This window comes from Kineosporiaceae bacterium SCSIO 59966 (assembly GCA_020881835.1).
Lineage (GTDB): Bacteria > Actinomycetota > Actinomycetes > Actinomycetales > SCSIO-59966 > SCSIO-59966.
This window is the reverse complement of sequence record CP052876.1, coordinates 2645236-2875921: the sequence shown is the minus strand read 5'-3', so window position 1 is coordinate 2875921 and position 230686 is coordinate 2645236. Positions and strand designations below refer to the sequence as shown.

The window sequence follows — 230686 nt, the reverse complement described above, 5'->3', positions numbered from 1 at the left end:
CCGCGGTGTCCGTCAGTGAATTGGATTCACGTGATGACGTCAAGACCTGAACGCAACGAACTCGCAACGCGCCGTTCACTCTGACGGACACGCCGCCACCCGGGCATAGGCTGTCGGCCATGTCGGCCAACCCGGCCAACCCGGCCAACCCGGCCAACTCGGCCCCACCTTCGATCGCGCCCGGGTCACAGGCTTCACTGCGCGAAGCCAACCGTGCCAGGGTGGTCGACGTGCTGCGCCGCTACGGCGCACTGACCCAGGTGGAGGTGGCGACGGCCACCGGGCTCTCGCCGGCGACCGTGTCGAACATCGTCAAGGAGCTCGTGGCCGCCGACGTGCTGGACGTCGCGCCGACGTCCCGTAGCGGTCGACGCGCCCAGCGGGTGTCGCTGGCGCGAACCGCAGGAATCTGCGTGGGAGTCGACTTCGGCTACCGGCACCTGCGTGTCGCGGTGGCGGACCTCTCCCAGCGGGTGCTCGCCGAGCAGCGGCTGCCACTCCCGGCCGACCACAAGGCCGATGAGGGGCTGGACCGCGCCGCCCTGCTCGTGGGTGAGCTGCTTGACCGCGTCGGCTCGGCGTTCTCCGAGGTGGTCGGCGTCGGCATGGGTGTGCCCGGCCCGGTGGACGTCGTCACCGGCGAGGTCGGGTCCGCGACGATCCTGCCCGGGTGGGGTGGCATCCGGCTCGCTGACCAGTTGTCGGCCCGGCTCGGCGTTCCCGTGCACGTCGACAACGACGCCAACCTCGGCGCGCTGGGAGAGGGACAGCACGGAGCAGGCCGCGGCTGCGACGACTTCGCGTACATCAAGATCTCGCACGGGGTCGGCTCCGGGCTCGTGCTCGGCGGGAAGGTGTTCCGCGGGCACGGTGGCACGGCCGGTGAGATCGGGCACGTCTCCATCGACGAGAACGGGCCGGTGTGCCGCTGTGGCAACCGGGGCTGTCTGGAGACCTTCGTGCGGGCTCCGGTGCTGCTCGAGTCCCTGCGCGCGAGCCACGGCAACCTGTCCCTTCGGGAGGTGACGCTGCGTGCTCGCGACGGCGACACCGGCTGCGCCCGAGTGGTCGCCGACGCCGGCCGGCACATCGGCGTGGCTGCTGCGAGCCTGTGCAACCTGCTCAACCCGCAGCGCATCGTCGTGGGAGGCGGTCTCGCCGCAGCCGGTGATCTCCTGCTGGACCCGATGCGCGACGTCGTGGCCCGCTTCGCGATCCCGTCGGCAGCCGACCGGGTCACCGTCGTCGTGGGCGAGCTCAAGGAGCGCGCCGAGGTGGTCGGCGCTCTCGTGCTCGCGGCGGAACGCGCAGACCTGCCTGCGGCCCTTGCGCGCTGACGCGCCGACCTCGTGCCGCTGCGGCTCTCAGGCGGGCGGCATGTCCTCCCCGGTCCGCCGGAGCTCCGTGGCCCGGTCGGACCTACCGGCACCGAGCCGGGCGAGCTCGCCGCTGCGCCGGTCCTCGAGGTACTCGCGCATCTCCTGCTTGACCACCGGCAGCAGCAGGTACACCGCGAGCAGGTTGACGAAGGCGCAGACGAAGAGCATGGCGTCGGCGAAGCCGAGGACCTCGCTGAAGGTCAGGACGGCCCCGGTGACGGTGAACGTGAGGAACACCAGCTTGTAGACGAGCTCGGAGGTCCGGCTGCGGCCGAACAGCGTCGTCCACGCCTTGAGCCCGTAGTAGCTCCACGTGATGAGGGTGGAGAACGCGAACAGTGCGACGGCGACCGCGAGCACGACCGGGAACCACGGCAGGGCGGTGGCGAAGGCGTCCGAGGTCAGGACGACGCCGTCGGCCGTCGTGCCGCCGGTCTCGGCCACCTCGGAGCGGGCGGCGACGAAGCTGTCGGGCCGGGCGATGACGATGGTCAGCGCGGTCATCGTGCAGATGACGACGGTGTCGACGAACGGCTCGAGCATGGCCACGAAGCCCTCGCTCACCGGACGGCGGGTCTTCACCGCGGAGTGCGCGATCGCGGCCGAGCCGAGCCCGGCCTCGTTGGAGAACGCCGCCCGCTGGAAGCCGATGACCATGACGCCGACGACCCCGCCCGCCACACCCGTCGGGGAGAAGGCGCCGCTGAGGATCTCGCCGAACGCGCCGGGGACCTGCGGCAGGTTCATCCCGATCACGACGAGGCAGGCCAGCACGTAGACGGCCGCCATCGCCGGGACGAGGCGGCTGGTCACCGCGCCGATGGAGCGCATCCCGCCGAGGATGACGAGCGCGACGAGGCCGGCCAGCACGAGGCCGAAGACGAACGCCGCGCCGGGAGAGCCCAGCGGCCCGTCGGCGCCCCCGGTGACCTCACGCGCCTGGGCGTAGGTCTGGTTGCTCTGGAACATGTTCCCGCCGGCGACGCCGAACAGGATGATCGCGAGGGCGTAGACGCCGGTGAGGGTCCTCGAGGCGAGGGACCCGAACCGCTCGAAGGCGACCGGCAGGTACCGGAACGGGCCGCCGGTGACCGTGCCGTCCTCGTGGACCTCCCGGTACTTCACCCCGAGCGTGCACTCGGCGAACTTCGTCGCCATGCCGAGGAGGCCGGCGAGGATCATCCACAGCGTGGCACCCGGTCCGCCGAGCGCCACCGCGACGCCCACGCCGGCGATGTTGCCCAGCCCGACCGTGCCGGACAGCGCCGAGGTGAGGGCCTGGAAGTGCGGCACCTCGCCCGGGTCCCGCTCGTGCGAGTAGTGCCCCCGGACCACCTCGGTGGACACCTTGATCCCGCGCGCCTGGATGAACCCGAAGTAGATCGTGATGATCAGGGCCGCGAGGACGAGCCAGCCGACGACGACGGGGAAGGAGACCCCCGCCACGGTGATCTCGGCGAAGACGACGCGGGTCGCGACGTCCGTCACGGGGGCGAACAGGTTGTTGATCGACTCCTCGACCCGTCCGAGGACGGTGGACTCGCTGGCAGTGGACTCGCTGGCGGTCGCCGCGACGGCGGGCGCCAGAGCGGTGGGGGACGCCATGGCGGACGGTGGTACTCCGGGGTGACGGACGTCGCAACCCGGCACATCTTCCGAACCTGACTTGAGCGGAACAGACTCAACTCTGTCCGGTGTTGACCTCGGCAGAGAACTGGTACGAGCCCCCAGGAGGGGAAATGGACTTCAAACCCACGACGAAGACGCAGGAGGCCCTGTCGAGCGCCGTCCAGCAGGCGGCCACCGCCGGGCACCCGCAGGTGGAGCCGGCGCACCTGCTCGCCGCGCTCGCGGCCCAGACGGACGGCGTCGCAGCGCACCTGCTCGAGGCCGTCGGGGCCGCGCCGGCCCAGGTCCTCGAGCGGGTCCGCGGCGTCCTGGCCGCGCTGCCGACGGCGTCCGGGGCGTCGGTGGCGTCCCCGCAGCTGTCCCGTGCGGCCTACCAGGCCATCTCCGCCGCCCAGGAGGAGGCCTCCGCCCTCGGTGACAGCTACGTGTCCACCGAGCACCTGCTTCTCGGCCTGGCCGCCGACACCGGGCCCACCGGCGACGTCCTGCGCTCGACGGGTGCCACCCGGGACGCGCTGGCGGCCGCCCTGCCCGAGGTCCGCGGCGGCGCCAAGGTGACCACCCCCGACCCGGAGGGCACGTACAAGGCCCTGGAGCAGTACGGCGTCGACCTCACCGAGCGGGCCCGCGAGGGCCGGCTCGACCCCGTGATCGGCCGGGACGCCGAGATCCGACGCGTCGTCCAGGTGCTGTCGCGGCGGACGAAGAACAACCCGGTGCTCATCGGTGAGCCGGGCGTCGGCAAGACCGCCGTCGTCGAGGGGCTGGCGCAGCGGATCGTCAACGGCGACGTGCCGGAGTCCCTGCGCGGCAAGCGCCTCATCGCCCTCGACCTCGGCGCGATGGTCGCCGGCGCCAAGTACCGCGGGGAGTTCGAGGAGCGGCTCAAGGCCGTCCTCGCCGAGATCGCCGCCGCCGAGGGGCAGATCATCACCTTCATCGACGAGCTGCACACCGTCGTGGGTGCCGGTGCCGCCGAAGGGTCGATGGACGCCGGCAACATGCTCAAGCCGATGCTCGCCCGGGGCGAGCTGCGGCTCATCGGTGCCACCACGCTCGACGAGTACCGCGAACGGATCGAGAAGGACCCGGCGCTCGAGCGGCGGTTCCAGCAGGTGTTCGTCGGTGAGCCGAGCGTCGAGGACACCATCGCGATCCTGCGCGGCCTCAAGGAGCGCTACCAGGCCCACCACAAGGTCGAGATCACCGACGCCGCCCTCGTCGCCGCGGCGACCCTGTCGGACCGGTACATCACCGGGCGCCAGCTGCCGGACAAGGCGATCGACCTCGTCGACGAGGCCGCGTCCCGGCTGCGGATGGAGATCGACTCCTCGCCGGTCGAGATCGACGAGCTGCGTCGGACGGTCGACCGGCTGCGGATGGAGGAGCTGGCGCTGTCCAAGGCGGACGACGAGGCCTCCCGCGAACGCCTCGAGCGGTTGCGCGCGGACCTCGCCGACCGGTCCGAGCAGCTGGCCGCGCTCAACGCCCGGTGGGAGGCGGAGAAGGCCGCGCTCAACCGCGCCGGCGAGCTGCGCCAGCAGCTCGACGAGCTCCGGGTGCAGGCCGACCGGCTGCAGCGCGAGGGGGACCTGGGTGCCGCCAGCGAGCTGCTCTACGGCCGGATCCCGCAGATCGAGCGGGAGCTCGCCGAGGCGGAGGCCGCCGAGAAGCAGGCCTCCGGGACGTCGATGGTCTCCGAGCGCGTCGGCCCGGACGACGTCGCGGACGTCGTGGCGGCCTGGACCGGGATCCCCGCGGGCCGGCTGCTCGAGGGCGAGACCGAGAAGCTGCTGCGGATGGAGGAGTACCTCGGTCGCCGGCTGATCGGGCAGACCCGTGCCGTGCGGGCCGTCTCCGACGCCGTCCGCCGCTCCCGGGCCGGGGTCGCCGACCCCGACCGCCCGACCGGGTCCTTCCTCTTCCTCGGCCCCACCGGCGTCGGCAAGACCGAGCTGGCCAAGGCGCTCGCCGACTTCCTCTTCGACGACGAGCGGGCGATGGTCCGCATCGACATGAGCGAGTACGGCGAGAAGCACTCCGTCGCCCGGCTGGTCGGCGCCCCGCCCGGGTACGTCGGGTACGAGGAGGGCGGCCAGCTCACCGAGGCGGTGCGCCGCCGGCCCTACTCCGTCGTCCTGCTCGACGAGGTGGAGAAGGCCCACCCGGAGGTGTTCGACATCCTGCTGCAGGTCCTCGACGACGGCCGGCTCACCGACGGCCAGGGCCGCACGGTGGACTTCCGCAACACCATCCTCGTGCTGACCTCGAACCTCGGCTCGCAGTACCTCGTCGACCCGACGCTGGACACCGAGGCCAAGCACGAGGCGGTGCTCCGCGTCGTCCGGCAGACGTTCAAGCCGGAGTTCCTCAACCGGCTGGACGACGTCGTGGTCTTCGACGCGCTGTCGACGGACGAGCTCGCGCACATCGTCGACCTGCAGGTCGCGCGGCTCGCCGAGCGGCTCACCGACCGGCGACTGCGCCTCGAGGTCACCGACGCCGCCCGGGAGTGGCTGGCCCTGGAGGGGTACGACCCGGCCTACGGTGCCCGGCCGCTGCGGCGTCTGGTCCAGCGCGAGATCGGCGACCAGCTGGCCCGGGCGCTGCTCAGCGGCGAGGTGCGCGACGGTGACACCGTGGTCGTCGACCGGCCCAGTGACGGCACTGCGCCGGACTCCGCGGGACTCGTCGTCCGGGTGGCGGACGCCGCGCCGGTGGGCTGAACGCGGTGCGGTGAGCACGGTGGCTGCCGCCGTCGGACCCCGTCCGTAGGCTCGGGTCAGTGTCCGACGACTGGTTCGACCTGAGGCGGCCGGACGGCGCGGTGCTGGCGGTGCGGACCGCCGGCGCCGAGCGTCCGGCCGTCACTGCCGTGCTCGTCCACGGCTGGACGATGACCGGGGCGTCCTGGCAGCCGGTGGTCGACCGGGTGCTGGCCGAGCGTCCGGACGTGGCCGTCGTGCGCCCCGACCAGCGCGACCACGGTGACAGCCGACCCGCACCCGGCGGCGGTGAGCCGAGCATCGCCGTGCTCGCCGACGACCTCGCCGCCGTCGCACAGCGCGTTGCCCCGCACGGGCCGGTGGTGCTGGCCGGCCACTCGATGGGTGGGATGAGCGTCCTCGCCGCGGTGGACCGGCACCCCGAGCTGCGCGCCCGGCTCGCCGGGGTGCTGCTCGTCAACACCGCTGCCGACCGGCTGCGGCCACGTCCGTGGGTGGCGCGGGTGATGCGGCTGCTCACGGCCGCGCCCCCCGCCGTCCGGGTGCCCCGGGTCCCCGGACCGCTCGCCCGCCGGTACGGCTACGGGCGCTCCGCCCCGCCTGACGTCGTCCGACGGGTGCGGGCGGGCGTCCCGCCACCGACCGCCCGCAGCACCGGCGGCTGGTACCTCGCACTGAGCGCCTTCGACGGCACCGGTCACCTGCCGGCCCTGGACGGCGTCCCGGTCACCGTGCTGGCCGGGCAGCGGGACCGGCTCACCCCGCCCGAGCACTCCGCCCGGCTGGCGGCCCGGCTGCCCGGCGCCCGGTTGGACGTCGTGCCCGGCGCCGGGCACATGCTGATGTTCGAGCACCCTGACCGGGTGGCCGCCGCGCTGCTCGACCTCCTGCCGGTGTCGGGCGGCCGATCGTGATGCGGCATGCTTCATGCGGCCCCTGGAGTACGCCGACCCCGACCCACCTGGAGTGACCGATGGTCCGCCTCGCCCGGCTGAGCCTCGCCAACCGCGCCATCGTGGCGCTCCTGACGCTGATGAGCGTGGTGGCAGGAGTCTTCGCCACCACGTCGCTGCGTCAGGAGCTCATCCCGTCACTGGAGATCCCGGTCGCGGTCGTGGTCACCCCGCAGCCAGGAGCGTCGGCGGAGGTGGTCGAGCAGCAGGTCACCACGGTGGTCGAGAACGCCGTGGGCGTGGTCGAGGGCCTGGAGGGGACGACGTCCACCAGCACCAACGGACTGTCCATGGTGATCGTGGAGCTGGCCTACGGCACGGACATGGACTACGCCGAGCAAGAGCTCCAGCAGGCGATGAACCGGGCGGCGCCGACCCTGCCGTCCAACTCCACCCCCACGGTCGTGGCCGGCAGCATCGACCAGCTCCCGGTCGTGCAGCTGGCCGTGGCGGACTCGGGGTCCGGCGAGCGAGAGCTGGTCAGGCAGCTGGAGGACGAGGTGCTGCCCCAGCTGCGGACCATCGAGGGCGTCCAGGAGGCGACCCTCACCGGTGCCCGGGACCTGCACGTCCTCATCACCCCCGACCCGGCCGCGCTGGGCGCCTCCGGACTGGGGGTGGACGCGATCACCTCGACCCTCGAGGCCAACGGCGTCGTGGTCCCGGCCGGCACCGTCGAGGACGACGGGCGCACCCTGAGCGTCGTTGTCGGTGAGCGCCTGACCACCGTCGAGGAGATCGCGGCCCTGCCGCTGCCGGCCCCCGCCGAGGGGCAGCCCCTGACCCTGGGAGACATCGCCACGGTCGAGCTCCAGCCGGTGGCCGCCACCTCCTTCGCGCGCACCAACGGCGAGCCGAGCCTGGCGCTCGGGATCACCAAGACGCCGGACGGCAACGTGGTGAACATCTCCGAGGAGGTCCGTGAGCTCATCCCCGAGTGGGAGGAGTCGCTCGGCGAGGGCGCCGAGATCGAGGTCGTCTTCGACCAGGCGCCGTTCATCGAGCAGTCCATCGAGGACCTCAGCACCGAGGGGCTCCTCGGGCTCATCTTCGCCGTCCTGGTGATCATGGTCTTCCTCATGTCACTGCGCTCGACGCTGGTGACCGCGGTGTCCATCCCCCTGTCCCTGCTCATCGCGCTGATCGGGCTGTCGGTCGGGGGGTACACCCTCAACATCCTGACCCTCGGCGCGCTGACCGTCGCCGTGGGACGAGTGGTCGACGACTCGATCGTCGTCATCGAGAACATCAAGCGGCACCTCGGCTACGGCGAGGAGAAGACGGCGGCGATCCTCACCGCCGTCCGGGAGGTCGCCGGGGCGGTGACGTCCTCGACGATCACGACCGCCGCTGTCTTCGTGCCGCTGGGCATCGTCGGCGGACAGGTCGGTGAGCTGTTCCGGCCCTTCGCGTTCACCGTGGCCATCGCGCTGCTGGCCTCGCTGCTCGTCGCCCTGACCATCATCCCGGTGCTCGCCTACTGGTTCCTGCGCGGGAGCACGGACGCGTCCGAGGCGTCGGTCGAGCGGGAGCGGGTCGAGGAGCGCGAGCGCAACGGTGCCCTGCAGCGCTCCTACCTGCCGGCGCTGCGCACGAGCCTGCGGCACCCGGTGCTGGTCCTGGTGGCCGCGGTCGTGGTGCTGGCCGGGACCGTGGGGCTGTCCACCCGGCTGGAGACCAACTTCATCGGGGACGCCGGGCAGAACACCGTGGCGATCAGCCAGGAGATGCCGCCCGGCACCTCGTTGGAGGCGACCGACGAGGCGGCCCGGCAGATCGAGCAGGTCATCGCCGACGTCGAGGGCGTGGACACCTACCAGGTGACCGTCGGCTCCGGCGAAGGCATCGAGGCGCTGTTCCTCGGCGGTGCCGGCGGGTCCAACACCGCGACGTTCTCGATCACCGCCGAGCTGGAGGCCGACGCCGAGCGGATCCAGAGTGAGCTGCGCGAGCGGCTGGCCGAGCTCGACGACGTCGGCGAGGTCACCGTCACCGCGGCGCAGGCGGGCTTCGCCCTGCCGCCGGTGGAGGTCCTGGTCCAGGCGGACGACGACGAGGCCCTGGCCGAGGCGGCCGCCGCCGTCCAGGAGGCCATGGGCCGGGTGGACGGGCTGACGGACGTGGTGAACAACCTCGCCTCGGACTCCCCGGCCGTGACCGTGGACGTCGACCGGCAGGCGGCCGCCGCCGCCGGGACGAGTGAGGCCGCGGTCGGGCAGGCGCTCGCCGGCCTGCTGCGCGGTGCCCCGGTGGGTGAGGCTGCTGTCGACGGGGAGACGGTGGACCTCGTGCTGCGGATGGGCGAGGCCCCGCCGGACGTCGAGGCGCTGCGCGCCGTCCCGGTGCCCACGGCGACCGGCGTGGTGCCGCTCGGTCAGATCGCCGAGGTCACCGAGACCGAGCAGCCCACCTCGCTGACCCGGCAGGACGGCGTCCGGACCGCGAACGTCACCGCCACCGCCACCGACCAGAACCTCGGCGGGGTCACCACCCGGCTGCAGGAGGAGCTGGACGCCCTGGACCTGCCCGAGGGAGCCGAGGCCGACATCGCAGGGATCAGCGCCGAGCAGGAGGAGGCCTTCGCCGACCTCGGCCTGGCGCTGCTCGCCTCGATCGCCATCGTCTACCTGATCATGGTCGCCACGTTCCGGTCCCTCACCCAGCCGCTGATCCTGCTGGTCTCCGTGCCGTTCGCCGCGACCGGGGCGCTGGGCATGCTGCTCATCACCGGCACGCCGCTCGGCGTACCGGCCCTGATCGGCCTGCTCATGCTGGTCGGCATCGTCGTCACCAACGCCATCGTCCTCATCGACCTGGTCAACCAGCACCGGCGACGGGGCCTGTCCGTCACCGAGGCGGTCGTGGAGGGGGCCCGCTACCGCCTGCGGCCGATCCTCATGACCGCCGCGGCCACGATCGGCGCCCTCATCCCGATGTCCCTGGGCCTCACCGGCGGCAGCGTCTTCATCTCCCAGCCGCTGGCGCTGGTGGTGATCGGCGGACTGACCACGTCCACCCTGCTCACCCTCGTGCTCGTGCCGGTGCTCTACGACATGCTCGGCCGGGCGGGGACCCGACGCGGCCGGCGGCACCGGCGCGCCGAGGCCAGTGCCGACTGACCGGTTCCCACCCGGGCGCCCGCCCGGGCGCCCGGCGGGGCGCCGGGCGGGGCGCCCGGCGGCGACGTCCGGCCCCAGGACCTCAAGGAACGCCGGCAGGACGCCGAGACAGCGAGCATGACGGGGTTGGCGCGACCGCTGCCGGTGGCGCCCCGGCAGGTGCCGGGGCGCCTGCTCGGTGACGTCGCCGAGCTCGCCGCTCGGGTGCTGTCGGCGGCGCCGCACTCGGCGCTCGAGGTGGCCGCCGAGGGCGTGCACCGGCTCACCGCGGCTGACCTCGTGGTCGTCTCCACCGCGGAGGGCGGCAGCCAGCTCTTCCGGGTCGTCGTCGGGGACGACGGCGGGCCCGGGCCGCGTCCTGGTGAGGAGGTGCCGACCGCGCACAGCGTCGCCGGGGAGGCGCTGGCCACCCGGCAGGTGCAGGTCTGCCACGACGCCGCGGACGACCCGCGCGTCTCCGCCCGGTACAGCGAGCTGCACGCCATCCGGTCCTCGGTCGTCGTGCCGCTGCTCGTCAACGGCCGGCCGCACGGGTTGCTCGGCCTGGTCGGCCGGGCCCCGCGGCTCTTCGGGGACGACGACGTCGCCGTCGCCCAGCTCGTCGCCGGCGCGGTGGCTGCCCGGCTGCAGGACGCCGTCCGGGCCGCCGAGCAGGAGAGCCTGCTCGGCACCGTCTTCGACGCCCTGGACGAGGGGATCGTCGTCCGCTCCGCCCCGGACGGGATCGTCCTGGTGGCCAACACGACGGCCGAGAGGATCCTGGGGGCCGAGGACGACGGGCTGGTCGGCCGCCCGGTGCGTACCGGGTGGCAGTGGTTCGACGAGGACGGCGGGGAGCTCGCCGTCGCCGACCTGCCGACCGCGACGACGCTGCGCACCGGCGAGCCGGTCCGCGACCGGCTCGTCCACGTCCACCGCGGCGACGGGGGCTCCGCCTGGTTGGAGCTCACCGCCCTGCCGGTGCACGACGACGCCGGCCAGATGACGAGCGTCGTCACTCGGGTCGCCGACGTCACCGCCCGGATCCGGGTGACCGAGGACCTGCGCCGCAGCCAGCGCCGGCTGGCCGCGGCGACCGCGGTGACCGGACTCGCCTGGTGGGACTACGACGTCCTGAACGACCGGCACGTCTGGTCCGACGCGATGTTCGCCCTCGTCGGGCTGGAGCCCGGTGAGCCGCCGGGGATCCAGGGGCTGCTCGACCGGGTCCACCCCGAGGACCGGGAGCTGCTCACCCCGGACGACAGGCAGGCTGGGAGCCGGGTGTTCCGGGTCGTCCACGACGACGGCACGGTGCGCTACCTGCAGTCCTGGAGCGACGTCGTCCACGACCAGGACGGTCGGGTCCGGCACATCCACGGCACCACGCTCGACGTCACCGAGCGGGAGCAGTCGCTGCGAGCGGTGGCCGACTCCGAGGAGATGTTCCGCGCGGCGTTCGACGACGCCCCGACCGGGATGGCGATCATCTCGCTGGCTCCGGAGCGGGCCGGGACCGTGCTGCGCGCCAACACCGCGCTGGTGGAGATGCTGGGTGTCGGCCCGGACGGCCTCGTCGACCGGCCCATCACCCGGTGGCTGCACCCCGACGAGCTCCCCGACGCCGCCGCGGACCTCGCCCGGCTCGGCGCCGGCCGGCAGGTCGCCGCGCGCGACGTCCTGCTGACCCGCGAGGACGGGCGGCTGCTGCACGCGTGGGCCCGGTCGGCGGTGATGGGCGCCAGCCCCGGCGCCGAGCCGTGCGTCCTCGTGCACTACCTCGACGTCACCGACCAGCGCCGGGCCGAGGCCTCGCTGCGCCGGATGGCGATGACGGACACCCTGACCGGGCTGGCCAACCGCACCCGGTTCACCCAGACCCTGACCGCCGCCCTCGGCCGGCTGCCCTCCGAACCCGGCGACGGGACCGCGCTCGCCGCCCTCATGCTCGACCTCGACCGGTTCAAGCTCGTCAACGACGCGCTCGGCCACCCGGTCGGCGACGAGCTGCTCGTCGCGGTCGCCGGGCGGCTGCGCCAGGCCGTGCCTGCTCGCGGCGACGTCGCCCGTCTCGGCGGGGACGAGTTCGTCGTCCTCATCGAGGGCACGAGCACCCAGGCCGCGCTCGACGTCGCCGACCGGATCGCCGTGAGCCTGCGGGAGCCGTACGACCTGCCCTCGGGACGGCGGGTGGTGACCTCCGCCAGCGTCGGGGTGGCGATCGCCCGCACGAGCGGCCACACGACGTCCGACCTGATGCGGGAGGCCGACCTCGCGCTCTACCGGGCCAAGGACGCCGGCCGCGACCGGGTCGCCCTGTGCGACGACGAGACCCGGGCCCTGGCGGTGGCGCGGGTGGACGTCGAGAACGTCCTGCGGGCCGCGCTGGACGGTGACGGGCTGCGGGTGCACCTCCAGCCGGTCGTGGACCTGGCGTCGAGGACCGTCGTCGGGGCCGAGGCGCTCGTCCGGGTCGCCACCTCCGACGGGGTTCTGCTGCCGCCGGCCGCGTTCATCGGCGTGGCCGAGGAGACCGGGCTCATCGTGCGGGTGGACCAGTGGGTCGTCGAGCAGGTCGCCGCGTGGCTCGCCGGTCCCGGGGCAGACCTGCCCCACGTCGCGGTCAACGTCTCCAGCCGCAGCCTGCACGAGCCGGGCTTCGCCGACCAGGTCGTCGGCGCCCTGGCCCGCCACGGTCTACCGGGCCACCGGCTGCAGGTCGAGATCACCGAGACCGTGCTGCTCGAGGCCACCACCGAGGCAGACCAGGCGCTCGGCGTGCTGCGGGACGCCGGGGTCGCGGTCGGGCTCGACGACTTCGGCACCGGGTACTCGGCGCTGGCCTACCTGCAGCGGCTGCCGCTGGACTTCCTCAAGATCGACCGGTCGTTCGTCAGCCGGCTCGGCCAGCGGGACGTCGCCGCCGAGGCCACGGTGCGGGCCATCGTCGAGGTCGCGCACGCGCACCGGCTCCAGGTGACCGCCGAGGGAGTCGAGACTCGTGACCAGGAGCTCAGCCTGCGCGCTGCCGGCTGCGACTTCGGTCAGGGCTGGTTGTTCGGCCGCCCCACCCCCACCGCCACCTTCACCCCCTGACCCCCCACCACCCTCGGTGATCATGCAATCCCGCCACCCCGCACGGCCCAGCCGTGATCATGCAATCCCGCCACCCTCAGGGCCGCCTCCCGTGATCATGCAATCCCGCCACCCTTGGGCCGCCGTCCCGCCCGCAGAATGCTGGGTTGTTGGCGCGACACGCCGGCCAAACTGTCCCGAGCGCAGCATTCTGTGGTCGAGACCCTGACCCGACGTTGGTCATCCAGTCCCGCCACCAGGGGGCATCTTCGAAATGCTTAGCTCGTGGAAATGCTCAGCTCGTGGCGCCACTGGGGCATATGTCGCATCAGCCGGGTGGTGTCGCGTCATTGGCCCACCGCAAAATGCTGGATCCGGGACAGCCCAGCCGGCGTGTCGAGCCAACAGCCCAGCATTCTGCGGGCGGGACGGCGGCCCGAGGGTGGCGGGATTGCATGATCACGGGGGGTGGAAGGCCCGAGGGGGTGGTGGGAGCTGGGGGTGGCGGGATTGCATGATCACGAACAAGGGGGGTGGCTGAGGGCGGCGGGGGTTAGAAGACGGGTTTGCCGCCAGTGACGCCGAGGACGGTGCCGGAGACGTAGCTGGCGTCGGACGGCGAGGCCAGGAACACGAACGCCGGTGCCACCTCGCCGGGCTGGCCGGCCCGCCCCAGCGGGGTGCTCGACCCGAAGTTCGCCACCTTCTCCGCCGGCTGAGTCGCCGGCTGCAGCGGCGTCCAGATCGGGCCCGGGGCCACCGCGTTGACCCGGATCCCCCGCGGGCCCAGCTCGGCGGCCAGGTTCACCGTGAAGTTGTTGATCGCTGCCTTCGTCGCCGCGTAGTCGAGCAGCGACGTCGACGGCTCGTAGGCCTGGATCGACGTGCAGTTGATGATCGACGACCCGCGGCCGAGGTGCGGCAAGGCGGCGCGGGTGATCCAGAACAGCGCGTAGAGGTTCGTCTTGAGCACCCGGTCCAGCTGCTCGGTCTCGAGGTTCTCCAGCCCCTCGCTGCGGGCCCACTGGTAGCCGGCGTTGTTGACCAGGACGTCGAGACCACCGAGCCCCTCGACCGCCGCCGCCACGACGTCCTGACAGGTCTGCTCCTCGCGGATGTCCCCAGGACACAGCACGGCCCGGCGTCCGGCGTCCTCGACCCAGCGGGCGGTCTCCTCGGCGTCCTCCTGCTCCTCCGGCAGGTAGCACACGGCGACGTCGGCGCCCTCGCGGGCGTAGGCGATGGCCACGGCGCGGCCGATCCCGGAGTCACCGCCGGTGACCAGGGCGCGCATGCCGTCGAGCCGGCCTGACCCGCGGTAGGTCTGCTCGCCGTGGTCGGGGACCGGCGTCATCTCACCGGTACGGCCGGGCGGTTCCTGCTGCTGCTCGGGGAACCCGCCATCGGCATCGAGCTTGCTCTGGGCGTTCTGGGCGATTTGCGACTCGGTCATGTCGTCGATGCTGCGACGGTCGCCGTCCGGCCGCATCCCGAGCGTCGCGGGGCAGGCGCCGGCTCAGTCGATCACCACGTCGTCTCGGCGACGTCTGCGGGCCGGCGAGTCGGGCCGTCGCAGCTCTGGACGTGTGGCCGGTGTCACAGGCTAGGGTGCATCCTGCAGCAGGGCAGTGAGCAGACCGGTGGGTCGACAGCCGTGGGGTCGGAGAGCCCGGCGTCGTCGTCACCCGGTGCGGTTGGGACGACCGACGATCTGGCACCGGAGTCGAGTGACCCTCGGCGAGCCGACGTCTGGTGCAGCGGTCGGCGCCTCGGTCTTGGCGGGGCACGACCGGACGGCGGCTCCGCGGCAGCACGGCAACGCGACGAAAGGGTCGGATGAAGATCACGCAGCAGTTCCACGTCGGCCGGGAGATGGCCGCGGTGTGGAACGCCTTCCAGGACATCCCTTCGGTGGCCCAGTGCCTGCCAGGTGCGTCGCTCACGGGCCAGGACGGGCCGGACACCTACACCGGTGTGGTCTCGGTCAAGCTCGGCCCCATGACGCCGACCTTCGAGGGGCGGGCCACGGTGAGCGCGGACGCCGCGTCGCACACCGGGACGATCAAGGGCGTGGGGTCGGATCGCCGCGGCGGCAGCCGAGGCGAGGTCGCGGTCGTGTACCGGCTCTCCGAGGACGATCAGGAGGGTGGCACCACAGTCGCCATCGAGGCAGACGTCACGCTCTCGGGCGCGGCAGCGCAGTTCGGCCGGACGTCGGTGCTGAACGACATCTCCGCGCGGCTGATCAGAGAGTTCGCGCAGTGCCTGGAGGCCAAGCTGTCTGCCGGCACCGCCGAGGCCAGGGCTGCCGTTGGCGCGCCCGAGGTGAACGGGTTGTCCCTCGCCCTCTCCAGTGCGGGCGCTCAGCTGCGACGTGCGGTGGAACGGGTCCCGGCCCCGGCAGTCGCCGCTGTCGTCGTGGGCCTGGCGCTCGCCGTCCTCGCGGCACTGCGGCGCAGGAGGCGATGACGACGTGGTTGTGATCCCCGCGGTCGCGGCCGCGTCACTGGCAGTTACGCGTTCAGCTGTGGCTTGTGCGCCAGGGGCGGAGCCGTCTCCGTGAAGATGCCCGACTTCGTCTACCACCGTCCGGAGAGCCTCACCGAGGCCCTGGACCTTCTCGGTCGTCACGCCGGGGAGGCAAAGGTCCTCGCCGGCGGTCAGAGTCTGCTTCCGGTGATGGCGCTCAGGCTCAGTCAACCGAGGCACGTCGTCGACCTGGACCGGGTGACCGAGCTGGCGGAGCTCGCCCCGGGGCCGAGTGGTGGCGTAACCGTGGGAGCCATGGTCCGCCATGCCGACGTGGAACGGTCGGAGCTCGTCGCGCGGAGCGCGCCCCTGCTCGCCCGGACCGTGAAGCTGATCGGCCACCCCGCGATCCGGAATCGTGGAACCCCGTGCGGCAGCCTGGCCCATGCCGATCCGGCCGCGGAGCTGCCGGCGCTGGCGCTCGCCACCGGGGCGGAGATCGTCGTCCGCAGCGCCACGCGGGAGCGGGTGCTGACGGCTGCTGACTTCTTCGTCAGCTTCCTCACCACCGCCCTGGAACCCGACGAGATGGTCGTCGAGGTGCGCTTCCCCGCGCCGGGACCACGCACCGGCGGGTCGGTACGCGAGGTCAGCCGCCGGCACGGCGACTTCGCGCTCGTGGGTGTCTGCTGCTCGGTCACCCTGGCCGAGGACGGGACGGTGAGCGGCGCCGCACTGGCCTACTTCGGCGTCGACTCCACTCCGGTGCGAGCGGAGGGTGCAGAGCGGCGACTGGTGGGCTCCGTGCTCGACGCCGCGACCGCGGCCGCGGCCGCCCGGGAGGCGGCCCAGGAGCTGGAGCCGGGGGACGACCTCCATGCCACCGCGACCTACCGGCGGCACGTGGCGGAGCAGCTGACCAGGCGAGCGCTCGTCGAGGCAGCCGACAGAGCAGGAGGAGCTGCATGACCCAGCAGACGACGGTGACCCTCTCCGTGAACGGACGACAGCTCACCCGGGCCACCGAGGCTCGGCGCACGCTGGCCGACTTCCTCCGCGAGGACCTCTCCCTGACCGGCACCCACCTCGGCTGCGAGCACGGCGTGTGCGGCGCGTGCACCGTCCTGGTGGACGGCCGTCCTGCCCGTTCCTGCCTGATGCTGGTCGGCCAGGCCGACGGCAGGGAGGTGACGACGGTCGAGGGGCTCGCGGACGCCGACGGGCGCCTGCACCCGGTGCAGCAGGGCTTCAGTGACGGTCACAGCTTCCAGTGCGGTTTCTGCACGCCCGGCTTCGTCATGACCACGTACGCCTTCCTCAAGGAGAACCCGGCGCCCACGCGGGAGGAGATCCGGGAAGCCGTCTCGGAGAACCTGTGCCGCTGCACCGGCTACCAGAGCATCATCAACGGCGTGGAGCTGGCCGCTCGTCTGCTGGCGGACTCCCCGACGGTCGACGCCCACACAGACGCGGAGGTCACCGGTGCGTGAAGCTGTTGCCGGACGGTTCGTCGGCACCCGGGTCAAGCGGGTCGAGGACCCCACCATCCTGACCGGGAAGGGCCGCTACGTCGCGGACGTGACCGCCCCGGACATGCTCCACGCGGCGTTCCTGCGCAGTCCAGTGCCGCACGCGCGGATCCGGAGGATCGACGTCTCGGCCGCCCGGAGGCTCCCCGGCGTCCACGTCGTCGTCACCGGCGAGGCGATGAAGCAGGTGACGAACCCGATGACCGGCCTCCTGGCGCTGGAGGGCCTGTACAACCCCTCCTTCTACTGCCTGGCGACCGACAAGGTGCGTCACGTCGGCGACCCGGTCGCGCTGGTGGTGGCACGCGACAGGTACATCGCCGAGGACGCCCGGCAGCTGATCGAGGTGGACTACGAACCGCTCGACCCGATCGGCACGATGGAGCAGGCCCTCGACCCGGCGCTGTCACCCATCTGGGAGGAGAACAAGAGCAACGTCGTGTACCGGGACTCGAAGTCCTACGGCGACGTGGACGCCGTGTTCGCGGCGGCCGACCGTGTGATCTCCGAGACCTTCCGCCAGCACCGGCACGCCCCCACCCCGATGGAGACCCGAGGAGCCGCGGCCGTCGTGGACCCCTCCACGGGCCGGCTCACCTACCACGCCGCCACCCAGTCCCCGCACCTGCTGGCCTGGGTGCTCGGGATGCTCACCGGGCGCACCCCCATCTGGCGATCGGCAGTCGACCTCGTGCGCAACCGGCGCAACGTCCGGGCCCTCGTCGAGGGCACCCGCGCGCTGCTCCGCGACCAGCCCGCACTGCTGGGAGCCGGGCAGTCCATGTCGCCCGAGTTCACCCGTCAGCTGCTCCGCAGGCCCGGCCGCATCCCTCCGCTGATCCGGTCCGTCCTGCCGCTCGTCGCCCACGGCGTGGAGCACACGCCGCAGGTGGTCGCCGAGAACGTCGGCGGCGCCTTCGGGCTGAAGACCTTCGTCGGGAAGGAGGACGTCGCGCTCGCCGCGGCGGCCCGCCGCCTCGGCCGCTCCATCAAGTGGATCGAGGACCGCAACGAGTCCCTCCTGGTGAGCGGGCAGGCGCGGGAGGAGACGCTCCACGTCGAGGCCGCGGTCAAGAACGACGGCACCATCCTGGGTCTGCGCGTCCGCATGACGATGGACCAGGGCGCCTACCCCGGTATCCCGTTCTCCGCGGCGTTCTTCGCCCAGATCATCCGCACCATGCTGCCGGGCCCCTACCGGCTGCAGGCCTACAGCTTCGACACCACGATCGTCGCCTCCAACAAGGCCACCTACGTCGCCTACCGCGGCCCCTGGGCCGCCGAGACCTGGGTCCGTGAGCGCATGATCGACATCATCGCCCGGGAGCTCGGCCTGGACCGGGCCCAGGTCCGCCTCGCGAACATGGTCCGCGACGACGAGCTGCCGACCACCATGATCACCGGTCCGGCGCTCGACGTCCGCATGTCCGCCAGGCGCACCCTGGAGACCGCTCTGGACAAGGCCGGGTACGCCGGCTGGGCGGCGGAGCAGCGCGCCGCCCGGGCCGAGGGGCGGTTGGTGGGCCTCGGTATCGCCACCTACATCGAGGCGGCCCCCGGGCCGCCCGGGTTCATGGACTCCGTCGTGCCCGGCTTCGGCGCGGCGATGGGGCGGGAGACGGCCCGCGTGCGGGTGGAGGTCGACGGCACGGTGAGCGTGCTGACCTCGCAGATGCCGCACGGCCAGGGGCACGAGACGACGCTGGCGCAGGTGGCCGCGGACGAGATGGGCGTGCCCATCGAGGCCGTGAAGGTCATCTACGGCGACACCCGGCGGGTGCCGTTCAGCATCATGGGCACCGGCGGGAGCCGTTCGGCCGCGATGGCCGGGGGAGCGGTCACCGTGACCGCCCGCGACGCGCACGACCGCCTGCTCGAGCTGGCCGCCTACCTCATCGAGGCCGACCCGGGCGACCTGGAGATCGTCGAGGGAGTCGTCCGGGTGAAGGGCATCTCCGGCCAGGGGATGACGCTCGCGGAGGTGGCCGGCGCGCTGGCCGCAGGAGACCGGCGGCTGCCGCAGGGCACCGAGACGCTCATCGACGTGTCGAAGGGCTGGGACGGCGGCGAGGGAGGATGGGCGCAGGCCACCCACGTCTGCTGGGTGGAGATCGACCGGGAGACCGGACAGGTGACGATCCCCCGGTATCTCGTGGCCGAGGACTGCGGGGAGATGATCAACCCGGCGATCGTGGAGGGCCAGGTCCGAGGCGGGGTGGCCCAGGGGGTGGGGGCCGTGCTGTACGAGCGGTCGGCCTACGACGAGTTCGCGAACTTCCAGGCGGGCACGTTCATGGACTACCTGGTGCCCACGGCGATGGAGATCCCGGAGATCGAGCTGCACCACGTCGAGACCCCCTCCGACATCGAGGCCAACTACCGCGGGGTCGGGGAGGGGGGCATGATCGGCGCTCCCGCGGCGATCACCAACGCCATCGAGGACGCGCTGTCCGCGGTCGGCGGACGGGTGACCGAGCAGTACCTCCCGCCGTCCCGGATCCTGGAGCTGGCCGGCGTCATCTGAGCCCGGTCCCCGGTGCTCTCAGCCGCCCCGCAGGCACGGGGGCTCGCACGGTGGCAGGCACGGGCGGCAGGCACGGGCCGCTCTCTAGTCGGCCAGGTCGACGACGACCGGGGCGTGGTCGCTCGCCCCCTTGCCCTTGCGCTCCTCCCGGTCGATGGAGGCGCCGGTGACGCGGCGCTGCAGCGCGGGGGACCCCAGCAGGAAGTCGATCCGCATCCCCTGGCGCTTCGGGAACCGCAGCTGGGTGTAGTCCCAGTACGTGTAGACCCCCGGGCCAGGGGCGTACGGGCGGACCAGGTCGGCGAACCCGGCGTCCACCACGCCGTGGAAGGCGGCCCGCTCCGCCGGCGAGGTGTGCGTGCGCCCCTCGAAGAACGCCGGGTCCCACACGTCGTCGTCGGTCGGTGCGACGTTCCAGTCACCGCCGAGCAGGATCTGCGCGTCCGGGTCCTCGGCCAGCCACTGCCGGCCCGCCTCCCGCAGCGCCGCGAGCCACTGCAGCTTGTACTCCAGGTGCGGGTCCTCCAGCGAGCGGCCGTTCGGGACGTACAGCGACCAGACCCGGACGCCGGAGCAGGTCGCGCCCAGTGCCCGTGCCTCGGTCTGTTCGGAGTCCCCCCAGCAGGGCTGGCCGGGAAAGCCCACCTCGACGTCCGCGATGCCCACCCGGGAGGCGATCGCCACGCCGTTCCACTGGTTGAAGCCGACGTGGGCGACCTCGTACCCGGCGGCCTCGAAGGCCATCGCCGGGAACTGGTCGTCGGTGCACTTGGTCTCCTGCAGCAGGACGACGTCGACGTCGCTGCGCTGGATCCAGCTGGTCACCCGGTCGAGCCGGGCGCGCACGGAGTTGACGTTCCACGTGGCGAGGCGCACGGCTCGAACGTACCGGGCGGCCGCCGGTAGGTTCACGGCGTGCCCGACCAGACGACGTCCGACCGTGCCGACGGTCCCCCGCGGACCCGACCGACCGCCCTGGTGACCGGCGGCAGCGCGGGGATCGGGCTGGCGTTCGCCCGGCACCTCGCGGCCGACGGCTACGACCTCGTCCTCGTCGCCCGCGGCCGGGCCCGGCTCGCGGACGCCGCGGCCAGGCTCCGCGCGGACCACGGCGTCGACGTCGAGGTGCTGTCCGCGGACCTGTCCGACCGGGACCAGCTGCAGCAGGTGGCCGACCGCGTAGCAGACCCGGACCGCCCGGTGGACCTGCTCGTCAACAACGCCGGGTTCGCCGTCCACCAGGGCTTCCTGCGCAGCGACGTCCGCGAGCAGGAGCGGCTGCTCGACGTGCACTGCCGCGCCGTCCTCGTCCTCACCCACGCCGCCGGCCGGGCGATGGCGCAGCGACGCAGCGGCGCGGTCATCAACGTCTCCAGCGTCGCGGCGTACACGGCGGGCGGCACGTACGCGGCCGCGAAGGCCTGGACCACCGCGTTCAGCGAGGCGATGGCCATCGAGCTCGGCCGCCACGGCGTCACCGTGACGGCGCTGCTGCCCGGCTACGTCCGCACCGATCTCGTCGGCGACCGGCTGGCGGCCCGACTGCCCGACTGGGCATTCGTCGACGTGGACCGGCTCGTGCGCACGGCGCTCGCCGACTCCCGCCGGGGACGCATCCTGTCGGTCCCCACGAAGCGGTACAGGGTCGCCGCTACCGTGCTGCGGGTGGCGCCCCGTTCTCTCGTCCGGCTCGCATCCGGCGGCCGGCCCGTGCGCCGGCGGACGCTGCGATGACCGCCGGACGCCCCGCGGACCCGGCGCACCGTGCCTCCCGCGACCGTGCCTCCCGCGACCGGCTGCGTGACCTCATCGCCCAGCTGGCCGTCGTCCGGGGGCGGGTCACCCTGTCGAGCGGCCGGGAGGCGGACTACTACGTGGACCTGCGCCGGGTCACCCTGCACCACGAGGCGGCTCCGCTCGTCGGTGAGGTGATGCTCGACCTGCTGGACGACGCCGGGCTGGCTCCCGACGCCGTCGGCGGCCTCACCCTGGGCGCCGACCCGGTCGCCACCGCCGTCCTGCACGCTGCCGCCCGGCGCGGCCGAGGCCTCGACGCGTTCGTCGTCCGCAAGCAGAGCAAGGCGCACGGGCTGCAGCGCCGGATCGAGGGCCCGGACGTCGCCGGACGCCGCGTCGTCGTCCTCGAGGACACCTCGACCACCGGTGGGTCGCCGCTCACCGCGGTGGAGGCGCTGACCGAGGCCGGCGCCGAGGTGCTGGCCGTCGCCGTCGTCGTCGACCGGGCCTCCGGCGCCCGCGAACGGATCGAGGCCGCCGGGCTGCCGTACCTGGCGGTCTACGACAAGGGCGAGCTCGGGCTCGAGTGAACGGTCCTGCGCGTCTGCCGGGGGACGACGCAGCCCCGGACGACGGTAGTGAGGTGGGCGTCGGTCCGTGGCCCGGCGGCCCGGCAGCCTGGCCCGACGACCCGCGCTACGACCCGGTGCTGCTGGCCGAGGGCGACCGGCGCAACGTGCTCGACCGCTACCGGTACTGGACCGTCGAGGCGATCGTCGCCGACCTCGACACCCGACGGAACCCCGTGCACGTCGCGATCGAGAACCTTCGGCACGACCTCAACATCGGCTCGGTCGTGCGGACCGCCAACGCGGTCAACGTCGCCGGCGTCCACGTCGTCGGCCGCCGTCGCTGGAACCGGCGCGGTGCGATGGTCACCGACCGGTACCTGCACGTCCACCACCACCCGGACGCCGCGCACCTCGCCGGGTGGGCCGCCGAGCGGCACCTGCCGCTGATCGGGCTGGACACCGGCCCGGACGCCGTCCCGCTGGAGACGTACGACCTGCCCCGGGCGTGCGTCCTGGTGGTCGGCCAGGAGGGTCCCGGGCTGTCCGAGGACCTGCGGTCGGCCTGTGACGCCGTCCTCGCCATCACCCAGTTCGGCTCCACCCGTTCGATCAACGCCGGGGCGGCCGCCGCGGTCGGGCTGCACGCCTGGGTGCGCCGGCACGTGTTCCACCAGCGCCCCTCTCCCTGACCAGCCGCCACCCCCTCTCCGTGATCATGCAATCCCGCCACCCTCCGCGCCCCCGGCCTCAATCCCTCCGTGATCATGCAATCCCGCCACCCTGGCACGCCCCTCGCCCACTCGCAGAATGCTGGGTTGGTGGCACGACACGCCGGCAAAGCTGTGCGGAGCGCAGCATTCTGCGAGGCGGGAAAGCACCCGACCCGTCGGCCCCACACCTTTCGTGATCATGCAATCCCGCCACCTGCACAACCTCGCCCCCGGCGGAATGCTGGTTCCTGGCACGGCACGCTGGTAGAAGGGGCGGCTGGATCGAGGGTGGCTGGATTGCAATGAAGGCCTCATGACCGCTGGGGGGCCACCCGGCCAGACGAGAACGGGCCTCGACGGCCATGGCACCCATGTCGGGTCAGGCGCCTGTGACCACAGAATGCTGCGCTCCGCACAGCTTTGCCGGCGTGTCGTGCCACCAACCCAGCATTCTGCGAGTGGGCGAGGGGCGCGCCAGGGTGGCGGGATTGCATGATCACCGAGTGGGGGGTGCGGTGGGGTGCTGGGTCGGGGCCTTGGCCGGGGCGAGGCGGCGCTCGGCGGCGATGAGCGAGAGCACGCCGACCGCTCCGAGCAGCGCGAGGCCGACGACCGGCCACAGGTCCGGCCCCGGCGCGTACAGCTCCCGGTCGGGCCCCTGCCACGGCCACAGCGCTCGCAGGGAGCCGGCCATCAGCCCGGTCATCACCGCGAGCGTCACCGAGGGGTGGTGGCCGAGCAGGTACTGCAGGACCTTCACGAAGGCGGAGAGGCCGACCACGGCGCCGGCGACGAACGCGCCCAGGTAGGCGAGGTTCCGGTCGTTCACCGCCGCCAGCGTCGGGGCGTACAGACCGAGGGTGAGCAGCAGGAAGGAGCCCGACACCCCGGGCAGCACGAGCGCGCACACGGCAAGAGCGGCCGCCACGGACACCACCGGCAGCGGCGGGTTGCTCACCGTCCCCGGCGGCAGCCCGGTCAGCAGCGCCGCCGCGACCGCGGCCACGACAGCGACGCCGACCTCCCGGGCACCCCAGCGGCGCACCATCTGGATCGGCACCGACAGCGAGGCGAGGATCATCCCGGCGAAGACCGCGCGCGAGCCGACCGGGTGCTCCTCCAGCACCGGCTCGAGCACCGCGGCGCCGACGACGACCGCGACCGCCATCCCGGCGAGCAGCGGCAGCAGCACCGACCACTGCACGTCGGCGTGCTCCCGGCGGGCTTCCTCCCGTCGTCCGAGGAGCAGTAGCCGGACGGCGGACACGAGGTGGCCCGCCGAGGTGATCAGCGCGGTGTACACCCCGACGACGAGGGCGACGGTGCCACCGCTGACCCCCGGGACCACCTCCGCGGCGCCGATGAGCGCCCCCCGGACGGCGTTCAACGGTGCCGCCCAGCCGGTGCGGACCGCGGCACGAGTGCTCGTCACGGCGTGACGGTACCCGCAGACGGCCCGCCCGGGTGACACAGTGACCCCATGTCCCGACGACTCGTGGTGATCGGCGCGGACGCCGCCGGGATGAGCGCGGCGAACCAGGCCCTGCGCACCGCCCGCCGCACCGGAGCAGACCTCGAGGTCGTCGCCGTGGAGGCCAGCGACGTCGTGTCGTACTCCGCGTGCGGCATCCCGTACTGGGTGGCCGGTGACGTCGACGCCGCCGACGACCTCGTCGCCCGCACCGCCGCGCAGCACCGGGACGCCGGGATCGACGTCCGGCTGCACACCGAGGCCACCGCCCTGGACCTCGACGCCGGCGAGGTCGAGGTCCGTGACCACGCGACCGGGACGACGTCCCGGCTGGGGTTCGACGACGTCCTGCTCGCCACCGGTGCCGCGCCGATCCTGCCGGACTGGGCCCGCGACGTCCCCGGCGTCCTGGCGGTCAAGACCCTCGCGGACGGCGCGGCCTGGCGGGAGCTGCTCGCCTCCGACCCGAGGGACGCCCTCGTCGTCGGCGGCGGCTACATCGGGGTCGAGATGGCCGAGACCCTCGCCCGCCGCGGACTGCGGACGACGCTCGTCACCCGCGGCGAGGAGCCGATGTCGGGGTCCTTCGAGCCGGCGATGGGGGCCCTCGTGCGCGCCGCGCTGGAGCGGGCCGGGGTCGAGGTCGTCACCGGCACCGAGGTCACCGACCTGGAGACCGGGCCGGACGGCCGGGTCCGCGCCGCCTGCGTGAACGGCGACCCGGTGCGCGGGGACGTCGTCGCCCTCGGGCTGGGAGTGCGGGCCCGCACCGACCTGGCCACCGGCGCCGGCCTGCCCGTCGGTGAGCGCGGCGGCCTCGTCCCCGACGACCGGCAACGGCTCACCGACGGGGTGTGGGCCGCCGGCGACTGCTGCGAGGTGCTCGACCGCACCCTCGGCCAGCACCTCTACGTCCCGCTCGGCACGCACGCCAACAAGGCCGGCCGGGTGGCGGGGACGAACCTCGGTGGCGGCGACGACCGGTTCCCCGGCATCGTCGGGACGGCGATCACTCGGGCCGGGGACGCCGAGGTGGCCCGCACCGGGCTCACCAGCCGGTGGGCCCGCGAGGCCGGCTTCGACGTCGAGGAGGTGCGGATGGACTCCACCACCGCGTCGGGCTACATGCCCGAGTCCGACCCGGTCACGGTCTGGGCGCTCGGCGAGCGCGGCACCGGCCGGCTGCTCGGCTGTCAGATCGTCGGCGGCCGCGGAGCGGGCAAGCGCATCGACACGGCCGCCACCGCGATGTGGGCCGGGCTCACCGCCGAGGACGTCGCGATGGCCGACCTCGCCTACGCACCGCCGTTCTCGCCGGTCTGGGACCCCGTGCAGATCGCCTGCCGCAGGCTGGCCGAGCGCCTGTAACCGGTGCTGCGCCTGCTCCTCGCCCGAGCGCGAGCCGCGGCCGCCCCGCTCGCGGCGGCCGCGGCGCTGCTGCTGCTCGCCGCAGGGGCGTCCACGGTCGCGCTCACCGACCCCGTCGAGCGGCTCGACGCGGAGGTCCGCCGGGCAGTCGCGGGCCTGCCCCCCGACCGTGGGGTCACCACGGTCCGCGCGGAGGTAGCCGATGACCCGGTCGCCCAGCACGACGCCGTCCTCGAGGACGTCCGACGGGTGGGCGCCGGTGGGTTCGCGGTGTCCCGCAGTGTCCGCGGCGCCCTCACCGGGGTCCTGGAGCCGGACGGCGCGGCCGGCCGGCGGGTCGTCCCGGTCGCCTACGACGAACCCGCCGCGCTGGCCGACCTCACTGCCGGGCAGTGGCCCGCTGCCGACGGACAGGGCGCACTGCACGCGGCTGCTGCGGAGGCGCTCGGCGTCGGCGTCGGCGACGTGCTCGTGCTCGACGGTCCCGACGGGCGCGTGCGGATCGAGGTCACCGGTACGTGGCGTCCCCACGAGCCGGGTGACCCCCGGTTCGGCGGGGACCCGCTCGAGGTGACCGGGGCCCGGGACGCGCGGACGCTGGGGCCCCTCGTCGTCCCGGACGTCGCGGCCGCCGGCCTCGACCCCACCCCGACCGTCCGCTGGCGGATCGCCGTCGACCCCGCCGCCGTGGGTGCCGACCGGCTCACGGTCCTGGCCGACGGCGTGGACCGGTTGCGGGACGTCGTCACCGGGGACCCACGGACCGGCCGGCAGGTGCAGGTCGGCGGGCCCGGCGGTGCGCCACTGCGGGACCTGGCCGCCCGGGCGGCAGCGGCCCGGGCGGCGGCCCTCGTCCCGACGGTCCTGCTCGTGGTCCTGGCGTCGGTCACGCTGCTCGCCGTCGGGGCCCGGCTCGCGGCGTGGCGCGCGGCCCAGACCCGACTGCTGGCCGCCCGCGGCGCGACCGCCGGCACGCTCGGCGGCCTCGCGCTCCTCGAGGTGGTGGCGCTGGCGGTGCCGGTGACCGCGCTGGTCACCGTGGCCGCTGCCGGGCTGGGTGCCGGGACCCCCGACCGGTTCGCGGCCGGCACCGGGACGGCGCTGACCGCGGGCGGTGCCGCGTTGCTGGCCGGCCCGGCGCTCGTCGCCGCCTGGACGGCCGGCCGGCCCGCGGGCCGGCGCGCCGGTGACCCGGCGGGCCCTCCGCAGCCTGGTGGCCGGCGGACCGCCGTGCTGCGGGCCGGGACGGACGTCGTCCTCGTCTCGTTGTCCCTGCTGGCGACCTGGCGACTGCGCCGGGACGGACCACTGGCGGCGGACGGCGCCGTGGACGCCGTGGCCGTCGCCGCCCCCGTGCTGTGCCTGCTGGCCGGGGCGGTGCTCGCGGTCCGGGTGCTGCCGCCGGTGGCCGCCGCAGCGCTCGCACCGCTGGCCCGCGGCAGCGGGCTCGTGGGACCGCTCGCCGCCTGGGACCTCACCCGCCGCCCGTCCCGCTACGGCCTGCCGGTGCTGCTCCTGGCCCTGGCGGCCGGCGCTGCCACCCTCGTCCTGGCGACGTCCCGGGCGGTCACGGGCGACGCACTCGTCGCGGCTGTCGCCGGACCCGTCGCCGTGCTGGCGCTCACGGCCGGCGGTCTGCTCGCCGTCGGCGGCAGTGCGGTGGTCGCCCTCGCCGACGCCCGGCGGCAGCGTCGGGAGCGTGCCGTGCTCGCCGCGCTGGGCACCACCCGCGGGCAGCTGCGAGCCGTGGCCGCCGGACGGATCGCCGCCGTCCTGCTGACCGGCCTGCTCGCCGGGTGGGTGACCGGGACCGTCGTCGCGCGACTCACGGTGCCGCCGCTGCAGGCCCTCGTCGCCGGGGCCGGGGTGCTCGGATGAGCCGAGCGTCGGTGAGCAGCGTTCACCTCGTCCGCCGCCAGGTCCTCACCGACCGGGCCACGGTGGCCGTGGTGGCCGTCGTCGTCCTGGTCACCGCCGGCCTCGCCGCCGCCCTGCCCCGGGCGCTCGACACGATGCGTACCGACGGGGTGCGCAGCACCGTCGCGGACACCGGCCCGCTGCAGCGCGACCTCGCCGTCGTCCTGTTCTCCCCACCGGCGGCCGACCGCTCCGGGACCTCGGACGCACCCCTCCAGCCGCTGCGCGACTTCCTGGCGGACGTCGTGGGCGGACTGCCGCCGGTCGTCGCCGAGCAGGTCGGGGACCCGGTGTTCAGCGTGGACTTCCGCGACATGGCGGTGGCCGGTACCGAGCCGGAGCTGCCGTCACCGGCCGACAACGCGTTCCTCGAGCTGACGGTCCAGGACGCTTTCGGCGAGCACGTCGAGTACGTCGCCGGCCGACCTCCGGAGCGGATCTCGCTGACCGAGCGGGCCGACTCGTTGCCGGCCGACCCGGGCCGGCGGCTGCCGCTGGCCTTCACCCACGACGGCCTGGTCGAGGTGGCGGTCTCCGACCGGACCGCCGACGCCCTCGGCCTGCAGCTCGGCTCCCGGGTCCGGCTCGCGGAGGCGAGTCTCACCCTTGACGTCGTCGGCGTCTTCGAGCCGCTGGACCCCAGTGACGCCTACTGGGGGTTCGACACCCGGGTGCTGCGCCCGCAGCAGAACTACTCCAGCATCCTCGGCGTCACCTACACCGGTGTCGCCGTCGTCGGCGAGCCCGCCTACCCCGGGCTGGAGGCGCTGCTCAGCGCCGCACGCCAGCCGGTCACCCTGCTGCGGCTCCCCACGACCGCGGCCGGCCTGGAGTCCCGGGACGTGCCCGCGCTCGTCGCCGCCCTGCGGCAGGTCGAGCAGACGCCCGTCGAGCTCCCGCCGCCCGTGCCTGGAGTGCCGTCTCCCGGCAGCGTCCAGCTCGCCACCGACCTCGAGGAGGTGCTCACCGGCCACCTTCGGGTGCAGCAGGCCTCGACCGCGGTCGTCTCCCTCGTCGTGGCCGGGCTGCTCGGGGTCGTGATCGCCGTCCTCGCCCTCGCCGGGCGGCTCGTCGTGGAGCGCCGCCGGCACTCCCTGGCCCTCGCCCTGGCGCGGGGCGGGTCGCCCGGCCAGCTGCGCGGGCTGCTCGCCGTGGAGGGTCTCGTCCTGGGCGTCCCGGCCGCCGTCGGGGGCTGGTTGCTCGCCGCGGCAGCCGTCCCTGGCTGGGGCGGGACCTGGGGTGTCGTCCTGCCGGCTCTGATCGGGCTGGCGCCCGCGGTGCTGCTGCCGCTGCTCGGTGCGCCGGCCCTGCTCGGTGCGCCGGCCCGGCTCGGGGGGCAGCGGTCGGCCCGTCGGGGGCCGCGGACCGTGCTGAACCGGCGGCTGCGGCTGGCGGGGGAGGCGGTCGCGGTCCTCGCCGCGGTGACCACGGTTGCCATCCTGCGCACCCGCGGGCTCACCGCCGGGACGGCCGGCCTCGACCCGCTGCTGGCCGCCGCCCCGCTGCTGGCCGCCCTGGCCGGTGCGCTCCTGCTCGCCCGGGTCTATCCGGTGCCGCTGCGGGCGCTGACGGTCGCCCTCGGACGCCGCCGGGGCGCGGTCGCGTTCATCGGCGCCGCCCGGGCCAGCCGGGACCCGGCCGGCGGCATCCTGCCGCTCGTCGTCCTCGTGCTCGCCCTCGCCACCGCGGTCACCGGCTCCGTGGTGACCGCGACGACGGACCGTGGCGCCCGGGTCGCGGCCGCTCAGGAGGTCGGTGCCGACGCCCGGGTCAGTGCGCTCGGCGTCGACGCCGAGGAGGCGGCCGCGGCGGCGGACGTCGAAGGTGTCGCCGCCGTCGCCCCCCTGGCCACCGCCCCGGCCCAGCTGCGCACCGACCGCAGCACGACCGACGTCACCCTCGTGGCCGCGGACGCCGCCGGCCTGGCAGCCGTGCAGGCCGGCGTCCCCGGGGCCCCGGCCTACCCCGACCGGTTGTGGACGCCGGACCCCCAGGACGCCGGGGACGCCGTCCCGATCCTCGTCCGCGACGGTGTCGCCACCCCCGGGACACGGCTGCGGCTGGCCGTCGGTAGCAGCACGGTGGACGCCGTCGTCGTCGGGACCGGCCCCCGCGACCTGCCCGCGCTGCGGAGCCCGCAGCCGTGGGTCGTCGCCGACCGCGGGCTGCTCGTCGCCGCCGGCGGCGACGTGCCGGCGGACTCTGTGCTCCTCGTCGACCTCGTCGACTCCCTCGACCCGCTCGACCCCCAGGGCGGCGCCGCTACCGGCGGGTCCACAGGCGCAGAGCCGCTCGCGGCCGTCACCGAGGCCGTGCGGGCCGCCGTCGGCACCGAGGCCCCGGTGCTGACCCAGGCCGGCGCCCTGCAGCGCGCCCGCGGCCAGCCGCTCGTGGCGGGCACCCTCGACGCGTTCGCCGTGTCGGCCGTACTGGCCGGCGCCCTCGCCGCGCTGGCCGTCGTCCTCACCCTGCTGATCACCGCTCCGGCACGTGGTCGGCTGCTGTCGCGCCTGCGCACCCTCGGGCTCTCCGCGCGGCAGGCGCAGGCGCTGGCGGTGTGGGAGGTGGCTCCGCTCGCCGTGGCCGCGGTGACCGCCGGGGTGCTGCTGGGAGTCGTCGTCCCGTGGGCGGTGCTCCCGGCGGTGGACCTGCAGGCCTTCACCGGCGGGACCGGTCCGCCCCCGTTCTCCGTGGACGTCCTGGCGGTGGTGGCCATCGCCGGCGGCGTCGTCGCGGGCGTCGCGGTCGCGGTGGCCGGTACCGTCGCGGCCAACCGCCGGTTGCGGCTCGGCGGCGTCCTGCGGGTGGGAGACGACGAATGACACAGGCACGGGCCGGTGGCTGGGGCGCCGGGGCCGCCATCGTCTGCGACAACCTCGTGCGGATCTACACGGTCCCGGCCACCCGCGGCGAGCAGCGGGTGGAGGTTGTCGCCCTGCAGGGGCTGGACCTGGTCGTCGAGACCGGGGAGGTCGTCGCCCTCGTCGGGGCCTCCGGGTCCGGCAAGTCGACCCTGCTCGGGATCCTCTCCGGCCTCGACGAGCCGACCGCGGGGACTGCCCGGGTCGGCGGGCACGACCTGCTGGGGATGGGACGCCGCGAGCGGGTCCGGTACCAGCGGCACACCGTCGGGTTCGTCTGGCAGCAGACGGCGCGGAACCTGCTGCCCCACCTCACCGCGGTGGAGAACGTCGCGATGCCGATGGCGTTCGCCCGTGTGCCGGCCCGCCGGCGGCAGCGGCGCGCTCTCGACCTGCTCGACCTGCTCGGCGTCGGCGCCCAGGGCGACCGGCGCCCCGGGCAGATGTCCGGCGGTCAGCAGCAGCGGGTCGCGATCGCGGTCGCCCTGGCCAACTCCCCGGAGGTGCTGCTCGCCGACGAGCCGACCGGCGAGCTGGACTCCGTGACCTCCGCGGAGGTGCTCGAGGCGTTCCGGGACGCCAACCGCGAGCTCGGGGTCACCGTCCTGCTCGTCACCCACGACCCGCTGGTGTCCGAGCACGTCGGACGTACCGTCGCCATCCGGGACGGGCGCACCTCCTCGGAGGTGCTGCGGCGGGTCGAGGTCGACGAGCACGGTCGAGAGCGGCACGTCGCCGAGGAGTTCGCCGTTCTCGACCGCGCCGGGCGGCTGCAGCTGCCGCGAGACTTCATCGGCGCGCTGGACCTGCGCGACCGGGTCCGGCTGGCGCTGGAGCCGGACCACGTCCAGGTCCGTCCCGACACGTCAGGTGCCGCCGTCGACCCCGACGGTCCCGCTGTCGACCCCGACGGTCCCCGCGCCGGCCAGCAGGACGACGGGCCCGCGGGCGGAGCCGACCGGTGAGCGGGCCGGTCCTGGCCGCCTGCGACCTGCGCCGGACCTACCGGACCGCGGCCGGCGACGTGCACGCCGTCGACGGCGTCACGCTCGAGGTCCCGCCCGGTCGGCTGGTCGTCGTCCGGGGTCGGTCCGGGTCGGGCAAGACCACGCTGCTCAACCTGCTCGGCGGCCTGGACCGCCCGGACGCCGGACGGGTGCTGCTCGGTGACCGCGACCTCACGGCGATGGACGACGCCGAGCTCGTCGAGGTGCGGCGGCGCGAGGTCGGGTACGTGTTCCAGTCGTTCGGGCTGCTGCCGGTGCTGTCCGCGGCCGAGAACGTCTCCGTGCCGCTGCGGCTGCTGCGCACCGACCCGGCCGAACGGGACCGCCGCGTCGCCGAGCTGCTCGACCTGGTCGGCCTGGCCGCTCACGCGGCGCAGCGCCCGGCCGAGCTCTCCGGCGGGCAGCAGCAACGGGTGGCCGTGGCGCGGGCACTGGCCGGTGAGCCCCGGCTGCTGATCGCCGACGAGCCGACCGGCCAGCTCGACTCCGGCACCGCCCGTCAGGTGCTGGGCCTGCTGCGCGAGCTCGTCGACCAGCGCGGCGTCAGCGTCGTCGTCGCCACCCACGACCCCGCGCTCGTCGACCTCGCCGACGACGTCCTCGAGCTCACTGACGGCCGCCTTGCCGCCGATCCCCGTGTGGAAGGATCGCGGTGAACGTGTCCGCGACGAGTACCAGGAGCAGCGACCATGCCCATCGCCACCCACGAGGTCTACGCGGAGATGCTCGACCGCGCGAAGGCCGGCTCGTTCGCCTACCCGGCGATCAACGTGACGAGCTCGCAGACCCTCAACGCGGCCATCCGCGGCTTCGCGGAGGCCGAGAGCGACGGGATCATCCAGGTGTCCACCGGCGGGGCGGAGTACCTGTCGGGCCCCACGGTCAAGGACATGGTGCTCGGGGCGCAGGCGCTGGCCGAGTACGCCCACCACGTCGCCAAGGCCTACGACGTCCAGATCGCCCTGCACACCGACCACTGCCCCAAGGACAAGCTCGACGGCTTCGTCCGGCCGCTGCTGGAGATCAGCCGGCAGCGGGTCGCCGAGGGCCGCGAGCCGCTGTTCCAGTCCCACATGTGGGACGGCTCCGCGGTGCCCCTGGAGGAGAACCTGCAGATCGCCCGTGAGCTGCTCGAGCAGTGCCGCCAGGCCAACGTCGTCCTCGAGATCGAGGTGGGGGTCGTCGGCGGCGAGGAGGACGGCGTGGTGGGCGAGATCAACGAGAAGCTCTACACCACGCCGGAGGACGCCATCGCCACCGTCGAGGCGCTCGGCACCGGCGAGAACGGCCGCTACCTCACCGCGCTGACCTTCGGCAACGTGCACGGCGTGTACAAGCCGGGCAACGTCAAGCTGCGCCCGGAGATCCTCAAGGCCGCGCAGGAGGCGGCCGGTGAGCGGACCGGTGTCGAGCGGCCGTTCGACCTCGTCTTCCACGGCGGGTCCGGCTCGACCGCCGAGGAGATCGCCACCGCCTGCGACTACGGCGTCGTCAAGATGAACGTCGACACCGACACCCAGTACGCCTTCACGCGGCCGGTCGCCGACCACATGTTCCGCAACTACGACGGCGTGCTGAAGGTCGACGGCGAGGTCGGCAACAAGAAGCAGTACGACCCGAGGGCGTGGGGCAAGGCCGCCGAGGCCGGTATGGCGGCCCGGGTCGTCGAGGCCTGCCAGCACCTGCGCTCGGCGGGCCGGCGGATGCGCTGAGCGCCGTGCCGGTCAGGCCGGGTCGTCGGACGGCGTCGTCGGGTCGACACCTGGGTCGGTGTCGGTGACGTCGAGCACCTCGCGGATCGCGGTGACGTCGATGAGGAACCGGACCAGGTCCGGCGGGCGGATCAGCACCAGCCGCCCCTCGCAGCGCGACGCCAGCCGAGCGAGGAACGCCACGCCGGTGGAGTCCATGAACGACACGTACCGGGCGTCCACCTCCACCGGCCGGCCGGCGTCCTCCGCCTCCGCGGCTGCCTCGATGAGGTCCGGTCCGAGCTCGGCGTCGATCTCGCCGGTGAGCACCACCCTGGTCTTGCGGCCGCCGAGGATGACGTGCACCGACCCCGGGTCCGCCGGACGACCGGAGGACCCGGTGGCGTCGCCGCCGAGGGGCGTCCCGCTGGTGTTACCGTCCCGCACCGTGCCTCCCGGACCCCCTCGACGGCCCCACTGCGGAGCCGTCACCACGGACCAGTCGGAACGCTAGACGATCGGAGCCGCGCGTGGCCAAGCGAGTCCGGGACGGTCTCGAGGACGTCGTCAGCCGGCTGACCAGCCTCGTCCAGGAGCAGGACGCCGCGGTGCTCGTCCTGGACGCCGCCTCCGGGCTGGTCGTGCACGTCAACCGTCGCGCCGCCGCGATGGCCGGGGACGTCGCCGTCCCGCTCGCCGTCGAGGAGTGGCGCCGTCGCGCCGGGCTCACCACCGGCGACGCCGCCGCCTGGGACCGCGCCGTCCGCGGGGAGGCGGTCAGCGCAGCGCTGGACGGCTGGCGGCTGGACGCCGCGCCTCTGGACCGGGCCGGGGGCGGCGCGGCCGGGTCGGTGCTCGTCGTCCTGGTCCCGGCCTCCGCCTCGGATCTGCCGGCCGTGGACGTCCCGGCGTCCACCCCGGACGCCGACGGCGCAGCGGGTGCCCAGCTCGCCGACGAGCGCCGGGCCCGGCAGCGGCTCGCGGTGCTCGTCGACGTCGCCGAGGCGGCCGTCGAGCTCGACTCCCCGCTGGCCCTCCAGCGGGTCGCGGACGTCCTCACCCCGCGCGTGGTGCCGTGGTGCGCCGTCCTGGTCGCCGACGGGCACGTGCGGGTCGTGGCCACCGCCGGGGACGTCCCCCCGCCCGGGCGGGACGCGGCCGGGCTGCCGCGCCCCGCGGAGACCGACCCGGCCGCCGACCCGGTGGCCGGCCAGCTGGTCGGCCTCACCACCGGTCCGCTGCGGGTCGTCGGGCACGCCCGGTACCCGGACGGGACCCTGACCCGCTGGCTGGAGACCCAGCTGTGCCTGCACGTGGAGCCGGACGTCGTCCCGCCGGGGGAGTGCCTGAGCCTGCCGGTCCCGGGACGGCGCGGCGTCCTCGGCCTGCTCGTCGTCGGCATCCCGGACGGCGGGCTCGCGGACGACGACCTCGCCCTGCTCCAGGAGTCCGCCCGGCGGGTGGGGCTGTCGCTGGAGAACGCCCGGCTCTACGCCCGGGAGCACCAGCTCGCCGAGACCTTGCAGCGCACGATGCTGCCCGAGCAGTCCGGGGTGCCCGGCCTCGACGTCTGGTCGTTCTACGCCCCCAACCTCGACCACGCCCAGGTGGGTGGTGACTGGTACGACGTCCTGCAGATGGGCCCGGACGCCGTCGGTCTCGTCGTCGGCGACGTCGTCGGCCACGACGTCGAGGCGGCCGCGGCCATGGGCCAGCTGCGCTCCGTCGTGCGCGCGTACGCCTACGAGGCCGACGACCCCGGTCAGGTGCTCATGCGGGTGGACCAGCTCGTCACCGGGATGCGGATCCCCCGCTCGGCCAGCCTCGTCCTGGTGACGCTGGCACGGGTGGACGAGGGAGTGTGGGAGCTGCAGTGGTCGCGGGCCGGCCACCTGCCGCCGCTGCTCGTCAGCGGCGGTGAGGTGGCGGTGCTCTCCGAGGGCGGTGGGACGCTCGTCGGTGTCGGCGACCGACCCCGGCACACCGGCTCGCGCACCCTCGGGCCCGGGGACGTCCTCGTGCTGTACACCGACGGGCTCATCGAGCGTCGGTCCCGCCCGCTGATGGACGGGCTGCAGATGCTCCGCGAGGTGTGCGCCGACCTCACGGCGACCGACGCCGCGGGCATCGGCGAGGAGCTGCTCGCCGCGCTCGGCGACGAGCCGGAGGACGACATGGCCGTGGTGGTGCTGAGGGTTCCCGAGGACGACACGACCGCGGTCGTCCCCGGCGACGGGCCCCGGCAGCGACGCTGGCAGCTGCCGGGCGACCCCTCGTCCATCGGCCGGGCGCGGCACCTCACCGTGCAGGCCTGCCGGGCGTGGTCCCTGGGCTGCGCGTCCGAGGCCGAGCTCGTCGTCTCCGAGCTGGTCGGCAACGCCGTGCTGCACGGCTGGGGTCCGGTGGGTCTGCGGCTGCGCCACGGCGCCCGCGGTCTCGTCATCGAGGTCGACGACGCGAACCCGGCGCCGCCGTCCGCCGTCGAGGCAGCGGACCGTGGGGTCGGTGGGTACGGCCTGCACGTCGTGCAGCGGCTCGCCGAGTGGGGCTGGCACCGGTCGGGCGCGGGGAAGACCGTCTGGGCCAGGGTGCCGGACCGGGTCTGAGTCCTTCGGCCGGCGCATCCCTCAGCCGCGCTCGACCCGCCAGGGTCCGGCCGCGGCCGTGTCGGTGCTGCCGCAGTGGTGCTCGTCGTCGATCCTGAACAGGTCCAGCACCCCGCACACCTCGAGCACGAACCGATCCCGCTCGGACACCCCCCGCAGCACCGTCACCCCACCGCGTCGTCCCAGTGCGTCGGCGAGCGAGATGAGAAAGGCGGCGCCGGTGGAGTCGAGGAACGTCGTCCGGCACATGTCCACGACGAGCAGCTGGCGGCGCAGCCCGCTCACCCTGGCGGCGATCTCGGGGAACTGGTCTCGCTCGGCCAGGTCGAGGTCCCCGACCACGGTGAGCACCGTCGACGTCGACGACGACTCCAGCTGGATCACGACCCGGCCCTCCACGGTGCGGCAGCGCTCCCGCCGCGGGCCTCGGAGCCACCTCGGCGGAGTGTCACGGTAACCCTCGGTGCACGATGGGTGCATGTCCACCGCTGGCGAGAACCTGCTGGGCGGCCCGCCGCCCACCCTGCTGCCCGAGGACCACCCCGACACCGAGGTCGCCCGTGCCCTGGCCGGTGACGCGTCCCCGCTCGAGCTGGCCGCCTCGCACCCGGCGTCCAGCCTGGCGTGGGCCGTGCTCGCCGAGCAGGCCCTGGCCGACGGGCGGGAGGTCGAGGCCTACGCGTACGCCCGGACCGGGTACCACCGCGGGCTCGACGCGTTGCGGCGCGCCGGCTGGCGCGGCCACGGACCGGTCCCGGCCTCGCACGAGCCGAACCGCGGCTTCCTGCGGGCCCTGGCCGCGCTGGGCCGGGCAGCCGCCGCGATCGGGGAGGACGACGAGGCGCAGCGGGTCGCGGCGTTCCTGCTGGACTGCGACCCGACGTTCACCGGCTGACCGCCGGCCTCACACCCGCAGCGCCCAGGCGCCGGGCTCGACCGTCCACGTCCGCTGGTCGAACGGTCCGGAGACCTCGCCGTCGGTGTCGACGGGGAACGGCTCGCCGTCGGTCACCTCGACGGTGACCCGGCGGGCGCGGGCCCGGCGGACGTCGTCCCGCTCGACGTGCTCGCCGCGGCGCAGCGCCAGGGCGTAGCCGACCCGGGCCAGCGGTCCGGTGGCCGTGGCGACGACGACGTCCGCCAGCCCGTCGTGGGGGTCGGCGTCCGGGGCCAGCGGAGTGCCGCCGCCGATCGACGAGCCCAGCCCGACGGCCACCATGAGCACCGGCTCGGTCCCGTCGTGAAGCACGACGTCGTCCGCGGCCACCCGCAGGTGCCAGCCGTCGGCGGCGACCCCCGCCCGCAGCGCGCCGACGGCGTAGCCGGCCCGGCCGAGCAGTCCCTTGGCGTCCTCGGCGCGGGCGGCCGCCTCGGCCCCGACGCCGACGTGGACGGCGTTGACGGCGATCGTGCCGTCGTCCGCGCGAAGCAGCTCCAACGGGGTCGGCGAGCCGGTGAGCGCCCGGCGCGCCGCCGCGGCCGGGTCCTCCAGCGGCAGCCCGAGCGCGCGGGCGACGTCGTTGCCGGTGCCCAGCGGCACCAGGCCGATCGGACGGTCCGGGCCGAGCCGGCCGAGGGCGTCCAGCCCGGCCACGCAGGCCGACAGCGTCCCGTCCCCACCGAGCAGGACGAGCTGTCGCTCGCCGAGCACCTCGAGCGCGGCGCGCAGCTCGCCGGTGTCCGCCGGGACGACGAGCTCGACGTCGGCGAGGGCCCGCAGGGCGACGGCGGCCTCGGCGAGCGTCTCCTCCTGCGCCGACCCGGCAGCCGGGTTCGCCAGGGCGAGGACCTCGGGCCGCGGCGGTGACCCGGTGCCGCGGGTCGCCGGGTCCAGTGGTCGCGTCCGGTCCGCGGGGGTGTGGCTCACGTGTCCTCCGGTAGCCTCGCTGGGCGGTTGGTCCGTTCTCGTCGTCCAGGAAAGCAGGTATCCCGATGCCCGGCATCGTGCTCGTCGGCGCCCAGTGGGGTGACGAGGGCAAGGGCAAGGCGACGGACGCCCTGGGCGCCCGGGTCGACTACGTCGTGAAGTTCAACGGCGGCAACAACGCCGGCCACACCGTCGTGGTCGGTGGCGAGCAGTACGCGCTGCACCTGCTGCCGGCGGGGATCCTCACCCCGGGGGTCACGCCCGTCATCGGCAACGGCGTCGTCGTCGACCTCGCCGTCCTGTTCGAGGAGATCGACGCGCTGACCGCCCGGGGCGTCGACTGCTCCGCGCTGCAGGTCTCGGCCAACGCGCACATCATCGCCCCCTACCACCGGGTGATCGACAAGGTCGGTGAGCGGTTCCTCGGCAAGCGCCGGATCGGGACCACCGGCCGGGGGATCGGCCCGGCCTACGCGGACAAGATGAACCGGGTCGGCGTCCGGGTGCAGGACCTGTTCGACGAGCACATCCTGCGGCAGAAGGTCGAGGGGGCGCTCGACCAGAAGAACCACCTGCTGGTCAAGGTGTACAACCGGCGGGCCATCACGGTCGACGAGGTCGTCGAGGAGCTGCTCTCCTACACCGACCGGCTGGCGCCCATGGTCCGGGACACCGCCCTGGAGCTGCACCGGGCCCTGGGCCGGGGCGACACCGTGCTGTTCGAGGGCGGGCAGGCCACGCTGCTGGACGTCGACCACGGCACGTACCCGTTCGTCACGTCGTCCAACGCCACCGCCGGCGGTGCCTGCACCGGCACGGGCGTGCCGCCGAACTCGATCGACCGGGTGATCGGGGTCGCCAAGGCGTACGTCACCCGGGTCGGGGAAGGGCCGTTCCCGACCGAGCTGCACGACGAGTGGGGCCAGCGGCTGCGGGAGGCCGGCGGCGAGTACGGCACGACGACGGGCCGGCCACGGCGGTGCGGCTGGTACGACGCGGTCGTCGCCCGGTACTCCGCGCGGATCAACGGGATCACCGACCTCGTGCTGACCAAGCTCGACGTGCTGACGGGCATCGAGCGGATCCCGGTGTGCGTCGGCTACCGGGTCGACGGTCGGCTCGTCGAGGAGATGCCGTTCTCGCAGAGCGACGTCCACCACGCCGTGCCGCAGTACGAGTACCTCGAGGGGTGGACCGAGGACGTCAGCGGTGCCCGCGTCTTCGAGGACCTGCCGCCGGCCGCGCAGCGCTACGTGCTGGCGGTGGAGGAGCTCAGCGGGGCGCGGATCTCCGCGATCGGGGTCGGGCCGGAGCGTGAGCAGACCGTCGTCCGGCACGACCTGCTGGGCTGACGGTAGGCGGCTGACCACAGCACGCTGACGGCTAGCGCGCTGACCAAAGCCCCTTGCCGCTGCGCGCCTGCGGCGTAGCGTGGATGCAGAGGGCGCCGCGCCCCTCCCGCTGGAGGTGGTCACCGTGAGCAGTCGCGCACGACTCGTCGTCCCGATCGGGGTGGACGACCTCTACTCCTGGCTCCACGACGTCGGCAACTGGCCGCAGTTCCTCGAGGGACTGGAGGCCGTGGAGCCGCTCGGCTACCACCGTTACCGCTGGCAGGTGACGTTCGGACGGCGTCCCGGCACCTGCGACGTCGTCGTCTCGGTCGATCCCCAGGAGCACCGCTTCTCCTGGCGGCACCTGGCCGGCACCCCGTTCGACGGGACGATCCGGCTGACGCCGGTGACCGAGGACCGGACCCAGGTCGACCTCGTCGTCGACGTCAAGCCGCTCGACCTGCTCGACGGGGTCGTCGACCTCGGCGGCCGGGACGACTGGATGGCGGAGCGGGACCTGCAACGGCTCCGGGACGTCGTGGCGGCCCGCGGCGCGCTGCGCCGGGACGGCGAGGCCGTCTGACCCGTCGGCGGTAGGTTCGCCGGCGTGAAGGTCCTCGTCGTCGGGTCAGGTGCCCGCGAGCACGCCCTCGTCCGAGCTCTCGGCCTCGACCCGCAGGTGGACGCCGTCGTCGCGGCCCCCGGCAACCCCGGTATCGCCCAGGTCGCGCGGTGCCGCGACGTGCACCCGGCCGACGGTGCGGCCGTGGCCGCGCTGGCACAGGAGGAAGCGGCCGACCTCGTCGTCGTCGGTCCCGAGGCGCCGCTCGTCGCCGGGGTCGCGGACGTCGTCCGGGAGCGTGGGATTGCCTGCTTCGGGCCCAGCGCCCCGGCCGCTCGCCTGGAGGGGTCGAAGGCCTTCGCCAAGGAGGTGATGGCCGCGTCCGGCGTGCCGACCGCCATGGCGCACGTGTGCACCACCGGCGCCCAGCTCGACGACGCCCTCGACGCGTTCGGAGCGCCCTACGTCGTCAAGGCCGACGGGCTCGCCGCCGGCAAGGGGGTCCTCGTCACCGACGACCTCGCGGCGGCGCGCGACCACGGGCTGTCGTACCTGGACCGCCCGGACGGCGCGGTGGTCGTCGAGGAGTACCTCGACGGACCGGAGGTGTCGCTGTTCTGCGTCAGCGACGGCGACACCGTCGTCCCGCTCGACCCGGCACAGGACTACAAGCGGCTCGGCGACGGCGACACCGGGCCGAACACCGGGGGCATGGGGGCGTACTCGCCGCTGCCGTGGGCGCCCGAGTCGCTCGTCGACGACGTCGTCGAGCGGGTCGCGCAGCCCGTCGTCGACGAGATGCGCCGGCGCGGGACCCCGTTCACCGGACTGCTCTACTGCGGCCTCGCGCTGACCTCCCGCGGGCTGCGGGTGGTGGAGTTCAACGTCCGGTTCGGTGACCCGGAGACCCAGGTCGTGCTGGCGCGGCTGGCCAGCCCGCTCGGCGTCGTCCTGCACGCCGCGGCGACCGGCGGGCTCGCCGACCTCGGCCCGCTGCGCTGGCACGACGAGGCGGCCGTCACCGTCGTCCTGGCCGCGGCGGGCTACCCCGGCGCCGTGCGGACCGGCGACGTCGTCGACGGCGTGGACGACGCGGCCGCACTGGACGGCGTGCACGTCCTGCACGCCGGCACCGCCACCGACGCACAGGGCCGGCTGGTGACCGCCGGCGGTCGGGTGCTGTCCGTCGTCGGGGTGGGCGCGGACCTCGAGGAGGCCCGACGCCGTGCCTACGCCGGGGCCGACCTCATCACCTGGGACGGCGTCCAGCTCCGCCGCGACATCGCCCTCCCCCGCTGACTCCCCAACCCCTTCGTGATCATGCAATCCCGCCACCCCGCACAGTCCTCCCCCCTGCCGTGATCATGCAATCCCGCCACCCTCAGGCGGTGCCGCAGGCCTCCTGGACCCACGCGGCGAGGTCGGCGGACTGCTGCACCCGGCTCGGCTCGTGCACGTACATCATGTGCCCGGCCTCGTAGTAGGCGAAGGAGACGTTGTCCCGCAGCTCGGCCGGGATCCGCAGGTGCGCCACCGCGTACTCGGCGGCGTGGTAGGGCGTCGCGCCGTCGTGGTACCCGCAGGCGATGTGCACCTTGAGGTGCCGGTTGGCCCGCATCGCCTGGGCCAGCTTCCCGGTGACCGACACCCCCCGGCCCTGGAACTCCTCGTAGGACCACGGCTGCACCCGGTCGGTGAGGATCTCGTAGGGCAGGTCGTTGCGGTACTCCAGCGTCGAGCGCACGTAGTGGTTGAACGCCGCCGCGTACGGGCCGTGGATGGCCAGGTAGGACGGGTCGTGCTCCATCCGCTCGCCGGCGTTGTCGGGGTCCCAGCCGGTGAAGCGGCCGTCGAGCCGGCCGACGGTCAGCCGACGTGAGCGCAGCAGCTCCGTGAAGAAGCGCAGGTGCTCGATCCGCAGGTCGGCGCGGTCCACGTACTCCTCGCTCAACCCGCTGAGGCGGGCGATCCGGGCGACGTGCTCGGCCCGGGTCCTGTCGTCCAGCCGGCTGCCCTGCGCGAGCGCCCACGGGTAGCGTCCGGCGGCGTAGTGCTCGGCCTCCTCCAGGACGTCGCGCAGCGGCCGGTCGCCGTGCAGGCCGTGGTAGTGCGCGATCGCCGCGTACGTCGGCAGGAACAGCGGGTACGGCGTCTCGTTGCCCTCGGTGAACCGGATGGTCCCCATGTCGAGCACGGCCGAGATGAGCGCGATCCCGTTGAGGTACATGCCGTAGCGGCTCTGCAGGTGCTCGGCGAGCGCCGCAGCGCGCAGCGTGCCGTAGGACTCCCCGGCAAGCAGTTTCGGGCTCAGCCACCGGTCGTTGCGCGTCGTCCACAGCCGGATCACCTCACCGACGGACTCCAGGTCGCCGGTGTAGCCGTGGAAGTCCTTCGGGCTGCCGTCCTGCACGGGCCGGGAGTAGCCCGTGGACACCGGGTCGATGAAGACGAGGTCCGCAACCGCGAGCAGGGTCTCGGCGTTCTGGGTCAGCCGGTACGGCGGGGGCAGCAGCTCGCCGGCGTCACCCATGAGGACGCGGCGGGGTCCGAGGAGCCCGAGGTGCAGCCACACGGACGACGACCCCGGGCCGCCGTTGAAGGCGAACACCACCGGCCGCCCGGCCGGGTCCGCGCCGTCCAGGGTGTAGGCGGTGAGGAACACCTCCGCGGTCGGGCGGTGCCCCTTGAAGGTTCCGTCCTCGAGCACCTCCTTGCGCAGGACGATGCGTCCGGCGGTCGCCGTGTAGGCGAGGGTGCCGGACGGCGTGTCGACGGTGTGCGCCGTCGTCACCAGGTCGTCGGACGGCGTTGGGTGGGCGTCGGTGGTGGGGCTCTCATTCGTCTCGTCAGCCACGCGCCGACCCTAACCAGCCCCCGCAGTAGGTGCTTAGCCCGGATAACCGGTGGACGGCCACTCCGTCCGGCGGTCAGGGTGGAGTCATGGACATCACGGACTACCAGCGCCAGGAGGACATCTGGGACGCCGAGGCTGCTCGGGCTTACGACACCCCGGGCAGCGGGATGTTCGCGCCCGAGGTCCTGGGACCGACTGTCGACCGCCTTAGCGGCCTCGCAGGTGGGGGCCGCGCGCTGGAACTGGCGATCGGCACCGGAAGGGTCGCAATCCCGTTGGCCGAGCGCGGCGTGCCGGTGACGGGCATCGAGCTCTCCCAGGCGATGGTGGACCGCTTGCGCGAGAAGGTGGACGACGCGGCTCTTCCGGTGGTGCTCGGCGACATGGCCAGCGCGCGTGCACCAGGGGCATTCACCCTCGTCTACCTCGTGTACAACACGATCTCCAACCTCGTGACCCAGGCCCAGCAGGTCGCGTGCTTCCGCAACGCGGGGCGGCATCTGGTGCCGGGCGGTCGCTTCGTCGTCGAGCTCGAGGTGCCCGGCCTACGGGTCTTGCCCCCTGGGCGCGAGGCGGTGGTTTGGCACCACGAGCCCGGCTACCTCGGCCTGGACACCTACGACGTCGTCGCCCAGCGGCTGGTGTCGCACCACATCCGTTTCGGCGAGGGTCGACAGGCACGGATCGCGCGAGGACCTCACCGCTACGTCTGGCCCGCCGAGATGGACCTCATGGCGCAACTGGCCGGCCTCGAGCTGGAGTCACGCCACGCCGACTGGCAGGCCACCGAGTTCACCGCGGACTCGGCGTCCCACGTCTCGGTCTACCGCTTGCCGGGCGGCTGATGTCACGGCCGAACCTGGACCCGTCGTCGGGACGGGCCGCCGCCGGGCCCGTCGTGAGAGCGGCCGCCGCCAGCACGGCGGCGAGTACAGCGAGGACGGCGTGGCGACGGTTGCCCATGTCGGCTCCTTCGAGGTTCCCCGAGGAGTCGATCACAGCACGTCAGCCGCGGGAGCGGCCACCGGTTGGGCCGGATGCGCCAAGGCGGCGGAGCGGCGGCTCGGTCGCGGGAGGCTGGCGCCGTTCCGGGAGCTCAGCGAGCAGCTCGCTGGTCGCCTGGGCGATCCGCTGGACGGCGCGGTCGACGGCGTCCTGTGTTCGCGGTGAGGCCGACGACAGGCCACCGACCTTGCGCACGTACTGCAGCGCGGCAGCGCTGATCTCCTCCTGGGTGGCAGGGGGGTCCAGCCCTCGGAGGGCGGTGATGTTGCGGCACATGGAACCGAGGCTACGGCCGCTCTCCTCATGTCAGCGACGGTCGCAGGTGAGGGTTGCGTTCCAGCCACCGAGTGACGAGGCGGTCGAGGGCTGGTTGCCAGGGAGGTGGTGGGACGTGGGGTGATCGCCCGTCGGGCGGGTGCCAGACGACTCTGTTTCCCACGAGCTCGCCGCGCCAGCCCTGCCGGTGCACCAGGCGGTGGTGGAAGCCGCACAGGCAGCAGCCGTTGCGTTCGCTGGTGGGTCCGCCACCGCGGTAGGAGGTCAGGTGGTGCAGGTCGCACCAGGAGGCAGGCCGGGTGCAGCCGCCGAAGGTGCATCCGCGGTCGCGTTCGATGATCGCGGCGCGGATCCGGGGCGGGAACGCGTACACCGTCTGGCCGACGTCCAGTGGCTGGCCGGCGCCGTCGACCAGGACTGGGACGATCTCGCCGTCGCAGGCCAGCATCCGCACCGTCTCCAGGCTGACGGGGTGCCCGCAGGACAGCGTTCCGCCGTCCACCCCGGGCACGCCTGGTCCGAGCAGCAGCGCCGGCAGCGTGGTGGACACCACGAGCCGGGGGCGGGGCCGGGCGGCCGGCTCGCCGTCCCGGCCGGCAAGAGCCCGTTCGCAGATGTGCACCAGTGCATCGGCCAGGCGCTGGCGGGCCGGGCGCTGGTCCGGGACGCCCTCGACCGCCGGGTGCGGTGCGGCGTGCGCGGTCAGCGCGTCGTGCACGGTCTGCCCGGCGACTGGGTCCAGCGTGCCGGAGAGCCACCAGGTGCCGTCGTCGTCCTGGCTCATCGCGAACGCGTTCGTGCGGGTCTGGGCGTCCTCGTCGCGGGCCATCTGGTCGTCGGCGTCCGGGTCCAGCCGGGCGCGCAGCCGGTGCCCGACGCGGGCCAGGCGCCGCGGGTCCAGGGTCTCGGCGTGCTCCAGGAGGAACTGCTCGGCCTCGGCCCGGGTGACGTCGTCCACCCCCGGCGCCAGCCGGTCGACGTGCGGTGCACCACCTGGGCGTGGTCCAGGGTGATCGCTCCGGCCGCCAGCCGGCCTGCGGTGACGGTCAGCGGCCCGTCCAGCGCGGCGGCCAGCGCTACCCGGGCACCGGCCTTCTCCGGTCGGGTGTTGGTCGCGTGGGCGAACCACTCCGCCGTGCTGGCCGCCCCGGACGGCGCTCCCACGTCCCGCCGGTCGGCCTCTGCCAGTAACCGCAGCCGCGCTGCTTCCAACGTGGAGGCGACCGCCTCCAGCGTCACCACCGCGTCACGCACCTGCGCGTCCGAGCAGCGCCACCACTGCGCCGCGGCCGCCTCGGTCACGGCGCGCTGCACCTCGGCGACCACCTCGCCGGGATGCGGGGCCGTTCCCTCGACCATGACTCGAACATACATTCGACCGCCGACAGTCCGCTCTCGTCGTCCACAGGCTTGCGGTGGCAGTCACTTGCGGTGGCAGCCAACAGCGCTGAGGCGTCCGCCACTGGGAGCCGGAGCCGACGCAGCTCCTACGGCGTGTTAGGCGCCTCCACCACAGAATGCTGCGCTCAGCACGGCTCGACCGGCGTGTCGCGCCACCAACCCAGCATTCTGCGAGGCGATGGGTGGCGGGATTGCATGATCACGGATTGGGCGTGCAGGGTGGCGGGATTGCATGATCACCAAGAGGGGGTGTGGCTGGTCGTGAACGGCGTGCGACGATCGGCCGCGTGACGCCCGCCACCGCAGCACCCGCCCTCCCCGGCTGGCGGCACGTCTACTCCGGCAAGGTCCGTGAGCTCTACGTCGACGAGAGCGACGACTCCCGCGTCCTCGTCGTCGCCAGCGACCGGATCAGCGCCTACGACCACGTGCTCGCCACTCCCATCCCGGACAAGGGCGCCGTCCTCACCGCGCTGACGCTGTGGTGGCTCGAGCGCCTCGACGTGCCAAACCACCTGCTCAGCACCGACGTCCCGGCCGCGGTCGCCGGCCGCGCCATGGTCTGCAGGCGGCTCGAGATGGTGCCGGTCGAGTGCGTCGCCCGCGGGTACCTCACCGGCTCCGGGCTCGCGGACTACCGGGCCACCGGGGCCGTCTGCGGCGTCGAGCTGCCGCCAGGTCTGGACGACGGCAGCCGGCTGGAGGCGCCGATCTTCACCCCGGCGACGAAGGCCGCGCTCGGCGAGCACGACGAGAACGTCACCTTCGCCGTCGTGGCCTCCCAGGTCGGCGCTGAGCTGGCCGAGCAGCTCCGCCGCCTCACGCTGGACGTCTACGCCACCGCCGAGGCGCTCGCTCGCGACCGGGGCGTCATCGTCGCGGACACCAAGCTGGAGTTCGGTTTCGACCCCGACGGCGTCCTCACCCTCGGCGACGAGGTGCTGACCCCGGACTCCAGCCGGTTCTGGCCGGCCGACCAGTGGCAGCCGGGTCGCGCCCAGCCCAGCTTCGACAAGCAGTACGTGCGGGACTGGCTGACCAGCCCAGCCTCCGGCTGGGACCGGGCGTCCGACGTCCCGCCCCCGCCCCTGCCGAATGACGTCGTCGAGCGGACCCGCGCCCGCTACGTCGAGGCCTACGAGCGGATCACCGGTCACCGCTGGCGCTGAGCCGGACGGCGCCCTGACCGCGCAGGTCGCGGACCTCACCCCCGCCGTAGGCGGCGAGCTGGCGCAGGTACAGGCCGCGGCCGGTCTCGTTGAGCAGCCCGTCGTGGACCGGCACGAGCGTCGGCGCTCCCACTGCGCGGGCGAATGCCGCGGTCTCCTTGAACGCGCACCACGGGGCGTTGAGCGGGACGGCGAGCACGTCGACGCCGTCCGGGACGTCCTCGTAGGCGTCGCCGGGGTGGAACAGCGTCGGCTCCCCGTCGGCGGACAGCAGCAGCCCGACGTTGCCGATCCGCGGGATCTCCGGGTGGATCTCGGCGTGCCGGCCGCCGCGGCCGGCGACCGTCAGCTCGCCGACCCGTACCTCGTCACCGGGGTGCAGCGGCTCGGCGGCGATGCCGACCTTGGCCATCTCGGCCGCCAGGGCCGGCTCGGTGAGCAGTCGCGCCTCCCCGTTCGCCTCGAGCAGCTGCGGGAGCTTCTCCTCGTCGACGTGGTCCGGGTGGGCGTGGGTGATCAGGACGGCGTCCAGTGCGGTGAGCGTCTCCCAGCCGGTGGCGAAGGTGCCCGGGTCGATGAGCACCCGGGCCCCGGCGGACTCGACGAGCAGGCAGGCGTGGCCGATGTGCGTGACGCGCATGGGACCACCCTGCCCCCCGCCCGGTAGCCTGAGCAACGCCCCGCCCCTCCTCCTCCCCGGAGCGCCTCACCATGGGACGTGTCGTCGTCGACGTCATGCCGAAGCCAGAGATCCTCGACCCGCAGGGCAAGGCGGTGGCCGCCGCGCTGGCCCGGTTGGGGTACGGCCAGTTCACCGGCGTCCGCCAGGGCAAGCGGTTCGAGCTCGAGGTGGACGGCGAGGTCACCGACGAGCACCTGGCCGCGGCGCGGGACGCCGCGGCCACCCTGCTGAGCAACCCCGTCATCGAGGACGTCGTCCGGGTGGCGGCCGAGCAGGTCCGGGCCGGCCGCTGATGCGGGTCGGCGTCGTCACCTTCCCCGGATCCCTGGACGACCGGGACGCCGCCCGCGCCGTCCGCGCGGCCGGCGCCGACCCGGTGCCGCTGTGGCACGGGGACGACGACCTGCGAGGCGTCGACGCCGTCGTCCTACCGGGCGGGTTCTCCTACGGCGACTACCTGCGCTGCGGGGCCATTGCGCGGTTCGCTCCGGTGATGGAGCCGCTGGTGCGCGCCGCCGAGGGCGGGCTGCCGGTGCTGGGCATCTGCAACGGGTTCCAGGTGCTGTGCGAGGCGCACCTGCTGCCAGGGGCGTTGATCCGCAACGACTCCCGGTTGTTCGTCTGCACCGACCAGCGGCTGCGCGTGGAGCGGGTGGACACCCCGTGGACCACCGGGTTCACCGCCGGGGAGGAGATCGTCGTCCCGCTGAAGAACGGTGAGGGCGGCTACGTCGCCGACGAACGGACCCTCGACCAGCTCGAGGACGAGGGGCGGGTCGTCGTCCGCTACGTCGGCAGCAACCCCAACGGCTCCTACCGTGACATCGCCGGCGTCAGCAACGCCCGCGGCAACGTCGTCGGCCTCATGCCGCACCCCGAGCACGCCATCGACGACGTCTTCGGCCCGGGCGCCGCCGGCCTGCGGTTCTTCACCTCCCTCGTCGGCGCCGCGCTCGAGCAGGCGGTGTCCGCGTGAGCAGGGTCGACACGGTGGCCGTCGCCGCCACCACCCCGGACGTCGAGCAGCCGTTCACCGAGCTGGGCCTCACCGAGGACGAGTACGGCCGGATCCGGGAGATTCTCGGCCGCCGACCGACGTCCGCCGAGCTGGCGATGTACTCGGTGATGTGGAGCGAGCACTGCTCCTACAAGTCCTCCAAGGTGCACCTGCGCCAGTTCGGCGAGAAGACCACCGACGAGATGCGCGCCAGGCTGCTCGTCGGCATCGGGGAGAACGCAGGCGTCGTCGACATCGGGGACGGCTGGGCGGTCACGTTCAAGGTCGAGAGCCACAACCACCCCTCGTTCGTCGAGCCGTACCAGGGCGCGGCCACCGGGGTCGGCGGGATCGTCCGCGACATCCTGGCGATGGGAGCCCGCCCGGTCGCCGTGATGGACCAGCTGCGGTTCGGCGCGATCGACCACCCGGACACGGCCCGCGTCGTCCACGGCGTCGTCGCCGGCGTCGGCGGCTACGGCAACTGCCTCGGCCTGCCGAACATCGGCGGGGAGGTGGTCTTCGACCCCGTCTACCAGGGCAACCCGCTCGTCAACGCACTGTGCGTCGGCGCCCTGCGCCACGAGGACCTGCACGTCTCGGCCGCCACCGGCGCCGGCAACCTCGTCGTCCTGTTCGGCGCCCGCACCGGCGGCGACGGCATCGGCGGCGTCTCGGTGCTCGCCTCGGAGACCTTCGAGCAGAGCGGACCGAGCAAGCGGCCGAGCGTCCAGGTCGGGGACCCCTTCGCCGAGAAGGTGCTCATCGAGTGCTGCCTCGAGCTGTACCAGGCCGGCGTCGTCGTCGGCATCCAGGACCTCGGCGGCGCCGGGCTCTCCTGCGCGACGAGCGAGATGGCCAGCAACGGCGGGACCGGCATGCGGGTCCGCCTCGATGCTGTGCCGCTGCGGGACCCCTCGCTGGCGCCCGAGGAGATCCTCATGTCCGAGTCCCAGGAGCGGATGATGGCCGTCGTCCGGCCGCAGGACGCCGAGCGCTTCCTGGAGATCACCCGCAAGTGGGACGTCGAGGCGACCGTCATCGGCGAGGTCACCGACGACGACCGGCTCGTCGTCACCTGGCACGGGGACGTCGTCGTCGACGCCCCGCCGCGCAGCGTCGCCCACGAGGGCCCGGTCTACAACCGGCCGTTCGCCCGCCCCGCCGAGCTCGACGTCCTGCAGGCCGACCGGGCCGAGTCCCTGCCCCGCCCCACCACCGGCGAGGAGCTGCGCGCGACGCTGCTGCGCCTCGCCGGCTCCGCCAACCTGGCCGACCGGTCCTGGGTCACCGACCAGTACGACCGGTACGTGCTCGGCAACACCGCCCTGGCCATGCCGGACGACGCCGGCGTCGTCCGGGTGGACGAGGAGACCGGCCGCGGGGTCGCCCTGGCCACCGACTGCAACGGCCGCTACGTCCGGCTCGACCCGTACGCGGGCGCGCAGGCGGCGCTCGCCGAGGCCTACCGCAACGTCGCCACCGCCGGTGCCACCCCGATCGCCGTCACCGACTGCCTGAACTTCGGTTCACCGGAGGACCCGGGCGTGATGTGGCAGTTCGACGAGGCCGTGCGTGGCCTGGCCGACGGCTGCCGCGTCCTCGGCGTCCCGGTCACCGGCGGCAACGTCTCCTTCTACAACCAGACCGGCGACACCCCGATCCACCCCACCCCGGTGGTCGGCGTCCTCGGCGTGATGGACGACGTCACCCGGCGGACGCCGTCCGGCTGGGGCGCCGAGGGGCTGGCCCTGTACCTGCTGGGGACCACCCGGGAGGAGCTGTCCGGCTCGGAGTGGGCGTGGGTGGAGCACGGGCACCTCGGGGGCCGGCCACCAGTGGTCGACCTGGACGCCGAGCGGCGGCTCGGGGAGATCCTCGTCAACGCCTCGCGGGACGGCCTGCTGGACGCCGCGCACGACCTGTCCGACGGCGGGCTGGGGCAGGCGCTCGTGGAGGCGTCGCTGCGGTTCGGCGTCGGCGCCCGGGTCTGGCTGGACGAGGTGTGCGAGCGCGACGGCGTCGACCCGTTCGTCGCGCTGTTCGCGGAGTCCGCGGCCCGCGTGCTGGTCGCGGTGCCGCGCAGCGAAGAGGTGCGGTTCACCGACATGTGCAGCGCCCGCCGCTTCCCGCACGCGCGGATCGGGGTCACCGACGACTCCGGGGTCCTCGAGGTGCAGGGGCAGTTCGAGGTGCCGCTGGAGGAGCTGCGCGCGGCGTGGCAGTCGACGCTGCGGGTCGCCTTCGGGGACTGACGCCTACCGTTGCTCAGTGGTGTGAACCGAGAAGGAGAACCGCACGTGCTGGACGAGAAGCTCGAGCCGATCTACGCCGAGGTGCTGCGCCGCAACCCCGGGGAGGAGGAGTTCCACCAGGCCGTGCGTGAGGTGTTCGACTCCCTCGGCCCGGTGGTCGCCAAGCACCCCGAGTACGCGGACGCCGCGGTGCTCGAGCGGCTGTGCGAGCCGGAGCGGCAGATCATCTTCCGGGTGCCGTGGGTGGACGACACCGGGGCCGTCCAGATCAACCGCGGCTTCCGGGTCGAGTTCAACTCCGCGCTCGGGCCGTACAAGGGTGGTCTGCGCTTCCACCCGTCCGTCTACCTCGGGATCGTGAAGTTCCTCGGGTTCGAGCAGATCTTCAAGAACGCCTTGACCGGCATGCCGATCGGCGGAGGCAAGGGCGGGTCGGACTTCGACCCTCGTGGCCGCTCCGACGGCGAGGTGATGCGGTTCTGCCAGTCGTTCATGACCGAGCTCTACCGGCACCTCGGTGAGTACACCGACGTCCCGGCCGGTGACATCGGCGTCGGCGGCCGCGAGATCGGCTACCTGTTCGGCCAGTACAAGCGGATCACGAACCGGTACGAGTCCGGTGTCCTGACCGGCAAGGGACTCGCCTGGGGTGGCTCGCGGGTGCGGACCGAGGCCACCGGCTACGGCACCGTGCTGTTCACCCAGGAGATGCTGCGGACCCGCGGCGACGACCTCGAGGGCAGGCGGGTCGTCGTCTCCGGCTCCGGCAACGTCGCGATCTACGCGATCGAGAAGCTCGAGCAGCTCGGCGCGACCGTGGTGGCGTGCTCGGACTCCGACGGGTACGTCGTCGACGACGCCGGGATCGACCTCCAGCTGCTCAAGGAGATCAAGGAGGTCGAGCGTGGCCGGCTCACCGACTACGCCGAGCGGCGGGGCAGTCACCATGTTCCGGGTGGTCGGATCTGGGAGGTGCCGTGCGACGTGGCGCTGCCGTGCGCCACCCAGAACGAGCTCACCGGCAAGGACGCACGACTGCTGGTGGAGAACGGGGTGGTGGCGGTCGCTGAGGGCGCCAACATGCCGACGACTCCAGAAGGGATCCAGGTACTTCTCGAGGCCGGTGTGCTGTTCGGGCCGGGCAAGGCCGCGAACGCCGGCGGGGTCGCCACGAGCGCCTTGGAGATGCAGCAGAACGCCAGCCGCGACTCATGGACCTTCGAGCATGCCGAGGAGCGGCTCACTGAGGTCATGGTCGACATCCATGAGCGCTGCGCCGCCACCGCCGACGAGTACGGCGCACCCGGCAACTACGTGCTCGGGGCGAACATCGCCGGCTTCAAGCAGGTCGCCGACGCGATGCTCGCCTTCGGCGTGATCTGACCCACCTTTGACACCGCCCGCCAGAGGTGGCGGGACTGCATGATCACGGGGGGGCGGGGGTGGCGGGATTGCATGATCACGGGGGGGCGGGGGTGGCGGGATTGCATGATCACGGGTGGAGGAGGACCTTGACGGCACGACGCTCGTGCATGGCTCGGTAGGCCTCGGCGACGTCGTCGAGCGGCAGCTCGAGGTCGAACACGCGCCCCGGGTCGATCGCGCCGGACCACACGTCGTCCAGCAGCCGGGGCAGGTAGGCCCGGACCGGGGCCACCCCGCCACGCAGCGCGACGTTGCGACTGAACATGTCCCGGACCGGCACCTCGACGCCGTGCGGGACGCCGACGAACCCCACCGTGCCACCGGGGCGCACCGCCGCGAACGCCTGCTCCATCGCCGGGCCGGTGCCGACGCACTCCAGCACCGAGTCGGCGCCGGTGCCACCGGTGAGGTCGAGCACCTCCGCAGCCCCCTCGGCGCCGCGGGACTCGACGACGTCGGTCGCGCCGAACGCGCGGGCCAGCTCCTGGCGGGGCGCGTGCCGGCTCATCGCGATGATCCGCTCGGCACCCATCCGGGAGGCCGCGAGCACGCCGCACAGGCCGACCGCCCCGTCCCCGACGACGGCGACCGTGCCGCCCTCCCGGACCCCCGCCGCCAGGGCCGCGTGCCACCCGGTGCCCATGACGTCGGAGAGGGTCAGCAGCGAGGGCACGAGCGCGTCGTCCGGGACCTCGGGGGTGGCCACCAGGGTGCCGTCGGCGAGCGGCACCCGGGCCCGCTCGCCCTGGCAGGCGTCGGTGTCCCTGCCCCACGCCAGGTCCTCGCGGCACGAGGTCTGGACGCCGTTGCGGCAGTGGTCGCACACGCCACAGCTGATCGCGAACGGCGCGATGACGAAGTCGCCGGGGCGGACGGTGCGGACGGCGTCGCCGACCTCCTCGACGACGCCGACCATCTCGTGGCCGATCCGGCGCGGTGCGGTGACCCGGTTCTCCCCGCGGTAGGACCACAGGTCCGAGCCGCACACGCAGGTCGCGGTGATTCGGACGACGGCGTCGGTGGGCTGCTCGACCACGGGGTCCGGCACCTCGACCAGCCGGACGTCGAACGGGGCGTGGATCTCGGTGGCGCGCACGGCCCTCATCCTGCCCGGACAGGTGGAACTGGCACGATCCGGGGGCGTGCCACCTCGCCGCCGCACCGACCCGGACGCCGGACGGACCGCCGTCCGGGCCTGGCTCACCGACCCGGGGCTCGTCGACCGGTCCACCGTGGGCGTCGCCGTCCGCTGGACCCTGGAGCAGCTCGCGGACGCCGTCCCCGGCCGCAGCGTCGAGGTGCGGGTGCCGCCGTTCGGCGTCGTCCAGTGCGTCGAGGGACCCCGGCACACCCGCGGGACGCCGCCCAACGTCGTGGAGACCGACCCGACGACGTGGCTCGCGCTGGCCACCGGCCGGCTCACCTGGGCGCAGGCGGTCGCCGAGGGCCGGGTCAGCGCGTCCGGGCAGCGCGCCGACCTGACCGGCGCCCTGCCCGTCGCAGCCGCCGCGGCGCTGGGTACCGTCGAGCCGTGAGCCAGCGTGAGCCGACACCCGAGGAGCTGCGGGACGCCGTCCGCGGACGTCGCCGGCGCGAGCCCCGGTACGTGGCGTTCCTCGTCACCGGCGCGGTGGTCGGGGTGGTCGCGGCCGCGCTGCTGACGTTCCTGGGGGAACCGGGGCAGCAGTACACCCGCGCCTCGCTGTTCGGCTACCTCGCGACGATCCTCGGCGTGCTCGGCGGACTGGCGGCGGGAGCCGTCGCCGTCCTGCTCGCCCGGCGCGGCTGAACCACTCGGGGTCAGCGGACGCTCAGGACGAGCTCGTCGCCGGACCGCTCGAACCCCACCCGGGTGAAGTAGTCGTCGGCGTCGGTCATCCGGTCGTTCGCCACGAGCCGCCGGAAGCCGAGCTCGGAGAGCCGACCGCCGCGGCGGTACACGAACTTGCCGACGGAGAAGTCCCGGAACCGGGGGAGCACGTAGTCGAGCTCGACCCGGGCGGTGCCGTCCCCGGCGTCGGACAGCAGGACGACGCCGACGGTCTCGGTCTCCCGCAGGACGAGGAACGCCCAGCGGCCGGGGGCCGCGCCGTCCCAGACGAACCCCGGGTTGTGCTGCTCGATGTCGTCGGCGTGCCGGCGCAGCACGTACCGCAGGTAGTCCTCGCTCGGCCCCACCTCGACGACCTCGTAGGTGGTCTCGTCGTCGCGGGTCCCCAGCAGCCGGGACAGGTGGTAGACGTTGATCACCGCGATCGCGACGTTGACCGCTGCCATCGGCCACACGCCGATCATGGCGTTGTAGACCACGAGCACGAGCGACGCGACGAGGTTGAAGGTGCGGAACCGCAGCACGCGGGTCTGCCACAGCGACCAGACGAGCAGTGCGGAGCCAGCCCAGCCGACGATCTCGAGCCATGCCATGGGCCGCGATCGTAGGCGCCGTCCCGCTCGGTGACCTGCCCGGCCTGTGCGACGATGGGGCCGTGGCCCGCGGTGACGGCATGCTGACCCACGACCTGTTCCCCGGCGAGAAGGGGCCGCAGGACGCGTGCGGCGTCTTCGGTGTGTGGGCGCCCGGCGAGGAGGTCGCCAAGCTCACCTACTTCGGTCTGTACGCACTGCAGCACCGCGGGCAGGAGTCCGCGGGCATCGCGACGAGCAACGGCCGGCAGATCCTCGTCTACAAGGACATGGGCCTGGTGTCGCAGGTGTTCGACGAGGCCGCTCTCGGGTCGCTGCAGGGGCACGTCGGGATCGGGCACACCCGGTACTCCACGACCGGGGCGAGCCGGTGGGAGAACGCCCAGCCGACGCTCGGCGCCACCGCCGGTGGAACGGTGGCCCTCGCGCACAACGGCAACCTGACGAACACCCACGAGCTGCGAGACCTGGTCGAGGAGCTCTACGGCCGGGGGGCCCGCGGCGAGCTGGCCCGCGGCAACACGACCGACACCGCGCTCGTCACCGCCCTGCTCGCCGGGGACCCCGACCACACCCTCGAGGCGACGGCGCTGGAGGTCCTGCCCCGGCTGCGCGGTGCCTTCAGCCTCGTGTTCATGGACGAGCAGACGCTCTACGCCGCTCGCGACCCGCACGGCATCCGGCCGCTGGTCCTCGGCCGCCTGGAGCGGGGCTGGGTGGTGGCCAGCGAGACCGCCGCCCTCGACATCGTCGGCGCGAGCGTCGTCCGTGAGGTCGAGCCGGGTGAGCTGATCGCGGTGGACGCCGAAGGGCTCCGCGCCACCCGCTTCGCCGACGCGACGCCGACCGGGTGCGTCTTCGAGTACGTCTACCTGGCCCGGCCCGACACGACCATCGCCGGGCGCGCCGTCCACGAGGCGAGGGTGGAGATGGGCCGACGGCTGGCCGCCGAGTACCCGGTGGAGGCGGACCTCGTCATCCCCACCCCGGAGTCCGGGACGCCGGCCGCGATCGGCTACGCGGAGGCCTCCGGCATCCCGTACGGGCAGGGCCTGGTGAAGAACGCCTACGTCGGGCGCACCTTCATCCAGCCGAGCCAGACGATCCGCCAGCTCGGCATCCGGCTCAAGCTCAACCCGCTGCGGGACGTCATCCGGGGCAAGCGGCTCGTCGTCGTCGACGACTCCATCGTGCGCGGCAACACCCAGCGGGCGCTCGTGCGGATGCTGCGGGAGGCCGGGGCGGCGGAGGTGCACGTGCGGATCTCCTCGCCACCGGTGCGCTGGCCCTGTTTCTACGGCATCGACTTCGCCAGCCGTGCGGAGCTGATCGCCTCCGGCCTCGGCGTCGAGGAGGTGCGCGCCAGCATCGGTGCGGACTCCCTCGGCTACGTCTCCCTCGCCGGCATGATCGCGGCGTCCGGCCAGTCCGCGGACCGGCTGTGCACCGCCTGCTTCACCGGCAGCTACCCGGTGCAGATCCCGGTCGACGAGCCGTTGGCGCGTCAGCTGCCCGGGCAGGAGGAGCTGCCCCTGGTGGCTGGGTAGGCTCGCCCGGGTGGGCCACCAGCAGGACGACCACCAGCAGGACGACCACCAGCACGACGACCACCAGCACGACGCTGCCGCGCCCGTCACCTACGCCGGCGCCGGCGTCGACGTCGAGGCCGGCGACCGGGCGGTCGAGCTGATGAAGGCCTCCGTGGCCCGCACCCACGGGCCGGAGGTGCTCGGCGGGGTCGGCGGTTTCGCGGGGCTGTTCGACGCGAGCCGGCTGCTGGGGATGCGCCGCCCCCTGCTGGCCACCAGCACCGACGGCGTCGGCACGAAGGTCGCGGTCGCCCAGGCCCTGGATCGGCACGACACGATCGGGTTCGACCTCGTCGGGATGGTCGTCGACGACATCGTCGTGTGCGGCGCCGAGCCGTTGTTCATGACCGACTACGTGGCGACCGGGCGGGTCGTGCCGGAGCGGGTCGCCGCGATCGTCGACGGCATCGCCCGCGCCTGCGCGCAGGTGGGCTGCGCGCTGGTCGGCGGGGAGACCGCCGAGCACCCCGGCCTGCTCGCTGCGCACGAGTACGACCTGGCCGGCGCCGCGACCGGCGTCGTCGAGGCCGACGAGCTGCTAGGCCCCGACCGGGTCCGGGACGGCGACGTGCTCGTCGCGATGGCCTCCTCCGGGCTGCACTCCAACGGCTACTCCCTGGTGCGCCGGGTGCTCGAGGTCGCCGGCTGGGGCTACGACCGGTACGTCGCCGAGCTCGGCCGCGCGGTCGGGGAGGAGCTGCTCGAGCCGACCCGGCTGTACACCCGACCCTGCCTGGACGTCGTCCGGGACCCGGAGTGCGCGGTCCACGCCCTCGCCCACGTCACCGGCGGCGGGCTGGCCGCCAACCTCGCGCGGGTGCTGCCGGCGCACCTCGATGCGACCGTCGACCGGTCCACCTGGACCCCGCCGCCGGTGTTCGCGGTGGTCCGGGACCTGGGGTCGGTGCCGCAGCCGGACCTGGAGCGGACGCTCAACCTCGGCGTGGGCATGGTCGCCGTCGTCGCCCCGGACGGCGCGACCCGGACGGTCGAGCGGCTGCAGGCGGCCGGCGTCCCGGCCTGGGTGCTGGGTCAGGTGGGGGCGGCCCGGGACGGCGGGCAGGGCTCACAGGTCGGGGACTCCGGGGACGACGGACACGTCGTCCGGGGGGCCAAGGGGGTACACGGAGGCGGGGTGCGGCTCGAGAGCGCGCACCCCGGCTGGTGACCCGTCCGGTAAGACGACAGCGTCAGCTGTTGCCGGCCGCCCAGCGGTCGTACGGGTCGTAGGAGTCGTCGTCCTCCTCGGTGCCCGTGGTCACGTCGTCGCCCGTGGCCACGTCGTCCTGCTCCGGGGCAGAGCCCTCACCCCGGCTGGCCAGCTCGCGCTGCAACGCCTCGTAGTCCGTCTCCGGGCTGTAGTACTTCAGCGCCCGGGCGACCTTGGTCTGCTTGGCCTTCTGACGGCCGCGCCCCATGGCGTCGACCCCCTCATGCGTCGTCCCGGAGCGGGCTCGGTGGCGGCCCCGGAGGCTCATCTGTTCTCCGGGTGGAACGGTACAGCGTCCCCGGGTGTTCCGGCACATCAGGGGGTGGCGGCCCGCCGACGTGGGCCGGTGAGGGTCAGCGGCGGGTCCAGATCCGGCCGAGTGAGCCGACCTGCGCCATCCGCTGCTCGGCCAGGTGGTCGGCCGCGGCGGCCGGGGTGGTCCCGTGCTCCTGCGCGGTGCGCAGCACCCGCAGGGTCGCGTCGAAGACCTGGCCCGCCCGCTGCCGGGCCCGTTCGAAGGAGAACCCGCGCAGCTCGTCGGCGACCTGGATCACGCCGCCGGAGTTCACCAGGTAGTCCGGGCAGTACAGCACCCCGGCGGCCGCCAGGGCGTCGGCGATCCCGTCGTGGGCCAGCTGGTTGTTCGCCGCGCCGCACACGACGGCGGCTCGCAGCACGCCGGCGACCTCGTCGTCCAGGGCACCGCCCAGCGCGCACGGGGCGTACACGTCGAGGTCGGTGCGGACGAGCTCGGCGGTGTCCTGGACGACGTCCACCTGGGGGAACCGCCGCTGGACGTCCTGCACCGCGCGCTCGTCGACGTCCGTCACGACGATCTCGGCGCCCTCGGCGGCGAGGTGCTCCACCAGGTGCCGGCCGACCTTGCCGACGCCGGCGACCCCGACCCGGCGTCCGGCGAGGCTCGCCGCGCCCCAGCGGAACTCCGCGGCCGCGCGCATCCCCTGGTAGACGCCGTAGGCGGTCAGCACGCTGGAGTCCCCGGCGCCGCCGTCGGCCTCGCTGCGACCGGTGGCGAAGTCGGTCTCCCGGGCCACGACGTCCATGTCCGCCACGTAGGTGCCGACGTCGCAGGCGGTGTAGTAGCGCCCGCCGAGGGACTGCACGAAGCGGCCGTAGGCACGCAGCAGCGCCTCGGTCTTCTCGGTGGCCGGGTCGCCGATGATGACCGCCTTGCCGCCGCCGTGGTCCAGGCCGGCGAGGGCGTTCTTGTACGCCATCCCCTTGCTCAGGGCGAGGACGTCGGTGAGGGCCTCGGCCTCGGACTCGTACGGGTAGAAGCGGGTCCCGCCCAGGGCCGGTCCCAGCGCCGTGGAGTAGATGCCGATGATCGCCCGCAGGCCGGTGCGCTCGTCGGAGCAGAACACCACCTGCTCGTGCCCGGTGCCGCGGTCGAGGACGACGGCGCCCCCGGCTTCTCGGCTCGGCCTGGGGTCGGTGGTGGCGGTCGGGCTGGGCGCAGCGGTCACGGTGGTGACTCCTCCTCGGATCCCCCGGGTCGCGGGGAGCCCCTCGCCCTTGAGGGGCCGCTGACAGCCTAGGTGGTGACTGCCCGTAGTGAGGCGGTCAGCACAGGTTGTAGTCGCCGTGCGTGAGGGATAGTCCGTTCGTGCTATAGCGAGGTGGTGGAAGTCCGGCGACAATGGTGGAGTCCGACATGTTCTCCGCACCGGTTGTAAGCGGTCTGTCCCGTCAGTGCGTTCGGCCGACCACGGAGAGCGACGATAAGGAGATGCCATGACCACCCGCGCTACCGACAACCGCCTGCGCGACGCGGAGGCCCTGCTCACCCCGGCCGAGGTCGCTGCTCTGTTCCGGGTCGACCCCAAGACGGTCACCCGGTGGGCGAAGGCCGGCAAGTTGTCGTCCATCCGCACCCTCGGCGGCCACCGCCGCTACCGCGAGTCCGAGGTGCGGTCCCTGCTGGAGGGCATCCCGCAGCAGCGCCAGCACAGCGAGTGAGTCCTCACGCACGACGGGCCCGCAGCCGGAGTGGCTGACGGGCCCGTTCATGACGTTCGTGAAGGCTGTGTGGTGGCCAGGGGCGGGGTCGAACCGCCGACCTTCCGATTTTCAGTCGGACGCTCGTACCAACTGAGCTACCTGGCCAGTCGCGCTCCGGGAGACCCGGACCGCTGAGCGACCCCGACGGGACTTGAACCCGCGACCTCCGCCGTGACAGGGCGGCGCGCTAACCAGCTGCGCTACGGGGCCTTGCGATGGTGCCGTGCAAGGCTACTGCCTGGTGCTGCTGTGTCGTACCCCCAACGGGATTCGAACCCGCGCTACCGCCTTGAAAGGGCGGCGTCCTAGGCCGCTAGACGATGGGGGCCTAGCTGACAGCCCCTCGCCAGTGGACCAGGACGTCGGACCGTCGAGGACGGGCGCCAGCATACGGGCAGGCGGGCCGGATGCCAAAAGGCAGGCCCGGTGCGTGTCCCGGCCCGGTCGCCGGGAAGGATGCCGTCGTGGTCCAGATGAGCGACGAGGAGTTCGAGGACGCCGTCGCCGACGCCCTCGACCAGGTGCCCGAGGAGCTCACCCGGCTGATGTCGAACGTCGTCGTCCTCGTGGAGGACGAGCCGCCGGTGGAGGAACCGGACGTCCTTGGCCTGTACGAGGGCACGCCGCTCACCGAGCGCGGCGAGTGGTGGGCCGCCGGTGCGCTGCCGGACCGGATCCTCATCTTCCGCAACCCCACGCTGCGGTTCTGCCGGACCCGCGAGGAGGTCGTCGAGGAGGTCGCCGTGACCGTCGTCCACGAGATCGCGCACCACTTCGGCATCGACGACGACCGGCTGCACGAGCTCGGCTGGGACTGACCGGCTCAGGAGCGCAGCAGCCGCAGCACGGCCCGCTCGATCGCCCCGTGGGTGGCCGGCTCGCCGAACGCCGCCCCCTCGCCGAGCCGGCTGAGGGCCGGCTCGATCGTGCGGCCGTCCTCGTACAGGTCGACCAGACGCGGGTCCACGTAGGACGCCCGGGCCACCGCGGGGGTGTTGCCGAGGTACTCGCTCACCTCCCGCATCGCCCGGGCCACCGCCCGCTTGCGGGCCGTGGGGGACGACGCGGCGCGGCTGGAGACGGCCAGGGCCACGGCCGCCAGCACGGTGCCGTGCCAGGTGCGGAAGTCCTTGGCCGACACCTCGCCGCCGACGACGTCCTTGACGTACGCGTTGATGTCCGCGCTCGTCACGTCGACCCAGCGCCGTCCGCTGCGGTAGGCCAGCAGCTCCTCCCCACCGCCGCGGCGCCGGCGCAGGGCCTGCACGACCTCCCGGACCGGCTCGTCGGCGAGGGCGACGAGCCGCTGCCGGCCGGACTTGGCGACGTACTCGAAGACGACCTGCTCGCCCTCGACCCGGCAGTGCTGCTTGCCGATCGTGGCGAGGCCGTAGCTGCCGTTGGCCTCCGCGTAGGCCTCGCCGCCGATCCGGAAGAACCCGAGGTCGAGCAGCCGGAAGGCGGCTGCCAGGACGCGTTCGGCCGGCATCCCGTCGAGGGCCAGGTGCTCGGCCACGCGGCGCCGGGCCCGGGGCAGCCGGGCCGCGACCTCGAGCACCCGGTCGTGCTTGGCCTCGTCCCGCTGCTGGCGCCACACCGGGTGGTAGAGGTACTGGCGCCGGCCTGCGTCGTCGGTGCCGACCGCCTGGATGTGTCCGTTCGGGTGCGGACAGATCCACACCTGCCGCCACGCCGGGGGGATGACGAGCTCGCGGCACCGGGCCGCCTGCTCCGGGGGCAGCCGGTCGCCGTTCTCGTCGAGGTAGACGAACCCCCGGCCGGCTCGGCGACGGGTCCATCCCGGCGAGCTCGGAGACACCCGGCGAAGTCTCGGCACGGACCGCATGCTGCGGCACACTGGCCAGGACCGCACCCCGGCCGAGGAGGAGCGCCGTGGACGACCTCGACGTCGCCCTGCTGCGGGCCCGCGCGATGGTGCTGCACGACGTCCAGGCCCGTACGGATGGTGACGAGGACGTGACCGGCCTCGTCGACGTGGTCGAGGACGCGGTCGCCGCGCGGCGGTGGTGGGTCCAGCAGTGGCCGGACGGCGCCGGGTACGTGGCCGGGATGGTCGCTCAGGACGTCCAGGACCGGCTGCTGGAGACCGAGGGCCGGTGGCCCACCTGCGCTGTGCACACCGACGAGCCGCTCGAGCTGGACCCACCGGTGGCCGCCGACCCGTGGTGGGTCTGCGAGCACGGGTGCGGGCGGGTGGCGCCGCTCGGGGCGCTGCCACCCGCCTGAACGTGCCGGTCGGTGTCAGCCCGCCGTCGACCGCGGTGTCGTGACAGCAGCTGCCGGCGGGTTGGCCGGACCCGTCCCGGGGTAACCCCGGAGCCGTGAACCGAGTCACGAGCACGGACGACCAGCCCACGGCGAACCGGTCCAGCGGGCGGGTCCCGGGGGAGGATGCCCGCGGCCCGAGGGACGTGCCGGCCACAGGGTGGCTGCAGATCGCCAAACGAGCATGGAAGGAGGCGAAGGCCGACCAGGTACCACTGCTGGCTGCCGGCGTCGCCTTCTACGCCTTCCTGGCACTGTTCCCGGCGCTGATCGCCCTGGTCATGCTCTACGGCCTTGTCGCCGAGCCTGAGGAGGTCAGTGAGCAGATCGAGTCGCTGGCGTCAGCGCTGCCGTCGTCGGCGCAGGAGCTGCTGACCGGTCAGCTGGAGACGCTGGCCAGCCAGTCGGAGCAGTCCCTCGGGATCGGCCTGGTCATCGCCCTGGGTGCAGCGCTGTGGAGCGCATCCAGCGGGGTCGGGCACATGATGACCGCCATCAACGCCGCCTACGACGAGGACGAGACCCGTGGTTTCGTCCGGCGCAAGGCCCTTGCCCTGGTGCTGACCCTGGGGGCGATCCTGTTCTTCGTCGTCACCCTCGGGCTCGTCGCGGCGCTACCGGCGGCACTCGGTGCGATCGGCCTGTCGACGGGGATGGAGATCCTGGTCCAGGTGGTCCGCTGGCTGCTTCTCGTCGGCGTCGTCACCGTGGCCCTCGCCGTCCTCTACCGGTACGCGCCCGACCGGGACTCCCCGAGGATGGCGTGGGTCAGCGTCGGCGCCGCGATCGCGACGGTCCTCTGGGTGCTCGCGTCGATCGGTTTCTCGCTCTACGTGGACAACTTCGGCTCCTACGGGGAGACCTACGGCGCTCTGGCCGGGGTCGTCGTCCTGCTGCTGTGGCTGTGGATCACGTCCTACGCGATCCTCCTCGGCGCGGAGGCGAACGCCGAGGCCGAGCAGCAGACCGCCCGGGACACCACGGTCGGCCAGGAGCGGCCCATGGGGCAGCGTGGGGCCGTCAAGGCCGACACCCCGCCCGGGGGCGAAGGGGACACCGGCGCCGCTCCGGGATCGTGACGGCGTGGGCGCATGGTCGGGCGAGGCGGTGGGTACCAGCGGCGCATGAGCGAGAACCCTGACGAGGGCACCATCCCCCCCGACCCGGACGCCGACCCGGAGAACCTGTCGCCTCGCGACGACCGCGGTCCGCACGACGACTCCTACCCGGACCCTGACGCCGATCCCGAGAACCTCAACCCGCGCCAGGGCTGAGCGTCGGGGGGCGTCGGGGGTCAGTCCCGGGCGTCCCGGGTGGCCTTGTCGTTGGCCTTGCGGATCGCCTCGACGAGCTCGTCCTTCGACATCGACGAACGGCCCCGGACGTCGAGGCGCTGGGCGATCTCGTAGAGGTGCCCCTTCGTGGCGTTCGCGTCGACGCCGCCCGCGGTCTCCCGGTCGGTGTCCCGGCCGCCCTCGGCCTGGGCGTCCGACGGGCCGGGGGAGTCCTTGGGCTCCCAGTGGTCGCCGACCTTCTCGTAGCTGTGCTTGAGCGCCGAGTACGCCGTCCGGTGGGCTCGTTCGCCCTCGCCGTACTCCTCGGCCGCGGCGTCGTGCGCCTTGGCAAAGGTGCGCTGGGCCTTCTCCGGGGAGCGCTTCAGGGTGTCGGGCAGCTCGCTGTGCTTCGGGTCGCCGCTCTTCGTCGTCTTCGGCACGGTGCTCACCTCCAGGTGTGGTCGGTCCGTGCTCCCTCCACTGTCGCGCGGCAGTGCGGACCCGCAACCTGAGCAGCCGGGACGGCGGGCCGGCGGGCCGGCGTCCTCGGGATGCAGGTGGTGCCCTAGGGCCCGGGGCGGGTCCGCACCGGGTGTGCCTACCCTCGTCGAGTCGTAACCACCAGAGAGGAAGACGCCCGTGCGCCACCGCCACCACCTGACCACCGTCGCCGCGCTGTCCGCGCTGCTCGTCGCCGGCTGCTCGTCGTCCGCGGAGCCGGAGGCGTCCGGCACCTCCGGGGCCGGGCCGGAGACTGAGCTGCTCGCCGAGTACGACCTGGACGGCCGCAGCCCGGTTGAGATCATCGACCACCTGGAGACCCTCGAGGGTGAGGAGCGGCCGTCCACGCTGATGGCGTCGGTGCGTCCGGACGAGCTGCTGCTGACCGGCTCGGGCGGCACCGAGGTCGGGCTCGAGCTGCCCGACGACCGCTTCTACGTGTCGATCGCCCCGTACGTGCAGCAGACCCACGAGTGCTTCTACCACTCGCTCACCACCTGCCAGGGCGAGCTCGCCGGTCAGGACGTCGACGTCCGGATCACCGACGACGAGACCGGTGAGGTGCTCGTCGAGGAGACCCGGACCGTGGAGGGCAACGGCTTCGTCGGCTTCTGGCTACCGCGCGACCTCGACGGGACGCTGGAGGTCGACTACGACGGGCTCTCCGCCGAGGCCGACCTGCGGACCGACGCCGAGGCGCCCACCTGCGTGACGACGCTGCAGCTCACCTGACGGGGAGGCGCAACCCGTCCGGCCCCACACCCGGGTGATCGCCGCCCCAGGAGGAGTCGCGACCGGTTCCGGGCCGGACGACGTCCGGAGGGGGATGCGACTCCTCCCCAGGTGGCGATCAGCGATGGCCTGGCATGCCAAGGTTGCGCAGCACGATCGCGTTGAGGATGTCGGCGAACCGTTCTGCATCTCCAGCGGGTCACACGGCCACCGAGTCGGCGAGAGCACGTGCAGAAACCTCACTGCGCAGCAGCGACGCGGCCACGACGTCCACGCGAGTTCCCAGGACCTCGCTCAGTTCCTCGGCGATGCCGGCAAGCCGAAGCAGCTCGTTCCCTCCGCCTGGCATGAGATCGACCAGGAGGTCGATGTCGCTCTCGGATGTTGCGTCACCGCGCGCCACTGATCCGAAGAGTCGGGGGTTACCGGCGTGGTAGCGCTTGAGGATCGCGTCGAGGGTGTCGCGATGCGCCAGGATCGCCGCACGCCGCGATGCACTCTCGGCAGTCTCGAGTCTCATGAACCTAGCGTAGTGACGGCAGGTGGCGATCAGGGCCCGCGTGCTCCTGATTGACTCGGCCCCTGAGTGCACCACGCCGGACAGGAGGAGCGACGATGCCCTGGTTCGATGCGCACGCACACGACTACGACGCCTGGTACGACACCGAGCTCGGCAGGTACGTCGACGGTGTGGAGAAGGGTCTGGTGGAGGATCTGGCGCACCCAGTGGCGGGGGAGTCCGCGCTCGACATCGGCTGCGGCACCGGCAACCACTCCATCTGGCTCGCTGAGAAGGGTCTCGTCGTCACCGGCCTGGACGAGTCCCCGGCGATGCTCGACGTCGCCGCAGGGAAGACCGCAGGCTCCGACCTCGCCGTCGACTGGGTGCTGGGTGATGCCAGCGCGATGCCGTTCGAGGACGACCGCTTCGACCTGGTCGTCGCGGTCGCGGCCGTGGAGTTCGTCGACGACCGGGCAGCGGTGATGCGTGAGGCCTGGCGGGTGCTCCAACCCGGTGGCCGGCTGGTCCTGGGGCTGCTGACGCGCGACAGCCCCTGGGGCGAGCTGTACCTGCAGGACGCCCGGGACCGGCCGGGCAGTGTCTTCGCCAAGGCCCACTTCTTCACCGAGGACGAGCTCCCAGGTCTGCTCGACGCGCCGTACACCGTGCGCAAGGGGCTCTACCACCCGCCCGACCCGGCCCTGGACCGCCGGGTGGCGGAGCGGCTGGAGAGGGAGGGCCAGGCGCGCCAGGGAGACCTGCCCGGCTTTCTCGCGGTCCGCTGGGTGAAGGACGTTCGCCGGCTGAAGGAGGAGACGTGATCGCCTGCCAGTTGTCGCTCTACCCGCTGGGCACCGGCGACTTCAGTGCCCTGATCGGCGACGCCGTAGCGAGCCTGGAGCCGCTGAAGGAGCGCGGTGCGCGGGTAGACGTGGGCAGCATGAGCACGGTCGTGACCGGCCCGGACGACGTGGTGTGGGGGGCCGTCCGGCTGCTCTTCGACACCGCCGCGGAGAACGGCCAGCGAATCGTTCTGACCGCCACGTTGTCGAACGAGTGCGGCTGCGACGTGACGACTGCTCGACAGGCTGAGGTGGCAGGCTGAGGTGGCAGGCTGAGTGGCCTAACGCTTCAGCATACGAACCAGATGATCTTGGTCGAAGGCCCTGAAATCACGATCCGCACAATCGGTACCCGTCGCCTGTCGGCAGGCGGCACCCGATGAACCACGACACGATCATCGTCGGATTGGCGGCGTTGCAGGCCGACGGGTTGGCCTGCATGGCGTGCGGAGCTGACTACCTCCGCGTCCGGGTCCCGCATGTGCAGGTGGTCCGGCCGGTGACCGGTTCGCAGGTGTTCGCCTGCGTCGGTTACTGCCCGGACGATGTGCGGTGCGCGACGGGAGGCGGGCTGCGGTGAGCGCCATGGCAACCCCTCGGAGGGACTGCGCGCTATGGGTGCAGTGCGTCTGTACCGCACTGGTCGCGCTTGGTGCGGCGTACGCCTCCTACCGGCACGGCCGCGAGTTCGCTTTGCGGTTTGGTGCCGACGAGGCCACGGCGGCGATCTGGCCGTTGATCGTGGACGGCATCCTGACCACGGCCACAGTCGAGTTGTGGATGACCACCGGCCACGGCCGTCGTGGCGGTGGCCGGTGAGCGGCTTAGTTGTCCTTTGTGTTCGGGATCTGCCCTTCGCTGTGCGCGAACGTGGCGGCGGCCCAGGAGCTGAGCGTGTTCGCCGTGGCGGTGGCGGCGTGCCCACCGCTGGCACTGCTGCTGGCGGTCGAGTTGCTCAGCCGCGCGCTCGAGCGGCACCGTGCCGGAACCAGCGCCGAGACCGCGAGCGAGACCCGTACCGAGACCCGTACCGAGACCGCCGAGAGGGGCGAGACCGACGACGAGACCGGGGCGGTGGTGCGTCTCGCGGTGGTCTCGGACGAGTCTCGCCCCCCGGCCGAGCCGATCGCCGAGCAGCGGATGTGGGCCTACGAGTCTCGCCCCCCGGCCGAGCCGATCGCCGAGCAGCGGATGTGGGCCTACGACGTGACCGAGCGGGCCCAGGGCCGCACACCGACCGGCGCGGAGCTGGACCGGATCGCGGGCACGAACAACTACGGCCGCAAGGTCCTGCGCAGGTGGTGGCAGGCGAGTGACCTCCCCAGCATCAAGGCAGCTCGCGCAGCTGCTGATCTACGGGGACCGTCGATGGCGGGAGGGTTGTGATGAGGAGTTCATCAGCGTCGCGCTTGCCGGTCTTACCGCTGGCGGTGTACCGCATCTTTACCAACCGTTTGGTCAAGGTCCAAAAATGTGCGCCGAGCGTGTCCCGGTCCACGCGGCTAGGTGTCATGCGAGCGTGCGCGTAGAGCCAAGTACTTTCGGTCAGCAGTGGGTTATTGTCATAACTGAGCAGCCAGCGGAACTGCGCCTTGGTGCGTAGGTATGCGGCGAGCTGCATGTGGAGCATGTGGTCATCTGATCCCGCCTTGCCAGCTCCGTCGCCGCCGTATCCACCTCTGGGGTCGAAAGAGGTGCGGTACAAGTGCGAAGCTTTTTCGATGTAGGGTGGGTCGAGGTAGGCGACGACGCGAGACGGGATCAGCTGCGGGTAGTACTCGGGCACGTCATCGAGTGTCTGTTTCCAGTCCTTGTGCCAGACATCGACGAGTCGGCCAGTGTCGTACAAGTGACCGACGTATCGAAGCCGTTCCTCTATGGCCTCCGGATTCCACCGGCATCCGATTCCGTACGGGCTCTCCTGCTTGCGTCCGCCGATCGGGCCTGCCTTACCGTGAAGGATTCCAGAAAACGTCGTGCGGTTTAGAAATAAGCACTGTGTCGCCAACCCCAGTCGGACCGTGGAAGGCTTCGCCTTCCAAGCGGGCGCCCAGGAACGCCAGTAGTCCCACCGTTCGACGGCGGTTGCTCCGCCTGGCTTGACGTATCGGGTCCACTCGTCATGCATGCGGTCGATCAGCGCATCTGTGTCAGCGGCCGCGGCCTGCCAGAAAGCGGTTACCAACGGATCCACGTCAGCAAGTAACACTCGGTCGACGATCCCTTGGCCGACGAGTCGCAAGGACGCCGACGCGCCGCCAGCGAACGGCTCGACGAGCAGGTTGATCTCCGGAACGGCCCGCGCACCCTTGGCGGCATCCAAGATCCGGGCGATCACCGGAGCAAGGGACGACTTTGCTCCTGGGTAACGCAGTGGCGACTGGTACCTGCTCGCCATAAGCGGGTGATCAACGTCGCCAAGGGGTGCGAGGAGCGGGCGTGGGTTGTCGAGGATGTGCGTCGGGATTGCGGGGGCGACAGCGTCAGCTGCGTGAGCAGCCCGGAGGGGTGCGGCCGGCAGCAGAGCCACATTCTCCATCACGGCGCAGACCGTACCGGAGCGGCTTGTCCACCAGACGAGTCGACGCCGAGACGTTTGGTGGCCACAAGGCGGAGCACATCAGTGCCCACACCAATCGGGAACGCGGCCTTCCCGTGCGCGGCCGCCACCGGGATGATGCCATCGACGTACATTGAGGAACCGGTGCGGTCGATCACGTCGAGGATTGCCGGCAGCGTCGGGTAGGCCGCCGGGTCGGCTTGGCCCCCGTTGGCATCGTACGGTGCGCCGGTCTGTGGTGGCACGGTCGGGACGACGACTCGCCCATCAAGCGCGCGATACACGAACTTGCGGCCCCAGTACGTCTCCTTGCCGTAGGCGCGGGCGTTGTTAGCATTGACGACGCGAGCAATGATCTGTTCATCGCATACCAACAGGTCACCAGGTTCGAGAATGCCGTGCCGCGCCAGTTGGCGCGCGTAGTCGACCAGAGCACCGGACTTCTCAATCCCACAAACGTATGGCGCTTTGCCCGGAGCAGTACTGCCCATCGCTTGGAAGTATTCAAGGGCTCGCCCGCGCAGCTTTGCTGGTGTGCCGAACACGGCCAGCGGGCCATCGACGATGAACAGCGTAGTTGGCAGAGCCTTATGGCGCGACTGCTCCCACAGCAGCGTCGCCAGCCCGACCAGCACCAACAGCTCGACCACCGACATCAGCCGCCCGAGAGCGGACTGGTTTGTGCCCTCTTCGCCAACCTCCTCGTGGATACGAAGCACGTCGGTGGGAAAAAGGTGCACGCCGCACGCGTCGCAATCGGCGCCAGCGGGCGGCACGGGAACGTCCTTCTTGCAGTCCTGCGTCGGGCAGTTAACCGGCACGGTGGCCGCTGGCGACCCGGGAACGCCGTGGAGAAGGAAAAGCAAATCAAGCAGCGGCTGGTCGAGGCGATTGACGTCGATCTTCTTCTGCCGAAACAGCTCGTTGATAGCCTCGCGCCACGACGTCACAATGTCGACACCGGCACGCGTGTAGGCGCCGGCGACGGGCAGGTCCAGCGTCACAAGAGCGGTGTTGACCGCACGCTCGATCTTGTACGGGTCGACGAACCGCTCAGCCCGTTGCGACTCCATGACGCCGAGATCCACATACGCTGCGGCGGCCTGCGCGAACCCGTACAGGACCGATGGAAGACCATCACGCACCTGCTCAACGACGTGTGAACCATCGATCGCCAGCGCGGCGGTGAGCCGCTCCGACGCAGGCGGGGCGAGATCGCCCCGCGGACAAATTCGCTCGCGGATCGAATCCGAGTCCTGGATCGCCTCAGCCGGAACATGAAAGGTCCGTTGGTCCGCAATCGCCCGTATGGCGGCCGCTGAATGCCCCAGCCGCGACGCGATCTCGTGAGTCCCGCCGGCAGTCTCGTACGGCATCAGGGCGCCGTCCCGTTCAGCGTTAACGGCGGGTCACCAGCCGCTGCTCGTGCTTCGTTGACGAGCGCGATGTCGTACCGATCGATCTGGACGGGGACGATGTACGGTGAGGACAGTGTCTTGAGTCGCACGTAGCCGCGGTCCTCGGAGGCGATGATCGCATCTGAGAACGCTCCGAAGTCGTAGAACTTGGCCAGTTCCCGCACCTCTGTTGTGTTGTTCAAATGGGCGACAACCCAGTTGGCAGTATTCGCTTTGACCTGGTGCGCTACCCCCGAGACCTCCTGCGTCGCGTAGGTCATGCCGAGGTTGAGTTTGCTGGCTTCCTTGGCGAGCTTGACCCACACATCGAGGTCATCCTTGTACCGGTCCGACGAGAACAGGTTGTGAGCCTCCTCAAGCATCACCTGGATATGCGGTGGTTCCTGTCCCGACGTAAACACCTCGGTCTGCTTAAAAAGGAGCCGACGCGTAATCGACTCGCTCAGCGCCTTGGTCACAGCCTCGGCCCCGACATGCAAATCGACGATCACAATGCGACCTCGGACCAGCTCCCCGTAGATCTCAATCGCAGGGTCGTTCCGTGTCGCAGGGCTATGAAACGGGCGCAACGGATTCAAGTTTCGCCAGCCTCGGACCCTGCGGTTCCCGCTGCGAGTCGTGAAAATCGGCTCAACGCTCTTCCAGCGGACATCCTTCGTAAAGTCGGTCGCGTCGGCGTCTCCGGCGTCACGAAGCTCCACGATCTTGTCGACGACATCCTCGACGTCTGCTGCAGCAACTGTCACAAGATTGGCACTACCTCCGGCCCGTTTAAACGGATTGCGGCCCAGTCTGGCGACGATCTTCTGCTGAAAAGTGCTGCCGATGTTGATTGGCACACGAAAATTTGTCGGCACTGCGAACCCTGCACGCATCAGCGCACCATAGAGAACAAGTCGGGCGCGTTGGGCATGTGTGGTTGCGGAGCGGTCCCCCGGCACGTCCGCGTAGGACGTACCCGCGAAGTCCTTGACGTAGCCGGACTCATCACCGCTTAGCGTGTCGGAAATTAGCCCCTGAACGGCGTCGATCTGGTTCTCAGAAAAGAAGTTGATATTGAGAGGCTTCACGTGCGGCTGCGTACCGTCCGCGCCAAACTTGAAGATGCGGACATGGTTCGCGCCAATCGCTGCGATCTCGGTGCCATCCTGCGTGTTCGGGTTAGCGTACTCTCCCTGCGGATCGAAGATCAGCTGACCAATGGGGTGTCCACCCGTGGCACGCTGTCGCTCGGAGACCACGAAGGTGCGCGCGATGATGATCTTTGCAGTATTCGACTTGCCCATCCGGGTCATACCGAGCAGAGCGGTCTTGTTGCCGATGAAGTCTCGGATGTTGACTTCGACGGCAGCGTCGGCTTGCTTAGAGGTCTTGGCTCGCCGTCGCGTCGCGGAGTACCGCACCGCGCCGATACGTACGCGTTCCACGGGGCGCCCGGTGGGCTTAAGGTAGGAAGCGATCGTTGCCAGGCCGTCGCCGATCGGTTTCAGGACTCGGTATGTGGACGTGGCATAGAAGTTGTCCACGTCGGCACCGAACTCAAGCACCTTCTGCCCGTCCATGTCGTCTTCATAGAAGGTGCCGAGGATTTTGCACCGTACGCCGGTAAACGAAACTCGGTTCTTGGTGAACGGGTCGAGTTCCGCATCGAGCACAGCGGACGGCGATGGGTCCTGGTTGTTCGAGAGAGCTGTGCGCAGGGACTCCTCGCGCACGGCGTGTAGGTCGCGTTCAAGCGACAATGGTGCCGTGCCCTCGACACGCAGAAGCAGCACCTCGTCGTCGTCGACGCGAGGATCGTTGACGTCCTGCGCGGTCGCAAGCAGGAACGAGAATTGCGGAATTCCGCCGGCGTCGAATTTCCAGCGGTCATGTGTCAGCACGACGGCTTGACTGTAGTCGATCTGGTGAATCGCACCGATCCGCGTCGACCGACCGTCTGCAAGCAACTCCGAACGGAGTAACGATCCGGCGCCGACGCCAGGGATAAACTCAGTCATTCTCGCCTCTCGAGAGACACCAGCGGACGCAACCTCGCATAGCCTACTGAAAGTTCTCGTACCATGTGGCCGACGCCCTGCGGGCGGCGCTGCGGCGCGCCCTCGCCGGTGGAGATCCTGGGTTCGTGATCGCCACCGCGATCCGCGACGGCAACACCTTCGGTCACGCCGATGGCCCGGCAGTGCCGGTCTGGTGCCTGTGGACGCCGCAGGGCGGCGATGCCGTGCCGCGCCGGTACAGACTGGCCGAACTGCCCCAACGTGGCCTCTCCATCGAACGCAGCGCCTCGAACACCGACCAGCCGCTCAACGAGGCGGCGCTCGACCCGAACGACCGCGAGATGTCGCGCCGCGTCGACACACCCCAGCCCGAAGCAGCCGACCCGGCAGGCTACGTGGACGACGATGACGAACTCGACGACGTGACGCTCTACGACGACGCGGACGATGACGACGTGTACCGCGCGCCGGTAGCCCCGACGCGGCTGGAGGCGTTGCGGCCCCGGCGGACACGCTGGGCCGCCTGAATCCCTCTTGTCGCAGGGGTTCCCGCGCGCTGCCGACTGCCCCAAGGTGGTCACCGACGATGACCTGATCCGCAGGAAGGACAGCGACGACGGCCGCACCGGTCCGCGTGGCTTGGCCCGTCCCCTTTGCACAGCACGGAAATCTGAACCCGTTGTACGTCGAGCTGTCCGCCGTGGTCCCGCATCTGGCCAGACCGCACCGGGACGCCGAGACAGGGTCGAGACGAGACACCGAGACCGCAAGCGAGACCGGCGAGACGCGCAGTCTCGCGCCGTGTCTCGCGGTTTCGACATTGGTCTCGGCGAATGTCTCGGGTGGACAGTGGGAAGGGTTCAGTCGACCGGTGATCGCTGGCCCCGACGGGTGCTACGACAGTCGGGGAGTCGAAGCGGCACAATGGTTGGAGCGGTTCAGACCCCAGGGTTCTTGAATCGCGCGTAGCGGCGCGGCCATCACCCTCACCACGAACCCTCTACTGTGGAGGCTTCCGGGGTGCTGGTGACCAGAGAGCCGGCGGGGTCAAGTCCTGTGGTGTGGTGTACGAGGTTGATCCCTCGCTGGGCGTGTGGGATTAGGCGGTGAGGGCCTCCTGGGCGTCGTGGAGATCGCTTTCGCCGGTGTGGGTGGTGTCGCCGGGGATGAGGGTGATGCGGCTGCGGGCTAGGACGTCGAGGCCGAGGTAGCGGCGTCCTTCGGTCCGTTCGTCGTGCTGCTCGGCGAGGACTGCGCCGACCAGGCGGATGATGGCGTCGCGGTCGGGGAAGATCCCGACGACATCGGTGCGGCGGCGGATCTCGCGGTTGAGGCGCTCGGTGGGGTTGTTCGACCAGATCTGGCGCCACACCTCGCGGGGGAAGGCGGTGAAGGCCAGGATGTCGGCGCGGGCGGCGTCGAGGTGGTCGTGTACGGCCGGCAGCTGGTTGGCGACGGTGTCCAGCAGCTTGTCGAACTGGGCGTGCACGGCGGCCGCGTCGGGCTGGTCGTAGACGCTGTGCAGCATTGCCTTGACCCCGGGCCAGGCGCCCTTGGGGCAGGCGGCCATCAGGTTGGCGGCGTAGTGGGTGCGGCAGCGCTGCCAGGACGCGCCGGGCAGGGTGGCGGCGATCGCCTCGACCAGGCCGGCGTGGGCGTCGGAGGTGACCAGGGCGACCCCGGTCAGGCCGCGGGCGGCCAGGTCGCCGAAGATGCCCAGCCAGCCGGCGTGGGTCTCCCCGGTGGCCACCTGCACGCCGAGCACCTCGCGGTGCCCGTCGGCGTTCACCCCGGTGGCCACCAGCACCGCGACGTTCCGGACGCGGCCGCCCTCGCGGACCTTCATCGTCAGGGCGTCGGCGGCCACGAACGTGTACGGGCCGGCGTCCAGCGGCCGGGTGCGGAAGTCCGCGACGTGCGCGTCGAGGTCGCGGGCCATCACGCTGACCTGGGACCTGGACAGCCCGGTGATGCCCAGGGACTGGACCAGCGTGTCCATCCGTCGGGTGGACACGCCGAGCAGGTAGCAGGTCGCCACCACGGAGGTGAGCGCCGCCTCGGCGCGGCGGCGACGCTCGAGCAGCCAGTCCGGGTAGTACGTCCCGGCGCGCAGCTTGGGGATCGCCACGTCCAGCGTGCCGACCCGGGTGTCCAGGCCCCGGTGCCGGTAGCCGTTGCGGGAGGTGGTCCGCGCCGCCGAGCGGGTGCCGTAGGCGGCGCCGCACACGGCGTCCGCGTCCGCGCTGAGCAGCGCGTTCACAAAGGTGGTGAGCAGCTCGCGCATCAAGTCCGGCGAGGCCTGCGCCAGGTGCTCGTGCAAGAACTCGGCAGGGTCGATACTGGGTCCAGCGGTCATCGTGGTGTCCTTCTTCGAGGTGGTTGTGAGAGATCACTCGAAGGATCACCCGGTGGCCGCGCCTACGTCACGTAAGGCGCGCCCATCACCCCGGGTCCTACACCACTCTGCTGGACTCCACTGCCGGCGGGTCCTGCTGATCGACGGTTGCCCAGTGACCGCCTGACAGCCCACCAAGACCGGGTGGCTATCGACCGGTACCTGACCGCGTTCGAGCGCGGCACGATGGACGAGAAACTGATCGCCGACCGGCTCACCGAGCTGCGAGCCAAGAGCAAGCAACTCCGCGTTCGCCGCGACGAACTGACTCTCGCGCTGGACGACGAACCCGCCATGCCCGAGCCCGCTACCCTGGCGGCGGTGGCCGATCACATCGGTGAGATCATCACCAACGGCATCCACAACCAGATCAAGGCCCGCGTCGAAGCCTGGTCGCCAAGGTCACCATCACCTATCCCGACCGGCTCATCCCGGTCTTCCGCATCCCCCAACCCCGCAGCAACGACGGGGCCGCACCCGCCCTACCAGCGGAAACGGCCCCGAACGGAGTGGCTCGCACAGTGACTAAATCGGTGGGCCCCGTGGGGCTCGAACCCACAACCCGCGGATTAAAAGTCCGCTGCTCTGCCAGTTGAGCTAGAGGCCCCGGAGGGGCCAGCGTACGGGGGCAGCGACCGGACGCGGGCGATCACCCCCGCCTGAGCGTTCCAGTCGCCCCGGACCGATCCTTCACTCGCGGTGTGGCCAGCCGCGGTGCCGCCTCCGGTCGACCGAACAGCCAGCCCTGGCCCAGATCGGCGCCGAGGTCACAAACGAGGTCCCTGGTCACCTCCGTCTCGATGCCCTCGGCGACGACGACAGCGCCCAGCTCGTGGGCGAGGGCGGTGACGGCCCGGACGACGGCGGTGGCCCCGGCGTCCGGCAGCGCCTGGACCAGCGCCTTGTCGAGCTTGACGACCTCGGGTCGGACCTGGGCGAGCAGAGTGAGGCTCGAGTACCCGGCTCCCACGTCGTCCAGTGCGACCCTGGCCCCCATCCTCCGGTAGTACTCCAGGATCCCGAGCAGGTGGTCGGCGTCCGCCACGGCGTGGGACTCCACGACCTCGAAGACCAGCCGGTCCATGTCGATGCCTGACCGTCGCGCAGCCCGCTCGGTGGTGCGCAGACACACCTCGGGCCGGTAGATGGACGTCGGGTTGAAGTTGACGAAGAGCTCGCGGTCACCGAGCCAGGCCGCGGCGCCGTCGATGGCGCTCTCACGTCCGATCCGGTCCAGGGCGTGCAGCCAGCCGGCAGACTCGGCGGCCGTGAACAGGTCCCCGCCGGGGACGAGCTGGCCGTCCTGCTCGGCGCGCAGCAGCGCCTCGTACGCGACGACGTCCTCGTCGGCGAGCCGGACCACTGGCTGGTAGTAGGAGAAGAACCGGTCGGCGTGCAGGGCCCGCACCGCCGGGGCGGCGCTGGACCGGGTGACCACTGCCTCCAGCGACGGGGCACCGAGCAGTCTGGAGACCAGCTCGTCGCGGCTGGCCGGCAGCGGGCCGCTGTACAACCGCATCTCGCGGAGCTCCACGGCGGTGAACCGGTCCGCCATCAACTCGAGCAGGCGGGGCAGACCCGGCCCGGAGACCCACAACGTCCCGGGGACGTCACGACGGACGTCGAGACCCAGCTCACGGGCCGCGTCACCGACCATCCGCAGGGCGTGCCCCGTTCGGCTCGCCAGCACCATCTGCTCGTCCTGCGGCGCCGTCCCGGGGTCGAGCGGCGACCTGCAGGCACACGTCCCCGCGCACCCAGTCACCCCAGCCGCATCGGCCGCGGCGGGGGCGGACTTGAGCGCTGCCCAACGCGACCGTTCCCCGCTCGCCGCACGAGGTCCGCCCCGAGGTGTGAGACCGCGACGAGTGGGTAGTGCCTGGGCATGGGACGTAACAGCCAGCACCCGACCGGAAGCCAGCCGTCGCACGACCCCGGCACCGCTGCCGACGAGGCCGCCGCCCACGAGACCCAGGGCCTGGTCCAGGGTGGCCACTCCTCCCGGGCCGAGGAGTGGCGTGACCCGCAGGCCTCCGCCGAGGGTGAGCCGCGGGCGTCCTGGACGCCGGGGACCCCGGAGCAGCCCGGGACGCCGGCGGGGATGACGAACGAGGACGTCGAGCGGCGCAGTGAGATCGCCCGGTTCCTCGGCAAGGACCTGTGGCCGGCCGACCGGGACACCCTCGTCTCCACCGCCCGCGGCAACGGCGCTCCGGACGACGTCGTCGGCGCCCTGTCGTCGCTGCCCGACGGGACGTACGAGAACGTCCAGGACGTCGCCAGGGCCCTGGGCATCGGCACCGAGGAGGGCCGAGTCGGAGGCTGAGCGGGTCGGAGGCTGAGCGGGCCGGACGGTGTGGGGCCGGCTCAGAGCTGGTCGACCGCGGTCACCGTGACCACGGCGGTGCCCTCCTCGTCGCTGGCGTCGAGGTCGACCTCGGCGCTCAGCCCCCAGTCGTGGTCCCCCGCCGGGTCGTCGAGGATCTGGCGCACCCGCCACCGGCGGGGCTCGCTGGTGTCGACGATGAGCAGGTGAGGGCCGCGGGCGTCCGCGCCGGTGAGGATCTCGCCGTGCTCGGCGAAGTACGGCTCGAGCGCCTCCTGCCAGGCCTGCCCTGTCCAACCGGCGGCGGCGTCCAGCTCCTCCAGCGCGCTCCAGTCCCGGCGTGCCGCCAGCTCCACCCGCCGGAACATCGCGTTGCGGACCAGCACCCGGAACGCACGCTCGTTCGCGGTGAGCGGCCTCGGCGGGCGCGCCGCGGCGGGGGGCTCCGCGGCGACGGCCGCGACCCGGTCCGGGTCGGTCAGCTGCTCCCACTCCTCGAGCAGGCTGGAGTCGGTCTGCCGCACCGTCTCCCCGAGCCACTCGACGATGTCGACGAGCTCGTCGGTGCGCGCCCACTCGGGGACCCCGCCGCGCAGCGCGCGGTAGGCGTCGGCGAGGTAGCGCAGCACCAGTCCCTCGGAGCGGGCCAGTCCGTAGAACCGGACGAGCTCGCCGAACGTCATCGCCTGCTCGTACATCTCCCGGACGACGGACTTCGGCGAGAGCTCGTAGTCGGCCACCCACGGGTGACCCTGCCGGTAGGTCTCGTACGCGGCCTCGAGCAGGTCCGCCAGCGGCCGCGGGTGCGTGACGTCCTCGAGCAGCTCCATCCGCTCGTCGTACTCGATGCCCTCCGCCTTCATCTGCGCCACCGCCTCGCCGCGGGCGCGAAACCGCTGCGCCGTGAGGACCTGCCGCGGGTCCTCCAGGGTCGCCTCGATCACGGACACGACGTCGAGGGCGAACGTCTCGGCGTCCGGGTCCAGCAGCTCGATGGCCGCCAGGGCGAATGTCGACAGCGGCTGGTTGAGGGCGAAGTCCGCCGGCAGGTCGACGGTGAGCCGGACGCGGCGGCCCTCGGCGTCCGGCTCGGCGAGCTGCTCGACGACCCCGGCGGCGAGCAGGGACCGGTAGGCCGCGATGGCCTCCTTGACGTGCCGCACCTGCGCGGCCGGCGGCTCGTGGTTGTCCCGCAGCAGCCGCCGCATGGCCACGAACGCGTCGCCCGGGCGGGCGATGACGTTGAGCAGCATCGAGTGCGTGACCCGCATGCTGCTGGTGAGCGGCTCGGGGTCAGACGACACCAGCCGCTCGAACGTCTTCTCGCTCCAGGACACGAAGCCCTCGGGTGGCTTGCGGCGCACGACCTTTCGGCGCTTCTTCGGGTCGTCACCGGCCTTCGCAAGCGCCTTGAGGTTCTCCACCTCGTGCTCAGGCGCCTGGACGACGACGGTGCCGGCGGTGTCGTACCCGGCCCGGCCGGCCCGGCCTGCGATCTGGTGGAACTCGCGGGCCTTGAGGTGCCGTTGCCGGACGCCGTCGTACTTGCTGAGCGAGGTGAGCACCACGGTCCGGATCGGCACGTTGATGCCGACCCCGAGGGTGTCGGTGCCGCACACGACCTTGAGCAGACCGGCCTGGGTGAGCTGCTCCACCAGCCGCCGGTAGCGCGGCAGCATCCCCGCGTGGTGGACGCCGATCCCGTGCCGCAGCAACCGGTTCAGCGTCGGGCCGAACCCGGCGGAGAACCGGAAGCCGGCGATGAACTCCCCGATCCGGTCCCGCTCCTGGCGGGTGGCGACCTGGGCGCTGGTCAGGGCCTGGGCCCGCTCGAGCGCCGCTGCCTGGGTGAAGTGCACGACGTAGATCGGTGCCTGGTGGGTCTCCAGCAGCTCGGTGAGCGTCTCGTGCAGCGGCGTCGTCGCGTACCAGAAGTGCAGCGGGACAGGGCGTTGCGCGGACGCCACCTCCACGGTCTGGCGGCCGGTGCGCCGGGCCAGGTCCGCCCGCAGTGCCGTGGTGTCACCGAGGGTCGCGGACATGAGCAGGAACTGGGCGCGGTTGAGCTCCAGCAGCGGGACCTGCCAGGCCCAGCCGCGGTCCGGCTCGGCGTAGAAGTGGAACTCGTCCATGACGACGAGCCCGATGTCGGCGTCCGGGCCCTCGCGCAGGGCCACGTTGGCGAGCACCTCGGCGGTGCAGCAGATGATCGGCGCCCCGGCGTTGACGCTGGCGTCCCCGGTCATCATGCCGACGTTCTGGGCGCCGAACACCTCGCACAGAGCGAAGAACTTCTCACTCACCAGCGCCTTGATCGGCGCGGTGTACACGCTTCGCCGGCCGGTGGCCAGGGCGGCCAGGTGCGCGCCGGTGGCGACGAGGCTCTTGCCGCTGCCGGTCGGCGTCGCCAGGACGACGTTGCTGCCGCTGAGCAGCTCGATCAGGGCCTCGGTCTGCGCGGGGTACAAGTCCATGCCCTGGTCGGCGACCCAGCCGGAGAACGCGTCGAAGACGGCGTCCGGGTCGTCTCCCAGGTCACGACCGGCGAGGACGTCGGTCAACGGCACCAGGTCAGGACCCGCTGCGCGCCTTGAGCTCGGCCAGCCGGGCCTCCACCTCGGCGTCCCGCGAGTGGTCCTTGAGCTCCTCGAACTGCGACTCCAGCGAGGACGACGCGAGCTCGGCGCGACCGGCGACCATGGCCTCCTCCCGGCGGACCTTCTCCTCGAACCGGGAGATCTCCGAGGTCGGGTCGAGCAGGTCGATGGAGGACACGGCCTCGTGCACCTGGGCCTGCGCAGCGGCGGACTTCTGCCGGGCGACGAGCTGGTCGCGGGTGCGCTGCAGCTCGTCGAGCTTGGCCTTCATCTGCTGCAACCCGGTCTTGAGCTTGTCCACGACCTCGGTCTGGGCGGTGATGGTGGGCTCGGCGGCACGGACCTCCGCCTCGGCGGAGAGCTGCCGCTCGATCGCGATCCGCGCCAGCCCGTCGAACCGGTCGGCCTCCGCGGTCTGCCCCTGGGCGCGCAGCTCGTCGGCCTTGCGGGAGGCGGCCAGCGCCTTGCCCTCCCACTCCTTGGCGGCGCGCTGGTCCTCGTCGCGGTCCTGCTCGGCGAGGCGCAGGTTGCCGATGGTCTGCGCGATCGCCTCCTCGGCCTCGCTGATGCTGGAGCGGTAGTCGCGGACCATCTGGTCGAGCATCTTCTCGGGGTCCTCGGCGGCGTCCAGCATCGCGTGGATGTTCGCCCGGGCGAGCTGGGCGATGCGGCCGAGGACTGTCTGCTTCTGCGCCATGGTGGCAGTCTGCCTAGAAACGGCCGCCGCCGCCACGACGTCCGCCCATGCCACCGCCGAACCCGCCGCCGAACCCGCCGCCGCCGCCACGGCGTCCGGCCCCGCCGAACCCTCCACCGAAGCCCCCGCCTGCGCGGCTCCCGCCTCCGAGCCCCCCGCCACCGAGGATCTGGCCCAGCAGGATCCCGGCGAGCATCCCGCTGCTGTTGCTGCGGCCGCCGGCGATCCCGCCGCCGAAACCCCCGCCGTAGCCGCCGCCCTGGCGGCGGTACCAGTCCTCGACGTCCGCCCTGGCCAGCCGGCCCGCCTCCTCGGCGAGCCGGTCGGCGTGCTGGGCGGCGGTGAGCGCCGCCTGGGGATCGTGCGGGGCGACTCGCTCGGCCTCGGACAGCTGGTGCTGCGCCTGGGCGAGGCGGGTGCGGGCCGGGCTCTGGACGGCGCCGCGCCGGGTGGCGATGAAGTCCTCCACCGCCTGGATCTCCGCCCGGGCGGCCACCAAAGCCGATTGCAGGTGCGCCTCGGCGCGACGGCGGGCCTCGGTCTCCTCCCGGTGCGCCCCGCGGGCCCGCTCCAGGGCTGCGTCGGCCTCCACGACCCGGTGCAGCGCCCCGAGCGGGTCGGCGGCCTGCGTCTGCTCGGCCTGCCGCAGCGCGGCCTCGGCGGCCGCGACGTCCTGCTCCGGCACGTGCTCGCCGCGGGCCTCGCGGACGTCCGCGCGCAGCTCGGCGAGTGCCTCGGGCAGCCGGGAGACGGCCTCGGCGAGATCCGCGCCCGCGCGCTGGACGGCGTCCAGCAGCCGGCCGGCCTGGGCCACCGCCTGCTCGGCGGCCTGCACCCCGTCGGCCGCCCGGGCCCGGGTCTCGGTGCTCTGCAGCGCGGTGCGGGCGTCGGCGACCGCCGTGCGGGCGAACTCGATCCGGGCCCGCGCCTCCTCGACGTTGTGGGCGACGCTCTGCAGTGCCGAGTCGGCGTACCGGAGGCGCAGCTCGACCAGCTCTGCCTCCGCGGTCGGGACGCGGGACTCCACCTGGGCCGCGTCGCGCTCGATGGCGTTGAGCCGGGCCGGCGCGTCCGCGAGCAGGTCGCGCAGGGCGTCGAAGGCCTCGGCCTCGGCGTCCAGCACGTCGTTGGCGCGGGTCGTCACCTCGATGATCTCGGTGAGCAGCGCCCGGCGCTCCTGATCGGTCTCCGGCCGGTCGTCGTCCAGCTGCTGGCGGATGGCGAACCCGCGGGCCAGGGCGGCCCGGGCCTGTGTCAGCGCCTGCTCGAACCCGGCGGTCCGCTCGCTGCCGAACTCGGCGACGGCGAACCCCAGCTCGGTCTCGCTGGAGCGCACCGCGTCGTCGGTCTCGACCAGCAGGCGGTTGGCCTCCCGCTCCAGCTCCTCGGTGCTGCGCTGCGGCGGGCCGGCGGGGGACCCGCCGGCGGCCGAGGCGCTGCGGCGGCGCCGGCTGACCAGGACGGCCCCCAGGGCGAGGACCCCGGCGCCGGCGAGCAGCCAGGGCAGGGCCGAGGCGATCCACGACCCGGCCGAGCCGCCGTCCGGGTCGTCTGCGGCCGGTACCTCGTCGGCAGGCGCGTTACCGGTGAGCGCGGCCCGGTACCCCGAGGCGGCCGCGACCACCGCGCCGTCCCAGTCGTCCACGGCGAGGGCGGACTCGACGTCCCGGGCGACGTCCTGCAGCTGCTCGTCGGTGATCTCGGCGGCGGCGTCCACCGAGTACGCCCACGCGCGGTCCTCGACCGCCACCGCCATCAGGTAGTCGTCGACGCCGAGGTCGGACTCGATCGCGGTCTGGTCTGCCCACTGCTGGGCGGGCAGTCCGTCGAAGGTGTCGACGAAGACGACGAACAGCTGGACGCCCGTGTCGCGTCGCAGCTCCTCCAGGGCCGTCTGGACGTCGGAGCCGGACAGCACGCCGGCGGCGTCGGTGACCTGCTCGTCGAGGCGGCCCGGGGGCTCGGCAGACGCCGTGGACGGCGCGAGCAGGGCGAGCAGGGCGAGCAGGGCGGCGACGAGGAGGGCGGGCAGCAGCCGGGTGCGACGGGTCACGGTGGTCAGTGTGCCCGCCCCTGCGTCGTGCCCGCAGAGTGCGACGGGAGGGTGGCGGGATTGCATGATCACCAGCGTAAGAGGTTTCACGTCAAGGTCTTGGGTCGTTTTGATCTTGTTGGTGGTGTGTGGGGTTCCCCGCCGGGGGGGGTGGCCGGGGTCGGGTTCCTCGTCTCTACGTAGCTGGCAAGTGGGCTTGGGGTCCCAACAGCGTTCAAGCGAGCTTGTGAGGTTCCCTGGCGGCCTGGCGGGGCTGCTCATGGTGATCATCGAGGTGGAAGGGTTTCCCCTCTACGAAGGTGCGAGCTCGCCCCGCCGGGGTCGGCGGGTGTGCTGGTCAGGCGGCCATGGGGGCCTCGGTGGTGGGGCCGGCGGCGATCCGGGGGTCCCAGCGCTGCCCGGTGGTGGTGACGGCGTAGATCCAGCGCAGCAGGGTCGTGGCGCAGGCCACGTGGGCCTGTGCGCGGGTGAGCCGGTTGTGCTGGCGGCTGGTCAGGTGGGCGTGGCGGGCGGCCAGGACCGGGTTGTGCCGGATCACCGTCCAGGTGGCACGCCAGGCGGCCAGCCGCAGCCCGGGGCGGCCGCGTTTGGAGGTGCGGGTGCGGCCGCGGAAGGTGGCCGAGGTGTTCTCCACCGGGTTCAGCCCGGCGTGCTTGACCAGGGACCGTGCGCTGTCGAAGCGGGTCGGGTCACCGGCCTCGGCGAGGATCTGCGCGGCAGCCGGCAGGGACAGCCCGGGGATCGAGGCCAGCGGGTCGCTCAGGCCCAGGGCGTCCACGGCGGTGAGCATCTCCTGCTCGACGGTCTGCTGCTGGGCGCGGGCGGCGCGCAGGTCATCCACCGCCCAGGCGGCGCGTTTGAGCGCCCCGGCGCGTTGGCGGGCCACCGCGCCGGTGGTGTCGTTGAGGGCGGCGAACACGCCCTCGACGATCCGGCGGCGGATCTTGCGCCCACCCCAGCGAGGCAGCTCACGGCGCACCGCGTCGGTGAACCGGGCCAGGCCCATCCGCCGCAGCCGGGCCGGGTCACCGTTGCAGCGGTCCAGCACCACCGCCACCGACGCCTGCCAGGTCATCGACTCGAACGGCTTGCTCGCCGCCGTCAGGACCGTGGGCCAGCCCACCGCGAGCAGGTCACGCAGCTGCAGCACCGCCCGGGTCGACCGGGTGATCAGCTCACCACGACGGCGACCGAGGTGCCGCAGCACCGCCCACTGCTCCTCCACACGTTCGGGGACGTAGCAGCGCAGCTCACCGGCCAACCGGGCGATCAGCACCGCATCCTTGTAGTCGGACTTGTCCCGGGTGTAGTCCTCCTCCTCCCGGGCCCGGGCCGCGGCCAGCGGCTGCACACACACCACCAGCAGGTCCCGCTCGAAGGCGGCGTCCTGCACCGCCATCCACCGTGACCCGGTCGGCTCACACGCCAACGTCACCGCCGTGAACCCGGCCCGCGCAGCCTGCTCCACCGCCCAGTCCAGGACCGGCCCCAGCTCCCACGCCTTGCCCTTGAACACCCGCCGGGCCAGTACCCGGCAGTCCCGGTCAGTGACCACCACCATCTGGGTGTCCTCCCCCAGATCAACCCCCACCACCGCAGCCGACGCCGGCACCGCCGCACGCAGCCGGGCCCGCCGCTCGTTACGCCGCCGATCACCCCGAGTCAAACCCGTACCATTACCCATGGACGTCCTCCTGTTCATCGCGTTGGGACACCAAGCCCGAGACGTGTACACAGGAGGACGTTCTATGCGAACCCCCTCCCAGAACGCCATTACTACGAGGGGGGGAGGGGGTGGCGGGTCGCGGGAGGGTGGCGGGATTGCATGATCACGAGGGGGGTGGGGGTGGCGGGGCGAGGGGGCGGAGGGTGAGGCGCAGGTCGGGGCCGACCCGGACGACGTCCTCGAGGGTCAGCCGGACGGCGTCCGCGATCGTGCCGATCCCGGCGTCCTCGAGCGCCGCGGGCCCGGCGCCGAGCAGGGCCGGCGCGACGTAGGCGACCACCCGGTCGACGAGTCCGGCCCGCCAGAACGCCCCGGCGAGGTGCGGGCCGCCCTCGAGCAGCACGTGCCGCCGCTCCCGCGCGAACAGCTCGCGCAGCAGCGCCTCGAGGTCGAGGTGGCCGTCGGGGCCGGTGCCGACGTCGGCCGCGGTCGCCACCCAGGTCGGCGCCGTGTCGTCCCGGACGCGGGCCGCAGCCGGGGTCCGCCCGTGGGTGTCCGCGACGACGCGCAGCGGCTGGCGCGCCGCGGGGACCCCGTCGGCGTCCCGGACGGTCAGCGCCGGGTCGTCGGCGAGCACCGTGCCGACGCCGGCGAGCACCGTGTCGACCTCGGCCCGCAGCCGGTGCACGTCCGCCCGGGCCTGCGCCGAGGTGATCCACCGGCTCGTGCCGTCGGCCGCGGCGACCCGGCCGTCGAGGGAGGCCGCGACCTTCCACGTGACGAACGGCCGGCCCCGCCGGACGGCGGTCAGCCAGGGCTCGTTGACCCGTTCGCAGGCGTCGGCCTCGACGCCGACCTCGACGCTGAGCCCGGCGGCTCGCAGGGTGGCGGCGCCGCCACCGGCGGCCGGCGAGGGGTCCGGGGTGCCGATGACGACGCGGGTGACGCCGGCCTCGACGAGCGCCCGGGTGCACGGCCCGGTGCGCCCGGTGTGGTCGCACGGCTCGAGGGTGACGACCGCGGTCGCGCCGCGGGCCGCCGCGCCGGCCGCCCGCAGCGCCACCACCTCGGCGTGCGGGCCGCCGGCCTGCTCGTGCCAGCCCTCGCCGACGGTGAACCCCTCCGGGGACAGCAGCACGCAGCCCACCACCGGGTTCGGCAGCGTCGTCGTCCGGCCGCGGGCGGCGAGCCGGACGGCTCGGAGCATCGCGGCGACCTCGGCGGGGGCGGCCACGCGCTCAGGTCTACCGCAGCAGCTCCTCGACCCGGGGCACGAGGTCGGCGGGCGTGTCGAGGAGCTCGAGCGGGTTCGCCGCCCGCAGGTCGGTGTCGCAGAACCCGCCGCTGCGCAGCAGCACGCACCGCATCCCGACTGCCGCCGCGGCCCGGGCGTCCCACGGGGTGTCGCCGACGACGACGCCGCTCGACCCGCCGGCGGCCGCCAGCGCGGCGGCGAAGACGTCCCCGGCCGGCTTGGAGGTGTCCACGTCCTCGGACGTCGTGACGCCGGCCAGGTGCTCGTCGACGGCCAGCAGCCGCCGGGCGGCGTCCAGGTGCTTGGCCTTGCCCGAGGAGGCGAGCACGACCCGCAGCCCGGCGGCCGCGCACGCCCGGACGAGGTCGCTGGCACCGGGCAGCGGGCGGACCTGGTCGACGAGGTCGTCGTACCGGGCCTCCCACGCCTGCCGTAGGGCGTCGCCGTGGTCGCGTTCGACGTCGTCCCCGGCGACCGCCGCCGGCAGCCGGTCACCGCCCATCCCGACGGCCCGGTGGATGCGGGCCGCCGGGACGTCGACGCCGACGCCGGCGAACGCCGCCCGCCAGGCGACGACGTGGTGGTAGGTGGAGTCGACCAGTGTCCCGTCGACGTCGAGCAGCACGGTGTCCGTCACCGGGTCACCCTGGCACGGCGCCGGTCCGGCGACCATCCGGCAGCGCCCCGCAGCGGGCCGGTCACACTGTGCTGTTTCCGGCTCCCGGTTCCGGCGTTCGCACCTCGGCGCAGCGCAATGCGTTCCTACCGTCGCGGTATGAGGACGCTGGTGACGGGCGGTGCCGGGTACATCGGCAGCCACACGGTCGTCCAGCTCGTCGAGTCCGGCCACGAGGTCGTCGTCCTGGACAACCTGTGCACCTCACGCCGCGCGGCCCTGGACCGGGTCGCCGGCCTCGTCGGCGCCCCGGTCCCGCTGCGCCAGGTCGACGTGCGCGACGAGGCCCAGGTACAGGCCGTCCTGGACGACGTCCGGCCGGACGCCGTCGTCCACTTCGCCGGGCTCAAGGCGGTCGGTGAGTCCGTCGGCGACCCGGAGCGGTACTACCGCACCAACGTGGCCGGGACGCTCAACCTGGTCCGCGCGATGCAGCGCACCGGCTGCCGGGTGCTCGTGTTCAGCTCCAGCGCGACGGTGTACGGCGACCCCGCCGCGGTGCCGGTGCGCGAGGACTTCCCCCTGCAGCCGACGAACCCCTACGGCCGCTCGAAGCTCATGGTCGAGCAGGTGCTCCGCGACGTCGCCGCGGCCGACCCCACCTGGCGCGTCGCGCTGCTGCGGTACTTCAACCCGGTCGGCGCCCACCCCTCGGGCCGCATCGGCGAGGACCCGCTCGGCGTCCCCAGCAACCTGCTGCCGTACGTCTGCCAGGTGGCGGTCGGCCGACGCGACCGGCTGCACGTCTTCGGCGACGACTACCCCACCCCGGACGGGACCGGGGTACGCGACTACATCCACGTCGTCGACCTCGCCGCCGGTCACCTCGCCGCGCTGCACGCTCTCGGCCACCGCACCGGCTGCCACGTCTGGAACCTCGGCACCGGCCGCGGGTACAGCGTGCTGGAGGTGGTCGCCGCCTTTGAGCGGGCCGCCCGGCGGGTAGTGCCCCACGACGTCGTCGACCGCCGCCCCGGGGACGTCGCGGTCTGCTACGCGGACCCGCTCCAGGCGGAGGCCGACCTCGGCTGGACGGCGAAGCTCGGGATCGAGGAGATGGTCCAGGACGCCTGGGCCTGGCAGGCCGCCAACCCGCAGGGCTACCCGCCCGACTGACCCTGGCCGGGTCGAGCATGGCCGGGCTGAACCTGGCCGGACTGGGCATGCCGTCCGGTCCAGGCCAGCAGCCGCTCGGCGTCCCAGGTGTTGACCACCCGGTCGGTCGGCACCCCGGCCTCCTGCGCCCGGGCGGCGCCGATCTGCTGCCAGTCCAGCTGGCCCGGGGCGTGCGCGTCGGTGTCCACGGCGAACAGGCAGCCGGCGTCGAGCGCACGGCGCAGCAGCCGCATCGGCGGGTCGAGCCGTTCCGGCCGGGAGTTGATCTCGACGGCGACGCCGCGGGCGGCGCAGGCCGCGAACACCGCGTCGGCGTCGAACTGCGACTCCGGGCGGGGGGAGCGGGGACCGGCCACCAGCCGGCCGGTGCAGTGCCCGAGGACGTCGGTGTGCGGGTTCGCCACCGCGCCGAGCATCCGCCGGGTCATCTCCGCGGCGTCCGCGCGCAGCCGGGAGTGCACCGACGCGACGACGACGTCGAGCCGGCCCAGCAGCTCCTCGGTCTGGTCCAGGCCACCGTCCTCGGTGATGTCGACCTCGATCCCGCTGAGGATCCGGAACGGCGCAAGGCGCTCGTTGAGCCGGTCGACGACGTCCAGCTGCTCGGCGAGCCGCTCCGGCGACAGGCCGTGGGCCACGGTCAGCCGCGGGGAGTGGTCGGTCAGGGCGATGTAGTCGTGCCCGAGCTCGACGGCGGTGAGCGCCATCTCCTCGACCGGGCTGCCGCCGTCGGACCAGTCGGAGTGCACGTGCAGGTCACCGCGTAGCGCGGCGCGCAGCTCCTGCCCGCCCTCGGCCAGCACAGCCGCCTCGTCCTCCAGGCGCTGCAGGTACGCCGGGACCTGCCCGGCGAGGGCCTCGGTCGCGATCCGGGCGGTCGTCGCGCCTACCCCGGGCAGGTCCGTCAGGCTCCCGCCGCGGGCCCGGCGGGCCAGCTCGTCGTCGTCGAGCCGGGCGAGGGCGGCCGCCGCGGTCCGGAACGCCTTGACCCGGAACGACGGCGCCGAGGAGCGCTCGAGCAGGAAGGCCACGCGGCGCACGGCGTCGACGGGATGCACGCCGGTCATGCTGCCCCAGCCGCGCGCTGGTGCGAGACGGGCCGGACGCGAGACGGGCCGGACGCGAGACGGGCCGGACGCGAGACGGGCCCAGTCCCCGCGTCGCGGCGTCCTGGTCGGGCACCGGGGTCCTCCCGGGGCAGAATCGCACCACGATGACCCTGCCGACTCGTGTACGTCGCGGCCTGCGCTCCCTGGCGCTGGCCGCCGTCCTCGTCGCGGGCGGGGCCACCGGCTGGGCCCTGGCACCTCCGGCGTCGACGTACCTCGGCCCGCTGGAGCTCGAGGTCGAGGTCGTGCCGAGCCTGCACCCGGGCGCGGCCGTGCAGCTGCCGCCGGTGGGGGAGGTCCAGTTCGCCACCCACCAGGCACCTGTGGCGGTCAACGCCTCGGTGACCTCGGTGGACCTGGACAGCGCCGAGGCCCTCGTCGACTCCCCGCAGGGGCTGCTGGCCCTCCAGGTCGCCGCACCGCAGGTGCTGCGGGACGTCGTCACCAGGGCTGCGCTCAGCGCGGCCGCCAGCGCCCTGCTCGGCGTCCTCGTCGTCACCGCGCTCGTCTACCGCCGGCCGCGGACCGTGCTGCGCGCCGGCTCCGGCGGGCTCGTCGCGGTGCTGGCCCTGGGCGGGATCACGGCTCTCACCGCCGACCCGGCCGCCCTGCAGCAGCCACGGTTCACCGGCCTGCTCTCACGCGCCCCGTACCTGGCCGGGGCCACGACCGGGGCGCTGGACCGCCTGGAGTCCTACCGCAGCGGCCTGGCCGACTTCGTCTCCGCGGTCAGCACGCTGTACACGACCGCCGACCGGGTCCCGATCCTGCCCGCCGCCGACGGTGTCACCACCGTGCTGCACGTCTCGGACATCCACCTCAACCCGCTCGGTCTCGACGTCACCCAGCGGCTCGTCGACCAGTTCGGGGCGGCCGCCGTCGTCGACACCGGGGACATCACGACGTGGGGCACCCCGGTGGAGTCCACGTTCCTCGACGGGATCGGCGACATCGACGTCCCGTACGTCTTCGTCCGCGGCAACCACGACTCCCGGGTGACCCAGGCCGCGGTCGCCGAGCATCCCAATGCCGTGGTTCTCGACGGGGACGTCGCCAAGGTGGCGGGGCTGACGTTCGCCGGGATCGGCGACCCTCAGTTCACCCCCGAGGAGGGGCAAGGCGCCGGCGGCCAGGAGCGCCGGGAGGTCGTCGGACGGTCGGTGGAGCGGCTCGCCGAGGTGATCGAGGGCTACGAGCGGCGCACCGACGACCGCGTCGACGTCGCCCTCGTGCACGACCCGAGCAACCTGGACGCCGTCCTGGGCCGGGTGCCGCTCGTGCTGGCCGGGCACTACCACTACCGGGTCGTGCGCCGGGACGACACCGGGACCCAGGTGATGGTCCAGGGGTCCACCGGCGGGGCGGGGCTGTCCGCCGCCGGGCTGCGCCGGCTCGAGGACGGCGAGCCGCTGCCGCTGACCGCGACCCTGCTGCACTTCGCCGCCGAGGGCGAACGGGCCGGTGAGCTGCTGGCCTTCGACGAGGTGACCGTCGGCGGGCTCGGCCTGACGTCGGTGACCGTGGAGCGCACGGTCGTGGACCCACCAGCGGCCGATGCCGCCGAACCCGTGACGGCGCCGACGTCCCCGGCTAGCGTGGGCCGGTGAGGGACGGGGCTTCCCGACGGGGACGACGCCTGAGGGAAAGGGGAGTGCTGTGGACGCTGGGGGCACCCCGCGGCTGGCCGACGAGGCGCTCGCGGAGGAGATCGAGATCTACAGCGACCTCGTCCTGGCCGCCACCGAGTCCCCGTGCCGGCTGACCGTGCAGCAGATCGACGCCGCCCTCGGCCTGACCCAGCCGCCGTCGGGCTCGGCCGACCCGCCGTCGCGCTCCGCCGACCGGTCAGCGGACGACGAGCGACAGGGCCACGGTGAGGCAGCCGACCAGCCCGATCACCGGGACGACGCGTGAGCCGGCCGACCGGTCGAGGGTGAGCGCGGCCGCGTTGGCGACGGCGTAGTAGATGAGCACGGCCACCGAGGAGACCGCGATGGCCCCGCGCAGGTCGCTGACCAGGACGAGGAGGGTCACCACCACGCCGACGGCGACGTCGGCGCGGTGCGGGACGCCGTAGCGCGGGTGCACAGCGGCCAGCGCGTGGGGCAGCCGCCGGTCCCGCGCCATCGCCAGCGTCGTCCGGGACACCCCCAGCAGCAGGCCGAGCAGCGACCCTCCTGCGGCCGCCACCGCGGCGACCCGGACCACCGGCTCCAGCCACGCGGTACCGGCCACTGCTGCTGCCAGCGGCGTCGGTGACGCCGCCATCCCACCGGGGCCCAGCGCGACCAGCAGTGCGACCGCGACCAGCACGTACAGACCCAGGACGACGGCGAGGGCGATGAGGATGGCGCGGGGGATCGCGCGCTCCGGGTCGCGGACCTCCTCCCCGAGGGTGGCGATCCGCGCGTAGCCGGCGAAGGCGAAGAAGAGGAAGCCGGCCGCCGCCAGGACGCCGGACACCCCGGGTGCCACCGGCTCCAGCGCGGCGCCGGCTCCGGTGTCCGGGCGGGGGCCGAGGACGGCAGCCGCGGACGCGACCACGAGCACCGCGATCACGAGCACGACCAGGACGCGGGTGGCCAGGGCCCCCTTGCGCACCCCGCGGTAGGTCAGGGCCACGGACAGCAGCACGGCCGCCACGGCGACCGCCCGCTGCGCGTCGGGCCACGCGTAGGAGCCGATGGTCAGTGCCATCGCGGCGGCGCTCGCGGACTTGCCGACGACGAACGCCCAGCCGGCCAGGGCGCCCCACCCGGGGCCGAGGCGCTCGCGGCCGTAGACGTAGGTGCCGCCCGACTCCGGGTAGCGGGCGGCCAGCCGGGCGCTGGAGACGGCGTTCGCGTACGCGACCACGGCGGCCACGGCCATACCGCCGAGCAGCCACGACCCGGCGGCGGCGGCCGCCGGGGCGAACGCCGTGAACACCCCGGCCCCGAGCATCGAGCCCAGACCCACGACGACGGCGTCCGTGGTCGTGAGCCTGCGGGCCAGGCGCGCGCCGTCCATGGCGATGACGGTACCGCCGGGGTGTGGTTCAATCAGCACGTGCTGGTATCAGCCGCCGTTGATGTGAGTCGGCTCGCGCGGGCCCTGGCGGACCCGATGAGGGTGCGGATCCTCGACCTGCTGACCGAGGAGCAGCTGTGCACCTGCCACCTCCAGGAGATCCTGCAGGCGGGGCAGACCCTGGTCAGTCACCACCTGCGCGTGCTCCGGGAGGCAGGGGTGGTGCAGGCGCACCCGCACGGTCGCTACACCTACTACGGCCTGACGCCGGACGGTCTGGACGCGTTGGCCGACCTCGTCGGACGCCTCTCCTCCGCCGCGGCCGAGGAGCCCCCCCGCCGTGCCTGCTGAGTCGGCTCCGGCGCTGCCGCGACGGCTGGTGGCCGAGGCGCTGGGGACGGGCCTGCTCGTCGCGGTCGTCGTCGGCAGCGGCATCATGGCCGCTCGGCTCTCCCCGCAGGACGTCGGCCTGCAGCTGCTGGAGAACTCCGTCGCCACCGCCCTCGGGCTCGCCGTCCTCATCGCCTGGCTGGGACCCGTCTCCGGCGCCCACCTCAACCCCGCGGTCAGCCTGGCCTCCTGGTGGTGGGGCCGGCCTGGTGGACCCCGACCGGGTACGGGTCTGAGCGGGCCGGAGGTCCTGCCGTACATCGGCGCACAGGTGGGCGGCGGGCTCGCCGGCTCGGTCCTGGCCTCGCTGATGTTCGAGCTGGCCCCCGTCCAGGTCTCCGGCACCGAGCGGGTCGGCGCCGGGACGCTGCTGGGTGAGGTGGTCGCCACCTTCGGGCTCGTGGCGCTCGTCGGCGCCCTGGTCGCCGGACGTCGCGAGCACCTGGCCGCGCCCCTCGTCGGCGCCTACATCGGCGCCGCCTACTGGTGGACGTCCTCGACGTCCTTCGCGAACCCCGCCGTCACCGTCGGGCGGAGCATCACGGACACGTTCGCGGGGATCGCTCCCGCGTCGGTCCCCCCGTTCGTCCTGGCCCAGCTCGCCGGCACGGTCCTCGCCCTGGGGGCCCTCGCCGTCCTGCACCCGGTGACCGGCGAGGACGCGCTCGTGACATCCGGACCAGCACTGGGAGATGAGACGCCGTGAGCACCCAGGACGACGTGAGCAAGCAGGACGACGTGAGCAAGCAGGACGACGTGAGCACCCAGGCCTCTGGCCGCGGCTCCAGCGACAGCACGGACCACAGCGCGGTCCTGCACCGGGTCGCGGACGACCTCGCCGCCCGCTACCGCGGGGTGATGACGAGCCAGGAGGTGGACGACCTCGTCCAGGACTCCTACCAGCTGCTCGCCCGGGGGGCGGCGGTGCGGGCCTACCTGCCCCTGCTGGCACGGCACTTCGCCGCCACCCGGATCGCCGACCTGGCCCAGGTGCGTGGGCTGACCGGTCGCCCGGTGCCCAAGGTCGTGTTCCTCTGCGTGCACAACGCCGGCCGCTCCCAGATGGCCGCCGCCCTGCTCGAGCACCACGCCGGCGGCAGGGTGGACGTCCGCTCCGCCGGCTCCGAGCCGGTGGGCGAGCTCAACCCGCTGGTCGTCCAGGCGCTCGGCGAGGTCGGCATCGACCTGCGCACCGCCTACCCCAAGCCGATCACCGACGAGGTCATCCGCGCCGCCGACGTCGTGGTGACGATGGGCTGCGGCGACGCCTGCCCGATCGTGCCCGGGACGACGTACCTGGAGTGGGACCTGCCGGACCCGGCCGGTCTGTCCCTGGACGGCGTCCGCGAGCTGCGCGAGGAGCTGGACCGGCGGGTGCGGGCCCTGCTGGCCGAGCTGACCGAGTGAGCCAGCCCACGTCGTCCGGGCCCGGACGACGAGCGACAGGACGAACCAGCGACATGACCAACGAGACGAACCAGACGAACGAGATGAACGAGACGAACGAGCGACAAGGAGATCCGATGGACCGCGTACCCGAGGTGCTGTTCGTCTGCGTCCACAACGCGGGCCGCTCCCAGATGGCCGCGGCACTGCTCCAGCACCACGGCGGTGACCGGGTCCGGGTGCGCTCGGCGGGGTCGGCGCCGGCGGACACGGTGAACCCGGCCGTCGTCGAGGCGATGGCGGAGGTGGGCATCGACATCCGCCAGGAGGTGCCCAAGAAGCTGGAGGACGAGGCGGTTCAGGCCTCCGACGTCGTCATCACGATGGGCTGCGGGGACGCGTGCCCGTTCTACCCGGGCAAGCGGTACCTGGACTGGGACCTGCCGGACCCGGCGGGCAAGGGTGTGGAGGACGTCCGCCCGATCCGGGACGAGATCGACCGGCTGGTGCGGGGGCTGCTCGCCGAGCTGGACGCCGAACGCGGCTGACGCCGGCTGTCAGCCGAAGCGGCCGGAGATGTAGTCCTCGGTCGCCTTGACCTTCGGGTTCGAGAAGATCGTCGCGGTGTCGTCCATCTCGATGAGCTTGCCCGGCATCCCGGTCCCGGCGATGTTGAAGAAGCCGGTGCGGTCGCTGATCCGGGCCGCCTGCTGCATGTTGTGGGTGACGATGACGATCGTGTACTCCTTCTTCAGCTCGTCGATGAGGTCCTCGATCGCCAGGGTCGAGATCGGGTCGAGCGCCGAAGCCGGTTCGTCCATCAGCAGCACGCGTGGCCTGACGGCGATCGCCCGGGCGATGCACAGCCGCTGCTGCTGCCCGCCGGACAGGCTGGAGCCCGGTCTGTTGAGACGGTCCTTGACCTCGTTCCACAGGTTGGCGCCCCGCAGCGACTGCTCCACGAGGTCGTCCATCTCCGACCTGGGCATCCGCTTGGCGTTGAGACGCATGCCTGCCGCGACGTTGTCGTAGATCGACATCGTCGGGAACGGGTTGGGCCGCTGGAAGACCATCCCGATCTGCCGGCGCACGTTGACCGGGTCGACGTTGGGCCCGTAGAGGTCCTGCCCGTCGATGACGACCTTGCCCTCGACGCGGGCCCCCGGGATCACCTCGTGCATCCGGTTGAGGGAGCGCAGGAACGTCGACTTGCCGCATCCTGACGGGCCGATGAGGGCGGTCACGGAGCTGGGCTCGATCGTCATGGAGACGCCCTCGACAGCGAGGAAGTCGCCGTAGTAGATGTTCAGGTCGGAGACGTCGATTCGGGTTGCCACGGTGATTTCCTTCGTCTGCTGTCAGCGGGCCTGGACGCCGAAGACACGGGAGATGAGTCGAGCGATCAGGTTCAGGCCCATCACGATGACGAACAGGGTCAGGGCGGCTGCCCAGGCCCGCTCGATCCCGAACTCGGGCGGGATGCCGGGAATCGTGTACGAGTAGTACGTGTACACGGGGAGTGTCGACATCCGGGCGTCGAACAGGTCCCAGTTCACGCCGTTGGTGCTGCCGGCGATGATGAGCAGTGGCGCCGTCTCGCCGATGACCCGGGCGACGGCGATGGTGACGCCGGTGGCGATGCCGGCCGCGGCAGTGGGCAGCACGACCTTGACGATCGTGCGCCACTTCGGCACGCCGAGGGCGTAGGCCGCCTCCCGGAGCTCGTTCGGTACGAGCTTGAGCATCTCTTCGACCGACCGCACGACGATGGGGATCATCAGCACCGACAAGGCGACTGCGCCGCCGAAGCCGAACCGGATGCTGGGCCCGAAGAACAGAGCGAAGAAGGCGTAGGCGAACAGGCCCGCGACGATCGACGGGATGCCGGTCATGACGTCGACGAGCACGGTGAGGCCTCGCGCCAGCCGGCCGTGGCCGTACTCCACGAGGTACACCGCCGCCATCACGCCGACGGGTACCGATATCACCGCGGCGGCACCGGTGACGAGGAGCGTCCCGACGATCGCGTGGTAGGCGCCACCACCCTCGCCGAGGACCCCTCGCATGTCCCACGTGAAGAACTGGAGGTCGAACCGGCCGATGCCGTTCTGGACGACCGTGATGATGAGCGACAGCAGCGGCAGGATGGCAAGGCTGAAGGCGACGCTGACGACGATGGTCAGGAACCGGTCCGTCGCCCGGCGAGGCCCCTCGACGGCGCGAGAGGCCAGCGGCACGGCGACTCCCAGCAGGAGCACCGCGAGCACGGCGGCCAGGGCCGCGGACAGGCCGAGCAGCCACAGCAGGAAGCCGGCCGCGGCGCTGGCACCGATGAGGCCGGGCACCACCCACCGGGGGAGGGTTGCCTGTGTCATCGCTGTCGACGTCGTGAGCGAGGCAGAGCTGACCGTCATGCGTTGGCTCCAGAGAACTCCTGCCGGCGGGCGATCAGTGCCCGGGCGAGGAAGTTGACGGCGAAAGTCAGCGCGAACAGCACGAGGCCTGAGGCGATGAGCGCGTTGACTGCCAGTCCGCTGGACTCGGGGAAGTCCAGGGCGATGTTCGCCGCGATGGTCGAGGTGTTGACGGAGCCGATGAGGTTGACCGTCACGACGTTGGAGGGCGACAGCACCAGGGCGATCGCCATGGTCTCGCCGAGCGCTCGGCCCAGGCCGAGCATCGCGCCGCTGATCATGCCGGACCGGCCGAACGGGAGAACCGTCATCTGGATCATCTCCCACCGGGTCGCCCCGAGGGCCAAGGACGCCTCCTCGAGCAGCCGGGGAGTCTGGAGGAAGACCTCGCGGTTCACCGCCGTCATGATGGGCAGGATCATCACCGCCAGCACCACGCCTGCGGTCAGCATGGTCCGCCCGGTCGCGGACGGAGGTCCGGCGAAGAACGGGATGAACCCGAGGTTCGTCGCCAGCCAGCTGAACACCGGAACGAGCTGGGGTGCGAGGAAGAAGATGCCCCACAGGCCGTAGATCACGCTGGGGACCGCGGCGAGCAGGTCGACGATGTACCCGAGCGTGGAGGCCACCCGGCGTGGCGCGTAGTGCGAGATGAACAGGGCGATCCCGATGGACAGCGGTGTGGCGATGAGCAGGGCGATGACCGCAGCGAGCACCGTGCCGAAGAGCAGGGGGCCCACGAAGGACAGGAAGCCCTCCCCGCCAGGCAGCTCCTCGGCGTCGGCGACAAGTGCCGGGTAGCCCTCGTAGAGCAGGAAGCCGAAGACACCGGCCAGCGTCACCAGGATGACGAGGCCGGCGGTCGTCGCCGCGCCTGAGAAGATGCGATCCCCTGGACGGCGGCTGGCGCGGGTGACGAGGAGACCGTCTCCGCCTTCGCCGGCGGGGGCCCCGCTGCGTGCTGTGGCGGGTGTCGTCACGTCTGCCTCTCCTCGCGGCTGGTGCTCGACTTGTGCTGGGGCGAGACGGCTCGGGCGGTCGAGGAGCGACCGCCCGAGCCGACTCTAGCGTTAGGAAGGACCGAGGCCACTCAGCTTCCGGCGGAGATGGTGTCGATGGCCTCCTGCGCCCGGGAGCGCAGCTCGTCGGAGATCGGGGCGCTACCGGCGTTCTCAGCCCTGATCCACCGCGCTGATTCGGCTTGGGTGGTTTCGGTGGCCTGATGAGGTCGGTCGGTGTCGTGGGCGTGGCTGGTCCGCCGGCCTGTGCCGGCTCTTCCACGTCGGGTTCCTCGAGTCGCGCCCTGCTGGGGCTGGATGGTCAGGTCGTTGCCAGGGTGGGTGGGCCGGTCGCGGCCGTCCACAGCGACTCCCATCCGGGTGCCCAGGGCCAGTCGCGGGGCAGGTGGAGGTCGAGCCTGCGGGCGGTGGTGGCGATCCTGGCGGGGACGGCGATGATCTTGGTGCGCAGGCTGGCCCATCTGGCCTTGGCCATGTCTGCTGCGACGGCGGTGGCGCGGGCCAGGTTGAACGCGATCACTGCCAGGGCGACCCAGGCGGCGTTCGCCGCGTATCGTCCGCTGGGCAGGTGGGCCAGGGCGTTGTCTTTGAGCTCGGCGATGACCTGCTCGACGATCGCGTGGTCGCGGTGACGTTCGTCGGCCTCGATGGTCGAGAACGTGCTGTTGGTGATGAAGGCGTGGTGGCGGTAGGTGGCGAACAGCTCGCCCTGCTCGGTCCCATCGCAGGCGAACGGCTGGAGGCGTTTCACGCGGCGGACGATGAGCCGGCAGGTGACGTGCTCGCCCCTGCGGCGGGAGGTGAACGCGGTGAACGGGATCTCGGCGACCTCGGCGTGGGAGACCCACCGCTGCTCGGCCTCGTCGTAGATCGCGTCCGGGTACTCGATCGGCTGCCACGCGTCGGCGGGGATGCTGGCGATCGCTGCGGTGACGGTCTTGGTCATCCGGGCGGTGACCGAGAACCACGCCTGGTGCCTGATCGCGGTGCCGACGAACGCCCACCCCGTAGTAGGCCGAGTCCGCCCGGGCCAGGATCCGGCCCCTCACGCCAGCGGCGCGGGCGGTGGTGATCCCCTGGGCCAGCAGCCGGCCCGCGCCCGTGGCCGAGGCGGTGTTCCCCGACCGGAGCCTCGCGCCGGCGATCACCGGCGCGGCCAGCGGGGTCGAGACCGTGGCGAGCTGGATGTTCAGGCCACGCTGCTTGGTGTACCCGAACGCGGCGCCCTGCTTGGCGTAGCCGTGGACCTCCCGCACGGTGTCATCGACATCGACCGTGGCGATCCCGCCGGTGTCCGCGCCGGCCAGCAGGCCCGGGACCCGCACCGCCAGGCCCGCCACCAGCCTGGCGTTGACCTTGTCGAGCTGCTGGACGTGCCCGTGGGTGAACGACCGCAGGAACGTGCCCAGCGTGGAGGGCGCGCGGACCCCACCGAACACCTTCGTCATCCCGCCGTGCCGCAGCAGGTCCATGTCATCGATGCAGTCCGCGCCGGCCAGCATCCCGGCCACCACGCACGCCGCCTTCACCGCAGCGTTCGGCGAAGGCACCGTCACCTCCTCCAGGAGGTCGTACAGGCCGGCGGTCTCGGCCAGCCGCAACGCAGGGACCAGGCCCGCCGACGACACCAGGTTCGGGTCATCGAAGACCGGCCGGATCGTGTGAGAAGGTTTCACTTGCGAGGTGCTCCTCTTGAGCGGTTGGACGTAGACGTCGCAATCCACATCCTCCCAGCTCAAGAGGGCATTCTCGCCCTACGCCACGCTCACACCGCCGAACCCGGTCGGTGGATCAGGGCTCAGCAGAGGCCTGCTGGCCCTCCTCGCTGATGATGTACTCGAAGAAGGCCTTCACGGTGTTGGCCGTCTCCTCGTCCTCGTACGTCGTGCACGCCAGCTGGTAGGACACCAGCACGATGGGGTAGACGCCCTCTTCCGTGGTGTCCCGCGGCAGGTCGATCGCGTAGCTGTACTGCGGGCGGTCGGGGACGACCTCGGCTGCGTCGACCACCGCGGCGGCTGCCTCGGGGGAGTACTCGACGAAGTTCTCGCCCACCTGGACGGCGGCGACGCCGAGGTCACCGGCCTGCGACGCGTCGATGTAGCCGATGGTGCCCTCACCACCGTTGAGCGCGGCGGCGACACCCTGCGTCTGCGGTGCGGCCTCGCCTCCCGGGGCCGGCCACTCGCCGCTGACCTCGTAGGGCCAGTCCTCCGGGGCGGCCTTCGCGAGGTAGTCGACGAAGTTCTCGGTCGTCCCGGACTCGTCGGACCGGTGCACCGCGGTGATCGCCAGGTCGGGCAGCTCGGCGTCCGGGTTGAGCTCGGCGATCGCCGGGTCGTTCCAGTTGGTGATCTTGCCGTCGAAGATGCGCGCGATCAGCGAGGCGGACAGGTTGAGCGTGTCGACGCCCGGAAGGTTGTAGGCCACCGCGATCGGGCTGATGTAGGCGGGGAACTCGATGAACTCTCCCCCGCAGGTCTCCTGGGCGGCCGCGATCTCCTCCTCGTCGAGGTAGGCGTCAGAGCCGCCGAAGTCGGTACCACCGGAGGTGAACTGCTCTCGACCGCCGCCGGAACCGATGGGGTCGTAGTTGACGGTGGCCTCGGGCGCCACCTCGGTGAACCCGGCGATCCAGGCCTGCATCGCGGCACCCTGCGCGGACGATCCGGCGCCGGAGATGGTGCCGGTCACCTCGCTGTCGGTGACCTCGCTGCTCGTGGTGCCGCCATCGGTCTCGCCGTTCCCCGCAGGGTCGGTCTCTGGTTCGTTTGCGGCGCCGCAGGCGGTCAGGCCGAGGGCCAGGATGACGGCCGCCGGAAGGAACGCCGCGCGACCCGTGATGCTGCGCTTCACGTAGCTGCCTCTCTCACGTCGTGCGATCGCGACGGGTGCCGCGACCTCTGCTGACGGGGTGGACGCTAGGGAGCGGAGGTGACGCGTCGCGGCGACATGGGTGAACGCCGAGTGAACGCACGTGGGTCATTCGTTGACCCACGGGGCACGCGGCGGCGGCCGGAAGGTGAACCGGGCGGGTCTCCTCTAATCTGTCCCACCATGACCTCACATCCGGGGCCCTGCTGATGCCTGAGCTTCTGCTCCTGGGTCTCGCGGTTCTGCTCATCGTCGCCAACGCCCTGTTCGTCGCCGCCGAGTTCTCCCTGGTCACCGTCGACCGCCCCTCGGTGGAGCGTCTCGCCGAGACCGGGGACCGCCGGGCGGGGGGTCTGCTCGCCGCGCTGCGGCGGCTGTCCACCCAGCTGTCCGGGGCCCAGCTCGGCATCACCGTCACCTCGCTCGTCGTCGGCTACCTCGCCGAGCCGTCGCTCGGGGAGCTCCTGCGCGGGCCGCTGGGTCTCACCGGCCTGCCGGACGCCGCGGTCACGGGGACCGCGTTCACCGTGGCCTTCGTCGTCGTCACCGCCACCCAGATGGTGTTCGGCGAGCTGGTCCCGAAGAACTGGGCGATCGCCGAGCCGATGCGGGTCGGTCGGGCCGTTGCCGGGTTCCAGCGGGGCTTCACCTGGGCCGCCGGGCCGCTGCTCGTCGTCCTCAACGGGATGGCGAACGGGATCGTGCGGGCCCTGGGGATGGAGCCGGCCGAGGAGCTGGCCTCCGCCCGCAGCGGCGCCGAGCTCGTCTCGCTGGCCAGGCGCTCGGCCGAGCGGGGAACCCTGGAGGAGAGCACCGCCGAGCTGCTCGCCCGCTCCATCGAGTTCGGGGACCGGCGCGCCGCCGACGTCATGACCCCCCGGCCCAGGGTCCGGTTCGTGGAGGCCGGCCAGGCGGTCGCCGACGTCCTGGAGCTGGTGTCCGCCACCGGCCACGCCCGGTTCCCGGTCATCGAGGACGGCGTCGACGACGTCATCGGGATGGTCCACTTCAAGCACGCCGTCGCCGTCCCACCGCAGGAGCGGGCGACGCGCACCGTGCGCGAGGTGGTGCACGACCTGCCCGCGGTGCCCGCGAGCATGGAGCTCGACCCGCTTCTCGGCGTGCTGCGCCGGTCGGGCCCGCAGATGGCCCTCGTCGTCGACGAGTACGGCGGCACCGACGGCATCGTAACCCTCGAGGACCTCGTCGAGGAGATCGTCGGCGAGATCGAGGACGAGCAGGACCGACCCGTCGGCCGGGTCCGCGAGCTGCCCGGCGGCGGGTGGGTGCTGTCCGGCCTGCTGCGCCCCGACGAGGTGCAGGACCTCACCGGGCTGCGCCTGCCGGACGCCGAGGAGTCCGACACCCTCGGCGGCCTGGTCACCGAGCACCTCGGCCGGATGCCCGCCGTCGGCGACTCGGTCGACCTCGTGGCCGCCGACGTCGAGGACCGGGACGCCGACGGCGTGCCCGCCCCCGTGCCGGTCACCCTGGAGGTGACCCGGCTCGACGGCCGCCGGGTCGACCGGCTGCGGTTCACCCGGCACCCGGTGCCGGAGGGTGACGATGAGTGACCTCACCGCCCTCGGCGTCGCCGTCCTGCTGCTCATCGCCAACGCCTTCTTCGTCGGCGCCGAGTTCGCGCTGATCTCCGCCCGCCGCACCCAGATCGAGCCTCGAGCCGAGGCCGGGTCGCGGTTCGCCCGGATCACGCTGCGGGCGATGGAGAACGTCTCGCTGATGATGGCCGGCGCCCAGCTCGGGATCACGATGGCCTCGCTCGGTCTCGGCGCGGTCGGCGAGCCCGCGGTCGCCCACCTGCTCGAGCCGCTGTTCGAGGCGGTCGGGCTGCCCGAGGGGCTCGTGCACCCGGTCGCCCTCGTCGTCGCGCTGGCGATCGTCGTGACCCTGCACATGGTGCTCGGCGAGATGGTGCCGAAGAACATCGCGATCGCCGGTCCGGAGCGGTCGGCGATCGCCCTCGGACCGTTGCTGTACGGGTTCGTCACCGTGCTCAAGCCGGTCATCGTCGCCCTCAACGCGCTCGCGAACGTCGTCCTGCGCGTCATTCGGGTCCAGCCGCAGGACGAGGTGACCTCGACGTTCACCGCCGACGAGGTCGCCGGCTTCATCGCCCAGTCCCGGCGGGAGGGCCTTCTGGACGACGACGAGCACGACCTGCTCACCGGTGCCCTGGAGTTCACCGACGCGACCGTGCGCGCCGTCGTCCTGGCCGTCGACGACCTCGTCACGGTCCCGCAGGACGTCAGCGTCGCCGACCTGGAGGCGGTGTGCGCCCGCACCGGCTTCTCCCGCTTCCCGGTGGTCGACGACCGCGGCGACCTGTCCGGCTACGTGCACCTCAAGGACGTGCTCGGCACGCCCGCGGCCCGGCGGGACGAGCCGGTGCACCGCAAGTGGGTGCGGCCGCTCGTCACCGTCGGGGTCGACCAGTCGCTGCGCGACGCGCTGGCGACCATGCAGGCCCGGGGGGCGCACCTGGCCCGGGTCGTCGACCCCCACGACGACCGGCTCCTGGGCGTGGCCGCGCTCGAGGACGTGCTCGAGGAGCTGGTCGGGGACGTCGTCGACGCCGGCCAGCACCGGCAGTGACGTGCCGCGGTCGGTGGGTCGTGCCAAGGTTCGGGCGTGCGACGTGACCCGATGAGAACGGACCGCGACCCGACCAGACCGGACCGGGACCTGTGGACCGACGGGCTCGGACGGGCCGCCGTCCGCAGCCTGCAGGTCCTGCTCGTCGTGACGCTCGTCGTCGTCGTCGCCTACGCCGGGGTGTCCCTGCGGCTCGTCGTCGTGCCCTTCCTCATCGCCACCCTGATCGCCGCCGCCGCCGCGCCGCTGGTGGCGTGGCTGGGCCGGCGAGGGGTTCCACGAACCCTCGGCGTGTGGTTGACCATGCTCGCCGGGCTGGGGGCGATCGGCGGGACAGGGTGGCTCGTCGGCCGCGCGGTGACCGACCAGTGGGACGAGCTGGTGCAGGGCGCCCAGGAGGGTCTGGACGAGCTCCTCCGGTTCCTCACCGAGGGGCCGCTCGGGCTGAGTCAGCAGCAGCTGGACGCGGCGCTCCAGTCCCTCGCCGAGCTGCTGCAGAGCTCCGGCGTCCAGTCGGGGGCGATCTCGGGCGCCACCCTGGTCGCCGAGGTGATCACCGGCATCCTCCTCGGCTTCGTGCTGCTGTTCTTCGTGCTGCGTGACGGGGACCAGATCTGGGCGTTCATCCGGCAGTTCCTGCCCGAGCGCGACGACGACCGCTACGAGCTCGTCGCCGCCCGGTCGGTCGACGTCCTCGGTGGGTACGTGCGGGGGACGGCGGTGATCGCGTTCGTCGACGCCGTCCTCATCGGCATCGCCCTCGCGGTGCTCAAGGTGCCGCTGGCCCTGCCGCTCGCCGCCGTCGTGTTCCTCGGTGCCTTCGTGCCGCTCGTGGGGGCGACCGTGGCCGGGGCGCTCGCCGCGCTCATCGCCCTGGTCTCCAACGGCCTGGTCACCGCCCTCATCGTCGTCGCGGTCGTCGTCGCCATCAACCAGATCGAGGGGGACGTGCTGGCCCCGGTGGTGCTGGGCCGCAGCCTGTCGCTGCACCCGCTGGCCATCCTGCTCGCCCTGACCGCCGGGACGATCCTTGCCGGGATCATCGGCGCGATCCTCGCGGTCCCGTTCGCCGCCTTGGCCTGGATGGTCGTCTCGACCTGGCGGGAGCCGCCCCCGGTCCACGAACCGCCGGAGCCGTCCGCGGACCCGCAGGGGGCGGTGCCCTGAAGGCGCGTGCCTACTTCTGCGTGCCTACTTCGTGAACGTGCCTACTTCTTGAACGCGTCCTTGACCTTCTCGCCGGCCTGCTTGAGGTCGGCCTTCACCTGGTCGGCGCGGCCCTCGGTCTCCATCTCCTCGTCGCCGGTGGCCCGGCCGGTGGCCTCCTTGGCCTTGCCGCCGAGGTCCTCGCCCTTGTTGCTCAGCTTGTCGTCCATGCCCATGGCGCAGTTCCTTCCGAGAAGGTGTCTCCGGCCGGTCGGCCGACCTGGTCCACGGTAGGGCCGCAGGCCCGGACCGGCATCTCGATCATCCGCTGCGGGGGCGGCCGGTCAGTCGCAGGGCCGGTGCCGCTCGGTGGCGACCACCCGGCCGCTGCGCCGGGACACGTGCAGCACCAGCACCTCCGCCGGTGCCAGGAACGGGTCCCGGCGCGGGATGCCGTCCGCGACGCCAGGGGTGGCGTTGCCGGCCAGGGCGCCGAGCAGGGTGCCGAGCACCGGCCGGTGCGTGCACACCACGGCGGACTCGCCGCGGGCCAGCAGCCGGGAGACGTAGGCGCGCACCGTCGTCGGGTCCGCCCGGTGCCCGTCCTCCGACAGCCGGCCCTTGGTCCGCAACGGCGTGCCGGTCGCCCGGACGAACGGCTCGACGGTCTGCGTGCACCGGGCGGCGGGGCTGCTCACCACCCGTGCCGGGCTCCAGGCGCCGAGCAGACCGACCAGGGCCGCGGCCTGCTCGCGCCCCCGGGGGTCCAGGGGCCGCTCGTCGTCCGGGCCGGGCCACGTCGCGCGGGCGACGGCGTCCCCGTGACGCAGCACGAGCAACGCGTAGGTGTCCAGGATCCCTTCGGCGTCCGCGTCGAGGAGGGCCTGCAGCTGCTGGCGGTCACCGCGGCGGGTGAGCCGCTGCATCGCCTCGTCCGCACCGACCCACTCCGCACGGTCGACCTCCTGGGGCCGCGGCGGCGCCGGCAGCTCGGCGTCCGGGACGTGCGCGGCCCAGTACGCGACGTGCTTGTCCAGCGAGGACGCCAGCCGGTAGCGCGCCGGGGGCAGCGGGATGCCGAGGGTGACCCGCAGGCCGGTCTCCTCCTCGACCTCCCGGACGGCGGCCACCGCGGCCGGCTCGTCGTCGTCCAGCTTGCCCTTCGGCCACGACCAGTCGTCGTAGGCGGGGCGGTGGACCAGCAGCACCTCCAGGGTGCCGTCCGGACGACGCCGCCAGCACAGGGCGCCGGCCGCCAGGACGGTGCCGCAGCGGCCGTCCCGGCGGGCGGACCGGCCGGCGTCCTGCGCCACGGTCACGTGAGCCGCCGGGTGGCCGGCTGCCCCCGGTTGAGGTCGATGAGGTGCTGCTGCAGGTCTCGCAGCGGCCTGCCGTCCTCGTCGACGGCGTGCCGCGTCCACACGCCGTCCGGGCCGAGGTGCCAGGACGACGTCCGGTCGTCCACCGCGAGCGCGACGAGCTCGCCGGCGGTCGCGATCAGCTCGGGGTCGGTGAGCCGGACGAGCGCCTCCACCCGCCGGTCGAGGTTGCGGTGCATCATGTCCGCGCTGCCGATGTACGCCAGCGGGTCGCCGCCGTTGGCGAACCAGAACACCCGGCTGTGCTCGAGGAAGCGGCCGAGCACGCTGCGGACCCGGATCGTCTCGGACAGCCCCGGCACGCCCGGACGCAGCGCGCAGATGCCGCGGACCGAGATGTCCACCGGCACACCGGCCCGGGACGCCCGGTACAGGGCGTCGATGATCGCCTCGTCGACCAGGGAGTTGAACTTGAGCCGCACGGCGGCGGGGCGGCCGGCGCGGTGGTGGTCCACCTCCCGCTCGATGTGGTCGATGAGGCCGTTGCGCAGGTAGTGCGGGGCGACGAGCAGCCGGCGGTAGGTGGTCTTCGGTGCGTACCCGGAGAGCTGGTTGAACAGCTTGGCCAGGTCCTCGCCCACGTCGTCGTCGCAGGTCAGCAGGCCGAGGTCCTCGTACAGACGAGCGGTCTTGGGGTTGTAGTTGCCCGTGCCGACGTGGCAGTAGCGCCGCAGCCGTCCGGCCTCCTGCCGGACGACGAGACTGAGCTTGGCGTGGGTCTTCAGGCCGACGATGCCGTAGACGACGTGCACGCCTGCCTGCTCGAGCTTGCGGGCCCAGGTGATGTTCGCCTGCTCGTCGAAGCGTGCCTTGATCTCCACGAGGGCCAGCACCTGCTTGCCGGACTCGGCGGCGTCGATGAGCGCGTCGATGATCGGGGAGTCGCCGCTCGTGCGGTACAGCGTCTGCTTGATCGCCAGCACCTGCGGGTCGTCGGCCGCCTGCTCCAGGAAGGCCTGCACGCTCGTGGAGAACGAGTCGTACGGGTGGTGCAGCAGGATGTCCCGCTGCCGGATCGCCGCGAAGACGTCGCTGGGCTTGGCGGTCTCCCGGCCCTGGGTGAGCTGACGGTGGGTGCGGGGCACGAACTTCGGGTAGTGCAGGTCGTTGCGCTCGAGGTCCGCGACGTCGTTGAGCCCGCGCAGGTCGAGCGGCTCGGGCAGGTCGTAGACCTCCTTGTCGTGGACGCCGAGTTCGCGCACGAGCAGGTCCCGCACCGTGTCGTCGGCGTCCGCGGCGAGCTCGAGGCGCACCGGTGGCCCGAACCGGCGCCGCAGCAGCTCCTTCTCCAGCGCCTGGAGCAGGTTCTCGGCGTCGTCCTCCTCGACCTCGAGGTCCTCGTTGCGGGTGACCCGGAACGTGTGGTGCTGCAGCACCGTCATGCCCGGGAAGAGCTGGTCGAGGTGAACGGCGATGATCTCCTCGAGGGGGACGAACCGGGCACCGCGCCCGGTCGTGTCGACCTCGACGAAGCGGGGCAGCAGCGGCGGCACCTTGACCCGGGCGAAGTGCTCCTTGCCCGAGGTGGGGTTCTGCACGACGACGGCGAGGTTGAGGGACAGCCCGCTGATGTACGGGAAGGGGTGGGCCGGGTCCACCGCGAGCGGGGTGAGCACCGGGAACACGTTCTGCCGGAAGAACGCGTGCAACCTGGCCTGCTCGGCGTCCGACAGGTCGTGCCAGCGGACCAAGGTGATGTTCTGCTGGGCCAGGGCGGGGCGCACCGACTCGGTGAACACCCGGGCGTGGCGGGCGGTCAGCTCGTGGGCGCGCTCGCTGATCGCGTCGAGGACCTCACGGGGCTCGAGCCCGGACGCCGCGGTGACGGCGAGGCCGGTCGCGATCCGGCGCTTGAGCCCGGCCACCCGGACCATGAAGAACTCGTCGAGGTTGCTCGCGAAGATCGCCAGGAAGCGGACCCGTTCGAGCAGCGGCTGGGTCTCGTCCTCGGCGAGCTCCAGGACCCGCTCGTTGAACGCCAGCCAGCTGAGCTCCCGGTCGAGGAAGCGGTCGGCGGGCAGCTCGGCCCCGTCGGCGCCGGCCGGGGTGACGGTGGCCGCACGCGTCAGGCCGGTGGAGGAGGCTCGGGTCGAGCTCTCCCCGTGCCGGAGGCGGCTGGTCCGGGTGGCCGGCTGACTCATGCCTGCATCATGACAGGCACACCCCCCACCCGCCCCGTCCCTCCCTCGGTGATCATGCAATCCCGCCACCCTGCGCGCCCCCACCCCCTCGGTGATCATGCATTCCCGCCACCCCTGCCGCCCTACCCCCCCGCTCCCCTCGGTGATCATGCAATCCCGCCACCTCGCACAGGGCCTCGTGGCCCCGCGGCCGGCCCGCAGAATGCTGCGTTCGGGGCGCGACATGCCGGCTAGGCCGTGGCGGACCCCGCGCGCGAACGAGTTCCGTGACCGAGAGCGGGCCCAGCGTCGCAGGGTCGCCGGAGCCGCCAGCGCCGCCAGAGTCACCAGAGCTGCCAGACCTGCCAGACCTGCCAAGGCCGCGAGGGTCCATCTGCTCTCGCCGACGCGGTCGAGGTGGGGCCATGGGGCGGTCATACGACCTCGTCTCGATGTGGACGTGTTCCGGGGTGGCGGGATTGCATGATCACCGAGGGGGGCGGGGGCTGGGGTGGGGAGGGGGTGGCGGGATTGCATGATCACCGAGGGGTGGGGAGGGGGTGGGCGTACTGGACGTCGGCGGAGGAGCGGGTGAACCCGAGGCCGGAGTAGACCCGGACGGCGGGGTCGTTGTCCGCCTCGACGTACAGCAGCACCTCCTCCAGACCATGGCGGGCCAGGTGGTGCAACCCGGCGAGGGTGAGCACCCGGCCGAGCCCCCGCCCCTGTGCCGCGGGGGCCACCCCGACGACGTACACCTCTCCGACTGGCCGCTGGTCGCCCTCGGCGGGGTGGGTCTTCGTCCAGTGGAACCCGAGCATCTCCCCGGTCGCGGCGTCCTCGGCGACGATGAAGCCGTCGGCGTCGAACCACGGCTCGGCCATCCGCTCCCGCAGGTCCCGCACCGTCATCGCGCCCTGCTCCGGGTGCTCCGCGAAGGCGGCGGCGTTGAGCGCGACCCAGGCGTCGTCGTCCTGACCGGGTCGGAAGGCGCGCAGCCGCACCCCCGGCGGCACGGTGAGGTCGGGCAGCGGGTCGGTCGCCGGGCGGCGCATGACCCACAGCTCGCGCACCTTCACCAGCCCGAGGGCCGCAGCCAGTGCCCGGGCCGCCGGCAGGTCGCCGTGGGCCCAGAACCGCGTCCGGGGCCCGTGGTCCAGGACGGCGGTCACCAGCCGGCGGCCGATCCCTCGCCGGCGGTGGTACGGGTGGACGACGACCTCGGCCGACGCGCCGTCCCCGCCGGTGGCATCGTCCCCGCCGGTGGCATCGTCCCCGCCGGTGGCATGGCCCCCGCCGGTGGCATCGTCCCCGCCGGTGGCATGGCCCCCGCCGGTGACGCCCGCCCAGCCGACGACGTCCGAGCCGGCGCGCGCGAGGACCTGCCGCAGCCCGTCCCCGCCCCGGCGCAGGGCGAGCTCGGTGTGCTCCGACACCGGGCTGGCGCCGTCCTGCGCGGCGGCGGCGGCCACCAGGGCGGTGACCGCCTCGACGTCCTCGGGAGCCAGGTGGTCGGGGGTCGTGATCCGGACGTCGTTCACCCGGCGCAGCCTACGAGTCGCGGCGACTGCCGCGCGGGCCGGCGATCCCACGCGGCCCGGCCCGGTGCCCGTGTCGCCGACGTGTCTGAACAACTCGTCCGTGATGCGGACGCCGGGAAGTGCCAGGACCGAGGTGCGGTTCCCTGCCGACGTGACCGACAGCCTCATCGCGCGCTTGCTGCTCCTGGCGCTGGTCGCCGCCTTCGCCGTCGTGGCCGGGCTGTGGCTGCGCCGCCGGGACGGGAGGGACCACGCCGTGCAGACCAGTGAGGTGCTGACCTCTACCGACCTTGGCGGCGCCGCCCTCGGTGAACGGGCCACGCTGCTGCAGCTGTCCAGCGCGTTCTGTGCCCCGTGCCGCCAGGCCAGGGCCGTGCTCGGACGTCTCGCCGCCGCGACGCCCGGGGTGACGCACGTCGAGCTGGACGCCGAGCACCACCTCGACCTCGTCCGTCGCCTCGACGTGCGGCGCACCCCGACGGTGCTCGTGCTGGACGCCGCCGGCCGGGTGGTGCGCCGGGCGTCCGGGGCCCCGACGCTCGAGCAGGCGGCGCACGCCCTGGCAGCGGCCGTGCCGCAGGCCGCGGAGGTGCGGCATGGCTGACCTGGCCCCCATCGACGTCCGCGGCCCGCGCTTCGCCGCCGGGGTGACGACGGTCGTGCTGGCGCTGGTGATGGTGCTCGGCGACGGGACCGCCGGGGTGGCGCTGCTCGCCGTCCAGGCCGTCGTGTTCGCGCTCGGCACGGTCGGGCGCGGCCCGTACGGCTGGGTGTTCGCGCGGCTCGTGCGCCCCCGGCTCGGCCCCACCCGCGAGACCGAGGACCCGCGGCCGCCGCGGTTCGCCCAGGCCGTGGGGCTGGTGTTCGCGCTGCTCGGCCTGGTCGGCGGGCTCACGGGCGTGACGTGGCTGTTCCTGCTGGCCGTGGCGGCCGCGCTGGTCGCCGCGTTCCTCAACGCGGTGTTCGCGTTCTGCCTGGGCTGCGAGCTGTACCTGCTGCTCAGGCGGGTGACGGCCTGACGGCCTGACGGCAGGCACTCCTGGCGGCACGCACCACGACGGCACGCACCACGGCGGGACTACTCCGCGGCCGACTCCGCCAGGGCGGCGCGGACCGCCTCGCGGGCGGGGCCGCCGGCACCGAGCACGGTGCGGATCTGCATCGTGCCGAGCATGCGCGTCATCCCCTCGCCCATGTGGCCGGCGACGACGACGTCGACGTCGTGCTCCCGCAGGAAGCGGGCGATCCGTGCGTGGTGCGACCCCTCGGTGCCCTCGTCGTGCAGGACGTCCCAGCGGACGTCGTGCTCCTGCCAGTCGGTGATGTCGCCGTCCTCGACGACGGCGACGGCGACGCGCTCGGCCTTGCCCCACCGCCGTCCGGTGCTGCCGTCGGACTCCAGGGGGATGCATACGTTCATGGGCCCAGTAGACACCCGGGGCCGGCCGGCGTCGTCGGCGCACTCGCCAGACTGGTGCCGTGACGTTCCGCATCCTCACCGTCTGCACCGGCAACGTGTGCCGCTCCCCGATGGCCGAGCGGTTGCTGCGCAGCGGGCTGGCGGCCCGCTGCGGCGAGCAGGCGGCGGCCGTCGAGGTCTCCAGCGCGGCGGTCGAGGCGCTCCTCGACGCGGCCCGCGGACTGCGGTAACGCGGCTTCTTAGGGTTCGCGCCGGTAGTGGTGGTGACGTGGCCTCCACGCGGGCCGGATCACCACCACTACGGGCGCGAACCTCCGTTGAGGGGGACTCCGGTGGGGGACGGCGGTGAGGACGGCGCGGCGCCACGGTGCGTACCCGACGTCACCCGTCGAGGAGCGTTGCCGTCGTGACAATGGCGGTCATCACGGTGATGACACCGATCATCCACCGGGTCTGGGTGACCGTGCCTGACATCAGCTCGGCACGCAGGGTCTCGAGGCGCGTGGACAGTCTGGCGATGTCGTCCTGAGCTGGGTCCGATGTGGTCGACGGTCTGGGCGTCGACGGCAGTCGCAGGGTCGCCGATGAGTTCTGAGATTCCTTTCGGCCGGTGCGAGCAGCTCTGCTGCGAAGGCCCTCTGCATCTTCTGCGCGTGCGCGTGCGTGGGCAGGAACGCTGCGGTCGGTCCGTGGCTCACGGCGTGCCAGAACGCTCTGGCGCCGGCGAGACGCCAGCCGGCAGGCGTGACCCTGCGTGACAGCACCAACGTGGTGACTCCTTGGTCATCCAGCCTTGATGGTGCTTTCAGTGAGTGTGCACAGGCTCTTGCGCACGTCTTCTGGGAGCAAGAGCGCCTGACCCCTTCCGAGGTACCGCAAGTCCCCGGCGGGCCCGGAGGAACTTCCGAACGCCTGACGCGGGCAACGCCTCTCAGTCCCGGTCGGCCCGCCCCGGGGTTCGCGCCCGAAGTGGTCGTGATGTGGCCTCCGAGCGGGCTGGATCGCCACCACTACCGGCGCGAACCCCCGGTGGGGGCTGCCGCATCAGCATCGCGATCACGTCCGCGCCGACCGGCCGGGAGAGCAAGAAGCCCTGCTGCTCGTGGCAGCCGAGGCCGCGCAGCGCCTCGCACTGCTCCTGCGTCTCGACACCCTCGGCGACGATCGAGACGCCGACGACCCGGGACAGCTCGACGAGCATCCGGACGATGGCGTGGTCGCGCTCGTTGGTCAGCATCCCGGCGACGAAGGACCGGTCGATCTTCAGGCCGTCGTGCAGCAGCTCGCTGAGGTGCCGCAGCGTCGCGGCGCCGGTGCCGACGTCGTCCACGATGAGGTGGACGCCGAGTTGGCGGATCGCGCGCAGGTCGCCGGCCACCGGTGCGAGCTGGTCCTGGGTCGCGGTCTCCGGGATCTCCAGGCGCAGCCGGGCCGGCTCGAGCCCACTGGCCTCGAGGGCGGCGGTGACGGCGTCCTGCAGCTGGCCCGGCGCGAGCCCGGGCAGGCTCGCGTTGACGCTGACCGACGGGACGGCGTGGGGCTCGACCGTGGCGTCCCACCGGACGAGCTGGGCGCAGGCCTCCTCGAACACCCACGAGTTGAGGTCGTGGGCGAGCCGGTGCTGGGTGATCTCACCGAGGAGGCGCGCCGGGCCGACCAGGCCGTGGATGGGGTGCTGCCACCGCAGCAGGGCCTCGACACCGGTGAGCCGGGTGCCCGTAACATCGACGATCGGCTGGTAGTGCAGGCGCAGGTCGCCGGTGACCAGTGTCTGGCCGACCGTCGGCGGGTGGGGGCCGCTGCGTGGTGCGGGGACTTGGCGGGGTGTGCTGCTGCGGACGAGTTCGGCGTGCACGGCCCCGTCGTGCTTCGCCCGGTACATCGCGTGGTCGGCGACGCTCAACAGCGCTTCTGAGGTGCAGTCGGCGTCACCGGCGACGGCGACGCCGACGCTCGCGCCGACGTCGAGGCGGTGGCGGTCGACGGAGAAGGGGTCGTCGAAGCGGCGCAGCAGCCGGTCGGCGATGGTGCGGGCCTCGGCCAGCTCCGTCCCGAGGCACTGGCCGCCGGCCTGGCAGCCGGCGCACATGGGGAGCCGCAGGACCGCGGCGAACTCGTCCCCGCCGATGCGGACGGCGACGTCCTGGGCGCGCAGGGCCGCGGACATCCGGCGTCCGACCGCCGAGAGGAGCAGGTCGCCGGCGTGGTGGCCAAGGGTGTCGTTGACGCGTTTGAAGTCGTCCAGGTCGAGGAACAGCACGGCCGCGCGAGTGTCCGGGTGGGTGGTGGCGGCGTCCAGCTCCCGCTGGAACAGGTCGCGGTTGCCGAGGCCGGTCAGCGGGTCGGTGAGGGCCTGCTGGGCGAGCTGGCCGGTGAGCGCCTCGAGCAGCCTGGCGACCGACGCGATGCTCAGGTGACCGACGTCGTGTCGGACGAGGACGTCGTCGTACCGGCGGTGGTCACTGCGCTGCAGCACGACCGACGTGGCCTCGACGACCGACAGGGAGGCGGGCAGCACGAGGGGGTCCCAGTCGGTGAGCCGTTCGATCGGACGGTGGCCGTGCAGGGCGCTGCCGTAGCCCAGGCGTCCGCTCATCACCCGCTCGAAGGCGTCCCGCATCAGCAGGCCGACCTGCTCGCCCTTGCGCACCAGCAGCGAGTCGAGGTCCGGTCGCCGCCCGAAGACCCGGCGGACCTCGTCGGCCGCGGTCCAGGCGTCGATCGACTCCGCAGGCTGGGAGATGTCCTCCATGAACGGCGTGGCGCTGAGCGAGCCGAGCACGTCGGCGGTCAGGGTGGTCACGCTTAACTCCTCGCCCGACACGCAGGGCACTTGATCGCGTTTCCTCAATGTTCATCGAGTCGCACACCGTGACTCGCACGTCACAGTTGAGCCCGTCATGGTGGAGCTGATCACGGTGCAGGTCGTCGCGGTCAGGTTGAGCCACAGGTTGCTCTGGCAGCGCCGCGGCCAAGTGCGCCGAGTTGCGGCAGGTGCTCGTCGCCTCCGGCTGTCTGCACCGCCTGGGTAACAGTCAGAGCCGACCCGGCCGCGTGCTGGAGATCGCGTTCGGCGACTTCGACGAGGCCGACATCGAGCGGCTCCACGACGACTACACCCGCTGATCCGGCCGGGCTCGCCGGGGCAGCGGCGGATGTTCACGCCGTCGTAGCCGGCGGTGAGGTGCACCGTTCACCGACCCCGGCAGACAGTTCCGTCATGCGCCGACTACCTGCTCTCGCCACCGCCGTCCTCGTCGCCGTCCCGTTGCTCGCCGCCCCAGCCGTGGCGGCGCCGGGAGGCCCGATGGGCCAAGGACCCACGACGTTCGCCGTGCTGGGCGACACCCCGTACGGGGACGCCCAGCGTCAGGCGTTCCCCCCGCTCGTGGACGACGTCAACGCCGACCCGAAGGTGCGCGCCGTGCTGCACGCCGGTGACGTCAAGAGCGGCGGGTCGACGTGCGACGACGCGCGGCTGGCTGACCTCGCCGCCCTGTACGACACGTTCGCCGACCCGTTCGTGATCACGCCGGGGGACAACGAGTGGACCGACTGCCACCGCACCGCCGCCGGCGGCTACCTGCCCACCGAGCGGCTCGCCGCCTTCCGTGAGCTGTTCTACCCCGAGCCGGGCCAGTCGCTGGGACGGCGCACCCTCACCGCCGCGGTGCAGTCGGTCGAGCAGCCGGCCCACGCCGACTACGTCGAGAACGTCCGCTTCACCCGCAGCCAGGTCGTCGTCGCCACCGTGCACGTGATCGGCAGCGAGAACGACCTCGAGCCCTGGTCGCAGCTGCCCGGCGGCGACCAGCCCACCGAACGGCTCGCCGAGTTCGAGGCCCGCCGCGCCGCCAACCTCGACTGGATCGACGCCACGTTCGACGAGGCAGCCCGAGCCGACGCCGCGGGCGTCCTGCTGCTGATGCAGGCCGAGCCCGTCGCCTCTCCCGGCTTCGCCGCCGAGCGGGCGCTGATCGCCGAGCGGGCGGCGGCCTTCGGTCGACCCGTGCTGCTCGTGCACGGCGACGAGCACCGCTACGAGGTCGAGCCCGGCTACGCCGGCGTGCCGAACCTGACCCGACTCGAGACCTTCGGCGACACGGCCTCCGACTGGCTCGCCCTCACCATCGACCCCCGCACCCCGGACGTGTTCAGCTGGCAGCCGCAGCACGTGAACCCCTGACCCGGCCCGCCTTACGATGACGGCGACACCGTGCTGGAGGTCGAGTAGATGGCCAAGACGTTGACGGCGAACCGCGCTCAGGTGCGGGCGGCCTGTCTTATCGTGAAGCGGGCTCAGCGGGGGATCGGGCAGGCGAGCCCCGCGGTGCGCGCCATCGCCGCAGCCAAGCCGGCCCAAGCGACACGGGGAGCCACTCGGGACCGCTCATCGTCGGCCCAACGGGGGGCCTGACGGCGTTCGGCGCCGCCGAGCCGGGGATCCGCGCTCAGCGGTCCGACGCCTCCGGAGCCAGCCGGCCGTACAGCGCGCTGAGGTGCTCGGCCAGCGCCGTCCCGCCCAGGGCGGCGGGCGGGGCGGGCAGCTGCCGCAGCAGCAGGTCGACCGGCAGGTCGGGGTGGCTCGGCAGCGGCGGCGGGTCGGCGCCCTCCCAGAACCCCGCCGCACCGGCGGTGACGTCCGCGTCCAGCGCGGCCGCCGCACCCAGACCCGAGCCACCCACGACCGCCGGCCCCTCGTCGTCCGGCTGATCGGCCGCCGCGACGCCCCGCAGCTCCCGCAGCCGGGCCAGCAGCGCCGTCCGCTCGCGGCCACGCCAGGCCAGGATCCGGAACGGGTCGTCGTCGAAGGCCTCGGCCAGCAGGTAGAAAGTGGCCGCGATGTGCTTGCACGGCACCGCGGCGTCCGGGCACGAGCACGACATCGACAGGTCGCCCACCCGCTGCGGGAACAGCGGGGCGCCCGCGGCGGCGAACACGTCGTCCAGGTCGGTGGGCATCTCCCCGGCGAGCAGCCGGGCGCTGTGGATCGCCTGCTCGGCCAGCGTTACCTCGACCTTCGCCCACACCAGTTCCGGGAACGGGGCGAGCCCGATCCGGACCCGGTACGGCGTCCGGCGGGTGCCCTGCACCGAGGCGCGCACCTCGCCCGGCCCCACGTCCAGCGACACCACCTGGCCCTTGCGGGCGTAGGCGCGGCCACGGGTCAGCCGCGACCCCAGCGCGAAGGACTCCAGCACCTCGATGAAGCGCCGGGACCACCACTGCTCACCGATCCGGCCCCGGGTGCTGCGGGCCACGACCCCGCCGCTCACCGGCCGGGGCGCGGCCGGCGGCGGGAAGGCGGACCAGCGCGACGGGCTCACTCCACCACCGACCCGGCCTCGAGGGTGAACAGCTCGCGCAGCTGCGCGGTGGACAGCTCGGTCAACCAGCCCTCCCCGGTGCCGACGATGCTCGCCGCCAGGCCCCGCTTGTCACGGATCATCCCAGCGATCTTCTCCTCCAGCGTGCCCGCGCACACCAACTTGCGGACCTGCACCGTACGGGTCTGCCCGATCCGGAACGCGCGGTCGGTGGCCTGGTCCTCCACCGCCGGGTTCCACCAGCGGTCGACGTGGACGACGTGGCTGGCCGCCGTCAGGGTCAACCCGGTGCCCCCCGCCTTCAGCGACAGGACCATCAGCGGCGGCCCGGACCGACCGCCGTCCTGGAACCGCGACACCAGCGCGTCCCGCCCGGCCTTGCTCACCCCGCCGTGCAGGTACGCCACCTCCCGGCCGAACCGCGCCGACAGGTAGGTGCGGAGCATGTCGCCGAACTCGGCGTACTGGGTGAACAGCAGCGCCTTCTCACCGGCGGCGAGCACCTCCTCGAGCACCTCCTCCAGCCGCGCCAGCTTGCCGGAGCGGCCCGCCAGCGCGCTGCCGTCGCGCAGGAACTGCGCCGGGTGGTTGCACACCTGCTTGAGCCTGGTCATCGTCGCCAGCACCAGCCCGCGGCGCTCGATCCCCTCGGTGGTCGCGATCCGTTCCAGCATGTCGGTGACCACCGACTGGTACAGCGCCGCCTGCTCCCGGGTCAGCGAGCACACGACGTCCATCTCCACCTTCTCCGGCAGGTCGGTGATGATCGACCGGTCGGTCTTCAGGCGGCGCAGCACGAACGGCTGGGTGAGGGCACGCAGCCTGGCCGCGGCCTCGGCGTCCCCGTGACGCTCCACCGGGACGGCGAACCGCTGCCGGAACTGCGCGGGCTTGCCCAGCAGGCCCGGGTTGGCGAACTCCATCAGCGACCACAGGTCGGCCAGCCGGTTCTCCACCGGCGTCCCGGTGACCGCGACCCGCCGCGGCGCCGGGATCGAGCGGGCCGCGACCGCCGCCTTGGTGGCCGCGTTCTTGATCGCCTGAGCCTCGTCCAGGACGACGCGGTGCCAGGCGACCTTACGCAGCGCGGCCGCGTCCCGGGCGAGGATCGCGTACGTCGTGACGACGAGGTCCGAGCCGGCCACCGCCTCCTCGAACGCCGCGCCGCGGGGGCGCTCCGCGCCGTGGTGCACGTGCACCCGCAGCCCGGGGGCGAAGCGCGCGGCCTCGCGCTGCCAGTTGCCCACCACCGACATCGGGCACACCAGGAGGGTCGGCCCCGTCGGCCCCGTCGGCCCCGTCGGCCTCGTGCCCGGCCGGCCGGCGTCCCGGACGACGAGCGCGAGCAGCTGCACGGTCTTGCCCAGGCCCATGTCGTCGGCCAGCAGGCCGCCCAGGCCGACCGACTCCAGGAACGACAGCCACGACAGGCCCCGCTCCTGGTAGGGGCGCAGGGTGCCGACGAACCCCTCCGGGGCGGGCACCGGCTCCAGCCGCCGCTCCGCCTCACCGGAGAGCAGGTCGCCGAGCCAGCCGTCGGCGTCCACCCCGAGCACCGGCAGCCCGCCCGGCCCCTCGTCCGGGGCGCCGAGCGTGTGCAGCACCTCCCCGACGGTCATCGACCGCCGGCCGCGGCGGGCCAGGAAGGTCCGCGCGCGGGCCAGCCGGTCGGCGTCCACCTGCAGCCACTGACCGCGCACCCGGACCAGCGGCTGGTGGGCCTCGAGCAGCTCGGCGACCTCCCGCTCGGTCAGCGCGTGGTCACCGACCGCGAGCTGCCAGTCGAACTCGACCAGGCCCTCCTGCCCGATGTGGGCGGCGCCCGTGGTGGCACCCGGCTGGCTCGGCGTGGACGCCGTCAGCCGGGCTCCCAGCCGCGCCCCCGGCCGGGTCCACCAGCCGGGCAGGATCACCCCGAACCCGGCGCCGAGTAGCAGGGGCGCGGTCTCCGTGAGGAAGGCGTGGGCGCCGGCGGTGTCCAGGGCCAGGGACGCCGGGCGCGCCGTGCGCAGGGCCGTCTCGAGCGCCGGGTAGAGCCGGACGGCGCGGCCCAGCTCGGCGAGCAGCGTCTCCTGCGGGTCGCTGGTGTGCCGGCGCAGGGCGGTGAGGCCGCGGCCGCGCCACACGGCGGTGGCGTCCACGAGCAGGCTCGGCTCCTGCGCGGCCTGCAGGGCGACGTCGAGGGACCAGGAGTCGGGGGCTGGGTTTGCGGCGTCGTCGGGGGGTTCAGTGGGTTCGGGCGGCTCGACCAGGCGGAAGCAGGCCCGGACGGCGCCGCCGCGGACGGCGTCCCGCTGCCAGTCCTCCAGCGCGGACCGCAGCGCCGCCACGTCAGCGGCGGAGGCGGCGAACTGCCGCTCAGTGCCCAGGAGCGCCGCCCGCCACGCCGCGGCCGGGTGCGCGCCTGCCGGCGTCCCCGCGGCGCACCGAGGGACGCGCGGACCGCGGCGTCCACCAGGGCGTCCACGGCGGCGGCCACCTGCGCGCCCACCGGCCGGCCCGGCACCTCGCACCCCACGGACGCCGGCAGGCCGGCCACCGCGGCCCGCAGCCACTCGGCGTCCGGGCCGGTGACCACGGGCCGCCACGCGGCGCGCGCTCGACCCGGCCCCGCGGCGTCCACCGTGGGCAGCACCCGACCGCGGGCGGCCAGGTCGGCGGCGAAGGCGGCTAGCGCGGCCAGGGCCCGCAGGTCGGCGCCCGGGACGGCACCCGCCTGCGTGACGCGCTCGCCGAGCAGCATGGGCAGGGCGGCGTCGGCGTCCAGCTCGACGGCCGGGACGCGCCACTGCGCGGTCGTCAGGTCTGCGGGCTCCGGCGTCGTGCGGCCCAGTTCGGGGGAGGCGGTGGGCGCCCGCCCGGCGGTCGGCAGGGCCAGCACCGCCACCCGGGGCTCGCAGGGGCCGAGCGGGTCGAGGAGGTCCGAGAGGTGCTCGGCCGGGGCGGCGAAGGGGTGGTCCACGACCCGGGGGCGCCGACCGCGGCGCCGCGGCGGCTCGGCGGGGGCGTCGGCGTCCTCCGCCCACAGGAGGAGACCGCCGGCGGCCTGGGTGCCGGCGGCGTGGGTGCCGGCGGCGTGGGTGCCGGCGTCTTGGCGGCCTGCGCCCTGGGGGCCGGCGTCCTGGGACCACCACCCATGCACGACGATCACAGCGACGGCTCCCTCGGTGCGACGTCCTCGCAGCCACCGCACCTTACCGGCGTCCGGCGTCCCCTTCCCCGAGGTTCGCGCACCGGGTGGCGGTGGTCTGGCCCCGAAACCGGGTGTTCCACCGCCACCCGGTGCGCGAACCTCGGGGGCCGAGGGAGGCGGGGCGAGGCGTCGCGGCCCGATCACCACCACGTCAGGCGCGAACCCCAGTCAGGGGTGGTCAGGCCGCGGCGCTCGTAGGCCCGGTTGAACGACCGCACGCACCGGCGCCCCCAGGCGACCGGGTGGCGCTCATCGGCCATGACGAAGCGCACCACCTCGTGCCCCCAGTCGTGCAGGTCGTCACGCCGCCGCTTGTCGAGCCAGACCCGCTGAGCTGCGGTGGGGTCATCGTCGCGGTACTTCACCTTGCCGTCGGCCTCGACGACGGTCCAGCAGGTCCGCACCAAGAGGTCGACCCGGTAGCGCAGGCCGTCCTGCTGCAGCACCACCTGGGGCTCGGCCGGGGGCAGGCCGAGGTGGATCATCACGCCGCGGGCCACCGACTCCAACGCCGACTCCGCCCGCTTGTCGGCGTGCCGCGCGACCAGGACGGCCCTCGGGTGCCCCGGGGCGCACGGGTTGCGGTCGGCCGCCTCACGCAGGTTGTCGGCACTGATCCCAAGGAGCCGCATCGCGGCGTCCCCGGCTGCCAGCGCCCACGGGAACGACGCGTGGCGGCTGAGGTCCACGACTGTGCGCGCCGGGGAGGTGACGCGGACGCCGTCGACGACGACTATCTCGTCGTCGTCGAGCCAGGCTCGCCGCCCGCGCGCCGACCCGCGGCGTCCGGAACCGCCGTGCCGGGGCGGTTGGCGCGCCACGGTGAGCCGGGCGTCTGGCGGCACCGTCTGAAGGGGCAGGCCGAGGACGACGGCTGCCGACTCGGCGCAGGCCACCGCGCGGGGGCGGCGACTCTGGGCGGCGCGCACCCGCAGGAGGTGGCGCTGGCGGTCGTCGGACGCCTCCCACACCTCCCGCGGGCACCACGCCCCCGTCGCGAGACGCATCAGGTCGCCGCGCTCGACCGCCCAGCGCACGCACGCGCGGGTGAGCCTGCGCCGCTCGGCGTCCGCGAGGGTGACGACGCCGTGGTGCTCTGCCGCGACGGCTGCGAGCCGAGGGTCCACGCGGGCAGGGTGCCTCGGCGCGCGCTTGGCCGTCGGGCGTCATCCACAGGCCGGGGTTCGCACACCCAGTGGCGGTCAAACCCGGCCGTCAGGGGCCTCAGGGCCGCCGCTGGGTGTGCGAACCCCCCGCAGGGCCGCCGCAGGTCAGGGGACCGCCTGGTCGGCGCGCGACGGCGTCGCCGTGGGTGGCGGGACGAATCGGTAGCCGACGTTGCGCACGGTGCCGATGAGCTGCTCGTGCTCGGTGCCCAACTTGGCGCGCAGCCGCCGCACGTGCACGTCGACGGTGCGCGTCCCACCGAAGTAGTCGTACCCCCACACCTCCTGGAGCAGCTGAGCACGGGTGAACACCCGCCCCGGGTGCTGCGCCAGGAACCGCAGGAGCTCGAACTCCTTGTACGTGAGGTTGAGCGGCCGGTTGCGCACCCGCACGGTCCAGGCGTTCTCGTCCACGACGAGGTCGCCCACCCGGGTCTCCCCACCGGGGTCGTCGTCCGCCCGCAGGGGGGTGGCCGTCCGCCCGGCGGCGAGCCGCAGCCGCGCCTCCACCTCTGCCGGCCCGGCCGTGTCCAGCAGGACGTCGTCCATCCCCCAGTCGGCGGCGACCGCAGCGAGCCCCCCCTCGGTGAGGACGGCGATGAGCGGGGCGCCGAGGCCGGTGGTCCGCAGCAGCCGGCACGTCGACCGGGCGGCAGCGAGGTCGCGGCGGGCGTCGAGCAGGACGACGTCCGTCGGCGGGACGTCGACCAGGGCGGTGGGTTCGGCGGGCAGCACCCGGACGTGGTGGGGTAGCAGGGCGAGCGCGGGCAGGACCTCGGCGGACGGCGCGAGGGCGTTCGTCAGCAGGAGGATCTGGGCCAACGCGGTGCCTCCTCACGCGCAGCCGGCCCGGGAGGACCGGCGCCGTCGCACGATGTGCGCGGCAGTGTACGCGGGGCGCGCCGGGTGGCCGTCCACGCGGCACCTCGTGCCAGGATGCCGCGGTGACCCGGCCGGCCCCCGCCCTCATCACCGCAGCGTCCGCGGTGCTCGTCGGCATCGCCGCCTACGCCGGCACGGCGACTCTCGTAGCCGCACTCCTCCTGGGCACCGTGGCGGTCGCCGGCGGGTGGGCCGCCCTGCTCAACCTGCCGACACCCCGGGGCAGCACGACGGTGATCGCCCTCGGCGGCGCCGTGGCCACCGCAGCGGCCGCGCTGACCGACGACTCTGCCCACCTGCGCTGGCTGCCCGGCGTCCTGGCGGTGACGGTGCTCGTCGAGTTCGCCCACCAGCTGTTCCGGCGGGACATGCGTCCGCGTCTCGTCGAGTCGGTGACCGGGGTGGTCTCCGGCGTCGTGGTCGTCGCCTTCGGCGCCGGCTGGCTGGCGGCCCTGCACGACGACGGCGGGGACGGCGTCGTCCTGCTCGGCTCCGCGGGAGCCCTGGCGGCCGGGATGGCCACCGGCCTCCCCTGGCCGCAACGGGTCACCGGGCCCTTCGCGCTGCTCGGTGCGCTGAGCGTCGGCGCGCTCGCGGGTGCACTCCTGCCCGACGAGCGCGCCGTGACCGGGGCCCTCGTCGGGTTCGCCGTCGGGGTCGTCGTCGCGACCTTCGACCGTCTGCTCGCGCACCTGCCGACGGCCGGGCAGGTGCAGGCGGCGACGGCGCGCGCAGTTGCTCCCGTGGCGGCCTCGGGGCTGCTCGTCTACGTGCTGGGCCGCCTGCTCTCCTGAGCCCTGCCCCCTGAGCCCCGCTCCCCAGCGCTGCAGGCGGTCCTCCGCGGCCGCGGCTCAGCGCGACACGAGCCGATCGATCCGGTCGAGGGCGTCCTCGAGGGCTGCCTCGAACTCGGCGTCGGCCTCGTACCGGGACAGCATCGGCCGCATCCGCACCAGCAGCGGGTACTCCGCGACGTCCACCTCGGCGTCCCGGCCGCCGACGTCGCCGTCCCCCTGGTCGAGCTCCTCGGCGCCGGCCGGGGTGGAGCCGCCGCGGCCGGTCACCTCCAGCAGCAGGTGGCCGAGCAGGAAGCTGGAGAACTGGCGGTAGGCGGTCACCGCGGCCTCGTCCCCGAAGCCGCGGGAGGTGAGGTTCTCCAGGAACTCCTCCACGACGCGCAGCGACCGCAGCGGGGGACGCAGCCACGGGGCGGCCGGGTGCCGGGTGGCGACGAGCGGGAACGCGTTCGGGTGCTCGTCGGCCAGTTCCCGGACGGCGTGCGCGAGCCACTGCAGGTAGGCCTGCCAGCCGTCGGCGGGGCCGAACCGGGTCCCGTCCTCGAGGTGGAGGCGGGAGACGAGCCGGTCGACGACCGCCTCGAGCAGGTCCTCCCGGCCGTTGACGTAGCGGTACAGGGACATCGCCTCGACGCCGAGCCGTTCGCCCAGCCGGCGCATGGACAGGGCCGCCAGGCCGTGGTCGTCCAGGAAGCCGATCGCCGCGTCGATGATGACCTCGCGCGACAGCGGCCCCCCTCGGTGCCTGGTCGCAGTCGTCACGCCGTCCATTGTTGCCCCGACGTCGCGGATCCGGGGCGCGGGGGTGCGGGGTGGTGGCCAGGACCACCCGACCGCTGTGACCGCGCGGTCCGGGGTCAGGCGGGCTCGGGAGTAGCGCCGCGTTCGGGACCGGCCGGGTCGCCGCCGGCGGCCGGCGGGTCCGGGACACCGCCGGCGACGGGCGGGTCCGGGACGCCGGAGCCGACGACCGTGACCAGGTCACCCAGACCGGTGGACTCGAGCAGGAACGTCATCATCGGCGGGGGGTTCAGGACCCGGGTGGGGCGTGCGGACCGCGCCAGCACCCGAGCAAGGAACGCGATCGCCGTCGAGTCGAGGAAGCGCACGTGCTGGGCGTCGATCTCCACCGGGTTGCCCAGGTCGAGGACCGCCTCGGCGGCCTCCTCCAGCTCTGCCCGCAGGGCCACGTCGATCTCACCGGACAGGACGACCCGCGTCGTCCCGGCGTAGGTGAGCACGTGCACCGACCCGCCGTCCGCCGCCGGGTCACCGCCAAAGGTGCGCATACGGCGTAAGGTATCGGTCCGGGAAAGGTCCTGGCGATCAGGTGGTGGTCCCGGCGCGCCAGGAGCAGCCTGGACGACAGAGGAGGTCGGCACCCCGGGGGTGGAGAGGCTATGAGCAACGTCCCGGTCGACGGCTCTCTGCTGCGGACCCGGGCCGGCGTGGTCCTCCTCCTCGCCGCGGCCGTCAGCGGCGGGATCGTCGGTGCCACGACGGACGTCGGGAACGCTATCGGTGCCACTCCGCCACCGGACGTCGACACCGTCGTCTCCCCGGTCCCGGTGACCGCCACCCCGGTGCCGCCGCGCACCGTCACCGCACCCGCTCCCCAGCCCACGGACCGCGCCCCGGCTCCAGCACCGAGCACCACGACGAGGACGGTCGTCGTGCTCCAGGCCGTCCCGCCGCCGACGACCCGGACCGTCATCGTCCCGCAGCCTCCGGAGCCGGCCCGCACGGTCACCGTGACGCGCACCGCCGAGCCGACGTCCCTGGCGCCCACCGCCACCGCGCCCACCGCCACCGCGCCCGTCACCGCGCCCGTCACCGCGCCCGTCACCGCGCCGGTCACCTCTGGTCCGGTGCCGACCGCACCGGTCACGTCGCGCTCGGCTACGGCGGCGCCGACGACCAGCAGCCCGCCCACCTCCCCGACGACAGAGCCCGGGACCACGACGTCCGGCCCCTGAGCCGGCACGGCAGGTGACATCTGCCGTCGACGGACCGCAGGGCGTGGCAGGAAGCGCCACACACTGCACGCTGAGGCCGGTGGCAGGCTGGCGGGCATGTCCGACGAGCTGTGCTTCACCCCGGCCACCGAGCTCGCGGCGATGGTCCGCGACCGGCGGGTCTCCGCCCGTGAGCTCCTCGAGGCCCACCTGGACCGGGTCGAGCGGGTCAACCCGGTGATCAACGCGATCGTCACCCTGGACGCCGAGGACGCCCGCCGCCGGGCCGCGGCAGCCGACCAGGTCACCGCTCGCGGCGGCACGACGGGGCCGCTGCACGGCCTGCCCGTGGCGCACAAGGACACCCACCTCACCGGGGGCATGCGCACGACCTTCGGCTCGCCGCTGCGGGCCGACTTCATCCCGGACGACGACGAGCTGGTGGTCGAGCGGGTGCGCCTGGCCGGCGGCGTCCGGGTCGGCAAGACCAACACCCCGGAGTGGGCGGCCGGGTCGCACACCTTCAACCCGGTGTTCGGTGCCACCCGCAACCCGTACGCCACCGACCGCAGTGCCGGCGGGTCGAGCGGGGGGTCGGCGGCCGCCCTGGCCGCCGGGCTGGTGCCGCTCGCCGACGGCAGCGACATGGGCGGCTCGCTGCGCAACCCCGCCGCGTTCTGCAACGTGGTCGGGCTGCGTCCCAGCCCGGGCCGGGTGCCCTCGGCGCCGCAGCTCATGGCGTGGGCAGACCTCAGCGTCCAGGGCCCGATGGGCCGCACCGTCTCGGACGTCGCACTGGCCCTGGCCGCGATGGCCGGCCCGAGCCGGCGCTCGCCGATCTCCCTGGAGGAGCCGGGTTCCTCCTTCGCCCCGCCGCTCGAGGAGCCCACCCGCGGGCTGCGGGTGGCCTTCGCCCCCGACCTCGGCGGCCGGGTCCCGCTGGACCGGGCGGTGCGCGACGTCCTCACCGGCCAGGCGGCGGTGCTCGAAGGGCTCGGCGCCGAGGTGACCGAGGACTGCCTGGACCTCGACGGGGCCGACGAGGTGTTCGCCACGCTGCGCGCGTGGCAGTTCGTCACCACCTACGGGGACCTCGTCCGCGAGCACCCCGACCAGGTCAAGCCGGCCGTGCACTGGAACGTCGAGCGCGGCCGGGAGCTCACCGCCGAGGACGTCGGACGCGCCCACGTGCTGCGGACCCGCCTGTACCAGCGGGTGCTCGACTTCTTCGACCGCTACGACGTCCTCGTCGCGGCCACCACCCAGGTGGTGCCGTTCCCCGTCGAGCAGGAGTACCCGACCGAGATCGACGGCCAGGAGCAGCAGGACTACCTGCAGTGGATGCGCTCGTGCACCCTCGTCTCGGCGACGACCCTGCCGGCGCTGTCGGTGCCGGCAGGGTTCACCCCGGACGGGCTGCCGGTCGGTCTGCAGGTCGTCGGCCCCCCGCGGGGGGACCGTCGGGTGCTCGAGGTCGGCTACGCCTACGAGCAGGCCACCGGCCACGGACGGCGCCGGCCGAGCCTGTCGTCGTCCAGGTCGGGGTAGCCGGCGGGATAGCCGACGGCGGTGGGCGGCGGGGCAGGCGGGCCTACACGAACGCGTACAGCAGCGCGGCGAGGGCGAAGCCGACGAGGCCGATCAGTGTCTCCATCACCGTCCACGTCTTGAGGGTCGTCTTCACGTCCATCCCGAGGAAGCGGCCGACGAGCCAGAAGCCGGAGTCGTTGACGTGCGACAGCACCGTCGACCCGGAGGCGATCGCGACGACGATCAGCGCGACGGCCACGGAGGACAGGTCCGACGCCGCGACGACCGGCGACATCAGACCAGCGGTCGTCGTCAGCGCCACGGTGGCCGACCCCTGGGCTACCCGCAGCGCGGTGGCGACGAGGAACGCGGCCAGGATCACCGGCAGCCCGATCGCGTCCAGGCTGTCGGCGAGCGCCTCCCCGATGCCGGAGGCACGCAGCACGCCACCGAACATGCCGCCCGCTCCGGTGACGAGGATGACCGAGGCGACCGGTCCGAGCGAGGAGTTGACGATCGACTCGACCTCGCTGCGGCTGAACCGCTCCCGCCCGAGCACCCACATCGCCACAAGTGTCGTGATGAGCAGGGCCACCGACGTCTGGCCGACCAGCCGCAGGGCCTGGACGGCGGTGGACTCGCCGTCGATGACGCCGGCCGTGGCGAGGGTGTTCAGACCGGTGTTGAGCAGGATCAGCACGAGCGGCAGCAGGAGCAACCCCAGCACCGTGCCGAAGGCGGGGCGGCGGACGTGGGTGCGCTCGCCCACGGCCACGTCCCCCGCGGACGCCGGCGGGGCGTCGTCCGGCCGCTCGAGGTCGTCCCGGCCGCCGAACGGTGAGTTCTCCGGCAGCGCAAGGGGATACCGCCCACCGGCCCACAGCCCGAACAGGTAGGAGGCGATGTACCAGGTCGGCAGCCCGATGAGCAGGCCGACGACGAGGACGAGGCCGATGTCCGCGCCGAGGATCCCGGCGGCGCCGACCGGGCCGGGGTGCGGCGGTGTGAAGGCGTGCATGACGGCGAACGCCCCGGCCGACGGGAGGGCGTAGGTGAGCAGCGAGCCGCCGAAGCGCCGGGCCACGCTGAAGATGATCGGCAGCATGATCACGAAGCCGGCGTCGAAGAAGATGGGGAAGCCGAACAGCAGCGAGGTCACCCCGAGGGCGAGCGGCGCACGCTTCTCCCCGAACCGGTTGACGAGCGTGTCGGCAAGCACGTTCGCCCCGCCCGTGACCTCGAGCAGCTTGCCGATCATCGCGCCGAGGCCGACGAGCAGCGCGACGGAGGCCAGCGTCGAGCCGAAGCCCGCCAGCAGGATGTCGACGATGTCGCCGACCGGGATCCCGGTTGCCAGCGCGGTGAGCAGGCTGACCAGGACGAGCGCGACGAACGCGTGCAGCCGCAGCCGCATGATGAGGAACAGCAGGACGGCGACGGCGGACGCGGCGACGAGCAGCAGCGGCCCGGTGCCGTACGCCGGCTCGATGGACTCCACGTCGAGCCCCTCTCCCGAGGCGACAGGTGCGTGGTGCCCACTATGGCCGCTTTGGCCAGGTTCGCATCTCGGCGGCAGGGGCCGCTCGGCCGGTGCGCCCGCGGCTCAGTCGGTGCGGCCGGCTCGGCCGGTGCGGCCGCGGGTCAGCGGGTGCGGCCGACCCGGTTGCGGGTCAGCTCCTCGCGCAGCTCGTCGTCGTCCATGACGAGGTAGACCAGCCCGCAGTCCTGCGGCCCGGTCGCGCCCGGGACGCACAGCGTGCACGGCTCGCCCGGTCGCAGCGGGCACCGCGCGGCCGGACGACGGCGGGCGCCGCCGGCGGGGCGCTCGGGCGGGCTGGGGCTCACGTGCGGGTCAACCGCCGGAGCGGGGCGGGTATGCCACACCGCTGCACAGTGGTGACCAAGGTCCTGATCGCCACCGGGGGAGGAGGAACTGCCTGGTGCGTCGTCCGCGTCACGCGCACGGCCCGTTCCTCACCTCATCTTCCTCCTCCTCATCTGGCGATCACTGCGGCTCGCCTGGCGATCACTGCGGCCGAGGACGGCGCAGAACTGCCGGATCAGCGCCGCGAGAACCGTCGAGTCGTGACGGCCCGCGCACCGCAGCGCGGTCCCTACGCTTCACCCCATGTCTCGCTCCGGCCCGCTCGCAGGCACCGTCGTCGTCGACCTGACCCGCGCTCTGGCGGGCCCGCACGCCGGGATGATGCTCGGCGACCTGGGCGCCCGGGTGATCAAGGTGGAGACCCCCGGCACCGGTGACGACACGCGCGGCTGGGGGCCGCCGTTCGTCGAGCCAGTGGGCGGGGGGCAGCGACAGTCGACGTACTTCCTGTCCTGCAACCGCAACAAGGAGTCGATCGCCCTGGACCTCAAGAGCGACGAGGGCCGCGACGTCCTGGAGGCGCTGGTTCGCAGGGCCGATGTGCTGCTGGAGAACTTCCGGCCCGGGGTGCTGGACCGGCTCGGGTACTCCACCGGGCGGCTGGCCGAGCTGAACCCGCGTCTCGTCGTCCTGTCGATCTCGGGGTTCGGGCACGACGGCCCGGAGGGCGGGCGCGCCGGGTACGACCAGATCGCCCAGGGCGAGGCGGGGCTGATGTCGTTGACCGGGTCCGGGCCGGAGGACCCGCAGCGGGTCGGCGTGCCGATCGGCGACCTGCTCGCGGGAATGTACGGGGCCTACGGCGTGCTCGCCGCCCTCCTGGAGCGGGAGCGCACCGGTCGGGGCCAGGTGGTGCGGACGTCGCTGCTGGCGGCCATCGTCGGCGTCCACGCCTTCCAGGGCACCCGGTGGACCGTGGCCGGCGAGGTGCCCCACGCGCAGGGCAACCACCACCCGTCGATCTGCCCGTACGGCTTGTTCCGCTGTGCCGACGGCGCGGTGCAGATCGCGGTCGGCAGCGAGGGCCTGTGGCAGCGCTTCTGCGCCGAGTTCGGCCTGGACGCCACCGCGGACGGGCTGGCCACCAACGCCGAGCGGGTCGCCAACCGGCAGCGAGTCATCGACCTCGTCGAGAACGCGTTCGCCGGCACCGAGGCCGAGCGGCTGCTGCCCCGGCTGGCGGCGGCCGGGATCCCGGCGGGCAAGGTCCGCACCCTCGACGAGGTGTACGAGTGGGACCAGACCCGCTCGCAGGGGCTGCTCGTCGACGTCGAGCACCCCACGCTGGGCCGGGTGAGCCTGCCCGGGCCGCCGCTGCGGTTCTTCGCCCCGGGCCCGGACGGCGAGACCGAGACGACCCGCACCGACCACCGCCCGCCGCCGCTGCTGGACGGCGACGCCGACGCCGTCCGGGCGTGGGTGGAGTCGCTGTGACCGCCGCCGGACGCCGGCTGGGCGCGCTGGAGCTCGTCGACCTCGTCCTGGACGACGACTCGTTCAGCCGCTGGGACGCCGCGCCGCTGGCGGTCAGCGCGGACGACGACTACGCCGCCGAGCTCGCCGCCGCCCGCGAGCGCACCGGCCTGGACGAGGCCGTCGTCACCGGCGAGGGCCGGATCAACGGCCGCCGGGTCGCCGTGATGGCCACCGAGTTCGCCTTCCTCGCCGGGTCGATCGGCGTGGCCGCCGCCGAACGGCTCGTCCAGGCGGTCGAGCGGGCCACCGCCGAGGGGCTGCCGCTGCTGGCGGCGCCGGTGTCCGGCGGCACCCGGATGCAGGAGGGGACGGTCGCCTTCCTGCAGATGGTGAAGATCTCCGCCGCGATCGCCGAGCACAAGTCCGCCGGGCTGCCCTACCTCGTCTACCTGCGCCACCCCACCACCGGTGGCGTGCTCGCCTCCTGGGGCTCCCTCGGCCACGTCACCGTCGCCGAGCCCGGTGCGCTCGTCGGCTTCCTCGGCCCACGGGTGTACGAGGCCCTGTACGGCGAGCCGTTCCCGCCCGGGGTCCAGGTCGCGGAGAACCTCTTCGCCCGCGGCCTGGTCGACGCCGTGCTGCCGCCGCAGGAGGTGGCCGCCGTCCTGGACCGCGCCCTGACCGTGCTGCTGTCCCCCCGCGAGGGCCTGCCGGAGGTGCCCGAGCTGCCGCTGGAGGACCTGCCCGACGTCCCCGCCTGGGAGTCCGTCACCCGCTCGCGACGGCAGGACCGGCCCGGGGTTCGCCGGCTGCTGCGGTACGCGGCCTCCGACGTCGTCCCGCTCAACGGCACCGGTGAGGGCGAGGCCGACCCCGGCCTGCTCATCGCCCTGGCCCGCTTCGGCGGGGCCCCGTGCGTCGTCCTCGGCCAGGACCGCCGCGGGCAGACCTCGGAGTCCCCGCTCGGCCCGGCCGCGCTGCGCGAGGCACGCCGCGGGATGCGGCTGGCCCGTGAGCTGCGGCTGCCGCTCGTCACCGTCATCGACACCCCCGGCGCCGCCCTGTCCAAGGAGGCCGAGGAGGGCGGGCTGGCCGGTGAGATCGCCCGCAGCCTCGCCGAGCTCGTCACCCTCGACGCGCCCACCGTCTCCCTGCTGCTCGGCCAGGGCACCGGCGGCGGCGCGCTCGCGCTCGTGCCCGCTGACCGGGTGGTCGCAGCGCAGCACGCCTGGTTGTCGCCGCTGCCGCCGGAGGGGGCCAGCGCCATCGTCCACCGGGACGTCGAGCACGCGGCCGAGATGGCCGACAAGCAGGGGGTCCGCTCGCTGGACCTGCTCCGCGCCGGCATCGTCGACCGGGTGGTCGCCGAGCACCCGGACGCCGCGGACGAGCCGGAGGACTTCTGCCGCCGGGTCGGGCAGGTGCTCCAGCACGACCTGGTCCGGCTGCTCGAGGCGGACCCGCGCCAGCGCTACGCCGACCGGCTGGCCCGCTACCGGTGCCTCGGCGTCCACTGAGCCGCCGGCGTCCAGGGGGCCGCCGGCGTCCACTGAGCCGGCGGCGTTCACGGGGCGGCCTACCCTGGGGGTGTGGCCGCTGACGTGCTCTCCGACGCGCTGCGCAGCCGAGGCCTGCGCAGCACGCCGCAGCGGCGGTGCGTCCTGGACGCCGTCGACGAGCTCGGGCACGCCACCGCCGAGCAGGTCGCCGCGCACCTTCAGGGGCGCGGCCCGGAGGTCAGCCTGGCGACCGTCTACCGGACCCTCGAGCTGCTCGAGGACCTGGGCCTGGTCACCCACGCCCACCTCGAGCACGGTGCGCCCACGTACCACTCGACCCGCCCGCAGGAGCACCTGCACCTCGTGTGCCGGCAGTGCGGCCGGGTCCAGGAGGCGTCCGCCGAGCACGGCCACGCCCTCGCCCGAGGGATCCGCAGCGAGCACGGCTTTCGCACCGACGTCCGGCACCTGGCCCTGCACGGGCTGTGCAGCGACTGCGCCGCGGCCCACGAGCCCGGGCCCGCCCCTGGGGAATCCGACCTGTCCGCCCGACGCTGAGGACGACGTGACCGAGACCACCACCCAGTACCGCAGCCCGCTGCTCGACCGGCACGGCGCTGTCGAGGGAGAGGGCCCGGACGCCGGGGTCGCCTGGCACTACGGCGACCCGGTGCGCGAGCAGCGGCTGCTCGAGCAGGGGCTCGGCTTCGTCGACCTGTCCCACCGCGGTGTCGTCACCGTCACCGGGCCGGACCGCCTGTCCTGGCTGCACTCGCTGACCACCCAGCACGTCGCGGACCTCCCCCCGCGCGCCAGTGTCGAGGACCTCGTCCTGTCCCCGAAGGGGCACGTCGAGCATGTCCTGCACCTCGTCGACGACGGGGAGGCGACGTGGATCACCGTCGAGCCGGGCACCGCGCCGGCGCTGGCCGGCTGGCTGGACTCCATGCGGTTCATGCTGCGGGTGCAGGTCACCGACGTCACGGCGCAGTGGGCCGTGCTCGGCGAGCCGGTGCGCCGGGAGTCGGCGCCCGGGGAGCCGCTGGCCTGGGTCGACCCGTGGCCGCGGACCGGGCCGGTGAGCGCCCGGTACAACCCCGTGGACGACGACGCCCACCCCGGGGCTACCCGGCCGTGGCGGGAGGTGCTCGTGCCCCGCGACCGGCTCGTCGACCACGTCGGTGACTGGGACCTGGCCGGCACCTGGGCGGCGGAGGCGCTGCGGGTCGCCGCCTGCCGGCCGCGGTTCGGGTTCGAGACCGACCACCGCACCATCCCGCACGAGGTGGACTGGCTGCGCACCGCCGTCCACCTGCGCAAGGGCTGCTACCGCGGGCAGGAGACCGTCGCCCGGGTGCACAACCTGGGCCGTCCGCCCCGGCGGCTCGTGCTCCTGCACCTCGACGGCTCCGGGCACCACCTGCCGCCCCGCGGCAGCGAGGTTCTCGGCCCGCAGCGAGCGGTCGGGTTCGTCACGTCGAGCGCCCGTCACCACGAGCTCGGACCGGTCGCGCTGGCGCTGGTCAAGCGCTCCACCCCGGTGGACGCCGTGCTCACGGTCGACGGGGTCGCCGCCGCGCAGGAGGTCCTCGTCGGCGCCTGAGCCGCTCAGTCGGGCTCAGTCGGGCTCAGTCGGGCTCGGTCGGGCTCAGGCGCCGGCGAACCGTGCCGGCGGCTCGCCCGCGGACTCGGGTGACGGCTCCCGCGGACCGGTCTCGGCGGCCACGACGACCCGGTCCCGGCCGCGGCGCTTCGCCTGCTGCAGGGCGCCGTCGGCGCACCGCAGCGCGCTGCCCACCGACCGCTGCCGGCTGACCCCGATCGACACGCTCACCCGCAGCCCCTCGGCGAAGCCCCCCCAGTCCTGCGAGCGCACCGCCGCCAGCACCCGGGTGGCGACCCGCTCGGCGTCCCGCTGCTCCCCGGGCACGAGGACGACGAACTCGTCCCCGCCGTAGCGCACGACGAGGTCGTCGGCGCGGCAGTGCCGGCGCAGCAGCTCGCCGAGGCGCACCAGGACGGCGTCGCCGACGGCGTGCGAGTGCTCGTCGTTGACCCGCTTGAAGTGGTCGATGTCGACGAACACCGCGCTGTAGCGGCCGCCGGCGGCCAGCCGGTCCTCCAGCAGCCGCCGGTTGCCCACCCCGGTCAACGGGTCGAGCCGGGCGCTGGCCACGGCCGTCGCGCTCTCCTCGGAGAGCTCGGCCAGCAGGATGCGGTGCCGCAGCGACTCGTAGCGGTCGGTCCGGTCGGTCAGCAGCTCCCTGATGGCGTACCGGGCCAGCTCGCGCCACTCGGTGGCGGCCGCCGTGGGCGGCCGGCCCGCGGCGGCGACCTGGGCGGCGACGGCGAACGACCAGGCCAGCAGGACGTCGTCCGTCGTGTCCCGGCGGGCGGCGGCGACGTGCTCGGCCGCGGTCTCGCCGTCCCCGGCCTCGGCCGACAGCAGGGCCAGCGCGGTGTGCCCGAGCCGGGTCTCCGGCAGGGTCTCGCGCGGCGGGACGCCGTCCCACCTGGTGGTGAGCATCAGCCACGCCCCGTCGGTGTCCCCCAGCCGGTGGCGGAGGAAGCCCTCGTGCAGGTCCGCGCGGTGGGCGAACTCGTCGTGGCCCAGGCGCTGGGCGAGACGCCGCAGCCGGTACACCCGGCTGAGGCTTTCCAGGTAGTGCGCACGTGCCTGCTCGTGGTCACCGGTGAGCTCGACCACGACACCCCACAGGGTGCGGGTCAGGGCCGCCTGGGCGAGCACGACGGCGTCCAGAAGGAGGCTGCCGCCGGGGTGCCCCAGCAGGCTCATCTGCATCGCGTCGGACTGCTCGTACAGGTGCAGCCGGCGCAGCGCCAGACCGATCGCCTGGGTGGCGGACAGGTGCTGGTAGGTCAGCGGGGCGCCCTCGACGAGCCGGGTCGCCGCCGCGATCCGGTCCATCGCCTCGGCCGGGTGACCGCGTTCGAGGTCGAGCTCGGCGAGCAGGCTCAGGCCCTTGGCCCGCCACAGCGGGTCCAGCGGGTCCGCCGGTCCGGCGAGTACGGCGCGCGCCTGCTCCTCGGCCTCGTCGAGCCGGCCGAGCTCCTGGGCGACGATGGCGGCGAGGTAGTGCAGGTAGCGCTGGGTCCGGTCGTCGCCGGCGAGGCGCGCGACCGGGAGCAGCCAGGCGCACGCGGCGGCAGCCTGCTCGTGGTCCCCGACGAGGTAGCGCCCGTGCGCCACCATCACAAGCGGGTGCAGCGGCCCGAAGTCGCCCACGCGCTCCAGCGCACCGGCAGGTCCCCGCACGGGCACGTCCCCCGTCCTGCTCGGCATACCCGACCACCTCGTCCTTCTTGCCCGCCGGTATCGGCACCGAACCCGCCGACCTGTACTGGGCGCAGTTGTCCGGGTCACCCGTCCGGGTGGACTCGCGGGTGCGGACGGCGCGCGACAGGCCGGTGCCCACCTGCAGTGCGGGGACATGGAGGCAGGTCGACGACCGGCGGGAATCGCCCAAGGCTGGGCGACCCGGTCGGCCGCTGCGGGGCAGGTCGAGCGCCGGCTCGTCGCCACGGTGGGGCCGGTGGAGGCCTTGTGCGGATGGCTGGGGCTGGTCAGACGCGCTTGAGCCGGGCCGACAGGTGCGGCTGCATCTCCTGGCCCATCGCCGCCATGTCCATCACCCACATGAGGTCCCCGTCGACGAGGCCGTACATCCGTTGCGCCGCCGTGTACTCCTTGGCCGTGCTCGTTCGTGCCACGACGTCGGTGACGAGGTCGATGCGCGGTCCCTGGACCCGGCCGAGGTAGATCTCGGATATCCCGGTCGGGTGGGCGAGCAGCACCTCGATCTCGGTGCCGGGCTGGTCGGCCTGCTCGGGGTGGGCGCCGTCGTCCGCCGGCTGCGGCACCCGCCAGTACCCGGTCTCGGAGGCGAGCCGCCGGACCTGGTTGCCGTCGTCGTCCAGCAGCCAGGCCTGCGAGCGGTAGTGCAGGAACGGCCGCCCGTCGTGGGAGAACTCGACCTCCTGCCCGAAGCGGCGCTCCTCTATCGTCGGGTAGCCGACGACGCCGGCGCCCTCCCAGCGACCGATCAGCCAGGCCAAGGGGACCAGTGCCGGGGGCGTGTCCGGCCCGATCTCGATCGGCACGTCAGCTCTGGCCCTTGTACAGCTTGTACACCGTGTAGACGGCGAACCAGCCGATGACGAGTGACGCCAGCACGAGGAGGGCGGTGAAGACGGCTTCGAGCATGTGCCGATGGTAGCCCGGGGCTGTTCAGTGCCCCGGGTGGTTCAGTCCGCGGCGGACAGGGCGCCGACGGAGACCCGGCGCTCCACCTCGGCGTCCAGGGCGTCGGCGACCTGTTGGACCTCGCGGCGGACCGCCGAGACATGCCTCTCCAGCGCGGCGAGCTGCTCGACCGCGCCGGTGAGCTCGTCGTCGGTCAGGTCGGCCGGCTGACTGAGGTGGACGTCGTCCACGGCCACCTCGTCGGCGCGGCGGCGCCGCGGCGCAGTGGACGGGCGTGGCTCGGCGAGGTGGGTCCCTGAGCTGCGGCGTGCCCGGTCGACGAGGACGGCGCTGAGCGCGGCGACCAGCTCAGCGTCGCTGCCGCCGCGGACGGCGTGGCCTGTGCCGTTGCGGCGTCGGTCGAGCTCGGCGCGCAGCAGGTCCAGCCGGCCCTGCAGGAGACGGCGACGGTAGGACAGCTCGTCCTCCTCCTCGGCCGCCTCGGCCCGCAGCGCCAGCAGCTCGTCGTCCCCCAGTGAGCCGGCACGCTCGACCAGACCAGGCTGCAGCACCCGGTCCAGACGGCGATGAGCCAGTGTGACCTCGTCGCTCACGACGTTCCCCTCCGGTCGGTGGTACCCAGCAGAGTACGCGCCTCGTCGGTCGACAGCGGCGGTCGTTGCAGCTCAGTGGACAACCGGGCTGCCCGCTCGACGAGCTCGACGTTGCCGGAGACCGGCCGGCCGCGGTCGTACATGAGATTGTCCTCCATGCCGACCCGCAGGTGCCCGCCGAGGGACAGGGCCGCGGCCATCACCGGCAGGTGGCTGCGTCCGATCCCGGTGGCCGACCAGGAGGTGACCTCCGCCGGCAGCATCTGCACCGCGGCCACCACCGCGTGCGTCGTCCCCGGCATCCCGCCAGGGACGCCGGTGACGAGGTCGACGTGGACGCGCCCGCCGAACGGGAGGCCGTGGGTGTCGATGAGGCGGCGCAGCGAGGCGACGTGTCCGAGGTCGAAGATCTCGAACTCCGGCACGATCTGCCGCTCCCGGGCCTGGACGTACAGGTCCGACATGAGGTGCCAGGGATTGAGGAAGACGTCGTCGCCGAAGTTCACGCTGCCGCAGGTCAGCGAGCAGGAGTCCGGCAGTGCGTCGAGCACCCGCAGGCGGCTGTCGAGGCTGTCGTGGACGCTTCCCCCGGTGGACAGCTGGACGACGAGGGAGGTCTGCTCCCGGAGAGCCTCGACGGTGGCCTTCAGGCGGCCGAGGTCCAGGGTCGGGCGGTGCTCGTCGTCCCGGATGTGCACGTGGACCATCGCAGCCCCGGCGGCCTCGCACGCCTGGGCCTCGGTGACGAGCTCCTCGAGGCTGGTCGGCAGCTGGGGCCACTGGGCCTTGTCGACCTCGGCCCCGGTCGGGGCGACAGTGATGAGCGTGCCGGTCATGCGGCGAATCCTGGCAGAGGCGCCCGACGTGCGGTGCTTGGTGCTTGGTGCTGGGTGCTCGGTGCGCGGCTGTGGCCTGCGGCTGTGGTGTGCGAGACCCCCGCGCCCTGCCGGGGAACAGAGGCGCGGGGGCTCGCGGCCCTGCTCGTCGAGCATCCCGGCACCGTGGTCCGACCGGCCATGCCGCAATGACGCCAATCGTCGGTCGGTAGCGCGCGGTGCGCAGCCAGTGAGCCCACACGCAGCTGGGCTCACCGCGGTTCGTGCTTGCTCTGGGCTTGCATTTGCTTGCTGTAGATAGCACCATGGGGGCATGTCGGCGATGAGGGTGACCGAGCAGCTCGGTGACTACCTGCGGGAGCAGCGTGAGTCCGCGAAGCTGTCCCTGCGTCAGCTCGCTGAGGCCGCCGGGGTGTCCAACCCGTACCTCAGCCAGGTGGAGCGCGGGCTGCGCAAGCCGAGCGCTGAGGTGCTGCAGCAGATCGCGAAGGGGCTGCGCATCTCCGCCGAGGCGCTCTACGTCCGGGCTGGCCTGCTCGAGGACCACGGCGACCGGATCGAGGTGGAGACCGCCGTGCTCGCCGACCCCCACCTCACCGAGCGACAGCGTCAGGTTTTGCTCGACATCTACACGACCTTCCGGACCGAGAACGAGCGGGAGGGTGCTGCGTCGCAGGGCGTCGTCGAGGCCGTCGACGAGGCGCTGGCCGGAGCGGCTGGCGCGCAGGCCACGCGCCAGAGCAGGCGGCGGGCGACCGCGACGAAGCAGACCGGGACCAAGCAGACCGGGACCAAGCGGATCACTCCGAAACCGGCTGCGACGACGCGGACCGGGGCGAAGCGGGCTGCGACGAAGCGGACTTCGACGAAGACGGCCACCACCCGTACACGCACGCCGGCCAAGCGTCCGGCGTCCGAAGGAGGAAACTGACATGCCGATCACCGACGAGATCAAGAAGACCGCCGCCGACACCGGCTACGCCGTCGTAGGCGTCACGGACCTGGCCGTCGAGCGGCTGCGCGAGGCGCAGGCCCGCGCCGCGAAGGTCCGGGCCGAGCTCGAGGTGGGCAAGGTGTCCGACCGCGTGCAGCACGCGCCGACGTTCGCGATCACCAAGGGCCTGGAGGCCGCGGGGCGGGTCGAGGAGGCCTACGAGGGCCTGTCTGAGCGCGGCAAGAGGCTCGTCGAGCGTATCCGCCACCAGCGGGCCACCCAGGAGCTGCTCGCCCAGGGCAAGACGGCGGTGTCCCGCACCAAGGCCGCCGTGACGACAGTGCGTCGGGGCGCCGAGGACGTCGAGACCGCCGTCAAGGCCACGGTGACGACCGCGACCCGGGAGGCCGGCGAGGCCACCGAGCAGGCACGGCGGACCACGCGCACGGGTACCACGGGCACCCAGGCGGCGGCCAAGCGCACGGCGAGGACCACTCGCAAGCGTGCCGCGGCGACCAGGACGGCCGCCAAGGGCGCCGCGACGTCCGCCGCCAAGACCGCCGAGGCCGCGGCTGAGGCGACCGAGGCCGCTGCCGGTAAAGTAGGGGACTGAGAGTCCTCCGAGTTCCGAGGCTGCCCCCCCGGCCTCGGTCCCCTGGGTCACTGACCCGGGGTCAGGCCCCGTCCTGGCGCCCCCCCCGCCGGACGGGGCCCTTCACGTTCTCGAACCCCATCGCGCCCTCCCCCCGTGATCATGCAATTCCGCCACCCCCGTCCTCTCCGTGATCATGCAATCCCGCCACCCGTACCCGAGGTTTGCATCGCAAAATGCTGTACGTTTCTGTAGTGATGGTCCGACGCTCTCGGTCCTGCTCATTTGCGGCGTAGTTCCTGAGTGGCCGGAGGGGACTCAGGCGATTGTTGCGGTCCGCCCCCCTGCCGCCAAGTGTCTTGGCGCACACGTCCGCTGCTGGGGACGCTGTCCTCCTGAGGACGGCGCGTAACGACTCATCACGCGTGGCTCTGGGATGACCACGCCTTGGTTCCGTACGTGCCGCACTCCGTAGTCCCGGTCGGATCATTCTGGACATGACAACCACCTAGGTGAGCCGGTGGACTCGCGGGGAGCCTCAGCGTCCGTCAGCAGAATGCTGGGTTTCTTTCATGTTTTCCGGCGTGTCGTGCCGCCAGCTCAGCATTGTGCAGGCAATTGGTGACGCTGCAGGGTGGCGGGATTGCATGATCACGGGGAGGGTGGGCAGGGTGGCGGGATTGCATGATCACGGAAGGGGTGGGGTGGCGGGATTGCATGATCACGGGGGAGTGGGCCGGGGGTTAGAGGGCCTTGCCGGGGTTGAGGATGCCGAGGGGGTCGAACAGGTCCTTGATGCTCTGCTGCAGGTCGTGGGAGACCTCGCCGAGCTCGGTGCGCAGCAGGGAGCGCTTGAGCTGCCCCACGCCGTGCTCCCCGGTGATGGTTCCTCCGAGAGACAGCCCGAGCCGCATGACGTCGGCGAACGCGAGCTGCGCCCGCTCGGCCGCTGCGGGGTCGGTTGGGTCGAACACGACCGTGGGGTGGGTGTTGCCGTCGCCGACGTGCGCCGGGCAGGCGATCCGGACGTCGCGCTCCCCGGCGATCCGTTCCAGACCGGCGAGCAGGTCGGCCAGCCTGGCGCGAGGCACCGCCACGTCGTCGACGAGCAGCGTGCCGAACTGCTCCAGCGCTGTGATCGCCATCCTGCGGGCGGTCAGCAGCAGCGCCGACTCCTCGGCGTCCGAGGCGACCGCGACGTCCACGGCTCCCTCGTCGGCGCAGATGCGTCCCATCTCGGCGACGTCCTGCTCGGCGAGCCCGGCCCGGTCGGACTGGGCGATGAGCATCGCGCTGGCGTCCGGCGGCAGCCCCATGTCGCGAAGGGCCTGCACCGCCGCGACGGTCGTCGCGTCGAGGTACTCCAGCAGTGACGGCGACAGGCCGCTGGACATGATGCGGTTGGCGGCCGCCAGCGCGGCGGGGACGGCGCCGAACACGGCCGCGACGGTGAGGGCAGGCGGCGGCGCCGGGCGCAGCGACAGCGTGGCCCGGGTGACGACACCCAACGTCCCCTCCGAGCCGACGACCAGGCGGGTGAGGTCCAGCCCGGCGACGCCCTTCGCCGTCCGTCGTCCGGTCCGCAGCAGCCGCCCGTCGGCGAGGACGACGTCGAGGCCGCGGACGTAGTCGGTGGTCACCCCGTACTTGACGCAGCACAGGCCTCCGGCGTTGGTGGCGATGTTGCCGCCGATCGTCGAGATCTCCCACGACGACGGGTCGGGCGGGTAGAACAGCCCCTGCTCGAGGACGGCTCGCGAGAGCACCGCGTTGACGACGCCCGGCTCGACGACCGCCACCTGGTCCACGGGGTCGATCTCGAGGATGCGGTCCATCCGGGTCATCGAGACGACGACGCACCCGTCCACGGCGTTCGCCCCACCGGACAGGCCGCTCCGCGCGCCCTGCGGCACGACGGGGACCCGGTGCCGGGTGGCCCAGCGGAGCACTTCCTGCACCTGCTCGGTAGAGGTGGGGCGGACCACGCACAGCGGGACGCCGGCCGGGCCGAACCCGGCGTGGTCCCGCCGGTAGGCGTCGGTGCTCGCCGGGTCGGTCAGGACGACGTCGGCCGGGAGGGCGGCGTGCAGCTCGCCCACGGCACGCTCGCTCACGGCACGCTCGCCCACCGCACGCTCGCTCACCGCACGCTGGCCGGGTCCCGCCGTCACGTGCCCGATGCTAGGACCGGTCCGTCCCGTCCGGGGCCGACCTGAGCGGCCGGTTGCCGCGGACGGCCGATGGCCCAGTGCACCGCGGCCGAGCCGAGCGCGTCCCCCTGCACCAGCGCCACCCGGGTGGCACGCAGGGCGGCGAGGTCCTCCGCCGTGTCGACCCCGTCGGCGCAGACCGCCGCACCCGACTCGGCCACCAGTCGCGCGACCGCCGCCACGAGCCGCTGCCGACCGGGGTCGCCGGCGACGCCGGCGACGAGCCGGGAGGCGAGCCGCACGACGTCCGGGCGGACGGTGAGGAACCGCTCCAGGTCCCCCGCGCCGTCACCCAGGTCGTTCACGGCCACGCGGGCCCCGCGACGGCGCAGGTCGTCGAGCAGCGACGCACGGGCCGGCCAGTCCACGACGTCGTCGTCCGCGGTGAGTCCGAGGACGACGCCGTCGAGGCGGTCGGGCAGCTGTTCGTGGTACCGGGCCGAGTCCACGGCCGAGGCGCTGACGGCGAGGTACAGGTCGGTGCCCTCCGGCCGGCCGGAGAGGGCCAGCGCGGCGCGCAGCACCGCGGCCTCGAGCAGGTCGCCGTAGCCGGCGTCGTGCGCGGCGGCGACGGCGGTGCTGGCGTCCTCGTCGGCGGCGAACCGGGGGAGGGCCTCGTACCCCACCACCTGGCCGGTGGCCAGCTCGACCACCGGCTGGACGACGATCTCGAACGGTGGCGGCTCGCCGACGTCGTCCGTCGACGTCCGGGCGACCACCACCCGGTCCCGGCCGCGGTGCTTGGCCTCGTACAGGGCGGCGTCCGCGGCGTCCAGGGCGGTCGTCGGTGGGGTCCGGGGGTCCCAGCGCGCGACTCCGGCGGAGAAGGTCTGCTGGTGGGGCGTGACCGCGCGCAGCCGCGTGAGCAGCCGGCGGGTCTGCGAGACGTCGGTCCCGGGGAACAGCAGCGCGAACTCCTCCCCGCCGTACCGGGCGATGACGTGCTCGGGGCCGAGGTGGTCCCGCCAGGCGGTGAACGCCTCGCGGAGCAGCGTGTCGCCGGCCAGGTGGCCGTGCTCGTCGTTGAACCGTTTGAAGTGGTCCAGGTCGAGCATCGCGACGCTGAGCGGCCGGCCGTCCTGGCGGGCCCGGTCGGTGGCGCGGCGCAGCGCGTGGTCCCAGCTGCGCCGGTTCGGCGCCCCGGTCAACGGGTCGTGTCGGGCGAGCCGGGAGAGCTCTCGCGCAGCGGACTGGACCTGGGCCAGCAGGGTGGCGAACCGGGCGCCGACGAGCAGTACCGCGACGAGCGCGGCCACGGCGTGCACCTGCCACCGGACCGGCTCGCCGGTCAGCGCGTCGACGACGAGGGTGCCGACCGGGACGACGCCCGCCAGGCCGAGGACGGCGAGCCGGCCCCGCCAGGGCTCCTCGCCGAGCCGGGCCGGGCGTGCAATGACCGCGCCGTCGGTGCGCAGGCACAGGGCGGCCGCCAGCAGCAGGTAGCCCAGGAGCCAGCCGGCGTCGAACCAGACCGACTGCGGGTCGAACCCGGTGGCCAGGGTCCAGGCCTGGTAGGAGACGTCGGTGACGAGCTCGGCGGTCACAGCGGCGGTGAGCAGCCACACCGGCGCCGACCGGGCGCCCGTGGAGTGCAGCAGCCGAACGAGCACGGCGAGCAGGAACAGGTCGAGCAGCGGGTAGGCCGCCGTCACCACCACCCCCAGCGGCGTGAGACTGGGGTCCTCCACGGCCGGGAGCAGGACGAACACCGTCAGCGGCACGGCCACGCACGCGGTCACGATGGCGGCGTCGAGCAGGTCGCCGACGTCCGAGCGGCGGTCGCGCTGCGGCACCATCGTGAGGACGCCGACGCCGAGCGCCAGGTAACCGGCGAGGTACAGCACGTCCGCCCCGGTCGGGAAGCCGGTGACCTCGAGCAGCCCGGTCTCGACCTCCCAGAGGACGTCGCCGGCCACCCAGCCGGTCATCCCGGCGAGCACCCACCGCCACGGACGGGGCCGCGCGGGCGGGTGCCGTCGCAGCGCCGTCGCCGCGGTCACCAGGGCACCGACCGCGATCGCCGCGTAGACGCCGGGCAGCTCGGGTCCGGACGCGCCGAGGACGACGTAGCCGAGCAGCGCGGCAGCGAGCACCGCGAGGGCGACCTGCTCGGGACGTCTCACGGCCAGGGGCATCGGCGTCCCGCCCCGGCGCCCGTACGAGTGGCCGGGCGCATCACCCGACCGGCGTAGTCCCCGCGGCCGCGACCGCGGCGCCACAATGGACCGGTGGGCCTGACCCTGGACCTTAACTGCGACCTCGGCGAGGGCGTCGGGGACGACGACGCGCTGCTCGGGCTGGTTAGCAGCGCCAACGTGGCCTGCGGTTACCACGCCGGGGACGACACCACGATGCGCAGGGTGTGCGAGGCGGCGGTGGCCCGCGGCGTCGCCGTCGGGGCCCACGTCTCCTACCTGGACCCGCAGGGGTTCGGGCGCCGTCGCGTCGAGGTGGACGGGGCGACCCTGCGACGGCAGGTGCTCGACCAGATCGCCGTCCTCGACGGCCACGCCCGGGCCGCGGGCGACCGGGTGCGCTACGTCAAGCCGCACGGGGCCCTCTACCACGCGGCCGGCCAGGACGAGGAGCACGCCGCCGCCGTCGTGGGCGCCGTCCGCGACTACGGCACCGGGCTCGCCGTGATGGGCCTGCCCGGCTCGCTGTGGCTGCGCTGGGCCGAGGAGGAGGGCCTCCCCGTCGTCCACGAGGCGTTCGCCGACCGCGCCTACGCCCCGGACGGCACGCTCGTCCCCCGCGGCCGGCCGGACGCCGTCCTGGACGACCCGGACGAGGTCGCCCGGCGCTGCGTGGCGATGGCCACCGGCGAGCCGATCACCGACGTCAACGGCGACCCGCTCGTGGTGCGCCCGGACTCGGTGTGCGTGCACGGCGACACCCCCGGGGCGGTCGAGGTCGCCCGGCAGGTCCGCACCCGGCTCGAGGCGGCCGGGGTGGCGCTCGTCGCGTTCGCCCGATGAGGCTGCTGCCGGCCGGGTCCCACGGGCTGCTCGTCGAGCTGCCCTCGCTCGAGCGGGTGCACGCCCTGTACGCGCGGCTCGTCGCGGACCCGCCGCCCGGCGTCCTCGACGTCGTCCCGGCCGCCCGCACCGTCCTGCTCGCCCTCACCCCGGACGCCGACCGCGCCACGGTCGTCTCCGCCGTCCGGACGGCGGCCGCGGCCGGGAGCGGCGTCCCGAGGGAGGTGCCGGACGGGGACCCGGTGGAGATCCCGGTGCGGTACGACGGCCCGGACCTGGACGCCGCCGCCGGCCTGCTCGGCTGGACCGTCGACGAGCTCGTCACCCGCCACCAGGCCGAGGAGTGGATGGTCGCCTTCTGCGGCTTCGCGCCGGGCTTCGGGTACCTCACCGGCCGCCAGTTCGACTGGGACGTCCCCCGGCGCGAGCGGCCCCGGGTCCGGGTGCCGGCGGGGGCGGTGGCCCTGGCCGGCGGGTACGCCGGCGTGTACCCGCGGGAGTCCCCGGGCGGGTGGCAGGTCATCGGGTCGTCCGGCGTCCGGCTCGTGGACCTTGACCGGGACCCGCCCTCGCTGCTGCGGCCCGGCGTCCGCGTGCGGTTCACCGCGGAGGCCACGTGACCGCCCACGGGGCAGGGACGCGGGCGCTGCGCGTGCTGCGGACCGGGCCGCTGACCACCGTCCAGGACCTCGGCCGGCCGGGCCGCGGCGCGCTGGGGATCGGTCGCTCGGGGGCGGCGGACCGGGCCGCGCACCGGCTCGCCAACGCGCTCGTCGGCAACCCGCCGGACGCCGCCACATTGGAGGTCACCCTCGGCGGGCTGGTGGTCGAGGCCGACGGCGCGCTGGACGTCGCCGTCGCCGGTGCCCGGTGCCCGGGGGCGCCGCACCTGACCCCCGTGCACCTGCCGGCGGGGGCGCGCCTGGACCTGGGCGTCCCGCCGGCCGGACTGCGCACGTACGTCGCCGTCCGCGGCGGTGTCGACGTCACCCCGGTGCTCGGCTCGCGGGCCACCGACCTGCTCTCCGGGATCGGCCCGCCGGTCGTGGCGGCGGGGGACCGGTTGCCGGTGGGGGCCCGCCGCGGCCCGTTCCCGGGCGTGGACGTCGCACCGGTCGCCGAGCCCGCCGCCGGGGAGGTGACGGTCGTGGTGCTGCCCGGGCCCCGGCCGGAGGTGCTCGACCCCGCCGGCTGGGACGTGCTCACCGGGTCGGCGTGGACGGTCGGTGCCGACAGCAACCGGATCGGGGTCCGCCTCGAGGGCACGGCGCTGGCGCTGGCGCGACGGACCGGCGCCGAGCCGCCGAGCGAGGGCATGCTGCGCGGCGCCGTCCAGGTGCCGCCGTCCGGGCACCCGGTGGTGTTCCTCGCCGACCACCCGGTGACCGGCGGGTACCCGGTCCCGGGGTACGTCCGGGACGCCGACGTCGACCGGTGCGCCCAGGTGCGCCCCGGTCAGCGGCTGAGGTTCCGGTACGCGACGGGCCGGTCGGGGTAGCGCCGCCCGCCCGTGCCCCGCCGTGGGTGCAGCCTCGAGCCCGCGCGCGGCCTCGCGCGGCCTCGGCCTCGGCCCGGCGGGTGTGGCAGTCTCGCCGTCATGCCGGTCTACGCCCTGCACTACGCCTACACCGAGGACACCGCCGCCCGTGACACCCACCGCGCCGAGCACCGCGCCTACCTGCGCGACCTCGCCGACCGGGGGGTGGTCGTGGCGGCCGGCGCGTACGCCCCGGGGGAGCCGCACGGCGCGCTCATCGTCGTCAGGGCGCCCGACAAGGACGCCGTGGCCGAGCTCGTCGCCGGGGACCCGTTCCGCAGGGAGGGGATCGTCGCCGGCTACACCGTCACCGAGTGGACGCCGGTGATCGGCCCGTGGGCCGACGCTGCAGGCGAGGTTCGCTGACGAAGTGGCGGTGAATCCGCCTCGAAACGGCCCCGGTTACCGCCACTGCAGGCGCGAACCCTCGGTGGGGTGAGGGGAGTCGTCGGCAGGCGCCGTCCAGGCGTCCCGGGCCACGAGCACCTCGCGCAGGACGTCGGTGCGGTCGGTGATGACGCCGGCGACGCCGTCGTCGAGCAGCCGGTGCATCTCGGCCCGGTCGTCGACGCCCCACACCACGACCCGCAGCCCCAGGGCCTGCGCCCGCTCGACGAGACGGGCCGACGGCAGCCGCCGGCCGGCGAACCGCAGCGGCACGTGCGCGAAGCCGGCGCCGTCCGATCGCGGGCTCGCGCCCCGCAGCAGGGACACCAGGGACCGCCAGCCTAGTGCGGTGGTGACGTCCGGTCCCAGTGCGCGGCGGGCGTGCCCCAGCCAGCGGTCCCACGTGCCGCTGAGGCAGACCCGGGACGCCGCCCCGCAGTCCCGGACCGTCGCGACGAGGCAGGACAGCGCCTCCGGCTGCTTGACGTCGAGCACCCAGCGGACGTCCGGCCAGCGCGTCAGCAGGTCGTCCAGCCGTGGCACCGGCTCGCGGCCGAGGACCCGCAGCGACCGGACGTCGTCCCAGGACAGGTCGGCGACGCGGCCGGCGACGCCGGTGACCCGCCGCAGGCCGCGGTCGTGGACGGCGACGCAGACGCCGTCCGAGGTCACCCGCACGTCGGTCTCCAGGTACCGGTAGCCGAGGGCGAGGGACCGCTCGAACGCCGCGACGGTGTTCTCCGGCGCCAGTGCCGCGCCGCCGCGGTGCGCGATCGCCAGCGGCCCGCCCGCCCCGTACCTGCTCACCGCGCCACTCCGGACGGCGCCGGTGCGGCGTGCACCGCCAGCATGGCCCGGGTGGTGGCGGCCCACGGAAAGCGCTCGGCCCGCCGCCGCGCGGCCGCCCGGCGCACGTGGACGGGCCACGACAGGACGTCCAGGACCGCGTCGGCCAGGGCCTGCGGCTCCGGCGGCGCGCACCGGCCGGCGTCGCCGGCGACGAGCTCGGCGACCGCGGAGGTGGACGACGCCACCACCGGTGTCCCGGACGCCAGTGCCTCCAGGGCCGCCAGGCCGAACGTCTCCACGGGCCCGGGCGCCAGGGCGACGTCCGCCTCGGCGAGGAGCCGGGCCACTCGCTCCCGTTGCCCGACGTGGCCGAGGAAGTCGACGGGCAGCCCCCGGGCGCGGCGCCGCAACGACGGCAGCACCGGGCCGTCCCCGAGCACGACGAGCCGGGCCTCCAGCCCGCGGCCGACCAGCACCCGCAGCGCGTCGACGGCGAGGTCGGGGCGCTTCTCCCGGGAGAGCCTGCTGCACAGCACCAGGGTCGACGGTCCCGAAAGGGTCGACGGTCCGGAACCCCCTCGTGCCAGGGGGCGGAACGCGTCCAGGTCCACCCCGAGCGGCACGTGCGTGGTCGGGACACCGATCCGGTCGAACTCGGTCGCGGCGTACCGGGTCGTGGCGACGATCCGGTCGAACATCCGTGCGGTGCCGGCGTTGTGCCGGTCGGCGACCGCTCGGGCGGCTCGCTCGCCGAGCCGCAGGTGGGCGCGCAGCACGCCGTCCACCCGCTCGTGGGCGATGACGAGCGACGGCACACCGACCTGGCGCGCCCAGCCCCCCAGCCTGCGCAGCGAGAGCCGGTCGGAGACCTCCAGCCGGTCCGGGGCCAGGCCGTCGAGCGTCGCCTGCACCCGCGGGACGTCGAGCAGGACGCGGTAGCCGCCGGTGCCCGGCACCACCGGGCCCGGCAGCTCGACGAGCCGGCCCCACTCGTGCTCCTCGTCCGCCGCCGTGCGCCCGGGCACTACGAGGACGAAGTCGTGGCGCTGGGCCCGGTACCCGCGGCCCAGCGCGTGCGCCGTCGTCCGGATACCGCCGCTGCGCGGCGCGTACGCGTTCGTGACGTGGACGACTCTCACCGGGCCACCCGGTCAGCGGCGCGGGAGATCGCGTCCTCGTAGTACCGCAGCAGGCTTTCGCACACCACCGGCCAGGTGCGCGACCGGACCGCTTCGTGGGCCGCCGCCCCCATCGCTTGGCGCTTGGCCGCGTCACCGACGAGGTCGGCCACGGCCGTGCGCATCGCGCCCAGCTCGCCCGGCGGGTACAGCCACCCGGTTCGGCTGCTGTCGACCAGCTCGCGCACGCCCCCGGCGCCGACGGCGACCACCGGCACGCCGCTCGCCATGGCCTCCTGCGCCGCCTGGCAGAAGGTCTCGTGCGGTCCGGGCTGCACCGCGACGTCCAAGGTGGCGACCGCCCGGGACAGCGACCGGCCGGTCAGCAGGCCGGTGAAGACCGCGCCGGGCAGGGCCCTCTCCAGGTCGCCGCGGGCGGGCCCGTCACCGATGACGACCAGCTGGGTGTCGGGCAGGGCCCGCAGCGCGGCCAGGTCCTCCACCTGCTTCTCCGCCGCCAGCCGGCCGACGTAGCCGACGAGCACCGAACCGCGACCGAGGCGCTGGTGCAGCCCGGCGTCCCGGTGCCCCGGGGAGAAGGCGCTCGTGTCGACACCGCGCGGCCACAGGCGGACGTCGGGCACGCCGTGCCGCTCGAGGTCGTCGGCCGCCGCGTGCGAGGGCGCCAGCGTCAAGGTGGACCTGTTGTGGATGTTGCGGATCCGCCGCCAGGCGACGTCCCCGGTGACGCCCAGCCCGTAGCGGGTGGCGAACCCGGCGACGTCCGTCTGGTAGACCGCGACGACCGGGACGTCGAGTCGTGCCGCGGCCCGCACCGCTGGCCCGCCCACCGTGAACGGCGAGGCGAGGTGGACGACGTCCGGCTGGAATGCCTTGAGCTCCCTGGTGATGGCGCGGGCGGTGGCGACCGAGAGCCGGACCTGGGGGTAGCCCGGCATCGGCACGGACGGCAGGCCCACGACGCGAGCGCCCTCGTACCGCTGCGGCGGGTAGCCGGGCGTGAGCACCAGCGCCTGGTGGCCGTGCCGCCGCAGGTGCTCGAGCACCCGCAGCACCGAGTTCGTGACGCCGTTGACGTGAGGGAGGAAGGACTCCGTGACGATCGCGACCCGCACACCACGAGGCAACCAGGACAGGCGGGGCAGGACGCGACACCGTGGTGTCGCGTCGGGAACGGTTCGGGGAACAGTCGGCGAGCACCCGGTCGGTCGCCCCGGTGAGGGACCTTCGACCCTTCGCCGGGTCCGGCGCCTCGACACAGTCTGCCTGGATGACGGCCGCCGTGACCCCGTCGCTGCTCGTCCGGGAGGAGACCGCCGCGGACTGCGCAGCCGTGGCCGCCCTGTACGCCGGGCTCGGCGAGCGCGCGATGCTGATGCGCTTCTCCACCCGGGTGCCGCCGGAGCTCGCCGACCGCCTGGCCGCCCTCGACGACACGGCGGCCTTCGGCGTCGTCGCCGTCACCGGGGACCGGGTGGTGGGTGAGGCGCGCCTGGAGCGCGACGACGGCACCTGGGAGATGGGGGTGGCCGTGGCCGACGACCACCAGGGCCGCGGGCTCGGCCCGCGACTGCTCGACCGGCTCGCCGGTCTCGCTCGCCAGCGCGGCATCGGCGTCTTCACCGCCGCGGTCCGGATGGACAACGACCCGATGCTGCGGGTGCTGCGGCGGATGGGCGCTGCCGTGGTCGGCGCCACGGAGGGCGGCGTCGTCTTCCTCGAGGTTGCCACCGACGGGCTGATGCCGGGCTGGCCGCCCGGGACGGCGAGACCTACCGTGCTCGTGGAGTCCCGGTCGCTGTGGGAGACCCCGCAGACCGAGGCGCTGCGCCGCGCCGGGTACGACGTGCGCCGGTGCGCCGGTCCAAGCCGCAGCGCCGCCGTCCCGTGCGCGTTCCTCGTCCACGGCCGGTGCCGGCTCGTCGAGCAGGCCGACCACGTCGCCGACCTGCTGCCGGACGGCGAACCGTGGTGCGCCGCGCTCGCGGCCGTCCACCCCGGACGGCTGGTCGCCACCGACCTCACCCAGTGGCGCTCGGCCGTCGAACGGCTCACCGCAGGCACCCCGACCCGTCCGGGTACCGTGCCGGGGTGACCTCAGGTTCTCTTGACCTCGCCCTCGACCTGACCGTCGCGGGCACCGCTGACCCCGTCGCCGCCGTCGTCCGCAACGGTGTCGTGGAGTCCGTGCACCACGGCCACGTCGTCGTCCTCGGCCCGGACGGCCAGGTGCAGGCGTCGGCCGGTGACCCGGACGCCGTCGTGCTGCCCCGGTCCTCGCTCAAGCCGGTCCAGGCGGTCGCGATGCTGGCCGCCGGCCTCGACCTCGACGGCGAGCTGCTCGCGCTGGCCGCCGCCTCCCACTCCGGGGAGCCGCGCCACGTCGACGGGGTCCGCCGGATCCTGGCCCGGGCCGGTCTGGGCGAGGACGCGCTGGCGAACACCCCGGACCTCCCCCTGGACGCCGACGCCGCGGCGGCCTGGCGGGCCGCCGGCCACGGTCCCGCGCGGATCGTGCAGAACTGCTCCGGCAAGCACGCCGCGATGCTCGCGACGTGCGTCGCCGCCGGCTGGGACACCGTCGGCTACCTCGACCCGGCTCACCCGCTGCAGCGGGCCGTCCGGCAGACCGTCACCGAGATGACCGGCGACGCCGTGGACCACGTGGCGGTCGACGGGTGCGGGGCGCCGTTGTTCTCCTGCACGCTCGTCGGTCTGGCCCGGGCGTTCGCCCGGGTGGCGGCCGCGGCCGCCGACGTCTCGGACACCTCCCCGCCGGCGCGGGTCGGCCGGGCGATGAGCGCGCACCCCGAGTACGTGGGTGGCACCGGCCGGGACGTCACGCTGGTGATGGCCGGGGTCCCCGGTCTGGTCGCCAAGGACGGCGCCGAGGGGGTGTACGCCGTCGGGCTGCCGGACGGCTCGGCCGTGGCGCTCAAGGTGCTCGACGGCTCCCAGCGTCCGCGTCCGGTGGTCATGGCAGCGGCGCTGCGCCGACTCGGCGTCGACGCTCCGGTGCTGCGGGAGGTGGCTCGGGTGCCCGTGCTCGGGCACGGGGAACCGGTCGGTGCGGTGGAGGCGCTGCTGTGACCCGGCTGTCCGTCCTCGACCTCGCCACCGTCGCCGCCGGCCGGACCTCGGCGGACGCCCTGGCCGGGACGACCCGGCTCGCCCGGCTCGCCGACCGCCTCGGGTACCACCGGTACTGGGTGGCCGAGCACCACAACATGCCGATGGTCGCCGCGACCTCCCCGCCGGTGCTCATCGCCCACCTGGGCGCCGTCACCCGCAGGATCCGGCTCGGTTCGGGCGGGGTCATGCTGCCGAACTTCCCGCCGCTGGTCGTCGCCGAGCAGTTCGCCATGCTCGAGGCCCTGCACCCGGGCCGGATCGACCTCGGCATCGGCCGGGCCCCCGGCACCGACCCGGCCACCGCGGCGGCGCTGCGCCGGGGTGCCGGGCAGCTCGGCGTCGAGGACTTCCCCCTGCACCTGCTCGACCTGCTGTCGCTGCTGGGCGACCCCCGCACCGACGACGGCGGCCTCGGGGCCCGGTTCCGCGCCACCCCGGCCGCGACGACGGCGCCGGCGGTCTGGCTGCTCGGCTCCAGCGGGTACAGCGCCCAGGTCGCCGCCCGGCTCGGGCTGCCGTTCGCCTTCGCCCACCACTTCGGCAGCCCCCACGCCGAGGCGGCGCTCGACCTGTACCGCAGCGGCTTCACCCCCAGCCGGGTGCTGTCGGAGCCGTACGCGATCGTCACCGCCTCGGTGATCGCCGCGGGCGACGACGAGGAGGCCGAGTGGCTCGCCGGGCCGAGCCGGGTGATGGCCCACGGCCTGCGGACCAACCGGCTCGGACCCGTCGTCACCCCCGAGACGGCGCAACGGCTGCTGGCCGACCTCGGTGGCCCGCCCGCCGGGCTGCCGGGCACCCAGGTCACCGGGACCGGCGAGAAGGTCGCGGACGCCCTGCGTGAGCTCGCTCGCCGCACCGCTGCGCAGGAGGTGATGGTGACCTCGACGGTGCACGACCCGGCCGTCGCCGAGCGCACGCTGGAGCTGCTCGCCGCGGCGTGGGGGTTGAGCCCCGAGCCGGCGGCCGAGGACCGCGCCGGGTGAGGGCCGTCGTCCAGCGGGTGACCCGGGCGGCGGTGACGGTCGACGACGTCGTCGTCGGCCGGATCGACCGGCCGGGACTGCTCGTCCTCCTCGGGGTCACCCACGACGACGGCCCCCAGCAGGTCGAGCGGGTCGCCGGCAAGGTGGCCGAGCTGCGCATCCTGCGCGGGGAGCGCTCCGCGCTCGACGTCGGTGCCCCGGTCCTCGTCGTCAGCCAGTTCACCCTGTACGCCGACACCCGCAAGGGCCGTCGCCCGACGTGGAACGCCGCCGCCCCCAGCGGGGTGGCGCAGCCGCTCGTCGAGGACGTCGTCGCCGCCCTGCGTGCCCGTGGCCTCGAGGTGGCGACCGGGGCCTTCGGCGCGGACATGGCGGTCGAGCTCGTCAACGACGGTCCGGTGACGATCCTGCTCGAGGCCTGAGCGGGACCGGGCCACCGGCCGGCACCGGGGCTACCCTCGTCAGCGTGTTCCTCGCCGCCGCGCAGTCCTGGCTCATGCTGCTGCTCACCGTCGCCGCCTTCGCGCTGCAGGTGTTCGCCCTCGTCGACGCCTCCCGGCACCCGGCCGCCGCGTACGAGGCGGCCGACAAGCTGACCAAGACGAAGTGGCTGGTGATCCTGGGCGTCAGTGCCGCGGTCGGCTTCCTCTCCCTCGGCAACGCCCAGTTCCTGTTCCTGCTCGTCATCGCCGTCGTCGCCACGGCCGTCTACCTCACCGACGTGCGGCCCGCGGTCCGGGCCATGGGTGGCCGAGGGCAGGGCCGTTCCGGCGGGCCGTACGGGGGCTGGTGAGGGTGCCGACCGTCGAGGCGGTCCAGGGGGACATCACCCGCCAGCAGGTCGACGCCATCGTCAACGCCGCCAACTCCTCGCTGCTCGGCGGCGGTGGCGTCGACGGCGCCATCCACGCCGCCGCTGGGCCGGCCCTGCTGGCCGAGTGCCGGGCGCTGCGCTCGGGTCCGCTGCCGGACGGGCTGCCCGTCGGCCAGGCGGTGGCGACCGGTGCCGGCGACCTGCCGGCCCGGTTCGTCGTCCACACCGTCGGCCCGAACCGGCACGCCGGCCAGACCGACCCCGAGCTGCTCGCCTCCTGCTTCCGGCGGAGCCTGGAGGTGGCCGCCGAGGCCGGGGCGACCAGTGTCGCCGTGCCGGCGGTCGGTGCCGGTGCCTACGGGTGGGACGCCGAGGAGGTCGCCCGGGTCGCCGTCGCCGCCACCCGGGAGACCCTGGCCGCCGGCCGGGCCCCGGGGGTCGTCCTCGTCCGCTTCGTGCTGTCGTCCCCGGCCGTCCACGCCGCCTTCGAGCGGGAGCTGGCGTCCTCCTAACGGGGGACCCGGGGATGGGTACCGCGCCGTGGCCGACGTCTCTACCGTGAGCGGGCAGGGGGCTCGGGGCCGACGGGGGTCGCACGGGAGTGCGGTACGCCAGGTCCGGGTCGGGGCGGTCGACGACCACCCGGCCGTGCTCGAAGGGATTCGAGCCGTCCTGGCGGACCGTGCTCCCGACCTGGAGTTCGTCCGGTTCGCCGGCACCGTCACCGCGCTGCTGGCAGGGGGCGATCCCGGCCCCGGGCTGGACGTCGTCCTGCTCGACCTGCGGCTGGACGACGCGAGCCGCCCCGCGGAGAACGTCTCCCGGCTGAGGGAGGCCGGCGTCCGGGTCCTCGTGTTCACCCAGGGCGACGACAACGACCTGACCCGCGAGGCCCTGCGCGCCGGGGCCCTGGGCGTCGTCCACAAGTCCGAACCGGGCCCGGCCATCGCGGAGGCGGTGCGCACGGTGGCTGCCGGCGACACGGTCGTCAGCCAACGGCTCGCCGCGGCCCTCGAGGGTGCCGCGGCGCTGCCCGCCCACCTCACCGAGCGGGAGCGGGACGTGCTGCGGCTGTACGCCTCCAACCTGCCCGCCAAGTCGGTGGCCCGCCGCCTCGGGGTGACCGAGGGCACGGTCAAGGAGCACCTCAAGCGGATCCGGGCCAAGTACGCCGGCCTGGACCGCCCGGCCGGCACCAAGCTCGCCCTCTACCACCGCGCGGTCGAGGACGGCGTCCTCGACCCCGACGACTGAGCCGAGCGGTGACCGAGCGGACGGCGCACCGGTTGCTCGCCGGGCTCGTCCTCGTCGCCACCCTGGTCCGGGCGCCGAACGTCGCCGCCCACCTGGCCGTCCACGACGAGCCGGAACCGCGATGGTTCACCGTGGCGGCCGTCGCCGCTCTTGTCGTCGCCCTGGGCCCGGTCGCCGTCGCGTTCGTCCGGGGCCGCCCCCCGCACCGGGCGGTGCGGGTCCTCGTCGGCACCGGGCTGGTCCTCGTCGTCGTCCGCACCCTGGTGGCGCCGGACGACGGGGCGGCGGCGCACCAGCCGTGGCTGGCCACGTTCGTGCCGGTGCTCGTGGCCGCGGCCGGGATGTCCGTGGGTGGGGCGGGCGGGGTGGCGCTCGTCCTGGCGCTCGCGACCGGCTACGCCGGCCTGCTCACCCTCCCGGCGTGGGGTGCGCTCACGCCCCTGGACGCCGCCGCCGAGGCGGGGTACCTCTCCGCGGTCGGGCTCGTCGTGCTCACCGCGGCCGCCGCGATCGGGGCCCTCGCGACCCGGGTCAGCGTGGCCGAGGCCGACACGCTGGCCGCCCGGCGCGCGGCGCAGGAGGCCGCCGTCCGGGCCACCGAGTCGGTCCGGTGGGACGCCCTCGTCCACGACGACGTGCTGTCGGCGCTGTCCACCGCCGCGGTGGCCGTCGACCCGGACGTCGCGCGCCGGGCCGCCGACGACGCGGCCCGGGCGCTGGAGCGGATCACCAACGACGCCGCGGCCGGCGGCGACACCGTCTCCCCGGTGGCCGAGTGGATCGCCGCCGCGGTGCACGCCGTCGACCCGGACGTGCCGGTGCGCATCGCCGTGGCGACCCGGCGCCCGCGGATCCCACCGGCCTGCGCCGAGTCGCTCGTCGCCGCCGTCGTCGAGGCGGTCCGCAACTCGGTCCGGCACGCCGGCCCGGACGCCGGCACGCTCGTCGACGGCCGCTACGACCTCGCGGGGCTGCTGATCACCGTGCGTGACCAGGGAACCGGTTTCGCCGCCGACGACGTCCCGGAGGACCGGCTCGGCGTCCGGCTCGCGGCCCGCCGGGTGCACGCCGCGGGCGGCCGGCTCGAGCAGGACTCCGCCCCCGGCGAGGGCACCCGGGTGACGATCCGGTGGCCCGCATGACCTCCCCGGCCACCGGTGCGCGCGGTGGTGCCGTCCGCCCCGCGCTGCTGCTCGCCGCCGCCGTCGCCTGGTCGGGCGTGCACGTGCTGTCCGGGTTGCGCGCGCGCCTCCAGCTGGACTGCCCGCAGGCGTTCGCCGTCGCCCTCGTCGTGCTCGTCGTCGCGGTCGCCGTCGCGCTCGCCCCGCTGGCCGGGCGCGGGGACGCCCGGATGGCCGACGGCACCGCGTGGGCGCTGGCCGCGGTACCGACGGTGCTCGCCCTGCTCGAGCTGCCGAACGTGCCGGACGCCGCCGTCGCCGGGCACGTCACCTGGTGGCCGGCCGCGTGCGCGCCCGTCCTGGCTGCTCTCGGCGTCCGGCGGCGCGGCCGGCACGCCGTCCTCGCCGCCGTGGCAGCCACCGCCGCCGTGTGGCTGCACCTGTCGGCCCGTACCGGGGACCCGGGGGCGTCCCTGCTCGCCACCACCGCGGTCGTCGACGGGCTGTGGGTGTGGGCCCTGGTCGGGCTGGGGGCGGGGATGCTGCTGGAGTACAGCTCCGGGCGGGTCACCTGGCTCCTGCGCGAGGCCGAGGAGGAGCGGGTGCGGCGGGCGGCGGCCACGGCGCGGCGGGAGGCGGCGGCCACCCGGCGGGCCGAGCTGCAGCGCGACGCCGTCCCGGTGCTCCAGGCGGTGCTCGCGGCCGGTCGGCAGGGGTGCATCCCGCCGGACCTGCGCGCCCGCAGCGCGGAGACCGGTGCGCTGCTGCGCGACCAGCTGCGCGCCCCCGCGCTGCTCGACGACGCCCTGCGCGAGGCGGTGCGACGAGCCCGTCGGCGGGGCTGCGAGGTGACCGTCGCCGACGACACCGCTCCCGGCGGGCCGACGCTGCCGGGAGCGGCCGGGGAGGACGCCCGGCTGGCGGACGCGCGGGCGCTGGCCACCGCCGCGGTCACCGCGCTGCCGCGCGGCAGCGTGGCCGTGCGCCGGCCCCCGGACGGCGTGCTGCTCACCGTCGTCGTCACGGCGGACGCCGAGGCCGCCCGGGCCGTGGCCGCTCGGCTCGAGCAGGTGGCGGCCGCCCGGGGGCTCACCGGCCTCGACGTCGACGTCACCGTCGAGGACGGCGCGGGTGAGGTGTTCGCGGAGCTACGGCCCGAGGTGCTCCCGGAGCGACGGCCCGAGGTGCTCGCCGAGCGACGGCCCGAGCAGGGCCCCGACAGCCGCCTCAGCGGGGGCTGACCGCCGTCCAGGCGACGGTGACCTCGCCGAGCCGCCAGCGGGCCGGCCCGTCGAGCAGCGGCCACCCGTCCGCGGCGAGGGCGCGGCAGGTCGCGATCCACCGCTGCCGGGCGCCGAAGCCGCGCAGCGCGGCGCTGCGCTCCCAGGCGGCGTCCAGCGCGGCCACCCAGGCGTGCACCCGCTCCCCGGGCACGTTGCGGTGGATCAGCGCCTTCGGCAGCCGTTCGGCCACCTCCCCCGGACGGTCGGTGCCGGCGAGCCGCAGCGACACGGTGAGCGAGCGGGGTCCGTCCGTGCCGACCGCGACCCAGGAGGCCCGCCGGCCGAGCTCGTCGCAGGTCGCGTCGACGAGCAGCCCGCCGGGGTGCAGCCGGTCGACGACGCGGGCCCACGCGTCCGGCACGTCCGCCTCGTCGTACTGGCGCAGCACGTTCGCGGCCCGGACGAGCACGGGCCGACGAGCACCGAGGCCACCGAGCTCGAACCCGCCGCGGGCGAAGCTCAGCCCCGGCCGCTGCGCCGCCCGGGCCGCGCGCACCCGGCCGGGGTCGATCTCCAGACCCACCACCTCGACGTCCGGACGGACCCGGTGCAGCCGGTCGGCGAGCTCGACCGTCGTCACCGGGGACGCACCGAAGCCCAGGTCGACGACGAGCGGGTCCGGCGCGGACCGCAGCACCCGGCCGGCTCGTGACACCAGCCACCGGTCGAGCCGCCGCAAGCGGTTCGGGTTCGTCGTCCCCCGGGTCACCGTGCCGACGGGACGGGACGACGACGGGCCGGGCACCGGCAGATCCTGCCCGACCGCGAGGTGATCATTACCATCGGCCCGTCCGAGCAGAGACACGGTCGGGACGGCGATGACGAGCCACGTCGAGTACGGCAGCGCCACGCATGTCGGCCGCGTGCGCACCCACAACGAGGACAGCGTGCTCGCCGCCCCGCCGGTCTTCGCGGTCGCCGACGGGATGGGTGGGCACGCGGCGGGGGACGTCGCCAGCGCCATCGTCGTCGAGGAGCTCGGCCGGCTCGTCACGGACGGCGCCCCGGTCACCCCCGACCGGCTCCGGACGGCGGTCGAGCGAGCCGACGACCGGGTCCGCGGGCTGCGTGACCCCGACGGGGCCCCGCTGGGCGCCGGCAGCACCGTCACCGCCCTCGTGCTGACCGGGACGGCGTGGACGGCCCTGAACTGCGGGGACAGCCGGTTCTACCGGCTCGCCGACGGCCGGCTCGAGCAGGTCAGCACTGACCACTCTCTCGTCCAGGAGCTCGTCGAGGACGGGCTGCTGAGCCCCGAGGAGGCCCGTTCGCACCCGAGCCGCCACGTCATCACCCGGGCCGTCGGTGCCGCCGCCGTGCTGCGCCCCGACTGGTGGACGCTGCCGCTGCGCCCCGGCGACCGGTTCCTGCTGTGCACCGACGGGCTGACGAACGAGGTGCCCGACGACGGCCTTGCCGCGCTGCTCGGCGGCCACCCGGACCCGCAGCAGGCGGCCGACGCCCTGGTGTCGGCCGCACTGGACGCCGGGGGCCGCGACAACGTCAGCGTCGTCGTGGTCGATGTGCCCGGCGCGCGGGCGCTGGGTTAGCGTCCGCTCGTGACCGCTCCCACTGCGACCGTCCCGTCGTCCGCGCCGACCGGGCCCACCCCGGTGCGCCGGGTCGCGATGCTGTCGGTGCACACCTCTCCGCTCGAGCAGCCCGGCACCGGGGACGCCGGTGGGATGAACGTCTACGTCGTCGAGCTGGCCCGCCGGCTCGCCGCCCGCGGCACCGAGGTCGAGATCTTCACCCGCGCCACGTCGTCCTCGCAGCCGCCGGTGGTGCCGCTCACCGACGGCGTGCTCGTGCGGCACGTGCCGGCCGGGCCGTTCGAGGGGCTCGGCAAGCACGACCTGCCCGGTCAGCTGTGCGCGTTCGCCGCCGGCCTGATGCGGGCCGAGGCCCGCAAGGAGCCCGGCTGGTACGACGTGGTGCACTCGCACTACTGGCTCTCCGGGCAGGTCGGCTGGCTCGTCGCCGACCGCTGGAACGTGCCCCTCGTGCACACGATGCACACGATGGCGAAGGTGAAGAACGCCTACCTCGCCGACGGGGACACCCCGGAGCCGCAGGGCCGGGTGATCGGCGAGGAGCAGGTGGTGGACGCCGCCGACCGGCTCGTGGCCAGCACCGCGGACGAGGCCCGCGAGCTCGTCGGCCTCTACGACGCCGACCCCGGTCGGGTCGCGGTCGTGCCGCCGGGGGTGGACCTCGAGGTGTTCACACCCGGTGCCGGCGCGCAGGCCGCTCGCCGCGAGCTCGGGCTGCCGCCGGACGCTCACCTGCTGCTGTTCGCCGGCCGCATCCAGCCGCTCAAGGCACCCGACGTCCTCGTCCGGGCCGCCGCCCGGATGCTGCACCGCGACCCGGGGCTGCGCGGCCGCCTGCTCGTCGGCGTCCTGGGTGGCCCCAGCGGCAGCGGGCTCGAGCACCCCGAGGAGCTGCAGGACCTCGCCCGCTCCCTCGGCCTCGTCGGCGTGCCCGGGGTGCCGGACGTCGTGCGCTTCGAGCCGCCGGCGGACCGGGTGACGCTGGCGACGTGGCTGCGGGCGGCGGACGTCGTCGCGGTGCCGTCCTACAACGAGTCGTTCGGCCTCGTCGCCATCGAGGCGCAGGCCTGTGGCACGCCGGTGGTGGCGGCCGCGGTCGGTGGACTGCGCACGGCCGTCGCCGACGGCGTCTCGGGGATCCTCGTCGACGGGCACGACCCGGACGACTGGGCCGACGTCCTGCTCGACCTCGTGCACGACCGCGGACGCCGCGAGATGCTCGCCACCGGGGCGGTGGCCCAGGCCCACTCGTTCGGCTGGGACGTCACCGTCGAGGCGACCCTGGCGGTCTACCGGGCCGCCCGCCAGGAGCGGGCGCTGCGCCTGCACCGCCGGCTCGAGGCGCTGCGGTGACCGCCGGGCGGGCCGTCCAGCGGCGCCGGGCCGAGGCGGCCGTGCGGTCCTGGCTGGCGGACTGCGGGCTGGACTGGGAGCCGGGGGCCCGCCCGGGGGAGTACGTCGTCCAGCTCCCGGGGGAGCGCAAGCTGCGGACGACGACGTCCCTGCTCGTCGGCGACCACTCGCTGTCGGTCTCGGCGTTCGTCGTCCGGCGCCCCGACGAGAACGTCCCGCGGGTGCACCGCTGGCTGCTCGAGCGCAACGCCCGGCTGCAGGGGATCGCCTTCGCCCTGGACGCCCTCGGCGACGTGTACCTCGTCGGCCGGCTGCCGCTGGAGGGCGTCACCGAGGAGACGCTCGACGGCCTGCTCGGGTCGGTGCTGGCGACCGCGGACGGCGCGTTCAACGAGCTGCTCGCGATGGGCTTTCTCACCGCGATGCGCAAGGAGTGGGCGTGGCGGGTCTCCCGTGGGGAGCCGACCGTCAACCTCGAGGCCTTCCGGCACCTGCTCGCCCCGGACGACGCCCCGGACGACGGCATGGGTCCGGACGGCGGCCGGCAGGAGGGCCGCGGGCCCCGCCAGTAGGGTCGAGGTATGACGTACACGCTGGTGCTGCTCCGCCACGGCGAGAGCGACTGGAACGCTCGCAACCTGTTCACCGGCTGGGTCGACGTGCCGCTGTCGGACAAGGGCGAGCAGGAGGCCCGCCGCGGCGGCGAGCTGATGCGGGCCGAGGGCCTGCTGCCCGACGTCGTGCACACCTCCCTGCTGCGGCGTGCCATCTCGACGGCGAACATCGCCCTGGACACCGCGGACCGGCACTGGATCCCGGTGCGGCGCACGTGGCGGCTCAACGAGCGTCACTACGGCGCCCTGCAGGGCAAGAACAAGAAGCAGACCCTCGAGGAGTTCGGCGAGGAGCAGTTCATGACCTGGCGGCGCTCCTACGACGTGCCCCCGCCGCCGATCGACCCCGGCGACCAGTGGGCCCAGGACGGCGACCCGCGCTACGCCGACCTCGGCGACCTCATGCCGCGCAGCGAGTGCCTCAAGGACGTCGTCGCGCGGATGCTGCCGTACTGGGAGGACGCCGTCGTGCCGGACCTGCGGGCGGGCCGGACCGTGCTGCTGGCCGCGCACGGCAACTCCCTGCGGGCCCTCGTCAAGCACCTCGACGGCATCTCCGACGAGGACATCCCGGGCCTCAACATCCCCACCGGCATCCCGCTGCTGTACGAGCTCGACGAGTCGATGACCCCGGTGACCCGGTACGGGCGCTACCTCGACCCCGAGGCCGCCCAGGACGCCATCGCCGCCGTCGCCAACCAAGGCCGCTGACCCGGCCGCCTGCCGCGGGACCCTCCGCTGCCTGCCGCGGGGGTTCGCGCCTCCAGTGGTTGTCGGGACGGCGCTTTCAGGGCCGGATCACCACCACGACGGGCGCGAACCCTCGGCGGGGCGGCGGGGCGGCGGGGCGGCGGGGCGGCGGGGCGGCGGGCGGCGGAACCCGGTCAGCCGGCGCTGTCGGAGCAGGCGTCCTCGAGGCCGGCGGACAGCCGCTCCTGCGCCTCGACGACGTCCTCGTCCGGGTGCTGCTCGCTGATCTCGACGTAGCGCTCGGTCGCCTCGGTGATCGCCGCCTCGGTGCCGTCGGGGATCTCGATCTCCTCGAGGTCGGCGTCCAGGGGCTCCCAGTACGCCACGACGGTCTCGGCGTCGGCGCGCAGCTCGGGCTCCCCGGGGCCGAGGGCGTCCTGCAGGGTGGACCAGTACTCCGCCGCCTCCTGGCTCGTCACGATCACCTGGATGCTGAACGCCCGTGGGTCACCGCGGGGCACCTCCAGCCGGTCCAGCTCGGCCTGCGTCGCCGCCTCGAGCCGCTCCCGGGCCTCCTCGACCGCCGCGCAGTCCACGTCCCGCACGGGGCCCGGTGTCGTCGTCCCGGTCGGGGCCGGCCCTGTCGTGGACGCCGTCCCGGACGGCGTGGGCGGGGGTCCGGCCGGGGTCGTGGGCCCAGGGGTCGTGGTCGCCGAGTCCGTGGGTGACGAGCCCGTGGGCGACGGTGGCGGGCCGTCGGCACCGCTGCACCCCGCCAGGGCCAGCGAGCCGGCGACGAGCGCGGCCGCGCCGGTCCTGCGGCCGGCCTTCCGGCCGCCGTCGCGCAGCCCCGTCCTCACCGGCAGGACGCTACCGGAGGGGCCGCAGCCTCACTCCCCGAGCGTGGAGCCGCTGTAGTCCCCGGTGACGAGGAACACCACGCGTCGGGCGACGGACACGGCGTGGTCACCGAACCGCTCGTAGAAGCGGCTCAGCAGCGTCACGTCGACCGTCGTCTCGGCGGGTTCGGTCCAGTCCGCGGCCATCATCCGGGTGAAGACCTGCCGGTGCAGCTGGTCGAGCAGGTCGTCGTCCGACTCCAGCTTGGCGGCCGCGGCCAGGTCGCGCGTGCGGATGAGGTCCCCCGCCTCCCCGGACAGTCGCTGGGCGGTCTGCCCCATCTTCTCGAAGGTGGGCGCGAGACTCTCGGGCACGACGGACCGCGGGAAGCGCAGCCGCGTCTGCTGGGCGACGTGCCGGGCCAGGTCGCCCATCCGCTCGATGCTGGAGCTCATCCGCAGTGCGGCGACGACGACCCGCAGGTCGGTCGCGACCGGCGCCTGGCGCGCCAGCAGCTCGATGGCGCGCTCGTCCAGCTCGGCCTGAGCGGCGTCCACCTGGGCATCGGCGGCGATCACCGACTCAGCGAGCTGGAGGTCGGCCTCCAGCAGGGCGCGGGTGGCGTCGTCGATGGCCTGGCCGACGAGCTCGGTCATCCCGATGAGCCCGTCGGCGAGCTGGTCCAGCTCGTGGTGGAAGACCTCTCGCATGGGGGGCAGGTTTACACCCTTTGGTGAACGGACGCTCAGCGGTACATGAACATCAGGCCACCAGCACGCCGTCCGGGCTGCCGCCCATCCGAGCCGGGGGCGCGGCGGCCGTAGGCTGGCCGACGTGGAGGCGATCGTCGCCGAGCTGGCGGCGCTGGGTCTGGGTGCGCTCGTCGGTGCCGCCGTCGTGGCCGGCGTCGTCGTGCTGTCCCGCCGTGCCGGGGGCAGCACCGACGGTGCGGACGCCGACGGCGGCCAGCCCGGTTCGGCGGGGCTGCCCCCCGGCACGGTGGAGGTGCTCGCCGTGCTGCCGTCGGCGGTGATCGTCGTCGACGAGACGGACGTCGTGCGGACGGCGTCCCCGGCCGCCTACGCCTACGGCATCGTCCGCGACGGGCACGTCGTCCACGACCGGCTGACGGCCATGGTCGACGAGGTCCGCGCCGACCGCCGGATCCGGGAGGCCGAGCTCGAGCTGCGCCGAGGCCCCCTCGGCCGGGAGGTGCTCGTCGTCCACGCCCGGGTCGCCCCGCTGGCGGACCGGTACGTGCTGCTGCTCGTCTCGGACAACACCGAGGCCCGCCGCGTCGAGGAGATCCGCCGCGACTTCGTCGCGAACGTCAGTCACGAGCTCAAGACGCCGGTGGGGGCGATCGCCCTGCTCGCCGAGGCGATCGCGGACAACGCCGAGGACGCCGACGCCGTCCGGCGGTTCGCCGTCCGGATGGGACGCGAGTCCGGTCGGCTCACCTCGCTCGTCCAGGACATCATCGACCTGTCCCGCCTGCAGGCCGCGGCGAGTGTGCGCGAGCCGGTGCCGGTGGACGTGGACGCCGTCGTCGCCGAGGCCGTCGACCGGTCCCGGCTGACCGCGGAGGCGCGGGAGGTGAGCATCGACGTCGGCCCGGCCGCCGGGGCGACGGTCTACGGCGACCACGACCTGCTCGTCACCGCGGTGCGCAACCTCGTCGACAACGCGATCCGGTACTCCGAGCCGGGGACCAGGGTCGGCATCGGGGTGCGCCACCAGCACGGCCTCGTCGAGGTCGCGGTCGCCGACCAGGGCATCGGCATCCCGGAGGGCGAGCTCGACCGAGTCTTCGAGCGGTTCTACCGGATCGACCCGGCCCGCTCCCGCGCCACCGGGGGGACCGGTCTGGGCCTGAGCATCGTCAAGCACGTGGCGGCCAACCACGGCGGTGACGTGACAGTCTGGTCCCGCCCCGGGCACGGGTCGACCTTCACCCTGCGACTGCCGGACGCCGCCACCGGGGCCCCCGGCGGGCGTCCGGACCCGCCGTCCCACGACACCGGCCGGGCCGACCGCCCGGCCCGAGCCCGGCAAGGAGTGTGAGCGTGACCCGCATCCTGGTGGTGGAGGACGAGGAGTCCTTCAGCGACCCGCTGTCGTACCTGCTGTCCAAGGAGGGCTACGACGTCGCGGTCGCCGAGACGGGGACCGAGGCGCTGGAGGAGTACGACCGCAACGGCGCCGACCTCGTCCTGCTCGACCTCATGCTGCCGGGCCTGTCCGGGACCGAGGTGTGCCGCCAGCTGCGCACCCGGGGCAACGTGCCGGTGATCATGCTGACGGCGAAGGACAGCGAGATCGACAAGGTCGTCGGGCTCGAGCTCGGAGCCGACGACTACGTGACGAAGCCGTACTCCTCCCGCGAGCTCGTGGCCCGGGTCCGTGCCGTGCTGCGGCGCCGGGCGGAGCCGGACGACCTGGTGCCCCCGACGATCGAGGCCGGCCCGGTTCGGATGGACGTCGAGCGGCACGTCGTCACCGTCGACGGCCAGCCGGTCCAGCTGCCGCTCAAGGAGTTCGAGCTGCTCGAGCTGCTGCTGCGCAACACCGGCCGGGTGATGACCCGTGGCCAGCTCATCGACCGGGTGTGGGGCAGCGACTACGTCGGCGACACCAAGACGCTCGACGTCCACGTCAAGCGACTGCGCAGCAAGATCGAGCCCGAGCCGTCGGCGCCGCGCTACCTCGTCACGGTTCGGGGCCTCGGCTATAAGTTCGAGGCCGACTGACGACGGCCGGCTGACGTCGGCCGGCTGACGTCGCGCCCCGACCGTTCCGGCCGCTCAGGGCAGCAGGTCGGCGTACTCCGGCAGGGTGCCGTCGAGCACCGGGACGCTGACCTGCACCGGCTCCGCGCCGTCCGCACCGACCGTCATCGGCAGCCGCTGGCCCGGCATGACGCCGAGCGAGTCGACGGTGACCTCCTCGTCGGCGTCCTGACCGCCGACGGCGTACGTCTGGCCGGGCTCGACCTCCACCTCGACGTCGACGTCCGCCTCGGTCGAGGTGATCCGCACCGTGGCCGGCTCGGTGCCGGAGTTCACGACCCGGGCCACCAGGACGGCCTCGCTCTGCGCGTCCTCGGCGAGCAGCAGCAGGTTGGTCGCGACCAGCCCGTCACCGAGCTGGGCCTCCACGCCGTCGCTGGGCATGTAGTACCGCGCGGTCTCCTGCGGGTTGGTCACCGAGCAGCCTGCGGTGAGCCCGGAGGCGAGCACGGCGGCGACGGCGAGGGCCACGGGTCGGGTCAGGCGGGTCACGTCGCCAGAGCGTAGCGGCCGCGCGACCTCGGGGGCGCTCAACCACCCGGCGCAGCACGTCACCGCGGCGATGTCAACCCCCTCCTCGTCGACGCCAGGGCTCTGACCTGCGGAAACGTCGATCGGGGACTGTCGGTCCCCGGTGTCACCGTGTTACCCTGGACGTCGCGAAAGGGGAACAGAGCAGATGGCATTCAAGGTCGGCGAGACAGTTGTGTACCCGCACCACGGGGCCGCACTGATCGAGGAGATCAAGACCAGGACCATCAAGGGAGAGGACAAGCTCTACCTCCGCCTCAAGGTCGCCCAGGGCGACCTGACCATCGAGGTCCCCGCCGAGAACTGTGATCTCGTCGGCGTCCGGGACGTGGTCGGCAAGGAGGGGCTCGAGCGGGTCTTCGAGGTGCTGCGCGCTCCCTACACCGAGGAGCCGACCAACTGGTCGCGCCGCTACAAGGCCAACCTCGAGAAGCTCGCCTCCGGTGACGTGATCAAGGTGGCCGAGGTCGTCCGCGACCTGTGGCGCCGTGACCAGGACCGCGGGCTGTCCGCCGGGGAGAAGCGGATGCTGGCCAAGGCGCGGCAGATCCTCGTCTCCGAGCTCGCGCTCGCGGAGAAGACCGAGGAGGACAAGGCCGAGGCCATCCTCGACGAGGTGCTGGCCAGCTGACCACCGGCTGCGTGGTGGTCGCCGCGGGCAACGGCACCCGCCTCGGCCTGGGCACCCCGAAGGCGCTCGTCCCGCTGCACGGTGAGCCGATGCTCACCCACGCGCTACGGCGCCTGGAGGCCAGCGGTGTCGCCGACGAGGTCGTCGTCGTCGTGCCCCCCGACTCCCCCCCACCCTCGGTGATCATGCAGTCCCGCCACCCTGTCGTCGTCCCCGGGGGCGAGACCCGGCAGGACTCGGTGCGGCTGGGCCTGGCGGCCCTGTCGCCGGACGTCGACGTCGTCCTCGTCCACGACGCTGCCCGCTGCCTCGCCCCGCCGGACCTGTTCCGGACCGTCGCGGACGCCGTCCGGGCCGGTGCGGATGCGGTCGTCCCGGGTCTACCGGTGACCGACACGGTGCGCTCCGTCGACGGGGAGACGCTCGACCGTCATCGGCTGCAGGCCGTGCAGACGCCGCAGGGGTTCCGGCGGGCCGTCCTGGAGGAGGCGCACGCCCTGGCGGTGGACGAGGCGGACGAGTCCCTCGCCGCGACGGACGACGCCGGGCTGGTCGAGCGGGCCGGCTGGCGGGTGCAGGTCGTCCCCGGTCACCCCGAGGCGTTCAAGGTGACCACGGCCCACGACCTGCGCGTCGCCGAGGCGCTGCTCGCCGGTGCCGCCGGCCAGTCCCAGACGCCGTGACCGACGGCCAGGAACCGCAGGGCCCTCAGACGCTGGTGCCGCGGGTCGGTGTCGGGACCGACGTCCACCGGTTCGCGGACCCCGCAGCCGGCCGCCCGCTTCGGCTCGCCGGCCTGGACTGGCCGGGCGAGACCGGGCTCGCCGGGCACTCCGACGCCGACGTCGCCGCCCACGCCTGCTGCGACGCGCTGCTGTCGGCCGCCGGTCTCGGCGACCTCGGGCTGCACTTCGGCACCGCCCGCCCCCAGTGGGCCGGTGCGGCGGGCACCACGCTGCTCGCCGAGACCGCCCGACTGGTGCGCGAGGCCGGCTACGAGATCGGCAACGTCGCCGTCCAGGTGATCGGCAACCGGCCGCGGCTGGGCCCCCGGCGGGCCGAGGCCGAACGGGCCCTGGCCGAGGCGTGCGGCGCCCCCGTGTCGGTGTCCGCGACGACCACCGACGGCCTCGGGCTGACCGGCCGCGGCGAGGGGCTCGCAGCGATCGCGACCGCTCTGGTCGTCCCGTCCCGCGGGCGGTGACCGCGGCGGCTCACAGCAGGGCCGCGGTGGCGCCGGCTGCGCCGCGGACCCGCTCACCGAGCTCGTCGAAGTCGACGTCGGCGACGAACACGACGCTGACCGCGCCGTGGCACACCCCGCGCGAGTCCACGACCGGCGAGGCCACCGCGTTCATCCCCGGCAGCACCTCCGAGTACGTGGCGACCCACCCCTTGCGTCGCCCCTCGGCGACCTCCGGGCGCTCCCCGGGGACGGGCGGTGACCCGGCCAGCAGCGCCAGCCCGGGCGCACCCCGGGTGACCGGGTGCCGGGTCCCCGGCCGGTACACGACGTGGACCGTCGACTGGCGGGGCTCGATGACCGTCACCGTCACCGCTTCGTCGTGCTGGCGGACGACGAGGAACGCGGTCATCCCCACGTCGTTCGCCAGGCGGGAGAGCTCCGGCACGGCCGCGGCCTGCAGGTTCGGCGCCACCTGCCGGGCCAGGACGGCGAGCCCGGCGCCCGCGGCGTACCGGTTCTCCGCGTCACGGGCCACGAGGGCGTGGTCCTCCAGGGTCCGTAGCATCCGGTAGGCGATCGACCGGTGCAGGCCCAGCGCGCGGGCCACCTCGGCGACGGACAGCGGCCGCTCGCTGCCCGCGACGAGCTCCAGGGTGCGCAGGCCGCGATCGAGCGTCTGGGACGCCGGGCGGGCCGTGCCGTCACCATCGGGGTCAGGAGCACGGGAGGCCGTTGTCATTGTGGCCTGTATCACCTATCCTCACTCGCAATTCGAATGCGACGTTCGAATATAGAACTCCTCTGACGGTACAGCACACGGTGACGGCGCCGCCAGTCGCCACGGACCTCGAATGGAGCAGCACCTATGCGTCGTGGAGCACGCGCAGCAGCCGCACTCGTCGCCGGACTCGCCCTCGCGCTCACCGGCTGCGCGGAGGAGGAGCCCGCCCCGCAGACGGAGGGCACCGCCGACGGCGGCGAGGCCACCGGCGGCGAGCAGGAGCCGATCAAGATGGGGGTGGTGCTCGACATCACCGGCGCCGGCGCCAGCCTCGGCGTCCCCGAGCGCAACACCATCGAGATGCTCGCCGAGCAGGTCAACGCGGACGGCGGCGTGGCGGGCCGGGAGCTCGAGGTCCTCATCGAGGACAACCAGTCCACCGAGGACGGCGCGGCGCGGGCCGCCAGCAGGCTGATCCAGTCGGAGGAGGTGGACATCCTGCTCGGTGCCAGCCGCACCGGCCCCAGCCTGGCCATGCGTCCGATCGCCGAGCAGGCGCAGATCCCGATGATCTCGCTGGCTGCGAACCAGGCGATCATCGACGGCTCGGAGTGGGTGTTCAAGACCGCCCAGAACGACAGCGTGGTGATCGAGCGGATCATCGACGACATGGCGGCCAAGGGCTACCAGCGGATCGCCGTCGCCCGGGACGCCTCCGGGTTCGGTGAGGGCGTCCCCGAGGCGTTCGCCGAGATCGGGGCCGAGGAGGGCATCGAGGTCGTCACGACGGAGAGCTTCGCCCCCGACGCCACGGACTTCACCGCCCAGATGGTCAACATCCGGGACGCCGACCCGGACGCCGTCGTGATCTGGGGCATCCCGCCGGCCGCGTCGCTGGCCCAGGTGGCCTACCGCCAGCTCGGCATCGAGGCGCCGGTCTACCAGTCGCACGGCATCGGCAACCAGGTGTTCCTCGACAGCGCCGGGGACGCCGCCGACGGCCTGCTCGCCCCGCTGGGCCGGATGGTCGTCGCCGAGCAGCTGCCGCAGGACGACCCGCAGAAGGAGGTCGTCACCCAGTTCATCGAGGACTACGAGGCCGCCTACGGCGAGACGCCGTCCACGTTCGCCGGGCACGCCTACGACGCGTTCATGATCGCCGTCGACGCGATCGAGGAGGTCGGCACGGACCCGAACGAGCTGCGCGACGCGATCGAGAGCGTCTCGGACTGGCCGGGTGTCAGCGGCGTCTTCACGATGACGCCGGAGGACCACTCGGGGCTGAGCAAGGAGGCGCTGGTCCTGGTCACCGTCGAGAACGGTGAGTGGCAGATCGCCGACGGCGCCGAATGACCGACCTCCTCCAGCTGGTCTTCTCCGGGCTGGCTCAGGGCGCCGTCTACGGCCTGGTCGCGCTCGGCTTCGTGGCCATCTTCTCCGTGCGCGAGATGGTGAACCTCGCGCAGGGGGAGTACGCGGCACTCGCCGGCCTGAGCGCCATCACGGCCGTCGCCTCCGGGGTGCCGCTGCTGCTGGCCGTCGTCCTCGTCGTGCCGTTCGTCGTCCTGGTGTCGGTGGTGCTCGAGCGGCTGTTCGTCGCCCCGGTCAAGCACATGACGCCGCTCGTGTCGATCATCCTCACGCTCGGCATCTCCACCGCGCTCAAGGCGGTCATGCTGCTGGTCTGGGGCCCCCAGGCCAGGGGCCTGCCCGCGTTCCCGGGCCGGGACCTGTTCGTCGGCGGCATCAGCATCCGCTCCCAGGAGCTGTGGATCCTCGGGGTCGCCGCGGTGGTGGGGGCCGCGGTCGTGTGGTTCTACGAGCACACCCTGTACGGCAAGGCGCTGCGGGCGTGCGCCGAGCAGCCGGTCGCCGCGCGGCTCGTCGGCATCTCGCCCCGGACGGCGACGATGGTCGCCTTCGCCATCGCCGGGTTCGTCGGCGCGGTGGCCGGCGTGGTCGGCAGCCCGATCTACTTCTCCTCCTGGGAGTACGGGCTCACCCTCGGCCTCAAGGGGTTCGTCGCGGCGACCCTCGGCGGGCTGGTCTCGCTGCGGGTGGCGATGCTCGGCGGTCTCGTCCTCGGCGTCCTGGAGAACCTGGTCGCCGGGTACGTCGACACCGGGTTCCGGGACGCCGTCGCGTTCCTCGTCCTGGTCCTCGTGCTGCTCGTGCGGCCGCAGGGTCTCGTCCTGAAGGCCTCGGGGGTGCGGGTCTGATGAACGCCGTCCTCCGGCGGCACGCCGGCTACTACCTGCCGTTCCTGGCGCTCGCCGCCGTCCTCGCCGTGTTCCCGCTCGTCGCGTCGACGAACATGGTGAACATCGGCGTGTTCGCGCTGATCTACGGCATCGCGGCCATCGGCCTGTCGCTGCTCATGGGCCTCGCCGGGCAGGTCAGCCTCGGCCAGGCCGCGTTCTTCGCCGTCGGCGCCTACACCCACGCCATCCTCGTCACCCGGTACGACGTGCACGGCCTGGTCGCCGCGGTGACCGCCGTGCTCGCCGCCATGCTGGTGGCCCTGCTCGTCGGCCTGCCGCTGCTGCGGCTGCGTGGCCACTTCCTCGCGCTGGCCACCCTCGGGCTCGGGATCATCGTCTCGGTCACCGTCCGGGAGCTCGAGTACACCGGGGGGACCTCCGGCATCTTCGGGATCCCCAAGCCGGAGTTCGGCGGGCGGGTCTACGACAGCCCGCGCGAGTTCTTCTGGCTGCTCGTCCCGTTCGTCGTCGTCGGCCTGCTCATGGCGCGCAACCTCGTCGGCAGCCGCACCGGCCGGGCCCTGTCCGCCGTCAACGACTCCGAGGTGGCCGCGGAGTGCCTCGGGGTCAACACGTTCCTGCTGCGGCTCAAGGTCTTCGTGCTGTCGGCCGGTTACGCCGGACTCGCCGGCGTCTTCTACGCCTACTGGCTCGCCGTCGTCAGCCCCGAGGCTGCGGGCTTCCTGCTCAGCGTGCACTTCCTGCTCATGGTGGTGCTGGGCGGGCTCGGCACCGTCTGGGGCGCCATCACCGGCGCCGTCGTCGTCGAGGGCCTCGACGAGGGCATGAAGGCCCTCATCCCGCGGATCGTCCCGGGGGCCACCGGCGAGGTCCAGCTCATCGCCTTCGGCGTCGCCCTCGTCCTCGTCGTCATCCTGCTGCCCGGCGGCCTGGCCCAGCTGTGGGAGATGGCGGTCTCCCGGCTGCGCCGCCGCGGCAGTGCCCGCGAACCCGGTGAGCTGCCGACGGTCGCGGTTCGTGAGGGACCCCGGGACGACGTCCCCGGGACGGGGGAGGTGTCGCTGGCGGACCTGCTGGCGGAGGCCGACGTGCCCGAGCGGGGCACCGTCGTGCTGTCCGTGCGTGGCCTGACCAAGCGGTACGGCGGCGTCGTGGCCGTCGACGACGTCGACCTCGACGTCCGGGCCGGGGAGATCCTCGCCCTCATCGGACCCAACGGCGCCGGCAAGACGACGTGCTTCAACATGATCAGCGGGGTGCTGGAGCCGACCGCCGGGACCATCGAGGTGCTCGGCAGCCGGGTGGAGGGCCGCGCCCCGCACACCGTCGCCGAGCTCGGCGCCACCCGCACCTTCCAGAACCTCCAGGTGTTCGGCAGCAGCACGGTCCTCGGCAACGTCAAGGTGGCACGGCACCTGCGCAGCCGCTCCGGCGTCGTGCGCGGCATGCTCGGCCTGGCCGGCCGGGAGGAGAAGGAGATCGAGCGCTCGGCGATGGCGTCGATCGCGGCGCTGGGCCTGGCGCAGGACGCCGACCGCTCGGTCACGGACCTGCCGTTCGGTCGCCAGCGGCAGGTCGAGGTGGCCCGGGCACTCGCCCTGGCCCCGCGGCTGCTGCTGCTCGACGAGCCGATGGCCGGCCTGTCCGGCGCCGAGCGCGACGAGCTGGCCGAGCTGCTGCGCCGCGCCCGGGACGCCGGCGTCGCCGTCGTCCTCGTCGAGCACGACGTGGACGCCGTGATGGCGCTCGCGGACCGGGTCGCCGTCCTCGACGACGGGCGGCTCATCGCCCTGGGTACCCCCGCCGAGGTGCGCAACGACCCGGCCGTCGTCGCGGCGTACCTGGGCACGGACGACGAGGCCGACGACATCGTCCGGCACGCCGCGCAGGAGGTGCGCTGATGGCCGGGCTCGAGGTGCGCGGCCTGGAGGCCGGGTACGACCGGTTGCAGGTGCTGCACGGGATCGACGTCTCGGTCGCACCCGGCGAGCTGGTCGCCGTCATCGGCGCGAACGGGGCGGGCAAGTCCACCCTGCTGCGCTCGGTCTCCGGGCTGCTGCGTCCCCGCAGCGGCCAGGTGCTGCTCGACGGGACGGACGTGACGAACCTCGGCGCCGAGCAGATCGCCCGCCGTGGCCTGGCGCACGTGCCGGAGAACCGGCTGGTGTTCCCGTCGCTGAGCGTGGAGGACAACCTCGCCCTCGGCGGCTGGACCCGTCAGCGCGACGGGCGCTACGCCCAGCGACGCGCCGAGGCCCTCGCCCTGTTCCCCCGGCTCGCCGACCGGATCGCCCTGGTCGCCGGTGCCCTGTCCGGCGGGGAGCAGCAGATGCTCGCGATGGCCCGGGCCCTCATGGCCGGCCCCTCGGTCGTCGTCCTGGACGAGCCGAGCCTCGGGCTCGCCCCGCGCGTCGTCGGCGAGATCATCGCCGCTCTCGCGCACCTGCGCGACGAGCAAGGGCTCGCCGTGCTCCTCGTCGAGCAGAACGTCCGGGCGGCGTTCAAGGTCGCCGACCGGGTCCTGGTGATGGACCGCGGCCGGGTCGTCGTCACCGGGACGCCGGCCGAGCTGGCCGACGACGCCCGGGTGCGCTCGGCCTACCTCGGCGGCGACTCCACGTCGTCCGGCTCGGTCGGCGCCGCCGCCCCGGCCGGGGCACCGGCGCCGACCGGGACCCCGTCCGACACCACCGACCACCCCGCAGCGGAGGAGAACCGTTGAGCAGCAAGCCGTTCGCGTCGTCCGCGGACCTGGAGGACAAGACCGAGACGCTCGAGGTCCTCGCCGACGGCGTCTACGCCCTGACCGCCGAGGGCGACCCCAACGTCGGGGCCGTCGAGGGCGAGGACTTCGTCGTCGCGTTCGAGGCCCGGGCCACGCCGGTCGCCGCCCGCGAGTGGCTCGACCGGCTGCGCGAGCACACCGACAAGCCGGTCCGCTACCTCGTCCTGTCGCACTACCACGCGGTCCGGGTGCTGGGCGCCAGCGCGTTCGACGCCGACGTCGTCGTCGCCCACGAGAACACCCGGGCGCTCATCGCCGAGCGCGGCCAGCAGGACTGGGACAGCGAGCTGGCCCGGATGCCGCGGCTGTTCAAGGAGCCGGACTCGGTGCCCGGTCTGACCTGGCCGACGCTGACGTTCTCGGACCGGGTGACGATCCCGCTCGGCGGCGACCGCGGCGACCTGGTCCTGCAGTACTGCGGCCGCGGGCACACCGAGGGCGACATCGTCGCCTGGCTGCCGCGTCACCGGGTGCTGTTCGCCGGTGACCTCGTCGAGGCGCAGGCTGCCCTGTACACCGGGGACGCCTTCCACCAGGAGTGGGTGAGCGGCACCCTGGACGCCGTCGCCGCGTTCGGCGCGGAGGCCCTCGTCGGCGGGCGGGGTGCGGTGGTGCGGGGCCGTGACGCCGTGGACGCCGCGATCGAGCAGAGCCGCGGGTTCCTCACCGCGCTCATCGACGAGGTGCGCCGGGTCCAGAGCGAGGGCGGCATGCTCAAGGACGCCTTCCGCGCCTGCCACGACCGGCTCGCCCCCACCTACGGGAGCTGGCCGATCTTCGAGCACACCCTGCCGTTCGACGTCGCCCGGGTCTGGGAGGAGCTCGAGGGGGTCGAGCGTCCGACGATCTGGACGGCGCAGCGGGACCGGCAGGTCTGGGACCAGCTGCAGGACTGAGGATGACGACTGCCCCGGCCGCGGCCGACCCGCGGGGCACCCCTGCGCTGCCGCCGACCGAGCCCGTCGCCGTCGTCGGCAACGGCCCGGTCGGCCAGACCACCGCGCTGCTGCTCGCCCGCTGGGGTGTGCCCGTCGTCCTGCTGGACGCCCGCCGCGAACGTGACGTGGTCGGCAGCAAGGCCATCTGCCAGCAGCGCGACGTCCTCGACGTCTGGGCGTCCATCGGTGCCGGCCGGATCGCGCAGGAAGGCGTCACCTGGTCCGTCGCCCGCACGTTCTACCGCGACCGCGAGCTGTTCAGCATCGAGCTGGAGGACCCCGGCAGCTCGCCGCTGCCGGCGTTCGTCAACATCTCCCAGGCGCGCACCGAGGAGGTGCTTGACGAGCTCATCGCCGCCCAGCAGCTCATCGACGTCCGCTGGGGGCACGAGGTCGTGACGGTCGAGTCCTCGGACGCCGGGGTGCGCCTGGGCTGCCGGACCGACGACGGCGAGGTGACCGTCCGGGCCGCCTGGGCGGTGGCCTGCGCCGGAGCCAGGGGCGGCGCGCTGCGCGCTGCGCTCGGCGTCGACTTCGACGGCCGCTCGTTCGACGACGCCTTCCTCATCTGCGACATCCGCGCCGAGCTGCCGGGCTGGGAGAACGAGCGCCGGTTCTACTTCGACCCGCCGTGGAACCCCGGCCGCCAGGTCCTCATCCACCCGTGCCCGGACTCGGTGTACCGGATCGACTGGCAGGTCGAACCAGGCTTCGACCTCGACGCCGCCCGCGCGGACGGCTCCCTGGACCGCCGGATCCGCCAGGTCATCGGCGACCAGGACTACGAGGTCGTGTGGAGCTCGGTGTACCGGTTCCACGCCCGCCGGGCCGACCGGCTGCGCGTCGGGCGGGTGCTGCTCGCCGGGGACGTCGCCCACCTCGTCGCGCCGTTCGGCGCGCGCGGGCTGAACTCCGGAGTCGGGGACGCCGAGAACGCCGCGTGGAAGCTGGCGTTCGTGCTCCGCGGCTGGGCCGGCCAGGCGCTCCTCGACTCCTACGAGATCGAGCGGGGCGCGGCGGCGGACGAGAACCTCGAGGTCACCTCCCGGACCATGGACTTCCTCGTCCCGCAGAGCCCGCAGGCGTACCGGCGCCGGCTCGAGGTGCTCGAGGCCGCCGTGCACGACCCGGCCGCCGCCCGCGACGTCGACTCCGGCCGGCTCGCCGAGCCGTTCTGGTACGTGTCCTCGCCGCTCACCACCCCGTGCCCGCACCGCCCGTGGCCGGGCCGCCCGCAGCGGGGACGCGCCCCCGAACCGGTCCCGGGCGTCGTCCTGCCGGACGGGCCCGCGGTCGACCCCGAGGACCCCGGCGTCACCCGGGTACGGGAGCTCTGCCGGCGTGGTCTGCTCGTGCTCACCGGTCCGGCGGCCGACCGGACCGCGTGCGCCGACGCGGTGCGCGACGTGGCACCGCCTGGCCTGCCGGTGCGGGTGCTGGCGCTGACGGCGGTCGATCCCCGCGGCGTGCTGAGCCAGGCGCTGCGGGCAGCGGACGACGAGATCTGGCTGGTCCGCCCGGACGCGCACGTCGCCGCGTGCGTCCGGGCACCGGCCGAGCTGGCGGACGCCGTCCGCCGGGTGCTGGCGCTCGGCTGACCGGCGGGCGGGCGGACCCGTGGCCGGCGTCCGCGCGCACCCGGTCAGCCGGCCTCGATGAACTCCCGCAGCACCCGGGCGAAACGCTCCGGGTCGTCCAGGTGGGGGAAGTGCCCGGCGTTCTCGAAGACCTCCAGCCTGCTGCCGGGGATCCGCTGCGCGGCACGAGCCCCGTGCCACATCGGGATCAGCCGGTCGCGCCCGCCCCACACGACGAGCACCGGCACGGTGATGCGGGAGAGCCGGTCGTCCGCGGAGACCATCTGCCCACCAGGGTCGATGACCGAGCGGACGGTGGTGATGAACGCCTGGCGGCTCTCCGCGTCGCCGAGCTGCAGGAAGCCGCGCCACGCCTCGTTGACGTCGTGACCCGGGTCCCGCCCCAGCCGGACCAGACCGCGTCCGATCGACTGGCCGCCGCGACGCACCCACGTCGAGGCCACCAGTGGCATGACGAGCTCGGCGCCGGGCAGCGCAGGGGCCCGCAGCAGGAGACCGAGCTCGCGTCCCAGGCCACCGCTGGAGACCAGCACGAGCCGATCCACCCGCTCGGGGAACAGGTAGGCCAGCTGCAGGCTGATGCCGCCGCCGAGGGAGTGGCCGACGAGCGTCACCGATCCGATCCGCAGGTGGTCCAGCAGGTCCCGCAGCGCCGCGGCGTGCGCGCCGAGCGAGTAGTCCCCGCGCTGCTTGGAGGAGGCGCCGTGGCCGAACAGGTCCGGTGCGATGACCCTGCGGGTCGCGGCCAGGTCGTCGACGAGGTGCAGCCAGTTGCGGTGCGAGCCGAGCAGCCCGTGGACGAAGACGACGACCGGACCCTGCCCGACGTCCAGGTAGCTGATCTCCCGCCCGTGCAGGGACACTCGCACCGGCTCGTGCCCGGTGGCGGCCGGACCAGAAGGCATCGCCCACCTCCTGCGGACAGGTTACGACGCCCACCGGCGGCCCGTCCCAGGGCCGCAGGGCCCGTGCTCGCGGCCGGTAGCCTGTGGCCGGTGAGCCTGCGCCTGTTCGACACCGCCACCCGGGAGGTCCGCGAGCTGGTCCCGCTGACCGCGGGCGAGGTCGGTGTCTACCTGTGCGGGGCGACGGTGCAGGCGCCACCGCACATCGGCCACATCCGCTCCGGTGTCGCGTTCGACGTCCTGTGGCGCTGGCTGGAGGCCGGCCACGGGTACCGGGTGACGTTCATCCGCAACGTCACCGACATCGACGACAAGATCCTCGCCCGCTCCGCCGAGGCCGGCGTGCCGTGGTGGGCGTGGGCCTACCGGCACGAGGTGGCGTTCACCGAGGCGTACGACGCGCTCGGCGTCCGCCGGCCGACGTACGAGCCGCGCGCCACCGGGCACGTCACCGAGATGCTCGAGCTCGTCGAGCTGCTCCTCGAGCGCGGTCACGCCTACGTCGCCGAGGACGGCTCCGGTGACGTCTACTTCGACGTGGGTTCGTTCCCCGACTACGGGGCGCTCACCCACCAGCGGCCGCAGGACATGGCGCCGGCCGAGGACGCCGACCCGCGGGGAAAGCGAGACCCGCGGGACTTCGCGCTGTGGAAGGGCTGGAAGCCGAGCGAGCCGGTCACCGCGTCCTGGCCGACGCCGTACGGCCGGGGGCGGCCGGGATGGCACCTGGAGTGCTCGGCGATGGCCCGCCGGTACCTCGGCGACACCTTCGACATCCACGCCGGCGGGGTGGACCTGCGCTTCCCCCACCACGAGAACGAGCAGGCGCAGTCCCGTGCTGCCGGCTTCGGTTTCGCCCGGTACTGGCTGCACAACGCCTGGGTCACCATCGGCGGCGAGAAGATGAGCAAGTCGCTCGGCAACTCGCTGCTGGTGCCGGAGGTGCTGCGTCGCACCCGGCCGCTCGTGCTCCGGTACTACCTGGGCCAGGCGCACTACCGCTCGACGATCGAGTACACGTCCGACTCGCTGCGCGAGGCCGAGGCCGCCGTCGAGCGGATCGAGGGCTTCCTCGAGCGGGCGCGCCCGGCCGGGGCCGACGCCGCCGCCGGGCAGCCGGCCTCGTGGCCGGACGCCTTCCGCGCGGCGATGGACGACGACCTCAACGTGGCCGGGGCGCTCGCCGTCGTCCACGACACCGTGCGCCGGGGCAACAGCGCGCTGGACGCCGGGGACACCGCGGCCGCGCACCGGGCGTGGGCCGAGGTGACCGCGATGACCGGCGTGCTCGGCATCGACCCGCAGGACCCGCACTGGGCCGGCGCCGGCACCGCGGCCGGCCCGGCCCCCGCGCTGGCTGCCCTGGACGCCCTCGTCCGGGACCGGCTGGAGGCCCGCGCCGCGGCGCGGGCGGCCCGGGACTTCACCACCGCCGACGCCATCCGCGACCAGCTGGCCGCGGCCGGGATCGCAGTCGAGGACACCCCGGACGGGGCGCGCTGGTCGCTCGCCCGCCACCACGAGGAGAGCTGACATGGCCGGAAACTCGCGTCGACCGGGGGCCGTGCGCCGTCCGGGGTCCAAGAAGGGCGCCACGGTCGGCAGCGGCGGCCGCGGCCGCCGCGCCCTGGAGGGCAAGGGGCCCACCCCGAAGGCCGAGGACCGGGAGTACCACGTCGCGCACCAGCGGAAGAAGGCCGCCGAGCGGCGGGCGGCGACCCAGCGGTCGGGGTCGCCGCGGCGCGGCGGCGCACCCGGGGCACCGGAGACGATCGCGGGACGCAACTCCGTCGTCGAGGCGCTGCGGCACGAGGTGCCCACGGTCGCCCTCTACGTCGCCCACCGGGTGGACGCCGACGACCGGGTGCGCGAGGCGCTGCGGCTGGCCGCCGACCGGGGGCTGCCGGTGCTCGAGGCCTCCCGCGCCGAGCTGGACCGGCTCACCGACGGCGCGGTCCACCAGGGGCTCGCCCTGCAGGTGCCGCCGTACGAGTACGCCGACGCCGACGGGCTGCTCGAGGCCGCCCGGGCGGCCGGTGAGGTCCCGCTGCTGGTCGCCCTCGACGGGGTCACCGACCCCCGCAACCTCGGCGCCGTCGTCCGCTCCGCGGCCGCGTTCGGCGGGCACGGGGTCGTCGTCCCCGAGCGGCGGGCCGCCGGGATGACCGCGTCGGCGTGGAAGACGTCCGCCGGGGCGGCGGCACGCGTGCCGGTGGCCCGGGTGACGAACCTGACCCGGGCGCTGCAGGGCTACCAGCGGGCCGGCTGCTTCGTCGTCGGGCTGGACGCCGGGGGCGACACCCCGCTGCCGCAGGTGCCGGTCGCCGACGGCCCGGTCGTGCTCGTCGTCGGCGCCGAGGGGGCCGGCCTGTCCCGGCTGGTCCGCGAGACGTGCGACGTCGTGGCCCGCATCCCGATGTCCGGCGCGACCGAGTCGCTCAACGCCGGGGTCGCCGCCGGGATCGCGCTGTACGAGATCGCCCGGCACCGCGACCGCGGCTGACTCAGCCGTCCTCCCCGTCACCCGGCGGCGGACCACCGGCGACGACGGGCAGCGCCTGGGTGTCGACACCGAGCACCGCGGCCTCGTCCGGCTTGTGCCGCAGCACCTTCTCGACGTAGCTGCGCACCGCCTCGGCGAGGGGGATGTCGTGCCCGGCCCGCTCCGACTCGTACCAGCGGTGCTCGAGCACCTCGTGGAACACCTCGGCCGGCTCGAGCTTGCCGCGCAGCTCGCGCGGCACGGCCCGCACGACCGGTTCGAACACGGTGGTGAGCCACTCGTGGGCGACGATCTCCTCGTCGTCGCCCTGCCGGTCGGTGGCCGCGCGGAAGGCGTCGAGGTCGTTGAGCAGCCTGCGGGCCTGGTTCTCCTGGACGTCGAGCCCGGTGAGTCGCAGCAGCCGGCGCGAGTGGTGCCCGGCGTCGACGACCTTCGGCTCGATCCGGACCGTCGTCCCGGTGACGTCGGTGGAGATGGCGAGCTCGCCGACGTCGAAGCCGAGGTCGTTGAGCCGGGCGATCCGGGCAGCCACCCGCCAGCGCTCGCCGCGCTCGAAGGACTCGGGCTCGGTGAGCTCCGCCCACAGCTCGCGGTAGCGGTGGACGATGACCTCCGAGGTGTCCACCGGGTCGACGGCCGGGTCCAGCCGCTCCCCGGCGGCGAGGTCCAGCAGCTCCCCGGCGATGTTGACCCGCGCCACCTCGAGGTCGTGCTCACGCTGGCCGGTGGAGAGCGTGTCGTGCAGCTCCCCGGTCTCGGCGTCGACGAGGTAGGCGGCGAACGCGCCGGCGTCCCGGCGGAACAGGGTGTTCGACAGCGACACGTCGCCCCAGAAGAAGCCGCTGAGGTGCAGCCGGACGAGCAGCACCGCGAGCGCGTCCACGAGCCGCGTCGCCGTCTCCGGGCGCAGCGTCTGGCTGAACAGCGCCCGGTAGGGCAGGGAGAACTGCAGGTGCTGGGTGAGCAGCGCCGACTCCAGCGGCCGGCCGGCGGCGTCCTGCCGGCCGGCGATGACCCCGATCGGCTCGACCGTGGGCAGTCCCAGCCGGCGCAGGGTGCGCAGCAGGGCGTACTCCCGGCGGGCGTAGGCCTCGGTGATCTCCTTGACGGCGAGGACGTGGCCGCTCACCCGCACGAACCGGACGACGTGCCGGGAGATCCCGCGGGGGAGGGCCGCCAGTCGGTCCGACGGCCACTCCTCCAGCGGGAGCTCCCACGGCAGGTCGAGCAGCTCCGGGTCCGGGGCCGCGGCGGTGATGTCCAGAGGCACCGGGTCAGTCGCCGAGCCGGCGCCCGTCCACGGTGGAGAACAGGTGCACGTGCCCCTCCTTGGGCTGGAAGTGCACCGTCTCGCCCTTGGCCGGGGGCTGCCGGCCGTCGACCCGGGCGATGATCTCGTACTCGTCGCCGGCGATCGTCGTCCGGCCGTAGACGTAGGCGTCGGCGCCGAGCTCCTCGACGACGTCGACCTGGACGGCCAGGCCGCGGTCGGCCAGCTCGAGGTCCTCGGGGCGGACGCCGACGGTGACCTGGCCCGCCCCGGCCTGGCCGAGCACCTCGCGGGCGACCGGGAACGTGGTGTCGCCGAACTCCACGCCGCCGTCGACGGCCTTGAGCTCGAGCAGGTTCATCGCCGGTGAGCCGATGAAGCCGGCCACGAAGACGTTGTCCGGGTGGTCGTACAGGTGCCGGGGGGCACCGACCTGCTGCAGCACGCCGTCCTTGAGCACCGCGACCCGGTCGCCCATCGTCATCGCCTCGACCTGGTCGTGGGTGACGTAGACGGTGGTGACGCCGAGCCGGCGCTGCAGCTGCGCGATCTGGGTGCGGGTCTGCACCCGCAGCTTGGCGTCGAGGTTCGACAGCGGCTCGTCCATGAGGAACACCTGGGGCTGGCGGACGATGGCCCGGCCCATCGCGACGCGCTGCCGCTGCCCGCCGGAGAGCGCCTTGGGCTTGCGGTCGAGGTACGGCTCGAGGTCGAGGATCTTCGCGGCCTCCACGACCCGCCGGCGGATCTCGTCCTTCTTCACCCCGGCGATCTTCAGGGCGAAGCCCATGTTGTCGGCCACGGTCATGTGCGGGTACAGCGCGTAGTTCTGGAAGACCATGGCGATGTCCCGGTCCTTGGGCTGGACGTTGGTGACGTCCCGGTCGCCGATGAGGATGCGCCCCTCGTTCACCTCCTCCAGCCCGGCGAGCATCCGCAGCGAGGTGGACTTGCCGCACCCCGAGGGGCCGACGAGGACGAGGAACTCGCCGTCGGCGATCTGCAGGTCGAGCTGGTCGACCGCGGGCTCGTCGGCGCCAGGGTAGACCCGGGTCGCCTTGTCGAACGTGACTGTGGCCATCGTGTGTCCTCTCACCGGCAGGTACGTGCCGGACGATCCGTCGTGAGGGGTCTAGCCCCCGCCGGTCGGCGGGAGCAGGTACGCGTGCGCGGCCGGACCGTCGTCCGGCAGGGCCAGCGTGCTGGCATCCTCTCCGACGACGTCCGCTCCGGCAAGGGTCCGCACGTCCCCGATGTTCGTGACGCCGAGGGCGCGCAGCGGGACGCGGACCCGGTCGTGCCGGGCACGGGCGGCGTGGACCAGCACCGAGCCGTCGGCGTGCTCGCGCAGGAACGTCATCGAGTCGGCGCCCACGTGCACCCAGCGCAGCCCGCCGCGACGCAGGGCCACGTGGTCGCGGCGCAGCCCCAGCCACGTCCGGTAGGCCAGCAGGGTCGGTTCGTCCCACTCCGTCCGCCGGTGCCAGGGGAAGGGGGTGCGGGAGTGCTCGCCGTCCACGCCGGTCAACCCGATCTCGTCGCCGGCGAACACCATCGGGACCCCGGGCATCCCGACGAGCAGGGCGAGCGCGACGAGGTGCCGGTCGCGTCCTGCCCGGCCGGCGCCCAGGCCCCCCGCCGTCCCGCCACCGACCACCGTCCGGATCCGCGGCGTGTCGTGGGACCCCAGCGCGGTCGAGGACGCGGCCAGCGACCGCCAGGGGACCGAGGCGACGAAGTCCCGCACGGTCGCGGCCACCGCGGTGGCGGGCAGGCTGGGGACCTCGACCGGCAGCCCGAGGAAGGTGAGGCCGTGCCCGGGCTCGGTCAGCCACGCCCAGACCGGCCGGGTGAACGCGGAGTAGGCCATCGTGCCGTGCCAGCCGTCCCCGGCGAGGTCCGCGGAGGCGTCGTGGCCGTGCTCGGCGAGCAGCCAGGTGGGACGGCCGGTCTGCGCCTCGACGGCGGCCATCGTGGCCCGCACCGTGCGGGCCACCTCGTGAGCCAGGTCGACGTCGGCGTACCGGCCGGTCATGTTCGCGACGTCGATGCGCCAGCCGTCGAGGGCCACCGGGTCGCGCAGCCAGCGGGCCACCACCGAGTCGGGTCCGTCGGTGAGCCGGCGCCGCAGGGCGGCGCTGCGGTGGTCGAGCTTGGGCAGGCTGGGGACGTCCAGCCAGCTGACGTAGTCGTCCGGGTGGTGGCGGAAGAGGTAGTACCCGGCCTCCTCGCTGCCCGGGTCGGCGACCGCGCGGCGGAACCACTCGTGGCCCGCGCCGGTGTGGTTCGTCGTGAGGTCGCCGAGGACGCGCAGCCCGCGGGCGTGGGCCGCTCGCACCAGCGACACCAGCGCCTGCTGGCCGCCGAGCTCGGGGGCGACCCGGTCGAAGGTGACCGCGTCGTAGCGGTGGTTCGACCGGCCCTCGAAGAACGGCGTCAGGTACAGCACGGTGACGCCGAGGTCGACGAGGTGGTCGAGGTGGTGCTCGATACCGGCCAGGTCACCGCCGAACCACTGCCGCTGCACGTGCGGCCCCCGGTGGACGACGTCGTCGTCCCAGTCGGCGGGCTCCGCCCACGCCGGGGTGTCGTGGTGGACGCCGGAGCGGGCGAACCGGTCGGGAAACACCTGGTAGACGACGGCGTCCTGGACCCAGGACGGCGGGCCCGGGCGGGTCGCCACCCGAAAGGAGTGCGCGTCGGTGACGTCGCGCTCGTGCAGTCCGGCGGCGTCGAGCCACCGGTAGCCGCCGTCCTCGCCGTGCAGGAAGAACCGGTACGCCGTCAGCGGGTTGTGCGCGGTGAGGTCGGCCCGCCACCAGGTCTGGACGTCGTCCGCGCTCTCCACCTCGGCCGGCACGAGCAGCGGCTCGCCGTCGCGGAGCTGGCGGACGACGACGTGCCGGGCCCGGTGGGCGTGCGGCACCCGCAGCCGCACGGTGACGGTGGAGCCTGGCGCCGGGGCGTCGTCGGTGACGTACAGCGCAGAGCCGTCGTGGTGCGGCAGGTCGAGCAGGTGGGCGGAGCGGTCGCTGTGGCGGCCCATGGCGTTGGTCGTCAGCCCTTCACCGAGCCGGCCGTCAGCCCGCCGACGATGTACTTCTGCAGGTACTGGAACAGCAGCACGACCGGCAGCGCGGTGAGCACCGCGCCGGCGGCGAACACGCCGAGGTTGTTGCTCCGGTCGCCGTCGATGATGCCGTAGAGGCCGACGGCGAGGGTCTTCACGCTGTCGTCGGTGAGGAAGATGCTCGCGATGATGAACTCGTTGATCGCACCGACGAAGGCGAGCAGCCCGGTCACGGCGAGGATCGGGCGCACGAGCGGCAGGATGATCCGGAAGTAGACCTGGGTGTGCGTGGCGCCGTCGATGATGGCCGCCTCGTCGAGGTCCCGGGGGATGGAGTCGAAGAAGCCCTTGATGAGCCAGACCTGGCCCATCGCACCGCCCATGAGGATGAGCCCGTAGCCGGCGAGGGTGTTCAGCCCGATCTGCGGGATCGCCTCCCCGAGCCGGCTGAACAGGTTGAACAGTGCGACGATCGCGAGGAACTGCGGGAACATCTGGATGAGCAGGATGGTCAGCAGACCGCCGCGCCGGCCGCGGAAGCGGAACCGGGAGAACGCGTAGGCGGCCAGGGCGCTGGCGAGGACCTGGCCGACCGTCACCACGGCGCACAGCACGAGGGTGTTGACGTACCAGGTGAGGAAGGGGCCCCGGTCCCCGCTGAGCAGCTCGGCGTAGTTGTCCAGGCCGAAACGGGTGGGGACGAGGCCGGTGGTGCCGATGGTGCCGAGCGGGTTCACCGATGCCGAGACGACGTAGAGCACCGGGAACGCGGCGAAGGCGACGGCGGCCAGCCCGACGACGTGCCGCCAGCCGATCTCCCGCCACCAGCGCATCCCGCGCGGCCTGGGCTCCTCGTAGGTGCGGCGGGTCCGCTCGGTCGAGGCGAGCCCGGCGTCCTGGGGCTCGACGTTCTCCCCCGGTGCGGATCCGAGCGGCTGAGGGGTGTAGGTCATGACGGGCTCCTCAGCTCACCGACTCCAGCACCCGGGTGTACCGGAACTGGATGGTCGCGATGACGGCGGTCAGGACGAACAGGACGACGGACACCGCGGCGGCGAAGCCGAACTGGGCGCCCCCGGCGCCGAAGGCCAGCCGGTAGGTGTAGCTGATGAGGATGTCGGTGTGACCGGCCTGCGGGTTGTCCGCGGGGAACGGTCCACCCTCGGTGAGCAGCTGGATGAGGTTGAAGTTGTTGAAGTTGAAGGCGAAGGAGGCGACGAGCAGGGGGCCGACGGCGACCAGCAGCAGCGGGAAGGTGATCCGGCGGAAGGCGGTGAAGCCGCTCGCCCCGTCGATGGCGGCGGCCTCCTTGAGCTCGGCCGGGATGGCCTGCAGGGCGCCGGTGCTCACCACGAGCATGTACGGGAACCCCAGCCACAGGTTCGTCAGCAGGACGGCGACCTTCGCCAGCCAGGGGTCACCGAGCCAGTTCGGGTTGCCCGGGAGGATGTCGTTGATGAGGCCGAAGTCGCGGTTGTAGAAGCTCGCCCACACCAGCAGGGAGATGAACGCGGGGATCGCGTAGGGCAGCAGCAGGATCGACCGGTAGAGACGCCGGCCCCGCACGCGCGGGTCGTTGAGGACGACGGCGAGGAACAGCCCGAGCGCGAACGTCGTGGCGACGGACAGGACGGCCACCGCCAGGGTCCACAGGAAGATGCGGACGAAGTCGGCCCGGATGGTGGGGTTGGTCAGCACGCGTTCGTAGTTGGCCAGCCCGACGTTCTGCTGCCAGCTCTGGGAGAAGGCGGGCCGGCCGGTCTCCGGGTCGACGAAGTACTCCGAGTCGCCGACCATCGCCACCGGGTAGGTGCGCCCGGTGGACGTGTCGGTGATCGCGTCGGCGTCCTCGTCGTACTGCAGGATCGTCGTGCCCTCGAACGCCCGACCGATGCCGAGCGGGCGGATCGCCCCGTCCTCGGTCGGCACCGTGTAGTCCTGGATCAGCGGCCCGGCGTCGTTGACCTGCCGGGCGTCCAGCATCGTGAAGCCGGGGGCCTCGGTGATCCGGCCGTCGGTGACGGTCACCTCGTCCTCCTCGAGCGGCTCCAGGCCCTCCGCGGTGCCGCGGTACAGCGAGCCGTCGGCGTCGTCGACGAGGAAGAACGTGAACGGCCCCTCGGTCGGGGAGCCGGTGGCGCCGACGGTCAGCGTGTACGTCGGGGAGTCCGGCAGCTGCTGGACCGACCGGCCGATGATCTGGGTGATCGACTCCTCCTTCGACGTCCGCTTGCCGTCGCCGAAGTTCGTGAAGGAGATCGCGAACGTGCTGATGATCGGGTAGACGATGAACGCCAGGAGGAAGAGCGTTCCCGGCAGCAGGTACTTCAGCGGGATGAGCCTGGTGGTGCCGTAGACGGCGACGAGCGCCCCGGCCGTCACCCACATCGCGACGAGGATCGCGTAGTCCTCGGCGGCGAGCAGCGCCGGTGTCACGCTGAGGACGAGCGCGACGACGAGGCCGAGCCCGAGCAGCTTGACGAGGATTGCGGCGACCCCGACGGAGCGCTCCGGTCGACCGGGTCGTCTGGGGACGTCCTGGAGCGAGCTCACCGGGTCCTCCACGTCGTCGGCCTGCTGGCAGGGGTGAGGGTGGACCCGCCCCGCCCGCGGGCCGAGGCGCCGCGGGCGGGGCGGGGGTCGGTCACTGCAGCGCTGCGGCGATCGTCTCGCCGGCGGTCTGCATGGTGCTGGCCGGGTCGGCGCCGCCGACGATGGCGGCCTCCGCCTTGCCCAGCGGCTCCCAGATGGCGGCCATCTGCGGGATGGCCGGGAGGATCTGGCCGGCGTCGGCGGCCTCGGCGAACGCCGCGACGTCCGGGTTCTCGGGTGCGACGGCCTCGAGGACCTCGGTCATCGCCGGTGGGCGCGGCTCGGCGTCGAACAGTGCTCGCATGGTCTCCGGGGTGTTCGCGGCGTTGAGCACGAACTCCTGCGCGAAGGCCTTGTTGGCCCCCTTGCTCGCGACGTAGAACGCCTGGACGCCGGTGAAGGCCCGCGCCGGCTCCATGCCCTCGAAGCCCGGGATCGGGGTGATCTCGTAGGGGATCCCCGCGGTGTTGATGTCACCGAGCGCCCACGGCCCGGAGACGAGGAACGGGCAGGCGGCCTCGGTGAACAGCGCGATGGAGTTGTCCCCGGTGATGGAGGTCTTCAGCACGCCCTGGGCGCCGAGCTCGCCGATCTTCTCCGCGGCGACGATGGAGCCCTCCTTGCCGACGCCCACGTCGGTCGGGTCCGGGTCGCCCTCGGGGGTCTCGCCGAAGAGGTAGCCGCCGGCGGAGGTGTACAGCGGCTGCATGTGGTAGGCGTCGCCGTTCTCGCCGACCTGCAGGCACAGCGGGTTCTCGGCGCCGGACTCGTTGGCGAGCTGGACCAGCTCCTCGATCGTCTGCGGAGCCTCGGCGACGAGGTCGGTGTTGCGGTACAGCGCGATGGACTCCACCGCGTAGGGCAGCCCGTAGATCTGGCCGTCGAAGGTGACGCCCTTGATGGCGACCTCGGCGTACCGGGCCTGGTCGGCCTCGGACAGCGGCAGCGGGTCGATGGCGCCGTTCTGGACGAGGTTGCCGATCCAGTCGTGCGCGCCGATGACGACGTCGGGGCCGTTGCCGGCGGTGTTGGCGGTGACGAAGTTCGTCTGCAGGTCGGTGGCCACGGTCTGGACCGCGACGGTGATCCCGTTGTCGGCGCCGAACTGCTCGGCGGTGGCCTGCAGGGCGTTCGCCCGGTTCTCGTCGGCCCAGATGACGAGGTCGGCGTCCGCCCGGGTCGGGGCGCCCTCGGTCTCCGTGCTCTCCGGAGCGGCGGTCTCGGTTGCCGTCTCGGTGGCGGCCCCGGTGTCCGTGGCCTCCGGATCGGTCGTCTCGCCGCCGCCACAGGCGGAGACGAGCACGGCGAACCCGGCCGTCAGGGCCAGGGATCGTGCGGTCCTACGCATATCGGGATCTCCTCGCGAAGGGTGTGGATGGTGCCCGGACTGCAGCAAGGTCTTTCATGGACTCCGCAAGGGTCTTTCTGCAAGTTTTCGCAAGCGTGCTGTAGCGTGCGCCACATGAGAGCGCGTCTGGCGGACATCGCCGCTCACGCCGGGGTCAGCGAGGCCACGGTCAGCCGGGTGCTCAACGCCAAGCCGGGGGTGGCGGACAGCACGCGGCAGGCGGTCCTCACCGCCCTGGACGTCCTCGGCTACGAGCGGCCCTCACGGCTTCGGCTCAAGAGCGCCGGGCTGGTGGGGCTCATCGTCCCCGAGCTGGAGAACCCGATCTTCCCGGCGTTCGCCCAGGTGATCGAGAACTCGCTGGCGCAGCACGGTTTCACTCCGGTGCTGTGCACCCAGACGCCCGGTGGGGTGCACGAGGACGACTACACCCAGATGCTGCTGGAGCGGGGGGTCTCCGGCATCGTGTTCGTCTCCGGCCTGCACGCCGACACCACCGCCGACACCAGCCGGTACACCAGGCTGCGCGAGCGCGGGCTGCCGATCGTGCTGGTCAACGGCTACGCCGAGGGCGTCGACGCCCCCTTCATCTCCAACGACGACGTGGCCTCGATGGACCTGGCCGTCTCCCACCTCGTCTCCCTCGGGCACCGCGAGATCGGGCTGGCGCTGGGCCCGTCGCGGTACGTGCCGGTGATCCGCAAGGTGACCGGGTTCCGGGCGGCGATGAGCACGCACGTCGGCACGGACGACGTCGACCGGCTCGTCGAGTACACGCTGTTCAGCGTCGAGGGGGGTGCCGCGGCCGCCGGCCGGCTGGTGGACGCCGGGTGCACCGCGGTGATCTGCGGCTCGGACCTCATGGCGCTCGGGGCGATCCGAGCCGTCCGCGAGCGGGGCCTGAGCGTGCCCGGTGACGTGTCCGTCGTCGGGTACGACGACTCGATGCTCGTCGCCTTCACCGACCCGCCGCTGACGACGATCCGGCAGTCGGTGCAGGCGATGGGCACCGCGGCGGTCCGGGCCCTGCTCGACGAGATCACCGGGGTGCCCGCGCCCCGGGCGGAGTACGTGTTCCGTCCGGAGCTGGTCGTGCGGTCCTCGACCGGCGCCGCGCCGCGCCGCACGGCCGGCCGGCACGACTGACCGGCACGACTGACCGGACGGCGGGGCAGCGGCGGGGATCAGCCGCGCAGGGTGAGCAGCCGCTCGAGCACCCCGGTGACGGCCGCGGGACCGTCCACCCGGTACCTGGCGGCGGTGTCGCCCTCGCCGACCTTGACGGTCACGTCGGCGTCGACCCCCCGGCGGGCGAGCGCCGCGAAGGCGTGCTCGTCGGTGACGTCGTCCCCGGCGTAGAGCACCGCGTCGACCCCCAGGGTGCCGGCGAGCTCGAGCAGCGCGCTGCCCTTGTCGGCCTCGACGACCGACACCTCGACGACCTCCTTGCCCTGCAGCACGTGGGCGCCCTCGACGTCCGCGACCGCCCGCAGCGCGGCGGCGGTGGCGGCGTCGGCCACGGCCCGAGGGGCGCGGCGGGTGTGCAGCACGACCCCGGCTGGCTTGTGCTCCAGGGCCGTGCCGGGATGGTCGAGGACGACCGGCTCCAGGAGGGACACCACGTGCCGAAGGACCTCGTCCGGCACCTCCGGACCGTCTGCCCCGGCGACCTCGGCACCGTGGCTGGCCACCAGCACGACCTCCGGTGGCGGGGCGGCGACGGCCCGCAGGTCCGCCAGCGCCCGCCCGCTGACCAGCGCCACCCGGACGCCGTCACGGCGGCTGAGGGCCCGCAGCGCCGCGTCCGAGCCGGGCAGCGCCCGCGCCGCCGAGGGGTCCTCGACGATGGGGGCCAGGCAGCCGTCGAAGTCCAGGGCGACGAGCACCCGCCCTGCGCCGGCGAACCGGCGCAGGGCGGCGTCGAGGTCCGCCGGCAGGCCGCTCACGGCTGGGGCCCTTGGAGCGCGGACAGGAACGAGTCGGCCCAGCGGGCGACGTCCCGGTCGAGCACCCGTCGGCGCAGGGCCCGCATCCGACGGGCCTGCTCGGCGTCCGGCATCGACAGGGCCCGCAGGATGGTCTCCTTGAGCCCGTCGATGTCGTGCGGGTTGACCTTCAGCGCCTGCGGCAGGTCGTCGGCCGCGCCGGTGAACTCGCTGAGCACCAGGACGCCGCGCTCGTCGTGGCGGGAGGCGACGTACTCCTTGGCGACGAGGTTCATCCCGTCGCGCAGCGACGTCACGAGCATGACGTCGGCGGCCAGGAACAGCGCCGCCATCTCCTCCCGCGGGTAGGAGTGGTGCAGGTAGTGCACCGCCGGGGTGCCGAGCCGGGAGTGGTCACCGTTGATCCGGCCCACGGTGAGCTCGATCTCGTCCCGGAGCACGCGGTAGTGCTCGACCCGTTCCCGGCTCGGGGTCGCCACCTGGACCAGGACGCTGTCCTCGGGGGTGACCTTGCCGTCCTCGAGCAGCTCGCCCCAGGCCTTGAGGCGGTGGCGAATCCCCTTGGTGTAGTCCAGCCGGTCGACGCCGAGGGCGATCCGGCGCGGGGAGCCGAGCTCTGCGCGGATCTCCGCTGCCCGCCGCACGACGTCCTCCCGGCGGGCCATCGCGTCCAGGCCGGCGGAGTCGATGGAGATCGGGAAGGCGTGCGCTCGCACCCGGCGCTCGCCCGCGGCGTCCTGGACCCGGACGGACTGCCCGCGGGTGCTCAGGCCGGCGGTGCGGCGTACCGCCCGGAGGAAGTTGTTCGCGTCCTGCACCCGCTGGAAACCCAGCAGGTCCGCGCCGAGCAGCCCTTCGATGACCTGCCGGCGCCAGGGCAGCTGGGCGAAGATCTCGAACGGCGGGAACGGGATGTGGTTGAAGAACCCGATCCGCAGGTCGGGGCGCAGCCCGCGCAGCACCGCGGGGACGAGCTGGAGCTGGTAGTCCTGCACCCAGACCGTCGCGCCGTGCGAGGCCTGCTCGGCCGCGGCCTCGGCGAAGCGCCGGTTCACCCGGACGTAGGCGTCCCACCAGTCGCGGTGGAACTCCGGGGCGACGATGACGTCGTGGTAGAGCGGCCACAGCGTCGCGTTGGAGAACCCCTCGTAGTAGTCGGCGACCTCCTCGGCGCTCAAGGGCACCGGGACCAGGCGCATCCCGTCGGCGTCGAACGGGGCGTCGGCCTCCCCGGGGGCGCCGGACCAGCCGACCCAGGCGCCGTCGGCCTTCTGCATGACCGGCTCCAGGGCGGTCACCAGGCCGCCGGGGGACCGCCGCCACGACGTGGTGCCGTCCGCCTCGACCTGCCGGTCGACCGGGAGCCGGTTGGCGACGACGACGAACTCGTAGCCGTCCGGCACGACCTCGCTACCAGTGGGCACGACGACGACAGCTCCTTCGACTGGGTCGAGGCCAACATACCGGCGGCGGACCCCTCCCGCTCGGCCGCGCGAGCGGCTACGTTCGGGGCACGGCGGCGAGACCGGGCGGGCGCCACCGCCGGCGCGGCCGCGAGAGGTGGTGTGGGATGCAGATCTCCGGAGTCCTGAGGCACAAGGGCACCGAGGTGCTGACGATCGCGCCGACCGAGTCGGTGCGCACCCTGCTCGAGCGACTCCGCGAGGGAGGGGTCGGTGCCCTCGTCGTGTCCACCGACGGGCGCACGGTCGAGGGCATCGTCAGCGAGCGGGACGTCGTCCGCCGGCTCAGCACCGACGGCGACGGCGTCCTCGACACCGAGGTGTCGCAGATCATGACCGCGGACGTCCACACGTGCAGTCCGTCCGCCACGGTCGACGACCTCATGGCCGTCATGACCGAGCAGCGGGTGCGGCACGTCCCGGTGCTCGAGGACGGCGTACTCGTCGGCATCGTGAGCATCGGCGACGTCGTCAAGCAGCGGATGAGCGAGCTGCAGAGCGAGCGCGACCAGCTCGAGGCGTACATCAGCCGCTGAGCGTCACTCCCGTACCGTGGAGCGGTGACGAGGACGGAGCCGACCGGGGGGCGACTGGGCCGCTACCGGCTCGTGCAGCGGATCGGCGAGGGCGGGATGGGCGTCGTCCACCTGGCCCTCGACGAGGGCGGCCGGGCGGTCGCCGTCAAGGTGCTGCGCCCCCACGTCGCCGGCGACCCGGAGGCGCGCCGACGGCTGGCCCGTGAGGTCGACACGCTGCGCCGGGTGCGCAGCCCCCGGGTCGCGGCCGTGCTCGACGCCGACGTCGACTGCGACACCCCCTACGTCGTCACCGAGTACGTGCCCGCCCCGCCGCTCGACGTCCACGTCCGCGAGCACGGCCCGCTGGACGCCGAGCGGCTCGCCGTCCTCGGTGACGGGCTGGGGGAGGCGCTGGCTGCCGTCCACGAGGCCGGGGTCGTCCACCGTGACCTCAAGCCCGGCAACGTCCTCATGCTCGACGGCGACCCCGTCGTCATCGACTTCGGGATTGCGCACGTCGCCGACGACGTCCGGCTGACCTCCACCGGGCTCGTCATGGGGACGCCGGGCTACCTGTCGCCGGAGGTGGTCGCCGGCGAGCCGGTGACGCAGGCGACCGACTGGTGGGGCTGGGCGGCCACGATGACGTTCGCCGCGACCGGCCGGCCACCGTTCGGTCGCGGCCCGGTCGACGTGGTGCTCGACCGGGTGCGCCGCGGCGACGCCGACCTGGAGGGGGTGCCGGCGGGGCTGATCGACGTGCTGCGCCGCGGACTGGAGGTGGACCCGCTGCGCCGTCCCCGCCCTGCCGAGCTGCGCACGGCCGTCGAGCGGCTGCGGGAGGACGACGCGGACGACGAGGCCTGGGACGACGAGGCGTGGGACGACGAGGCGCCGGACGACGAGGCGTGGGACGACGAGGCCTGGGACGACGAGCCAGCTCGAGAGGTCGAGGATCCCACCAGCGTGGTCCCGGTCCCGCCGACGGCGGCACTCGAACCGGTGGTCCGGCAGCGCGACGCCGGTGCGGTCGCACCGCCGCACTACGAGCTCCCGTCGTACCCGCCGCCGGGGTACCCGTCGTACCCGCCGCCGGGGTACCCGTCGTACCCGCCGCCGGGGTACCCGCCGTACCCGCTGGCTGCTGCGGCGCTGGCTGTCCCGCCGCGACGCAGCGGCACGATCGCCGCCGGGCTGCTCGCCCTGGTGGCGGTGGCCGCCGTAGCCCCCGCTGTCGCGGTCATCGCCGCCCTGGTCGGCTCTGCGCTGGCCCGCACCGTGGACCGGGCGCACGGCGCACTGCTGCGGCGCCGGCACGAGCGGGGGCCTCGGCGAGCCGACGTCGTCCGGGCCGTGGCGGCGTCTCCGTGGCACCTCGTGCCCGCGACCGTCGTCGCCGTCGTCGCCCTCGTCCTGCCCCTGCTGCTCGGCGTGGCCGTCGCGTTCCTCACCGGCTGGTTCCTCGGTGACGGCGGGCTGCGGCTGACCGGCGTCACCCCTGGCAGCCCGGTGGCGCTGGCGGCCGGGGCAGCGTCCGCTGCTGTCGCCGCGTGGTGGGGACCGGGCGGCGCCGCCCTGCGGCGCGGCACCCGGACGGTGGTCCGGGCGGTCGCCCCCGGTCGCGGCGGGTCACAGGTGGCGGTCGTGCTGCTCCTGCTGGTCACGGCCGCCGCCGTCCTCGTCGCGCTCGGTGGCGCGCAGCCCGACTGGACGCCGCTGCCCGGTCCGCCTCTGGGCCTGAGGTGACGGTCCGGTCACGACGAGCCGGCAGGACGGGTCTGAGGCGTGTCGGCTCACGTACAGTCGTGCCATGTCCGCGGCGGGTACCGGTTCGGCGGGGGGTGCTCCCCGCCTGCTCGTCGTCCTCGTCCTCGCCGTCCTGACGACGGTGGCCGCGCACGGCCTCGTCGCCGGGGCGCCGCCCGAGCCGCTGGCGGTCGCTGCCGGTGTCGTCCTGGCGGCTGGTGCTGCGCGTCTCGCCGACCGTGCCGGTAGCTCCTGCCTGACGAGTGTCCTGGCCGCCCAGGTGGCCCTGCACGTCGTCCTCGCCCTCACTCACCCGGTGGGGTGCCTGCAGGCCGTCGGCCGGGCCGCGGCCGCCGGCCTCGACCTGGCGTGGTGGAGCGCCTCGACGATGTGCCTGTCGAGCGGCCTGTCGCCGGGGGCCGCTCAGCAGGTGGCGCTGACCGCCGTCGTGTCCGTGGTGCCGCTGCTCGCCGTGCACACCGTGCTGACCGTCGCCGGGGGAGCGTGGCTGGCCCGGCTGGAGGACGCCGTGCGTGCGGTGGGGGCCCTCGTCGGCGCGGTGCTCGTGCGGGTGACCGAGCCGGTCCTGGTCCCGAGCCGCCCGGTGACGGTGCCGGTGACGTCCGAGCAGGCCACCGTCGACATCGCCGTGCCGCAGCGCTCCGTGGGACGGCGCGGTCCGCCGGTGGCGCGACGCGTCTGACGCGCCCGCCGCCCGCTCACCCGTCCGCTACGGAGAGAACCCGACCATGTTCCCGACCATGTTCGTGCCCTTGTCCCGAGCCCGCCCTCACGCCCCCCGGCCCCCCGCGGCACGTGCCGTGCTCGTCACGATCGGCGCGACGCTCGCCGTCCCCGCTGTGCTCCTCGGGTCGACCGCCCCGGCGGCGGCGCACACCGACCTGCGCTCCACTGCCCCGGCCGTCGACCAGACCGTCCCGGACCTGACCGAGATCCGGCTCGAGTTCACCGGCGACGTCCTCGACCTCGGCACCCGATTGCGGCTCACCGGCCCGGACGGCGTCGTCGAGCTGGCCGCCCCGGTCGTCGACGGCCGCACCGTCACCGCCGCCGTCCCCGACGGCGTCCCCGGTGGCCAGTACACCCTCACCTGGCGGGTCACCGCACAGGACGGCCACCCGCTCACCGGCGAGTACGGCTTCACGGTGCGGCCCACTGCGACAGACTCCCGGTCGTCTGCGTCGCCCCCGGCGACGTCTCCGGCGTCCGTGCCGCCGCCGGCAACCCCCGAGCCGACCGCCTCAGCTGCCGTCGGTCCAGAGACGGACGGCTCGGACGTCGCGGTGCTGCCGTGGGCGCTCGGCGCCGGCGCCGTCGTCCTTGCCGCCGGCGGGTGGCTGCTGACCCGACGAGGCGGAACCCGATGAACCGCGCGAGCGTCGTTCCCTGGGTGGGCACTGTCCTGCGCCTCGTGCTGGCCGGGGTCCTCGGCTACGCCGGTGCGATCAAGCTGCCGGACCCGGACGAGTCCGTCCGCGCCGTCCGGGCCTACCAGCTGCTGCCCGAGCCGGTCGTCCAGGTCGTCGGCTTCGGACTGCCGGTGCTCGAGGTCGCGGTGGCGCTGCTGCTGCTGCTCGGGCTCGGCACCCGGATCGCCGCCGGAATGTCCGGCCTGCTGATGATCGCGTTCATCATCGGGGTCGCGTCCGCCTGGGCCAGGGGGCTGACCATCGACTGCGGCTGCTTCGGCGGCGGCGGTGAGGTCAGCGCCGAGGACACCGAGTACCCGCAGGAGATCCTCCGGGACCTGCTTCTGCTCGCCGCCTCGGCATGGCTGGTGTGGCGGCCGCGGACCCGGCTCGCCCTGGACAACGTCCTGTTCCCGGACCGGCACATCCTGGACGCCGACGACCTCGACTCCGACGACCCCGACTCCGACGACCCCGACTCCGACGACCCCGACTCCGACGACCCCGACTCCGACGACCCCAGCACGGCCGACCCTGACGCCGCCGAACCACGAGGAGCCTCCCGATGAGCACGAACGCCCCCCGTCCCACCAAGGCCGAGCGCAAGGAGGCGGCGCGCGACAAGGCCCGCCGGATGCGCGAGGAGGCCGAGGCCAGGCAGCGGCGTAACCGCCGGCTGGCCATCGTCGGCGCCGTGATCGGCGTGCTGCTCGTCGTCGTGGCCGTCGGCGCCATCGTCCAGGCGGGTCGCAGCAACGTCTCGGACGCCACGGCCGTCCCGAGCGGTCTCGTCGACAACGGCGTCCGCACCGGTCCGGCCGACGCGCCGGAGGTCGCCGTCTACCTCGACTACGCCTGCCCGGCGTGCGCCCAGTACGAGGCGCAGGACGGCGAGTGGCTGGTGGAGAAGGCCGAGGCCGGTGAGATCGCGCTGGTGCACAAGCCGATCGCCATCCTCGACCGGTACTCCACCACCGAGTTCTCCACCCGGGCCGCGAGCGCTGCGGCCTGCGTCGGGGAGACCTCCCCGGAGGCGTTCTCGGAGTTCAACCGGCTCATGTTCGTCAACCAGGTCGCCGAGGAGGGGCCGGGGATGACCAACGAGGAGATCTGGTCCATCGCCGAGACCGCGGGCGCCGACCCCGAGGCCGAGCAGTGCGTGCTCGAGGAGCGGTACACCGGCTGGGCGGCCAACGCCACGGACGCCGCGTCCCAGGCCGGCGTCCAGGGCACGCCGACGGTCATGGTCGAGGGCGAGATCCTGCAGGACCGTTCGCGTGAGGCGGTGGAGGCGGCCGTCGCCGCCGCCGGGTGAGGGCCCGGCCGGTGACCCGCGCCGCCCCCGGCTCGGGTCACCGGCCGCACCGCTGTCGGGTCGTCCTCCCCGACGACCGCCGCCCGGACTAGAGTCCGGGCGTCCCGCCGGCATGGCGCAACTGGTAGCGCACCCGACTTGTAATCGGGCGGTTCGGGGTTCGAGTCCCCGTGCCGGCTCTCGACCGAGCGACACCGGACCGGCGCCTAGGTGACGAGCCGGGGACCGGCGTAGAGCCTCCCGGCTCTGACCTCCACACCGAACCTTGTCGAAGCTGCAACCTCCGCGGGACGTGGACGGAACCCGGCGGCAACGCCATCGCGCCATGGTGAGCGCATGGACCAGCATCTGACGCAGGCGGTGACGGGCGCAGACGCCTGCGACGTGTGCGGCCGCCGGCCGCACCCCCGGCGGGCACGGCTCGCCCTGGCCAAGCTCCTTGTCGTCTTCCCGGTCGAGCTCGTCCTGCACGCCCTCGTCGTCCACTACCACCTGTCGTACCTGACAACGGTCGTGGTGCTCACCGTGACAACGACCGTGCTCGTCATCTGGGTCGTCGAGCCGTCGGCCATGCGGCTGCTCCGGACGTGGCTGCACGCTCCCGCCCTGGCCATGCGCCGGCGCGTCGAGACCGCGCCCGCCCTGTGGAGGATCCGCACGAGGGTCGATGACCACCCAGGAGCCTTGGAGCAGCTCGCGAGGGGCCTCGCCAGGCTGGACGCCAACATCCTCAGCATCCATATCCACCCGCTCGAGAACGGAGCGCTGGACGAGATCATCGCCGTGGCACCCGAGGAGGTGGAGAGCGCGGCGATCGGTGCCGCCGTCGAGAGAGCCGGGGGCGCTGACGTTCAGGTGTGGCCGACCTCGGCGCTGGCCCTCGTCGACGGCCAGACCACTGCTCTGTCGTACGCCGCTCGTGTCGCAGCCGACGCCGCGGAGCTGCCCCTGGCGGTCTGTGAGCTGCTCCGCGCCCGCCTCGTCGTCGACCGCATCACGGCGCTCACCGGTGGACCCGACGCCGCCTCCGAGGCGGCGACGACGCTGCGTGTCCCCTCACCGTGGACCGGCCTGTTCGTCTTCACCCGGCCGGGTGAGCCCTTCACCCCCGCGGAACGGGCCCGGGCGAATCGCCTCGCCGAGGTGGCCGAGGCCGCCGCCGGCCGGTGGACCGGTCAGCCGGAGACGGACCTGCAGCGGGATCCGCGCACGTGGGTGGACCGCTGACGCCGTCGTCCGCGGTGCCGGTTCAGTGCCAGCCCCACGCAGCGGCCGTCAGGCGTTCAGCCGGTGCTGCAGCTCGGTGGCGAGCTCGGTCGGGTCGAGCCACATGCTGGGGTACTCGCCGTACCAGCGCTGGACGCCGTCCCGGTCGATCAGGACGAAGCTGTGGCCGGGCAGCCCGGCGTGCATGCCCGTGCCGAGGACGCCGTACGCCTCGGACACCGTGCCGTCGTCCAGCAGGAACGGGGTCCTGACCCCGTTGGCGGTCATGTCGGCGAGGATCTGCTCACGGGTGTTCATCACGACGGGCAGGACGGTGACGTCGAGAGCGGCGAGCTCGTCGCCGACCTGCCGCTCGATCTCGGCCATCTGCACGAGGCAGGACTGGCAGCCGGCCCCCTCGTTGAAGTAGATGAGGACGTTCTCTCCCCGGTAGTCCGCCAGGCTCACCTCGCGGCCGTCGGTGTTCACGAGGCTGAAGTCCGGTGCCGGCCGCGCCTCACTCGAGGAGGCGGGCCTCGAGGTGAGCATCATCGCGGCGAGAACGGCGGCCAGGACCGCGGCGACGGCGACCCAGGTGGTGATGACGAGCGCTCGCCGTCGGTGGTCCTGCTGCTCCTGCTGGCGCCGGAGCTGGTTGGCCTTCTCACGGCGTTCCTGCTCGGCCTGGTGGGCCGTGGTCCTGGTGGTCATCGTCGGTCCTCAGGGTGTGCTGACGGGGTGGTCGGTGTGGTGGTCGGCGTGGCAGTCGGGGGCTTCGGCGCCGTCCTGCGGCGCGGGGTCCACGCCCTCAGGACGCCGGTCGCGCAGGGTGGCGTACACGAACACCGCTGCCAGGGCGAGAACACCCAGACCCAGTACGGGTTCGGGCACACCGGCAGTCAGACCCTCGATCTCACCGAAGACCGCCGCCAGCCTCTGGCCGATGGCGCCCTGGAAGCGTGGGCCGCTGGTCATCTGGCCGGTGTTCGCCAGGAAGATCACGAAGACGCCCATGACGGTGAACGCGAGCGCCACGGCGAGGTTGACGGTGTTCGTAGCCAGGACGCGCCCGCCCAGGCGGAGCCGGACGGGACGCGCCTGCAGGAAGCGGCGCTCACCGAGGCGGTACCGGTCCCACAGCAGGGCCATCACGAAGAGCGGGAACACCATGCCGAAGGTGTAGGCCAGGCCGAGGGTGATGCCCCCGAGCGCCGAACCGGACAACGCCGACAGCGCCATCACCCCGGCCAGGACCGGGGCACAGCAGGAGGACGCCACCCCGGAGAAGACCCCGAGGGCGAAGAAGCTGCCGGTCTCCCCGCGGCTGGTGTCCGGTGCGCGCAGGAAGGACGGCAGGCTCATCATCCGGCCGGAGAGGCTGAACGCCGCCAGCGCCAGCATGAAGGCACCGCCGAGGTAGTACAGCAGCGAGTGGTAGTTCGCGATCGTGGCCGCTACCAGGCTCATCCCGAGCGTGATCGGGACCAGGACGAGCGCGAGTCCCGCGGTGAACGCGAACGTCAGGGGCAGCAGTCGCCACCGGCGGTTCTTGACCGCGACCGCCAGGTAGGACGGCGCGAGGAAGACGATGCAGCAGGGGGCGAAGAGGGCGACTCCGCCGGCGAAGAACGCTGCGAGCACCGACCCGGTGGTCAGCAGGTCTCCCACCGCTCAACCCGCCTGTGCGGCAACGGAGTGCCGCTGCTCGAGGAGCCGGACCAGCTTCTTGCGGGGGAGCCGGCCGAAGCTGAAGAAGGTGCCGTCGACCAGCACCAGCGGACTCATCGGCGACCGGTGGCGGCGGGTCAGGTCCTGGCCCCGCTGGCTGCGGATGTCGACACGCTCGATCACGAGCGGGTACGAGCCGGCGAGCCGCGACAGCTCGGCCTCGGCGTCCTCACAGAGGTGGCACGCCGGCGCGTGCACCACCGTGACGTGGATCGGGGAACCCGTCATGTCGTCCTCTCTGCGCCCCGCGGTCGGGATCTCTACCCCAGTACGGTCGGCGGACCGTGTGGTGGATCCCGGGGGACTTTGGTGAAGGTTCGCTGAAGAAGGGCAGCTCACGACGGTTCTGGCGACGCCGTCCTTGGGATCCTCGATCCCGCCGTGGCCGTAGCGTTGCCGGGTGCCCGCCGACCTCGTCGCGGCCCTGGCCGGACTCGGCCTCGGGCTGTCCCTCATCGTCGCCATCGGGGCGCAGAACGCGTTCGTGCTCCGGCAGGGGCTGCGCCGGCAGCACGTGGGCGCTGTGGTGGCGGTCTGCACTGCCTCTGACGCCGTCCTCATCACCGCCGGAGTGGCCGGTGCCGGAGCGGTCATCGGGTCCCGGCCGTGGCTGGTCGACGTCGTCCGCGTCGCCGGGGCGGTCTTCCTCACCGGCTACGGACTGCTCGCTGCCCGCCGGGCCCTGCGGCCCGGCGTGCTGACACCGGACGGCGCCGGCTCGGCGTCCCGACGGGTGACCGTCACCACCGCGCTCGCCCTCACCTGGCTGAACCCGCACGTGTACCTCGACACCGTCGTCCTGCTCGGGTCGATCGCCCAGACCCACCCGGGCCGGCAGTGGTGGTTCGCCGCCGGCGCGGTGGCGGGCAGCGTCCTCTGGTTCGTCGGGCTCGGCTACGGGGCACGGCTGCTGCGCCCGGTGTTCGCCTCAGCACGTTCGTGGCGGGTGCTCGACGGGCTCATCGCCGTCGTCATGCTGGCGCTGGCGGTCTCGTTGCTCGGTTCGGCCTCGTGAGCCCCGCCCCCCGATCACCAGCCCGTCGCGCTCGCTTGACCTTGGAGCCGACTCGAAGGTCTAGCGTCAGCAGGTATGACGACGAGGACGGGCTCCGGAGGCGGGATGCGGGTTGCCGAGCTCGCCGCTGCCGTCGGCGTGAAACCGGGCACCGTCCGCTACTACGAGAAGCTCGGGCTGCTGCCGCAGCCCGAGCGGACTCCGGCCGGGTACCGGCAGTACGACGCCGCGGACGTCGACCGGCTCCGATTCGTCCAGGGGGCGCAGCGGCTGGGGCTGAGGCTCGCCGACATCCGGGACCTGCTGACCGTCCGGGACACCGGCCGGTGTCCCTGTGAACCTGCCGAGCACCTGCTGTCCCGCCGCATGGCGGAGGTCGACGCCGAGATCACTCGACTGACCGCGCTGCGCACCGAGATGGCTGCGATGCGGGACGCCCTGCCTGACGAGGACTGTCCCCCGCCCGCCCCCGGAACGTGGTGCCCACCAACGCCAGAGGAGGTGACGATGATGACGCTGGACCTGACCGTGGACTGCTGCGAGGACCCCACCTGTCCGCCAGAGGAGTGCGGCTGCGACTGCTGAGCCCGCACGGTAAGGGGCCACCCACGGCCTCGGACCGCGGAGCACCCCTAGAGATCGCCGGGCCAGGAGGACCGGGGCGGTCCGGACGACGAACACCGTCCGGTTCCGGCGTCCCGGTCCTCCTGGTGTGGCGATCAGGCGCCGGACGCGCCCGCCGGTGCCCGCTCGTCCGACCGGGTGACCGGCTCCACGAGGTCCGGGTCGAGCGGTTCGTCGGCGAACGGGTCCTTGGCGTTCGCCGCGGCGTAGACGGCCTCGTCGAGGATGCCCTCGCGCTTGGCGACGATCGTCGGCACGAGCGCCTGACCGGCGACGTTCACCGCCGTCCGGCCCATGTCGAGGATCGGGTCCACGGCGAGCAGCAGGCCGACGCCCTCGAGCGGCAGCCCGAGCGTGGACAGGGTGAGCGTCAGCATGACGACGGCTCCGGTGACGCCCGCGGTCGCGGCAGAGCCGATGACCGACACGAACGCGATCAGCAGGTAGTCGGTGACACCGAGCTCCACGCCGAAGAACTGCGCCACGAAGATGGCGGCCAGCGCCGGGTAGATCGCGGCGCACCCGTCCATCTTCGTCGTCGCGCCGAGCGGCACGGCGAACGAGGCGTAGGCCCGTGGGACGCCGAGGTTCCGCTCGGTCACCCGCTCGGTCACCGGCAGCGTGCCGATCGAGGAGCGGGAGACGAAGCCGAGCTGGATGGCCGGCCAGGCAGCCGCGAAGTACCGCAGCGGGCTGAGCCCGTTGAGCCGCAGCAGGACCGGGTAGAGCACGAAGAGCACGAGCGCGAGGCCGACGTACACGTCGGCGACGAACACCCCGAGCGGCGCCAGGGCGTCCCAGCCGTAGCTCGCCACCGCCCGGCCGAGCAGGCCGACGGTGCCGAGCGGTGCGAGCCGGATGATCCACCACAGCACCTTCTGGACCACCGCCAGCGCGGAGCGGCTGAAGGCCAGGAACGGCTCGGCCGCCCGGCCCACCTTGAGCGCCGCGACGCCGACCGCCACGGCCACGACGATGATCTGCAGGACGTTGAACGACAGGCCGGTGCTCAGCGACCCGTCGGCGCCCTCCGAGGTCGACGCCTGCAGGCCGAGCACGTTGCCCGGCACGATGCCGACGAGGAAGTCCAGCCAGGAGCCTGTCCTGGACGGCTCGCCGGCGGCGCCGGCGTCCACACCCGTGTTGAGGCCGGGGTTCGTCAGCAGGCCGAGAGCGATGCCGATGCTGACGGAGAACAGGGCCGTGATCGCGAACCACAGCAGGGTCCGGCCGGCCAGGCGGGCAGCGTCGGTGACCTGCCGCAGGTTGGCGATGCTCGCCACGATGGCGAGGAACACCAGCGGTGGGACGACGGCGCGCAGCAGGGTGACGAAGGCGCCGCCGATCGTGTCGAGCGTCGTCGTGAGCCAGTTCGGGTCCTGCTCCGGGCCGACTGTGCCCATCGAGCGGGCGACGAGGCCGAGGACGACGCCGAGCACGAGGCCGACGAGCACCTGGACGCTGAACGGGACGGCGGTGAAGGGGTTTCGGGACCGGCGGCGCGCGGGGGCGTCGTCCGTGGTGGGACGGGTGGTCATGGGTACCTCTCGGATACGACGGAGCGGTGCCGGCACGCACCGGTCGGCGGCGCTCGAGCGCGCAGCAGGGACCGGGGTCACCGGCGGGGCAGGCAGGCCTGGGGCTCAGCCGAGACGACACAGCGCGGTGCAGGTCCGCAGCAGGTCGACGTGCCTGCGCTGGACCTGGTTCTGCCGCTGGCACTGGCAGATCCGCATCGGTGCTGTCCTCCGGGTGTCGTCGTGCTGGCGGAACGCTAGGCGGCGGCTCACAACGGGGCGCAGCGCCGTCCGGATGCCGGACGCGATGACCGGACAGGGCCGCGGCCTGCTGCGGTCCTCACTCAGCCGATCGGCGCCCGGCCGGTCCGGCTCACCCGTGGACCGCCTCGCCGAGCAGGCCGCCGAGCGCCGTCCCGGCGAGCACCGCGGCGACGCCGACCGCGAGAGTCACCAGCACGTACCCGACGGCGAGCGGCCGGACCCCCTCGGCGTCCAGCCGGAAGGCCTCGTAGCTGAACGTGCTGTACGTCGTCAGCGACCCGGCGACCCCGATCCCCACCGCGACGGCCGCCGCGCTCGGGAGGGCGGCCCCGGCGACGGCAGCCGCCAGCAGCGTCCCGGTCCCGTTGGCGAGCAACGTCCCCAGCGGCAGGGCCCGCCCGCTCACCGGGTTCACCCACGCGTCGAGCAGGTAGCGCAGGACGGCGCCCACGGCGGCCCCTAGGACGACGAGCAACCAGGTCACCGGCCACGCCCCGCGCGCTGGGCCCCGCGCACCCCGACGTGCACGGCGAGGAGCGCCGCCACCGTCGTCCCGACGAGGTACCCGGCGGCCTCCCACGACCCGCCGCCGTCGGCCAGCCGGGCGGACTCGAGCAGGGTCGTCGAGAAGGTCGTGAACCCGCCGAGAACGCCGACCCCGACGAAGGGCCGCACCAGCCGGTGCACCGCCGGCTCGGGGCCCGGCGGGCCGTGCCGCACGAGCACCCCCATGAGGACGCCGATCAGCAGGCACCCCAGGACGTTCGCCGTCAACGTGGCCCAGGGAACGCCGCTGCCGCCCCAGGGGACGGCGAGCGCCAGGGCGTACCGGGCCGAGGCGCCGAGGGCGCCGCCGGCGGCGACGACGCCCAGGACCGCCGGGTCCACGCTGGGCCGCGGCCGGGACCGGCTCAGCGCGGGCCCATCCGCAGCGCGCCGTCCATTCGGATCACCTCGCCGTTGAGGTAGTCGTGGTCGATGATCGCCAGGGCGAGTTGGGCGTACTCGTCGGGGCGGCCGAGCCGCTGGGGGAACGGTACGCCGGCGGCGAGCGACGCGCGGAACTCCTCGCTGACCGTGGAGAGCATCGGCGTCTCCACGATGCCGGGGGCGATGGTGCACACGCGAATGCCGTACTGGGCGAGGTCCCTCGCGGCCGGCAGGGTCATCCCGACGATGCCCCCCTTGGACGCCGAGTAGGCGACCTGGCCGATCTGCCCCTCGAACGCGGCGACCGACGCGGTGTTGACGACGACGCCGCGCTGCCCCTGCTCGTCGGGCTCCGTGCGGGCGATCTGCTCGGCGGCAAGGGCCAGCACGGTGAAGGTGCCGACGAGGTTGACCTCGACGACCTTCGCGAACAGGCCCAGGTCGTGCACCCCCGACTTTCCGACGATCCGTGCCGCCGGGCCGATGCCCGCGCAGTTGACCACGGTCCGCAGCGGGACGCCGGACTGCGCGGCGGACCCCACGGCGGCCCGCACCTGCTCGGCGTCGGTGACGTCGGTGGGCAGGTACTCCACGCCCTCGAGCCGGTCCGCGGCGTCCACCGCCGCCGGCAGGTCGAGCACGAACACCGACGCCCCGCGCTCGGCGAGGGCTGCGGCGGTCGCCGCCCCGAGGCCGGACGCCCCTCCGGTGACGACGGCGGCGGTGCGGTCGAGCTGCATCAGCTGGTCTCCCTCGTGACGTGCGTGATGGTGCCGGGGTCACCCGTGTCGAGGTGGCGGCCGATGACCATCCGCTGGATCTGGTTGGTCCCCTCGAAGATCTGCATGACCTTCGTCTCGCGCATCCAGCGCTCGACGGGGAAGTCCTTGGTGTAGCCGTAGCCGCCCAGCGCCTGGACGGCGTCCGTCGTCACCCGCATCGCGTTGTCGGTGGCGACGAGCTTGGCGACCGACGCGGCCCGGCTGTACGGCAGCCCGGCGTCCTTGAGCCGGGCGGCGTGCAGGAAGGCCGCCCGGGCGCTGTCCACCGCCGCGGCCATGTCCGCGAGCAGGAACGCCAGCCCCTGGTGCTCGATGATCCGCCGTCCGAACGCCTCCCGCTCCTTGGCGTAGGCGACGGCGGTGTCGAGCGCTGCCTGGGCGACACCGGTGGCGACCGCGGCGATGCCGAGCCGGCCGGCGTCCAGGGCGGCGAGGGCGATCCGCAGCCCCTCGCCCTCCTCGCCGATCCGGCGCTCCACCGGCACCCGGACGTCGTCGAAGCGCATCGTCGCCGTCGTCGAGCCGGTCAGCCCCATCTTCCGCTCGGGGGGGTCCGCGGAGAGCCCCTCGGCGTCCGCGGGCACGAGCAGGCAGGTGATGTCACCGCGCGCGTCCCCGGTCCGGGCCAGCACGGTGTAGAAGTCGGCCTCCCCGCCGTGCGTCGTCCAGGCCTTGGCGCCGCGGACGACGTACTCGTCGCCGTCCCGGCGGGCCCTGGTCGTCATCGCGGCGACGTCGGACCCGGCCTGCGGCTCGGACAGGCAGTACGCGCCGAGCAGCTCGCCGCCGAGCAGGTCCGGCAGCCAGCGGTCCTGCTGCTGGGGCGTGCCGCGCGTGACGAGCGGGAAGCAGGCGAGCGCGTGGACGCTGGTGCCGACGCCCACCGTCGCCCACGCGTACCCGATCTCCTCGAGCACCTGCAGGTACACCTCGTAGGGCTGGCCTCCGCCGCCGTGCTCCTGCGGGTACGGCAGGCCCAGGACGCCGGCGCGACCCAGCAGCCGGAACATCTCCCGGGGGAAGACGCCGTCGGCCTCGGCGGCGGGTGCCCGGGTCGCGAGCTCCCGGGTCGCCAGCTCGCGGACCAGCGCGAGCAGCTCGGCCGCCTCCTGGGTCGGCAGGACGCGGGACGCGGGCATCGGGACCTCCGGGTGTCGTCGGCCGTGCACGGGCGGACCGGCCGCCGGGTGCTTGGAAGGTCTACCAGACGCGGCGCGCCGAGCTCGACGCGGTGCCCGGTGCGGTGCCGTACCGGCCGGGACGATGGAATGGCGCCGGCAAGACCGACCTGTGGGAGGGACGTGACGGTGACCGAGCCGCGGCGGCGGCGCCTGGACCGCCGGTCGCCCACCGTCGCGGGCGTCGTCCGGGCCCTTCACGCGCGCCCCGGGGAACCTGCCGACCCACTGGTCCGGCGCTGGCCGTCCCGCACCCCGGTGGTGGTGGCGGTGCTGTTCTTCGCGCTGGCGCAGACGCCGTCACTGCTCCCGCGGTCCTGGTTGCTGCAGGGCCTCGTCGGCGGGATCACCGCGGCCATCGGCTACGGTCTCGGCGCGTTCCTCGAGATGGCCAGCCGGCCGTTGCGGCGCCGACTGGACGCCGGACGGCGGCCCCCGTCCGACCGGTTCGCCTGGGCGGTGGTGACCGGGGCCAGCGCCGTGGTCGTCGTGGCGTCGCTGTGGACCGGCCGGCTGCAGCAGCGCCAGACCCGGGCACTCGTCGGGATGGCGGAGGACCAGCCCTGGTACACACCACTGATCCTCGCCGTCGCGGTGCTCATCGTCGTCGTTGTCGTCCTGCTCGCCCGGCCGGTGCGCCTGGGGGCGCGTCTCGTCCGCCGGCTCGTCGACCGGGTGGCCCCGGCGTGGGTGGCATCGGCTCTTGCCGGTCTCGTCGCCGCCCTGGTCGTCGGCGGCATCGTCCAGGGCGTCGTGGTCGACTCGTTCTTCGAGGTCGCCGAGGAGTCGGCGGCGGCGAACAACCGGACCGTCCCTGACGGTGTCGCCCCCCCGGACGCCGCCACCCGATCCGGCGGGCCCGGCTCACTGGTGCCGTGGGAGAGCCTGGGCGCCAAGGGGCAGGCGTTCGTCGCCGGCGGACCGTCGCCGGTGGAGATCGGTGAGTTCGCCGGCGCCGACCCGGTCGACCCGGTGCGGGTGTACGTCGGCGTGGACTCCGCCGAGGAGCTCGAGGAGCGGGTGGCCCTGGCGCTGGCCGAGCTCGACCGCACCGGCGCCTGGGACCGGTCGGTGCTCGTCGTCGCGACGGCCACCGGAACCGGGTGGGTCAACCCGGAGGCCGTCGACGCGCTGGAGTACCTCACCGGCGGGGACAGCGCCGTCGTCAGCCTGCAGTACGGCTACCTGCCCAGCTGGGTCTCGGTGCTGCTCGACCCGAGCCCGGCCAGCCACGCCGGCCAGGCCCTGTTCGACGCGGTGCACGAGCGGTGGTCCGCGCTGCCGGCCGGCGCCCGGCCCGAGCTCGTCGTCTACGGCGAGAGCCTCGGCTCGTACGGGGCGGAGGGCGCCTTCGACGACCTCGACGAGCTGCTGGAACGCACCGACGCGGTCCTGCTCGTGGGCCCGACGAACGCCAACCCGTTGTGGAACGAGATGCTGCGAAGCCGGGAGCCCGGCTCCCCGGTGTGGCTGCCCGAGCCGGCCCAGGCCCCGCAGGTCGTCGTGGCGGACGCGCCGGCCGACCTGCCCGACCCCACGCCGCCCGCCGACGTGGTGGTGCCCGAGGTCGTGTACCTGCAGAACTCCTCCGACCCGGTCGTGTGGTGGAACCCGTCCCTGCTGTGGGAGCGGCCGGCCTGGCTGCACGGCGAACGGGGCCGGGACGTCTCGCCGTCCATGCGCTGGTACCCGGTCATCACGTTCTGGCAGGTGGCCGTCGACCTCGCTCTCGCCGCCGAGGTCCCACCGGGCCACGGCCACCGCTACGAGCCGGAGATCGTCCACGCCTGGGTCGCTCTGCTGGCCCCCCAGGGGTGGACCGCTGCGGACACCGAGGCGCTGGAGGCTCTCGTCGTCCCGCCGTGGCCGCCTCCGGGGGAGTGATGCGCGAGCGGCCCGAGATCCTGCACGTCGACCTCGACGCGTTCTTCGCCGCCGTCGAGCAGCGTGACAAGCCGTCCCTGCGGGGGCGTCCGGTCGTCGTCGGCGGCGTCGGCGGGCGCGGGGTGGTCGCGACGGCCTCGTACGAGGCGCGGGCGTTCGGCGTCGGCAGCGCGATGCCGACCGCCGAGGCCCGTCGCCGGTGCCCCCACGCCGCCTTCCTGGCCGGGCGGTTCACCGCCTACCGTGCCGCGTCCCGTGCGGTGATGGGGCTGCTGCACGAGGTGTCCCCGCTGGTCGAGGCGGTCTCCTTGGACGAGGCGTACGTGGACCTGGCCCCGGTCGCGCCGGACCTCGACGTCCAGACCGTGCGGGCGGTCGCCGAGCGGCTGCGCGCGGACGTGCGGGCGGCGACCGGGCTGACCATGTCGGTGGGGGCGGCCACGAGCAAGCTCGTCGCCAAGGTCGCCTCCGACCTCGACAAGCCCGACGGGCTGCGCGTGGTGGCCCCGGGTACGGAGGCCGCGACACTCGCCCCGCTGCCGGTCCGTCGGCTGCCGGGCATCGGGCCGGCCAGCGAGGAGCGGCTCGCCCGCCGGGGGGTGCGGACCGTCGGTCAGCTTGCCGCGCTCGGCCTCGACGACCTCGTCGAGCTGCTCGGGCAGGCCCACGGCACCGCCGTGCACGCCGCCTCCCGCGGCCTGGACGACCGGCCCGTCGTCCCGGAGCGGGAGGCCAAGTCGGTGTCCGCCGAGGAGACCTACCCCACCGATCTCACCGACCGGCGGGTGATGGCCGAGCACGTCCGGCGGCTCGCCGACCGGGTCGCCGTCCGGCTCGCCGGGCACGGGGTGTCCGGCCGGACGGTGACCCTCAAGCTGCGGCGCTACGACTTCTCCACCCTGACCCGGTCGGTGACGCTGCCCCAGCCGACGGACGCCGTCCGGGAGATCGCCGCCGTCGCGGCCCAGCTGCTCGAGGGCGTCGACACCAGTGGCGGCGTCCGGCTGCTCGGTGTCGGGGTCTCCGGGCTCACCGACTTCGCCCAGCAGGACCTGTTCGCCGAGCTGGGCCCGCCTGAGGTCCACGACGTGGCGGCGGGCGACGACCCGGCGCCGGCCGCGCCCGCCCCGGCGCCGGCCGCGGTCCCGGCTCTCGTCGTCCGGCCGGCCTGGCGGCCTGGTCAGGACGTCGTCCATGCCGTCCACGGGCCGGGGTGGGTGTGGGGCGCGGGACTGCGCCGGGTCACCGTGCGGTTCGAGGGGCCGCGCACCGGGCCGGGCCCGGTGCGCACGTTCCCGGACGACGACCCCGACCTCGCGCCCGCGGACCCGCCGGTGTGGGAGCCGGTCAGCGACCCGCCGTGAGACCGGGTGCCACCGTGAGGACGACGAGCAGGACGACGGAGTGCACGATCTCGAGGATCCCGACCTGCTTGGGTGACAGGGCGAACCGCGGCAGCACCGCCGCCCGCACGGCCAGCCAGCCGAACAGCACGCCTGTCGTGACGGCCGCCGGCGCTCCGGCGACGGTGGCCGCCACTGCGACGGTGACGGCGGCCGCGGCGACGTGGTAGCCCACCGACACCAGCCACCAGGACCGCTGACCGCGCTCGCGGATCATCGTCTTGACGTAGAAGGCGGTACCGGCGAAGTAGAGCCACGTCACCGCCCACACCGGCCACGTCGCCGTCGCCGGCAGACCACCGGCGAGTGCGGCCACCGGGATCATCAGCGTGCCCTGGGTGATCCCGGCCAGGTCGTTGACGATCGAGCGCTCGTCCCGGCGCCAGGCGTACCAGGCGCTGACGGCCAGGAGGACGGCGAAGACCGGCCCGGCCCACAGCAGCACGGGCCGGGCGACGACGACAACGAGCAGGGCGGGGGCGGCGAGGGCGGAGTAGAGCCGCAGCTGGTCGCGCACCCGGCCCGGGCGCCGGGTCTTCACCGCAAGGAGCGCGTAGTAGGACAGCAGGTAGCCGGCCAGCCAGCCGACGAGCAGCGGCAGGTGCGGCCACGCCGGGCCGGCGAGGACGACGCCGACGGCGTAGGGGACCAGCAGCATGGCCCACGCCCCGTGCTGCGGGGGCAGGTAGCGGCGCAGCGCCTTGCGCCCCGCGCTGCGCCGGGTCATGCGCTGGGAGCCGGTGGCCGTGGACATCGGCTCCGACGGTAGACCCACCGTCGCGGTGCGCGGTCACCGCTGTCCGGCCTGGCACAGTGGGCCTCATGCAGAGCGCTGAGGAGCAGGCGGACCCGGCCGTGGTCGAGGCCGTCATCGCTGTGCGGGACCGGTTCGGGGTCAACGGCCTGCGCGACATGATCCGGCTCGCCGAGGCCGAGCTGGCCACCGCGCAGGAGGCCGTGCGCCGGCTCGGAGAGCTCACCCGGCCCGACGCCGGGCCCGACGACGACCGGACCCCCTAACCTCTTCGTGATCATGCAATCCCGCCACCCCAGCCGCCTGCGAACCTCTTCGTGATCATGCAATCCCGCCACCCCGCACGACGCATTGCCCGCCCGCACAATGCTGGGTTCGTGGCGCGACACGCTGGCAAAATTGCGCCGAACCCAGCACTCTGTGCTCCCACCCTTGCCGTTGATCAGGCCGACAACTTCCTGTTCCTGATCACGACGAGGGCGTGCGGGGTGGCGGGATTGCATGATCACGGGGAGGGGGGTGGGGGGTCGGTCAGTCTCGGACGTCGAGGGGTGCGGGGTTCAGCGGGACGGGCTCGACCGGCGCGGGGTGAGGCCGTTTCGCCGTCCGCCCGTCCCCGGAGGAGCGGCCGCGCAGCCGGCGCCCCAACCACGGCGCGACGTGCCCGCGGACCCAGGCGGCGTCGTCCCGCAGCACGTCCAGACGTGGCCGCGGCGGCTCGGGCTCGAGCGGCACGGCGTGCTCGCCCCCCGTGGTCAGGCCGAGGGTGTGCAGGGCGAGCGCAGCGACCCGCCGGTGCCCCTCGGCGGACAGGTGGATCCGGTCGTCGGCCCACAGCCGCCAGTCGCGCAGCGCCCGCAGCCCCCACAGGTCGATGACGCGGGCGCCGTGCCGGGACGCGATCGACCAGATGTGGGAGTTGTACGTCGCCACCTTGCCACGGGTCCGTTGGATCAGCGGGGCGTTGCGCGGGTCGACACCGGTGGCCATCAGCACGTCGGCGCCGGTCCCTCGTAGGAGGCGGACGGCGTCCTCGAGCCGGACGGCGAGGTCGTCGGGGTCGGTACCGGGACGCAGGACGTCGTTGCCGCCGCCGACGATGCTGACGAGGTCGGCACCGGAGTCCAGGGCGACCGGGAGCTGCTCGGCCAGGATCTGGTCGAGCAGCCGACCCCGGACGGCGAGGTTGGCGTACTCGAGCCCCTGCGCGCCGTCCGCGACGCGCCGGACGTGCAGCGCCTCGGCGAGCCGGTCGGCCCACCCCCGGTACTCACCCGGCGTCCTGGGGTCGGGGTCTGCCATCCCCTCGGTGAAGGAGTCCCCGAGGGCGACGTACCGGTGCCAGCGCGGGACGACGTCCGGTGCTGGGGTGACGGGTTCAGGTGACATGGGGGTGTCGTTCACGACGTCCAGGATGACTCAGGTCCGGGCACCGCTCGCCCGGCGGCGGACCTTGCGGTCCCACCGGTCGAGCTCGGTGCGCACCGGCGTGGCGAGGAACTCCCCGAGGGTGATGCCGCCGGCCAGCCCGAGTCCGATCGAGGCGGCCGTGGTGAGCAGGCCGAGCCCGGCGGTGATGTCCTGGTCGACGACGATGGCGAACAGGCCGCGGTAGATGGTCAGCCCTGGTAGCAGCGGTGCGACCGCCGACGCGGCGATGACCAGCGGCGGGATCCGCAGCCGTTCCGTCGTGGCCTCCCCGATGAACCCGACGACGACGGCGGCGAGTGCCGAGGCGACCGCCGGCCCGGCGCCGAGGTCGCGGGTCAGCGAGTAGACGATCCACGACAGGGCGCCGGCGACCGCGGCCAGGGCGGCCGACCGGGGTCGGGCGTACGAGGCGACCGCGAAGAACATCGCGATCCCGGCCGCGGCGGCGAGCTGCAGCCACGCGGGGACGGCGTAGGCGACCGGGTCGAGGACGGCCAGCGGCACGCCCACGGCGTTCGCGACGTCCAGGACCGAGGCGATGCCGACGACGATGCCCGCCGTCAGGGTGAGCACCTCGAACATCCGGGCCGCGGCGGTGACGTGGAAGCCGCTGATGGCGTCCTCCGCGGCGCCGACCAGGGACATGCCCATGAGCAGGACGACGATCCCGGCGCCGACGACGAGCGAGGTCCGCACGCCCGTCTCCAGGACGACGAGGACGACGGCCACGGACGTCGCGAGGGCGGCGCCGGCCGCGTGCTGGAAGAACTGCGGCAGACCCCAGCGAGACAGCGCACGCATGAGCACGTCGATCGCGGCCGTCGTGAGTCCGGCCAGGACGGCGACAGCCCATCCCCCGCCGAGGAGCAGGCCGACCGACGCGGCGGCCAGCCCGAGAGTCGTGGTGACGATCCAGCGCCGGTAGGGGTGCGGGGTGGCGAGCACCCGGTCGAGGCGCTGGTGGGCCTCCTCCAGCGGCAGACCGTCACCGGTGACGACGTCCCGCGCGAGGTTCGTCACCGCGTGCAGCCGGGTGTAGTCGGTGGCCCGGACCCGGACGATCCGCATCCCGGTCAGCGGCACCTCGTCGTCCCGGTCCCAGCTGACCGTCAGGGAGGTGTAGGTGACGTCGACCTGGCAGGAGGACAGGCCGTAGGCGGCGGCCACGCGCAGCACGGTCGCGGTGACGTCGGCGGCCGGGACGCCGACGGCGAGCATGGCCTCACCGATGCGCAGGGCGAGCTCGAGCGCCGAGTGCGCGGTGAGGTCGTCCATCTGGCTGCGCGAGGTGCGCAGGCCGATCTGCATCGTCGGCGGGCTCGTGCCGGCGATCGCGCGGCGGGCCCGGTCGGCCAGACGCGTGTACTGGGGCGGCTTCGGCACGTCCGCCAGGGTAGGGGAGGCTGTCGGTCGTCCGACGAATCGCACGGTGCGGGTGGACCCGCACGGTGGGACGTCGTCCGGACCGACTGCCAGACCAGACGCACGATGCAGGAGGAGGAGCGCATGCCGACGACCGTTGCCATCACCGGGGGCCGGGTGGTCCCCGTCGAGGGGGAGCCCGTCGAGGGCGGGACCGTCCTGATCGTCGACGGCCGGATCGCCGCCGTCGGCGCCGACGTCGACGTCCCGGACGACGCGGAGGTCGTCGACGCGACCGGCTCGTGGGTGCTGCCCGGCTTCGTCGAGGCCCACGCCCACCTCGGCGTCCACGAGGAGGCCGAGGGCTGGGCCGGCCAGGACACCAACGAGATGACCGACCCCAACGGCGCCCGGATGCGCGCCCTGGACGCCATCAATCCCGCGGACGAGGGCTTCCGAGACGCGATCGCCGGCGGCGTGACGACCGCCGTGGTCAAGCCCGGGTCCGGCAACCCGATCGGCGGTCAGACGGTGGCGCTGAAGTGCTGGGGCCGGATGGTCGACGAGATGCTGCTGCGTCAGCCGGTGTCGGTGAAGAGCGCGCTCGGTGAGAACCCCAAGCGGGTGTACGGGGACCAGAAGAAGCTCCCCTCGACGCGCCAGGGCGTCGCCGCGGTGATCCGCGACGCGATGACCCGGGCGCAGGACTACCGCACCCGCCGGGACCGGGCGGCGGACAACGGCGAGCCGTTCGACCGTGACCCGACGTCCGAGGTGCTCGTCAGGGTGCTCGACGGCGAGTTGCCGTGGTCTCAGCACAGTCACCGGGCCGATGACATCGCGACCGCGATGCGCCTGGCCGAGGAGTTCGGCTACCGGCTCGTCCTCAACCACGGCACCGAGGCGCACCTGCTCGCCGACGTGATCGCCGAGCGAGGCATCCCGGTGATCATCGGGCCGCTGTTCACCACCCGGAGCAAGGTGGAGCTGCGTCAGCGGCACCTGCGCAACCCCGGTCTGCTGGCCCGCGCCGGCGTCCGGATCGCGATCACCACCGACCACCCCGTCGTCCCGATCAACTTCCTCGTCCACCAGGCGTCGCTGGCCGTCAAGGAGGGCCTGGACCGCGACGAGGCGCTGCGTGCCCTCACCATCAACCCGGCGACGATCATGGGGCTGGACGACCGCGTCGGGTCGCTGGTCCCCGGCAAGGACGGCGACGTCGTGGTCTGGTCCGGCGACCCGCTCGACGTGTTCTCCCGCGCGCTGCGGGTGTTCGTCGACGGCCGGCAGGTCTACACCTGGGACGACGAGGCCGGTGACGGCGTCCACCTCAGCCCTTACCCCACTCCCACCCACCCCTGACCCTCTTCGTGATCATGCAATCCCGCCCACCACTGCGCCCCCTGTTGGTGATCATGCAATCCCGCCCACCACTGCGCCCCTGTCGGTGATCATGCAATCCCGCCACCCTCGGAGAGTGGGACATGGCGAGACTGCATGATCCGCAATCGGGCGGCGGGGACTGCTCATGGACCGTCCGCAGAATGCTGGCTCTGGCACAGATTTTGCGGCGTGTCCCGCCACCAACCCCGCATTCTGCGGGCGAACGGGGTGCGTGCGGGGTGGCGGGATTGCATGATCACCGAGAGAGGGAGCGGGGTGGCGGGATTGCATGATCACCGAGGGAGGGACCAGTCGACGGGGTCGGCGCCCTGGGCGGTCAGCAGCTCGTCGACGCAGCTGAACGGCCGTGAGCCGAGGAAGCCGCGGGACGCCGACAGCGGACTCGGGTGGGCGCCGGTCACGACGGGGACGTCGCCGAGCGCCGGGCGCAGGGTCTGCGCCTGCCGGCCCCACAGCACGGCGACGAGCGGTCCGCCACGGTGCACCAGCGCCCGCAGCACGGCGTCCGTCACCTGTTCCCAGCCACGCTGCCGGTGCGAGCCCGGCGCTCCGGCCCGGACCGTGAGAACCCGGTTGAGCAGCAGCACCCCGCGCCCGGTCCACGCGGACAGGTCCCCGTGCCCGGGCACCGGCATCCCGGTGTCGGCGTGCAGCTCCCGGTAGATGTTGCGCAGGCTCCCGGGCAGCACGGTGACCGCCCGGTCGACGGCGAACGCCAGGCCGACCGGGTGCCCCGGGGTCGGGTAGGGGTCCTGCCCGACGATGACCACCCGGACGTCGTCCAGCGGGGTCGCGAGCGCGCGGAGCACTCGGTCGGGGGCCGGCAGCACCGCGTGGCCGGCGGCCGCCTCGGCCGCCAGGTGCGCTCCGACGTCGCGGAGCGCCGGGGCGACGCGGTCGAGGACAGGCAGCCACGAGGGGTGCACGACCTCCGTCCGGACGGCGGGAGCGGGCTGGGTCACGGACCAGTGCCTACGGCAGGGCGAGGCGCCGGTGCAAGCGCACGAACCGGCCTGCCGCCAGCCGGCCGCACGCCTGCCCCCAGCAGCCACGGCGACACGCCGCGACAAATGACACGGCTGTGGTTCGCGGCCTACAGTGGCGGGGACGCGGCCTACAGTGACGGTGACGCACGGACCGCACAGCACCAGCGAGCAAGGAGGGCGCAGCGTGGACGCCGCAGAGTCACGGGACGACGAGCCGTCGGGCCTGTCCGCGCGCGACCGGGAGATCCTCGCCTTCGAGCGGCAGTGGTGGAAGTACGCCGGGGCCAAGGAGCAGGCCGTCCGCGAGCTGTTCGACATGTCGGCAACCCGCTACTACCAGGTGCTCAACGCGCTCATCGACTCCCCCGAGGCCTTGGCGTTCGACCCGATGCTCGTCAAGCGGCTGCGCCGGATGCGCGCGTCCCGCCAGCGCGCCCGCTCGGCCCGTCGCCTCGGCCTGCAGGTCTGAGCGCCTAGGCTCGCCGCCGATGAGCGAGCAGAGCCGGTACCCCCGCGACGAGTTCGACGACGTCGAGCCGGGCGACGGACGGCGGGGCGCGCACCGGGCGCGACCGAACCCCGTGCTTGCGATGGTGCCCGTCCTGCTCGTCGTCGTCGCCGTCGTGGCCCTCGTCGTCGGTGCGATGACGCTGCTCGGCGGGAACGGTCCGGACGTCGCCACCCGGGTCTCCGAGCCCACCGGCACGAGCACCGAGACGGCCGGGTCCCCGACGTCCGAGGGCGGAACCACGACGCCGGGCACCCCTGCTCCTACCGCGACCGACGCCCCCACCGACGCGCAGACCGGCACGCCGACCGACGCCCAGCCCGAGCCCGAGCCCGAGCCCGAGCCCCCCACTGAGGAACCTGCTCCGGTCGACCGGTCCGTCGGCGTCCGGGTGCTCAACGGGACGACGACCGCCGGCCTGGCCGGGGGCGCCGCCGAGGTGCTGGGCGCCGACGGCTGGACCGTGACCGAGGTGGACAACTACCGGGCCGGCCCGACCCCGCCGACCACGGTGTACTACGCCGACGAGACGCTGGCCGCGACGGCGGAGGCGCTGGCGGACGCGCTCGGCGGTGCCGCCACCGAGCTCAGCGACGCGTTCGGCGGCGGCGGGCTGACCGTCGTCCTGGGGGAGGACTACCAGCCCTGAGGTAGCCGCCGTCCGCCAGGCCCGCGCGCACCTCGAACCAGTTGGCCAGGGCGGTGTCCCGGCAGCGCAGCCACGACCAGGCCGCGGCGAGGCCGTAGGCGGGCAGGAAGCCGATCGGCCCGAGGAACCTCGCCCACTGGGCTGCGTGCCGGGCCTCGTGGGCGAGCAGCCGGGGCCGGAGCAGGGACTCCTCGAGCGTCATGCGCAGCAGGACGACGTCACCGACGGTGACCGCCGCGGCCCGCGGCGCCGGGAACCAGGCGCGGTACCCGGGCGCCAGCCGCAGCCCGTGCGGGCCGGGGACGACGTCCGCTCCACCCGCCCGGGCGAGCGCCAGTCCGAGCGCCGTCGACCCGTTGAGGAGGTTGAGCACCCTGCGCACCCACCCACCCTGCCACCCGCCGCGCCCGATCTCTGGAGGCCTTCCGGGGTCTCGCCCGCGTCCATGACCCCGGAAAGCCTCCAGAGATCGGGTCCCCGGGGGCCGAGATCGGGCCCCGGGCACCGGAGGCATTTGCACTCGGGGGGTGGGAGTGCTAATCATGTGACTGGCACTCTCGGCACGAGAGTGACAGGACAACCCAGGGAGCACACGCTTCCGGCCGGACCGGTGAGTCGGCGCGCACGCGGGACGTGACTGCGTGGGCGGCGGCGTCCGTCGCGGGCACCGCCCGGCCACCCCCCACCACCCGTCACCGGGAGGAATCCCCGAATGGCCAAGATGATCTCCTTCAACGAGGAGGCCCGGCGCGGACTCGAGCGTGGCATGAACACGCTGGCCGACGCCGTCAAGGTCACCCTCGGTCCGAAGGGCCGCAACGTCGTCCTCGAGAAGAAGTGGGGTGCTCCGACCATCACCAACGATGGTGTGAGCATCGCCAAGGAGATCGAGCTCGAGGACCCCTACGAGAAGATCGGCGCCGAGCTCGTCAAGGAGGTCGCGAAGAAGACCGACGACGTCGCCGGCGACGGCACCACCACCGCGACCGTGCTCGCCCAGGCGATGGTCCGCGAGGGCCTGCGCAACGTGGCCGCCGGCGCGAACCCGATGGCGCTGAAGAAGGGCATCGAGAAGGCGGTCGAGGCCGTCGCCGAGCAGCTGCTGAACTCGGCCAAGGAGGTCGAGACCAAGGAGCAGATCGCCGCGACCGCGTCCATCTCCGCCGCTGACCCGCAGATCGGCGAGCTCATCGCCGAGGCGATGGACAAGGTCGGCAAGGAAGGCGTCATCACCGTCGAGGAGAGCCAGACCTTCGGCCTCGAGCTCGAGCTCACCGAGGGCATGCGCTTCGACAAGGGCTACATCTCGCCCTACTTCGTCACCGACGCCGAGCGGATGGAGACCGTCCTCGAGGACCCGTACATCCTCGTCATCAACTCCAAGATCTCCGCGATCAAGGACCTGCTGCCGCTGCTGGAGAAGGTCACCCAGTCCGGCAAGCCGCTGGCGATCATCGCCGAGGACGTCGAGGGCGAGGCCCTGGCCACCCTCGTCGTCAACAAGATCCGTGGCATCTTCAAGTCGGTCGCCGTCAAGGCCCCCGGCTTCGGTGACCGCCGCAAGGCGATGCTTCAGGACATCGCGATCCTCACCGGCGGGCAGGTCATCTCCGAGGAGGTCGGCCTCAAGCTGGAGAACACCGGCCTCGACATGCTCGGCCGGGCCCGCAAGGTCGTCGTCACCAAGGACGAGACGACGATCGTCGAGGGCGCCGGGGACGCCGACCAGATCGCCGGCCGGGTCAACCAGATCCGCGCCGAGATCGAGAAGAGCGACTCCGACTACGACCGCGAGAAGCTGCAGGAGCGACTCGCCAAGCTGGCCGGCGGCGTCGCCGTCATCAAGGCCGGCGCGGCCACGGAGGTCGAGCTCAAGGAGCGCAAGCACCGGATCGAGGACGCCGTCCGCAACGCGAAGGCGGCCGTCGAGGAGGGCATCGTCGCCGGTGGTGGCGTCGCCCTCATCCAGGCCGGTGCCACCGCGTTCGACAAGCTCGAGCTCGAGGGCGACGAGGCGACCGGGGCGAACATCGTCAAGGTCGCGATCGAGGCCCCGCTCAAGCAGATCGCCATCAACGCCGGCCTCGAGGGCGGCGTCGTGGCGGAGAAGGTCCGCAACCTGGAGACGGGTCACGGCCTGGACGCCGCCACCGGCGAGTACGTCGACATGGTCGCCAGCGGGATCATCGACCCCGCCAAGGTGACTCGGTCGGCGCTGCAGAACGCCGCCTCCATCGCGGCGCTCTTCCTCACCACCGAGGCCGTCATCGCCGACAAGCCGGAGAAGGCCCCCGCGGGCGCCCCGGCCGGTGGTGACATGGGCGGCATGGACTTCTGACCCACGCCAGCCACGCCTGACGGAGGGCGGCACCCGCAGGGGTGCCGCCCTTCGTCGTCCGCCTAGGCTGACCGGTCGTGGCCGTGCTCATCGACCCGCCCGCCTGGCCCGCCCACGGCCGGTTGTGGTCCCACCTCGTCAGCGACACCTCCCTGACGGAGCTGCACGTGTTCGCCCGGCGCGCCGGGCTGCCCGAGCGGGCGTTCGGCGGTGACCACTACGACGTCCCGCAGGAGCGCTACGACGACCTCGTCGCGGCCGGCGCCGAGCCGGTCGGGGGACGCGAGCTGCTGCGCCGGCTCGTCGACTCCGGCCTGCGGGTGCCCTCGCTGCGCAGCGAGCGGGTGCTGTCCTCCGGCGAGGACGACCGGTGGGGACCCCAGGCCGGTCCGCACCGCGTCGACGTCCTGGCCTCGCCCCGGGACCTACCGGACGACGTGACGATCGGCGGCTGGGTCGTCGTCCGGGACGCCGCTCGGCGGCTTCTCGTCACCCGCGCCAGCGGCCGCGACTGGGGCCTGCCCGGGACGGTGCGCCGGCCGGGGGAGCACGCCACGGCGTCCGTCGCCCGGGCGATGGCCCGCCAGAGCGGCCTGGACGTCGACCCGGGTGAGCTGAGGCCCGTCGGCTACCAGCGGCTGCGCCTGCTGGGCCCGGCCCCGGCCGGCTGGCCGTTCCCCGCGCCGTGGTCCTACCAGGCGCTGTACTGCCTGGACCTGGACGCCGGCGCCGCCGTGCGCCCTGCCCCGGGCGCCGAGGCCCGGCTCCTGGACGTCGGGGACGCCCGGGACGTCGTCGGGCACCGCCGCTGGTGGCCGCTGGCCGAGGAGCTGCTGCAGGGGTGAGCGAGCGGGCCGGTCGCGTCGCCGGGCTCGTGCTGGCCGCCGGCGCGGGACGCCGGTACGGGATGCCCAAGGCGCTCGTGCCGGGCTGGCTGGCCGACCGGTGCGCCGCGCTCGCCGCCGGCGGCTGCGACCCCGTCCTCGTCGTCCTCGGCGCCGCGGCCGAGCAGGCCAGGGTTCTGGTCCCGGACGGCGTGGACGTCGTCGTCGCGCCGGACTGGGCCGAGGGGATGGGGGCGTCCCTGCGCGCCGGCCTTGGCGCCGTCCGGGTTCTGGACCCGGTGCCGGACGCCGTCCTCGTCGCGCTCGTGGACACCCCCGGCCTGACGCCCGCGGTCGTCGCCCGCCTGCGGGCCACGGTAGGGACCGGCCCGCCCGCCGAGGCCCTGGTACAAGCGGCGTACGCCGGGCGGCCCGGCCACCCGGTCGTGCTCGGGTGCGCCCACTGGGCCGGGGCGGCCGAGGCCGCCCGGGGGGACCGGGGCGCCCGTGACTACCTGCGCGCCCACGGGGTGACGACGGTCGAGTGCGGGGACGTCGGCCACGGCGAGGACGTCGACAGTCCCGACGGGCTCCGCTGAGCAACCAGTCGAGAATCTCTGTTCGTGATCATGCAATCCCGCCACCCCGCGGCGCCCGCGGGTGATCACGCACCCGGCGGGGCTGGCGACCTCAGCGCGTCGGGGAGTCGACCTGCTCGTGGTCCTCGTCGAGCGGCTCGGCGTCCTCGGGCTCGGCGTCCTCGGGCAGGGCGTCCTCCGGCTCGGCGTCTTCCGGCAGGGCGTCGGGGGCCTCGCCCCCGCCGACCTCGTCGTCGGAAGCCTGCTGGGCCACCGCCTCCTGCGCCGCCTGCTGCGACGCAACCGGCTCGTCGTCGGCCAGGTTCATCGCGACGGCTCCGCCGCCGAGGGTCGCGAGCATCTGACGCACGTTGGCCAGCTGGGCGTTGATGCTGTCGCGACGCTGGGTGGCCGCGGCCAGCTCCCGGTCGGACTCGGCCCGGATCCGCTCGGCATGGGCCCTGGCCTCCCGGACGAGCTCCTGGGCCTGCTGCTCGGCCTCCTCCACGATCCGGCGGGCCTTCAGCGAGGCGTCCGCGTGCAGGCGCTCGGCCTCGGCGCTGACCGACTGGGCGCGCTCCTGCGCCGCGGCCAGCTGCTGCTCGGCGGCGGCGGTCCGCTGGACGAAGTCCTGCTCGGCGCGCTCGCGGCGCTGCGCCAGCGTGGTCTCGAAGTCGGCCGCTGCCTGCGCGGCCTTGGCGCGCTGACGCTCGTACACGGCCTCTGCCTCTTCGCGCCGGGCGGTCGCCTCCCGGTCGGCCTCGTCGAGGATCTCGTCGGCCCGGCGCCGGGCGTCCAGCAGCACCCGGGCGGCCTCGGCGTCCGCGTCGCTGCGGGTCTGCTCGGCGTACCGGTCGGCCTCCGCGCGGACGACGGCGCTGGACTCCTCGACGTCCCGGCGGTACGCCTCGGCGTCCTCGCGGGCGCGGCGGGCCAGGTCCGCGGCCTCCTCCTCGGCGAGCTCGAGGATCTGGCCGACCCGGGCGCCGAGGTCGGCGTAGGTCGCGGACGTCGCGGGCGGGGTCTCCGGCTCGGGTGCCGGCTGGGCGAGCCGCTCGGCCTCGGCCGCCTCGAGGGCCTCGACGCGGCGTGAGAGCTCCTCGGCCTGCTGACGCGCGGCGTGCAGCGCCTCGGTGAGCTCGTGGATGCGCTTGTCGACCTGCGCCGGCTCGTAGCCACGCAGCACGGTGCGGAAGGTGGTCTCGTTCATGGGACCTTCGTCATCTCTCGTCGTGGTCGGGGTCGGTGGGGGAGTGGGGGTCGGACGTCGCCGGCTCGGGGACGGCGAGGGCGTCGATCACGCCGGAGAGCTGTCCCAGCTCCGCGGCGATCTGGTCACGGCGGCGGCTCAGGGCGGCCACCTCGGCCCGGGTGCGGTCGAGCACCTCCCGGGCCTGGGCCCGCAGCTCGTCGGCCTCCGCCCGCGCGTCGGCGACGATCTGGGTGGCCTCCGCCCGGGCCTGGCGCCGCAGGTCCTGCGCCTCGCGCTGGGCGGTCGCGACCTGCTCCGCGACGCGCTCGCGCAGCATGCGCGCACCGCTCTCCGCCTCCCCGAGGCGGCGCTCGGCCCGCTGGATCTTCGCCTCGGCCTGCACCTCGGCGTCCGCCAGGAGGTGCTCGGCGGCCTCGCGTGCCCGAGCCTGCTCGGCCTCGGCGTCCTGTCGAGCGCGGCGGAGCACCTCCTCGGCCTCGGCGCGGACTGCCGCGACCTCGGCGTTCGCCGTCTCGATCCGGTCCCGCAGCCGTTGGGCGCTGGCGCCCAGCACCCGGTGCAGCCGGCCCCGCACCGACCGGACGATCTCCGCCGCCTCCGCGTGACCACGGTCCCGGCTGCGCTGAGCCTCCTCCTTGGCCGTGGCGAGCAGCTCGTCGACGGTGCGCCGCGTCCAGGCAGTCTGCTCCTCGGCCTCGGCGAGCTCGGCGTCCGCGGCGGCCCGTGCGGCATCCCGGAGCTGGCGGGCGTGCTCCTGAGCGGCCTGCACCTCGGCGGCGGCAGTGGCTCGCGCCTGCTCGAGCTCCTCGAGCGCGGACCGGTGGCTCTGCTCGGCGTCCTCGCGGCTGCGGGTGAGCAGCTCCTGCGCCTCGGCCCGCGCCGCTGCCAGGACCCGTTCGGCCTCCTCGGCCGCTGCCGTCCGGATCCGCTCCTCGGTCTGCTCGAGCTGCGTCGTCCGACGCCGGACGACGTCCTCGGTCTCGGCGGTCAGCCGCTCGGCGTGTGCTCGTGCCCCGGCCACGAGCCGCTCGGCCTCCTCGCGGGCTTCGCGGGCCACGGCCTCGGCCGCGGCCCGCAGCTCGGCGGCCTCGGACTCGGCCTGGGCGAGCAGCTGGTCCCCGGTGCGCCCGGCGGCGTCCACGACCAGGGTCGCCTGCTCCCCGGCGTCCCCGACGAGCTGTGCGGCCTCCTCCTGGGCCTCCGCGAGCCGGGCGGTCGCCGCTCGGTGCGCCTCGGCGGCCTCCTCCTGCAGGCGGGCGGCCTCGGCGCGCAGCTGCTCCGCCTCAGCGCGCAGGGCGTCGGAGTACTGCTGGGCCAGGGTGAGCAGGTGCACGGCCTCGTCCACGCCCGGCGAGGTCTCGCGGGTGGCCGGGTCCATATCACCAACTTATCGGTGGTGGTGCAGGCCGGGAACAGGACGCGGTCGAGTTGCTCACCGACCGCTCGGGTGCTACACCAGCAGATGTAGCTGAGCGGCGTGCCGGCGTTGCTGGCACGCCGACCTGAGCCCCTGGGACGGTGCCGTCCGTCTTCTGGTTCAGATGTCCTTCGCGGAGGATCGCTGTGCTGGTTGACCTGAACAAGCAGTCTCCCGACCGGTGGGCCCGCCCCATGCAACTCTCCGGGCAACGGAGCGCCGCCTCTCACCGCGGTGTCCCGTCGCTGCGGGTCGCACTGGTGGCCCCGCCCTACTTCGAGGTCCCGCCGAGTGGCTATGGCGGGGTGGAGGCCGTCGTGGCCGACCTGGCCGACAGCCTGGTCGCTCAGGGCCACCACGTCACCCTGCTCGGCGCCGGTCACTCGACGAGCCGAGCGGAGTTCGTGCCGTTGTGGCCTGAGCCGGTGCCCCAGCGCCTGGGCGAGCCCGCGCCGGAGATGGTGCACGCCGCCGCGGCACGCAAGGCACTCCTTCGCCTCGCCGACGCCGGTGAGCTCGACGTCGTGCACGACCACACCCTGGCCGGTCCACTCAACGCTGCCGTGCTGCGGCAGCGTGGCATCCCGACGGTGGTCACCGTGCACGGCCCCGTCGACGTCGACATGCACCGCTACTACCGGGATCTCGGCGCCGACGTCGGCCTGGTCGGCATCAGCCACCGGCAGCGCGAGCTGGCACCAGACCTGAACTGGCTCGGTGTCGTGCACAACGCCCTGCGCCCGCAGGACTGGCCCTTCCGGGCGGAGAAGGGCGACTACGCGTTGTTCCTCGGCCGGTTCCACCCGCAGAAGGCACCGCACCTGGCCCTGGACGCCGCACACGCGGCAGGTGTGCCGCTGGTGCTGGCGGGCAAGTGCAGCGAGCCCATCGAGCAGGAGTACTTCGACCGTGAGGTACGCCCCCGGCTGCGCAGCACCGACCGGCTCGTGGGCGTGGCGGACGCGGTGACCAAGCGGGAGCTGCTCGCCGGTGCCCGTTGCCTGCTCTTCCCCATCCAGTGGGAGGAGCCGTTCGGCATGGTGATGATCGAGGCCATGGCCTGCGGTACGCCCGTGGTCGCCCTGCGCGGCGGCGCGGTGCCCGAGGTGGTCACCGACGGTGTCACGGGCCTGGTCTGCGACCACCCCGACCAGCTGCCCGCCGCCCTTGCCGCGGTGACCGAGCTGAACCCGCACGCGTGCCGGGCCAGTGTCGTCGAGCGGTTCTCGGCCGACCGGATGGCCGAGGGCTACGTCGCCGCCTACCGGCGGGCCATCGCCGAGCAGACCGGCAGGGTGGCCGGTCCCCTGCCCACCCCGGCCGCGGGTACTGCACTCGCCGAGGTGGGCTGACGTGCCGGCGCCGCTGAACGCCGCCGAGCCCGTTGTTCTGTCAGCTGACAGCGGGTTCGTCACGCTCGTCGCGGGTGCCACGTTCTGCCTGTCCGAGGCCACCGGGGACGTCGTCCCCGGTGGCGCGCAGGGCCTGTTCTTCCGCGACGCACGAGTGCTGTCCCGACTCGAGCTCCGCCTCGACGGTGCACCGCCGTCGCCCCTGTCGGTGCTGAGCCAGGACGCCTACAGCGCCCGGTTCCTGCTGCGCCGGCCGCCCGTCCCCGGTCGGGCGGACAGCACCCTGCTGCTGGTCCGGGAGCGGCTGGTGGCCGATGGCCTCCATGAGGTCGTGACCGTGGAGAACCTGGGAGCGGAAGCCACGACGGCCAATCTGTCGCTGTGGGTGGGGGCCGACTTCGCCGACCTGTTCGCGGTCAAGGAGGGCCGGTCCGGCCCCGGGGAGGGGAACGTCCGGGTCGACGGCGACTCGCTCGTCCTGACCGCGGCCGACGGCGAACGCGGACTGCGGCTGACCGCTACCGAGAGCCCCGTCGTCACCCCGGCAGGCTTCACCTGGCGGGTGGTCGTGCCACCACGCGCCACCTGGTCGACCGAGGTCACCGCACAGCCGCTGCTCGACGGCCGCGGACTGCAGCCCAGGGGGGACCGTGGGGAAGGCCTCGAGACGAGTCGACCGGCCCGGCAGCTGCGCTGGTGGCACCAGACCAGCACGGCGATCACCGCCGAGCACCCCGTGCTCGCCGAGACCCTGCGGCGCACCGAGCACGACCTCGGCGTCCTCCAGATCCACGACCTGCCCGGCGACCAGCCGGTGGTCGCGGCCGGAGCGCCGTGGTTCATGACGCTGTTCGGCCGTGACAGCCTGCTCACCAGCTACATGGCGCTGCCGCTGGAGACATCGCTGGCGCAGGGCACCCTGCAGACGCTTGCCCGGTGGCAGGGCAGGCGGGTCGACCCGCCCACCGAGGAGGAACCCGGGCGCATCCTGCACGAGCTGCGGCTGGGCCCGGACCGGGACACCGCTCTGGGCGGCAGCCACTACTACGGCACCGTCGACGCCACGCCGCTGTTCGTGGTGGTCCTGGCCGAGGCCTGGCGGTGGGGCGTTCCGGACCAGGTGGTCCGTGACCTGCTGCCGGCAGCCGACGCCGCCGTGGCGTGGATGGACGAGTACGGCGACCGGGACGGCGACGGGTTCGTGGAGTATCGGCGTGCCACCGACCGGGGACTGGCCAACCAGGGCTGGAAGGACAGTTTCGACGGGATCAACGACGCCGCCGGACGTCTCGGCGTCGCACCGATCGCGCTGTGCGAGGTGCAGGGGTACGCCTACGCCGCGTACCTGGCCCGCGCCGACCTCGCCGAGGCCTTCGGCGACCAGGCCACCGCTGCGCGCCTGCGGGCCCGTGCCGCTGAGTTACGCACCGCGTTCGCCGAGGCCTTCTGGCTACCCGACCGGGGATGGTTCGCCGTGGCCCTGGACCGTGACAAGCGACCGCTCGACGCCCTCACCAGCAACGTCGGTCACTGCCTGTGGACCGGGATCGTCAGTGACGAGCACGCGGCCGTGCTGGTCGAGCGGCTGGCCGATCCGCGCATGGACTCCGGGTACGGCCTGCGCACGCTGGCCTCGGACATGGGCGCCTACAACCCGATGAGCTACCACAACGGGTCGGTGTGGCCGCACGACACCGCGATCGCCGTGGCCGGCCTCATGCGGTACGCCCACCTGCCCGGAGCCGTGGAGCTGGCCCACCGGCTGGCCAACGGGCTGCTCGAGGCGGCAGCGGCGTTCGGGGGCCGGCTGCCGGAGCTGTTCTGCGGTTTCGCCCGGGACAGGTTCGGCCAGCCCGTGCCGTACCCGACGTCCTGCTCGCCGCAGGCCTGGGCGAGCGCCGCACCGCTGATGCTCGTGCGGGCGCTCCTCGGGGTGGACCTCGAAGTCCCCTCGCGGACCCTCACGCTGCGGCCTCGGCTACCGGCGGCGTGGGGACGCCTCGAGCTGGACGGTCTTGACGTGGGACACGGCCAGGTCAGCATCGACGTGACCGAGGACTCGGCCACCGTCTCGGGTCTGCCCGACGGTTGGGTGCTGAAGGGCACCGCCACCCCGGCCGAACGGCGTCCCCCTGCTCGGGGGGTCGACCGGGCCGCCGCACCCAGCCCGGCCGGGGCCGATGGGTCCACTGCCCCAGTCGGTGTCTCTCCGGCCGTAGGCTGACCCGGTGACTGGACCATCGCGGACCGACGACCACCCGGCCCTGCACGGCGACACGGCCTACACCCCGGACAGCTCCCGGGTGGACGCCCCGGCCCGGCGGGTGGTGCGCGCGGTGGTCACCGAGGCACCCCTGGACGTCGAGGAGCACGCGGCCGAGGTGGACGACGCGGCAGCGGGCGCGGTGGTGACGTTCGCCGGTGTGGTCCGCGACCACGACCACGGCCGCCGGGTCGAGAGCATCGAGTACGTCGGCCACCCGACCGCCCGGCAGGTCCTGCAGGAGGTGCTCGCGGACGTCGTCCGGGACCATCCCGTCGACGCCGTCGCCGCCTCCCACCGCCTCGGCCGGCTGGAGATCGGGGACGCCGCCCTCGTCGTCGCCGTGTCCGCGGCACACCGCCAGGAGGCGTTCGCCGCGTGCTCGACGGTCGTCGAGGAGGTCAAGCGTCGCTTGCCGGTGTGGAAGCACCAGCAGCTCGCGGACGGGTCCCAGGAGTGGGTGGCCTGTCCGTGAGGGGATGGAGTTCGAGCCGGCAGTGATGTGACGCCCCTCCCGGTTTGCAGGTATCTGACTCCGCCATTCGGACGAGGAGTACGGAAGTCACTACTCCGTTGTCTGGCAACTGTGATGTGATGCCCCGGTCCGCTAGATGGGGAGAGCGGACGCTCAGGGGACCGGGAGATCGCAACGTGCCGAGCGCAGGTGGTTATCGGGGTGCCGATCGGCGGACGATCGGTGAGCTGCCGGGCATGGGCCCACGGCGGGCCGCCTGGTGGGGACTGGGAGGCGCTGGGCTCGGGCTGATGCTGCACGGGCTGTCCGTCGTTCTTTCCTCCCACATCGCCGCGGACGACGTCCGCGTGCTGGCGGCGGCACTGTGGTCAGGCGCGTCGCTGAGCTCGGGCCTGCTGCTCCTCGTCGTGTGGCGGCTGACCGGACGCGTGCCGCTGGCCTACCTGGCGCTGGGCCTGGTCGTCATCGGCGTGGCCCCGACGCTCGCCCTCTGGGTCCTCGCGCTGACCGCGGACGACGCGGCCCGGGTCGTCGCGACCGGGTTCGCCCTGGCCGGCCTGTACCTGCTGGGAGGGATGCTGCTGCGGCGCAGCGTTCTCAGCCCCGAGGTCGATACGTCATTCCGCCTGCGCCGGGCGGTGACTCTCAACGCCGCTGCCGCGGTGACCGTCGTCGCCGTGTCCATCACGGTTCTCCCGGCACTTGGGCACCTTCCGTCCTCACCGTTGCTGCCCGCGCTGCCGCTGGCCGCCGTGCTCGCCGTCGTCACCGGTGTGCTCGTCATGACGATGCGCCGAACGTCGTCCGGCGTCTGGCTCCTGGCTCTGCTCGTACCGGCAACGCTGGCCGTGACCGTGGTCCTCTGGTCGGGCGGACCGGCGGCTGGAGCCGCCGGCGACGTCCTGCTCCTGGCCGGGAGCGCGGTGGTGGCCGGGTACGGGTACGACGCCCTGCGTGGCGCTCTGACGGTGCAAGGGGCCCGTAGCCTCAGCGCGATGGCCTCGCTGTCCCGGTACGTCGAGGAGCTCGCCGAGGACCGTCGACGTCGCCACGACGCGCGCAGCGCAGTGTCGGCGATCCGGGCGGCGAGCTCCGTGCTCACCTCGTCCGGGGCAGAGCTCGACGAGGCCACTCGCCGTCAGCTCGCCGAGGCGGTCCGCGCGGAGCTGTCCCGGGTCGAGCGGCTGCTGACCCCGGACACGCACCTGCCGAACCGGGTGGTCGACGTCGCTCGGGTCCTGGCACCGGTGGCGGCGACCTGGCGACACCGTGGCCTGGAAGTCACCGACCCGCCCTCCGGTGTGCTGGCGGTCGCGCAGCCGGACGCCGTGGCAGAGATCGTCGGCAACCTCCTCGACAACGCCTACCGCCACGCCCCAGGGTCGCCGGTGGTCATCGACGCGACGGTGCGCGACGGCACGGTGGTGGTCGAGGTGCGTGACGACGGCCCCGGCATCCCGGCGGATCAGGTGGACGCCGTCTTCGACAGCGGTGTGACTCTGGACAGCGGCAGCCCCGGCCAGGGTCTCGGCCTGCCCTCGGCCCGCGCGCTGGCCGAGAGCCAGGGCGGGGTTCTGCGTCTCCACACGGCTCCAGGGTGTGGTTGCCGGTTCGTCCTGGAGCTGCCGGCCGCCTCCCGGCCGGGCCGCTTGCCCGGCACTCTGGACGTCGAACGGGTCGGCTGAGTGGTGACCAGGTCCCCGGTCCCGCGGGTCGCCCTCGTGGACGACCACCGCTTGATGGCGCAGGCGCTCGGGCTCGCCTTGCAGGAGGCCGGCTACGAGGCGGTGCTCATCCACCCTGAGGCGGACGTCGCCGCTCAGGTGCAGGCCTGGCGGCCGGACGTGCTCCTGCTCGACCTGGACCTCGGCCAGTTCTCTGGCCTGGACGTGCTGCCCGAAGTCAGGACGGTCTGCCCCGTCGTCGTGGTCACTGCGGAGACCGATGCCGCGTGCTGGGGCGCTTGCATCGTCGCCGGAGCCGCCGGCGTCGTCCCGAAGAGCGACCCCGTCGATGCCGTGGTCGCCGCCGTCGGCGCCGTGCTGGACGGGCGACCGGCGGTCGCCGAGAACGACAAGCTCGCCTGGTTGCGAGCCCATGAGCACCGCACTCGGGAGCAGGAGCGGAACCTCGCGCCGTTCCGCCGGCTGACCCAGCGGGAGGAGCAGATCCTCGCCGCCGTCCTCGACGGGCAGCCCGCCGCGGAGATCGCCCGCACCGCCGTCGTGTCGGAGGCGACCGTGCGGACCCAGATCCGCTCGGTGCTGACCAAGCTGGGAGTGGGGTCCCAGCTGCAGGCAGCGGCGTTGGCTCACCGCGTCGGCTGGGCTGCTCGACGCTCGGGACGCCGGACCGTCTGAGCATCGTCTCTGCCCTGTGCCGCAACAGGTTTGCTGCCCTGCCAGATACCAGATTCTGACGATGACCGGGTCGCCTCCGACGACGAGTGTTGTCTCCGACAGGCCGGGGGAAGAGGCGAGGAGCCCGCCCCCACCACCAACGTCGCGACGAGCGACACCGTGCTGGGAGGCACAGATGAACAAGACCAAGAAGAGCGCCCTCGGCGCCGCCGGCGTCGGCGTCGTCGCACTCGCCATGCTCGGCGGCGGCACGTTCGCTGCGTGGAGCGACTTCGACACGATCGACGAGAACCGAACCGAGGCGGGACACTTGGTCCTCGATCTCAAGGGTACTGACCCGATCAGCAATGTTGGATGGTTGCAGCCGGCTATCGCGCCTGGAGAGTACCGGACGGTTGACTACTTTATCGCAAGTGCAGACCTGGAAGGCGTGCCGAAGGCGAGCCTGACCTTCAACCTGCAGAACCTCGTCGACGAGGAGAACGGCTGCTCGAGCAGATCTGAGAAGGCGGTTGACTCGAATTGCGGTGATACGACGGACCCCGGTGAGTTTGTCGACCAGGCCTACGTCAACGTGAGTTACAGTAAGCCGACTCGGGACAACATCTTTATCGGAGGATCCTGCCGGGGCGAGAACCTCACCGAATCGGTGCCGGTCTCCTCCCTCAATGACCTAACGACCCCCGTCGAGCTAGGCGACTTGAGGGGTGGACAGGGTGTCTGCGTCCGTTTCGAGATCGGCCTGCCATTCATCGAGGGCGACCAGAACGCAAGCCAGGGCGACTCCGCCTCCTTCGACATTCGGTGGGACCTCACACAGAAGACACCCGAAGACTGAGCACGAGCACGCGGCGGTTGGGTCCGCTTGCTCCGGACCCAACCGCCCCATGACTGGATCGGACACCAATGGGACGCAACCTGCCTCGGCACATCGTGTCGGGTTTCGTCGGTCTTGCAGGTCTGGCCGTTCTCCTCGTCCTTGTCGTCATCCCGAGGCTCACCGGCGCTGTACCGTTGACCGTACTCAGCGGATCGATGAGCCCGACGATCCCCACAGGCTCGGTGGTCCTCGTCAAGCCGGTCGACCCGCAGGCGGTGGAGGCCGGTGACGTCATCACCTTCCAGACCGCGCCCGGTGTCGCGGAGTTCGTCACCCACCGAGTGGTCCGCGTCCAGCACGACACGGACCCGTTGAGCTTCGTCACCAAGGGGGACGCCAACCGGGGCGAGGACATCGACCCGGTGCCCGCCGGCGCGGTCCGCGGGGAGGTGTGGTTCCACGTCCCGTACCTCGGGACGCTGTCCGAATTCGTCAAGGGTCCGCGGGCAGTCGGGCTGCTCGCCGCCGGCGCCGGGCTCGTGCTTCTCGCGGCAGCGGTCCGCCGACTCCGGGCCGCCCGACAGTCCGCATCATCGGAGTCCAGCAACGACGAGGACGCGGAACAACCAGCCGTGCCCGTCGACGTCAGGAGCGCGCAGTGAGAGGTGCCCGTACCACCGCCGGCCTCGGGCTGGCGGTGCTCGTCGTCCTGGGCGCGCCGGTGGTCGCCGCCGCCGACACCCCGTCGGTCGACGGGGTCAGCGTCCGCACCGACGACGGGCAGGTCACCACCGCCGTCCGCATCTCCGACCTCTACCCGACGGCGACCCGGCAGGCCGTCATCCTGCTCGACGGCCCGGAGCCCGAACGCGTCCGCCGCATGAGCCTCGGTGTCGAGGACCTCCTCGATCATGAGAACGGCTGCAACCGACCCGAGACGAACACCGGGGACGACAGCTGCGGCGACCGCGAAGGCGAGCTGTCGCAGTACCTCGTGCTCGGTGTGACACCCGGTCGGGAGAGCGGGCCGGACCGGGCCTGCCTGCCGCTCGAGGGCGCGACCACGACGACGACCCTGCCCGACCTCGCCGACGAACCGGTCGTCGCCGGCCTGCCGGACGACGGCGGCGTCCTGTGCGTCGTGCTCGACGTCACCCACACCGAGCGCGCCGGTGACAACGTCACCCAAACCGACTCGACGGAGTTCGACCTGCTTCTCAGCGTCGACGAGACACCCGCCGTCGGCGTCCTGCCTGAGGTCATCGACCCCGAGCCGACCACCCCGGAGAACCCCACCGACAGTGGTGACGGGACCACGGACGGCGGCGGGACCACGGGTGGCGACGGGACCACCGACGGCGACGGCACCGCCGTGCTGGGCACCCGGTACGGGCCACCGGTGACCCCCGGTCAGGTCAGCGACGGAATCGTCCTGGGCCTGCCCCGCACCGGCCTCGACGCGGCGTCGGCCCTCGGAGTCGGTCTCGTCCTGCTCGGCGTCGGCGGAGCCGTCCTCGCCGGCAGCCGACGACTCCGCGGCACCTCAGGGGGAAACCGATGAGAAACCCGACGACAACCCGCCGCACCGCCGGCGCGCTCGGCGTCATCGCGCTCGCCGCCGCCGGGGCGACGGGGACGACGTGGGCCGCGTTCTCGGACTTCGCCGTCGTCCCGGACAACGCGGTCGGGGCCGCAACCGTCGTCGTCGGGGCCGGCGACCCCGGGTACGACTTGACCGTCGACGACCTCATGCCGGGGGTGCCCGCGAGCGTGAGCCTCACGGTGGAGTACGCCGGCACTATCCCCGCAGATATCGCCCTCGACATCGACCCGTCTCAGTCCGCGTGGTGCAAGAGGGATGGAACGCCGGTCGATGGCGGCGAGCTGCAGGTCAGCACCGACGGCGAGACGTGGGTGTCCTACTGCGACCTTGACGAGACGCCAGACATCGAGCTTGCCGCCGGCCTGGCTCCCGGTGGCGAAACGACCGTGACGCTGCACCTGCGTCTCACCGACGACACCGATCACCGGTACAGCCAGCTCACGTCCACCGACCTGCTCACCGTCACCGCGGTGCAGTCCGACGGTGGGAGGGCCTTCACCGACTACGCCACCGGCACCCTCACGGTCGGCGCCGCTGCCATCGCCGCGCCTAAGCCGCCGAGTGAGTGCACTGCCGCCGGCCTGGACGAGTTCCCTGCCAATCGGATCATCGTCCTCACCGACGGCGCCGACAGGTACGAGGCAACGGGCACGCCGGGCGAGAGGGCCCTCGGGTACCTCATCCTGGGGCTCGGCGGAAACGACACGATCATCGGCTCCAACGGACGGGACTGCATCGTCGGCGGCCCCGGCGACGACGTGCTCGCCGGTGGCAACCAGGGCGACGTCGTCCTCGGCGGCGACGGTAACGACGATCTCGACGGCGGCAACCAGGACGACGTCCTCGTGGGCGGCGCCGGCGACGACGTCGTCGACGGCGGAGAGAACGGCAAGGACCATCTCTACGGCGGGTCGGGGAACGACGTCCTCGTCGGTGGCAACGGCCAGGATGTCCTCGACGGCGGCCCCGGGGACGACACTCTGGACGGTGGCAACGGCAAGGATCACCTCGACGGTGGGGACGGCATGGATGACTGCCTACGGGACACCAGCCCTGCGGACGTCATCGACAACTGCGAGGAGCGGCAGAGCGAGGAGCTGACCAGCCTCCGCCTGAGCGAGCCGGAGGCGGCGGTCGCACCCCAGCCGGAGGAACCGGCGACCGGGGAAGGGACCGGAGCCGCCGAGCAACCGACGGGCAAGACCGCTGCGGAAGAGCCGGCGGGTGAGGTTCCGTCCGAGGAGCCAGCCGGCGACGAGGTGAACCTGCCCACCGAGAAGTTGCCCGAGGAGCCCGTCGGCAAGGAGTCCCTGGGCGAGGCACCGCCGGAAGCGTCGGGACCTCCGGAACCGTCGGCTGCCGAGAATCCGGTCAGTGAGAACCCGGCGAGCGCGGAGTCGACCAGCGAGGACCCGCTGCCCGAGGGGCCCTGACCGGCCCTAACCGCCCGCGAACGGGGGCAGCACGTCGACCGCGGCGCCGTCCGGCACGACGGCGTCGCGGTCGCGCGCGCTCACCTCGTCGACGAGCACGCTCGCCACCTCGAGCACCGGCGCCAGCCGCGGGTGCCGGCCGGCCAGGTGCTCGCACAGCGCCGACACCGTGGTGCCCGAGGGCACCTCCACCTTCTCCTCCGGGACGCCGGCCGCGGCCGCCGCGCCGGCGAAGTAGCGCACCGAGACGATCACGAGAGCAGGCTCCTTCGAAGCGGCACCGGTCAGCCGCCGATGGCGGACATCGGGCGGGTGGGGTGCAGGAACGACGGGTCGTCGATCCCGTGCCCGGGACGCTTGCCCCACATCGCCGCCCGCCACGCGTCGGCGATCTCGTCGTCGGAGGCGCCGTCGCGCAGCAGCGTCCGCAGGTCGGTCTCGGACGTCGCGAACAGGCAGTTCCGGACCTGCCCGTCGGCGGTCAGCCGGGTTCGGTCGCAGTCCCCGCAGAACGGCCGGGTCACCGACGCGATGATCCCGACCGTGCCGATGTGCGTCCCGTCGGTGACGTGCCAGGTCTCCGCCGGGGCAGAGCCGCGGGTCGCCGGGTCGTCGTGGTGCAGGTCGAACTCGGCCTCCAGGTGGGCGAGGATCTCGTCGGCCGTCACCATCGAGTCGCGGTCCCAGGCGCCCTGCGGGTCGAGCGGCATCTGCTCGATGAAGCGCAGCTGGTAGCCCTCCCGCAGCGCCCAGCGCAGCAGGTCCGGTGCCTCGTCGTCGTTGATGCCGCGCAGCAGCACGGTGTTGATCTTCACCGGTGCCAGGCCCGCCCGCGCCGCGGCCCGGGCCCCGTCGAGCACGTCGTCGAGCCGGTCCCGGTGGGTGATGGTGCGGAACCGGTCGGCGCGCAGGGTGTCGAGGGAGACGTTGAGCCGGGTCAGCCCCGCGGCGGCGAGCCGGTCGGCTCGGCGGGCCAGGCCCAGCCCGTTCGTCGTCAGAGACGTCTCCGGTGCGCGCCCCTGAGCGGTCCGCAGCGCGGACGTGGCCGCGATGATGTCCTCCAGGCCGCGGCGCAGCAGCGGCTCACCACCGGTGAACCGCACCTCGTCGACGCCGAACCGCTGCACCGCCAGAGTGACGAGTCGCACCACCTCGTCGTCGGTGAGGACCCGCTCGTCGGCCATCCACTGCAGTCCCTCCTCGGGCATGCAGTACGCGCAGCGCAGGTTGCACCGGTCGGTCAGCGACACCCGCAGGTCGGTCGCCGCGCGGCCGAACTGGTCGACGAGCCGCGGGTCGGCAGGCCGGTCGGCCGGCAGGCCGGGCGCAGTGCCACCACGCAGCCGCGGCATGCCGAGTGGGACCGTCACCCCGCCAGGGTAAGTCCGCGGCCCCCAGTTGTCAGGCACCGCCCTCCCCGACGGCGTCCGGATGAGGGATGCTGCGGGGGTGAGCCACAGCACCGACCAGCTGCAGACCCCGGCCGCGCTCGCCGACGCGCTGCGTGAGACCGGCTACCTCGCCGACGAGGGACTGGCCACCGTCGCCTGGCTCGCCCTGCGACTGCACCGGCCGATCCTGCTCGAAGGAGAGCCCGGCACCGGCAAGACGGCGCTCGCCGAGGCGCTGGCGCAGACCCTGGGCGCCACGCTGATCCGGTTGCAGTGCTACGAGGGCATCGACGCCACCCAGGCGCTCTACGACTGGGACTTCCCCCGGCAGGTCCTGCACCTGCGCGCCCTGGAGGCGACCAGCGGCCCCGACGGGATGGACATCGGCGCCGTGGAGCAGGACCTGTTCGCCGAGCGGTTCCTGCTGGAGCGGCCCGTCCTGCAGGCGCTGCGCACCGCCCCCTCCGTGCTTCTCGTCGACGAGATCGACCGGGCGGACGACGAGTTCGAGGCGTTCCTGCTTGAGGTGCTCTCGACGAACGCGGTCACCATCCCCGAGGTGGGCACGATCCACGCGAAGACCCCGCCGCTCGTCGTCCTGACCTCCAACCGCACCCGGGAGGTGCACGACGCCCTCAAGCGGCGCTGCCTCTACCACTGGGTCGAGCACCCCGGCCTGGAGCGCGAGGTGGAGATCCTGCGGACCCGGATGCCGGAGCTGCCGGAGCGGCTCGCCGACCAGGTGGCGCGCGCCGTCCACCGGCTGCGCGGCGAGGACCTGCTCAAGCCGCCGGGTGTCGCCGAGTCCCTCGACTGGGCCGCCGCCCTGCACGCCCTGGGGCGCAGCGACCTGGACCCGGACGTCGCGGCCACGACGCTCGGTGCAGTGCTGAAGTACCGCGAGGACGCCGACCGGGTGCGCAACCAGCTCGACCGGCTCATGGCCGGGTAGCCGTGCCCGTGGACGTCGAGACGACCCTGGTCGGCTTCGCCCGGGCGCTGCGGGCCGCCGACCTGGCCGTCACCGCCGACCGGACGGCCGCGTTCGTGGCCGCGGTCGCGGAGGTGGGCGCCGACACGCGCGACGGCGTGTACTGGGCCGGTCGGGCCACGTTGTGCTCCGAGCCCGAGGACGTCGCCGTCTACGACAAGGTCTTCGACGCCTGGTTCTCCGGCCGCCTGGAACGAGGCGGACGGCGCGGCGCGCCGCCGGTCCGGGTGGTGCCTGCGGCGCCGCTCACCGGCGAGGGGGAGGGGAGCGGCGACGGCCGCAGCGACGTCGTCCGGGCCGTGGCCAGCGACTCGGAGGTGCTGCGGCACCGTGATGTCGCCGAGCTGTCCGCCGCCGAGCGGGCCCAGATGGCGCGCCTGTTCGCTGCCCTCCCGGTGACCCTGCCCGACCGGCGCGCGGCCCGGCGTCGCCCCACCGGTCACGGTGAGATGGACGCCCGGCGCACCCTGCGCGAGCAGATGCGCCGCGGCGGCGAGGTCGGGCCGGTGCGGTGGCGCCGGCGGACCACCCGCCCGCGGCGGGTGGTGCTGCTCGTCGACGTGTCCGGGTCGATGTCCCCGTACGCCGACGCCCTGCTGCGCCTCGCCCACCGGGTGCTGCGCTCCGGGATGGCTGGCGGCGGCCGGGTCGAGGTGTTCACCGTCGGCACCAGGCTGACCCGTCTCACCCCGGCGCTGCGCGCCCACCGCGACCCGGAGGCGGCGCTCGCCGCGGCCGGCCGGCTCGTCCCGGACTGGTCCGGCGGCACCCGGCTCGGCGAGGTGCTGCAGGCGTTCGCGGACCGGTGGGGCCAACGCGGCCTGGCCCGGGGCGCCGTCCTCGTGGTCTTCTCCGACGGCTGGGAACGTGGCGACGCCACCCAGCTCGGTGAGCAGGTGCAGCGGCTGCAGCGGCTGTCCCGCCGGCTGGTGTGGGTCAACCCGCACCGGGGCAAGGCCGGCTACCTGCCGGTGCAGCAGGGGATCACCGCGGTGCTTCCCCACGTTGACGACTTCGTGGCCGGTCACTCGATGGCCGCGTTCGAGCACGTCCTGGAGGTGGTCCGCCGTGCGTGACGTCCTGCCGCAGCTCCTCGGCTGGTGGCGTGAGGGCCGTCCGGTCGCGATGGGAACGGTCGTCGCGACCTGGAAGTCCGCGCCCCGGCAGGCGGGGGCGGCGATGCTCGTCGGACCGGACGGCGAGGCGGTCGGCTCGGTCTCCGGCGGGTGCGTCGAGGGAGCCGTCTACGAGCTGGGCGAGCAGGTGCTCGGCG

General features: G+C 73.6%; 216 protein-coding genes, 5 tRNA genes and 6 pseudogenes (2 of these 227 running past the window's edge). 131 read left to right on the top strand and 96 right to left on the bottom strand.

The window, feature by feature from the left end:
* On the bottom strand, positions 1–121 hold the 5' portion of the coding sequence (locus HJG43_13485; GenBank protein ID UER55382.1) for a sugar ABC transporter substrate-binding protein. It extends 1133 nt beyond the left edge of the window; only the first 121 of its 1254 coding nucleotides appear in the window; it begins with the start codon at positions 119–121; its stop codon lies beyond the left edge, outside the window.
* On the opposite strand from HJG43_13485, the gene HJG43_13480 reads away from it, so the two are divergent.
* Entirely contained in the window at positions 120–1337 is a 1218-nt protein-coding gene (locus HJG43_13480; protein UER55381.1) for an ROK family transcriptional regulator, read from the top strand. The two genes, HJG43_13485 and HJG43_13480, sit on opposite strands and share 2 nt — an antisense overlap.
* A gap of 27 nt (positions 1338–1364) precedes the next feature.
* On the opposite strand, the gene HJG43_13475 is transcribed toward HJG43_13480, so the two are convergent.
* Positions 1365–2984 (bottom strand): alanine:cation symporter family protein, encoded by a 1620-nt coding sequence (locus HJG43_13475; GenBank protein UER55380.1) that lies wholly within the window; start codon positions 2982–2984, stop codon positions 1365–1367.
* A 134-nt stretch (positions 2985–3118) separates the two neighbouring features.
* Here HJG43_13475 and clpB point away from each other — a divergent pair, with 134 nt between their 5' ends.
* The 4 genes from clpB (at position 3119) to HJG43_13455 (ending at position 12881) form a co-directional block, all read left to right on the top strand.
* A complete protein-coding gene (clpB, locus tag HJG43_13470) occupies positions 3119–5734 on the top strand; it encodes an ATP-dependent chaperone ClpB (GenBank protein ID UER55379.1) in 2616 nt (871 codons plus the stop codon).
* A gap of 59 nt (positions 5735–5793) precedes the next feature.
* A complete protein-coding gene (locus tag HJG43_13465; protein ID UER55378.1) occupies positions 5794–6648 on the top strand; it encodes an alpha/beta hydrolase in 855 nt (284 codons plus the stop codon).
* A 59-nt stretch (positions 6649–6707) separates the two neighbouring features.
* Positions 6708–9806, top strand: coding sequence for an efflux RND transporter permease subunit (locus HJG43_13460; GenBank protein UER55377.1), 3099 nt, complete (start codon positions 6708–6710; stop codon positions 9804–9806).
* Positions 9807–9923: 117 nt separating this feature from the next.
* Positions 9924–12881: an EAL domain-containing protein gene (locus HJG43_13455; protein UER55376.1), complete on the top strand. Its 2958-nt coding sequence runs from the start codon at positions 9924–9926 to the stop codon at positions 12879–12881.
* 532 nt (positions 12882–13413) lie between these two features.
* On the opposite strand, the gene HJG43_13450 is transcribed toward HJG43_13455, so the two are convergent.
* Entirely contained in the window at positions 13414–14313 is a 900-nt protein-coding gene (locus tag HJG43_13450; GenBank protein ID UER55375.1) for an SDR family oxidoreductase, read from the bottom strand.
* 383 nt (positions 14314–14696) lie between these two features.
* Here HJG43_13450 and HJG43_13445 point away from each other — a divergent pair, with 383 nt between their 5' ends.
* The 4 genes from HJG43_13445 (at position 14697) to HJG43_13430 (ending at position 19382) form a co-directional block, all read left to right on the top strand.
* The gene (locus HJG43_13445; protein ID UER55374.1) at positions 14697–15329 is read left to right on the top strand and encodes an SRPBCC family protein; all 633 of its coding nucleotides are present in this window, start codon (positions 14697–14699) and stop codon (positions 15327–15329) included.
* 96 nt (positions 15330–15425) lie between these two features.
* The gene (locus tag HJG43_13440) at positions 15426–16298 is read left to right on the top strand and encodes a xanthine dehydrogenase family protein subunit M (GenBank protein UER55978.1); all 873 of its coding nucleotides are present in this window, start codon (positions 15426–15428) and stop codon (positions 16296–16298) included.
* A complete protein-coding gene (locus HJG43_13435; protein ID UER55373.1) occupies positions 16295–16819 on the top strand; it encodes a (2Fe-2S)-binding protein in 525 nt (174 codons plus the stop codon). Before HJG43_13440 ends, HJG43_13435 begins: the two co-directional genes overlap by 4 nt.
* Positions 16812–19382: a xanthine dehydrogenase family protein molybdopterin-binding subunit gene (locus tag HJG43_13430; protein UER55372.1), complete on the top strand. Its 2571-nt coding sequence runs from the start codon at positions 16812–16814 to the stop codon at positions 19380–19382. Before HJG43_13435 ends, HJG43_13430 begins: the two co-directional genes overlap by 8 nt.
* 84 nt (positions 19383–19466) lie before the next feature.
* Here the strand turns inward: HJG43_13430 and xth are convergent, their stop codons facing one another.
* Positions 19467–20258, bottom strand: coding sequence for an exodeoxyribonuclease III (gene xth, locus HJG43_13425; GenBank protein UER55371.1), 792 nt, complete (start codon positions 20256–20258; stop codon positions 19467–19469).
* A 39-nt stretch (positions 20259–20297) separates the two neighbouring features.
* Here xth and HJG43_13420 point away from each other — a divergent pair, with 39 nt between their 5' ends.
* The 3 genes from HJG43_13420 to HJG43_13410 are packed head-to-tail and all read left to right on the top strand — an operon-like array spanning position 20298 to position 22380.
* Positions 20298–21116, top strand: a complete 819-nt coding sequence (locus HJG43_13420) for an SDR family NAD(P)-dependent oxidoreductase (protein UER55370.1) — start codon at positions 20298–20300, stop codon at positions 21114–21116.
* Entirely contained in the window at positions 21113–21709 is a 597-nt protein-coding gene (locus HJG43_13415) for an orotate phosphoribosyltransferase (GenBank protein ID UER55369.1), read from the top strand. The genes HJG43_13420 and HJG43_13415 overlap by 4 nt, the downstream gene beginning before the upstream one ends.
* 14 nt (positions 21710–21723) lie before the next feature.
* On the top strand, positions 21724–22380 hold the full coding sequence (locus tag HJG43_13410) for an rRNA methyltransferase (protein ID UER55977.1): 657 nt from the start codon (positions 21724–21726) through the stop codon (positions 22378–22380).
* Between the two features lie 517 nt (positions 22381–22897).
* Here HJG43_13410 and HJG43_13405 read toward each other — a convergent pair.
* On the bottom strand, positions 22898–23833 hold the full coding sequence (locus HJG43_13405; GenBank protein ID UER55368.1) for a DUF368 domain-containing protein: 936 nt from the start codon (positions 23831–23833) through the stop codon (positions 22898–22900).
* A 48-nt stretch (positions 23834–23881) separates the two neighbouring features.
* Here HJG43_13405 and HJG43_13400 point away from each other — a divergent pair, with 48 nt between their 5' ends.
* Genes HJG43_13400 through fbaA form a run of 6 tightly spaced genes read left to right on the top strand, consistent with a single transcriptional unit; the run spans position 23882 to position 32737 of the window.
* A complete protein-coding gene (locus HJG43_13400; protein ID UER55367.1) occupies positions 23882–25240 on the top strand; it encodes an FAD-dependent oxidoreductase in 1359 nt (452 codons plus the stop codon).
* 3 nt (positions 25241–25243) lie between these two features.
* Complete coding sequence (locus HJG43_13395) at positions 25244–27118, top strand: hypothetical protein (GenBank protein UER55366.1); 1875 nt, start codon at positions 25244–25246, stop codon at positions 27116–27118.
* Complete coding sequence (locus tag HJG43_13390) at positions 27115–29979, top strand: hypothetical protein (protein UER55365.1); 2865 nt, start codon at positions 27115–27117, stop codon at positions 29977–29979. The genes HJG43_13395 and HJG43_13390 overlap by 4 nt, the downstream gene beginning before the upstream one ends.
* Positions 29976–30983 (top strand): ABC transporter ATP-binding protein, encoded by a 1008-nt coding sequence (locus HJG43_13385; GenBank protein ID UER55364.1) that lies wholly within the window; start codon positions 29976–29978, stop codon positions 30981–30983. Before HJG43_13390 ends, HJG43_13385 begins: the two co-directional genes overlap by 4 nt.
* Positions 30980–31681: an ABC transporter ATP-binding protein gene (locus HJG43_13380; GenBank protein ID UER55363.1), complete on the top strand. Its 702-nt coding sequence runs from the start codon at positions 30980–30982 to the stop codon at positions 31679–31681. Before HJG43_13385 ends, HJG43_13380 begins: the two co-directional genes overlap by 4 nt.
* A 33-nt stretch (positions 31682–31714) precedes the next feature.
* Entirely contained in the window at positions 31715–32737 is a 1023-nt protein-coding gene (fbaA, locus tag HJG43_13375) for a class II fructose-bisphosphate aldolase (protein ID UER55362.1), read from the top strand.
* A gap of 12 nt (positions 32738–32749) precedes the next feature.
* On the opposite strand, the gene HJG43_13370 is transcribed toward fbaA, so the two are convergent.
* Complete coding sequence (locus tag HJG43_13370) at positions 32750–33082, bottom strand: STAS domain-containing protein (GenBank protein UER55976.1); 333 nt, start codon at positions 33080–33082, stop codon at positions 32750–32752.
* 740 nt (positions 33083–33822) lie between these two features.
* Between HJG43_13370 and HJG43_13365 the strand changes: the two genes are divergently transcribed.
* A complete protein-coding gene (locus HJG43_13365; protein ID UER55975.1) occupies positions 33823–35322 on the top strand; it encodes a SpoIIE family protein phosphatase in 1500 nt (499 codons plus the stop codon).
* Between the two features lie 21 nt (positions 35323–35343).
* Here HJG43_13365 and HJG43_13360 read toward each other — a convergent pair whose 3' ends face one another.
* The gene (locus tag HJG43_13360) at positions 35344–35706 is read right to left on the bottom strand and encodes an STAS domain-containing protein (protein UER55361.1); all 363 of its coding nucleotides are present in this window, start codon (positions 35704–35706) and stop codon (positions 35344–35346) included.
* 94 nt (positions 35707–35800) lie between these two features.
* Here HJG43_13360 and HJG43_13355 point away from each other — a divergent pair, with 94 nt between their 5' ends.
* Positions 35801–36217: a DUF3151 domain-containing protein gene (locus tag HJG43_13355; protein ID UER55360.1), complete on the top strand. Its 417-nt coding sequence runs from the start codon at positions 35801–35803 to the stop codon at positions 36215–36217.
* Positions 36218–36226: 9 nt separating this feature from the next.
* On the opposite strand, the gene HJG43_13350 is transcribed toward HJG43_13355, so the two are convergent.
* Positions 36227–37156: a hypothetical protein gene (locus HJG43_13350; GenBank protein UER55974.1), complete on the bottom strand. Its 930-nt coding sequence runs from the start codon at positions 37154–37156 to the stop codon at positions 36227–36229.
* Between the two features lie 98 nt (positions 37157–37254).
* Between HJG43_13350 and HJG43_13345 the strand changes: the two genes are divergently transcribed.
* From HJG43_13345 to purD, 3 genes are all read left to right on the top strand, one after another.
* Positions 37255–38541: an adenylosuccinate synthase gene (locus HJG43_13345; protein UER55359.1), complete on the top strand. Its 1287-nt coding sequence runs from the start codon at positions 37255–37257 to the stop codon at positions 38539–38541.
* Positions 38542–38665: 124 nt separating this feature from the next.
* Entirely contained in the window at positions 38666–39106 is a 441-nt protein-coding gene (locus HJG43_13340; protein ID UER55358.1) for a hypothetical protein, read from the top strand.
* A 24-nt stretch (positions 39107–39130) separates the two neighbouring features.
* Positions 39131–40384, top strand: a complete 1254-nt coding sequence (gene purD, locus HJG43_13335; GenBank protein UER55357.1) for a phosphoribosylamine--glycine ligase — start codon at positions 39131–39133, stop codon at positions 40382–40384.
* A gap of 82 nt (positions 40385–40466) precedes the next feature.
* Here the strand turns inward: purD and HJG43_13330 are convergent, their stop codons facing one another.
* Positions 40467–41939, bottom strand: coding sequence for a peptidase S10 (locus tag HJG43_13330; protein UER55356.1), 1473 nt, complete (start codon positions 41937–41939; stop codon positions 40467–40469).
* 86 nt (positions 41940–42025) lie between these two features.
* On the opposite strand from HJG43_13330, the gene HJG43_13325 reads away from it, so the two are divergent.
* Positions 42026–42784, top strand: a complete 759-nt coding sequence (locus HJG43_13325; GenBank protein UER55355.1) for a class I SAM-dependent methyltransferase — start codon at positions 42026–42028, stop codon at positions 42782–42784.
* A gap of 160 nt (positions 42785–42944) precedes the next feature.
* Here the strand turns inward: HJG43_13325 and HJG43_13320 are convergent, their stop codons facing one another.
* Together HJG43_13320 and HJG43_13315 are read right to left on the bottom strand one after the other, a co-directional pair.
* Positions 42945–43220, bottom strand: coding sequence for a DUF2277 domain-containing protein (locus HJG43_13320; protein UER55354.1), 276 nt, complete (start codon positions 43218–43220; stop codon positions 42945–42947).
* A 25-nt stretch (positions 43221–43245) separates the two neighbouring features.
* The gene (locus HJG43_13315; GenBank protein ID UER55353.1) at positions 43246–44178 is read right to left on the bottom strand and encodes a DUF222 domain-containing protein; all 933 of its coding nucleotides are present in this window, start codon (positions 44176–44178) and stop codon (positions 43246–43248) included.
* Positions 44179–44872: 694 nt separating this feature from the next.
* Between HJG43_13315 and HJG43_13310 the strand changes: the two genes are divergently transcribed.
* Complete coding sequence (locus HJG43_13310) at positions 44873–45790, top strand: phosphoribosylaminoimidazolesuccinocarboxamide synthase (protein ID UER55352.1); 918 nt, start codon at positions 44873–44875, stop codon at positions 45788–45790.
* On the opposite strand, the gene HJG43_13305 is transcribed toward HJG43_13310, so the two are convergent.
* On the bottom strand, positions 45768–46430 hold the full coding sequence (locus HJG43_13305; protein UER55351.1) for an MBL fold metallo-hydrolase: 663 nt from the start codon (positions 46428–46430) through the stop codon (positions 45768–45770). The genes HJG43_13310 and HJG43_13305 overlap by 23 nt on opposite strands.
* A gap of 71 nt (positions 46431–46501) precedes the next feature.
* Between HJG43_13305 and purS the strand changes: the two genes are divergently transcribed.
* The 4 genes from purS to gdhA are packed head-to-tail and all read left to right on the top strand — an operon-like array spanning position 46502 to position 51107.
* The gene (gene purS / locus HJG43_13300) at positions 46502–46765 is read left to right on the top strand and encodes a phosphoribosylformylglycinamidine synthase subunit PurS (GenBank protein UER55350.1); all 264 of its coding nucleotides are present in this window, start codon (positions 46502–46504) and stop codon (positions 46763–46765) included.
* Positions 46765–47448, top strand: coding sequence for a phosphoribosylformylglycinamidine synthase subunit PurQ (gene purQ / locus HJG43_13295; protein ID UER55349.1), 684 nt, complete (start codon positions 46765–46767; stop codon positions 47446–47448). The genes purS and purQ overlap by 1 nt, the downstream gene beginning before the upstream one ends.
* The gene (purL, locus tag HJG43_13290) at positions 47445–49724 is read left to right on the top strand and encodes a phosphoribosylformylglycinamidine synthase subunit PurL (protein ID UER55348.1); all 2280 of its coding nucleotides are present in this window, start codon (positions 47445–47447) and stop codon (positions 49722–49724) included. The genes purQ and purL overlap by 4 nt, the downstream gene beginning before the upstream one ends.
* A 48-nt stretch (positions 49725–49772) precedes the next feature.
* On the top strand, positions 49773–51107 hold the full coding sequence (gene gdhA, locus HJG43_13285; GenBank protein UER55973.1) for an NADP-specific glutamate dehydrogenase: 1335 nt from the start codon (positions 49773–49775) through the stop codon (positions 51105–51107).
* 109 nt (positions 51108–51216) lie between these two features.
* On the opposite strand, the gene HJG43_13280 is transcribed toward gdhA, so the two are convergent.
* Positions 51217–52254, bottom strand: a complete 1038-nt coding sequence (locus HJG43_13280) for a zinc-dependent alcohol dehydrogenase family protein (protein UER55347.1) — start codon at positions 52252–52254, stop codon at positions 51217–51219.
* Between the two features lie 37 nt (positions 52255–52291).
* Between HJG43_13280 and HJG43_13275 the strand changes: the two genes are divergently transcribed.
* Together HJG43_13275 and HJG43_13270 are read left to right on the top strand one after the other, a co-directional pair.
* Entirely contained in the window at positions 52292–52684 is a 393-nt protein-coding gene (locus tag HJG43_13275; protein ID UER55346.1) for a hypothetical protein, read from the top strand.
* Positions 52681–52938 (top strand): hypothetical protein, encoded by a 258-nt coding sequence (locus tag HJG43_13270; GenBank protein UER55345.1) that lies wholly within the window; start codon positions 52681–52683, stop codon positions 52936–52938. The genes HJG43_13275 and HJG43_13270 overlap by 4 nt, the downstream gene beginning before the upstream one ends.
* Positions 52939–52949: 11 nt before the next feature.
* On the opposite strand, the gene HJG43_13265 is transcribed toward HJG43_13270, so the two are convergent.
* A complete protein-coding gene (locus HJG43_13265) occupies positions 52950–53573 on the bottom strand; it encodes a hypothetical protein (GenBank protein UER55344.1) in 624 nt (207 codons plus the stop codon).
* 80 nt (positions 53574–53653) lie between these two features.
* Between HJG43_13265 and HJG43_13260 the strand changes: the two genes are divergently transcribed.
* Together HJG43_13260 and HJG43_13255 are read left to right on the top strand one after the other, a co-directional pair.
* Positions 53654–55120 (top strand): amidophosphoribosyltransferase, encoded by a 1467-nt coding sequence (locus tag HJG43_13260; protein UER55972.1) that lies wholly within the window; start codon positions 53654–53656, stop codon positions 55118–55120.
* A gap of 10 nt (positions 55121–55130) precedes the next feature.
* Positions 55131–56330, top strand: coding sequence for a phosphoribosylformylglycinamidine cyclo-ligase (locus HJG43_13255; GenBank protein UER55343.1), 1200 nt, complete (start codon positions 55131–55133; stop codon positions 56328–56330).
* 22 nt (positions 56331–56352) lie between these two features.
* Here HJG43_13255 and HJG43_13250 read toward each other — a convergent pair whose 3' ends face one another.
* Positions 56353–56580 (bottom strand): DUF3073 domain-containing protein, encoded by a 228-nt coding sequence (locus tag HJG43_13250; protein ID UER55971.1) that lies wholly within the window; start codon positions 56578–56580, stop codon positions 56353–56355.
* A gap of 145 nt (positions 56581–56725) precedes the next feature.
* Positions 56726–58129, bottom strand: a complete 1404-nt coding sequence (locus tag HJG43_13245; protein UER55342.1) for a Glu/Leu/Phe/Val dehydrogenase — start codon at positions 58127–58129, stop codon at positions 56726–56728.
* Between HJG43_13245 and HJG43_13240 the strand changes: the two genes are divergently transcribed.
* Complete coding sequence (locus tag HJG43_13240) at positions 58128–58352, top strand: BldC family transcriptional regulator (protein UER55341.1); 225 nt, start codon at positions 58128–58130, stop codon at positions 58350–58352. The genes HJG43_13245 and HJG43_13240 overlap by 2 nt on opposite strands.
* A gap of 70 nt (positions 58353–58422) precedes the next feature.
* Here the strand turns inward: HJG43_13240 and HJG43_13235 are convergent.
* The 3 genes from HJG43_13235 to HJG43_13225 form a co-directional block, all read right to left on the bottom strand.
* Positions 58423–58499, bottom strand: a tRNA-Phe gene (locus HJG43_13235).
* 31 nt (positions 58500–58530) lie between these two features.
* Positions 58531–58604, bottom strand: a tRNA-Asp gene (locus tag HJG43_13230).
* Between the two features lie 45 nt (positions 58605–58649).
* Positions 58650–58722 (bottom strand) — tRNA-Glu (locus tag HJG43_13225).
* Positions 58723–58867: 145 nt separating this feature from the next.
* Here HJG43_13225 and HJG43_13220 point away from each other — a divergent pair.
* Complete coding sequence (locus HJG43_13220; protein UER55970.1) at positions 58868–59212, top strand: metallopeptidase family protein; 345 nt, start codon at positions 58868–58870, stop codon at positions 59210–59212.
* A gap of 5 nt (positions 59213–59217) precedes the next feature.
* Here the strand turns inward: HJG43_13220 and HJG43_13215 are convergent, their stop codons facing one another.
* Positions 59218–60240 carry a DNA topoisomerase IB gene (locus HJG43_13215; protein ID UER55340.1) on the bottom strand — a complete coding sequence of 341 codons (1023 nt, stop codon included), beginning with the start codon at positions 60238–60240 and terminating at the stop codon, positions 59218–59220.
* Between the two features lie 86 nt (positions 60241–60326).
* Here HJG43_13215 and HJG43_13210 point away from each other — a divergent pair, with 86 nt between their 5' ends.
* The 3 genes from HJG43_13210 to HJG43_13200 all read left to right on the top strand — a co-directional run bounded on the left by HJG43_13210 (position 60327) and on the right by HJG43_13200 (position 61954).
* Positions 60327–60641 carry a hypothetical protein gene (locus HJG43_13210; GenBank protein UER55969.1) on the top strand — a complete coding sequence of 105 codons (315 nt, stop codon included), beginning with the start codon at positions 60327–60329 and terminating at the stop codon, positions 60639–60641.
* A 95-nt stretch (positions 60642–60736) separates the two neighbouring features.
* Positions 60737–61759: a YihY/virulence factor BrkB family protein gene (locus HJG43_13205; protein UER55339.1), complete on the top strand. Its 1023-nt coding sequence runs from the start codon at positions 60737–60739 to the stop codon at positions 61757–61759.
* A gap of 45 nt (positions 61760–61804) precedes the next feature.
* Positions 61805–61954, top strand: coding sequence for a hypothetical protein (locus HJG43_13200; protein UER55338.1), 150 nt, complete (start codon positions 61805–61807; stop codon positions 61952–61954).
* Between the two features lie 20 nt (positions 61955–61974).
* Here HJG43_13200 and HJG43_13195 read toward each other — a convergent pair whose 3' ends face one another.
* Positions 61975–62394 (bottom strand): cation transport regulator ChaB, encoded by a 420-nt coding sequence (locus tag HJG43_13195; GenBank protein ID UER55337.1) that lies wholly within the window; start codon positions 62392–62394, stop codon positions 61975–61977.
* Between the two features lie 199 nt (positions 62395–62593).
* On the opposite strand from HJG43_13195, the gene HJG43_13190 reads away from it, so the two are divergent.
* The gene (locus HJG43_13190) at positions 62594–63187 is read left to right on the top strand and encodes a hypothetical protein (protein ID UER55336.1); all 594 of its coding nucleotides are present in this window, start codon (positions 62594–62596) and stop codon (positions 63185–63187) included.
* A gap of 199 nt (positions 63188–63386) precedes the next feature.
* Here HJG43_13190 and HJG43_13185 read toward each other — a convergent pair whose 3' ends face one another.
* A complete protein-coding gene (locus HJG43_13185) occupies positions 63387–63707 on the bottom strand; it encodes a nucleotidyltransferase family protein (GenBank protein ID UER55335.1) in 321 nt (106 codons plus the stop codon).
* Between the two features lie 95 nt (positions 63708–63802).
* Here HJG43_13185 and HJG43_13180 point away from each other — a divergent pair, with 95 nt between their 5' ends.
* From HJG43_13180 to HJG43_13160, 5 genes are all read left to right on the top strand, one after another.
* Positions 63803–64510 (top strand): methyltransferase domain-containing protein, encoded by a 708-nt coding sequence (locus tag HJG43_13180; GenBank protein ID UER55334.1) that lies wholly within the window; start codon positions 63803–63805, stop codon positions 64508–64510.
* Positions 64507–64794: a hypothetical protein gene (locus HJG43_13175; protein ID UER55333.1), complete on the top strand. Its 288-nt coding sequence runs from the start codon at positions 64507–64509 to the stop codon at positions 64792–64794. Before HJG43_13180 ends, HJG43_13175 begins: the two co-directional genes overlap by 4 nt.
* 116 nt (positions 64795–64910) lie before the next feature.
* On the top strand, positions 64911–65111 hold the full coding sequence (locus tag HJG43_13170) for a hypothetical protein (GenBank protein UER55332.1): 201 nt from the start codon (positions 64911–64913) through the stop codon (positions 65109–65111).
* A gap of 5 nt (positions 65112–65116) precedes the next feature.
* A complete protein-coding gene (locus HJG43_13165) occupies positions 65117–65350 on the top strand; it encodes a DUF2637 domain-containing protein (protein UER55331.1) in 234 nt (77 codons plus the stop codon).
* Positions 65351–65401: 51 nt separating this feature from the next.
* Positions 65402–65917 carry a hypothetical protein gene (locus HJG43_13160; protein UER55330.1) on the top strand — a complete coding sequence of 172 codons (516 nt, stop codon included), beginning with the start codon at positions 65402–65404 and terminating at the stop codon, positions 65915–65917.
* Here the strand turns inward: HJG43_13160 and HJG43_13155 are convergent.
* The 3 genes from HJG43_13155 to HJG43_13145 form a co-directional block, all read right to left on the bottom strand.
* The gene (locus tag HJG43_13155) at positions 65859–66869 is read right to left on the bottom strand and encodes a hypothetical protein (protein ID UER55329.1); all 1011 of its coding nucleotides are present in this window, start codon (positions 66867–66869) and stop codon (positions 65859–65861) included. The genes HJG43_13160 and HJG43_13155 overlap by 59 nt on opposite strands.
* Before the next feature lie 200 nt (positions 66870–67069).
* Positions 67070–68467 (bottom strand): hypothetical protein, encoded by a 1398-nt coding sequence (locus tag HJG43_13150; GenBank protein UER55328.1) that lies wholly within the window; start codon positions 68465–68467, stop codon positions 67070–67072.
* On the bottom strand, positions 68467–70509 hold the full coding sequence (locus HJG43_13145) for an ATP-binding protein (protein ID UER55327.1): 2043 nt from the start codon (positions 70507–70509) through the stop codon (positions 68467–68469). The genes HJG43_13150 and HJG43_13145 overlap by 1 nt, the downstream gene beginning before the upstream one ends.
* 74 nt (positions 70510–70583) lie before the next feature.
* On the opposite strand from HJG43_13145, the pseudogene HJG43_13140 reads away from it, so the two are divergent.
* Positions 70584–71036, top strand: a pseudogene (locus HJG43_13140) (hypothetical protein).
* A 572-nt stretch (positions 71037–71608) separates the two neighbouring features.
* Here HJG43_13140 and HJG43_13135 read toward each other — a convergent pair.
* Positions 71609–72865, bottom strand: coding sequence for an IS256 family transposase (locus HJG43_13135; GenBank protein UER55326.1), 1257 nt, complete (start codon positions 72863–72865; stop codon positions 71609–71611).
* Between the two features lie 183 nt (positions 72866–73048).
* On the opposite strand from HJG43_13135, the pseudogene HJG43_13130 reads away from it, so the two are divergent.
* Positions 73049–73461 (top strand): annotated as a pseudogene (locus HJG43_13130) (recombinase family protein).
* Here the strand turns inward: HJG43_13130 and HJG43_13125 are convergent.
* Together HJG43_13125 and HJG43_13120 are read right to left on the bottom strand one after the other, a co-directional pair.
* A tRNA-Lys gene (locus HJG43_13125) sits at positions 73439–73511 on the bottom strand. The pseudogene HJG43_13130 and the gene HJG43_13125 sit on opposite strands and share 23 nt — an antisense overlap.
* A 42-nt stretch (positions 73512–73553) precedes the next feature.
* The gene (locus HJG43_13120; GenBank protein UER55968.1) at positions 73554–74561 is read right to left on the bottom strand and encodes an EAL domain-containing protein; all 1008 of its coding nucleotides are present in this window, start codon (positions 74559–74561) and stop codon (positions 73554–73556) included.
* Between the two features lie 228 nt (positions 74562–74789).
* On the opposite strand from HJG43_13120, the gene HJG43_13115 reads away from it, so the two are divergent.
* Positions 74790–75230 carry a DUF2795 domain-containing protein gene (locus tag HJG43_13115; protein ID UER55325.1) on the top strand — a complete coding sequence of 147 codons (441 nt, stop codon included), beginning with the start codon at positions 74790–74792 and terminating at the stop codon, positions 75228–75230.
* A 41-nt stretch (positions 75231–75271) separates the two neighbouring features.
* On the opposite strand, the gene HJG43_13110 is transcribed toward HJG43_13115, so the two are convergent.
* From HJG43_13110 to HJG43_13085, 6 genes are all read right to left on the bottom strand, one after another.
* Positions 75272–77704: a DUF3516 domain-containing protein gene (locus tag HJG43_13110; protein UER55967.1), complete on the bottom strand. Its 2433-nt coding sequence runs from the start codon at positions 77702–77704 to the stop codon at positions 75272–75274.
* 97 nt (positions 77705–77801) lie between these two features.
* Positions 77802–78524, bottom strand: coding sequence for a PspA/IM30 family protein (locus tag HJG43_13105; GenBank protein ID UER55324.1), 723 nt, complete (start codon positions 78522–78524; stop codon positions 77802–77804).
* A gap of 13 nt (positions 78525–78537) precedes the next feature.
* Entirely contained in the window at positions 78538–80577 is a 2040-nt protein-coding gene (locus HJG43_13100) for a TPM domain-containing protein (protein ID UER55323.1), read from the bottom strand.
* 337 nt (positions 80578–80914) lie between these two features.
* Positions 80915–82261 carry an IS110 family transposase gene (locus HJG43_13095; GenBank protein UER55322.1) on the bottom strand — a complete coding sequence of 449 codons (1347 nt, stop codon included), beginning with the start codon at positions 82259–82261 and terminating at the stop codon, positions 80915–80917.
* Between the two features lie 145 nt (positions 82262–82406).
* The gene (gene ribD, locus HJG43_13090) at positions 82407–83477 is read right to left on the bottom strand and encodes a bifunctional diaminohydroxyphosphoribosylaminopyrimidine deaminase/5-amino-6-(5-phosphoribosylamino)uracil reductase RibD (protein UER55321.1); all 1071 of its coding nucleotides are present in this window, start codon (positions 83475–83477) and stop codon (positions 82407–82409) included.
* 10 nt (positions 83478–83487) lie between these two features.
* A complete protein-coding gene (locus HJG43_13085; GenBank protein UER55320.1) occupies positions 83488–84171 on the bottom strand; it encodes an HAD family hydrolase in 684 nt (227 codons plus the stop codon).
* Between the two features lie 102 nt (positions 84172–84273).
* On the opposite strand from HJG43_13085, the gene galE reads away from it, so the two are divergent.
* The gene (gene galE / locus HJG43_13080; GenBank protein UER55319.1) at positions 84274–85290 is read left to right on the top strand and encodes a UDP-glucose 4-epimerase GalE; all 1017 of its coding nucleotides are present in this window, start codon (positions 84274–84276) and stop codon (positions 85288–85290) included.
* On the opposite strand, the gene HJG43_13075 is transcribed toward galE, so the two are convergent.
* The gene (locus HJG43_13075) at positions 85275–86348 is read right to left on the bottom strand and encodes a PHP domain-containing protein (protein UER55318.1); all 1074 of its coding nucleotides are present in this window, start codon (positions 86346–86348) and stop codon (positions 85275–85277) included. The genes galE and HJG43_13075 overlap by 16 nt on opposite strands.
* A 155-nt stretch (positions 86349–86503) precedes the next feature.
* Here HJG43_13075 and HJG43_13070 point away from each other — a divergent pair, with 155 nt between their 5' ends.
* A complete protein-coding gene (locus HJG43_13070; GenBank protein ID UER55317.1) occupies positions 86504–88006 on the top strand; it encodes a metallophosphoesterase in 1503 nt (500 codons plus the stop codon).
* Between the two features lie 49 nt (positions 88007–88055).
* Complete coding sequence (locus HJG43_13065) at positions 88056–88313, top strand: hypothetical protein (GenBank protein UER53205.1); 258 nt, start codon at positions 88056–88058, stop codon at positions 88311–88313.
* Here the strand turns inward: HJG43_13065 and HJG43_13060 are convergent.
* Positions 88245–89408, bottom strand: coding sequence for an APC family permease (locus tag HJG43_13060; protein UER55316.1), 1164 nt, complete (start codon positions 89406–89408; stop codon positions 88245–88247). The two genes, HJG43_13065 and HJG43_13060, sit on opposite strands and share 69 nt — an antisense overlap.
* Before the next feature lie 39 nt (positions 89409–89447).
* On the opposite strand from HJG43_13060, the gene HJG43_13055 reads away from it, so the two are divergent.
* From HJG43_13055 to HJG43_13040, 4 genes are all read left to right on the top strand, one after another.
* Complete coding sequence (locus tag HJG43_13055; protein ID UER55315.1) at positions 89448–89759, top strand: winged helix-turn-helix transcriptional regulator; 312 nt, start codon at positions 89448–89450, stop codon at positions 89757–89759.
* On the top strand, positions 89749–90504 hold the full coding sequence (locus tag HJG43_13050) for an aquaporin family protein (protein UER55314.1): 756 nt from the start codon (positions 89749–89751) through the stop codon (positions 90502–90504). The genes HJG43_13055 and HJG43_13050 overlap by 11 nt, the downstream gene beginning before the upstream one ends.
* Before the next feature lie 152 nt (positions 90505–90656).
* Positions 90657–91205: an arsenate reductase ArsC gene (locus HJG43_13045; GenBank protein UER55966.1), complete on the top strand. Its 549-nt coding sequence runs from the start codon at positions 90657–90659 to the stop codon at positions 91203–91205.
* 116 nt (positions 91206–91321) lie between these two features.
* The gene (locus tag HJG43_13040) at positions 91322–91732 is read left to right on the top strand and encodes an arsenate reductase ArsC (GenBank protein ID UER55313.1); all 411 of its coding nucleotides are present in this window, start codon (positions 91322–91324) and stop codon (positions 91730–91732) included.
* Positions 91733–91741: 9 nt separating this feature from the next.
* Here the strand turns inward: HJG43_13040 and HJG43_13035 are convergent, their stop codons facing one another.
* From HJG43_13035 to pstS, 5 genes and pseudogenes are all read right to left on the bottom strand, one after another.
* Positions 91742–92521, bottom strand: a complete 780-nt coding sequence (locus HJG43_13035; protein ID UER55312.1) for a phosphate ABC transporter ATP-binding protein — start codon at positions 92519–92521, stop codon at positions 91742–91744.
* Between the two features lie 21 nt (positions 92522–92542).
* Positions 92543–93598: a phosphate ABC transporter permease PstA gene (gene pstA / locus HJG43_13030; protein UER55311.1), complete on the bottom strand. Its 1056-nt coding sequence runs from the start codon at positions 93596–93598 to the stop codon at positions 92543–92545.
* On the bottom strand, positions 93595–94578 hold the full coding sequence (gene pstC, locus HJG43_13025; protein ID UER55310.1) for a phosphate ABC transporter permease subunit PstC: 984 nt from the start codon (positions 94576–94578) through the stop codon (positions 93595–93597). Before pstC ends, pstA begins: the two co-directional genes overlap by 4 nt.
* Before the next feature lie 340 nt (positions 94579–94918).
* A pseudogene (locus HJG43_13020) lies at positions 94919–96293 on the bottom strand (IS1380 family transposase).
* A gap of 115 nt (positions 96294–96408) precedes the next feature.
* Positions 96409–97473: a phosphate ABC transporter substrate-binding protein PstS gene (pstS, locus tag HJG43_13015; GenBank protein UER55309.1), complete on the bottom strand. Its 1065-nt coding sequence runs from the start codon at positions 97471–97473 to the stop codon at positions 96409–96411.
* A gap of 227 nt (positions 97474–97700) precedes the next feature.
* On the opposite strand from pstS, the gene HJG43_13010 reads away from it, so the two are divergent.
* From HJG43_13010 to HJG43_13000, 3 genes are read left to right on the top strand one after another with little or no spacing between them, the layout of a single operon-like run.
* On the top strand, positions 97701–99065 hold the full coding sequence (locus HJG43_13010; GenBank protein ID UER55308.1) for an HlyC/CorC family transporter: 1365 nt from the start codon (positions 97701–97703) through the stop codon (positions 99063–99065).
* Complete coding sequence (locus tag HJG43_13005) at positions 99058–100104, top strand: HlyC/CorC family transporter (protein ID UER55307.1); 1047 nt, start codon at positions 99058–99060, stop codon at positions 100102–100104. Before HJG43_13010 ends, HJG43_13005 begins: the two co-directional genes overlap by 8 nt.
* A gap of 51 nt (positions 100105–100155) precedes the next feature.
* Positions 100156–101271 carry an AI-2E family transporter gene (locus HJG43_13000; GenBank protein ID UER55306.1) on the top strand — a complete coding sequence of 372 codons (1116 nt, stop codon included), beginning with the start codon at positions 100156–100158 and terminating at the stop codon, positions 101269–101271.
* Between the two features lie 41 nt (positions 101272–101312).
* Here HJG43_13000 and HJG43_12995 read toward each other — a convergent pair whose 3' ends face one another.
* From HJG43_12995 to mshD, 4 genes are all read right to left on the bottom strand, one after another.
* Positions 101313–101486: a CsbD family protein gene (locus HJG43_12995; GenBank protein ID UER55305.1), complete on the bottom strand. Its 174-nt coding sequence runs from the start codon at positions 101484–101486 to the stop codon at positions 101313–101315.
* A gap of 108 nt (positions 101487–101594) precedes the next feature.
* A complete protein-coding gene (locus HJG43_12990) occupies positions 101595–102563 on the bottom strand; it encodes an NUDIX hydrolase (protein ID UER55965.1) in 969 nt (322 codons plus the stop codon).
* Between the two features lie 2 nt (positions 102564–102565).
* Positions 102566–104770: an RNA degradosome polyphosphate kinase gene (locus HJG43_12985; protein ID UER55304.1), complete on the bottom strand. Its 2205-nt coding sequence runs from the start codon at positions 104768–104770 to the stop codon at positions 102566–102568.
* Between the two features lie 518 nt (positions 104771–105288).
* Positions 105289–106458, bottom strand: coding sequence for a mycothiol synthase (mshD, locus tag HJG43_12980; protein ID UER55303.1), 1170 nt, complete (start codon positions 106456–106458; stop codon positions 105289–105291).
* Between mshD and HJG43_12975 the strand changes: the two genes are divergently transcribed.
* Entirely contained in the window at positions 106394–106894 is a 501-nt protein-coding gene (locus tag HJG43_12975; protein ID UER55302.1) for a thioredoxin family protein, read from the top strand. The genes mshD and HJG43_12975 overlap by 65 nt on opposite strands.
* Positions 106887–107309: a DUF4395 domain-containing protein gene (locus HJG43_12970; GenBank protein ID UER55301.1), complete on the top strand. Its 423-nt coding sequence runs from the start codon at positions 106887–106889 to the stop codon at positions 107307–107309. Before HJG43_12975 ends, HJG43_12970 begins: the two co-directional genes overlap by 8 nt.
* 59 nt (positions 107310–107368) lie before the next feature.
* On the opposite strand, the gene HJG43_12965 is transcribed toward HJG43_12970, so the two are convergent.
* Entirely contained in the window at positions 107369–107710 is a 342-nt protein-coding gene (locus tag HJG43_12965; protein UER55300.1) for a hypothetical protein, read from the bottom strand.
* 59 nt (positions 107711–107769) lie between these two features.
* On the opposite strand from HJG43_12965, the gene HJG43_12960 reads away from it, so the two are divergent.
* Positions 107770–107940 carry a hypothetical protein gene (locus HJG43_12960; protein ID UER55299.1) on the top strand — a complete coding sequence of 57 codons (171 nt, stop codon included), beginning with the start codon at positions 107770–107772 and terminating at the stop codon, positions 107938–107940.
* Positions 107941–108641: 701 nt separating this feature from the next.
* On the opposite strand, the gene HJG43_12955 is transcribed toward HJG43_12960, so the two are convergent.
* Positions 108642–110513: an EAL domain-containing protein gene (locus HJG43_12955; protein UER55298.1), complete on the bottom strand. Its 1872-nt coding sequence runs from the start codon at positions 110511–110513 to the stop codon at positions 108642–108644.
* A 417-nt stretch (positions 110514–110930) separates the two neighbouring features.
* On the opposite strand from HJG43_12955, the gene HJG43_12950 reads away from it, so the two are divergent.
* Positions 110931–111896, top strand: coding sequence for a metallophosphoesterase (locus HJG43_12950; GenBank protein UER55297.1), 966 nt, complete (start codon positions 110931–110933; stop codon positions 111894–111896).
* A 265-nt stretch (positions 111897–112161) separates the two neighbouring features.
* Here HJG43_12950 and HJG43_12945 read toward each other — a convergent pair whose 3' ends face one another.
* The 4 genes and pseudogenes from HJG43_12945 to HJG43_12930 form a co-directional block, all read right to left on the bottom strand.
* On the bottom strand, positions 112162–113037 hold the full coding sequence (locus HJG43_12945) for a hypothetical protein (GenBank protein UER55296.1): 876 nt from the start codon (positions 113035–113037) through the stop codon (positions 112162–112164).
* Positions 113034–116179, bottom strand: a pseudogene (locus HJG43_12940) (DEAD/DEAH box helicase). The gene HJG43_12945 and the pseudogene HJG43_12940 overlap by 4 nt, the downstream one beginning before the upstream one ends.
* A gap of 191 nt (positions 116180–116370) precedes the next feature.
* A complete protein-coding gene (locus HJG43_12935; GenBank protein ID UER55295.1) occupies positions 116371–117357 on the bottom strand; it encodes a type IV toxin-antitoxin system AbiEi family antitoxin domain-containing protein in 987 nt (328 codons plus the stop codon).
* Between the two features lie 144 nt (positions 117358–117501).
* Entirely contained in the window at positions 117502–118218 is a 717-nt protein-coding gene (locus HJG43_12930; protein UER55294.1) for a response regulator transcription factor, read from the bottom strand.
* Positions 118219–118340: 122 nt separating this feature from the next.
* Between HJG43_12930 and HJG43_12925 the strand changes: the two genes are divergently transcribed.
* Positions 118341–119072 carry a hypothetical protein gene (locus HJG43_12925; protein ID UER55293.1) on the top strand — a complete coding sequence of 244 codons (732 nt, stop codon included), beginning with the start codon at positions 118341–118343 and terminating at the stop codon, positions 119070–119072.
* A 57-nt stretch (positions 119073–119129) separates the two neighbouring features.
* On the opposite strand, the gene HJG43_12920 is transcribed toward HJG43_12925, so the two are convergent.
* Together HJG43_12920 and HJG43_12915 are read right to left on the bottom strand one after the other, a co-directional pair.
* Positions 119130–119846: a TetR family transcriptional regulator gene (locus tag HJG43_12920; GenBank protein ID UER55292.1), complete on the bottom strand. Its 717-nt coding sequence runs from the start codon at positions 119844–119846 to the stop codon at positions 119130–119132.
* A gap of 86 nt (positions 119847–119932) precedes the next feature.
* A complete protein-coding gene (locus HJG43_12915; protein ID UER55291.1) occupies positions 119933–120364 on the bottom strand; it encodes an STAS domain-containing protein in 432 nt (143 codons plus the stop codon).
* Positions 120365–120475: 111 nt separating this feature from the next.
* On the opposite strand from HJG43_12915, the gene HJG43_12910 reads away from it, so the two are divergent.
* Together HJG43_12910 and HJG43_12905 are read left to right on the top strand one after the other, a co-directional pair.
* Positions 120476–121051 carry a hypothetical protein gene (locus HJG43_12910; protein ID UER55290.1) on the top strand — a complete coding sequence of 192 codons (576 nt, stop codon included), beginning with the start codon at positions 120476–120478 and terminating at the stop codon, positions 121049–121051.
* Positions 121052–121147: 96 nt separating this feature from the next.
* Positions 121148–122578 carry an amidase gene (locus HJG43_12905; protein ID UER55289.1) on the top strand — a complete coding sequence of 477 codons (1431 nt, stop codon included), beginning with the start codon at positions 121148–121150 and terminating at the stop codon, positions 122576–122578.
* 43 nt (positions 122579–122621) lie between these two features.
* On the opposite strand, the gene HJG43_12900 is transcribed toward HJG43_12905, so the two are convergent.
* Positions 122622–124058 (bottom strand): GntP family permease, encoded by a 1437-nt coding sequence (locus HJG43_12900; GenBank protein UER55288.1) that lies wholly within the window; start codon positions 124056–124058, stop codon positions 122622–122624.
* 143 nt (positions 124059–124201) lie between these two features.
* On the bottom strand, positions 124202–124405 hold the full coding sequence (locus HJG43_12895; protein ID UER53204.1) for a hypothetical protein: 204 nt from the start codon (positions 124403–124405) through the stop codon (positions 124202–124204).
* 283 nt (positions 124406–124688) lie between these two features.
* On the opposite strand from HJG43_12895, the gene HJG43_12890 reads away from it, so the two are divergent.
* From HJG43_12890 to HJG43_12875, 4 genes are all read left to right on the top strand, one after another.
* Entirely contained in the window at positions 124689–125879 is a 1191-nt protein-coding gene (locus tag HJG43_12890) for a CoA transferase (protein ID UER55287.1), read from the top strand.
* The gene (locus HJG43_12885) at positions 125876–127378 is read left to right on the top strand and encodes an acetyl-CoA carboxyl transferase (protein UER55286.1); all 1503 of its coding nucleotides are present in this window, start codon (positions 125876–125878) and stop codon (positions 127376–127378) included. The genes HJG43_12890 and HJG43_12885 overlap by 4 nt, the downstream gene beginning before the upstream one ends.
* Positions 127379–127450: 72 nt before the next feature.
* Positions 127451–127918 (top strand): transcriptional repressor, encoded by a 468-nt coding sequence (locus tag HJG43_12880; GenBank protein ID UER55285.1) that lies wholly within the window; start codon positions 127451–127453, stop codon positions 127916–127918.
* 7 nt (positions 127919–127925) lie between these two features.
* Positions 127926–128963: a folate-binding protein YgfZ gene (locus HJG43_12875; GenBank protein UER55284.1), complete on the top strand. Its 1038-nt coding sequence runs from the start codon at positions 127926–127928 to the stop codon at positions 128961–128963.
* Between the two features lie 45 nt (positions 128964–129008).
* Here HJG43_12875 and HJG43_12870 read toward each other — a convergent pair whose 3' ends face one another.
* The 4 genes from HJG43_12870 to HJG43_12855 form a co-directional block, all read right to left on the bottom strand.
* Entirely contained in the window at positions 129009–129728 is a 720-nt protein-coding gene (locus HJG43_12870) for a GGDEF domain-containing protein (GenBank protein UER55964.1), read from the bottom strand.
* A 1217-nt stretch (positions 129729–130945) separates the two neighbouring features.
* Positions 130946–131482 carry an FABP family protein gene (locus HJG43_12865; GenBank protein UER55283.1) on the bottom strand — a complete coding sequence of 179 codons (537 nt, stop codon included), beginning with the start codon at positions 131480–131482 and terminating at the stop codon, positions 130946–130948.
* 144 nt (positions 131483–131626) lie between these two features.
* Positions 131627–132178: an aerial mycelium formation protein gene (locus HJG43_12860; protein ID UER55282.1), complete on the bottom strand. Its 552-nt coding sequence runs from the start codon at positions 132176–132178 to the stop codon at positions 131627–131629.
* On the bottom strand, positions 132175–133014 hold the full coding sequence (locus HJG43_12855) for a 3-keto-5-aminohexanoate cleavage protein (GenBank protein UER55281.1): 840 nt from the start codon (positions 133012–133014) through the stop codon (positions 132175–132177). Before HJG43_12855 ends, HJG43_12860 begins: the two co-directional genes overlap by 4 nt.
* A 313-nt stretch (positions 133015–133327) precedes the next feature.
* Between HJG43_12855 and HJG43_12850 the strand changes: the two genes are divergently transcribed.
* Together HJG43_12850 and HJG43_12845 are read left to right on the top strand one after the other, a co-directional pair.
* A complete protein-coding gene (locus HJG43_12850; protein UER55280.1) occupies positions 133328–133945 on the top strand; it encodes a helix-turn-helix transcriptional regulator in 618 nt (205 codons plus the stop codon).
* A gap of 1 nt (position 133946) precedes the next feature.
* Positions 133947–134561 carry a hypothetical protein gene (locus tag HJG43_12845; protein ID UER55279.1) on the top strand — a complete coding sequence of 205 codons (615 nt, stop codon included), beginning with the start codon at positions 133947–133949 and terminating at the stop codon, positions 134559–134561.
* A gap of 722 nt (positions 134562–135283) precedes the next feature.
* Here the strand turns inward: HJG43_12845 and HJG43_12840 are convergent.
* Positions 135284–136639, bottom strand: coding sequence for an FAD-binding protein (locus HJG43_12840; protein UER55963.1), 1356 nt, complete (start codon positions 136637–136639; stop codon positions 135284–135286).
* A 68-nt stretch (positions 136640–136707) separates the two neighbouring features.
* A complete protein-coding gene (locus HJG43_12835) occupies positions 136708–138885 on the bottom strand; it encodes a diguanylate cyclase (protein ID UER55278.1) in 2178 nt (725 codons plus the stop codon).
* A gap of 99 nt (positions 138886–138984) precedes the next feature.
* Here HJG43_12835 and HJG43_12830 point away from each other — a divergent pair, with 99 nt between their 5' ends.
* The 4 genes from HJG43_12830 to HJG43_12815 all read left to right on the top strand — a co-directional run bounded on the left by HJG43_12830 (position 138985) and on the right by HJG43_12815 (position 141631).
* Entirely contained in the window at positions 138985–139728 is a 744-nt protein-coding gene (locus HJG43_12830) for a LamB/YcsF family protein (GenBank protein ID UER55962.1), read from the top strand.
* Entirely contained in the window at positions 139725–140348 is a 624-nt protein-coding gene (locus HJG43_12825; protein ID UER55277.1) for an allophanate hydrolase subunit 1, read from the top strand. Before HJG43_12830 ends, HJG43_12825 begins: the two co-directional genes overlap by 4 nt.
* The gene (locus tag HJG43_12820) at positions 140345–141226 is read left to right on the top strand and encodes a biotin-dependent carboxyltransferase family protein (GenBank protein UER55276.1); all 882 of its coding nucleotides are present in this window, start codon (positions 140345–140347) and stop codon (positions 141224–141226) included. Before HJG43_12825 ends, HJG43_12820 begins: the two co-directional genes overlap by 4 nt.
* A gap of 99 nt (positions 141227–141325) precedes the next feature.
* Positions 141326–141631, top strand: a complete 306-nt coding sequence (locus HJG43_12815; GenBank protein UER55275.1) for a dehydrogenase — start codon at positions 141326–141328, stop codon at positions 141629–141631.
* A gap of 36 nt (positions 141632–141667) precedes the next feature.
* Here HJG43_12815 and HJG43_12810 read toward each other — a convergent pair whose 3' ends face one another.
* The 3 genes from HJG43_12810 to HJG43_12800 are packed head-to-tail and all read right to left on the bottom strand — an operon-like array spanning position 141668 to position 144695.
* Positions 141668–142459, bottom strand: a complete 792-nt coding sequence (locus tag HJG43_12810) for a glycerophosphodiester phosphodiesterase (GenBank protein ID UER55274.1) — start codon at positions 142457–142459, stop codon at positions 141668–141670.
* Positions 142456–143580: a glycosyltransferase gene (locus tag HJG43_12805; GenBank protein ID UER55273.1), complete on the bottom strand. Its 1125-nt coding sequence runs from the start codon at positions 143578–143580 to the stop codon at positions 142456–142458. The genes HJG43_12810 and HJG43_12805 overlap by 4 nt, the downstream gene beginning before the upstream one ends.
* The gene (locus HJG43_12800) at positions 143577–144695 is read right to left on the bottom strand and encodes a glycosyltransferase family 1 protein (protein ID UER55272.1); all 1119 of its coding nucleotides are present in this window, start codon (positions 144693–144695) and stop codon (positions 143577–143579) included. Before HJG43_12800 ends, HJG43_12805 begins: the two co-directional genes overlap by 4 nt.
* Positions 144696–144850: 155 nt before the next feature.
* On the opposite strand from HJG43_12800, the gene HJG43_12795 reads away from it, so the two are divergent.
* The 8 genes from HJG43_12795 (at position 144851) to HJG43_12760 (ending at position 150908) form a co-directional block, all read left to right on the top strand.
* Positions 144851–145675 carry a GNAT family N-acetyltransferase gene (locus HJG43_12795; protein UER55271.1) on the top strand — a complete coding sequence of 275 codons (825 nt, stop codon included), beginning with the start codon at positions 144851–144853 and terminating at the stop codon, positions 145673–145675.
* 29 nt (positions 145676–145704) lie between these two features.
* The gene (locus HJG43_12790) at positions 145705–146670 is read left to right on the top strand and encodes an asparaginase (GenBank protein UER55961.1); all 966 of its coding nucleotides are present in this window, start codon (positions 145705–145707) and stop codon (positions 146668–146670) included.
* Positions 146667–147698, top strand: a complete 1032-nt coding sequence (locus tag HJG43_12785; protein ID UER55270.1) for an LLM class flavin-dependent oxidoreductase — start codon at positions 146667–146669, stop codon at positions 147696–147698. The genes HJG43_12790 and HJG43_12785 overlap by 4 nt, the downstream gene beginning before the upstream one ends.
* Positions 147695–148120 carry a D-tyrosyl-tRNA(Tyr) deacylase gene (locus HJG43_12780; protein ID UER55269.1) on the top strand — a complete coding sequence of 142 codons (426 nt, stop codon included), beginning with the start codon at positions 147695–147697 and terminating at the stop codon, positions 148118–148120. The genes HJG43_12785 and HJG43_12780 overlap by 4 nt, the downstream gene beginning before the upstream one ends.
* A 74-nt stretch (positions 148121–148194) precedes the next feature.
* The gene (locus HJG43_12775) at positions 148195–148491 is read left to right on the top strand and encodes a DUF2516 family protein (GenBank protein ID UER55960.1); all 297 of its coding nucleotides are present in this window, start codon (positions 148195–148197) and stop codon (positions 148489–148491) included.
* Between the two features lie 2 nt (positions 148492–148493).
* Positions 148494–149024 (top strand): O-acetyl-ADP-ribose deacetylase, encoded by a 531-nt coding sequence (locus tag HJG43_12770; GenBank protein UER55268.1) that lies wholly within the window; start codon positions 148494–148496, stop codon positions 149022–149024.
* Between the two features lie 46 nt (positions 149025–149070).
* Positions 149071–149766 carry a response regulator transcription factor gene (locus tag HJG43_12765; GenBank protein ID UER55267.1) on the top strand — a complete coding sequence of 232 codons (696 nt, stop codon included), beginning with the start codon at positions 149071–149073 and terminating at the stop codon, positions 149764–149766.
* 8 nt (positions 149767–149774) lie between these two features.
* Positions 149775–150908: a hypothetical protein gene (locus HJG43_12760; GenBank protein ID UER55266.1), complete on the top strand. Its 1134-nt coding sequence runs from the start codon at positions 149775–149777 to the stop codon at positions 150906–150908.
* Positions 150909–151481: 573 nt separating this feature from the next.
* On the opposite strand, the pseudogene HJG43_12755 reads toward HJG43_12760, so the two are convergent.
* Both HJG43_12755 and HJG43_12750 read right to left on the bottom strand, forming a co-directional pair.
* A pseudogene (locus tag HJG43_12755) lies at positions 151482–151568 on the bottom strand (DUF2662 domain-containing protein).
* A gap of 546 nt (positions 151569–152114) precedes the next feature.
* A complete protein-coding gene (locus tag HJG43_12750) occupies positions 152115–152921 on the bottom strand; it encodes a class I SAM-dependent methyltransferase (GenBank protein UER55959.1) in 807 nt (268 codons plus the stop codon).
* 67 nt (positions 152922–152988) lie between these two features.
* Here HJG43_12750 and HJG43_12745 point away from each other — a divergent pair, with 67 nt between their 5' ends.
* The 4 genes from HJG43_12745 to HJG43_12730 all read left to right on the top strand — a co-directional run bounded on the left by HJG43_12745 (position 152989) and on the right by HJG43_12730 (position 156401).
* On the top strand, positions 152989–153720 hold the full coding sequence (locus HJG43_12745) for a serine/threonine-protein phosphatase (GenBank protein UER55265.1): 732 nt from the start codon (positions 152989–152991) through the stop codon (positions 153718–153720).
* A 78-nt stretch (positions 153721–153798) separates the two neighbouring features.
* Positions 153799–155076: a D-inositol-3-phosphate glycosyltransferase gene (gene mshA / locus HJG43_12740; GenBank protein UER55958.1), complete on the top strand. Its 1278-nt coding sequence runs from the start codon at positions 153799–153801 to the stop codon at positions 155074–155076.
* Positions 155073–155648 (top strand): YbjN domain-containing protein, encoded by a 576-nt coding sequence (locus HJG43_12735; GenBank protein UER55264.1) that lies wholly within the window; start codon positions 155073–155075, stop codon positions 155646–155648. The genes mshA and HJG43_12735 overlap by 4 nt, the downstream gene beginning before the upstream one ends.
* A gap of 9 nt (positions 155649–155657) precedes the next feature.
* Positions 155658–156401 (top strand): phosphoglyceromutase, encoded by a 744-nt coding sequence (locus HJG43_12730; protein UER55263.1) that lies wholly within the window; start codon positions 155658–155660, stop codon positions 156399–156401.
* A 173-nt stretch (positions 156402–156574) separates the two neighbouring features.
* Here the strand turns inward: HJG43_12730 and HJG43_12725 are convergent, their stop codons facing one another.
* Both HJG43_12725 and phoU read right to left on the bottom strand, forming a co-directional pair.
* Positions 156575–157240 (bottom strand): hypothetical protein, encoded by a 666-nt coding sequence (locus tag HJG43_12725; protein ID UER55262.1) that lies wholly within the window; start codon positions 157238–157240, stop codon positions 156575–156577.
* Between the two features lie 30 nt (positions 157241–157270).
* The gene (gene phoU, locus HJG43_12720) at positions 157271–157930 is read right to left on the bottom strand and encodes a phosphate signaling complex protein PhoU (protein UER55261.1); all 660 of its coding nucleotides are present in this window, start codon (positions 157928–157930) and stop codon (positions 157271–157273) included.
* A gap of 154 nt (positions 157931–158084) precedes the next feature.
* Between phoU and HJG43_12715 the strand changes: the two genes are divergently transcribed.
* Positions 158085–159284 carry a two-component sensor histidine kinase gene (locus HJG43_12715; GenBank protein ID UER55957.1) on the top strand — a complete coding sequence of 400 codons (1200 nt, stop codon included), beginning with the start codon at positions 158085–158087 and terminating at the stop codon, positions 159282–159284.
* 2 nt (positions 159285–159286) lie between these two features.
* A complete protein-coding gene (locus HJG43_12710) occupies positions 159287–159970 on the top strand; it encodes a response regulator transcription factor (GenBank protein UER55260.1) in 684 nt (227 codons plus the stop codon).
* 54 nt (positions 159971–160024) lie between these two features.
* Here the strand turns inward: HJG43_12710 and HJG43_12705 are convergent, their stop codons facing one another.
* Positions 160025–160501, bottom strand: coding sequence for a hypothetical protein (locus HJG43_12705; GenBank protein ID UER55259.1), 477 nt, complete (start codon positions 160499–160501; stop codon positions 160025–160027).
* 187 nt (positions 160502–160688) lie between these two features.
* Between HJG43_12705 and HJG43_12700 the strand changes: the two genes are divergently transcribed.
* The 3 genes from HJG43_12700 to HJG43_12690 are packed head-to-tail and all read left to right on the top strand — an operon-like array spanning position 160689 to position 162375.
* Positions 160689–161171, top strand: a complete 483-nt coding sequence (locus tag HJG43_12700) for a CarD family transcriptional regulator (GenBank protein UER55258.1) — start codon at positions 160689–160691, stop codon at positions 161169–161171.
* A gap of 11 nt (positions 161172–161182) precedes the next feature.
* Positions 161183–161854, top strand: coding sequence for a 2-C-methyl-D-erythritol 4-phosphate cytidylyltransferase (locus HJG43_12695; protein UER55257.1), 672 nt, complete (start codon positions 161183–161185; stop codon positions 161852–161854).
* Positions 161851–162375 carry a 2-C-methyl-D-erythritol 2,4-cyclodiphosphate synthase gene (locus tag HJG43_12690; protein ID UER55256.1) on the top strand — a complete coding sequence of 175 codons (525 nt, stop codon included), beginning with the start codon at positions 161851–161853 and terminating at the stop codon, positions 162373–162375. Before HJG43_12695 ends, HJG43_12690 begins: the two co-directional genes overlap by 4 nt.
* A 10-nt stretch (positions 162376–162385) precedes the next feature.
* Here the strand turns inward: HJG43_12690 and HJG43_12685 are convergent, their stop codons facing one another.
* Positions 162386–163096 carry a helix-turn-helix domain-containing protein gene (locus tag HJG43_12685; protein UER55255.1) on the bottom strand — a complete coding sequence of 237 codons (711 nt, stop codon included), beginning with the start codon at positions 163094–163096 and terminating at the stop codon, positions 162386–162388.
* A 126-nt stretch (positions 163097–163222) separates the two neighbouring features.
* Here HJG43_12685 and HJG43_12680 point away from each other — a divergent pair, with 126 nt between their 5' ends.
* From HJG43_12680 to HJG43_12655, 6 genes are read left to right on the top strand one after another with little or no spacing between them, the layout of a single operon-like run.
* On the top strand, positions 163223–164431 hold the full coding sequence (locus tag HJG43_12680) for an ABC transporter substrate-binding protein (protein UER55254.1): 1209 nt from the start codon (positions 163223–163225) through the stop codon (positions 164429–164431).
* Entirely contained in the window at positions 164428–165297 is an 870-nt protein-coding gene (locus tag HJG43_12675; protein ID UER55253.1) for a branched-chain amino acid ABC transporter permease, read from the top strand. The genes HJG43_12680 and HJG43_12675 overlap by 4 nt, the downstream gene beginning before the upstream one ends.
* On the top strand, positions 165297–167201 hold the full coding sequence (locus HJG43_12670) for an ATP-binding cassette domain-containing protein (GenBank protein UER55252.1): 1905 nt from the start codon (positions 165297–165299) through the stop codon (positions 167199–167201). Before HJG43_12675 ends, HJG43_12670 begins: the two co-directional genes overlap by 1 nt.
* Positions 167201–168022, top strand: a complete 822-nt coding sequence (locus HJG43_12665) for an ABC transporter ATP-binding protein (GenBank protein ID UER55251.1) — start codon at positions 167201–167203, stop codon at positions 168020–168022. The genes HJG43_12670 and HJG43_12665 overlap by 1 nt, the downstream gene beginning before the upstream one ends.
* A complete protein-coding gene (locus HJG43_12660; GenBank protein ID UER55250.1) occupies positions 168019–168981 on the top strand; it encodes an MBL fold metallo-hydrolase in 963 nt (320 codons plus the stop codon). Before HJG43_12665 ends, HJG43_12660 begins: the two co-directional genes overlap by 4 nt.
* Before the next feature lie 2 nt (positions 168982–168983).
* Positions 168984–170621, top strand: a complete 1638-nt coding sequence (locus tag HJG43_12655; protein UER55249.1) for a pentachlorophenol monooxygenase — start codon at positions 168984–168986, stop codon at positions 170619–170621.
* A 44-nt stretch (positions 170622–170665) separates the two neighbouring features.
* Here HJG43_12655 and HJG43_12650 read toward each other — a convergent pair whose 3' ends face one another.
* Positions 170666–171526: an alpha/beta fold hydrolase gene (locus tag HJG43_12650; GenBank protein ID UER55248.1), complete on the bottom strand. Its 861-nt coding sequence runs from the start codon at positions 171524–171526 to the stop codon at positions 170666–170668.
* A 90-nt stretch (positions 171527–171616) separates the two neighbouring features.
* Between HJG43_12650 and HJG43_12645 the strand changes: the two genes are divergently transcribed.
* Both HJG43_12645 and rlmB read left to right on the top strand, forming a co-directional pair.
* Positions 171617–173059, top strand: a complete 1443-nt coding sequence (locus HJG43_12645; GenBank protein UER55247.1) for a cysteine--tRNA ligase — start codon at positions 171617–171619, stop codon at positions 173057–173059.
* A 1-nt stretch (position 173060) separates the two neighbouring features.
* Complete coding sequence (gene rlmB, locus HJG43_12640) at positions 173061–174029, top strand: 23S rRNA (guanosine(2251)-2'-O)-methyltransferase RlmB (protein ID UER55246.1); 969 nt, start codon at positions 173061–173063, stop codon at positions 174027–174029.
* Between the two features lies 1 nt (position 174030).
* Here the strand turns inward: rlmB and HJG43_12635 are convergent, their stop codons facing one another.
* From HJG43_12635 to HJG43_12610, 6 genes are all read right to left on the bottom strand, one after another.
* Positions 174031–175299 (bottom strand): DUF4032 domain-containing protein, encoded by a 1269-nt coding sequence (locus HJG43_12635; protein UER55245.1) that lies wholly within the window; start codon positions 175297–175299, stop codon positions 174031–174033.
* Positions 175300–175303: 4 nt separating this feature from the next.
* The gene (ugpC, locus tag HJG43_12630; protein ID UER55244.1) at positions 175304–176380 is read right to left on the bottom strand and encodes a sn-glycerol-3-phosphate ABC transporter ATP-binding protein UgpC; all 1077 of its coding nucleotides are present in this window, start codon (positions 176378–176380) and stop codon (positions 175304–175306) included.
* Positions 176381–176431: 51 nt separating this feature from the next.
* Positions 176432–178345, bottom strand: a complete 1914-nt coding sequence (locus HJG43_12625) for a glycoside hydrolase family 13 protein (GenBank protein ID UER55243.1) — start codon at positions 178343–178345, stop codon at positions 176432–176434.
* Between the two features lie 11 nt (positions 178346–178356).
* A complete protein-coding gene (locus HJG43_12620) occupies positions 178357–179322 on the bottom strand; it encodes a sugar ABC transporter permease (protein ID UER55242.1) in 966 nt (321 codons plus the stop codon).
* A gap of 10 nt (positions 179323–179332) precedes the next feature.
* On the bottom strand, positions 179333–180922 hold the full coding sequence (locus HJG43_12615) for an ABC transporter permease subunit (protein UER55241.1): 1590 nt from the start codon (positions 180920–180922) through the stop codon (positions 179333–179335).
* Positions 180923–181013: 91 nt separating this feature from the next.
* The gene (locus HJG43_12610; protein ID UER55240.1) at positions 181014–182309 is read right to left on the bottom strand and encodes a maltose ABC transporter substrate-binding protein; all 1296 of its coding nucleotides are present in this window, start codon (positions 182307–182309) and stop codon (positions 181014–181016) included.
* 114 nt (positions 182310–182423) lie between these two features.
* Here HJG43_12610 and HJG43_12605 point away from each other — a divergent pair, with 114 nt between their 5' ends.
* On the top strand, positions 182424–183455 hold the full coding sequence (locus tag HJG43_12605) for a LacI family DNA-binding transcriptional regulator (GenBank protein ID UER55239.1): 1032 nt from the start codon (positions 182424–182426) through the stop codon (positions 183453–183455).
* Between the two features lie 38 nt (positions 183456–183493).
* Here the strand turns inward: HJG43_12605 and otsB are convergent, their stop codons facing one another.
* Together otsB and HJG43_12595 are read right to left on the bottom strand one after the other, a co-directional pair.
* Positions 183494–184246, bottom strand: a complete 753-nt coding sequence (gene otsB, locus HJG43_12600; GenBank protein ID UER55955.1) for a trehalose-phosphatase — start codon at positions 184244–184246, stop codon at positions 183494–183496.
* 5 nt (positions 184247–184251) lie between these two features.
* The gene (locus tag HJG43_12595; protein ID UER55956.1) at positions 184252–185658 is read right to left on the bottom strand and encodes a trehalose-6-phosphate synthase; all 1407 of its coding nucleotides are present in this window, start codon (positions 185656–185658) and stop codon (positions 184252–184254) included.
* A 167-nt stretch (positions 185659–185825) separates the two neighbouring features.
* On the opposite strand from HJG43_12595, the gene HJG43_12590 reads away from it, so the two are divergent.
* From HJG43_12590 to HJG43_12555, 8 genes and pseudogenes are all read left to right on the top strand, one after another.
* Positions 185826–186254, top strand: coding sequence for a CBS domain-containing protein (locus tag HJG43_12590; protein UER55238.1), 429 nt, complete (start codon positions 185826–185828; stop codon positions 186252–186254).
* A gap of 24 nt (positions 186255–186278) precedes the next feature.
* Positions 186279–187982 (top strand): serine/threonine protein kinase, encoded by a 1704-nt coding sequence (locus HJG43_12585; protein ID UER55237.1) that lies wholly within the window; start codon positions 186279–186281, stop codon positions 187980–187982.
* Between the two features lie 64 nt (positions 187983–188046).
* Positions 188047–188685, top strand: coding sequence for a hypothetical protein (locus HJG43_12580; GenBank protein ID UER55236.1), 639 nt, complete (start codon positions 188047–188049; stop codon positions 188683–188685).
* Between the two features lie 118 nt (positions 188686–188803).
* Positions 188804–189370 (top strand): copper resistance protein CopC, encoded by a 567-nt coding sequence (locus tag HJG43_12575; GenBank protein UER55235.1) that lies wholly within the window; start codon positions 188804–188806, stop codon positions 189368–189370.
* On the top strand, positions 189367–189981 hold the full coding sequence (locus HJG43_12570) for a DoxX family membrane protein (protein UER55234.1): 615 nt from the start codon (positions 189367–189369) through the stop codon (positions 189979–189981). Before HJG43_12575 ends, HJG43_12570 begins: the two co-directional genes overlap by 4 nt.
* Positions 189978–190727: a thioredoxin domain-containing protein gene (locus HJG43_12565; protein UER55233.1), complete on the top strand. Its 750-nt coding sequence runs from the start codon at positions 189978–189980 to the stop codon at positions 190725–190727. The genes HJG43_12570 and HJG43_12565 overlap by 4 nt, the downstream gene beginning before the upstream one ends.
* 106 nt (positions 190728–190833) lie before the next feature.
* Positions 190834–190906, top strand: a tRNA-Thr gene (locus tag HJG43_12560).
* Positions 190907–191063: 157 nt separating this feature from the next.
* Positions 191064–191876, top strand: a pseudogene (locus HJG43_12555) (ACT domain-containing protein).
* Positions 191877–192002: 126 nt separating this feature from the next.
* Here the strand turns inward: HJG43_12555 and HJG43_12550 are convergent.
* The 3 genes from HJG43_12550 to HJG43_12540 are packed head-to-tail and all read right to left on the bottom strand — an operon-like array spanning position 192003 to position 193889.
* On the bottom strand, positions 192003–192644 hold the full coding sequence (locus HJG43_12550; GenBank protein ID UER55232.1) for a peroxiredoxin family protein: 642 nt from the start codon (positions 192642–192644) through the stop codon (positions 192003–192005).
* A 9-nt stretch (positions 192645–192653) separates the two neighbouring features.
* Positions 192654–193601, bottom strand: coding sequence for a cytochrome c biogenesis protein CcdA (locus HJG43_12545; GenBank protein ID UER55231.1), 948 nt, complete (start codon positions 193599–193601; stop codon positions 192654–192656).
* A gap of 3 nt (positions 193602–193604) precedes the next feature.
* Positions 193605–193889, bottom strand: a complete 285-nt coding sequence (locus tag HJG43_12540) for a glutaredoxin (protein ID UER55230.1) — start codon at positions 193887–193889, stop codon at positions 193605–193607.
* A gap of 172 nt (positions 193890–194061) precedes the next feature.
* On the opposite strand from HJG43_12540, the gene HJG43_12535 reads away from it, so the two are divergent.
* A complete protein-coding gene (locus HJG43_12535) occupies positions 194062–194676 on the top strand; it encodes an amino acid transporter (protein UER55229.1) in 615 nt (204 codons plus the stop codon).
* Positions 194677–194751: 75 nt separating this feature from the next.
* Complete coding sequence (locus HJG43_12530) at positions 194752–195261, top strand: heavy metal-responsive transcriptional regulator (GenBank protein UER55228.1); 510 nt, start codon at positions 194752–194754, stop codon at positions 195259–195261.
* Between the two features lie 134 nt (positions 195262–195395).
* Here the strand turns inward: HJG43_12530 and HJG43_12525 are convergent, their stop codons facing one another.
* From HJG43_12525 to HJG43_12505, 5 genes are all read right to left on the bottom strand, one after another.
* The gene (locus HJG43_12525) at positions 195396–196838 is read right to left on the bottom strand and encodes a dicarboxylate/amino acid:cation symporter (GenBank protein ID UER55227.1); all 1443 of its coding nucleotides are present in this window, start codon (positions 196836–196838) and stop codon (positions 195396–195398) included.
* Between the two features lie 352 nt (positions 196839–197190).
* The gene (locus tag HJG43_12520) at positions 197191–197565 is read right to left on the bottom strand and encodes a CrcB family protein (GenBank protein UER55226.1); all 375 of its coding nucleotides are present in this window, start codon (positions 197563–197565) and stop codon (positions 197191–197193) included.
* The gene (locus HJG43_12515) at positions 197562–197996 is read right to left on the bottom strand and encodes a CrcB family protein (GenBank protein ID UER55954.1); all 435 of its coding nucleotides are present in this window, start codon (positions 197994–197996) and stop codon (positions 197562–197564) included. The genes HJG43_12520 and HJG43_12515 overlap by 4 nt, the downstream gene beginning before the upstream one ends.
* A complete protein-coding gene (locus tag HJG43_12510; protein UER55225.1) occupies positions 197993–198751 on the bottom strand; it encodes an SDR family NAD(P)-dependent oxidoreductase in 759 nt (252 codons plus the stop codon). The genes HJG43_12515 and HJG43_12510 overlap by 4 nt, the downstream gene beginning before the upstream one ends.
* Positions 198751–199932, bottom strand: a complete 1182-nt coding sequence (locus HJG43_12505) for an acyl-CoA dehydrogenase (protein UER55224.1) — start codon at positions 199930–199932, stop codon at positions 198751–198753. The genes HJG43_12510 and HJG43_12505 overlap by 1 nt, the downstream gene beginning before the upstream one ends.
* Before the next feature lie 168 nt (positions 199933–200100).
* On the opposite strand from HJG43_12505, the gene HJG43_12500 reads away from it, so the two are divergent.
* Positions 200101–201855 (top strand): hypothetical protein, encoded by a 1755-nt coding sequence (locus HJG43_12500; protein UER55223.1) that lies wholly within the window; start codon positions 200101–200103, stop codon positions 201853–201855.
* Entirely contained in the window at positions 201855–203219 is a 1365-nt protein-coding gene (locus tag HJG43_12495; protein UER55953.1) for a DNA polymerase IV, read from the top strand. The genes HJG43_12500 and HJG43_12495 overlap by 1 nt, the downstream gene beginning before the upstream one ends.
* Here the strand turns inward: HJG43_12495 and HJG43_12490 are convergent.
* A complete protein-coding gene (locus HJG43_12490; protein UER55222.1) occupies positions 203203–204012 on the bottom strand; it encodes a YwiC-like family protein in 810 nt (269 codons plus the stop codon). The two genes, HJG43_12495 and HJG43_12490, sit on opposite strands and share 17 nt — an antisense overlap.
* 68 nt (positions 204013–204080) lie before the next feature.
* On the opposite strand from HJG43_12490, the gene HJG43_12485 reads away from it, so the two are divergent.
* Positions 204081–204278, top strand: a complete 198-nt coding sequence (locus tag HJG43_12485; GenBank protein UER55221.1) for a hypothetical protein — start codon at positions 204081–204083, stop codon at positions 204276–204278.
* Between the two features lie 265 nt (positions 204279–204543).
* On the opposite strand, the gene HJG43_12480 is transcribed toward HJG43_12485, so the two are convergent.
* Positions 204544–205401, bottom strand: a complete 858-nt coding sequence (locus HJG43_12480; GenBank protein UER55952.1) for an SGNH/GDSL hydrolase family protein — start codon at positions 205399–205401, stop codon at positions 204544–204546.
* Positions 205402–205431: 30 nt separating this feature from the next.
* Positions 205432–206751, bottom strand: a complete 1320-nt coding sequence (locus HJG43_12475; GenBank protein UER55951.1) for a threonine/serine exporter family protein — start codon at positions 206749–206751, stop codon at positions 205432–205434.
* Between the two features lie 198 nt (positions 206752–206949).
* Between HJG43_12475 and HJG43_12470 the strand changes: the two genes are divergently transcribed.
* Complete coding sequence (locus tag HJG43_12470; protein UER55220.1) at positions 206950–208170, top strand: amidohydrolase; 1221 nt, start codon at positions 206950–206952, stop codon at positions 208168–208170.
* A gap of 314 nt (positions 208171–208484) precedes the next feature.
* Here the strand turns inward: HJG43_12470 and HJG43_12465 are convergent, their stop codons facing one another.
* Positions 208485–209174, bottom strand: coding sequence for a uracil-DNA glycosylase (locus HJG43_12465; protein ID UER55219.1), 690 nt, complete (start codon positions 209172–209174; stop codon positions 208485–208487).
* 157 nt (positions 209175–209331) lie between these two features.
* On the opposite strand from HJG43_12465, the gene HJG43_12460 reads away from it, so the two are divergent.
* Both HJG43_12460 and HJG43_12455 read left to right on the top strand, forming a co-directional pair.
* A complete protein-coding gene (locus HJG43_12460; GenBank protein UER55218.1) occupies positions 209332–209667 on the top strand; it encodes a DUF3263 domain-containing protein in 336 nt (111 codons plus the stop codon).
* A gap of 19 nt (positions 209668–209686) precedes the next feature.
* Positions 209687–210355: a LytR C-terminal domain-containing protein gene (locus HJG43_12455; protein ID UER55217.1), complete on the top strand. Its 669-nt coding sequence runs from the start codon at positions 209687–209689 to the stop codon at positions 210353–210355.
* Here HJG43_12455 and HJG43_12450 read toward each other — a convergent pair.
* Complete coding sequence (locus HJG43_12450) at positions 210294–210767, bottom strand: hypothetical protein (protein UER55950.1); 474 nt, start codon at positions 210765–210767, stop codon at positions 210294–210296. The two genes, HJG43_12455 and HJG43_12450, sit on opposite strands and share 62 nt — an antisense overlap.
* Positions 210768–211067: 300 nt before the next feature.
* Between HJG43_12450 and groL the strand changes: the two genes are divergently transcribed.
* The 3 genes from groL to HJG43_12435 all read left to right on the top strand — a co-directional run bounded on the left by groL (position 211068) and on the right by HJG43_12435 (position 214116).
* Positions 211068–212693, top strand: a complete 1626-nt coding sequence (groL, locus tag HJG43_12445; protein ID UER55216.1) for a chaperonin GroEL — start codon at positions 211068–211070, stop codon at positions 212691–212693.
* A gap of 77 nt (positions 212694–212770) precedes the next feature.
* Complete coding sequence (locus tag HJG43_12440; protein UER55215.1) at positions 212771–213538, top strand: DUF4031 domain-containing protein; 768 nt, start codon at positions 212771–212773, stop codon at positions 213536–213538.
* A 62-nt stretch (positions 213539–213600) separates the two neighbouring features.
* A complete protein-coding gene (locus tag HJG43_12435) occupies positions 213601–214116 on the top strand; it encodes an NTP transferase domain-containing protein (GenBank protein ID UER55949.1) in 516 nt (171 codons plus the stop codon).
* A gap of 91 nt (positions 214117–214207) precedes the next feature.
* Here the strand turns inward: HJG43_12435 and HJG43_12430 are convergent, their stop codons facing one another.
* Both HJG43_12430 and HJG43_12425 read right to left on the bottom strand, forming a co-directional pair.
* Positions 214208–215305 (bottom strand): hypothetical protein, encoded by a 1098-nt coding sequence (locus HJG43_12430; GenBank protein UER55214.1) that lies wholly within the window; start codon positions 215303–215305, stop codon positions 214208–214210.
* A 10-nt stretch (positions 215306–215315) separates the two neighbouring features.
* Positions 215316–216686 (bottom strand): hypothetical protein, encoded by a 1371-nt coding sequence (locus tag HJG43_12425; GenBank protein UER55213.1) that lies wholly within the window; start codon positions 216684–216686, stop codon positions 215316–215318.
* A gap of 233 nt (positions 216687–216919) precedes the next feature.
* Between HJG43_12425 and HJG43_12420 the strand changes: the two genes are divergently transcribed.
* The 9 genes from HJG43_12420 (at position 216920) to HJG43_12380 (ending at position 227031) form a co-directional block, all read left to right on the top strand.
* Entirely contained in the window at positions 216920–218077 is a 1158-nt protein-coding gene (locus HJG43_12420) for a glycosyltransferase family 4 protein (protein ID UER55212.1), read from the top strand.
* 1 nt (position 218078) lies between these two features.
* Positions 218079–220301: an amylo-alpha-1,6-glucosidase gene (locus HJG43_12415; protein UER55211.1), complete on the top strand. Its 2223-nt coding sequence runs from the start codon at positions 218079–218081 to the stop codon at positions 220299–220301.
* Between the two features lie 100 nt (positions 220302–220401).
* Entirely contained in the window at positions 220402–220815 is a 414-nt protein-coding gene (locus HJG43_12410; protein ID UER55948.1) for a molybdenum cofactor biosynthesis protein MoaE, read from the top strand.
* Between the two features lie 236 nt (positions 220816–221051).
* A complete protein-coding gene (locus HJG43_12405; GenBank protein UER55210.1) occupies positions 221052–222500 on the top strand; it encodes a HAMP domain-containing histidine kinase in 1449 nt (482 codons plus the stop codon).
* Between the two features lie 3 nt (positions 222501–222503).
* The gene (locus tag HJG43_12400) at positions 222504–223175 is read left to right on the top strand and encodes a response regulator transcription factor (GenBank protein UER55209.1); all 672 of its coding nucleotides are present in this window, start codon (positions 222504–222506) and stop codon (positions 223173–223175) included.
* A 175-nt stretch (positions 223176–223350) separates the two neighbouring features.
* The gene (locus tag HJG43_12395) at positions 223351–224013 is read left to right on the top strand and encodes a hypothetical protein (protein ID UER55208.1); all 663 of its coding nucleotides are present in this window, start codon (positions 223351–223353) and stop codon (positions 224011–224013) included.
* Between the two features lie 95 nt (positions 224014–224108).
* Positions 224109–224657, top strand: coding sequence for a signal peptidase I (locus tag HJG43_12390; protein UER55207.1), 549 nt, complete (start codon positions 224109–224111; stop codon positions 224655–224657).
* Positions 224654–225556: a hypothetical protein gene (locus tag HJG43_12385; protein UER55206.1), complete on the top strand. Its 903-nt coding sequence runs from the start codon at positions 224654–224656 to the stop codon at positions 225554–225556. Before HJG43_12390 ends, HJG43_12385 begins: the two co-directional genes overlap by 4 nt.
* Before the next feature lie 188 nt (positions 225557–225744).
* Positions 225745–227031: a hypothetical protein gene (locus HJG43_12380; protein ID UER55947.1), complete on the top strand. Its 1287-nt coding sequence runs from the start codon at positions 225745–225747 to the stop codon at positions 227029–227031.
* A 6-nt stretch (positions 227032–227037) separates the two neighbouring features.
* Here the strand turns inward: HJG43_12380 and HJG43_12375 are convergent, their stop codons facing one another.
* Both HJG43_12375 and moaA read right to left on the bottom strand, forming a co-directional pair.
* Positions 227038–227319 (bottom strand): MoaD/ThiS family protein, encoded by a 282-nt coding sequence (locus HJG43_12375; protein ID UER55946.1) that lies wholly within the window; start codon positions 227317–227319, stop codon positions 227038–227040.
* A complete protein-coding gene (gene moaA, locus HJG43_12370) occupies positions 227316–228350 on the bottom strand; it encodes a GTP 3',8-cyclase MoaA (GenBank protein ID UER55945.1) in 1035 nt (344 codons plus the stop codon). Before moaA ends, HJG43_12375 begins: the two co-directional genes overlap by 4 nt.
* A 112-nt stretch (positions 228351–228462) precedes the next feature.
* Here moaA and HJG43_12365 point away from each other — a divergent pair, with 112 nt between their 5' ends.
* The 3 genes in view from HJG43_12365 to HJG43_12355 are tightly spaced (at most 2 nt apart) and all read left to right on the top strand, a layout consistent with a single transcriptional unit that may run on beyond the window.
* Complete coding sequence (locus HJG43_12365) at positions 228463–229374, top strand: MoxR family ATPase (GenBank protein ID UER55205.1); 912 nt, start codon at positions 228463–228465, stop codon at positions 229372–229374.
* 2 nt (positions 229375–229376) lie between these two features.
* Entirely contained in the window at positions 229377–230489 is a 1113-nt protein-coding gene (locus HJG43_12360; GenBank protein UER55204.1) for a VWA domain-containing protein, read from the top strand.
* Positions 230482–230686 carry the start of an XshC-Cox1 family protein gene (locus HJG43_12355; GenBank protein ID UER55203.1) on the top strand. The gene runs 926 nt beyond the window's last position, so 205 of the gene's 1131 nt are visible here — the first part of the coding sequence; the start codon lies at positions 230482–230484; its stop codon lies off the right edge, out of view. Before HJG43_12360 ends, HJG43_12355 begins: the two co-directional genes overlap by 8 nt.

Coding starts and splice junctions, on each gene's coding strand:
- HJG43_13165 (UER55331.1), top strand. CDS start 65,117: ATGGCAACCCCTCGGAGGGACTGCGCGCTATGGGTGCAGTGCGTCTGT.
- HJG43_12510 (UER55225.1), bottom strand. CDS start 198,751: ATGCAGCTCGACCGCACCGCCGCCGTCGTCACCGGAGGGGCGTCCGGC.
- purS (UER55350.1), top strand. CDS start 46,502: ATGGGACGTGTCGTCGTCGACGTCATGCCGAAGCCAGAGATCCTCGAC.
- HJG43_12620 (UER55242.1), bottom strand. CDS start 179,322: ATGACCTACACCCCTCAGCCGCTCGGATCCGCACCGGGGGAGAACGTC.
- HJG43_13400 (UER55367.1), top strand. CDS start 23,882: ATGTCCCGACGACTCGTGGTGATCGGCGCGGACGCCGCCGGGATGAGC.
- mshA (UER55958.1), top strand. CDS start 153,799: ATGCTGTCGGTGCACACCTCTCCGCTCGAGCAGCCCGGCACCGGGGAC.
- HJG43_13105 (UER55324.1), bottom strand. CDS start 78,524: ATGGCGCAGAAGCAGACAGTCCTCGGCCGCATCGCCCAGCTCGCCCGG.
- HJG43_13415 (UER55369.1), top strand. CDS start 21,113: ATGACCGCCGGACGCCCCGCGGACCCGGCGCACCGTGCCTCCCGCGAC.
- HJG43_12590 (UER55238.1), top strand. CDS start 185,826: ATGCAGATCTCCGGAGTCCTGAGGCACAAGGGCACCGAGGTGCTGACG.
- HJG43_12850 (UER55280.1), top strand. CDS start 133,328: ATGTCGGCGATGAGGGTGACCGAGCAGCTCGGTGACTACCTGCGGGAG.
- HJG43_12470 (UER55220.1), top strand. CDS start 206,950: ATGCCGACGACCGTTGCCATCACCGGGGGCCGGGTGGTCCCCGTCGAG.
- HJG43_12730 (UER55263.1), top strand. CDS start 155,658: ATGACGTACACGCTGGTGCTGCTCCGCCACGGCGAGAGCGACTGGAAC.
- HJG43_12490 (UER55222.1), bottom strand. CDS start 204,012: ATGTCCACGGCCACCGGCTCCCAGCGCATGACCCGGCGCAGCGCGGGG.
- HJG43_12995 (UER55305.1), bottom strand. CDS start 101,486: ATGGGCATGGACGACAAGCTGAGCAACAAGGGCGAGGACCTCGGCGGC.
- HJG43_13135 (UER55326.1), bottom strand. CDS start 72,865: ATGACCGCTGGACCCAGTATCGACCCTGCCGAGTTCTTGCACGAGCAC.
- HJG43_12675 (UER55253.1), top strand. CDS start 164,428: ATGACCGACCTCCTCCAGCTGGTCTTCTCCGGGCTGGCTCAGGGCGCC.
- HJG43_12815 (UER55275.1), top strand. CDS start 141,326: ATGCCGGTCTACGCCCTGCACTACGCCTACACCGAGGACACCGCCGCC.
- ugpC (UER55244.1), bottom strand. CDS start 176,380: ATGGCCACAGTCACGTTCGACAAGGCGACCCGGGTCTACCCTGGCGCC.
- HJG43_12855 (UER55281.1), bottom strand. CDS start 133,014: ATGACCGGCACGCTCATCACTGTCGCCCCGACCGGGGCCGAGGTCGAC.
- HJG43_12985 (UER55304.1), bottom strand. CDS start 104,770: ATGAGTCAGCCGGCCACCCGGACCAGCCGCCTCCGGCACGGGGAGAGC.
- HJG43_12680 (UER55254.1), top strand. CDS start 163,223: ATGCGTCGTGGAGCACGCGCAGCAGCCGCACTCGTCGCCGGACTCGCC.
- HJG43_13390 (UER55365.1), top strand. CDS start 27,115: ATGAGCCGAGCGTCGGTGAGCAGCGTTCACCTCGTCCGCCGCCAGGTC.
- HJG43_12745 (UER55265.1), top strand. CDS start 152,989: ATGACGAGCCACGTCGAGTACGGCAGCGCCACGCATGTCGGCCGCGTG.
- HJG43_12975 (UER55302.1), top strand. CDS start 106,394: ATGCGGACGCCGGGAAGTGCCAGGACCGAGGTGCGGTTCCCTGCCGAC.
- HJG43_13200 (UER55338.1), top strand. CDS start 61,805: ATGAGCGAGAACCCTGACGAGGGCACCATCCCCCCCGACCCGGACGCC.
- HJG43_13070 (UER55317.1), top strand. CDS start 86,504: ATGACCCTGCCGACTCGTGTACGTCGCGGCCTGCGCTCCCTGGCGCTG.
- HJG43_12525 (UER55227.1), bottom strand. CDS start 196,838: ATGACCACCCGTCCCACCACGGACGACGCCCCCGCGCGCCGCCGGTCC.
- HJG43_12420 (UER55212.1), top strand. CDS start 216,920: ATGCAACTCTCCGGGCAACGGAGCGCCGCCTCTCACCGCGGTGTCCCG.
- HJG43_13115 (UER55325.1), top strand. CDS start 74,790: ATGGGACGTAACAGCCAGCACCCGACCGGAAGCCAGCCGTCGCACGAC.
- HJG43_13260 (UER55972.1), top strand. CDS start 53,654: ATGCTGACCCACGACCTGTTCCCCGGCGAGAAGGGGCCGCAGGACGCG.
- HJG43_12915 (UER55291.1), bottom strand. CDS start 120,364: ATGCGCACCTTTGGCGGTGACCCGGCGGCGGACGGCGGGTCGGTGCAC.
- HJG43_12530 (UER55228.1), top strand. CDS start 194,752: ATGACGACGAGGACGGGCTCCGGAGGCGGGATGCGGGTTGCCGAGCTC.
- phoU (UER55261.1), bottom strand. CDS start 157,930: ATGCGAGAGGTCTTCCACCACGAGCTGGACCAGCTCGCCGACGGGCTC.
- HJG43_13305 (UER55351.1), bottom strand. CDS start 46,430: ATGCGCGTCACGCACATCGGCCACGCCTGCCTGCTCGTCGAGTCCGCC.
- HJG43_13120 (UER55968.1), bottom strand. CDS start 74,561: ATGGTCGGTGACGCGGCCCGTGAGCTGGGTCTCGACGTCCGTCGTGAC.
- HJG43_13185 (UER55335.1), bottom strand. CDS start 63,707: ATGAGACTCGAGACTGCCGAGAGTGCATCGCGGCGTGCGGCGATCCTG.
- HJG43_12485 (UER55221.1), top strand. CDS start 204,081: ATGCAGAGCGCTGAGGAGCAGGCGGACCCGGCCGTGGTCGAGGCCGTC.
- HJG43_12890 (UER55287.1), top strand. CDS start 124,689: ATGTCTCGCTCCGGCCCGCTCGCAGGCACCGTCGTCGTCGACCTGACC.
- HJG43_12395 (UER55208.1), top strand. CDS start 223,351: ATGAACAAGACCAAGAAGAGCGCCCTCGGCGCCGCCGGCGTCGGCGTC.
- HJG43_12380 (UER55947.1), top strand. CDS start 225,745: ATGCCGGGGGTGCCCGCGAGCGTGAGCCTCACGGTGGAGTACGCCGGC.
- HJG43_12670 (UER55252.1), top strand. CDS start 165,297: ATGAACGCCGTCCTCCGGCGGCACGCCGGCTACTACCTGCCGTTCCTG.
- HJG43_12495 (UER55953.1), top strand. CDS start 201,855: ATGCGCGAGCGGCCCGAGATCCTGCACGTCGACCTCGACGCGTTCTTC.
- HJG43_12625 (UER55243.1), bottom strand. CDS start 178,345: ATGGGCCGCCACAGCGACCGCTCCGCCCACCTGCTCGACCTGCCGCAC.
- fbaA (UER55362.1), top strand. CDS start 31,715: ATGCCCATCGCCACCCACGAGGTCTACGCGGAGATGCTCGACCGCGCG.
- HJG43_13170 (UER55332.1), top strand. CDS start 64,911: ATGAACCACGACACGATCATCGTCGGATTGGCGGCGTTGCAGGCCGAC.
- HJG43_13110 (UER55967.1), bottom strand. CDS start 77,704: ATGGACTTGTACCCCGCGCAGACCGAGGCCCTGATCGAGCTGCTCAGC.
- HJG43_12550 (UER55232.1), bottom strand. CDS start 192,644: ATGACCACCAGGACCACGGCCCACCAGGCCGAGCAGGAACGCCGTGAG.
- HJG43_12565 (UER55233.1), top strand. CDS start 189,978: ATGAGCACGAACGCCCCCCGTCCCACCAAGGCCGAGCGCAAGGAGGCG.
- HJG43_13180 (UER55334.1), top strand. CDS start 63,803: ATGCCCTGGTTCGATGCGCACGCACACGACTACGACGCCTGGTACGAC.
- HJG43_12650 (UER55248.1), bottom strand. CDS start 171,526: ATGCCTTCTGGTCCGGCCGCCACCGGGCACGAGCCGGTGCGAGTGTCC.
- HJG43_12540 (UER55230.1), bottom strand. CDS start 193,889: ATGACGGGTTCCCCGATCCACGTCACGGTGGTGCACGCGCCGGCGTGC.
- HJG43_12825 (UER55277.1), top strand. CDS start 139,725: ATGAGGCTGCTGCCGGCCGGGTCCCACGGGCTGCTCGTCGAGCTGCCC.
- rlmB (UER55246.1), top strand. CDS start 173,061: ATGGCCGGAAACTCGCGTCGACCGGGGGCCGTGCGCCGTCCGGGGTCC.
- HJG43_12405 (UER55210.1), top strand. CDS start 221,052: ATGGGCCCACGGCGGGCCGCCTGGTGGGGACTGGGAGGCGCTGGGCTC.
- HJG43_13045 (UER55966.1), top strand. CDS start 90,657: ATGACGAGCCAGGAGGTGGACGACCTCGTCCAGGACTCCTACCAGCTG.
- HJG43_13480 (UER55381.1), top strand. CDS start 120: ATGTCGGCCAACCCGGCCAACCCGGCCAACCCGGCCAACTCGGCCCCA.
- HJG43_12455 (UER55217.1), top strand. CDS start 209,687: ATGAGCGAGCAGAGCCGGTACCCCCGCGACGAGTTCGACGACGTCGAG.
- clpB (UER55379.1), top strand. CDS start 3,119: ATGGACTTCAAACCCACGACGAAGACGCAGGAGGCCCTGTCGAGCGCC.
- HJG43_12970 (UER55301.1), top strand. CDS start 106,887: ATGGCTGACCTGGCCCCCATCGACGTCCGCGGCCCGCGCTTCGCCGCC.
- HJG43_13475 (UER55380.1), bottom strand. CDS start 2,984: ATGGCGTCCCCCACCGCTCTGGCGCCCGCCGTCGCGGCGACCGCCAGC.
- HJG43_12480 (UER55952.1), bottom strand. CDS start 205,401: ATGTCACCTGAACCCGTCACCCCAGCACCGGACGTCGTCCCGCGCTGG.
- HJG43_13220 (UER55970.1), top strand. CDS start 58,868: ATGAGCGACGAGGAGTTCGAGGACGCCGTCGCCGACGCCCTCGACCAG.
- HJG43_12950 (UER55297.1), top strand. CDS start 110,931: ATGCGCCGACTACCTGCTCTCGCCACCGCCGTCCTCGTCGCCGTCCCG.
- HJG43_13355 (UER55360.1), top strand. CDS start 35,801: ATGTCCACCGCTGGCGAGAACCTGCTGGGCGGCCCGCCGCCCACCCTG.
- HJG43_12580 (UER55236.1), top strand. CDS start 188,047: ATGTCCGCGGCGGGTACCGGTTCGGCGGGGGGTGCTCCCCGCCTGCTC.
- HJG43_12655 (UER55249.1), top strand. CDS start 168,984: ATGACGACTGCCCCGGCCGCGGCCGACCCGCGGGGCACCCCTGCGCTG.
- HJG43_12795 (UER55271.1), top strand. CDS start 144,851: ATGACGGCCGCCGTGACCCCGTCGCTGCTCGTCCGGGAGGAGACCGCC.
- mshD (UER55303.1), bottom strand. CDS start 106,458: ATGAGGCTGTCGGTCACGTCGGCAGGGAACCGCACCTCGGTCCTGGCA.
- HJG43_13040 (UER55313.1), top strand. CDS start 91,322: ATGGACCGCGTACCCGAGGTGCTGTTCGTCTGCGTCCACAACGCGGGC.
- HJG43_12775 (UER55960.1), top strand. CDS start 148,195: ATGCTGCTGCTCACCGTCGCCGCCTTCGCGCTGCAGGTGTTCGCCCTC.
- HJG43_13345 (UER55359.1), top strand. CDS start 37,255: ATGCCCGGCATCGTGCTCGTCGGCGCCCAGTGGGGTGACGAGGGCAAG.
- HJG43_13085 (UER55320.1), bottom strand. CDS start 84,171: ATGGTCGCCGGACCGGCGCCGTGCCAGGGTGACCCGGTGACGGACACC.
- HJG43_12665 (UER55251.1), top strand. CDS start 167,201: ATGGCCGGGCTCGAGGTGCGCGGCCTGGAGGCCGGGTACGACCGGTTG.
- HJG43_13460 (UER55377.1), top strand. CDS start 6,708: ATGGTCCGCCTCGCCCGGCTGAGCCTCGCCAACCGCGCCATCGTGGCG.
- HJG43_12610 (UER55240.1), bottom strand. CDS start 182,309: ATGCGTAGGACCGCACGATCCCTGGCCCTGACGGCCGGGTTCGCCGTG.
- HJG43_13240 (UER55341.1), top strand. CDS start 58,128: ATGACCACCCGCGCTACCGACAACCGCCTGCGCGACGCGGAGGCCCTG.
- HJG43_13150 (UER55328.1), bottom strand. CDS start 68,467: ATGCCGTACGAGACTGCCGGCGGGACTCACGAGATCGCGTCGCGGCTG.
- HJG43_12700 (UER55258.1), top strand. CDS start 160,689: ATGGCATTCAAGGTCGGCGAGACAGTTGTGTACCCGCACCACGGGGCC.
- HJG43_13450 (UER55375.1), bottom strand. CDS start 14,313: ATGACCGAGTCGCAAATCGCCCAGAACGCCCAGAGCAAGCTCGATGCC.
- HJG43_13325 (UER55355.1), top strand. CDS start 42,026: ATGGACATCACGGACTACCAGCGCCAGGAGGACATCTGGGACGCCGAG.
- HJG43_13210 (UER55969.1), top strand. CDS start 60,327: ATGGTGCTGCACGACGTCCAGGCCCGTACGGATGGTGACGAGGACGTG.
- groL (UER55216.1), top strand. CDS start 211,068: ATGGCCAAGATGATCTCCTTCAACGAGGAGGCCCGGCGCGGACTCGAG.
- HJG43_13385 (UER55364.1), top strand. CDS start 29,976: ATGACACAGGCACGGGCCGGTGGCTGGGGCGCCGGGGCCGCCATCGTC.
- HJG43_13265 (UER55344.1), bottom strand. CDS start 53,573: ATGGCATGGCTCGAGATCGTCGGCTGGGCTGGCTCCGCACTGCTCGTC.
- HJG43_12435 (UER55949.1), top strand. CDS start 213,601: ATGCCCAAGGCGCTCGTGCCGGGCTGGCTGGCCGACCGGTGCGCCGCG.
- pstA (UER55311.1), bottom strand. CDS start 93,598: ATGACGGTCAGCTCTGCCTCGCTCACGACGTCGACAGCGATGACACAG.
- purQ (UER55349.1), top strand. CDS start 46,765: ATGCGGGTCGGCGTCGTCACCTTCCCCGGATCCCTGGACGACCGGGAC.
- HJG43_13440 (UER55978.1), top strand. CDS start 15,426: ATGCCCGACTTCGTCTACCACCGTCCGGAGAGCCTCACCGAGGCCCTG.
- HJG43_12425 (UER55213.1), bottom strand. CDS start 216,686: ATGGACCCGGCCACCCGCGAGACCTCGCCGGGCGTGGACGAGGCCGTG.
- galE (UER55319.1), top strand. CDS start 84,274: ATGAGGACGCTGGTGACGGGCGGTGCCGGGTACATCGGCAGCCACACG.
- HJG43_13245 (UER55342.1), bottom strand. CDS start 58,129: ATGGCATCTCCTTATCGTCGCTCTCCGTGGTCGGCCGAACGCACTGAC.
- HJG43_12365 (UER55205.1), top strand. CDS start 228,463: ATGAGGGATGCTGCGGGGGTGAGCCACAGCACCGACCAGCTGCAGACC.
- HJG43_13010 (UER55308.1), top strand. CDS start 97,701: ATGCCTGAGCTTCTGCTCCTGGGTCTCGCGGTTCTGCTCATCGTCGCC.
- HJG43_12910 (UER55290.1), top strand. CDS start 120,476: ATGAGCAACGTCCCGGTCGACGGCTCTCTGCTGCGGACCCGGGCCGGC.
- HJG43_13250 (UER55971.1), bottom strand. CDS start 56,580: ATGGGGCGCGGCCGTCAGAAGGCCAAGCAGACCAAGGTCGCCCGGGCG.
- HJG43_12845 (UER55279.1), top strand. CDS start 133,947: ATGCCGATCACCGACGAGATCAAGAAGACCGCCGCCGACACCGGCTAC.
- HJG43_12685 (UER55255.1), bottom strand. CDS start 163,096: ATGACAACGGCCTCCCGTGCTCCTGACCCCGATGGTGACGGCACGGCC.
- HJG43_12475 (UER55951.1), bottom strand. CDS start 206,751: ATGCAGATCGGCCTGCGCACCTCGCGCAGCCAGATGGACGACCTCACC.
- HJG43_12835 (UER55278.1), bottom strand. CDS start 138,885: ATGCCCCTGGCCGTGAGACGTCCCGAGCAGGTCGCCCTCGCGGTGCTC.
- HJG43_12905 (UER55289.1), top strand. CDS start 121,148: ATGTCCGACGAGCTGTGCTTCACCCCGGCCACCGAGCTCGCGGCGATG.
- HJG43_13145 (UER55327.1), bottom strand. CDS start 70,509: ATGACTGAGTTTATCCCTGGCGTCGGCGCCGGATCGTTACTCCGTTCG.
- HJG43_13320 (UER55354.1), bottom strand. CDS start 43,220: ATGTGCCGCAACATCACCGCCCTCCGAGGGCTGGACCCCCCTGCCACC.
- HJG43_13445 (UER55374.1), top strand. CDS start 14,697: ATGAAGATCACGCAGCAGTTCCACGTCGGCCGGGAGATGGCCGCGGTG.
- HJG43_12505 (UER55224.1), bottom strand. CDS start 199,932: ATGCCCGCGTCCCGCGTCCTGCCGACCCAGGAGGCGGCCGAGCTGCTC.
- HJG43_12920 (UER55292.1), bottom strand. CDS start 119,846: ATGGACGGCGTGACGACTGCGACCAGGCACCGAGGGGGGCCGCTGTCG.
- HJG43_13215 (UER55340.1), bottom strand. CDS start 60,240: ATGCGGTCCGTGCCGAGACTTCGCCGGGTGTCTCCGAGCTCGCCGGGA.
- HJG43_13005 (UER55307.1), top strand. CDS start 99,058: ATGAGTGACCTCACCGCCCTCGGCGTCGCCGTCCTGCTGCTCATCGCC.
- HJG43_13435 (UER55373.1), top strand. CDS start 16,295: ATGACCCAGCAGACGACGGTGACCCTCTCCGTGAACGGACGACAGCTC.
- HJG43_12570 (UER55234.1), top strand. CDS start 189,367: ATGAACCGCGCGAGCGTCGTTCCCTGGGTGGGCACTGTCCTGCGCCTC.
- HJG43_13000 (UER55306.1), top strand. CDS start 100,156: ATGAGAACGGACCGCGACCCGACCAGACCGGACCGGGACCTGTGGACC.
- HJG43_13095 (UER55322.1), bottom strand. CDS start 82,261: ATGGGTAATGGTACGGGTTTGACTCGGGGTGATCGGCGGCGTAACGAG.
- HJG43_12430 (UER55214.1), bottom strand. CDS start 215,305: ATGAACGAGACCACCTTCCGCACCGTGCTGCGTGGCTACGAGCCGGCG.
- HJG43_12965 (UER55300.1), bottom strand. CDS start 107,710: ATGAACGTATGCATCCCCCTGGAGTCCGACGGCAGCACCGGACGGCGG.
- HJG43_13060 (UER55316.1), bottom strand. CDS start 89,408: ATGGACGGCGCGCGCCTGGCCCGCAGGCTCACGACCACGGACGCCGTC.
- HJG43_13455 (UER55376.1), top strand. CDS start 9,924: ATGACGGGGTTGGCGCGACCGCTGCCGGTGGCGCCCCGGCAGGTGCCG.
- HJG43_13280 (UER55347.1), bottom strand. CDS start 52,254: ATGAGGGCCGTGCGCGCCACCGAGATCCACGCCCCGTTCGACGTCCGG.
- HJG43_12605 (UER55239.1), top strand. CDS start 182,424: ATGAGAGCGCGTCTGGCGGACATCGCCGCTCACGCCGGGGTCAGCGAG.